This window comes from Acinetobacter sp. ANC 4218 (assembly GCF_002135245.1).
Lineage (GTDB): Bacteria > Pseudomonadota > Gammaproteobacteria > Pseudomonadales > Moraxellaceae > Acinetobacter.
The window spans coordinates 1-230,686 of sequence record NZ_NEGD01000002.1 but is presented as its reverse complement, the minus strand read 5'-3'; the positions used below and the strand labels follow the sequence as shown (position 1 = coordinate 230,686).

General features: G+C 43.9%; 203 protein-coding genes, 8 tRNA genes, 1 rRNA gene, 4 pseudogenes and 1 riboswitch. Of the genes and pseudogenes, 105 read left to right on the top strand and 111 right to left on the bottom strand.

What is annotated here, in order from left to right; all coding sequences use genetic code 11:
• Positions 1-81: 81 nt before the first annotated feature.
• The 8 genes from B9T38_RS02750 to B9T38_RS02715 all read right to left on the bottom strand — a co-directional run bounded on the left by B9T38_RS02750 (position 82) and on the right by B9T38_RS02715 (position 8,348).
• Positions 82-1,230, bottom strand: a complete 1,149-nt coding sequence (locus B9T38_RS02750; RefSeq protein WP_086195329.1) for a glycerate kinase — start codon at positions 1,228-1,230, stop codon at positions 82-84.
• Positions 1,231-1,309: 79 nt separating this feature from the next.
• Positions 1,310-1,882, bottom strand: a complete 573-nt coding sequence (locus tag B9T38_RS02745) for an HdeD family acid-resistance protein (RefSeq protein WP_086195328.1) — start codon at positions 1,880-1,882, stop codon at positions 1,310-1,312.
• 134 nt (positions 1,883-2,016) lie between these two features.
• Positions 2,017-2,775: a hypothetical protein gene (locus B9T38_RS02740; RefSeq protein WP_086195327.1), complete on the bottom strand. Its 759-nt coding sequence runs from the start codon at positions 2,773-2,775 to the stop codon at positions 2,017-2,019.
• 1 nt (position 2,776) lies between these two features.
• The gene (locus tag B9T38_RS02735; RefSeq protein WP_086195326.1) at positions 2,777-3,583 is read right to left on the bottom strand and encodes an NYN domain-containing protein; all 807 of its coding nucleotides are present in this window, start codon (positions 3,581-3,583) and stop codon (positions 2,777-2,779) included.
• A 96-nt stretch (positions 3,584-3,679) separates the two neighbouring features.
• Complete coding sequence (gene topA / locus B9T38_RS02730; RefSeq protein WP_086195325.1) at positions 3,680-6,319, bottom strand: type I DNA topoisomerase; 2,640 nt, start codon at positions 6,317-6,319, stop codon at positions 3,680-3,682.
• A gap of 35 nt (positions 6,320-6,354) precedes the next feature.
• Positions 6,355-6,804 carry an ammonium transporter gene (locus B9T38_RS02725; protein ID WP_086195324.1) on the bottom strand — a complete coding sequence of 150 codons (450 nt, stop codon included), beginning with the start codon at positions 6,802-6,804 and terminating at the stop codon, positions 6,355-6,357.
• 70 nt (positions 6,805-6,874) lie between these two features.
• The gene (locus B9T38_RS02720) at positions 6,875-7,876 is read right to left on the bottom strand and encodes a hypothetical protein (RefSeq protein ID WP_086195323.1); all 1,002 of its coding nucleotides are present in this window, start codon (positions 7,874-7,876) and stop codon (positions 6,875-6,877) included.
• Between the two features lie 226 nt (positions 7,877-8,102).
• On the bottom strand, positions 8,103-8,348 hold the full coding sequence (locus B9T38_RS02715) for a SlyX family protein (protein ID WP_086195322.1): 246 nt from the start codon (positions 8,346-8,348) through the stop codon (positions 8,103-8,105).
• 33 nt (positions 8,349-8,381) lie between these two features.
• On the opposite strand from B9T38_RS02715, the gene B9T38_RS02710 reads away from it, so the two are divergent.
• The 3 genes from B9T38_RS02710 to B9T38_RS02700 all read left to right on the top strand — a co-directional run bounded on the left by B9T38_RS02710 (position 8,382) and on the right by B9T38_RS02700 (position 12,652).
• Positions 8,382-10,292, top strand: coding sequence for an ATP-binding cassette domain-containing protein (locus B9T38_RS02710; RefSeq protein ID WP_086195321.1), 1,911 nt, complete (start codon positions 8,382-8,384; stop codon positions 10,290-10,292).
• 106 nt (positions 10,293-10,398) lie between these two features.
• Positions 10,399-11,334, top strand: coding sequence for an LpxL/LpxP family acyltransferase (locus B9T38_RS02705; RefSeq protein WP_086195320.1), 936 nt, complete (start codon positions 10,399-10,401; stop codon positions 11,332-11,334).
• A 217-nt stretch (positions 11,335-11,551) separates the two neighbouring features.
• Positions 11,552-12,652 (top strand): glycosyltransferase family 4 protein, encoded by a 1,101-nt coding sequence (locus B9T38_RS02700; RefSeq protein WP_086195319.1) that lies wholly within the window; start codon positions 11,552-11,554, stop codon positions 12,650-12,652.
• 204 nt (positions 12,653-12,856) lie between these two features.
• Here the strand turns inward: B9T38_RS02700 and B9T38_RS02695 are convergent, their stop codons facing one another.
• The gene (locus tag B9T38_RS02695; protein ID WP_251992201.1) at positions 12,857-13,249 is read right to left on the bottom strand and encodes a hypothetical protein; all 393 of its coding nucleotides are present in this window, start codon (positions 13,247-13,249) and stop codon (positions 12,857-12,859) included.
• 220 nt (positions 13,250-13,469) lie between these two features.
• Positions 13,470-14,600 (bottom strand): endonuclease/exonuclease/phosphatase family protein, encoded by a 1,131-nt coding sequence (locus tag B9T38_RS02690; protein WP_086195318.1) that lies wholly within the window; start codon positions 14,598-14,600, stop codon positions 13,470-13,472.
• A 188-nt stretch (positions 14,601-14,788) separates the two neighbouring features.
• On the opposite strand from B9T38_RS02690, the gene asd reads away from it, so the two are divergent.
• The 5 genes from asd to truA all read left to right on the top strand — a co-directional run bounded on the left by asd (position 14,789) and on the right by truA (position 20,766).
• Entirely contained in the window at positions 14,789-15,907 is a 1,119-nt protein-coding gene (gene asd, locus B9T38_RS02685) for an aspartate-semialdehyde dehydrogenase (RefSeq protein ID WP_086195317.1), read from the top strand.
• A gap of 137 nt (positions 15,908-16,044) precedes the next feature.
• Positions 16,045-17,493 (top strand): type IV pilus assembly protein FimV, encoded by a 1,449-nt coding sequence (locus B9T38_RS02680; RefSeq protein ID WP_086195316.1) that lies wholly within the window; start codon positions 16,045-16,047, stop codon positions 17,491-17,493.
• 71 nt (positions 17,494-17,564) lie between these two features.
• Entirely contained in the window at positions 17,565-18,941 is a 1,377-nt protein-coding gene (fimV, locus tag B9T38_RS02675) for a T4P machinery localization factor FimV (protein WP_086195315.1), read from the top strand.
• 46 nt (positions 18,942-18,987) lie between these two features.
• Positions 18,988-19,956 carry an asparaginase gene (locus B9T38_RS02670; protein ID WP_086195423.1) on the top strand — a complete coding sequence of 323 codons (969 nt, stop codon included), beginning with the start codon at positions 18,988-18,990 and terminating at the stop codon, positions 19,954-19,956.
• Between the two features lie 12 nt (positions 19,957-19,968).
• Positions 19,969-20,766, top strand: a complete 798-nt coding sequence (gene truA, locus B9T38_RS02665; RefSeq protein WP_086195314.1) for a tRNA pseudouridine(38-40) synthase TruA — start codon at positions 19,969-19,971, stop codon at positions 20,764-20,766.
• A gap of 81 nt (positions 20,767-20,847) precedes the next feature.
• Here truA and B9T38_RS02660 read toward each other — a convergent pair whose 3' ends face one another.
• A complete protein-coding gene (locus tag B9T38_RS02660) occupies positions 20,848-21,855 on the bottom strand; it encodes an AraC family transcriptional regulator (RefSeq protein WP_086195313.1) in 1,008 nt (335 codons plus the stop codon).
• Between the two features lie 231 nt (positions 21,856-22,086).
• Here B9T38_RS02660 and infA point away from each other — a divergent pair, with 231 nt between their 5' ends.
• The 3 genes from infA to B9T38_RS02645 all read left to right on the top strand — a co-directional run bounded on the left by infA (position 22,087) and on the right by B9T38_RS02645 (position 23,372).
• Positions 22,087-22,308 carry a translation initiation factor IF-1 gene (infA, locus tag B9T38_RS02655; RefSeq protein ID WP_001284370.1) on the top strand — a complete coding sequence of 74 codons (222 nt, stop codon included), beginning with the start codon at positions 22,087-22,089 and terminating at the stop codon, positions 22,306-22,308.
• Between the two features lie 140 nt (positions 22,309-22,448).
• Positions 22,449-22,829 carry a hypothetical protein gene (locus B9T38_RS02650; protein WP_086195312.1) on the top strand — a complete coding sequence of 127 codons (381 nt, stop codon included), beginning with the start codon at positions 22,449-22,451 and terminating at the stop codon, positions 22,827-22,829.
• A 141-nt stretch (positions 22,830-22,970) separates the two neighbouring features.
• The gene (locus B9T38_RS02645) at positions 22,971-23,372 is read left to right on the top strand and encodes a hypothetical protein (RefSeq protein WP_086195311.1); all 402 of its coding nucleotides are present in this window, start codon (positions 22,971-22,973) and stop codon (positions 23,370-23,372) included.
• Between the two features lie 61 nt (positions 23,373-23,433).
• Here the strand turns inward: B9T38_RS02645 and leuB are convergent, their stop codons facing one another.
• From leuB to B9T38_RS02620, 5 genes are all read right to left on the bottom strand, one after another.
• Complete coding sequence (gene leuB / locus B9T38_RS02640; RefSeq protein ID WP_086195310.1) at positions 23,434-24,513, bottom strand: 3-isopropylmalate dehydrogenase; 1,080 nt, start codon at positions 24,511-24,513, stop codon at positions 23,434-23,436.
• Positions 24,514-24,557: 44 nt separating this feature from the next.
• Entirely contained in the window at positions 24,558-25,121 is a 564-nt protein-coding gene (locus B9T38_RS02635; protein ID WP_086195309.1) for a hypothetical protein, read from the bottom strand.
• 105 nt (positions 25,122-25,226) lie between these two features.
• Entirely contained in the window at positions 25,227-25,877 is a 651-nt protein-coding gene (gene leuD / locus B9T38_RS02630) for a 3-isopropylmalate dehydratase small subunit (protein WP_086195308.1), read from the bottom strand.
• 23 nt (positions 25,878-25,900) lie between these two features.
• A complete protein-coding gene (leuC, locus tag B9T38_RS02625) occupies positions 25,901-27,334 on the bottom strand; it encodes a 3-isopropylmalate dehydratase large subunit (protein ID WP_086195307.1) in 1,434 nt (477 codons plus the stop codon).
• A gap of 249 nt (positions 27,335-27,583) precedes the next feature.
• Entirely contained in the window at positions 27,584-27,775 is a 192-nt protein-coding gene (locus tag B9T38_RS02620) for a hypothetical protein (RefSeq protein ID WP_086195306.1), read from the bottom strand.
• 200 nt (positions 27,776-27,975) lie between these two features.
• Here B9T38_RS02620 and B9T38_RS02615 point away from each other — a divergent pair, with 200 nt between their 5' ends.
• From B9T38_RS02615 to ovoA, 3 genes are all read left to right on the top strand, one after another.
• Positions 27,976-28,221: a DUF2061 domain-containing protein gene (locus B9T38_RS02615; protein ID WP_086195305.1), complete on the top strand. Its 246-nt coding sequence runs from the start codon at positions 27,976-27,978 to the stop codon at positions 28,219-28,221.
• Between the two features lie 206 nt (positions 28,222-28,427).
• Complete coding sequence (locus B9T38_RS02610; RefSeq protein ID WP_086195304.1) at positions 28,428-29,300, top strand: LysR family transcriptional regulator; 873 nt, start codon at positions 28,428-28,430, stop codon at positions 29,298-29,300.
• Between the two features lie 147 nt (positions 29,301-29,447).
• The gene (gene ovoA, locus B9T38_RS02605; protein WP_086195303.1) at positions 29,448-31,664 is read left to right on the top strand and encodes a 5-histidylcysteine sulfoxide synthase; all 2,217 of its coding nucleotides are present in this window, start codon (positions 29,448-29,450) and stop codon (positions 31,662-31,664) included.
• A gap of 52 nt (positions 31,665-31,716) precedes the next feature.
• On the opposite strand, the gene B9T38_RS02600 is transcribed toward ovoA, so the two are convergent.
• Complete coding sequence (locus B9T38_RS02600) at positions 31,717-31,962, bottom strand: DUF2789 domain-containing protein (RefSeq protein ID WP_086195302.1); 246 nt, start codon at positions 31,960-31,962, stop codon at positions 31,717-31,719.
• Between the two features lie 271 nt (positions 31,963-32,233).
• Entirely contained in the window at positions 32,234-32,884 is a 651-nt protein-coding gene (locus B9T38_RS02595; RefSeq protein ID WP_086195301.1) for an HAD family hydrolase, read from the bottom strand.
• Between the two features lie 182 nt (positions 32,885-33,066).
• Between B9T38_RS02595 and B9T38_RS02590 the strand changes: the two genes are divergently transcribed.
• The gene (locus B9T38_RS02590; RefSeq protein WP_086195300.1) at positions 33,067-33,543 is read left to right on the top strand and encodes an RNA pyrophosphohydrolase; all 477 of its coding nucleotides are present in this window, start codon (positions 33,067-33,069) and stop codon (positions 33,541-33,543) included.
• Between the two features lie 88 nt (positions 33,544-33,631).
• The gene (ptsP, locus tag B9T38_RS02585; protein ID WP_086195299.1) at positions 33,632-35,929 is read left to right on the top strand and encodes a phosphoenolpyruvate--protein phosphotransferase; all 2,298 of its coding nucleotides are present in this window, start codon (positions 33,632-33,634) and stop codon (positions 35,927-35,929) included.
• A gap of 6 nt (positions 35,930-35,935) precedes the next feature.
• Here the strand turns inward: ptsP and B9T38_RS02580 are convergent, their stop codons facing one another.
• The 3 genes from B9T38_RS02580 to B9T38_RS02570 form a co-directional block, all read right to left on the bottom strand.
• Complete coding sequence (locus B9T38_RS02580; protein ID WP_086195298.1) at positions 35,936-36,127, bottom strand: DUF7230 family protein; 192 nt, start codon at positions 36,125-36,127, stop codon at positions 35,936-35,938.
• A gap of 162 nt (positions 36,128-36,289) precedes the next feature.
• On the bottom strand, positions 36,290-36,670 hold the full coding sequence (locus B9T38_RS02575) for a YkvA family protein (protein ID WP_086195297.1): 381 nt from the start codon (positions 36,668-36,670) through the stop codon (positions 36,290-36,292).
• 233 nt (positions 36,671-36,903) lie between these two features.
• A complete protein-coding gene (locus tag B9T38_RS02570) occupies positions 36,904-38,565 on the bottom strand; it encodes an acyl-CoA dehydrogenase family protein (RefSeq protein ID WP_086195296.1) in 1,662 nt (553 codons plus the stop codon).
• Positions 38,566-38,659: 94 nt separating this feature from the next.
• On the opposite strand from B9T38_RS02570, the gene B9T38_RS02565 reads away from it, so the two are divergent.
• Together B9T38_RS02565 and B9T38_RS02560 are read left to right on the top strand one after the other, a co-directional pair.
• Complete coding sequence (locus tag B9T38_RS02565; protein WP_086195295.1) at positions 38,660-39,280, top strand: TetR/AcrR family transcriptional regulator; 621 nt, start codon at positions 38,660-38,662, stop codon at positions 39,278-39,280.
• 302 nt (positions 39,281-39,582) lie between these two features.
• Entirely contained in the window at positions 39,583-39,936 is a 354-nt protein-coding gene (locus tag B9T38_RS02560) for a hypothetical protein (RefSeq protein ID WP_086195294.1), read from the top strand.
• Between the two features lie 272 nt (positions 39,937-40,208).
• On the opposite strand, the gene katG is transcribed toward B9T38_RS02560, so the two are convergent.
• The gene (katG, locus tag B9T38_RS02555; protein ID WP_086195293.1) at positions 40,209-42,401 is read right to left on the bottom strand and encodes a catalase/peroxidase HPI; all 2,193 of its coding nucleotides are present in this window, start codon (positions 42,399-42,401) and stop codon (positions 40,209-40,211) included.
• A 370-nt stretch (positions 42,402-42,771) separates the two neighbouring features.
• On the opposite strand from katG, the pseudogene B9T38_RS02550 reads away from it, so the two are divergent.
• Positions 42,772-43,165 (top strand): annotated as a pseudogene (locus B9T38_RS02550) (DoxX-like family protein).
• A 22-nt stretch (positions 43,166-43,187) separates the two neighbouring features.
• On the opposite strand, the gene B9T38_RS02545 reads toward B9T38_RS02550, so the two are convergent.
• The 9 genes from B9T38_RS02545 to hcaE form a co-directional block, all read right to left on the bottom strand.
• Positions 43,188-44,243, bottom strand: a complete 1,056-nt coding sequence (locus B9T38_RS02545; protein ID WP_086195292.1) for an MBL fold metallo-hydrolase — start codon at positions 44,241-44,243, stop codon at positions 43,188-43,190.
• A 75-nt stretch (positions 44,244-44,318) separates the two neighbouring features.
• Positions 44,319-45,257, bottom strand: coding sequence for a cation diffusion facilitator family transporter (locus B9T38_RS02540; RefSeq protein WP_086195291.1), 939 nt, complete (start codon positions 45,255-45,257; stop codon positions 44,319-44,321).
• 278 nt (positions 45,258-45,535) lie between these two features.
• Positions 45,536-46,447, bottom strand: a complete 912-nt coding sequence (locus B9T38_RS02535) for a DMT family transporter (protein WP_086195290.1) — start codon at positions 46,445-46,447, stop codon at positions 45,536-45,538.
• Between the two features lie 288 nt (positions 46,448-46,735).
• Positions 46,736-47,962: a 3-phenylpropionate/cinnamic acid dioxygenase ferredoxin--NAD(+) reductase subunit gene (gene hcaD / locus B9T38_RS02530; RefSeq protein ID WP_086195289.1), complete on the bottom strand. Its 1,227-nt coding sequence runs from the start codon at positions 47,960-47,962 to the stop codon at positions 46,736-46,738.
• A gap of 4 nt (positions 47,963-47,966) precedes the next feature.
• Positions 47,967-48,932 (bottom strand): 3-carboxyethylcatechol 2,3-dioxygenase, encoded by a 966-nt coding sequence (locus tag B9T38_RS02525; protein WP_086195288.1) that lies wholly within the window; start codon positions 48,930-48,932, stop codon positions 47,967-47,969.
• Between the two features lie 69 nt (positions 48,933-49,001).
• Complete coding sequence (hcaB, locus tag B9T38_RS02520) at positions 49,002-49,817, bottom strand: 3-phenylpropionate-dihydrodiol/cinnamic acid-dihydrodiol dehydrogenase (RefSeq protein WP_086195287.1); 816 nt, start codon at positions 49,815-49,817, stop codon at positions 49,002-49,004.
• Between the two features lie 2 nt (positions 49,818-49,819).
• Positions 49,820-50,146 (bottom strand): 3-phenylpropionate/cinnamic acid dioxygenase ferredoxin subunit, encoded by a 327-nt coding sequence (hcaC, locus tag B9T38_RS02515; RefSeq protein ID WP_076752998.1) that lies wholly within the window; start codon positions 50,144-50,146, stop codon positions 49,820-49,822.
• A complete protein-coding gene (gene hcaF, locus B9T38_RS02510; protein ID WP_086195286.1) occupies positions 50,146-50,664 on the bottom strand; it encodes a 3-phenylpropionate/cinnamic acid dioxygenase subunit beta in 519 nt (172 codons plus the stop codon). Before hcaF ends, hcaC begins: the two co-directional genes overlap by 1 nt.
• Positions 50,661-52,028: a 3-phenylpropionate/cinnamic acid dioxygenase subunit alpha gene (gene hcaE, locus B9T38_RS02505; protein ID WP_086195285.1), complete on the bottom strand. Its 1,368-nt coding sequence runs from the start codon at positions 52,026-52,028 to the stop codon at positions 50,661-50,663. Before hcaE ends, hcaF begins: the two co-directional genes overlap by 4 nt.
• Positions 52,029-52,310: 282 nt before the next feature.
• On the opposite strand from hcaE, the gene hcaR reads away from it, so the two are divergent.
• Positions 52,311-53,210 carry a DNA-binding transcriptional regulator HcaR gene (gene hcaR / locus B9T38_RS02500; protein ID WP_086195284.1) on the top strand — a complete coding sequence of 300 codons (900 nt, stop codon included), beginning with the start codon at positions 52,311-52,313 and terminating at the stop codon, positions 53,208-53,210.
• Between the two features lie 287 nt (positions 53,211-53,497).
• A complete protein-coding gene (locus B9T38_RS02495) occupies positions 53,498-54,169 on the top strand; it encodes a DUF1345 domain-containing protein (RefSeq protein ID WP_086195283.1) in 672 nt (223 codons plus the stop codon).
• A gap of 71 nt (positions 54,170-54,240) precedes the next feature.
• On the opposite strand, the gene B9T38_RS02490 is transcribed toward B9T38_RS02495, so the two are convergent.
• From B9T38_RS02490 to mhpD, 5 genes are all read right to left on the bottom strand, one after another.
• Positions 54,241-55,098 carry an alpha/beta fold hydrolase gene (locus tag B9T38_RS02490; protein WP_086195282.1) on the bottom strand — a complete coding sequence of 286 codons (858 nt, stop codon included), beginning with the start codon at positions 55,096-55,098 and terminating at the stop codon, positions 54,241-54,243.
• Positions 55,099-55,391: 293 nt separating this feature from the next.
• The gene (locus tag B9T38_RS02485) at positions 55,392-56,657 is read right to left on the bottom strand and encodes an OprD family outer membrane porin (RefSeq protein WP_086195281.1); all 1,266 of its coding nucleotides are present in this window, start codon (positions 56,655-56,657) and stop codon (positions 55,392-55,394) included.
• A gap of 431 nt (positions 56,658-57,088) precedes the next feature.
• Positions 57,089-58,108, bottom strand: coding sequence for a 4-hydroxy-2-oxovalerate aldolase (dmpG, locus tag B9T38_RS02480; protein WP_086195280.1), 1,020 nt, complete (start codon positions 58,106-58,108; stop codon positions 57,089-57,091).
• Positions 58,109-58,119: 11 nt separating this feature from the next.
• On the bottom strand, positions 58,120-59,016 hold the full coding sequence (locus B9T38_RS02475) for an acetaldehyde dehydrogenase (acetylating) (protein WP_086195279.1): 897 nt from the start codon (positions 59,014-59,016) through the stop codon (positions 58,120-58,122).
• Between the two features lie 38 nt (positions 59,017-59,054).
• Positions 59,055-59,852, bottom strand: a complete 798-nt coding sequence (gene mhpD, locus B9T38_RS02470; protein ID WP_086195278.1) for a 2-keto-4-pentenoate hydratase — start codon at positions 59,850-59,852, stop codon at positions 59,055-59,057.
• Positions 59,853-60,285: 433 nt separating this feature from the next.
• On the opposite strand from mhpD, the gene B9T38_RS02465 reads away from it, so the two are divergent.
• Complete coding sequence (locus B9T38_RS02465) at positions 60,286-60,681, top strand: hypothetical protein (protein WP_086195277.1); 396 nt, start codon at positions 60,286-60,288, stop codon at positions 60,679-60,681.
• A gap of 127 nt (positions 60,682-60,808) precedes the next feature.
• Here the strand turns inward: B9T38_RS02465 and B9T38_RS02460 are convergent, their stop codons facing one another.
• Both B9T38_RS02460 and B9T38_RS16860 read right to left on the bottom strand, forming a co-directional pair.
• The gene (locus tag B9T38_RS02460; RefSeq protein WP_086195276.1) at positions 60,809-61,477 is read right to left on the bottom strand and encodes an HAD-IA family hydrolase; all 669 of its coding nucleotides are present in this window, start codon (positions 61,475-61,477) and stop codon (positions 60,809-60,811) included.
• Positions 61,478-61,734: 257 nt separating this feature from the next.
• Complete coding sequence (locus B9T38_RS16860; RefSeq protein WP_086195275.1) at positions 61,735-62,697, bottom strand: RluA family pseudouridine synthase; 963 nt, start codon at positions 62,695-62,697, stop codon at positions 61,735-61,737.
• A 761-nt stretch (positions 62,698-63,458) separates the two neighbouring features.
• Between B9T38_RS16860 and B9T38_RS02450 the strand changes: the two genes are divergently transcribed.
• From B9T38_RS02450 to B9T38_RS02425, 6 genes are all read left to right on the top strand, one after another.
• The gene (locus B9T38_RS02450) at positions 63,459-66,818 is read left to right on the top strand and encodes an Rne/Rng family ribonuclease (RefSeq protein ID WP_086195274.1); all 3,360 of its coding nucleotides are present in this window, start codon (positions 63,459-63,461) and stop codon (positions 66,816-66,818) included.
• A 196-nt stretch (positions 66,819-67,014) separates the two neighbouring features.
• Positions 67,015-68,856 carry a long-chain-acyl-CoA synthetase gene (locus B9T38_RS02445; RefSeq protein WP_086195273.1) on the top strand — a complete coding sequence of 614 codons (1,842 nt, stop codon included), beginning with the start codon at positions 67,015-67,017 and terminating at the stop codon, positions 68,854-68,856.
• A gap of 194 nt (positions 68,857-69,050) precedes the next feature.
• Positions 69,051-69,126 (top strand) — tRNA-Lys (locus B9T38_RS02440).
• Between the two features lie 23 nt (positions 69,127-69,149).
• Positions 69,150-69,225 (top strand) — tRNA-Lys (locus B9T38_RS02435).
• Between the two features lie 58 nt (positions 69,226-69,283).
• Positions 69,284-69,359: transfer RNA gene (locus tag B9T38_RS02430), tRNA-Lys, on the top strand.
• 220 nt (positions 69,360-69,579) lie between these two features.
• Positions 69,580-69,655, top strand: a tRNA-Lys gene (locus tag B9T38_RS02425).
• 121 nt (positions 69,656-69,776) lie between these two features.
• Here B9T38_RS02425 and B9T38_RS02420 read toward each other — a convergent pair.
• Positions 69,777-70,382, bottom strand: coding sequence for a hypothetical protein (locus B9T38_RS02420; RefSeq protein ID WP_086195272.1), 606 nt, complete (start codon positions 70,380-70,382; stop codon positions 69,777-69,779).
• Positions 70,383-70,695: 313 nt separating this feature from the next.
• Between B9T38_RS02420 and B9T38_RS02415 the strand changes: the two genes are divergently transcribed.
• A complete protein-coding gene (locus tag B9T38_RS02415; RefSeq protein WP_086195271.1) occupies positions 70,696-70,959 on the top strand; it encodes a PspC domain-containing protein in 264 nt (87 codons plus the stop codon).
• An 89-nt stretch (positions 70,960-71,048) separates the two neighbouring features.
• Here the strand turns inward: B9T38_RS02415 and B9T38_RS02410 are convergent, their stop codons facing one another.
• Positions 71,049-72,149, bottom strand: coding sequence for an HPP family protein (locus B9T38_RS02410; RefSeq protein ID WP_086195270.1), 1,101 nt, complete (start codon positions 72,147-72,149; stop codon positions 71,049-71,051).
• A 204-nt stretch (positions 72,150-72,353) separates the two neighbouring features.
• On the opposite strand from B9T38_RS02410, the gene glyQ reads away from it, so the two are divergent.
• The 6 genes from glyQ (at position 72,354) to B9T38_RS02380 (ending at position 78,062) form a co-directional block, all read left to right on the top strand.
• Positions 72,354-73,343, top strand: a complete 990-nt coding sequence (gene glyQ / locus B9T38_RS02405; RefSeq protein ID WP_086195269.1) for a glycine--tRNA ligase subunit alpha — start codon at positions 72,354-72,356, stop codon at positions 73,341-73,343.
• A complete protein-coding gene (gene glyS / locus B9T38_RS02400) occupies positions 73,343-75,412 on the top strand; it encodes a glycine--tRNA ligase subunit beta (RefSeq protein ID WP_086195268.1) in 2,070 nt (689 codons plus the stop codon). Before glyQ ends, glyS begins: the two co-directional genes overlap by 1 nt.
• A gap of 68 nt (positions 75,413-75,480) precedes the next feature.
• Positions 75,481-76,317, top strand: coding sequence for an OST-HTH/LOTUS domain-containing protein (locus B9T38_RS02395; protein WP_086195267.1), 837 nt, complete (start codon positions 75,481-75,483; stop codon positions 76,315-76,317).
• Between the two features lie 67 nt (positions 76,318-76,384).
• Entirely contained in the window at positions 76,385-76,774 is a 390-nt protein-coding gene (locus tag B9T38_RS02390) for a hypothetical protein (RefSeq protein ID WP_086195266.1), read from the top strand.
• 313 nt (positions 76,775-77,087) lie between these two features.
• Positions 77,088-77,435 carry a hypothetical protein gene (locus B9T38_RS02385; protein ID WP_143222648.1) on the top strand — a complete coding sequence of 116 codons (348 nt, stop codon included), beginning with the start codon at positions 77,088-77,090 and terminating at the stop codon, positions 77,433-77,435.
• 207 nt (positions 77,436-77,642) lie between these two features.
• On the top strand, positions 77,643-78,062 hold the full coding sequence (locus tag B9T38_RS02380; protein WP_086195264.1) for a hypothetical protein: 420 nt from the start codon (positions 77,643-77,645) through the stop codon (positions 78,060-78,062).
• A gap of 123 nt (positions 78,063-78,185) precedes the next feature.
• Here the strand turns inward: B9T38_RS02380 and B9T38_RS02375 are convergent, their stop codons facing one another.
• Positions 78,186-79,139 (bottom strand): 2-hydroxyacid dehydrogenase, encoded by a 954-nt coding sequence (locus B9T38_RS02375; RefSeq protein ID WP_086195263.1) that lies wholly within the window; start codon positions 79,137-79,139, stop codon positions 78,186-78,188.
• 450 nt (positions 79,140-79,589) lie between these two features.
• The gene (locus B9T38_RS02370; protein ID WP_086195422.1) at positions 79,590-80,870 is read right to left on the bottom strand and encodes a hypothetical protein; all 1,281 of its coding nucleotides are present in this window, start codon (positions 80,868-80,870) and stop codon (positions 79,590-79,592) included.
• Between the two features lie 120 nt (positions 80,871-80,990).
• Here B9T38_RS02370 and B9T38_RS02365 point away from each other — a divergent pair, with 120 nt between their 5' ends.
• Complete coding sequence (locus tag B9T38_RS02365) at positions 80,991-81,773, top strand: class I SAM-dependent methyltransferase (protein WP_086195262.1); 783 nt, start codon at positions 80,991-80,993, stop codon at positions 81,771-81,773.
• A gap of 10 nt (positions 81,774-81,783) precedes the next feature.
• Complete coding sequence (locus B9T38_RS02360; RefSeq protein ID WP_086195261.1) at positions 81,784-82,398, top strand: hypothetical protein; 615 nt, start codon at positions 81,784-81,786, stop codon at positions 82,396-82,398.
• Positions 82,399-82,462: 64 nt separating this feature from the next.
• Here B9T38_RS02360 and B9T38_RS02355 read toward each other — a convergent pair whose 3' ends face one another.
• The 3 genes from B9T38_RS02355 to B9T38_RS02345 all read right to left on the bottom strand — a co-directional run bounded on the left by B9T38_RS02355 (position 82,463) and on the right by B9T38_RS02345 (position 84,841).
• On the bottom strand, positions 82,463-82,873 hold the full coding sequence (locus B9T38_RS02355) for a GFA family protein (RefSeq protein ID WP_086195260.1): 411 nt from the start codon (positions 82,871-82,873) through the stop codon (positions 82,463-82,465).
• A gap of 83 nt (positions 82,874-82,956) precedes the next feature.
• Positions 82,957-84,159 (bottom strand): TIGR03862 family flavoprotein, encoded by a 1,203-nt coding sequence (locus tag B9T38_RS02350; protein ID WP_086195259.1) that lies wholly within the window; start codon positions 84,157-84,159, stop codon positions 82,957-82,959.
• A gap of 7 nt (positions 84,160-84,166) precedes the next feature.
• Positions 84,167-84,841, bottom strand: coding sequence for a class I SAM-dependent methyltransferase (locus B9T38_RS02345; protein WP_171263157.1), 675 nt, complete (start codon positions 84,839-84,841; stop codon positions 84,167-84,169).
• A gap of 84 nt (positions 84,842-84,925) precedes the next feature.
• Between B9T38_RS02345 and B9T38_RS02340 the strand changes: the two genes are divergently transcribed.
• Positions 84,926-85,111 carry a DNA gyrase inhibitor YacG gene (locus B9T38_RS02340; protein ID WP_086195257.1) on the top strand — a complete coding sequence of 62 codons (186 nt, stop codon included), beginning with the start codon at positions 84,926-84,928 and terminating at the stop codon, positions 85,109-85,111.
• A gap of 598 nt (positions 85,112-85,709) precedes the next feature.
• On the top strand, positions 85,710-85,895 hold the full coding sequence (locus B9T38_RS02335) for a hypothetical protein (protein ID WP_086195256.1): 186 nt from the start codon (positions 85,710-85,712) through the stop codon (positions 85,893-85,895).
• A gap of 33 nt (positions 85,896-85,928) precedes the next feature.
• Here B9T38_RS02335 and B9T38_RS02330 read toward each other — a convergent pair whose 3' ends face one another.
• From B9T38_RS02330 to B9T38_RS02310, 5 genes are all read right to left on the bottom strand, one after another.
• On the bottom strand, positions 85,929-86,573 hold the full coding sequence (locus tag B9T38_RS02330) for an MBL fold metallo-hydrolase (protein ID WP_086195255.1): 645 nt from the start codon (positions 86,571-86,573) through the stop codon (positions 85,929-85,931).
• A gap of 21 nt (positions 86,574-86,594) precedes the next feature.
• Positions 86,595-87,608: a ferrochelatase gene (hemH, locus tag B9T38_RS02325; RefSeq protein ID WP_086195254.1), complete on the bottom strand. Its 1,014-nt coding sequence runs from the start codon at positions 87,606-87,608 to the stop codon at positions 86,595-86,597.
• Positions 87,609-87,674: 66 nt separating this feature from the next.
• The gene (locus B9T38_RS02320) at positions 87,675-88,703 is read right to left on the bottom strand and encodes a DUF4062 domain-containing protein (RefSeq protein WP_086195253.1); all 1,029 of its coding nucleotides are present in this window, start codon (positions 88,701-88,703) and stop codon (positions 87,675-87,677) included.
• A gap of 127 nt (positions 88,704-88,830) precedes the next feature.
• On the bottom strand, positions 88,831-89,703 hold the full coding sequence (gene murI / locus B9T38_RS02315) for a glutamate racemase (RefSeq protein WP_086195252.1): 873 nt from the start codon (positions 89,701-89,703) through the stop codon (positions 88,831-88,833).
• A 48-nt stretch (positions 89,704-89,751) separates the two neighbouring features.
• Entirely contained in the window at positions 89,752-90,363 is a 612-nt protein-coding gene (locus B9T38_RS02310) for a DUF1285 domain-containing protein (protein WP_086195251.1), read from the bottom strand.
• 184 nt (positions 90,364-90,547) lie between these two features.
• Here B9T38_RS02310 and B9T38_RS02305 point away from each other — a divergent pair, with 184 nt between their 5' ends.
• Positions 90,548-92,260 (top strand): electron transfer flavoprotein-ubiquinone oxidoreductase, encoded by a 1,713-nt coding sequence (locus tag B9T38_RS02305; protein WP_086195250.1) that lies wholly within the window; start codon positions 90,548-90,550, stop codon positions 92,258-92,260.
• 140 nt (positions 92,261-92,400) lie between these two features.
• Here the strand turns inward: B9T38_RS02305 and tusA are convergent, their stop codons facing one another.
• The gene (gene tusA, locus B9T38_RS02300) at positions 92,401-92,658 is read right to left on the bottom strand and encodes a sulfurtransferase TusA (RefSeq protein WP_086195249.1); all 258 of its coding nucleotides are present in this window, start codon (positions 92,656-92,658) and stop codon (positions 92,401-92,403) included.
• A gap of 200 nt (positions 92,659-92,858) precedes the next feature.
• On the opposite strand from tusA, the gene B9T38_RS02295 reads away from it, so the two are divergent.
• Together B9T38_RS02295 and lnt are read left to right on the top strand one after the other, a co-directional pair.
• Positions 92,859-93,698, top strand: a complete 840-nt coding sequence (locus tag B9T38_RS02295) for a CorC family transporter (RefSeq protein ID WP_086195248.1) — start codon at positions 92,859-92,861, stop codon at positions 93,696-93,698.
• On the top strand, positions 93,695-95,254 hold the full coding sequence (lnt, locus tag B9T38_RS02290; RefSeq protein WP_086195247.1) for an apolipoprotein N-acyltransferase: 1,560 nt from the start codon (positions 93,695-93,697) through the stop codon (positions 95,252-95,254). The genes B9T38_RS02295 and lnt overlap by 4 nt, the downstream gene beginning before the upstream one ends.
• Before the next feature lie 165 nt (positions 95,255-95,419).
• Here the strand turns inward: lnt and B9T38_RS02285 are convergent, their stop codons facing one another.
• From B9T38_RS02285 to gspF, 3 genes are all read right to left on the bottom strand, one after another.
• The gene (locus tag B9T38_RS02285) at positions 95,420-95,755 is read right to left on the bottom strand and encodes a hypothetical protein (protein ID WP_086195246.1); all 336 of its coding nucleotides are present in this window, start codon (positions 95,753-95,755) and stop codon (positions 95,420-95,422) included.
• 280 nt (positions 95,756-96,035) lie between these two features.
• Positions 96,036-96,473, bottom strand: a complete 438-nt coding sequence (gspG, locus tag B9T38_RS02280; protein WP_086195245.1) for a type II secretion system major pseudopilin GspG — start codon at positions 96,471-96,473, stop codon at positions 96,036-96,038.
• Positions 96,474-96,518: 45 nt separating this feature from the next.
• Entirely contained in the window at positions 96,519-97,724 is a 1,206-nt protein-coding gene (gene gspF, locus B9T38_RS02275; RefSeq protein WP_086195244.1) for a type II secretion system inner membrane protein GspF, read from the bottom strand.
• A gap of 152 nt (positions 97,725-97,876) precedes the next feature.
• On the opposite strand from gspF, the gene B9T38_RS02270 reads away from it, so the two are divergent.
• From B9T38_RS02270 to B9T38_RS02235, 8 genes are all read left to right on the top strand, one after another.
• Positions 97,877-100,099: a primosomal protein N' gene (locus B9T38_RS02270; protein ID WP_086195243.1), complete on the top strand. Its 2,223-nt coding sequence runs from the start codon at positions 97,877-97,879 to the stop codon at positions 100,097-100,099.
• Between the two features lie 59 nt (positions 100,100-100,158).
• The gene (locus B9T38_RS02265; RefSeq protein ID WP_086195242.1) at positions 100,159-102,000 is read left to right on the top strand and encodes a monovalent cation:proton antiporter-2 (CPA2) family protein; all 1,842 of its coding nucleotides are present in this window, start codon (positions 100,159-100,161) and stop codon (positions 101,998-102,000) included.
• 50 nt (positions 102,001-102,050) lie between these two features.
• Entirely contained in the window at positions 102,051-102,926 is an 876-nt protein-coding gene (gene hslO / locus B9T38_RS02260) for an Hsp33 family molecular chaperone HslO (RefSeq protein ID WP_086195241.1), read from the top strand.
• 225 nt (positions 102,927-103,151) lie between these two features.
• Positions 103,152-103,607, top strand: coding sequence for a DUF2147 domain-containing protein (locus B9T38_RS02255; protein ID WP_086195240.1), 456 nt, complete (start codon positions 103,152-103,154; stop codon positions 103,605-103,607).
• Between the two features lie 429 nt (positions 103,608-104,036).
• Positions 104,037-104,498 carry a DUF2147 domain-containing protein gene (locus B9T38_RS02250; RefSeq protein WP_086195239.1) on the top strand — a complete coding sequence of 154 codons (462 nt, stop codon included), beginning with the start codon at positions 104,037-104,039 and terminating at the stop codon, positions 104,496-104,498.
• Between the two features lie 143 nt (positions 104,499-104,641).
• Positions 104,642-105,607, top strand: coding sequence for a DnaJ C-terminal domain-containing protein (locus B9T38_RS02245; RefSeq protein ID WP_086195238.1), 966 nt, complete (start codon positions 104,642-104,644; stop codon positions 105,605-105,607).
• Positions 105,608-105,617: 10 nt separating this feature from the next.
• Entirely contained in the window at positions 105,618-105,956 is a 339-nt protein-coding gene (locus B9T38_RS02240; protein ID WP_086195237.1) for a chaperone modulator CbpM, read from the top strand.
• Positions 105,957-106,052: 96 nt separating this feature from the next.
• Entirely contained in the window at positions 106,053-106,310 is a 258-nt protein-coding gene (locus tag B9T38_RS02235) for an HP1242/YdcH family protein (protein WP_086195236.1), read from the top strand.
• Positions 106,311-106,420: 110 nt separating this feature from the next.
• On the opposite strand, the gene B9T38_RS02230 is transcribed toward B9T38_RS02235, so the two are convergent.
• The 6 genes from B9T38_RS02230 to B9T38_RS02205 form a co-directional block, all read right to left on the bottom strand.
• The gene (locus tag B9T38_RS02230; protein ID WP_086195235.1) at positions 106,421-107,656 is read right to left on the bottom strand and encodes a magnesium transporter CorA family protein; all 1,236 of its coding nucleotides are present in this window, start codon (positions 107,654-107,656) and stop codon (positions 106,421-106,423) included.
• A 259-nt stretch (positions 107,657-107,915) separates the two neighbouring features.
• A complete protein-coding gene (gene pnp / locus B9T38_RS02225) occupies positions 107,916-110,003 on the bottom strand; it encodes a polyribonucleotide nucleotidyltransferase (RefSeq protein WP_171263155.1) in 2,088 nt (695 codons plus the stop codon).
• A gap of 268 nt (positions 110,004-110,271) precedes the next feature.
• A complete protein-coding gene (rpsO, locus tag B9T38_RS02220) occupies positions 110,272-110,541 on the bottom strand; it encodes a 30S ribosomal protein S15 (RefSeq protein WP_005007057.1) in 270 nt (89 codons plus the stop codon).
• A 962-nt stretch (positions 110,542-111,503) separates the two neighbouring features.
• A complete protein-coding gene (gene recD, locus B9T38_RS02215; RefSeq protein WP_180176185.1) occupies positions 111,504-113,267 on the bottom strand; it encodes an exodeoxyribonuclease V subunit alpha in 1,764 nt (587 codons plus the stop codon).
• A 63-nt stretch (positions 113,268-113,330) separates the two neighbouring features.
• Positions 113,331-117,029 carry a UvrD-helicase domain-containing protein gene (locus B9T38_RS02210; RefSeq protein ID WP_086195232.1) on the bottom strand — a complete coding sequence of 1,233 codons (3,699 nt, stop codon included), beginning with the start codon at positions 117,027-117,029 and terminating at the stop codon, positions 113,331-113,333.
• Between the two features lie 8 nt (positions 117,030-117,037).
• Positions 117,038-120,730, bottom strand: a complete 3,693-nt coding sequence (locus B9T38_RS02205) for an exodeoxyribonuclease V subunit gamma (RefSeq protein ID WP_086195231.1) — start codon at positions 120,728-120,730, stop codon at positions 117,038-117,040.
• A 184-nt stretch (positions 120,731-120,914) separates the two neighbouring features.
• Here B9T38_RS02205 and B9T38_RS02200 point away from each other — a divergent pair, with 184 nt between their 5' ends.
• A complete protein-coding gene (locus tag B9T38_RS02200) occupies positions 120,915-121,421 on the top strand; it encodes a hypothetical protein (protein ID WP_086195421.1) in 507 nt (168 codons plus the stop codon).
• A gap of 46 nt (positions 121,422-121,467) precedes the next feature.
• Here the strand turns inward: B9T38_RS02200 and pap are convergent, their stop codons facing one another.
• Positions 121,468-122,886: a polyphosphate:AMP phosphotransferase gene (pap, locus tag B9T38_RS02195; RefSeq protein WP_086195230.1), complete on the bottom strand. Its 1,419-nt coding sequence runs from the start codon at positions 122,884-122,886 to the stop codon at positions 121,468-121,470.
• Between the two features lie 206 nt (positions 122,887-123,092).
• Here pap and B9T38_RS02190 point away from each other — a divergent pair, with 206 nt between their 5' ends.
• The 16 genes from B9T38_RS02190 (at position 123,093) to B9T38_RS02115 (ending at position 142,074) form a co-directional block, all read left to right on the top strand.
• Positions 123,093-123,797 carry a DUF8198 family protein gene (locus B9T38_RS02190; RefSeq protein ID WP_086195229.1) on the top strand — a complete coding sequence of 235 codons (705 nt, stop codon included), beginning with the start codon at positions 123,093-123,095 and terminating at the stop codon, positions 123,795-123,797.
• Between the two features lie 168 nt (positions 123,798-123,965).
• A complete protein-coding gene (gene ubiE / locus B9T38_RS02185) occupies positions 123,966-124,910 on the top strand; it encodes a bifunctional demethylmenaquinone methyltransferase/2-methoxy-6-polyprenyl-1,4-benzoquinol methylase UbiE (RefSeq protein WP_086195228.1) in 945 nt (314 codons plus the stop codon).
• Positions 124,911-124,921: 11 nt separating this feature from the next.
• Positions 124,922-125,608, top strand: a complete 687-nt coding sequence (locus tag B9T38_RS02180) for a ubiquinone biosynthesis accessory factor UbiJ (protein WP_086195227.1) — start codon at positions 124,922-124,924, stop codon at positions 125,606-125,608.
• Positions 125,609-125,620: 12 nt separating this feature from the next.
• Positions 125,621-127,240: an ABC1 kinase family protein gene (locus B9T38_RS02175; RefSeq protein ID WP_086195226.1), complete on the top strand. Its 1,620-nt coding sequence runs from the start codon at positions 125,621-125,623 to the stop codon at positions 127,238-127,240.
• Positions 127,241-127,443: 203 nt separating this feature from the next.
• Complete coding sequence (locus tag B9T38_RS02170) at positions 127,444-129,138, top strand: hypothetical protein (protein WP_086195225.1); 1,695 nt, start codon at positions 127,444-127,446, stop codon at positions 129,136-129,138.
• A 53-nt stretch (positions 129,139-129,191) separates the two neighbouring features.
• A complete protein-coding gene (locus B9T38_RS02165) occupies positions 129,192-130,292 on the top strand; it encodes an autotransporter outer membrane beta-barrel domain-containing protein (protein WP_086195224.1) in 1,101 nt (366 codons plus the stop codon).
• A gap of 163 nt (positions 130,293-130,455) precedes the next feature.
• Positions 130,456-131,535, top strand: coding sequence for a patatin-like phospholipase domain-containing protein (locus B9T38_RS02160; RefSeq protein WP_086195223.1), 1,080 nt, complete (start codon positions 130,456-130,458; stop codon positions 131,533-131,535).
• Between the two features lie 230 nt (positions 131,536-131,765).
• On the top strand, positions 131,766-132,548 hold the full coding sequence (hisIE, locus tag B9T38_RS02155) for a bifunctional phosphoribosyl-AMP cyclohydrolase/phosphoribosyl-ATP diphosphatase HisIE (RefSeq protein ID WP_086195222.1): 783 nt from the start codon (positions 131,766-131,768) through the stop codon (positions 132,546-132,548).
• A 13-nt stretch (positions 132,549-132,561) separates the two neighbouring features.
• Positions 132,562-134,067, top strand: coding sequence for a UvrD-helicase domain-containing protein (locus B9T38_RS02150; RefSeq protein ID WP_086195221.1), 1,506 nt, complete (start codon positions 132,562-132,564; stop codon positions 134,065-134,067).
• 30 nt (positions 134,068-134,097) lie between these two features.
• Complete coding sequence (locus B9T38_RS02145) at positions 134,098-135,465, top strand: ATP-binding protein (RefSeq protein WP_086195220.1); 1,368 nt, start codon at positions 134,098-134,100, stop codon at positions 135,463-135,465.
• 390 nt (positions 135,466-135,855) lie between these two features.
• A complete protein-coding gene (locus B9T38_RS02140; protein ID WP_086195219.1) occupies positions 135,856-138,693 on the top strand; it encodes a monovalent cation/H+ antiporter subunit A in 2,838 nt (945 codons plus the stop codon).
• 1 nt (position 138,694) lies between these two features.
• Positions 138,695-139,060 (top strand): Na+/H+ antiporter subunit C, encoded by a 366-nt coding sequence (locus tag B9T38_RS02135; RefSeq protein WP_086195218.1) that lies wholly within the window; start codon positions 138,695-138,697, stop codon positions 139,058-139,060.
• Positions 139,060-140,868, top strand: coding sequence for a monovalent cation/H+ antiporter subunit D (locus tag B9T38_RS02130; protein ID WP_086195217.1), 1,809 nt, complete (start codon positions 139,060-139,062; stop codon positions 140,866-140,868). Before B9T38_RS02135 ends, B9T38_RS02130 begins: the two co-directional genes overlap by 1 nt.
• A gap of 2 nt (positions 140,869-140,870) precedes the next feature.
• Entirely contained in the window at positions 140,871-141,392 is a 522-nt protein-coding gene (locus tag B9T38_RS02125; RefSeq protein WP_086195216.1) for a Na+/H+ antiporter subunit E, read from the top strand.
• Positions 141,389-141,664: a monovalent cation/H+ antiporter subunit F gene (locus B9T38_RS02120; RefSeq protein ID WP_086195215.1), complete on the top strand. Its 276-nt coding sequence runs from the start codon at positions 141,389-141,391 to the stop codon at positions 141,662-141,664. Before B9T38_RS02125 ends, B9T38_RS02120 begins: the two co-directional genes overlap by 4 nt.
• Before the next feature lie 11 nt (positions 141,665-141,675).
• The gene (locus B9T38_RS02115) at positions 141,676-142,074 is read left to right on the top strand and encodes a Na+/H+ antiporter subunit G (protein ID WP_086195214.1); all 399 of its coding nucleotides are present in this window, start codon (positions 141,676-141,678) and stop codon (positions 142,072-142,074) included.
• Between the two features lie 121 nt (positions 142,075-142,195).
• On the opposite strand, the gene B9T38_RS02110 is transcribed toward B9T38_RS02115, so the two are convergent.
• The 10 genes from B9T38_RS02110 to tpiA all read right to left on the bottom strand — a co-directional run bounded on the left by B9T38_RS02110 (position 142,196) and on the right by tpiA (position 149,293).
• Complete coding sequence (locus B9T38_RS02110; RefSeq protein WP_086195213.1) at positions 142,196-142,603, bottom strand: ribosome-binding factor A; 408 nt, start codon at positions 142,601-142,603, stop codon at positions 142,196-142,198.
• Positions 142,603-145,308 (bottom strand): translation initiation factor IF-2, encoded by a 2,706-nt coding sequence (gene infB / locus B9T38_RS02105; protein ID WP_086195212.1) that lies wholly within the window; start codon positions 145,306-145,308, stop codon positions 142,603-142,605. The genes B9T38_RS02110 and infB overlap by 1 nt, the downstream gene beginning before the upstream one ends.
• 10 nt (positions 145,309-145,318) lie before the next feature.
• Positions 145,319-146,803 carry a transcription termination factor NusA gene (gene nusA / locus B9T38_RS02100; RefSeq protein ID WP_086195211.1) on the bottom strand — a complete coding sequence of 495 codons (1,485 nt, stop codon included), beginning with the start codon at positions 146,801-146,803 and terminating at the stop codon, positions 145,319-145,321.
• A gap of 40 nt (positions 146,804-146,843) precedes the next feature.
• The gene (rimP, locus tag B9T38_RS02095; RefSeq protein ID WP_086195210.1) at positions 146,844-147,368 is read right to left on the bottom strand and encodes a ribosome maturation factor RimP; all 525 of its coding nucleotides are present in this window, start codon (positions 147,366-147,368) and stop codon (positions 146,844-146,846) included.
• 211 nt (positions 147,369-147,579) lie between these two features.
• Positions 147,580-147,656: transfer RNA gene (locus tag B9T38_RS02090), tRNA-Met, on the bottom strand.
• A 92-nt stretch (positions 147,657-147,748) separates the two neighbouring features.
• A tRNA-Met gene (locus B9T38_RS02085) sits at positions 147,749-147,825 on the bottom strand.
• A gap of 72 nt (positions 147,826-147,897) precedes the next feature.
• Positions 147,898-147,974: transfer RNA gene (locus B9T38_RS02080), tRNA-Met, on the bottom strand.
• 46 nt (positions 147,975-148,020) lie between these two features.
• Positions 148,021-148,105: transfer RNA gene (locus tag B9T38_RS02075), tRNA-Leu, on the bottom strand.
• A 53-nt stretch (positions 148,106-148,158) separates the two neighbouring features.
• Positions 148,159-148,488, bottom strand: a complete 330-nt coding sequence (secG, locus tag B9T38_RS02070; RefSeq protein ID WP_086195209.1) for a preprotein translocase subunit SecG — start codon at positions 148,486-148,488, stop codon at positions 148,159-148,161.
• A gap of 13 nt (positions 148,489-148,501) precedes the next feature.
• Positions 148,502-149,293, bottom strand: a complete 792-nt coding sequence (gene tpiA / locus B9T38_RS02065; protein WP_086195208.1) for a triose-phosphate isomerase — start codon at positions 149,291-149,293, stop codon at positions 148,502-148,504.
• A gap of 280 nt (positions 149,294-149,573) precedes the next feature.
• Here tpiA and pilB point away from each other — a divergent pair, with 280 nt between their 5' ends.
• Genes pilB through coaE form a run of 4 tightly spaced genes read left to right on the top strand, consistent with a single transcriptional unit; the run spans position 149,574 to position 154,006 of the window.
• Positions 149,574-151,286 (top strand): type IV-A pilus assembly ATPase PilB, encoded by a 1,713-nt coding sequence (gene pilB, locus B9T38_RS02060; protein ID WP_086195207.1) that lies wholly within the window; start codon positions 149,574-149,576, stop codon positions 151,284-151,286.
• 27 nt (positions 151,287-151,313) lie between these two features.
• Entirely contained in the window at positions 151,314-152,540 is a 1,227-nt protein-coding gene (locus tag B9T38_RS02055; protein WP_086195206.1) for a type II secretion system F family protein, read from the top strand.
• Positions 152,540-153,400 carry a prepilin peptidase gene (locus tag B9T38_RS17080; RefSeq protein ID WP_086195205.1) on the top strand — a complete coding sequence of 287 codons (861 nt, stop codon included), beginning with the start codon at positions 152,540-152,542 and terminating at the stop codon, positions 153,398-153,400. Before B9T38_RS02055 ends, B9T38_RS17080 begins: the two co-directional genes overlap by 1 nt.
• 15 nt (positions 153,401-153,415) lie before the next feature.
• Positions 153,416-154,006, top strand: coding sequence for a dephospho-CoA kinase (gene coaE, locus B9T38_RS02045; RefSeq protein WP_086195204.1), 591 nt, complete (start codon positions 153,416-153,418; stop codon positions 154,004-154,006).
• A gap of 19 nt (positions 154,007-154,025) precedes the next feature.
• Here the strand turns inward: coaE and B9T38_RS02040 are convergent, their stop codons facing one another.
• From B9T38_RS02040 to ppnP, 3 genes are all read right to left on the bottom strand, one after another.
• Complete coding sequence (locus tag B9T38_RS02040; RefSeq protein WP_086195203.1) at positions 154,026-154,943, bottom strand: DMT family transporter; 918 nt, start codon at positions 154,941-154,943, stop codon at positions 154,026-154,028.
• A gap of 31 nt (positions 154,944-154,974) precedes the next feature.
• Complete coding sequence (rlmB, locus tag B9T38_RS02035) at positions 154,975-155,724, bottom strand: 23S rRNA (guanosine(2251)-2'-O)-methyltransferase RlmB (protein WP_086195202.1); 750 nt, start codon at positions 155,722-155,724, stop codon at positions 154,975-154,977.
• Positions 155,725-155,865: 141 nt separating this feature from the next.
• Positions 155,866-156,189: a pyrimidine/purine nucleoside phosphorylase gene (gene ppnP, locus B9T38_RS02030; RefSeq protein ID WP_086195201.1), complete on the bottom strand. Its 324-nt coding sequence runs from the start codon at positions 156,187-156,189 to the stop codon at positions 155,866-155,868.
• Positions 156,190-156,703: 514 nt separating this feature from the next.
• Between ppnP and recN the strand changes: the two genes are divergently transcribed.
• From recN to ruvX, 3 genes are all read left to right on the top strand, one after another.
• On the top strand, positions 156,704-158,365 hold the full coding sequence (gene recN, locus B9T38_RS02025; RefSeq protein WP_086195200.1) for a DNA repair protein RecN: 1,662 nt from the start codon (positions 156,704-156,706) through the stop codon (positions 158,363-158,365).
• A 113-nt stretch (positions 158,366-158,478) separates the two neighbouring features.
• Entirely contained in the window at positions 158,479-159,033 is a 555-nt protein-coding gene (locus B9T38_RS02020; RefSeq protein WP_086195199.1) for a YqgE/AlgH family protein, read from the top strand.
• A complete protein-coding gene (gene ruvX, locus B9T38_RS02015) occupies positions 159,026-159,469 on the top strand; it encodes a Holliday junction resolvase RuvX (protein WP_086195198.1) in 444 nt (147 codons plus the stop codon). Before B9T38_RS02020 ends, ruvX begins: the two co-directional genes overlap by 8 nt.
• Before the next feature lie 363 nt (positions 159,470-159,832).
• Here the strand turns inward: ruvX and B9T38_RS02010 are convergent, their stop codons facing one another.
• Genes B9T38_RS02010 through B9T38_RS02000 form a run of 3 tightly spaced genes read right to left on the bottom strand, consistent with a single transcriptional unit; the run spans position 159,833 to position 163,171 of the window.
• Positions 159,833-160,843, bottom strand: coding sequence for an HlyD family secretion protein (locus B9T38_RS02010; RefSeq protein WP_086195197.1), 1,011 nt, complete (start codon positions 160,841-160,843; stop codon positions 159,833-159,835).
• A gap of 32 nt (positions 160,844-160,875) precedes the next feature.
• Complete coding sequence (locus B9T38_RS02005; RefSeq protein WP_086195196.1) at positions 160,876-161,082, bottom strand: DUF1656 domain-containing protein; 207 nt, start codon at positions 161,080-161,082, stop codon at positions 160,876-160,878.
• Positions 161,075-163,171 carry an FUSC family protein gene (locus tag B9T38_RS02000; RefSeq protein ID WP_086195195.1) on the bottom strand — a complete coding sequence of 699 codons (2,097 nt, stop codon included), beginning with the start codon at positions 163,169-163,171 and terminating at the stop codon, positions 161,075-161,077. The genes B9T38_RS02005 and B9T38_RS02000 overlap by 8 nt, the downstream gene beginning before the upstream one ends.
• A 475-nt stretch (positions 163,172-163,646) precedes the next feature.
• Between B9T38_RS02000 and B9T38_RS01995 the strand changes: the two genes are divergently transcribed.
• On the top strand, positions 163,647-164,423 hold the full coding sequence (locus B9T38_RS01995; RefSeq protein WP_086195194.1) for an IclR family transcriptional regulator: 777 nt from the start codon (positions 163,647-163,649) through the stop codon (positions 164,421-164,423).
• Between the two features lie 183 nt (positions 164,424-164,606).
• Here the strand turns inward: B9T38_RS01995 and B9T38_RS01990 are convergent.
• Positions 164,607-165,239, bottom strand: a pseudogene (locus tag B9T38_RS01990) (alpha-ketoglutarate-dependent dioxygenase AlkB family protein).
• Between the two features lie 143 nt (positions 165,240-165,382).
• Between B9T38_RS01990 and B9T38_RS01985 the strand changes: the two are divergent.
• Positions 165,383-165,634: pseudogene (locus B9T38_RS01985) on the top strand (ABC transporter); the annotation flags it as partial.
• A 262-nt stretch (positions 165,635-165,896) separates the two neighbouring features.
• Here B9T38_RS01985 and phoU read toward each other — a convergent pair.
• On the bottom strand, positions 165,897-166,613 hold the full coding sequence (phoU, locus tag B9T38_RS01980) for a phosphate signaling complex protein PhoU (RefSeq protein WP_086195193.1): 717 nt from the start codon (positions 166,611-166,613) through the stop codon (positions 165,897-165,899).
• A gap of 94 nt (positions 166,614-166,707) precedes the next feature.
• Entirely contained in the window at positions 166,708-168,060 is a 1,353-nt protein-coding gene (gene abuO / locus B9T38_RS01975) for a multidrug efflux outer membrane protein AbuO (protein WP_086195192.1), read from the bottom strand.
• Between the two features lie 270 nt (positions 168,061-168,330).
• Here abuO and B9T38_RS01970 point away from each other — a divergent pair, with 270 nt between their 5' ends.
• The 7 genes and pseudogenes from B9T38_RS01970 (at position 168,331) to B9T38_RS16925 (ending at position 175,076) form a co-directional block, all read left to right on the top strand.
• Positions 168,331-169,398 carry a hypothetical protein gene (locus tag B9T38_RS01970; protein ID WP_086195191.1) on the top strand — a complete coding sequence of 356 codons (1,068 nt, stop codon included), beginning with the start codon at positions 168,331-168,333 and terminating at the stop codon, positions 169,396-169,398.
• A gap of 89 nt (positions 169,399-169,487) precedes the next feature.
• Positions 169,488-169,620, top strand: a riboswitch (TPP riboswitch).
• Between the two features lie 108 nt (positions 169,621-169,728).
• Positions 169,729-171,612 carry a phosphomethylpyrimidine synthase ThiC gene (gene thiC, locus B9T38_RS01965; protein WP_086195420.1) on the top strand — a complete coding sequence of 628 codons (1,884 nt, stop codon included), beginning with the start codon at positions 169,729-169,731 and terminating at the stop codon, positions 171,610-171,612.
• A 77-nt stretch (positions 171,613-171,689) separates the two neighbouring features.
• Complete coding sequence (locus B9T38_RS01960; RefSeq protein WP_086195190.1) at positions 171,690-172,310, top strand: NUDIX domain-containing protein; 621 nt, start codon at positions 171,690-171,692, stop codon at positions 172,308-172,310.
• Positions 172,311-172,320: 10 nt separating this feature from the next.
• The gene (cpdA, locus tag B9T38_RS01955; RefSeq protein WP_086195189.1) at positions 172,321-173,130 is read left to right on the top strand and encodes a 3',5'-cyclic-AMP phosphodiesterase; all 810 of its coding nucleotides are present in this window, start codon (positions 172,321-172,323) and stop codon (positions 173,128-173,130) included.
• Positions 173,131-173,339: 209 nt separating this feature from the next.
• A complete protein-coding gene (gene dksA, locus B9T38_RS01950; RefSeq protein WP_086174133.1) occupies positions 173,340-173,867 on the top strand; it encodes an RNA polymerase-binding protein DksA in 528 nt (175 codons plus the stop codon).
• A 4-nt stretch (positions 173,868-173,871) separates the two neighbouring features.
• Positions 173,872-174,789: a tRNA glutamyl-Q(34) synthetase GluQRS gene (gene gluQRS / locus B9T38_RS01945; RefSeq protein WP_086195188.1), complete on the top strand. Its 918-nt coding sequence runs from the start codon at positions 173,872-173,874 to the stop codon at positions 174,787-174,789.
• A gap of 54 nt (positions 174,790-174,843) precedes the next feature.
• Positions 174,844-175,076: pseudogene (locus tag B9T38_RS16925) on the top strand (zinc-ribbon domain-containing protein).
• Positions 175,077-175,091: 15 nt separating this feature from the next.
• On the opposite strand, the gene ftsW reads toward B9T38_RS16925, so the two are convergent.
• From ftsW to B9T38_RS01915, 5 genes are all read right to left on the bottom strand, one after another.
• Positions 175,092-176,288, bottom strand: a complete 1,197-nt coding sequence (ftsW, locus tag B9T38_RS01935; protein WP_086195187.1) for a putative lipid II flippase FtsW — start codon at positions 176,286-176,288, stop codon at positions 175,092-175,094.
• Positions 176,289-176,309: 21 nt separating this feature from the next.
• Complete coding sequence (gene murD, locus B9T38_RS01930) at positions 176,310-177,656, bottom strand: UDP-N-acetylmuramoyl-L-alanine--D-glutamate ligase (RefSeq protein WP_086195186.1); 1,347 nt, start codon at positions 177,654-177,656, stop codon at positions 176,310-176,312.
• Positions 177,657-177,833: 177 nt separating this feature from the next.
• Positions 177,834-178,085 carry a DUF6587 family protein gene (locus tag B9T38_RS01925; RefSeq protein WP_086195185.1) on the bottom strand — a complete coding sequence of 84 codons (252 nt, stop codon included), beginning with the start codon at positions 178,083-178,085 and terminating at the stop codon, positions 177,834-177,836.
• 30 nt (positions 178,086-178,115) lie between these two features.
• On the bottom strand, positions 178,116-179,978 hold the full coding sequence (gene feoB, locus B9T38_RS01920) for a ferrous iron transporter B (RefSeq protein WP_086195184.1): 1,863 nt from the start codon (positions 179,976-179,978) through the stop codon (positions 178,116-178,118).
• Positions 179,975-180,235 carry a FeoA family protein gene (locus B9T38_RS01915; RefSeq protein WP_086195419.1) on the bottom strand — a complete coding sequence of 87 codons (261 nt, stop codon included), beginning with the start codon at positions 180,233-180,235 and terminating at the stop codon, positions 179,975-179,977. The genes feoB and B9T38_RS01915 overlap by 4 nt, the downstream gene beginning before the upstream one ends.
• A 172-nt stretch (positions 180,236-180,407) precedes the next feature.
• Between B9T38_RS01915 and xerD the strand changes: the two genes are divergently transcribed.
• From xerD to thrC, 4 genes are all read left to right on the top strand, one after another.
• A complete protein-coding gene (xerD, locus tag B9T38_RS01910; protein WP_086195418.1) occupies positions 180,408-181,325 on the top strand; it encodes a site-specific tyrosine recombinase XerD in 918 nt (305 codons plus the stop codon).
• A gap of 99 nt (positions 181,326-181,424) precedes the next feature.
• Positions 181,425-182,240, top strand: coding sequence for a DsbC family protein (locus B9T38_RS01905; RefSeq protein ID WP_086195183.1), 816 nt, complete (start codon positions 181,425-181,427; stop codon positions 182,238-182,240).
• Positions 182,241-182,364: 124 nt separating this feature from the next.
• Positions 182,365-183,669 carry a homoserine dehydrogenase gene (locus B9T38_RS01900; RefSeq protein ID WP_086195182.1) on the top strand — a complete coding sequence of 435 codons (1,305 nt, stop codon included), beginning with the start codon at positions 182,365-182,367 and terminating at the stop codon, positions 183,667-183,669.
• Between the two features lie 56 nt (positions 183,670-183,725).
• Positions 183,726-184,865, top strand: coding sequence for a threonine synthase (gene thrC, locus B9T38_RS01895; protein WP_086195181.1), 1,140 nt, complete (start codon positions 183,726-183,728; stop codon positions 184,863-184,865).
• Between the two features lie 102 nt (positions 184,866-184,967).
• Here the strand turns inward: thrC and B9T38_RS01890 are convergent, their stop codons facing one another.
• Positions 184,968-186,014 (bottom strand): serine hydrolase, encoded by a 1,047-nt coding sequence (locus tag B9T38_RS01890; RefSeq protein ID WP_143222643.1) that lies wholly within the window; start codon positions 186,012-186,014, stop codon positions 184,968-184,970.
• 220 nt (positions 186,015-186,234) lie between these two features.
• On the opposite strand from B9T38_RS01890, the gene gacA reads away from it, so the two are divergent.
• From gacA to B9T38_RS01870, 3 genes are read left to right on the top strand one after another with little or no spacing between them, the layout of a single operon-like run.
• The gene (gene gacA, locus B9T38_RS01880) at positions 186,235-186,870 is read left to right on the top strand and encodes a response regulator transcription factor GacA (RefSeq protein ID WP_086195178.1); all 636 of its coding nucleotides are present in this window, start codon (positions 186,235-186,237) and stop codon (positions 186,868-186,870) included.
• A 27-nt stretch (positions 186,871-186,897) separates the two neighbouring features.
• Complete coding sequence (locus B9T38_RS01875) at positions 186,898-188,463, top strand: sensor histidine kinase (RefSeq protein ID WP_086195177.1); 1,566 nt, start codon at positions 186,898-186,900, stop codon at positions 188,461-188,463.
• 19 nt (positions 188,464-188,482) lie between these two features.
• Positions 188,483-189,895, top strand: coding sequence for a sigma-54-dependent transcriptional regulator (locus tag B9T38_RS01870; RefSeq protein ID WP_171263153.1), 1,413 nt, complete (start codon positions 188,483-188,485; stop codon positions 189,893-189,895).
• 25 nt (positions 189,896-189,920) lie between these two features.
• On the opposite strand, the gene B9T38_RS01865 is transcribed toward B9T38_RS01870, so the two are convergent.
• The 4 genes from B9T38_RS01865 to lptF all read right to left on the bottom strand — a co-directional run bounded on the left by B9T38_RS01865 (position 189,921) and on the right by lptF (position 194,968).
• Positions 189,921-191,099: a S41 family peptidase gene (locus B9T38_RS01865; protein WP_086195175.1), complete on the bottom strand. Its 1,179-nt coding sequence runs from the start codon at positions 191,097-191,099 to the stop codon at positions 189,921-189,923.
• Between the two features lie 26 nt (positions 191,100-191,125).
• Positions 191,126-192,673, bottom strand: coding sequence for a 2,3-bisphosphoglycerate-independent phosphoglycerate mutase (gene gpmI, locus B9T38_RS01860; RefSeq protein WP_086195174.1), 1,548 nt, complete (start codon positions 192,671-192,673; stop codon positions 191,126-191,128).
• A 122-nt stretch (positions 192,674-192,795) separates the two neighbouring features.
• A complete protein-coding gene (gene lptG / locus B9T38_RS01855; protein ID WP_086195173.1) occupies positions 192,796-193,866 on the bottom strand; it encodes an LPS export ABC transporter permease LptG in 1,071 nt (356 codons plus the stop codon).
• A gap of 1 nt (position 193,867) precedes the next feature.
• Complete coding sequence (lptF, locus tag B9T38_RS01850) at positions 193,868-194,968, bottom strand: LPS export ABC transporter permease LptF (protein WP_086195172.1); 1,101 nt, start codon at positions 194,966-194,968, stop codon at positions 193,868-193,870.
• A gap of 159 nt (positions 194,969-195,127) precedes the next feature.
• On the opposite strand from lptF, the gene B9T38_RS01845 reads away from it, so the two are divergent.
• From B9T38_RS01845 to blhA, 3 genes are read left to right on the top strand one after another with little or no spacing between them, the layout of a single operon-like run.
• Complete coding sequence (locus B9T38_RS01845; protein WP_086195171.1) at positions 195,128-196,576, top strand: leucyl aminopeptidase; 1,449 nt, start codon at positions 195,128-195,130, stop codon at positions 196,574-196,576.
• Positions 196,569-196,976 carry a DNA polymerase III subunit chi gene (locus B9T38_RS01840; RefSeq protein WP_086195170.1) on the top strand — a complete coding sequence of 136 codons (408 nt, stop codon included), beginning with the start codon at positions 196,569-196,571 and terminating at the stop codon, positions 196,974-196,976. Before B9T38_RS01845 ends, B9T38_RS01840 begins: the two co-directional genes overlap by 8 nt.
• Positions 196,977-197,001: 25 nt before the next feature.
• Entirely contained in the window at positions 197,002-197,637 is a 636-nt protein-coding gene (gene blhA / locus B9T38_RS01835) for a cell division protein BlhA (protein WP_227609515.1), read from the top strand.
• 124 nt (positions 197,638-197,761) lie between these two features.
• Here blhA and B9T38_RS01830 read toward each other — a convergent pair whose 3' ends face one another.
• The 7 genes from B9T38_RS01830 to glnK form a co-directional block, all read right to left on the bottom strand.
• Positions 197,762-198,307: a VTT domain-containing protein gene (locus B9T38_RS01830; RefSeq protein ID WP_086195168.1), complete on the bottom strand. Its 546-nt coding sequence runs from the start codon at positions 198,305-198,307 to the stop codon at positions 197,762-197,764.
• Between the two features lie 112 nt (positions 198,308-198,419).
• Positions 198,420-199,079, bottom strand: coding sequence for a riboflavin synthase (locus B9T38_RS01825; RefSeq protein ID WP_086195167.1), 660 nt, complete (start codon positions 199,077-199,079; stop codon positions 198,420-198,422).
• A 27-nt stretch (positions 199,080-199,106) separates the two neighbouring features.
• On the bottom strand, positions 199,107-200,399 hold the full coding sequence (locus B9T38_RS01820) for a DNA adenine methylase (RefSeq protein ID WP_086195166.1): 1,293 nt from the start codon (positions 200,397-200,399) through the stop codon (positions 199,107-199,109).
• Complete coding sequence (gene ribD, locus B9T38_RS01815; RefSeq protein ID WP_086195165.1) at positions 200,396-201,499, bottom strand: bifunctional diaminohydroxyphosphoribosylaminopyrimidine deaminase/5-amino-6-(5-phosphoribosylamino)uracil reductase RibD; 1,104 nt, start codon at positions 201,497-201,499, stop codon at positions 200,396-200,398. The genes B9T38_RS01820 and ribD overlap by 4 nt, the downstream gene beginning before the upstream one ends.
• 38 nt (positions 201,500-201,537) lie before the next feature.
• A complete protein-coding gene (gene nrdR / locus B9T38_RS01810; RefSeq protein ID WP_086174158.1) occupies positions 201,538-201,996 on the bottom strand; it encodes a transcriptional regulator NrdR in 459 nt (152 codons plus the stop codon).
• Positions 201,997-202,134: 138 nt separating this feature from the next.
• Positions 202,135-203,544, bottom strand: coding sequence for an ammonium transporter (locus B9T38_RS01805; protein ID WP_086195164.1), 1,410 nt, complete (start codon positions 203,542-203,544; stop codon positions 202,135-202,137).
• 58 nt (positions 203,545-203,602) lie between these two features.
• Positions 203,603-203,941 carry a P-II family nitrogen regulator gene (gene glnK / locus B9T38_RS01800; protein ID WP_086174160.1) on the bottom strand — a complete coding sequence of 113 codons (339 nt, stop codon included), beginning with the start codon at positions 203,939-203,941 and terminating at the stop codon, positions 203,603-203,605.
• 279 nt (positions 203,942-204,220) lie between these two features.
• On the opposite strand from glnK, the gene B9T38_RS01795 reads away from it, so the two are divergent.
• The 3 genes from B9T38_RS01795 (at position 204,221) to B9T38_RS16695 (ending at position 206,166) form a co-directional block, all read left to right on the top strand.
• Positions 204,221-204,448, top strand: a complete 228-nt coding sequence (locus tag B9T38_RS01795; protein WP_086195417.1) for an accessory factor UbiK family protein — start codon at positions 204,221-204,223, stop codon at positions 204,446-204,448.
• A 68-nt stretch (positions 204,449-204,516) separates the two neighbouring features.
• The gene (locus B9T38_RS01790) at positions 204,517-206,004 is read left to right on the top strand and encodes a YifB family Mg chelatase-like AAA ATPase (protein WP_086195163.1); all 1,488 of its coding nucleotides are present in this window, start codon (positions 204,517-204,519) and stop codon (positions 206,002-206,004) included.
• Positions 206,005-206,010: 6 nt separating this feature from the next.
• Positions 206,011-206,166 carry a hypothetical protein gene (locus B9T38_RS16695; RefSeq protein WP_171263145.1) on the top strand — a complete coding sequence of 52 codons (156 nt, stop codon included), beginning with the start codon at positions 206,011-206,013 and terminating at the stop codon, positions 206,164-206,166.
• Between the two features lie 124 nt (positions 206,167-206,290).
• Here B9T38_RS16695 and B9T38_RS01785 read toward each other — a convergent pair whose 3' ends face one another.
• Positions 206,291-207,052, bottom strand: a complete 762-nt coding sequence (locus B9T38_RS01785; RefSeq protein ID WP_086195162.1) for a TorF family putative porin — start codon at positions 207,050-207,052, stop codon at positions 206,291-206,293.
• A gap of 1,371 nt (positions 207,053-208,423) precedes the next feature.
• Between B9T38_RS01785 and B9T38_RS01780 the strand changes: the two genes are divergently transcribed.
• A complete protein-coding gene (locus B9T38_RS01780; RefSeq protein WP_086195161.1) occupies positions 208,424-209,722 on the top strand; it encodes an OprD family outer membrane porin in 1,299 nt (432 codons plus the stop codon).
• A gap of 93 nt (positions 209,723-209,815) precedes the next feature.
• Here B9T38_RS01780 and ppa read toward each other — a convergent pair whose 3' ends face one another.
• Positions 209,816-210,352, bottom strand: coding sequence for an inorganic diphosphatase (ppa, locus tag B9T38_RS01775; RefSeq protein WP_005233448.1), 537 nt, complete (start codon positions 210,350-210,352; stop codon positions 209,816-209,818).
• Between the two features lie 124 nt (positions 210,353-210,476).
• Complete coding sequence (locus B9T38_RS01770) at positions 210,477-210,878, bottom strand: MAPEG family protein (RefSeq protein ID WP_086195160.1); 402 nt, start codon at positions 210,876-210,878, stop codon at positions 210,477-210,479.
• A 105-nt stretch (positions 210,879-210,983) separates the two neighbouring features.
• On the opposite strand from B9T38_RS01770, the gene B9T38_RS01765 reads away from it, so the two are divergent.
• The gene (locus B9T38_RS01765) at positions 210,984-211,364 is read left to right on the top strand and encodes a hypothetical protein (RefSeq protein WP_086195159.1); all 381 of its coding nucleotides are present in this window, start codon (positions 210,984-210,986) and stop codon (positions 211,362-211,364) included.
• Positions 211,365-211,422: 58 nt separating this feature from the next.
• Here B9T38_RS01765 and B9T38_RS01760 read toward each other — a convergent pair whose 3' ends face one another.
• The 6 genes from B9T38_RS01760 to B9T38_RS01735 all read right to left on the bottom strand — a co-directional run bounded on the left by B9T38_RS01760 (position 211,423) and on the right by B9T38_RS01735 (position 219,931).
• Entirely contained in the window at positions 211,423-213,099 is a 1,677-nt protein-coding gene (locus B9T38_RS01760) for an AMP-binding protein (protein ID WP_086195158.1), read from the bottom strand.
• A 148-nt stretch (positions 213,100-213,247) separates the two neighbouring features.
• Positions 213,248-215,467 (bottom strand): DNA topoisomerase IV subunit A, encoded by a 2,220-nt coding sequence (gene parC, locus B9T38_RS01755; protein WP_086195157.1) that lies wholly within the window; start codon positions 215,465-215,467, stop codon positions 213,248-213,250.
• A gap of 164 nt (positions 215,468-215,631) precedes the next feature.
• Positions 215,632-216,951 carry a niacin transporter NiaP gene (niaP, locus tag B9T38_RS01750; protein ID WP_086195156.1) on the bottom strand — a complete coding sequence of 440 codons (1,320 nt, stop codon included), beginning with the start codon at positions 216,949-216,951 and terminating at the stop codon, positions 215,632-215,634.
• A 135-nt stretch (positions 216,952-217,086) separates the two neighbouring features.
• Complete coding sequence (locus B9T38_RS01745; RefSeq protein WP_086195155.1) at positions 217,087-217,731, bottom strand: trimeric intracellular cation channel family protein; 645 nt, start codon at positions 217,729-217,731, stop codon at positions 217,087-217,089.
• A 60-nt stretch (positions 217,732-217,791) separates the two neighbouring features.
• A complete protein-coding gene (locus B9T38_RS01740) occupies positions 217,792-218,259 on the bottom strand; it encodes a YchJ family protein (protein WP_086195154.1) in 468 nt (155 codons plus the stop codon).
• A gap of 94 nt (positions 218,260-218,353) precedes the next feature.
• Positions 218,354-219,931 (bottom strand): TerC family protein, encoded by a 1,578-nt coding sequence (locus tag B9T38_RS01735; protein WP_086195153.1) that lies wholly within the window; start codon positions 219,929-219,931, stop codon positions 218,354-218,356.
• A 341-nt stretch (positions 219,932-220,272) separates the two neighbouring features.
• On the opposite strand from B9T38_RS01735, the gene B9T38_RS01730 reads away from it, so the two are divergent.
• The 6 genes from B9T38_RS01730 (at position 220,273) to dinB (ending at position 224,812) form a co-directional block, all read left to right on the top strand.
• Positions 220,273-220,893 carry an LOG family protein gene (locus B9T38_RS01730; RefSeq protein ID WP_086195416.1) on the top strand — a complete coding sequence of 207 codons (621 nt, stop codon included), beginning with the start codon at positions 220,273-220,275 and terminating at the stop codon, positions 220,891-220,893.
• Positions 220,894-221,018: 125 nt separating this feature from the next.
• The gene (gene mdtD / locus B9T38_RS01725) at positions 221,019-222,404 is read left to right on the top strand and encodes a multidrug transporter subunit MdtD (RefSeq protein WP_086195152.1); all 1,386 of its coding nucleotides are present in this window, start codon (positions 221,019-221,021) and stop codon (positions 222,402-222,404) included.
• 86 nt (positions 222,405-222,490) lie between these two features.
• A complete protein-coding gene (locus B9T38_RS01720; protein WP_171263144.1) occupies positions 222,491-223,276 on the top strand; it encodes a glycoside hydrolase family 25 protein in 786 nt (261 codons plus the stop codon).
• 60 nt (positions 223,277-223,336) lie between these two features.
• A complete protein-coding gene (locus B9T38_RS16690; protein WP_171263143.1) occupies positions 223,337-223,510 on the top strand; it encodes a hypothetical protein in 174 nt (57 codons plus the stop codon).
• Positions 223,491-223,709, top strand: coding sequence for an MBL fold metallo-hydrolase (locus B9T38_RS01715; RefSeq protein ID WP_143222636.1), 219 nt, complete (start codon positions 223,491-223,493; stop codon positions 223,707-223,709). Before B9T38_RS16690 ends, B9T38_RS01715 begins: the two co-directional genes overlap by 20 nt.
• Positions 223,710-223,756: 47 nt before the next feature.
• On the top strand, positions 223,757-224,812 hold the full coding sequence (gene dinB / locus B9T38_RS01710; RefSeq protein WP_086195150.1) for a DNA polymerase IV: 1,056 nt from the start codon (positions 223,757-223,759) through the stop codon (positions 224,810-224,812).
• Between the two features lie 479 nt (positions 224,813-225,291).
• Here dinB and B9T38_RS01705 read toward each other — a convergent pair whose 3' ends face one another.
• Entirely contained in the window at positions 225,292-225,660 is a 369-nt protein-coding gene (locus tag B9T38_RS01705) for a hypothetical protein (RefSeq protein WP_086195149.1), read from the bottom strand.
• Positions 225,660-226,091 carry an Sbal_3080 family lipoprotein gene (locus tag B9T38_RS01700; protein WP_086195148.1) on the bottom strand — a complete coding sequence of 144 codons (432 nt, stop codon included), beginning with the start codon at positions 226,089-226,091 and terminating at the stop codon, positions 225,660-225,662. The genes B9T38_RS01705 and B9T38_RS01700 overlap by 1 nt, the downstream gene beginning before the upstream one ends.
• A gap of 279 nt (positions 226,092-226,370) precedes the next feature.
• Here B9T38_RS01700 and B9T38_RS01695 point away from each other — a divergent pair, with 279 nt between their 5' ends.
• Entirely contained in the window at positions 226,371-226,730 is a 360-nt protein-coding gene (locus tag B9T38_RS01695; RefSeq protein ID WP_086195147.1) for a RidA family protein, read from the top strand.
• Between the two features lie 44 nt (positions 226,731-226,774).
• Here B9T38_RS01695 and B9T38_RS01690 read toward each other — a convergent pair whose 3' ends face one another.
• From B9T38_RS01690 to rrf, 3 genes are all read right to left on the bottom strand, one after another.
• Entirely contained in the window at positions 226,775-227,320 is a 546-nt protein-coding gene (locus B9T38_RS01690) for a DUF2726 domain-containing protein (protein WP_086195146.1), read from the bottom strand.
• A 350-nt stretch (positions 227,321-227,670) separates the two neighbouring features.
• The gene (locus tag B9T38_RS01685; RefSeq protein ID WP_086195145.1) at positions 227,671-230,079 is read right to left on the bottom strand and encodes a YgiQ family radical SAM protein; all 2,409 of its coding nucleotides are present in this window, start codon (positions 230,077-230,079) and stop codon (positions 227,671-227,673) included.
• Positions 230,080-230,536: 457 nt separating this feature from the next.
• Positions 230,537-230,651 (bottom strand): 5S ribosomal RNA (rrf, locus tag B9T38_RS01680).
• Between the last annotated feature and the right edge of the window lie 35 nt (positions 230,652-230,686).

The window sequence follows — 230,686 nt, the reverse complement described above, 5'->3', positions numbered from 1 at the left end:
GTTACTATTTAAAACTCCCCTCATCCTAGCCTTCTCCCTGAGGGAGAAGGAACTTCACAAATTTGATGATGTCTTAATTATTTAAATAAGTTCATTAAAATTATAGTTTCTTACATATTGCTCAACTGCTTCTTCCAAATACATTGAAGCATGCACAATTGCATGTTCCATTGAAATTTCAGGAGGATTAATCCCGATAATTTGACTAAAACCTAAGTCATATAGTTCATCAATACCATCGCCAACTACACCCGCAAAAGCAATCACAGGCTTATTGAATTGCTTTGCGACCTGCGCCACCCCAAACGGCGTTTTGCCAAATTTTGTTTGAAAATCAATTTTTCCTTCACCCGTCAACACATAATCAGCCTGAGCAATTTTGTCTGCCAATTTGGTCTGTTCAATTACCAGCTCTACACCTGAGCGAATCTTGGCACCTGTAAACACCATCAAACCAAAGCCCAGACCGCCTGCTGCACCTGCACCCGCAATCTCCCGACAATCTATTCCAAGTTGCTGCTCAACAAGCTTAGCAAAATGACTTAAGTTGTTATCCAGAGTTTTCACTATTTCAGGCGTAGCCCCTTTCTGCGGACCAAAAACATAAGATGCACCATTTGCACCACACAAAGGATTATTCACATCGCTGGCAATGATGATTTCTGTTTGTGCTAAACGCGCATCCAAACCGGAAAGATCAATCTTTTTAATCTGGTCAAGCTGACCACCGCCTACCGCAGCATCGCAGCCTGTAGCATCGAGAAATTTTACACCCAAAGCCTGTGTCATACCCGCACCGGCATCATTGGTCACGCTGCCCCCCAAACCGATAATGATCTTGGATACGCCTAAATCCAGCGCTGCTTTAATCATTTCTCCTGTACCTAAGGTAGTCGTGAGTAAAGGATTGCGCTGGGCGGGTTCTAAAAGATGGATGCCATTGGCTTTTGCCATTTCGATAATGGCTGTTTTTCTCCCATCGACTAAACCGAAGTAGGTTTGGATTTTTTGCGAGGCTAATGGACCAGTCACTTCACACTCAATCTTTTGTCCACCTTGTGCAGCAATCAGGGCATCTACAGTACCTTCACCACCATCTGCCATGGGCACCGAAATACACACCGCATCTGGATATACATTTTGAATGCCACGCTGCATCGCCTGACAGGCCTGTTCGGCGGTCATACTTTCTTTAAAGGAATCGGGGGCAAGCACAAAGGTTTTAGGCATAATCAACAAAAAATGAAAGCAATAAATCTTTATACAATAAAAAAGAGCGCTCTATGCGCCCTTTTCTCCTACTTCACTGTTATACATCTGCCGAACTTTGCGGTACTTCACGTTTGATATAAGATGCTAAAGTCAAATAATTAATCCCCTGAAATAAAACATCTATCGCCAGAAACAGACCCAGTACCCAGAACGGAGCATCAGGTGATTTTAAAATCATAATCCCGGTCACCAAGGTTAACAGGCCCGAAAATAAGATCCAGCCCCAACCTTGATACACTTTAAAAATAATGGCACTAAAAATACGGATGATACCGGCCACGATCAATACAATTGCCAACAGATTGGTCAATACAATCGCGGTTTTTACCGGTGTGCTAAAAGCATAATAACCAGCGACCAGATACAGAACGCCAAACAGGGCCCATAGCCAGCGAGTCCCCCCTTCAAAAATTTTGAAAGCAGCAATAAAGTGCAGAATACCGCCAATCATCATCAGTATGCCAAACAGGAATACCACAGAAAGCGTAGCAAAAGGCAGTGAAGCAAGCAGTACAAGAGCAAACAAGGTCAGCACAATGCCCAGACCTAAATACCACTTTCGATTTTCATGCAGCTGATGTCGAACTAAATCATTTCCTACTGTTCTCATGTTTTTTCTCAAGTCTTTTGTTGAGGAATACCTGTAGTTTTAGCTGATTTTCGGTCAAAAGTCTGTTATTTCTCTGCATTTTAATCAACAGCCCGATACGTAACTGTGGATAAAAGCATCGTTATCCCCAAGGGTTATTTTTTCCAGCCCAATTCAATTGCGGTTATTTCATTAATCAAAGTCTGTTTCAATGAATCCGGCATCCTGCTTTTTTGTTGTGACAGTGGAATATGTCCGCCCATCAACTCTGCTTTGGCTTGAGGAAATAAAGGCTGCTGGTTTGGATAAGCATATCCAATCGGATAGGCAGGCTGTCCTGTGGACAAATCATACTTATCACTTGCGCCAAAGCTATGCAGTAATTCATGCACCAATACAATCTTGTTTTGTTCAGCCTGTTTTTTAGATGCAAATAAATTGACTGAACCTATGCGCCCTTTTTGCAAAGCAGTGGAATGTTTTAATTCTTTAATTGTTTGGGGATCATAATAATTTAAATATAAAGTCACGCTGGGTGAACCATCAGCACTGTCATGCTGTTTCCAGGCATAAAAACGGAATTTTAGGCTCCATAAAATGGTATCCAGCATGGTTGCCTGTTCAGGTACTTTAGGAGGAATTTGTTTAAGTTCACGGCCCAACTGGAAATAAATCGCAATCGGCTGCCCACGGTACTGTGCTGACATCTGTTGTAAATATTCTTGACTCTCTTTTAACTCGGAGAGATTCAGCGATTGAATATAATCTTGAGTCGCAGCCCGCCCATCTGCATTGATGGGATGCAGCATGACAATAATGGGTTTGGACCAGTCTTGATTCTGGTCACGGTAGGCATTTACTGCCACAATCAATAAAATGATGAGTAAACACAGTATCCGAATGTTTTTCCACATATTATCCAATGCTCTGCTTTTTTATTTTTCTTAAATACATTTGACTCATTTCAATTTTAGTTTCAAATAAATTAAGCGTTTTTATCAAACCTGATAATTTAGCTCGACCATAATTTCGTGAATCAAAATCAGGTTTTACTGCACTAATATATTGTCCAACCATACCCAAATTTGCCCAGCCATTTTCATCAGCGTTATCTTTAACAGCTTTATAAATCAAATTTAAAGTAGCCCGATCCATTGCTTCGGGTAAAGTACTTTCTTTAGTTTGTTGGATAGCTTTAGATTCTGTTGTCTTTACAGTTTCTGCTATTTTTTTATCTTGTACTAATGCTAATTCCTCATCCTCACCATTTTTAACATCTACATCCGTTAGGAGATTTTCTACATAAATAAATTTATCACATGCCTTTTTAAAAGCTTCAGGAGTCGATTTCTTACCAAAACCATAAACACTCAGACCATTTTCACGAATACGTGAAGCTAAAGGGGTAAAATCACTGTCACTTGATACGATACAAAAACCATCTAATGCACCTGCATAGAGTAAATCCATGGCATCAATAATTAAGATCATATCTGTTGCATCTTTGCCTTTTGTATAAGCAAATTGCTGAACGGGAGTTATTGCATGGGGTAATAGAACATCTCTCCATTTTTTTAACGCCTCACTACTCCAATCTCCATAAACTCTTTTTACACTTGCTATCCCATACTTCGCGACTTCTTCAAGTACAGATGAAATGGCGTTAATTGAAGAATTATCTGCATCAATGAGTACAGCAAATTTTTTTGTCTGGATTTCCACTCTTCCCCCAATTAAATATTTGATTCATTTGTTATATGAATCATTTTGACATAAAAAATGCCGACTTTCGTCAGCATTTTTTGCATTTCTTAAAACTTAAGCTTCAACCCATTTTCCATCCTGGAATACCAGACTCCACTTGGTTTGTTTGCCTTCAGCATTTTCAGAACCAATATATTGTGCCTGATTCTTACGGCTGAATTTCACTAAAGTTGGATTTCCTTCGGGATCGGCATCCGGCGCTTGTAAAATAAACTGATATTTTGGATCAAGCTGCTCGGCCACACTACGCAGTTCAGCCACTTTCGGTGCACGGGTTTCGCGCACTTTGGGGAACTTGCTCGCTGCCAGGAATAAACCTGCCGCGCCATCACGAAGTACAAAGAAATCATCATGCTTGCTTGAACGCAAGTGTTCCATTTTAATTGGATCTACACGCGGAGGTGCAGGCTGACCATTCTTTAACACTTTACGGGTATTGTCACAGCTGGTACAGGCAAAATAAGGTCCAAAACGGCCAGTCTTCAGCTGCATTTCTCCATCACATTTATCACATGGAATAGTTGGACCATCGTAACCTTTAATTTTGAACTCACCTTCTTCAAGTTCAAAACCGGCACAATCCGGGTTGTTACCACAGATATGCAGTTTACGACCACCATCAATCACATAACTATCCATTGCCGTTTCACAAATCGGGCAACGTTTTTTTGACATCAAGTCTGCAGTTTCTGCCGCATCATCATCAGACAGTGCTGCCAAGGATTCTACTGGTGTTAAATTCAGGGTACCTTTACAGCGTTCTTTAGGCGGCAAGTTATAGCCCGAACAGCCCAGAAACACACCTGTGGTTCCGGTACGAATCTGCATTGGACGTGAACATTCAGGGCAATGTACCGCTTCCACTTCCACAGGCAGGTTACGGCGCATACCGTGTTCGCCTTGGGCGGTGGTTAGGCGTTTTTTAAAGTCGCCATAGAAGTTATCCAATAACTCTTTCCAGTTACGCTGACCATCTGCCACTTTATCCAGCTGACCTTCAAGATCCGCAGTAAAATCGTAGTTCATCAGGTTGTTAAAACTTTCATCGAGACGATCGGTCACGATTTCACCCATCTTCTCGGCAAAGAGACGACGGTTTTCCAGTTTCACATAACCACGGTCCTGAATAGTAGAAATAATCGCAGCATAGGTCGATGGACGACCAATACCACGTTTTTCCAGTTCTTTTACCAGCGATGCTTCAGTGAAACGTGCAGGCGGTTTAGTAAAATGCTGAGAAGGATCGAGTTTTTCCAGTTTCAGTACTTCACCGACTTTTACCGCAGGTAGCAGAATATCGTCATCCGCTTTGTTTGCACCGCGAACTTTGGTGAAACCATCAAAGACCAGAGTACGACCTTTGGCTTTCAGTTCCACACCATTGGCATCGACTAAAATGGTTGATGACAGGTATTCTGCTGGAGTCATCTGACAAGCTACAAACTGGCGCCAGATCAGGTCATACAAACGTTGTGCATCACGTTCCACACCCACCAAGCTATCGCCTTTCAGCGCCACATTGGAAGGACGAATCGCTTCGTGGGCTTCTTGTGCACCCGCCTTGTTGCCATAGCGGTTTGGCTTGGCAGGCAAATATTTTGCGCCATACTCATTTTCAATATGACCACGCACCATATTGACTGCATCATCACTCAAGAAAGTGGAGTCAGTACGCATATAGGTGATGAAACCCGCTTCATACAAGCGCTGTGCCAGCATCATGGTTTTCTTCACAGAGAAACCTAGACGTGTGCTTGCCGCCTGTTGCAGGGTTGATGTGATATACGGTGCGCTTGGGTTGACCTTGGTCGGTTTATCTTCACGGCTGGCAACTTTATATTCGGCATCTTTGATCAGGTTTAATAAAGCATCGGTTTCAGCTTTATTGTGCAGCTTGAGGGTTTTACCGCCCTGCTTCACTGCTTCAAGACGGATGTCATCTTTTTGCGATTTGGTATCTGCAAAAACCTGCCAGTATTCTTCAGGAATGAAAGCACGAATTTCACGTTCACGCTCAACCACCAGTTTTACCGCAACTGACTGGACACGACCCGCCGATAAACCACGGGCGATTTTTTCCCAAAGTAATGGTGAGATCATAAAACCGACAACACGGTCGAGGAAACGACGGGCTTGTTGAGCATTGACCTTATCAATATCTAAACGTGCCGGTTGTTTAAACGCTTCCTGAATGGCATTTTTGGTAATTTCGTTAAAGACTACACGCTGGTAACGTGAATCATCCCCACCAATCACTTCTTTTAAATGCCAGGCAATGGCTTCCCCTTCACGGTCCAAATCCGTTGCGAGGTAGATTTCATCGACTTGCGATGCCAATTTTTTCAGTTCTGCAACGACATTTTCTTTGCCCGGAAGCACTTCATAATGTGCTTTCCAGCCATGTTCAGGGTCAACCCCCATACGATTGACCAAAGCTAACTGAGCTTTTTCGGCTTTTTGTTCATCGGTCAGTTTGGCACGTGATACAGGTTTTTTTTCTGTACTTTTAGATCCGCCAGTCGGCAAGTCACGCACATGACCTACTGATGATTTTACGATGTAATTTGGACCCAGATATTTGTTGATTGTTTTCGCTTTTGCAGGCGACTCCACAATCACTAAGGCACGTTTGTTCGCAGCACTCGGTGATTTTGCTGTGGTGCTTTTGGATGTGGACCGAGGAGCGTTCGCCATAGTTAACCGTTAATCCTGTTTGATGGGTTTATAAATTAAAATTCAGCCAAAGACGTTAAATAAGCTTTGATGTCATCTAACTGAGTTGCTCGAAGGTCTGATTCTTCATCCCAATAGAGTCCTACACAGTTTGCCTGCATATCAATAGCATAAATGCCCTTTAATGCAATGGGAAAATCGTTAAACTTCTCATCACCTTGCACAACTTTGAGTTTCTGATCTTCCACACGTGCACGCATCAATGGCAGTCGGGCGTCTGGAATTAAAACACTGTAATAGGCCACCATACTGGCACGCTTTTCCGTTGCCATGGGCACTTTGGTCCAATCGGGAGCGGCCACTAAACGCGGATGTAAAGCCATCTTGCGCGCCTTTTCACGCATCAGGCCTAATGCTTTTTCTCTTGGGCTGACACGTAGCCCAAAAATTGAGCCAAGCACAAACAGCACGATGAAGACTGTAATCCAAATTCCAGTATTTTCCATAGTACAACCTTATTATTCCTTTATTAGAGTTGCATAAGCTGAATATAAAACGCAAGTTACAGCGATGAAATTAATTCAGGAGCAGCTCATGACTATACAGGACTTCACTACCATTCCAGTAAATATATCCTTTCTCAATCAATTCCTTAAGCAATAATCGTACATCCGATTTCGGGAAAAGCTGCTCCAGCAAATCGCGCAAGGCATAAATGTCTTTCGGTTTATCGGATTTTAATTCGCGTAGTTTTTGCGCCACAATCACCTGCACCGGATCAATCTTGGAAAAGTTTTTAAATAACTCTTTTTGCGCCTGATGCAATGTTTTGGCCTGCACTTCTTCTACTTCTTGTTGTGAAGATTCAGGGGATAAATCCGCAAAAGCAGCAGAAATATTTTGAGCTTTTTCTACCGATGTTTTCTGCTCCAAGTCCAGTTGCATCCATTGCTTAATGACTTTTTTACGGAAACTGATTTGCTGGTCAAAACGTTTCACAATTTTTAGATTAATCAATAAGCCAGTGAGATGCTGAAGCTGATCATTTTCGACTTGCAAAATATTCGCCAGCGAGTTCTTCAATTTCTCCAGCGTATTCGGTTTGCCCTTCATTTTCCCTAAAGCATCACAATACTTTTTGACAAGCAATAAATCAGGCTTTTGCAGAATGGTCTCGACACTGGGAATTTTGTACTTTGTATTTAACTCCGGTTCTTCAGCCTGAACCTGGATCAGACTACAGTTCAGGTTGGAAGACTGCAGCATTTCGAGCAGCATTTCACTGCTTGGCATGGCAGATATGAGTTCAATAGAAGCATCGGCATCTAGCAGCGCAAGCAGTTGCCCAACCACAACCGCATACTCAAACTCTTTGTGCTCGACTTCTGCCGTTTCCAGAATGACCACTTGCCCACTGCTGACCCAACTTGAAAATTCCGTTAAATCTTGCAGAGAATATTCAAATTTTCCCTGACAATTAAACAGGTAAATTGCTGCATAATGCGGAATGATGTTACGCAACAATTGCGCAGTCGGCATATTATTTTCAAGATCAAGAAGAACGACTTTATGACTCATATCTTCGAATAAACAGTTCGGCTAGGCAGATGCGGTGCATTAGAACGGGAACCATGGCAAAGGTCAAATACTTTATGCTTCTGGTTTTTTACTCAGTGGCATGACTCGACCTAGTGCTTTAATTTTAGAAGGTTATTCAATAGCGAAGGAAAGGATAAGTTAAGTTCTTTTTCAAATAAAAAAGCCCTGATCAACACCAAGGCTTTAATACACGGACGGGTTCAGCTCAATAATGCGGTGGCCGGTTGGACATCGGATCAAAGGCAGCAATGCCTTCCGATAAATCGGCAGATTCCACACGCTGATAAAGCAACTGCATTTGCTTCTTTAAATCCATAATTTCAATATGTTGACGTGTTACCTGTTCATTCAACTGTTCAACTAAATCATCTAAAAATGTAATTCGGACTTGCAAATCTTCCAAGTGTGCGGAAAATGACGCCTGATCATTAAGATTTTTTTGTTTAGTCATTTTAAGTCCTCATTGGGGATTTCAGGAAACAGTATGGCCTATATTACTTTAAGGGATGTCCAACTTGCGTTTGGCGGACCGTCCCTGCTCGACGGCGCGAACTTTAATCTGGAACGCGGTGAACGAGTCTGTTTGATTGGCCGTAATGGTGAGGGTAAGTCTACCTTACTTAAACTCATCGAAGGAAGTTTGCTACCAGATCGTGGTGAAGTTTCTATACAAAATGGCATCACCATTTCCATGCTGGCCCAAGATGTACCGATGGATTCCGGCAAAGTCGCCGACATTGTAGCCGATGGTGCAGGTGAAGCTGCTGCTGTACTAAAAGCTTATCATGAAGCCAGTGATGCCTGCGTACTGGGAGATATGGAAGCCTGCGACCGCATGGGTAACTTACAGCACAAACTCGATCAAGTCGATGGCTGGGCTTTAGAGAACAAAGTAAATTCAATTTTAAGCAAAATGGGGTTAGACCCGGATGCCGATTTAGCCGATTTGTCCGGTGGTCGTAAACGTCGTGTTCTTTTAGCACGTGCCCTACTCACTCAACCCGATGTACTTTTACTCGACGAACCAACAAACCATCTGGACGTTGAAAGTATTGAATGGCTGGAAAAATTCCTGCTCGATCAAAATAATCTGACCCTGTTATTTATTTCGCATGACCGTTCATTTGTCGACAGCATTGCCACCCGTATTGTCGAGTTGGACCGTGGTCAATTGCGCAGTTTTGAAGGCAACTATTCACGTTACCTTGACCTTAAAGCTCAGCAAATGGAAGCAGAAGAAAAGCAAAATGCTTTATTCGACAAACGTTTAGCTGAAGAAGAAGTCTGGATTCGTCAAGGCATTAAAGCACGCCGTACCCGTAACGAAGGCCGTGTCCGTGCCTTAAAAGAATTGCGTGAAGAATCAAAAGCACGTCGCTCACAGCAAGGCAAAGTGAGCATGGCCACTCAGGACGCCAACCGCTCAGGCAAGGTCGTGTTTGAAATTGAGCATTTACGTGTGGCCTTTGGCAATCAGGAACCGATTATCAAAGATTTCTCTGCCTTGGTATTACGTGGCGACCGTATAGGTCTGGTCGGTGATAACGGTGTCGGTAAAACCACGCTGATCAAAGCTATTCTAGGCGAGATTGAACACGGTGGTTCGGTAAAAACCGGCACCCAGCTTGAAATTGCCTATTTTGACCAGCTACGTAATGCACTTGATTTAGAGAAATCGGTTAAAGACAACGTTTCTGAAGGTTCGGACTTTGTCGATGTCAATGGTGGCCGCCGTCATATCTATAGCTATTTACAGGACTTCCTGTTCTCACCTGAACGTGCGCGTACACCGGTTAAAGCGCTTTCTGGTGGTGAACGTAACCGTATTCTGCTCGCCAAACTATTGCTCAAACCATCCAACCTGATTGTGATGGATGAACCGACCAATGACCTGGATATGGTGACGCTTGAACTGCTAGAAGAAATGCTCGGCGATTATAAAGGTACCCTGTTACTGATCTCGCATGACCGTGCCTTTATGGACAACGTGGTGACATCCACCTGGGTATTTGACGGTAAAGGCAATATCGATGAATACATCGGCGGTTATCAGGATTACTTGCAACAACGTCCTGATCAGACTGTGGTGGATCAGAAAAGTGATGTCAAAAAAGCTATGGCCAAAGCAGAAGCCAAAGCGGCTGAACCTGCTCCGGCAAAGAAAGTGAAACTCAGCTATAAAGATCAGCGTGCTTTAGAGCAACTGCCTGCTGAAATGGAAGCGCTGGAAAAAGAGCAAGCTGAAATTAACGCTCAACTTGCCGATGGTTCCCTGTTTGTGAGCGATGCAGACAAAGCCATGAAACTTTCCAACCGCCTGACTGAAATTGATGACCTGTTACTGGAAAAATTAGAGCGTTGGGAAGAATTAGAAAATCTGGTCAACGGCAACTGATCTGATTCATTCTAGGGGCACCTGTAATTGGCGTTACAGGTGCTTTTTTATTAAAAAAATAACTTCATGTTACACTTGCACAAAACTTTTGTTCAAAATGGTCACTATGAGTAAAAAGCCAGATTACCAACCCGGAGAATTCCAATGGTCTTTCCTGCTGCCTCAATATTGGGGTATCTGGATTGGGATTGTCTTGCTGATGATTTTGGCAATTTTACCCTGGGCCATTCAGTACCGTTTAGCCACTTTTATTGGCAATCTGGCATTTGACAAGCTGAAATCGCGCCGCAAAACCACTGTCCGTAACCTGGAAGTCTGTTTTCCTGAATGGTCTGCACAGCAGGTTCAGGAGAATGCACGTCAGGTTTTTATCGACCAGATGATTGGTATTTTTGAAACCTTGAATGCCTGGTACTGCCCGCAATGGTTTAAAGACCGCGTCACGATTGAAGGTCTGGAACATATTCAAAATGCCCAAGCCGCAGGACAAGGGGTTTTACTGCTTGGTACGCATTCTACTTTGCTGGATGCCGGTGGCTACCTGTGTGCCCAGTATTTCGAACCGGATGTGGTTTATCGTCCGCAGAACAATCCTTTGCTCGATATGCTGATTTACCGCTGTCGTGCCACTATTTATGCCCACCAGATTGACCATGACGACATGCGTGGCCTGATCCGCAATCTGAAAGAAGGTCATGCCATCTGGTATAGCCCGGATCAGGATTTTGGTTTAAAACAGGGTGTGATGGCACCGTTTTTCGGTACTCCTGCTGCCACGGTAACGGCACATCGCCGTTTACTGAAAATATCCAAAGCCGTACCGATTCCTTTATATTTTTATCGTAGCGGGGATTTAAAAGATCCGCGTTATCATGTTCTAATTGAACCTGTGGTGGATAATCTGCCCAGTGAAGATGAAGTCGATGATGCCACACGTGTCAATCAGATTATTGAACGTCAGCTGCGTATTGCCCCGACCCAATATATGTGGTTCCATCGTCGCTTTAAAACTCGTCCGGAAGGCTTTGAGAAAATCTATTAATAAGATAATTAAGATAACTAAGAAACCTCGCACAGAATCTACTATCGTGTAAAGGCGACAAGGATGTCGCCCGTTAGACTGCGATATCATGGATGTATCGTCAGTCCAACAGATGGTTTTGTTACTTTTGCCGAAACAAAAGTAAAGAATAAACTCCTAATATTGGATAAATGAACGGTAAAACTCCGCTTTGCGACAACCCTAAAGGCAAAAAACCATGAAAGTGATGCAACTTCTTCCTGAACTGAATAGCGGTGGCGTAGAACGCGGTACTTTAGAAATCGCCCGTGCCTTGGTTGCAGAAGGTCATGAATCTTTGGTGGTGTCGAATGGTGGCCGGCTAGTGGCCCAGCTTGAAGCGGAAGGTTCAACACATTTGATGCTAGCCATTCATAAAAAAGCCCTGTCGAGCTTATGGCAAATTCGTCCGCTACGTCAGCTGATTGAACAGCACCAACCAGATATCGTGCATATACGTTCCCGCGTGCCTGCATGGCTGACCCATTTTGCTTTAAAAGGCATTCCTGCTGCGCGTCGTCCACATTTAATCAGTACCGTGCATGGCTTCTATTCGATTAACCGTTATAGTCAAATCATGACCCAGGCTGAAAAAGTCATTGCCGTATCGGATAGCGTGGTGAAATACATCACCGACAACTACAAAAATTGTCCAGCGCAGGATATTGTCCGGATTTACCGTGGCATAGACCCTACCGCTTTCCCACATGGTTATCAGCCGTCTGTACAATGGCTGAATCAAACTTTTAAAGACTTTCCTGAACTGGAAAACAAGTTTTTACTCTGTCTTCCAGGACGGATTACCCGTTTAAAAGGTCATGAAACCCTGATTGGATTGGTCGAAAAATTACAGCAACAATACCCCAACTTGCATGCGGTAGTGGTGGGTGGAGCCGATCCGAAAAAAGCCGCTTATTTGAAAGAAATGCAGGACACAATTCAAGGCAAAGGCTTAACTGACAAAATCACTTTCGTTGGTCATCGCTCAGATATTCGTGAATGGCTGGCATTTAGCGATGTGGTGCTCTCCCTTTCCAATCAGGCAGAAACCTTTGGTCGTACTGCTTTAGAAGCACTATCGGTAGGCACTCCGGTGATTGGCTGGAACCGTGGCGGGGTTGCGGAGATCTTATCGCAGCTGTATCCACAAGGTTTAATTGCCGTGGATGATCACGCTGCACTGTTCAATGCAGTCAAGAATCATCTGGATGAACCGCAACAAGTAAAGCCAGTCACAACGTTTAGCTTGAAAGAGATGTGTGATCAGACGCTTCACTTATATAAGCAAGTCTTGAAATAGACTTCATTGATTATATAAGCAAGTCTTGAAATAGACTTCATTGATTATATAAGCAAGTCTTGAAATAGACTTCATTGATGAGTCATTTTTCAATGGCGACAAGCTGTTAGTAATACCGAAATTAAAAGCAAATTTTCGTAAACATTGAATAATTGGATATATGAAGAGGATGACAGGCATTGATATTTCGAAAGCCATAACGTATTAAACCCTCCACACCCGAAATCGTACCATGAGCCAAATGAGCAGCGGCCAGAAAATGGTATTGATGATATCGTGCACACTGGCACCAATATGCCACAGCCCATAATTGATTAAATCATCACGGGCATCCAACAGCTCTGCAGCAATTGCAACAATAAGCACAGCCAAAATCGCCCACTTCGACTTCAACTGATGATGGTGGAAAAACGCCACGATAAAAAATAGCGTCAGCCCTGCATAAATATGTAAAGCATCACGTGATAGTTCAGTAAAATTTACGACATAAATTTTAAGTTCTTGAAATGTTGATAAATACATGGCTGAAATTTTATTTTCAAGAGGTTCTATAAAACCATAGACCCGAGTTCTGCATCCTGCAAAACTCGGGTACATGAGGTTGTGCTTTCAAATGTTATTTTTATTCTGTTATTGCTATCCATTGCTGCATCATATCCATGATGACTTTCTATCAGCCATGTGTTTGATCTTCCATAATGGGATTTTCCTTTCCCGGCTCCTTGGCTGATGAGTACAGATTAAGCTAGTTTATAAAAAAGAAACATTCGCAATTGACCTAAATCAATGTAAGCCATTTCGTACACTTTTCTATTATTTAATCTGCCTGCTTGATTGCATTTTTATAGCTCTGGGCAATTTCATCGGTGACTGGTTTTTCTTCTTTTTCAGCTTTTTCAATACCTTCTTTTATTGTTTCTTGTGCCTGCTGTTCATCAGCATCCGTTTGCTCCAGTTCTTCTTGCACCCCTTCAAAAACACGTCCTGTCTGTAAAACCACATAAACCGGAAAATGGTCTGAACCTATATGAGGCAATCTTTTCATATGGACCAAGGCAAAATCGGTACTGTGAAAAATATGATCCAGCGACCAACGCAATAAGGGATAATCGGCATGGAAAGTATTCACAAAGTGACGCCCCACGCGTGGATCGAGCAAACCACTCATGCGCTGAAACAGTCGGGTCGTTCGCGACCAGGCCACATCATTCAAGTCTCCCATCACAATACAGCTTTCATCCAGATCCTTGATCTGGTCACCCACAATTAATAGTTCAGCATCCCGTAGCGTCGAATCTTTCGCTTCAGTAGGGCTCGGCGGTTTGGGATGCAGGCAATAAAGCTGGACCGGTTGACCTGAACGTAAAATGACTGTGGTATGAATGGAAGGAATCTCATCACTTAAAATGAACTTGACCTCGGTATCTTTCAGCTCTAAACGGCTATACAGATGCATGCCGTATAAATTATCCAGAGGTACAGGCACCCGATAGGGATAATCTTTTTCAATCACGGAAAGTGCTTTTTGCCAGACCTGATCTGATTCTAGCGTTAACAGCAAATCTGGCTGATGCTTTTGAATCTGCTCAATTAACAACTGGTATTGGGTATTTGACGTCAGTACATTAGAAATGATCAGGGAGATTTGCTTGTCAGGATTCAGCTGATGTTTGCGGACATGCTTGACCTGCTTTTTCCAAAGAAAGGTATAAGGCAGCACCATTTTGAGCTGGTACGCCAGTGCCGCAATCAGACCGATAAAAATAATTTCCCGTGTTAAATTCCAGGGTTGCTCCCAGACCAGCAGCAGAACAAAAGCAATCAGTCCTAAAACCAGAATTTGTAGCCGTGGAAAATCAGCACCTCGAATCCACCACTCATCCCGTGGAATCAGTGACCAGAATGTCAGCCATATCACTAAAACTGCAATTATTTCCACCCAAATCATCAGCTTTACTCTGTTTATCTTGGTAATTCGATCTGCAGTTGAAAAACTTTATCAATTTTGTATGTAACATAAACAAGAGATTTCTCTCAATAATATTGATGTTTTCATTATGTAGTACTTGCAGTCACGTCCCTTTTTGATACACTCGAATCCCTTTTGATTTTTTTAACGCACCGAGGCGAAGTGGCATGAAAGTAGGTCTGGTCGGTTGGCGCGGGATGGTAGGTTCCGTCCTTATGCAACGTATGGTTGAAGAGAATGATTTTGCTCATTTTGAGCCATTCTATTTTTCTACCAGTAATGCAGGTGGTGAAGCGCCTGCGTTTGGCGGTAAGACTGCCCCAGCACTTATGGATGCATCAGACATTAACAGTCTGAAGCAGATGGATGTCATTATTACCTGCCAGGGTGGTGATTACACCACTGACGTTTTCCCGAAACTGAAAGCTGAAGGCTGGAATGGTTACTGGATTGATGCAGCTTCTACCTTACGTATGGATGATGAAGCCATCATCGTGCTTGATCCGGTCAACATGAACGTGATTAAAGATGGCCTGGTGAATGGTACTAAAACATTCGTTGGTGGTAACTGTACCGTTTCCTTGATGCTGATGGGCTTAGGTGGTCTGTTCCAGAATAATCTGGTGGAATGGGCAACTTCGATGACTTATCAGGCCGCTTCTGGTGCGGGCGCGCAAAACATGCGTGAACTCATCAACGGTATGGGTTACTTGTATAACAATACCAAAGATTTGTTAGATGACCCTCGCTCTCCAATTTTAGAGATCGATTCTAAAATTGCGGCTTTACAACGCAGCGAAGGTTTCCCGTCTGCAAACTTTGGCGTGCCTTTAGCAGGTTCTTTGATTCCGTATATCGACAAACAGCTTGAAAGCGGTCAGTCGAAAGAAGAATGGAAAGGCCAGGTTGAAACCAACAAGATTCTGGGTAACTCGCAGATTGTTCCTATTGATGGTCACTGTGTGCGTATTGGTGCAATGCGCTGCCATTCTCAAGCACTTACATTGAAATTGAAGAAAGATGTACCGCTTGATGAAATCGAAGACATTATCCGTAATGCAAACGATTGGGCAAAAGTCGTTCCCAATACCCGTGAAGCATCGATGACCGATCTGACGCCAGTGGCTGTTACAGGTACCCTGTCTGTTCCAGTGGGTCGTTTGCGTAAACTGAATATGGGTAAAGAATACCTTGGCGCATTCACTGTCGGCGATCAGCTGCTATGGGGTGCTGCAGAACCTTTACGCCGTATGTTACGTATCCTGATTGATTACAAAAATGCTTAAGTGCTAAATGAAAGAAAAGCCGATCACAATTGATCGGCTTTTTTATGTATCCTTTATGTTAAATGTTTTACAATTCTTCAACACCTCGTTAATGTATAACTTTCGCAATACGATAAGAAACCGAGCTAAAGATTAAGATGACCGTATATAACAAATTAAAGATAGCCATTTTAGCCATTATTGCTTCGCAGAATATTCATGCGATTACTATTGATCCTATTCAAGTTCAATCTGCAGCAGGTGAATTATTGTATGCGGAAATGAATTTTCGCAATGCTGATCCTCATGCACAAATCCAGGCCAGCCTGGCTGATGCAGAAGATATCGCAACTTTAGGCGCTGTCTATCATGCTCCCGGACATCTCAATTTCTTTACCCGTCGCGATAGCTCGGGCAATGGTGTCATTACCATTACCTCATCACGCCCCTTAACGGATGCTGAATTGAACATTATTGTTAAAATTCAGGAAGGTAATGCGACACGTTTACAGCATATCAAGACCCCTCTGAAGCGCAGCCAGATAAATACTCAGGTACGGGTCTCAGGCAATGAAAAACCTTTAATGCCTATCACCATTGTGAATGAAAAAGATATTGCCTTACAACTGCCTGAAAGTACGCAATTTCGGATTGAAAAACCACAAACGGCACTACCGCAATCATTTGAAGCACCATTAATGGTACATAAAGCGGCACCGCCGATTTTAAATAGTACCTCTGCTGCACCCGTCGTCATTGCAGCAATGGCGACACCATCTGCCCAGCCGGTTCAGACTCCACAAAATGCGCCACTCAAAACCAAGAGTTCCATTGCAGCACAACGTTTGACAAAAAATGAAGCGAAAATTTCAGCTAACTCAAACAACTCGAATAATAATGTCTCCACAGACCCGTTAGTCCGACTATATGCAGCATCTGCACATCAACATGTGGCTAAAGCAAAAGTAACGGCAGAACCTGTAGCAGCCGCTGCGCCAAAAGCCAAATCAGAAACAGCGCCTACACCATCACCTCAGCCTGCGGCTACAGCACCAGCCAACCAGCATGTAGTGCAATCGAATGAGTCACTGTGGGCAATTGCCTCACGTGTGGCCACTGAGCAAAATCGTCCGATTGGCGAAGTCATGAAACAAATCAAGGCCAATAATGAACATGCCTTTATTCAAGGTGATGTGAACCGTTTACGCCGTGGTGCCGCTTTGAATTTAAATACTGTGACCAGCCCTAAAGAAGAGCAAAAAGCAAAAGTTGCCCATTTAGCCCAAGCCCCTTCCAAACCGTCCAATCAGTCGGCTAAAGCCAAATATCGCTTGAATCAGGCAGAAATGAGCCTGGTTGCAGAGAAAGAACAAGATTCAGCCAGCGGTTCTGCCAAAAAGAACACAGAAAAAAGGCAAACTTCAAATGAATTATCATTAAAAGTTATGACATCGCGTGAAAAAACCGTTAAATTACAGAGAAACGTAACACAGTTAGAATTGGCATTGCGTAACAAGGATCACAGAATTCAATTATTAAATACTCGTCTTGCCCAATTGCAGCAACAATTGAAAGCACAACAAGTACAGAAAAAGCCAACGCACTAAGGGTGTTATACAATTTGATTTTTTAGGATGGGTTTCATGGATAAAAACTCAATCCTACAAGGGGTAACAACATGCTGCTTTATGTGATTCCGTTTATATTGTTATTAGTGATCGCAGTTGTATTAAAAAAGCGCGAGGCAAGTAAACAAACAGAACAAACACCAAAGACGAAAAGCAAAAAAGTCACTTCAACCAAAAAGTCACCGCAAAAAACTCAAATTGTGGAAAGCTCGGTTGTTGCAAAGAAAAAAACCACCCCTTTAGCTGCCGATGTCCGCAGTAAAATTGAAGCCCTGATTCACGAAAAGAACTTTTTCTCGGCCGAAGCACAGATTAATCAGGCTTTAAATAAGGACAATTCACAGCATGAGTTGTATTTGCTGTTGCTGGACATTCACATCTTGCAAAAAGATGAATTTGCCATCAGCCAGCTGATTAATCACCTGCGCTCATTAGAACTGGATGATTTTTTAGAACAGGCACTTGCTAAAAAAGCAGCACATGAAAAACAAACACTAGGTTCTAAAGATACCATTGAGTTTAAGCCATCATCAACTGTTGCTAAAGCAGCTGAACCAGCGGTTGTAGAAACAAAAAATACGGCTGCTTTTGATGCTTTAATGAGTGATGCTGCACCCGCTGCAACAAAAAATGATCTTGCCTTTGATCAGTTACAGCAGGAATCGCGTTCGGCTCAGCCGGAAGTCGTTAAGGAAATCAAACCTCTTGATTTCAATTCTGCATCTTTAAATACAGCAGAAATAACAGCTACTCCGGTGGAAGAAATCAAACCCCTTAATTTCAGCAGTCTATCTCTGGATTCAGCGGCAGAAGCAGCAACTGCACCAGCTGAAGAAATCAAGCCTTTAGATTTTACTAACTTTAAGCTTGATCCTGCACCTGTGGCAGAAACCAAGCCGGAAGCTGCCCCAGTTCAAGAAATTCAGCCTCTGGATTTCTCATTTAGTTTAGACACTGCAACAACCGGGCAAGCAGAAACAGAGAAAGCTGCTAGCATTGAACCTACTGTAGAAGAAAAACCTGAATTTAATTTTGATTTTTCCGTTGCAGAAACTCCAGTAGCTGAAACAAAAGTTGCAACTGAAGAAATTACGCCAAGCCTGGAACTGGACTTTAATTTAGAGCCTGCAAGCACGGTTGAAGAGCCAGCTGTAGAAGTAGCGCCAGCAAAAGCCGCAGGCCTAAACTTTGATATTAGCAATATCAGCTCATCTGCAGCCAAAGCAGATAAAAATGATCCATTGGTTCAGTCCTTCCCCGAACTGATTGAAGTCAATGAAATTAACCTGAATCTAGAACTGGCACAGCAATATATCCAGCTTGGTGCGTTCGAATCAGCACGTGAATTACTGGCAGAGCAAGAAGCTGGCTATACACCTGAACAACGCCAACAGGCAGATCATTTACGCAATCAAATAGCATCTTAAGCAATTTCGATCTACTATAAAGCAGTCATCCTTGGCTGCTTTTTTTATGATGAAAAAAATAGCGTTAATCTATATGGGCGGTACATTTGGCTGTATTGGTGATCCACTCAGCCCTATGCCAGCTGAGCAATTTATTCCGAAACTGCAACATGTTCTCCCTCTCGATCAGCAGATCGAATGTTTTGTTGCACCAGTCATTCAGGACAGTAGTGCTTGTACAGCCACAGACTGGCTAAAACTGGTTCAATCTATTCAACAACTTCAGTTACAGCAGTTTGAGCATTTTGTGGTTATTCATGGTACCGACACCCTCAGTTATGCTAGTGCGGTGCTGTCACGCTTTCTGGGTCAATCCGCGCATGTGGTCATGACCGGCAGCCAGTACCCCCTGTTAAATACTGCGGGAGACAATACCCGTGAATTTACTGATGCCATTGATAATTTAAACTTTGCCCTGGACTGTGTAGTTAAATATCCGGTGGGAGTTTATTTAGCCTTTCATCATCATTTAGTACATGCACAGACGGCATTAAAAATCCATACCACAGAACTGGATGCCTTTAGCGGTAAAAACGCAGCGGAACCCATTTCCCACAGCTCCATCTATATAGTTCATGACAATGATCTCCAAAAGGCAGCGAGGTTTAACTGTTTAAGCCTGATGATGCAACCGCTGGATTTGGCTCAGCAAATTGCCAATCTGCAAACCATTTGCCAAGTACCGCCAAACTGCCTGATTTTACAAGGTTTCGGCACAGGCAACCTGGCTGTGAATAAACCATTCATTGCTTGCATTCAAAAACTGCAACAAGCAGGCTGTGCCGTAATTCTCACCACTCAGGTGCCTTTTGGTGGTATTGATCAGCGTTATGCCATCAGCCAATGGATCCAGCAGACCCATATTCTTCTGAATGACTGTTTGGGACATGCAGATCTTTATGCAAAAGCGCTGAAAATGTATTTACAATACGACGCTGTAGACCAATGGCAGGCACATTGGCATGATCACGTGTAATTTGAGGTAAGTATGCAACGTTTTGCAGTCGGTATTGAGTTTTGTGGCATTCGATATAGAGGTTGGCAAACTCAACAGCCTGGCGTTCCAAGCGTGCAGGAAACCATTGAAAAAGTACTGAGCAAAATTGCCGATGAACCGATCATCTTACATGGTGCGGGTCGTACCGATGCCGGGGTCCATGCCACCAATATGGTCGCGCATTTTGATACTAATGCTATTCGCCCGATTCGTGGCTGGCTGATGGGGGCAAACAGTCAGCTTCCTAAAGATATCGCCTTCCAGTGGATCAAGGAAATGGACAGCGATTTCCATGCCCGCTTTAAAGCTCAGGCACGCCGCTATCGCTATGTCGTCTATAACAATCCGCAGCGCCCTGCGCTTCTGCATAAACAGGTCACGCATGCCTACTATCCGCTGGATGTGGAGAAGATGATTGCTGCGGCGAAAAAATTTGAAGGCACGCATAATTTTGAAAGTTTCCGTGCCGCAGCCTGCCAGTCCAATCAGCCGGTTCGGCATGTCAAACATTGTCGCCTCATTCAACATGGCTGTTATCTGGTGTTAGATATTCAGGCAGATGGCTTCTTGCACCATATGGTACGCAACATTATGGGCTGTTTACTGGAAATCGGTCAGGGCATGTATGAAGTTGACCATATTGACCATATTTTTGCCGCTGAAGATCGTAAAGCAGCAGGAATTACCGCACCACCGGATGGCTTGTATTTTATCCACGCTGATTATCCGGAACAGTTTGATCTGCCGAAAATGCCATTAGGCCCGCATTGGCTGAATATGCCGGAATAAGAAATCCCTCCCAACCTCCCTTTTTTAAAGGGAGGAGTTCCCCTCCTTTATTAAAGGAGGGGTTAGGGGAGGATTCAAAAATTACCGCTGCTTCCTTTTTCGGTATTCCACTGGCGTTTCATTGGTCCAGCGTTTAAAGGCCCGATAAAAAGTGCTCGGCTCGGAAAATCCGGTCAGATACACAATCCGTTCCACGCTTTCTGCCGTATTGGCCAAAAGCTTTTTCGCCAATCGACAGCGATAATCCGAAAGAATTTGCTGGAAACTGGTATTGGCTTCACTCAGCTGCGTTCGTAAACGGCGCGGCGTGATATTTAGATGTGTGGCTACGGTTTCCAAAGTGGTTTCGCCACTTTCTAAAGTCGAACCAATCGCGCGGCGCACTTCACCGACCAGATCATAACGTGCCAACTCCTGCAGCTTTTCAATCGCCAGTTGCTCATGTAACTGCAATAGCTCTGGCTCTGCTTGCCATAACTGGTAATCTAAAATTGCAGGATCGAAATATAAACGGGTTTCTTTTTGCCCTAAGCTGACTGGACATTCATAGACCCGGAAATATTCATCATCAGGTGCACCCTGACTGAAATTAAAATCGATATAAATCGGCTGAAAACGACCTTCGGTAATAAACTTGAAAAAACGCAATACGCCGGATAGTGCACATTCGGAAAAATGCCGATTAACGATATTTTCGCCCCAAGGTTGCTCACCATTGGTCAAATAGCAACGGTCATCTTCAATCACCAGTTTGGCATGGAAAGCATCACTAATCAGGCGCTGATAAGCCAGTGCACGTTTGAGGCCTTCACCAAAGTTTTCACTGGAAATAAACAGGTGCTCAATCACCTGCCCCCGGTATAAAGGCAGGTGTTCACCCAAATGCAAACCAATATCGGGATCTTTACTGACCTCTTCCGCAGCCACCCAAAACGCATATTGAGCACTAAGCGGGGTACGGTCATTGGTTTCGACCTGATTTAAGGCCACACCAGCTTTCATTAAAATTTCTTCAGTTGGCAAACCTGCACGACGGATGGCTTGATAACCCAATCGTAAAACAACTGATGCATCAGTTAGCTGACCCACGCAAAGACCTTCCTTGTATGTTCTTCATTTATACTTAAAAAGATTGATTTTAGATTAACTGCGATTGACCAAACTGACAACATGACAATAGGCTTTTTTACAGAAAATCTGTATACGGAGGGTTCGCTTATTTAACTGACAGATGAACGAGCAAAGCCGCATTGCGCCTTGTTTTATGCAAAAAAATTGACTATAATTTGCGCCTTTCCAATTTATTCATTCAGGTAGGCTATGGCCAATAAAGAGGAACTCATCGAGTTCGAAGGCGTTGTCACCGAGACGCTTCCTAATACTATGTTCCGTGTACGTTTAGAAAACGGTCACGAAGTGATTGCCCACATCTCTGGTAAAATGCGTAAACACTATATTCGTATTTTAACCGGCGACAGTGTGAAAGTAGAAATGACACCTTACGATTTGACCAAGGGTCGTATTACTTACCGTGCACGCTAAGTTTTAGCGAAAGCATGAAAGCCACCTTTGAGTGGCTTTTTTATTGCCTTCAGTTTTTATTATTCAATAAAATAATTTGACACGGTTTGATCATTTAACGACTATAATTTAATTAAAATTAAACAGATATGCTAAAAAAGATGAAAATAAAATATTTAACCCTATTTTCCTGCCTGATGCTCGCAGCATGTGAAACAGGTGGTTCTCATCATCTTAACCAGTCTCTACAACAATATGTTGGTCAAACTGCAGCACAAGTTCGTAGCCAGCTTGACCTGAATAAAATGGGATTTAAAACCACTCAAGAGCCCACTCAGACAGCAGAATTGCTCAGCTATACCATTGTTCGTGATATGAATATTCCAATGGGCACGCCCAATATTAGTCACAGTATTTCGATGGGTGCACCGATGCCTACCCCTTCAAATGGTGGCTACAATATCAAGATGGAATGTCAGGTAGGATTTAACCTGAAAGACGAAATAGTTCAATCCATTCGCTATACTGGTAGAGCTTGCTAATTGCCAAGAGGGTCTATATCAGATTGAATAAGGGCTTAGCATCATGGCTACACCTCTCTGTACCGTGTATCAAATCACAACAGTATTTCTGCCTGCAATTTGCTTAACTTAAACTGATTTTATTTGGTGTGAGGACAACTCATGAAATTCACACTGATTTTAGGATACTTTACGGTTTTTAGTTTACTCACTGCATGCACGACAACATCCACGACAACCGCTATGCAGCGTGATGCCTATTTACAGCAATTCATCGGGCAGACCAGTCAAAGCATTCAAGCTAAGCTGGATTTGAACAGCATAGGTTACCAGCAGGTGTTAGCGCCTGTCGCGAATGATCAGACGCTTACTTATACCGTCATTCGTCCCGTCACCATTCCGGTACCGATGGTACAGAACCCTACCGATATCGATGCAGGTCATATCCCTATACAAGTTACACCCCGAGCACAAAGCTATGATATCAACTTGCAATGTAAAATTATCTATCGCCTAGAACACAACATTGCCACATCGGTTCATTACACTGGCCATACCTGTTAAAACACTCTGAAAAGCCATAAAAAAACGCAGCTCATGGCTGCGTTTTTTCTGTCAGGCGAACTTAGTTCAATGCAGTAACCACTGCTTGACCCATTTCAACTGTACCTACCTGAGTATTGCCTTCTGACATGATATCGCCAGTACGTAAACCCTGATCCAGTACATTGCCTACCGCATCTTCAATGGCTTGCGCTGCGGCTTCTTCACGGAAGGTATAACGCAGCATCATTGCTACAGAAAGAATGGTCGCTAACGGATTGGCAATGTTTTGGCCTGCAATGTCTGGTGCTGAACCATGACATGGCTCATACATGCCTTTACCATTTTCATCCAGTGATGCAGATGGCAACATGCCAATAGAGCCTGTAAGCATCGCTGCTTCATCAGACAGGATATCACCAAACAAGTTACCGGTTACGATCACGTCAAACTGTTTAGGCGCACGTACCAATTGCATTGCTGCATTGTCGACATACATGTGCGACAGGTTAATTTCTGGATATTGTTCAGCATGTAACTGGGTTACGGTTTGCTTCCACAATTCAGTCACTTCAAGTACGTTGGCTTTATCGACTGAACAGACTTTGCCACCACGAAGTTTCGCCATTTCAAACGCCACTTTGGCAATACGTTTGATTTCTGACTCTTTATAAACGTCAGTGTTGAAGCCTTGTTTCTCACCATTTTCCAGTTCACGGATACCACGTGGCTGACCGAAGTAGATACCACCAGTGAGTTCACGCACAATCAGGATATCCAGACCAGAAACGATTTCAGGCTTTAAACTTGAAGCACCGGCAAGTTGTGGGTAAAGAATTGCAGGACGCAAGTTTGCAAATAAATTCAATTCAGAACGGATTTTCAATAAACCACGTTCAGGACGGATTGAACGTTCAATCGTATCCCATTTTGGACCACCGACAGCACCGAGCAGGATTGCATACGCACGTTTTGCCTGTTCTGCCGTAACGGCAGGGTACGGTTCGCCATGTGCATCAATCGCTGCACCACCCAATAAACCCTGTTCCCAAGTCAAACCCAGATTGAATTTTTCATTCACGCGTGCAAGCACCTGTTCAGCTGCTTTTACGATTTCAGGACCAATACCATCACCTGGTAAAATCAAAATATGTTTTGACATGAGTGTTTCCATTTATGAAGTCGATAGATTAAATCGACGGGATTTTAAATTTTCTTTTCCACAAACTCGCCCAGACCGGTCAAGGCATTATAGGGTCTGCAGAAACGTCGGATTGTCTTGTGTTCTTGCAGGAGATCTACACATAAGGGTTCAGGTGCAGATACATTCAGCAAGCTGCCCTGCTGTTTGTTGCGTTCACGGTACATTTTAAAAATGTAACGCTGCTTCGGCTTAAACTTGTGAAAAACATGAAGGGTTTCGGCACGATCCTTGGAAATCGGATAAAAGCGGATCACCAGTTCATGTTGCCCGGGAGGGATTGAAAGATATAACGCATTCGGCTGACTTAAGGAATTCGCCTGTAAACGTAAAATACCCGATTCAACCGCAGCACTATTCACACGGCGCTGTGCTGCATCAATAATTTGAATTTTGTTTAAACGTTCAAATTCACAGTTTGCAGTACCCGCACAGTAAATTAAGGCATTTGTTTTGCTACTTTCAGTTTCTTTTACATGTTTAATTCGTACTGTATCAATACTTTGGCATGCACTTAAGGATGCGGCCATAAGACCCAGTACAGCAAGCTGACCGTAAACTTTTGTCATTGTTCGAGCCCAACCCTCACCAAATAAAGCCAACTAAATATTTTTATGGATCTGATATTAGCAAGAGTTAGGCTGCGATACTACTAGCGCTGAAAATTCAAGCAACTAACCGTGAATTTCCTGAAATACCCACGGACGTGACTGTTTGGTCTTTTCTTCATAAGCGCGAATATCATCTGCAGCTTGTAAAGTTAAGCCAATATCATCCAGACCATTTAACAGGCAGTGTTTACGGAACGGATCGACTTCAAATTTAAACGCTTGACCCGATGGTGTACGCACTTCCTGCGCTTCCAGGTCGATGGTTAACTGATAACCTTCTGTCGCAGCACATTCCTTAAATAACTGATCGACGATCTCTTCAGACAAGATCACTGGCAACATGCCGTTTTTAAAGCTGTTGTTGAAGAAAATGTCGGCATAGCTTGGTGCAATCACGGTACGGAAACCGTATTCGTTTAACGCCCATGGCGCATGCTCACGGCTAGAACCACAACCGAAGTTGGCACGAGAAATCAACACTGTCGCGCCTTGATAACGCGGTTGGTTCAAAACGAAATCAGGATTCTTTGGACGTTTTGAATTGTCCTGGCCCGGGTAGCCTTCATCCAGATAACGCAATTCATCAAATAAGTTTTCACCAAAACCGGTACGTTTGATCGATTTCAAAAACTGCTTTGGAATAATTAAATCTGTATCGACATTGGCACGGTCTAATGGTGCAACGATACCTTGTTCAACGGTATATTTTTTCATGTCATTTGCTCCTTTAGCCGAAATTAAAACGTACGTACGTCAACGAAATGACCGGCAATCGCTGCAGCAGCTGCCATCGCAGGACTCACCAAGTGCGTACGACCGCCATTGCCCTGACGACCTTCGAAGTTACGGTTAGAAGTTGAGGCACAGTGCTCGCCCGGTTGCAATTTGTCTGCATTCATCGCCAAACACATTGAACAGCCCGGTTCACGCCATTCAAAACCAGCTTCCAAGAATACTTTATCCAAGCCTTCAGCTTCAGCCTGCTGTTTTACCAAACCAGAACCCGGAACCACCATCGCCTGTTTGATTGAAGCAGCTACTTTACGGCCTTTAATCACTTCAGCGGCAGCGCGAATATCTTCAATCCGCGAGTTGGTGCAAGAACCGATAAATACGCGGTCCAACTGAATGTCTGCCAATGCCTGACCGGCATTTAAACCCATATATTGATAAGCACGGGTCCAGTCATTACGTTGCACGTCATCTTTGGCCTGTTCCAACGTTGGAACCGCTTGGGACACCGGAATCACCATTTCAGGAGAAGTTCCCCAAGACACTTGCGGTTCAATTTCTTCACCTTGCAACACCACGACGGTATCGAAATGCGCGCCCTCATCAGAGTGCAAAGTATTCCAATAGGCTACAGCAGCATCCCACTGCTCACCTTTCGGTGCATAGTTGCGGCCTTTCACGTATTCAATGGTTTTGTCATCGACAGCGACCATACCGACACGGGCACCGGCTTCAATCGCCATGTTACATACAGTCATACGGCCTTCAATCGACATGTCACGGAACACCTGACCACCGAATTCAATCGCGTGACCGGTACCGCCTGCAGTGCCGATTTTACCGATAATCGCCAAGACCACATCTTTCGGTGTAACACCCTGACCCAATTTACCGTCAACACGCACCAACATGTTCTTCATTTTCTTTTGAACCAGGCACTGGGTCGCCAATACATGTTCAACTTCTGAAGTCCCAATACCGTGCGCCAAACAGCCAAATGCACCATGAGTTGCCGTATGCGAGTCACCACACACCACAGTCATGCCCGGCAAAGTCAAACCTTGCTCAGGCCCAACCACGTGTGCGATCCCTTGGCGAATATCGTTAATATCAAATTCAACAATATTGAAAGTTTTACAGTTGTCATCCAGCGTTTGCACCTGAATACGTGAAGTATCATCTTCAATACCGGCAATACCCTGCTCACGCTCGGTTTTTGAAGTTGGCACATTATGGTCTGGCGTAGCTACATTGGCACTTAAACGCCAAGGTTGACGACCTGCAAGCTGCAAACCTTCAAAAGCTTGTGGTGAAGTTACTTCATGTAATAAATGACGGTCGATATAAAGTAAGGCTGAGCCATCATCGCGTTGTTTTACTAAATGGTCATCCCACAATTTATCATATAAAGTTTTTGCTTTTGGGGTATTGCCTGCCATGTCGACGCGCTCCATAGAACTGGGTAATGCTTTCATTAACTTCGATTATAACCACGTATTCACATAAATCTAATTTATCATTTTTATTAGTTTAAAAACTTTTTGGAATTAATTTTAACCTTATTAAAACCCTGACTTTTGGCAAAATTTTATCTCTTGGTTTTTAAACCACACGGCTATCTCCTTATGCTCAGACTTAACAAATCAGGTATATTTAAAGCGCCGTGCAAGGAATGATGCGGACTGGATTTAGCCCGACGGGTTTTCTTTCGCTACGATAAGCTGCTCAATTGCCCGGATGAGTTCTGCTTTCGCTGCACCACATTCGGCGGCAGCCTGATTTTCATCATTTTCATCATCGGCAATTTCATAGACCTGACTGCGTTTTTCCACAGCTTCCTCAAAAATATCAAGGAGGTATTTGATGTGTTTAATATCCATATGTTCACCCTGCCAGAAAAGTATCTCTAAACAAATATCTCTAGGCGATACCATTCCCCTGTTGTTGTATTGATGGTTCAGTTTAACCAGTTAAATAATTCACAAAACCGATTAAAAATATAAAAATGTTCGTTTTTACAAATTAAATAAGACTGATTATCATTTATTCATATCCCGAGGCAAAGATTGAGGAACAAACCATGGCTCATATTCAAAAATTTGTTAATAACAACCAGCGTATGTTCAAGAAAACCTTTAGCTATTACATTATGCACATCACCATTGCCATGTTGGTCGGTTATTTCGTCACAGGAAGTATCTGGATGGCAGTAACCCTCAGTTTGCTTGAGCCGACGATTCAGGCAATCGCATTCTTCTTCCATGAAAAAATCTGGGAAGCCAAGCCAGCTCAAAGACAGAATAGCAATAATAATATAGTCATCTAAACGCTGCATCGGCCCAAACTAGAGATCATGGCTTGTCCGCTTCCTCTTTATAATCACTCCATTCATATGGGGTGATTTTTTTATTTTTACCTTTTAAGTTCACATCTGTATACATTTTTTTTACGGTCTTTTTTAAGATGAAACGCCCCCTTTGTTATAAAAATATTTTATAATTACTTAACTTTAATATAACCAGATATCTCCCTATGAATCTTGCTGCCTTTGAAGCATTCATTAAAGTCATGGAAACCGGTTCTATTTCTATGGCCGCCGATTTATTGTTTATTACCCAGCCTGCTGTGACCAAACGAATTCATAGTCTTGAAGAATACTTTGGCGTGAAACTGTTTGAGTCTGCTGGTCGTGGTGTTCAGGCGACGCACGCTGCCCATTCCTTATTACCAAAAGTGAAAAACTGGCTCAATGAACTGGGCGATATTCACCATACCCTCAGTCACGAACAGGAACAGGTGCAAGGCAAACTTAAAATTGGCACCAGTCATCATATTGGCTTGCATCACCTGCCGCAGCACCTGCGCAATTATGTGCAAAAATTTCCTGACGTCACTTTAGATGTGCATTTTGTTGACTCGGAACAGGCGCATGAACAGGTACTGGCGGGTGACCTGGAGCTGGCCTTTTTAACCCTCCCACCGAAAGGTGATGAACGCTTGAGTTATGTGACCATCTGGAATGATCCACTAGTCTTTGTGGTGGCACCTTTTCATCCATTGGCGCAAAAAAAGCATTTGAGTCTGGAAGATTTGATTCAATATCCGAGCCTGTTGCCAGCCTCGCAAACCTATACCACGCAAATCACCTTGGCAGAGTTTGAAAAGCAAGGGGTTAAACCGAAAATCACCATGAGCAACAATCCACTTGAATCCATCCGCATGCTGGTTTCAATTGGTTTGGGATGGTCGGTATTACCGAAAACCCTGCTGAATCAGGATCTGCAAATGCTGGATATTAATGTGCAAATGCAACGTCAACTAGGCATGGTCTGGCATCCGGGGCGTACCCAGTCACGTGCCGTACAGGAATTGGTGGCCATGATGAAAAACTCCCATCTCAACTAAAACCAGCTCTAGTGCTGCATCTGCATGGATGCAGCATTTTGTTACCTTAATCCTCAGCACAGCGGCACAGCTTTCGAGTACTTTTAAATAAAACACATAAAACAAGATGTTTTAAATGTGCAAAAGAATTCGAAGGAGTATGGGGCTATGCTGAGGGATTCATCACCAACAATATCTACAACAAATTCACCTGAAACAACCCAATCTAAAACCAACCCAGTCAAAGCCGATGTCGATGCTCCACATATATGGCAAAGCGCTCAAATTTCTTTGTTGCCTACGCCGGATTTAAACTTTACTGATGAAGCCACGGCACGGCACAGCTTGCGTGATTATTTCCTCAATACTTTTGACAGCTATGAACGGCTGTTTGACTGTCTGAAAAATAATGCAGCCTATTACCTTAAACCCATCTCTTTACGTCATCCGCTGATTTTTTATTTTGGCCATACGGCGACTTTTTTTATCAATAAACTGCTGCTCAGCAAACTAATCAGCAATCGTTTGAACCCGCAGCTGGAAAGCATTTTTGCTGTCGGGGTCGATGAAATGAGCTGGGACGATCTGAATGAGCAGCATTATGCCTGGCCGAGTGTAGAAGAAGTCCGAGCTTATCGTACTCAGGTCAGGACACTGGTACTAAATCTGATTAAGCATGCCCCTCTGACTTTACCCTTGAACTGGCAACATCCGTGGTGGTCGATCCTCATGGGCATTGAACATGAACGGATTCATCTTGAAACTTCATCAGTCCTGATTCGCCAGCAGCAGCTGGACTATGTATACAATCATCCGCAGTGGCATGCCCAGATCATCACGGGCATTGCGCCGGAAAATACCCTACTTGCTGTTCCTGCAGGACAGATCAACCTGAACAAAACTTTCGAGAGTAACTTTTATGGCTGGGACAATGAATATGGCCAGCATCAGGCGGATGTGGCCGCTTTTGAGGCTTCACAATATCTGGTCTCCAATCAGGAATTCTTCAGTTTTGTGGAAGATGGGGGTTACTCAACTGACCGCTACTGGACAGCAGAAGGACAAGCCTGGCTGAAATTCTCTCAAGCTACGCACCCCAGCTTCTGGAGAAGAACCCTTGATGGCTGGTCACTGCGGCTGATGCTGGAGGAAATCCCCATGCCTTGGGACTGGCCGGTAGAAGTGAATTATCTTGAGGCTAAAGCTTTCTGCAACTGGAAAGCCGAAAAAACCGGTCAAAGTATTCGCTTGCCAACAGAAGATGAGTGGTATCGGCTCTATGATGTGGCCGGTTTGGATCCTGACCTGCCCAGTCCAGAACAGGCCAATATCGAACTGAAATATGGAACCAGCCCCTGCCCGGTCAATCATTTTCAGCAGGGTGATTTTTTTGATATTCAGGGCAATGTCTGGCAATGGACTGAAACCCCGATTTACCCTTTTGACGGTTTTCAGGTGCATCCGATCTATGATGATTTCAGCACCCCAACCTTTGACGGGCAACACAATCTAATCAAAGGCGGTTCCTGGATTTCGGCTGGCAATGAGGCTTTGCACAGCTCTCGTTATGCTTTTCGCCGACATTTTTTCCAGCATGCCGGATTCCGCTATGTCGCTGCCTCCCAAAAACTTCAACAGTTTCAATCGCAGTATGAAACTGACCAGATGATCTCGCAATATTTAGAATTTCAGTACGGTGCAGAATATTTTAACGTGCCCAATTTCGCCCAAAGCCTGATTAACCTTGCACAACCTTATTTAAAGAATATTGTGACAGAGAAGGCACTGGATATCGGTTGTGCCACAGGTCGGGCCAGCTTTGAACTGGCAGCTTATTTTGATCAGGTCACAGGACTGGACTTTTCCGCGCGCTTTATTCAGCAGGCGGTACAGCTGGCACAAGGTGAAACGCTACATTATACCCTGCCAATTGAAGGTGAACTGATGGAATATAAAGCCTGTAACTTAAAAGAGTTGGGTCTAGATACCTATGCAGATCGGGTCGAATTTTTCCAGGCCGATGCCTGCAATTTAAAACCTCATTTTACTGATTACAATTTTATTCTGGCTGCAAATTTGATTGACCGCCTGCATCATCCCAAAGATTTCTTAGCCGAAATCCATCAACGTTTAAAACTGGGAGGCATTTTAATGCTGGCCTCCCCCTATACGTGGCTGGAGGAACATACTTCACCTAGTGAATGGCTCGGTGGTTTTAAAAAAGATGGGGAAAACTTCAGTACGCTAGATGGCATGACTGAACTTTTAAAAGAACACTTTGAAATGCTCGATGAACCTCAGGATGTGGCATTTGTGATTCGTGAAACCGCACGTAAATATCAACATACGTTATCTCAAGTGACGCTATGGAAACGGGTAAAATAAACCCTTTATCAAAAAAGCCAATCTGAGGATTGGTTTTATTTCGCTTTGATCTTTATTGAATCACTGAATCTTCATGTAAGGATTCATTCAACTGGTCAACAATAATGGCCCATGAACCATCGGATTTAATTTTTTCTGCTAAAAACTGGCGCTGTGCTTCAGTCCAATATTCCGCTTCAGTAATTTTGGTCTGAGCATTGAGCTGATGCGTGGCAATAAACAGGGCAATCGCCTCTTCACTGGAATCTAACCCTAACTGCTCAAAAAGATTGGTCATTCTTGGACGTGTTTGGCTCATTCTTCTCTCCTATTGTTCTTCAATTTCAAACTATAAATTTTATTTTTTACCCTTTTGCTTTCAGTCTACTATACGGTAAAGGCATAATCATAGTAAGGCTTATTTTATCGTCCCTTAGTCGATATAAAACATTCCATCCGGTTTAGTAGATCGGTAGACACTATCTACAAACATGCAAGGATTTCGGTGCAATCCTTTTTTATTTTTAACTTTTAAAGCAGAGAGAATAACCATATTCCATACAGCTCTCCCCTCCATCAAAACAAATTGCCTAAATCGACCAGTCCTGAATTTCCCAGTTTTGCGCTTTGGCCAAAGCCTCCAAACGCTCATCCGGATTGACCACAATGGCATGATCGGCATATTCCAGCAGGAAACGGTCATTAAATGAATCCGAATAGGCCCATGACTCATCAATATCGCGCCCTTGCAGCCATTGTTCCAGACGGATCAATTTACCCTTTTGATAACATGCAGTATTGATGACTTTACCGGTATATTTGCCATCCACCACTTCTGCATTGGTGGCAATAATTTCAGTAATACCAAACTCGTGAAAAATCGGTGCCGTAATAAAATCGGAGGTTGCGGTAATCCCGACCAGCTCGTGTCCTGCATCACGGTGTTTTTGAATGGCAGCAAAACCTTCTGGGCGCATTTGTGGACGAATGACCTTTTTCATGAATAATTCATGTAATTCAGTCAAATAATCATTATCATGCTGGGTTAAAAATTCAAAGACGAATTCGTTATAGGCAATCGGGTCAAGTTGCCCTGCTTTATAGTCTTCATAAAACTTGTCATTCATTTGACGGTGTCGGATTGGATCGACTAAACCCTCGTTTACTAAAAACTCACCCCATGAATAATCTGAATCGGTATTTAATAAGGTGTGGTCGAGGTCAAATAAAGCCAATTTCATGAAAATACTCGTAAAAACTGAAATTTAAGAAAAAAATTGTAAATCTATCTCCGCTAGTCGATAGAAATTCGTTAAGATCATAGCAATTTTTAACATTTAAGCTGTGCTTTTTTTCGAGATGGATATAGAAATAACAATCCCCGAACAAAAAGCCATACATTACAGAAGATTTAGGTAGCCAAATGATCGACTCAGAAGGTTTCCGACCGAATGTCGGGATCATTTTGGCAAACGACATTGGACAAGTTTTATGGGCAAAACGCATTGGACACAATGCTTGGCAATTTCCGCAAGGAGGGATCCAGTTTGGAGAATCCCCCGAACAGGCACTTTATCGTGAGCTGAGAGAAGAAGTTGGCTTATTGCCCGAACATGTTCAAATTGTAGCGCAAACAAAAGGTTGGCTGCGTTATCGTTTGCCGCAAAGATATATACGCCCGGATTCGGACCCGGTGTGTATTGGTCAAAAACAGAAGTGGTTTTTACTCAGGCTGACAGCGCCAGCAAAGCATATTCAGCTGGACCTGTCAGACCCACCAGAGTTTGACCAGTGGCAATGGGTAAGTTACTGGTACCCATTAGGTCAGGTCGTGAATTTTAAACGCGATGTATACCGAAGGGCGATGGTGGAACTGTGTCAGCAGTTACCCTCGCTCTAGCTCGAAAAAATTGCATGAAAATGCAGATTTTTTAGTAGCATGTTGTTATAAATAAAAACAGTTTTAAACTTATTTTGGAGCAGATTTTATGTCGAATATGCAACTGGACACCTTAAGACGCATTGTGCAAGAAATCAATGCGTCCACCAGTTTGCATGAGTCACTCGACATCATGGTCAATCAGGTTGCTGAAGCCATGCACGTGGATGTCTGCTCCATTTATCTACTCGATGAGCGTAACCAGCGTTATCTGCTCATGGCATCTAAAGGGTTAAATCCTGAAGCTGTGGGGCATGTTTCCTTACATACCAGCGAAGGTCTGGTGGGACTGGTGGGACAACGCGAAGAAATCGTCAATCTGGATAATGCACCGAAGCACGAACGCTTTATGTACCTGCCTGAAACCGGAGAGGAAATTTATAATTCCTTCCTGGGTGTTCCGGTGATGTACCGCCGTAAGGTTATGGGCGTATTGGTAGTGCAAAATAAGGAACCGCAAGATTTTAGCGAAGCAGCGGAATCGTTCCTGGTCACCCTGTGTGCCCAGCTGTCCGGTGTGATTGCTCATGCCCATGCCGTCGGCAATATCGATGTGTTCCGCAAGCCAAGCAATCTGCCTGCTTATAAAACCTTTCAGGGCGTTTCCGGTTCAGGCGGGATTGCTTTAGGGCGTGCGGTAATTCTCTACCCGCCTGCAGATCTGGCGGCTGTACCTGATCGTGAAGCAGATGACATCAGTGAAGAACTAGAACTTCTGGATGCCGCATTAAATGCAGTGCGTCAGGAAATTCAGGCACTGGATGAAAAAATGCAGGATGCCTTAATGGCTGAAGAACGGGCTTTATTTAGCGTGTTCTTGCGCATGCTGGATGAAAATTCCCTGCCTGCTGAAATTAAGGCTGAAATCCGCGATGGTAACTGGGCACAGGGTGCAGTCCGTATTGTCATTGATAATCACATTGCCCTGTTCGCACAAATGGAAGATGACTATTTACGCGAACGTGTGTCCGACCTGAAAGATCTCGGTCGCCGTATTCTGGCATTTTTACAGGAAGCCGATGCCAGCCATCGTGAACTGACCGATGAAAGCATTCTGATCGGGGAAGACATTTCAACCGCGGCACTGGTTGAATTACCGGTGGATAAAATTGCCGCAATTGTCACCACCGAAGGTGCCATGAACTCACATATGGTGATTGTGGCACGTGCACTGGGCATTCCAACTGTAGTCGGTGTGACTGAACTGCCAATCAATACCCTAGATGATGTGGAGATGATTGTCGATGCCCATCAGGGACGGGTGTTTATCAATCCGCCGCGCCGTTTACGTACACGCTATAAAGAAATCCAGAAAGAAGAAGAACAGCTGGCGAAAGACTTAAAACAATACGAAACCAAAGATGCCATTACGCCTGATGGTGTGGCAGTCAAACTGTATGTGAATACCGGTTTAATGATTGATGTCGTTCGCGGGGTACAGCGTGGTGCTAAAGGCGTAGGTTTATACCGCTCTGAAATTCCGTTTATGTTGCGTGATCGCTTCCCTGGTGAAGAAGAGCAGCGTGCCATTTACCGCCAGCAGCTCAGTCACTTTGCCAATAAACCTGTGGTGATGCGTACCCTCGACATTGGTGCAGATAAAGATTTACCGTATTTCTCGATTGAAGAAGAAAACTCGGCGCTGGGCTGGCGCGGCATCCGTTTTACCCTGGATCATCCTGAAATTTTCTCTTCCCAGATTCGTGCCATGCTGAAAGCCAGTATTGGTCTGAATAACCTGCATATTTTGCTGCCCATGATCACCAGTGTCAGTGAAGTGGAAGAAGCCCTCTATCTGCTGGATCGTGACTGGACCGCAGTGCAGGAAGAAGAACAGGTTAAAATTACCAAACCCAAAATTGGCATTATGGTTGAAGTACCGAGTGTGCTATTACAGATTGAAGAATTTTCTGAGCTGGTGGACTTCTTCTCGGTGGGTTCAAATGACTTGACCCAGTATTTACTTGCTGTAGACCGTAATAATCCTCGGGTTGCCAATGTCTACTCCCACTTCCACCCTGCCGTCTTACGCGCTTTAAGCCGTTTGGTTCAGGAATGTCATAAATATGACAAACCGGTGAGCATTTGTGGAGAAATGGCTGGCGACCCATTGGCGGCTGTGCTGCTGATGGCGATGGGCTTTAATACCCTGTCGATGAGTTCAAGCAATATTTTGCGGGTGCGTAAGGCCATTTGTCATGTGCCGATGAGCGATGCACAGGAACAACTGGAACGTGTATTAAAAATGAGTAATCCACTAATGGTGAAAAGCTGGATGGAGTATTATTTCAAGACCCATGGTCTGGGCGATATGGTGAAATCGGCAACCCGTATTGTGGGTGCTTAATTCTATTCAGATGTAAGAAAATACAGTGAAATAAAAAGGGAGATAGTCATTTGAGTATCTCCCTTTTTTGTGCTTGTCATAGCCACGTTTTGCATTTTTCTTGCGGTCCACAAAGACCTGGCTTTTGTTAACCTCATGCATGTGTTTTGCCACAAAGTTGTGAATCACAACCTCTGGCAGAGCTTTTTTCTTTGCCATTTTACTCACCTGTTTTCATTCACCATCCAGATTGGATAGCAAGCTGATATTACGCTTTTTTGTATAGAATTCAAGCAGTTTTTCAGATTAGATAGAATTATTAAAAAATCATTTATTTCATATACTTAATATCATATTTTAAGTACTTACCCGGACTCAGTATTAGAATTTCGGCATATTTAAAAAATGCATAGCCAAATAGCCCAGAAAAAGCAGCCAGATTAAAATGATCATAGCTGCCGCCCAGCGATTGACCGGCCGTTCTGCCAATAACGAGGCACGAATTCTGCAATCTTCGATGATTTCTTTTGGTGTCAGCTTCATCACCAATAACAGTCCCAAGGGCACAATAATAAGATCATCCAGATAGCCCAGCACTGGAATAAAATCGGGAATCAGATCAATCGGCGATAGCGCATATGCCGCAATCATCAGTGCCAGTATTTTGATCCAGACAGGTGTGCGCTGGTCTTTAGCAACCAGCCAAACCACCAGAACGTCTTTTTTAATGGTTTTGGCCCATTGTTTAATTTTTTGATACATACCGGTACTGAAAATCAAAAATTTATAAATGACATGTTAAATAAGTTTTCTTAAATGAATATAAATTTTGCAGTTTCAACCTTATGCTTGTGCAAGCCTGAGCAAAGTAGAATTGAGAGAAGCGAATAGAGATCTGGCTAATATATAAATGAATCCCTAATTTAAAATGAAAATCCCCTCTCCTTTTAGGAGATGAGTAGCACGGCTACGCAAGGGAGAGGTATAAAAATAATTTAACTTGCCAAAGCCCTTTCCAGCACCCGCTCTACATCCACCTGCTTCGCGGCAATCATCCCCACCACTCTCCCATGAAACTTGCTGTAGCGGGACTTGATAAATCCGTTTGCGACAAAATCAGGTGAATAGCGTTTCAACAAGACCGCTTGGGCTAAAATGACTAACCGGCTGACCAGACTGCGTCCCATAAATTGCAGCTCATCTGCAGGCTGCTGAAACAGTTTAAACAGTTCTTGCAGTTCCTGTTTTAGGGTTTCATCTTGCATTGCAATTGATGCCAGATATTTAAACAATAACTCAATGGATTCAGGTTCACGACCAATGGCACGCAATACATCGAGGCACATGACATTACCTGAACCTTCCCAAATAGTATTCACCGGGGCTTCTTTAAAAATACGCGCCATGATGCCGTTATCGACATAACCATTGCCGCCAAACACTTCCATCATCTCGCCAGTCAATTCGACTGCACGCTTGCAGATCCAGAATTTGGAGGCTGGTGTCATGATACGTTTCCATGCCAGAGACAAAGCATCATCACGTTCATAACAATGTGCCAGATGAAAACTTAAGTGCATCGCGGTTTCGGTTTCCAGGGCTAAATCCGCGAGTACTGCTTGCATCAACGGCTGTTCGACTAAATGTTTACCAAAAGCTTTGCGCTGACGGGTATAGGCAATGCATTGCACCAAAGCCTGACGTAGCATGGCGGTACTGCCCACAGAGCAGGTCAGACGGGTATAATTCGCCATTTCAATAATAGTCGGAATGCCACGACCTGCTTCACCGATCATGATGCCCCAAGCTTCCTTAAATTCGACTTCCGAACTGGAGTTGCTACGGTTGCCGACTTTTTCTTTGAGGCGCTGCACATGAATATGGTTCTTGGTTCCATCCTCCAGCCAGCGCGGGACAAAGAAACAGGCCAAGCCATCCTGCTCAGTTTTCGCCACCACCAGATGTGCATCACACATCGGAGCTGAGAAAAACCATTTATGCCCGGTCAGCAAATAAGCCTGCCCTCGACCTGATTCCCTAACGGGTACGGCAAAGGTTTCATTGGCACGCACATCGGAACCACCCTGCTTTTCGGTCATGCCCATACCGAGCCAGATCGACTTTTTCTGTGCAATCGGTAGGTCACGTTCGTCATATTCGGTAGATAATAGTTTCTCGCCAATCTTGGCCCACAGTTCAGGTTCACGCTGAATCAGGGGAATACTGCCAAGGGTCATTGAAGTTGGGCACAGACTGCCACACTCAACCTGCCCACTTAGGTAAAAACGTGCTGCCCAGTCCACCCATTTGGCAGATGATTCTGCATGGTTAAACGGATGGGCATGGCTGTCGAACTTGCGATTTAAAGCCATCCATTTGTGCCAGGCAGGATGAAACTCAATGTAGTCTTTACGGCGTCCACGGGCATCGAAGGCATGTAAAATAGGCGTGTGCTTATTGGCTAAATCGGCATATTGATAATATTCGGCTAATCCCACCACTTTACCCATATCACACAAGGTTGCTTGATCATGGCTGCCATAACGCTTCAATATTTCATGTAAAACCGTATCTGATGAAAATAAATTGTAATCTTGCAGTTCGTCAAACTGGTTGCTGATTTGATGGGTCATCCATGCCTGATTAGATATATGCATCGTCTATATTTCCTGCTTGTTGTTCTGGGCTTTTCATTCCAGTATAGAGAAAAAATAGCCACGGGATGTTCGGCTTTGTTGGGTCAAACTTTTTATGAAAAATCCACAGATTCAAGTACGGCGTAAGCCGCGTCAGTCCAGAGCCAAGCTGACACAGGAAGCCTTGCAGGACAGTTTTGTTCGGCTTTTGCATGAGCGTGCTGCACATGACATTACCATTCGGGAAATTACCGATTTGGCCGGTGTAGGCTTGGGCACGTTTTATGAATATTTTTCTAAAAAGGAAGATTTGGTTGCGCTGACCATTCACAGACACGTAAAAAACAATGCCGAGGACTTAAAAACTTATGCACACAGCCTGATCAAGTTATCCACAGATTTGGCTTTGCAGTATTATTTAAAGCAGGTGATTCATTACCAACTTGAGCAGATTCAGGCGCAGCAGTTTTTATGGGCACAGACGTTTTTTCTGGAACGGCAGATTTCGAATATTGAGAGTTATAGAAAGAGTTATGAGATGATGGTGCAGATGTGGCAAAGCATTCTTACACCTTTTATTCAGGATACTGAACAGCTGAAACGGATGAGTTTAAATGTGCAGCGAGTCTGCTATGGCTTTGTGTCGCAGACTTTGTTGGTGGAGCCTGATTTTGGGGAGTGGAATGAGTTGGAGGGGGATATTATCCAAACTTTGATCAACTTAACTTCTATCTAGTAGAAATGTTCTTTTTTAAAGTTAAAGATCCTTTTTTATTGGCAATAACATATCAAAGCCGCTCATAAAAAAACTGACTTATTTCAAAGCCGGATTTTTACGTTTTTTGTACAGTATTAATTTTTTAAGTTACTGATATTTAAATCAATATAAAAGTACACTTCGTATAACATCTATAATGCTAAATGGATGGATTATTCCAAGCCTTATCTAATTAAAAAGCATTTACAAAACTGATTTCTGTTTATTTTATACACTAATTAAAATAGAATCAGATAAATTATTTTTTTTACTTTATAAATATGAAAAATATAATAAAAATAGCTGTAATTTTTTTATCCTTTTCAATAGCTAAGGCTGAAATAATATATAGTGAACAAGTTGCGAAAAAATGTATAGGGATGGGAAAGATGTCAGATCTCATCTACAGATCTAGGATAGAAGAAAAATTATCAAAAGATGAAGTAATAGCTAAAATTATCAGTCTTATAAATAACACTCCGAATTTTCCTGATCCCCAAGAATTTATTAGAATAAGTAATAATATTATTGATAAGGTTTATCAATATCCTAAACCTAAGAACTATGAATTAAAACTTCAACAAATTAATAGCTTAAGAGTAGAAACAGTTGAGAATTGCCTAGGGAAAATATAGCTTAAACAGAATAAGAGTTCTTATGCTGAAAAATTATGTTGAACAATACATCATTGAAATAAAAACCCATAAATGAATAGCTACTAATTATGTAAACATCTTATAGTTTTTCTAAAATTAACATCATACACCTCATACAAAAGCAACTAAATAATATCAATAACTTATAATCAATAAAAAGCTGAATGGTTAAAAATTCAGGTTTTACATGAGGTATCAATGTTTCACAAAAAAACCGCCCCTCAAGGCGGTTTTTTACATCTCAATGTAAATTATTTTTTCACATCAAAACGATCTGCATTCATCACTTTGGTCCAGGCAGCAACAAAGTCTGTCACGAATTTTTCTTTGTTATCATCTTGCGCATACACTTCTGCATAGGAACGAAGAATCGAGTTCGAACCAAACACCAAATCTACACGTGTTGCCGTCCATTTCGCTGTGCCCGTTGCACGGTCTACAATCTCATAACGGTTTTTACCGACCGGTTTCCAGTTGTATGCCATGTCAGTTAAATTCACGAAAAAGTCATTGCTCAGCACACCAACTTTATCCGTGAATACACCCTCTTTCGCGCCACCGTAGTTCGTGCCAAGTACACGCATACCACCAACAAGTACCGTCATTTCCGGTGCAGTTAAACCCAATAACTGGGCACGGTCTAACAGCAATTCTTCAGGTTGCGCAATGTAGTCTTCTTTTAGCCAGTTACGGAAACCGTCGTGCTTCGGCAACAAGTCTTCAAATGAATAGACATCAGTTTGTTCCTGGGTGGCATCCCCTCGTCCCGGCGTGAATGGAACTTGAATATCCACACCCGCAGCCTGAGCTGCTTTTTCAACAGCAGCCGTACCGCCCAGTACAATCAGGTCGGCAATGCTGACTTTCTTCTCAAGACCGGCCTGAATTTCTTCAAGTTTCGCCAACACTTTCGCCAAACGTTCAGGTTCGTTACCTACCCAGTCTTTTTGCGGAGCGAGACGGATACGCGCACCGTTCGCACCACCACGATAGTCGGAACCACGGAAAGTACGCGCGCTGTCCCAAGAGGTGTTGATTAACTCGGCTGTGCTTAAACCGCTGTTCAGCAATTTCGCTTTGAGGTCTTCAATTTCCGCTTCAGACAACACGTAGTTCACCGATGGAATCGGGTCTTGCCAGATTAGATCCTCAGCAGGAACATCGGCACCTAAATAACGCGATTTTGGCCCCATGTCACGGTGAGTCAGCTTGTACCATGCACGCGCAAACACTTCAGCAAAATAAGCTGGGTCTTTATAGAAACGCTCAGAGATTTTACGATACTCAGGATCAATTTTCAGTGCCATATCGGCATCGGTCATCATCGGGTTACGGCGGACATTCGGGTTGTGTGCATCAACAGGTTTGTCTTCATCTTTGATGTTGATCGGTTCCCATTGTTTCGCGCCTGCCGGGCTGAGGGTTTTTTCCCACTCATAGGTGAACAATAAATAGAAGAATTCATTGTCCCATTTGGTTGGATGCGTGGTCCAAGCCCCTTCCAGGCCACTGACCATGGTATTGGCACCGTTACCTGTACCTTCAGGGTTATGCCAGCCTAGGCCCTGGAATTCGACATCTGCACCTTCAACGTCTTTACCAAGCAATTCAGCCTTGCCGTTACCGTGTGCTTTACCAATGGTGTGACCACCTGCAGTCAAGGCCACAGTTTCTTCGTCATTCATGCCCATACGGTCGAAGGTTACACGCATATCCTGTGCAGTACGCAGCGGATCCTGTACACCATCTACCCCTTCAGGGTTGACATAAATGAGGCCCATCTGCACGGCAGCAAGCGAATTGTCTAATGACTTACGGTCCTGATCATTTTCATAACGATTTTTGGTGGCATCCAGCCATTTCTTTTCAGAACCCCAATTGACGTCTTTTTCAGGATGCCAGATGTCTTGACGACCGCCACCGAAACCAAAGGTTTTCAGACCGGCTTCTTCATACGCCACTGTACCGGCCAGGATGATCAGATCGCCCCAGGAAATTTTATTGCCATATTTACGCTTAATCGGCCAAAGCAGACGGCGGCCTTTATCGGTGTTAACGTTATCTGGCCAGCTGTTGAGTGGCGCAAAACGCTGGTTACCGGTATTGGCACCGCCACGACCGTCCTGCTTACGGTAAGAACCTGCCAAATGCCAGGCAGTACGCACGAACATGCCAATGTAGCTGCCATAGTCCGATGGCCACCAGTCCTGGCTGCTGTTAATCAGTTCGCGTAAATCCTGTTTCACTGCTTCTAAATCCAGTGAATTGAATGCCTTGGCATAATCAAAATCCGGGTCCATCGGATTGGTTTTTTTATCGTGTTGAGCAAGAATGTCAAGATTTAGAGCATTCGGCCACCAAGCCGCATTTGAGCTGGCGGCATTGGTATTCGCACCTTCTTGGTGGAACGGGCATTTCCCTGCAGTTTTCGTATCATTATTCATATCTGAGCTCCAAATTAATCATAAAATGACGATTGTCATGAACCGTTAAAAATTTCTAACTCATCATCAAAATAGCTGTTTTTTATGACAATAGAAAGCAAGTTATACGAATGAAAACGATCGAAAAAGCCTATTCTAAAACGGGCTTAAAAACAGGATTTATCAACCCTCACAACAAGAGATCAAATTTTTAGAACTGCTTTATCAATTGGTGATAAAGACGATCAGGATTTGAGATTTTGGACAATATTTCTGATTAAAAATAATGTGCTATAGTGAAGTCGTAACAAGCAAGAATACCTCACATCATATCGATCAAGCATGATCGCTATTGCTGAGAACAGACCGTATTTTCTGGAACCTGCCATTCGTGAATCATCAGCCTCTATTGGAAAAACCGCTTCGGCTCATTCAGATCACGCTTGCTGCACTCTGGATTTATCAGGGGTTGGTTCCGAAAATTCTGTTTCAGTCAGCTGCAGAAATCGCCATTTGGCAAAGCATGGGTTTAGAACTCCCTCTGGCAAAAATGGCGGTTACCCTGTCAGGCATAATTGAAATGATGTTTGGCTGTACTTTCCTTATTTGGCAAAAAGCAGCCGTCATCCATCAGCTGAATATTTTAGGTTTAGCCGGATTATTAGTGCTGATTGCGCTCACCAGTCCCTTGCAACTCAGTTAACCCGGTCGTGATGAATATGGCGATGATTTGCCTTTCAATACTTGCTATTCAACTGTTAAAGCTGAGCCAAGCGTCATCTTAAGAAATAAACATCTTAAACAAGATCAAACCACCAGACGCCGTCCTTCGCGAATGCAGTAAAAGGGGGTCATTAATTTGGAGGTATTTTTCATGGCCACTTTTAAGTCCAGTTCGGGCTGTTCCCGGCTTTCATCGGTCAGCTGAAAGGTTCGGTAATGAATCGCCAGCGAACATTTGGAATGTAAATCCTGATGCGCCTGAAAAGCCTCCTGCGGGTTCATATGCATATAGTTCATCAGCTCACGCGGCTGGTAGGAGCCAATCGGTAACAATGAAATACGCGGTGCCCCCAAACGGTTTTGAATCTCTTTAAAATGCGGTGAATAGCCGCTATCTCCGGCAAAGAAACAATGATCTTTTCCGGCTAACACTGAAAAACCACCCCACAGTGCCCGGTTGTGATCGCGCAAGCCGCGACCGGAAAAATGCTGTGCCGGGGTATAAATAATTTTTAAATCCTGCAATAAGGAAGATTGCCACCAGTCCATTTCCAGCACATGAAAAATTTTCGGCAAATACCACGCATTGCCCAGTCCGGTATAAATCGGCATGGCAAATTGATCATGCAGCCATTCCAGGCTGGCCAGATCCATATGGTCATAATGATTATGACTCAGCAGCACCGCATGAATGGTCGGTAATTCTTCCAGGGCAATTCCCGCCGGAATGACCCGCTTCGGACCTTTGCCCTGCTGGGGACTGACATGTTCACACCAGACCGGATCGGTGAGCAGATTATAGGGCCCGATTTGTAACAGTACCGTAGCATGCCCGACAAACCACACTTGCCAGTCGTCTATACTGGCGTTTGGACGGTTCTGGGGAATGGTGCGTTTGCTGGCATGGAATTCGGCTTGTTCTTTGTTTATATCGACATTCCAGGTCGATGACTTGCGGCTAAGCAGCCACTTGATCAGCTCGATCCGTCCACGCCCTGCAGGACTGGGCAAGGCATTGAAGAACCGTTCACCATCATGATGATTGGAATGCATAAACTGAAATGAAGGCTGCCGCCAGGTATGTGACCAGCATGCTTTGGTCGGGAGTTGAAAGTGTAATTGCTCAGGCTTCTGCTTCATGTAGATTCAATTTCTTAGTCTGACCTCAACATTCAAAATCCGGTATTCTGAATGCACTGACATATATATCACGTTTTATTCTAAACGTCCTTGCATACGTTCCAACCACACCTGTTTAGTTTGCGGTTTGATAAACAATGCCACAATTTCCGGATGAATCTGTTTGATTTTCGCTTCAATTCTATTGACGCAAGCTTCGATGTCATCCGAGCTTAAATTATCTTCAAACTCCAAGCTTAACGATGCCAGCACCTGATGCGCGCCCATCTGTTCGGTCAACACGCCATTGGCTGACTGTACTGCTTCATCTTCCTGGGCAATCAGCAAGATATCATTACGCAGTTGCGGATCGGCCGTTTCCCCCAACAATAAACCCTTGGTTTCACGCGCCAGTAAAATGGCAGAAACTGCCAGTACAAGACCAATCAAGATCGAGGCCATGCCATCCAGTTCAGGAATATTCAAGGCATGAGCCAGATAGATGCCGATCAGGGCAATCAACAGACCACATAACGCGGCAGTATCTTCAAACAGTACGGTAAAGGTAGTGGGATCTTTACTGTGCCGAAAAGCCTCGAAATAACCTTGCTTGCCTTTCACCTTACGGAATGCCTTTAAGGCCACCAACCACGAGGTGCCTTCACACAAGATGGCGATGCTTAACACAATATAGTTGATGGTGGGATTCAGCATTGCTTCAGGATGCAGCACATGTTGTATGCCCTGATAAATCGACACAATCGCACCCAGTGCAAAAACCATCAATGCCACAATAAAGGCCCAAAAATACAGCTCACGGCCATAACCAAAAGGATGCTTATAGTTGGCGGGCTGCTGGGATTTTTTCATGCCATACAGCAGCAAAATTTCGTTCAATGTGTCTACCACCGAGTGAATGGCTTCACTGAACATGGCCGAACTGTTGGTGATATAGGCGGCCACAAACTTGACCAGTGCAATCGCCAGATTACCTGCCAGTGCTGCATAGACCACAATCTTATTCGAATCAGACATTCAAATTTGTCCCAGGTGTTTTTTTGTCAAGCGTTGTTATTATCAAATAGATCTATTTGATTTTTATAGCTCTTTGCATAGTACTCAATGTGGTTGTTGTCGTGGTTTATTCTTTTGTTGTTTTTAGCGTAACTGTTGATTATTTCGCCAGTGCGTATATTGATGTTTCATGTGAAACGCTGTGATGAAATATGATGCATTTTCACAATTCACGCAGATTGCAAGCTCATAAAAAGGAAGCCTAAACTTCCTTTTTTTATATTATTTATCCTGCTGTATTAACGCAGCTTAGAAAAATACTGCTGGCGCCATTCTTTCCAGAAATACATCACAATGCCGAACATCACCACCACAATGCCAAAAAAGGCATTCGGACTGATATGTTCGTTATTCAAGGTGGCACCTAAAATCAGGGCAATCACCGGGGTCATGACATTACTCAACGACACGGTCGAGGCATTCAAACGCTTGATCAGCCAGAAATAACACAGCATGGCCACAATGGAAGACATGATCATGGTAAAGATAAAACCAATCATGGCTCGTCCACTTGGCAGCGCCGTTGGAAAATGCTGCCAGATAAATGGAATGATCAGCAGTGAACCCACGGCTGAGACCATCAGTGAACCGGTCGCTTGTGACATCGGTTTGAGTGGAGCATTAATCTGTTTGACCCAGAAAATCGAGCTGATATAAGACACCATGCTAATCAGCATCAACACTACACCAATCGGGTTGACTTTACTGTCGGCAGAATCGGCAAAGACAAAGCTCAGACCGGAAACCGCAATCGCCATACCCAGCCATTGTAGCCAGATCAGTTTTTGCGTTTTTAAAATCACATGTCCAATCAGGCCTGCAATCAGCGGTGAAAAACCAAAGATCAGGGCCATTAACCCGGAAGTCAGATAATTGGCTGCAAGATAGATAAACAGCTGCGCACCAATTAAATTCAGACTGCCCGCCACATAACTTTTTAAAGAAGTCTGATCAAAAGGCAGCGGGTCACGCATCAGCTTTAAAAGGAACAAGGCAATCAGCGACGCGCCAAAATAACGGATGATCAGCACCCACATCGGATGGACTTCCTGCACGCTCCAGACAATTGCCAGTGGCGTAGTGGCCCAGATGAATACCAATAAAGCGTAAATACTTGCCATGACCATCATGGAAGATGAATTTGAACTCATAAATTGCTCAATTAAAATTTATCAAAAAGCAGCGAACCAAATTTATGTTCAAATCCGCAATCAACAACACTGATGGCAGCATGGATGCCGCCTGTGGTACTGGGAGATATAGACATCCCCTCAGCACTACAGAAGATTTTTGTTACTTTTCATCTTTGAAAAATAACAATCACCTATACGAAAATATATTAAATCACACTGACACATGAAGTCATGACAATGGAAGCAAAGACATAAAAAAACAGACCTATGCAAAACATAGGTCTGTCAAAAATATCTCAATAAAACTTAAGCCACTTTGCGTAAATCCAGGCTTAAATCAAGATGTTTTTCTGCTTCAAAAGCGGTATTTTTGCTGATCATTTTTTTCAAATGACGCATTTCTTTTGCGGCATTGACCGTAATACCGGCAACGATTTGACCGTCAGTCACACCATACATCACAAATGAATTGTCTGCACCTTTGGCTGCATCCATTTCACCGCGAACATGCCATTCAGCTGCAGCCATATCGCCCACGAACTGGTAGTTAATGTCGAGTTGATCGGTCCAGAACCATGCCGGATTGGCTTTCGGATGCTCTACACCCATCACATGACGCGCGAAAATACCTGCCTGGAGGTTGGCATTTTCCCAGGTTTCGACACGGCGGTATTCACCATCTTCACGAAGCTGAGTCGCGACATCACCTGCTGCATAAATGTCAGCATTTGAAGTCTGGCAGTTTTCATTAACTTTAACCGCAAAATCAACATCCAGACCAGCCTCAACAGCCAGCTGTGCATTCGGCACGATACCAATACCGTAAATGACCGCATCGGCACGAAGCTCTTCACCACCCTCAAGGGTCACGACAACTTCTTCACCGTCTAACTTGCAGTCTGCAATCTTGGTTTCCAGACGTACATCCACACCGGCACGGCGTTGCTGCGCCAACAAGAATTCGCTAAGGATACGTGGCGATGAACGACCCATCACCATTGGACCCTGTTCAATCACTGTCACTTCACATTCTTTGTAACGTGCAGATGATGCCAGTTCAAGACCAATCACCCCACCACCAATCAACACAATACGTTGACCGGCTTGAAGCACAGGTACCAGTGCTTGTGAATCTTCAAGATTACGCAGGGTATACACATGTTTACCCAGCGCATCAAAGTTTGGCAAACGACGTGCTGCACCGCCTGTTGCAAGCAATAGCTTGTCATAAGCAACAACGTCACCGTTTTGAAGTTCAACTGTATGAGCCTCGGCATTGATTTTAGCAACGCCATTGCCACGAATAGTTGTTACACCAAGTTCAGCCAGTTTCTGTTCTGACAGAATTTCAATCTTGGTTTCTTCAGGTTTTAGAATCACATCCTTGGATAATGGTGGACGCTCATAAGGCAGATGCGTTTCATCACCAATCAAAATGATTTTGCCTTCGTACTTATTGGCACGAAGTTCTAAAATCGCACTTGCACCTGCCTGTCCAGCACCTACAATTACGATGGTTTCGATGTTGCTCATGTCATTAACCTTTTAACTCTGCAGATACGATGCCGAAACCAGCGATCCACTCACTGATGTCTTCGTAGCAATGTGTCGTCATGTCATATTCACCCATTTCATGCAGGGCAGCGAATGCAGCCATCCATGAACGGACTTCCTGACCACCACGGCCACCGTCACGGCGGATGTCAGCTTCAGTCATGGCTTCAAGTGCAGCGAAATCTGCATTCTTGAATTTCTCCAGCAATGCAATATCCCACTCCGGGCTTAATGGTACAGAAACTGAGGTATCCCCTGCAGCAAGCTTCTGTCCTACAGCAATCACTTTGGCCTGACGGGCATTACGTGCTTCAGGGCTTGGGTTACGGCCCGCGATCAGGAATTCTTCCACTTCTGGTGGAACAGAACCCATTTGCGGAGTCGGTGGATCATGTGACAAACCACCAGTACCCAGTACAAGAACACGTTCATTTTCAAGGTTTAAAGACTTGATAAACTGACCTACAGCACGACCTAAAGCGATGGTACGCTTGGTGGTTGGCATGGGTGCTGCAGCGCCATTAATAAAAACTGGAATCGTTGGATAACGATCAAGCTGACCTTCACACAGGAAATGTAAAGGCTGAGTCACACCATGATCCGCCTGCATACGGTATGAGTATGCAACGTCCACACCTTCGTCCAATACGCGGCGAACCAGCGCCAGCGCCTTGTCTTCAGGCACATCAATATGATCATTGTCCTTACCATAATCCCAGTCACCTGCCGCTTTGGCACGAATGCCCACACAGAAACTTGGCATCAGGTCATAGAAGAAACCATTGAAATGGTCTGGACCAAAGGTAATGATCAGGGTTGGGTCGTAAGCTTTGACTTCAGCAGACAATTTCTCAAAAGCAGCACGGACTTTCTGCTCTTTAGACTGATCTTGTGGTGAAGCAAATTCCATTAACGGACTGTGCGAAGCACAAATAAGTTTAACGGCCATGAGAGACTCCTTAAAAGGAAGGCAGCCAGAACAGGCTGCCGATAAGTCCATTTGATTTAGACTAGATTTTTATTCGTCAAAGAAACCGGCACGAGGCTGACGTAAGCCGCGAATTCCCAGACCACATTCTGCATTGATCAGAACACCAGTCAAAGGACGGTTATTTTGACGAGATGCCAACAGCACGTATGAACCCGTCATGTCTTCCGGTTCAGGCAAAAAGTTCAGTGGCATGCCACGTGCAATTTTCTCAGGATCACGCGCATCCAGCAGGCCAAGATTTTCCTGACCTAATGATGCTGCCCCTTTGATATTGACATTCATACCTGACGGTGCAACGGCGTTCACTCGTACTTTAGGCGCAAGCTCGTAAGCCAGTTCTTTCATAATACCCACACCAGCATGCTTGGATGCCGTGTACACAGGGCCTCCGCCTGCCGAGTACAGTGCAGAGTTAGACAAAGTAAATATGATAGAACCTTCAGAAGCTATCAATGCATCCAGCGCAGCTTTGGCACCAAGAATTAAAGACTTGGTGTTAATACCCATGATTTCATCAAAGGCTTTTTCCAGTTGCTCACCCGATGTATTGACGATATCTGCATAATGATCCCAGATACCAGCATTGCCAACGAAACAGTCAAGCTTGCCGAAGCGCTCAACTGTTGCGTTTACGGCACGGACGTTGTCTTCATAGCTGGCTACATCACCGGCAATTGCTAATACTCGATCACCGAAATGGGCTTTCAATGCATCAACTTTTGCCTGTGAACGTTGAAGAACAGCAACTTGTGCACCCTCTTCCAGGAAACGTTCGACCAGTGCCCAGCCTAAGCCTGAACCACCACCCGTAATAAGTGCAACTTCGCCTTGTAGCCAACCCATGATTACTCTCCTGCCATCTCTACAAATAACTGACCATCTTCCACAATCACCGGGAAAGTCTGGATTGGATCAGTTGCTGGTAAGCATAATGCTTGACCAGTTTTCAAACAGAAACGTGCTGAATGCAGTGGACATTCCACAGTGCCGTCATCTTCAAGATAACCTTCCGACATAGAAGCATTACCGTGTGAACAACGGTCGTTCATTGCAAAGAACTCACCGCCATTGTTAAAAACTGCAAGCGCTTCGATACCGTTCACGCCGCAATCCACTTTCAATGCTTCGCCTTCGTCCAATTCGTCAACTTGGCAAACAAAAATCTTATTCATCAGAAGAACACACTCAGGTTATGTGAGGTATAGGTCACTTGGTCTAGGGTGATTTTGCGGTCAAAGATTTGCCAGCCTAAACCACCTTCAACTTTACGGATCTTGTCGTGACGTTTACCACAGTAAATCGTAATATCTTTCTCTTTTTGAGAACGGTAGAGCAGATAAGTCACGTATACATCGTATTCGCCTGCAACTTCAGTTGGTTCAACAATCACGTTGCTCACCATGTGAGTGGTACGTGATGGAGGCTCTTCAGCCCAGGCCATACCCGTTTCCAGACGCGCTACACGGCGTTCCAACAGATGTTTGTTGTCGTTGAACACCCAAGTTGTTGGTGGCTCAACTGAACGACGACGGTCACGGGTTTGTGCGTTTGGCGTGGTACGTAGCGTGTACGAAATATCTTCCGCCATTACGTCCAGCCATTCGCGGAATTTCCAGTCATCCAGCAATTTTGCTTCACGATAAAGGAACTGACTGATTTCGTGATGAAGTTCTAAACTGATTTGACTCATTTCACAAGCTCCTTCTCATATGCTTCAGCTGCTTTCTCAACATCTTCCCATTTTTCATGGATCAGCAGGTCTGCCCAACGGCGGTATAAGCCACGTGCAGCAGTTTCAGAGAAGATGTAGTTGGTAATACCTGGAATACCATCTTCACGTACTTTTTCGTTACCTTTACCCATTTCCATAATGAGTTTGTTTTGACGCGCTTTATAACCACGTAATACTTTTTGAATTTCTACCCAGTTTTCAGAGTCATCTTGCTCAAGGAAACCAGCAGGACCGAAAGCACGGGTTGCAGAACGTTCAAATGCTTCTTTTACGTCTTGTGGTGCGTCAGCATCACAGATACAGAATGCCCAAACTTCAGTTTTGTTTGGACCACGTGGGTGCCATACACGAAGTGTTGCAGTACCGTTCAACCAAGACAATGTCGGGAACATGGTGTTGTGACCAGCAAGGCGTAGCGCACGGATTTCACCTAAACGGTCTTTTACTTCTTCATAAGTTTCACGGAAGTAGTTTGCTACTTCACCGTCTACCCAAACGTTTGCATCTGGTTTTTCAGTGAAGAAGAAGCCTGAACCATGGCCACGTTGACCGTATTGAAGAGCATCTTTCGCTGTTTCCCAAACTGGACGGGCCGTTTGTGCCGCACCTAACTGTTTAGACGCGTCATCATCCGGTTTTGCACCAAGAACTTGTACCGCAGATGCGTGAGAGAACAATGCATGGTATTGGTCAGATGCAAACTGTTCAGCAGCAAATTTCCAGTTACACTCGATTTCCCACTTGTGTACACCACCAACGATGCAAGTACCGCCAGGACGACGATCAAGAACACCATCCAGGTACCAAGCGATGTCACCCATGTATTCTTCTAGGTCAGGTGTTGTTTCATCCCAGCAGCCAAATACCAGGCCTTTGTAAGATTTAACACGGTTAACTTCTACCAGACCCCATTGCTCTTTACATGCACCCTGTGGGTAAGCACGCTCTTCAAGCGGGATGTCTTTTAAAGAACCGTCAATACCGTAAGACCAGCCGTGGTATGGGCAAGTAAATGCACGCGTATTACCACAGTCTGCGAAGCTTACGCGCATAGAGCGGTGACGACATTGGTTTAAAAATGCTTTGATTGAACCGTCTTTTTGACGTGCCACAATAATCGGATCTTCACCCATGTAGGTATTGAAGAAGTCACCCGCCTTAGGAATCTGGCTTTCATGACAAAGGAATAACCATGTACGACCAAAAACGCGTTCAAGTTCTAGTTCATATAGATCTGGGTCTGTATAGATAGATGGCGAGATACGTCCATTTTGTGCATCGACTAAAGCGTCGATTTCGCGCACATCAATTTTTCCACTCATGAAAAGCTCTCCTGTGACCAGTAACGGCACAAAGTAAATAGACTCAACTTTTCAGCGATAATGGATTTTTAGCCAGTTTTGGGGAAATATTTTTTTTGTTTCAATTAAGATATTTTATGAATTACTTAAAACTGTAGCTTATATATTTAAACACTAATGAAAAATACAAGATCATTTATTTTCTAAATGGCAGAATAATCTTCACCTAATAGTTGTTTATAGATTATACTGCTACAAAAATATAGTAAGACATTTTTTGGATTACTCTTTTGGACGAGTTATATGGAATTACGACACCTACGCTATTTTATCACCGTTGCAGAAGAACTTAACTTCAGTAAGGCTGCATTAAAGCTTTATACCGCACAGCCCTCTTTAAGTCAGCAAATTAAAGATCTGGAAGAAGATGTCGGGGTAAAACTACTTTATCGTACCAAACGTAAGGTTGAGCTGACTGAAGAAGGTGCCGTATTTCTCGAGCAGGCGCGCTTAACCCTAGCACAGGCAGATAAAGCGATTGCCATGGCACGCCAGGTTTCGCAAGCTAAACAGCAAATGCTGCGCATCGGCTTTGTTCCAGTGGCGGAAATGAAAATTTTCCCTTATGTACTACCAAATCTACGCGTGCAAAACCCTGATTTAAAAATCGATTTGCTCAGCTTAAACAACAGTGAACAAATGAAGTTGCTGAAAAAAGGGGAACTGGATGTCACCTTTACCCGGCACAATCTCAATAGTGATGAAATTGAAAGTCTATTTGTGTTACGTGAGCCACTGATCTTTATTTTACCGAAAGACCACCCCTTGGCTAAGTATGAACGAATTCCTGTTAAAGAATTGAATGGTATAGACTTTATTATTCCTGCTGCAGAACAGTCCTTAACATTACATAATGCAATTATAGATTTTTCCCATGCCAATGGCATTGAATTCAATATTGTACAAAAGGCCGATAACATCCTGTTTAACATCAATTCTGTAGGGATGGGTTTAGGCTGCACCATTCTGCCGGGCTATGTTGCGCCACTGACCATGGAAAATACCGTGATTCGCCCCCTAGATGTAGAACTGCCTTACCTTGACCTATATGTGAGTTACCATAAAAACAGCAGCTCTATCGCAGTGAAGAAATTTATTGAATTGCTGACCCATGTGTTCTATCTAAATATAAACCGCACTTAAAAAAATTTTTATGCTTTTGCACCGGATTGAAGCCACCATTATTTTGCTAATAAATAATGGTGGTTTTTTTTATTTCAATTTGTGTATTTTTAGTCCAGATTAGACTTAAGTCTTACGCTTTTTTCTTATCATTAACACGCTATTTATAGGGAATAACGCATAACTTTTTCTTTAGCCATTTATAAATCACATTTCATCATCGAGAATTACAACTTAAGTCTAATAAATTTCCCACAAACTTTTTAAAATGTTAAAAAACAACAATAACGATAAAAGGTTGCCCCCTCATGCATCTATTACGCCGTATAAAAACAGGGATTCAGCACCATCTTTATTTCTTTCTAACCTTTCCGTTTATTGCTGTGCTGTATGCTACTTTTCAGTTCATGACCTCATGGAACTGGTCAACCAGCCTGTTAATGAGCTGGAATCTGGTCATTTATGCTTATTTATTTTTCACTCTGAAAAAACTCTGGCGCATTGATCATGCGCATATCCTGCAACGTGCGAAGGAACAAGATGCCAGTAAATGGCTGATTCTTTTTCTGGTCCTGCTGACCTTAATCATCTGCTTCATTGCGCTTATTATTGAAGTGAATAATTTGCCGAGCAATACGCTCATTCAAACCGCTCATGTCATCTTATCCATGGTGACCATTACCTCTGCCTGGTTCCTGATGCATACCATTTTTGCGATTCATTATGCGCATGACTTTTATCTGGCACTCGACAAAAATAATGAAGGGGGGCTGGAGTTTCCCAAAACCCCTAGACCGACTTATCCCGACTTTTTATATTTTAGTTATATCGTGGGTACTTCTGCACAAACTGCCGATGTATCGGTTACCCATTCAAAAATGCGGGTGCTAAATACCTTGCACTTGCTTCTGGCTTACGGATTTAACACGACTATTCTGGCCATCACCATCAATGTGGCAGCGAACTTTATTAGCCCCTAAATATATTCATAAAAATATGCTCATAAAAAAGGATGACCGAAGTCATCCTTTTTTATCTTTAACAGCCGTGATTAAACACCACGGGCAGTTAAGTAGTCTTTAATGACAGTATTGAACTCTTCAGCTTTTTCCACTTGAGACCAGTGACCACATTGGCTGAAGATGTGTGCATCAGCATTCGGTACAGTATTTAAAATGTCCCAAGTACGTGAAACCGGAATCACCACGTCCTGTACACCGTGAATCAATAATACCGGTACAGTGATGTCTTTCATTTTTTCGAAGTCTAGCGGGAATTCGAAACGGTCACGGTCACGTGCGCCCACTACGTCCATCAAACGGTTCGATGCATAGTCATTTGCAGCAGAAGCAAAACGTACTTTCACCAGTTCGTCTGTGATCAGGTCTTTGTTCACTACAAACATAGACAAGGTTTTCTTGATGCCTTCCTCCGTCAATACCGGATTCGCATGCGCTTTCAGTGCAGCAGTCTGTTTTGCACCACCCGTACCCATAGATACAATACCGAGAACACGCTCAGGGTAATCCAGTGCCAATTGGAATGCCAACCAGCCACCCAGTGAGTTACCCACCAGCCAGGTTTTTTCAATGCCCAATGCATCTAAAGTACGAACTGCATGGTCTACCCAGGCACGGATACCGTAAGCTGTGTTTGGTGCAACTACAGTTTGACCATAACCAATAGTGTCGATAGCGATACAACGTGCCTGCTCACCAATTGATGGCAAGTTTAACCACCAGTTTGCCGCAGCAGATACACCGGTACCTGAACCGTGCAAGAACAGGATAGGTGTACCTTCACCCACTTCGTGATAGTGAGTCAACTCACCTTCTGCAGTTTCAATCCATTTGTCTTCTAAGCCAAAGAATGGATCTGTTGTATATTCAGGGATTTGAACAGTGCTCATACATACTCCTCGTACAGTCTTTAGCTTGCGTTTCCATCTTGATTCAGAATTTAACGTCAAGTTGACTCGGTGAAATTTACTTTTTTACTGCCTTATATTACCTGTTCAAAGCAGTCAAACTGATACAAATTTACGATCAAATACTATAAAAAAACGATAATTTAACTATTTGTTTTTTAAAATTTTATTAAAATCAAAACTCTTATTTTTATTAAGGCATTTAATAATAAAATAGTGCTCTCCATAGAAAAAAAGCGACTTATTGAAAGTCGCTTTTTTATTACACTGTTTAATTAGAACTTGTAGGTATAAGTTGTCGCTACACGGTACTCTTTTAAGTCTGATTTCCAGTCGAAATCTGTATCGATATACATCGCCTGGAAGCCTAGGCCTTTAAGTTTACCTTCTGGAACCGTGTAGTTCAGAATCAAATTCAGCTCATCCGATTTCTGGTCTTTTAAGATCCCTGCCGAGGTTTTAACCTCAGCATCTGAACCGGTGAAGTATACTGCCGTAGCATTTAAACCTTTGGCACCCAACCCAGAGAAATCATAGCCATAAGTGAAGCCCCATGATTTTTCATTGGTATTGGTAAAGGTTGCGACACCCCAGTTGACCAAGTACGGCTGCGGCACCCAACCACCCAATGTCGGGAACGGAGAATCACCAAACATTTGCTGGTAGCCCAAACCAACAGTATGTGCGCCATAATTGACTTTAGCGCCTACAGACAACGCCTGGTTATCAATATCACCATACAGCTTGTCACCTGACTCCGAGTTATCAAAGTAACGGATATGGCTGTCTAACTTGGCTTTTTCACCCAGCTTGGTTTTGTAACTTGCACCGACATAATGCTGCTGATAAATATCTTCAACATCTGCATACCAGTAGCTACCGCCAATTTCAGGGGTAAACTGATGATCAACACCCGCAATCAACATGCCATCAGAAGCATCACCATTATCGTAATACTTTTTGCCCTTAGCAGGTGCAAACAAAGTTAAGTCACGGAACTGGTTGTCATAACGGTTATTGATCTTATCAATATAAGCCACTGTCAGTTTGGTATCTTTAATCTCTTTAGACTCTAACCATGCACCGCTATAAGTCGTCAATAACTGACGTGATGGATCGAATACCAGTACTGGAGATACCGGTAATAACTCACCGACTTTTAATTCAGTTTGTGAAACTTTGGCTTTTAAAGTTGCACCAACTTTACCAAAATTGTCTTTCGACTCTTTACCATCATGCGGCAAAACCCAGTCCGCATTTTTATCACGGCCATTCAATTTAAATGCGTGCTGCACCAAAAGGTCTGCACCCACTTGAATACCGCCACCAATGTCCTGATAACCCGATTTGGCATCCAGGGTGATGCCTTGAGACCAAGAACCCCAGTTGTTTTGCGGAAGATCCGCATACTGACGGTCTAAATAAAAGTTTTTAAATTTTAATTGGACATTACTGTCGTCAACAAAATCTGCATTCGATGCAGTTGTTCCTAAAGTTGCTGTCGCAGCAAGCATTGCTATCCATAAGTTTTGACGACGCATGGCTGAATTCCCTAGTAATCAAATTAAGCTATGACGCCATCATGCTAAACAATCACAAAAAACGAAATCCGACCAGAGTATTAAGATTTATTGCCTTTATGGCTATTTCTGCTTTTTTTTATTTTAGTGATTCAAATCACGTTAAGAACTTTAAACAATAAGTCATTTTATCTTCCTTTCATTTCATTTTTGTTAAACCTTTGTTTCAGTGTTTATTTTTAAATAACCTAGGCTTTTTGACCGCAAAAAAAAATTGATTAATCGCTTTTAAGTTTAACCCAGAACTAAAACCACTTAAATAATTGATTATATTAATATAACTATCCTATGATATGATATTTTTTATCTATAAACTCAAGTGTAAAATCAAGGTCTAGCCATAAAAAAAGCGCCCTTTCGGACGCTTTTTTTTTGCTTCAACTTAAAGCAGATTAAGCATTAGCTTCTTTAGCTTTAGACATGGTCAATGCCAAGTCTTCAATCATGTCTTCCTGACCACCTACAGTACCACGGCGACCCAGTTCCATCAGGATTTCACGCGCAGATACTCCATATTTCGCTTCTGCACGTTTAGCAAACAACAGGAATGAAGAGTAAACGCCCGCATAACCTAAAGTCGCTGCGTCACGGTCAGCACGAATCTGATGGGTCATCATTGGAATGATCAGATCTTCTGCAACGTCTTGAACCTTAAACAAGTCTACACCGGTTTCAATTTGCATACGGTTAGCAACCGCAACAAACAGTTCAAGTGGTGTATTACCTGCACCTGCACCTAAACCAGCAGAAGCCAAGTCAACACGCGTTGCACCAGCAGTCACAGCAGATACAGAGTTTGCAACACCCATACCCAGGTTATGGTGACCATGGAAACCGATTTCGATGTCTGAACCCAGGTTGGCACGTAAAATACCTACGCGGTCAGTCACGTCTTGAGGAAGCATGTAACCTGCAGAATCCGTTACATAGATACAGTTTGCACCGTAAGACACCATTTTTTGTGCTTCTTCCAACAGTTTTTCTGGAGAAGCCATGTGTGCCATCATCAAGAAGCCCACAGTGTCCATACCGAGTTTACGTGCAGCAGTAATGTGCTGTTCAGAAACGTCAGCTTCAGTTGAATGCGTTGCCACACGAATGGTAGAAACACCAACATCATGCGCCATTTGCAAGTGATCAACCGTACCAATACCCGGCAGTAAAAGTGCAGATACTTTTGCCTGTTTCAGGTTTGGAATCACTGCCTTCAAATATTCTTCATCGGTTGCCGCTGCAAAACCGTAGTTCACAGAGTTACCGCCCAAGCCGTCACCGTGTGTAACTTCAATTAAAGGGACACCTGCATCATCCAGAGCAGTTGCAATCGCAACCATTTGCTCAGGTGTAGTTTGATGGCGCATAGGATGCATGCCATCACGTAAAGTCATATCATTAATAATAATCTTAGACATGAAGATGCTCCTTATGCTTCAACTGCGTTTAAAACACGTTCTGCAAACATTTCTGCGGTACGCGCAGCTGCTGCAGTCATAATGTCGAGGTTACCGGCATATTTAGGCAGGTAATCGCCCAGGCCTTCAACTTCCAGGAAGATGGATACACGGTTACCATCAAATACTGGACCGTTTACCAGTTTGTAACCTGGCACGTATTTTTGAACTTCCTTGATCATCGCATGCACAGATTCTGTGATTGCCGCCTGATCTGGTTCGCCTTCAACCAGACAGTGAACCGTATCACGCATCATCAGTGGTGGCTCTGCCGGGTTAATAATGATGATCGCTTTACCCGCTTTAGCACCACCAACTTTTTCAATCGCACCGGCTGTAGTACGAGTGAATTCGTCGATGTTTTTACGTGTACCTGGACCTACAGATTTAGTCGATACAGTAGCAATGATTTCACCATATTCAACTGCTTGAACACGTGAAATTGCTGCAACCATAGGAATCGTTGCCTGACCACCACAAGTTACCATGTTTACGTTTGGTACTTCGCCCGCGTCTAACAAAGCTTCCAGGTTTACTGGTGGTACACAGAATGGACCGATCGCAGCAGGCGTCAAGTCAATCATCAACACGCCAAGTTCATTCAACTTGCGGCTGTTTTCAGCGTGAACGTAGGCAGAAGTTGCATCGAATGCAATTTTGATGTCGTCTTCCAGAACGTGAGGAAGTAAACCGTCTACACCGTCAGCAGTGGTTTTTAAACCCATTTTCGCAGCACGTGCCAAACCTTCAGAAGTTGGGTCAATACCCACCATCCATACTGGCTCTAGAAATTCACTGCGTTGTAATTTATATAGCAAGTCAGTACCAATGTTGCCTGGACCGATCAATGCACATTTAATCTTCTTCATGAACAATTTCTCTTAAAAAACGCTCTTAAAATCTGGACTTATTCAGCAGCGAATGCAGCAGTTACAGAACCAAAACCTTCAATTTCAACCACGAATTCATCACCCGGGTTAGCGACAACCATAGGACCTAATGCACCTGTCAGGATGATGTCGCCTGCAAGTAAAGGACGACCACGACGTACCATTTCATCCGCCAGCCAAACCGCAGCGTTTAACGGGTTAGCCAGACATGCTTTACCAACGCCTTGAGACACGACTTCTTCACCGCGTTTCATGGTCATTTTGCAATTTACAAGATCAAGATTTTCAAGTTTCACAGGACGTGAACCCAAAACATAAGCCGCAGAAGAAGCGTTATCTGCAACCGTATCAATCAATGAAATTTTCCAGTTTTCAATCCGGCTATCGACTACTTCTACAGCAGGCAGTGCATATTCAGTCGCACTGATAATGTCTGCATAAGTGTGTTTTTCTTGGGTTAAATCTTTGTTGATGATTAACGCGATTTCTGCTTCAACTTTGGGTTGAATCAATAGACCCGCTGGAATCGCTTCGCCATCACCATAAGCCATGTCAGCAAACAACATACCGAAGTCCGGTTGGTCTACACCCAGCTGCGCTTGCACAACTTTAGAGGTCAAACCAATTTTACGGCCAACCAAACGACGACCTTCAGATAATGCGCGCTCTGTATTTACTTCCTGAACGGCGTATGCGATATCCACGTCAGCACTTTCGCCACCAAGTTGCGGGCGAACAGGGGCAATCGCAGTTTTTGATAATTCAGCGTTACGTAATGCTTGCGCAACTGATTCAACAACAGCAGAATTCGACATCAATGTTTCCTTAAACTGCAAAAATTGGACTTATACCGTTATCGATGGAAATGCGATGAACAACAAGAAGAAATCTGTGAACTGATCAAAGCCATCAGCAAAGGGCTGCTGCCCATCTTGGCAAACGCGTATATGTATAAACAGTTTTAGAATCGGAAAATTGCGCTTTTTATGCCAATACTTATTTTATTTATGACAATAGCTAATTCCTATAAATTAACTTGGTTTTATTTAAAAAAAACAGCCATATGAACCAAATATAAAAACTGTTTTCCCATATGAACTTAATGTCAGATTGTCAGATTCATGAAATAACCATCGATCTACGACTAAAAGACTAGATTGAATGCTTATTTTGAGTACAAAAACCCTATTTCAGCAGACCTAAAAATGTTATTTATATTTTTTAAAATCAACAAACTACAGCTACTTTATGAACCATAAAACCATTTTCAGTACAATTTTACTGAGCATCCTTTCCTGCTCAACTTTCGCACAGAATTATCAGCAGTCACTAAAAGGCAAATACCTTGTTTTAGCGGATGCTGAATGCGCAGGCTTAAAATTTAATGCCCAGGCGACTGCTGCAGCATGGCAAAATGAAATGGACTGCAGCCACGGCTACTATAATAAAGATGCCTGGCGTATTACCTGGATTGCACCAGAAATTTTTGTCATGACTGAAGTGATTCGTCCCAATGAAATTTCACCGCCCCGTAACTATATTTATAAAATCATGAGTATTCAGAATAAAACGGTCACTGTTACCGATTACTGGACTGGCTGGGGAAATCACAAACCGGAACTACAAAAATTTAGAATGAAATAAAGATGAAACTTGTTGCATCACTACCGAGACCCTCTTTATTTCTTCCATCGGGGTAAATAAAAGACCCTTATGAAAGAAGTTCAAAAAAAGGTGACTTTACATCACCCTTTTTAGTCTTCAGCTTGGATCAAACCGCCTGTTTCAAATTCACATGGTTTAATAAAAGCTGATGCAAATCTGCGACCTCATCTGCAATGGCCAGCGGATGATAGCGGGCAAGGACTTCCGGAGTATGTACCCCATAACTTACCCCTATACGCGGCATGGCAATATTTTGTGCCATTTCCAGATCATAGGAAGTATCACCAACCATGATCGCATGTTCAGCCTGGACACCAGTTTGGGTCAGAATTTCTTCCAGCATTAAAGGATGTGGCTTAGATCGGGTTTCACTGGCCGCACGTGTCGCCGCGAACAGCTCCATGCTTTGTGTCTGCTTCAAAACACGATCCAGACCTTTACGGCTTTTGCCTGTAGCGACTGCGAGTTTCACCCCCGCTTGAGCCAATGCTTCTAACATGTCGGCAACACCAGCGAACCATTGATCACCAGTTGAGTTGGCAACATAGTGCTCTGAATAGGACTGTAAAATATCGGCATGTAACTTAGGCACAGCCGGAAATAAACGCTGTGCGACTTCCGGTAAACCTAGCCCGATAATACTTTTGGCATCTTCAGCGGTTAAAGGTTGCTGGAATTGTTGTGCCGCGAACTGCAAACTCGCCACGATTTGACCGACCGAATCAAATAAAGTGCCATCCCAATCGAAAATGACCAGTTTTACAGGTGTGTTCATAAATGTTTTCCTAGTATTTGATTCAGTATTTAATTGTTCACCTCTCCCTAGCCCTCTCCTACAAGGAGAGGGAAACCCTTTTGCTTAGTCATTCATTTTTTACTAAATCAAAATACTGACTACACAAAGTCTGAGTTAATGACAGAATATTTTAGGTGATGTCCCCTCTCCTGAACGAGTTTAAAGCACTGCTTTAAACGACGTGCAAGAAAGGAGACTTGCGCAGCAATGCTGCTCAGGGAGAGGATTAAAACTTACTAGTCGTCAAAAGTAACGACCGGTTTATCTTTTTTCTGCGCTCTTAACTGCGCCACCAAACTCTGCATATCTTCAGGCAAAGGTGCTTCAATGATCGGATAACCCGGAATTTCCAGACGCATGGCATGTAAACATAAACGGCGCGGCTTTGGCCCCTTATATTCAGTCTCATGACCGTATTTATCATCGCCAATTAAAGGATGACCAATACTTAAACCATGTACACGAATCTGATGAGTACGGCCTGATAGCGGTGAAGCATAGACCAATGTGCCATGCATGAAACGCTCTGCTACCTTCCACTGGGTTTTACTGTCCTTGCCTTCTTTAGAAACACGGACCCGACGTTCGCCATTGGCTAGCTCATAACGATGCAAAGGCTGATCAATGAGTTGCTGATCCAGACTCACCTGTCCTTTCACAATCGCGGCATAGGTTTTTTTGATTTTGTGTTCACGCAATAAATCTTGCAGCGTTTTTAAGGTACTGCGTTTTTTACTGATCATTACCAGACCAGACGTGTCGCGGTCAATACGGTGAATCAGCTCCAGATATTTCTTACCAGTGGCTGCACGCAGACCTTCAATCAGCCCATAGGCCACACCGCTACCACCATGCACAGCAATGCCTGAAGGCTTATTGATCACCATCAGCCCTTCATCTTCATAGACCACACGGCTAAGCAGGCTTTGTGCCACCTTGTCCGATACCGGTGCCGCCGTTTCATCTTTAGGTTCAAAACGAATCGGTGCGACGCGGATCTGGTCGCCAATATTCAGTTTGGTTTCCGCCTTAACGCGCTTTTTATTGACCCGAACCTGTCCTTCACGGATTAAACGATAAATCCGACTTTTTGGCACACCTTTGAGTCTGGAAAATAAAAAATTGTCGATGCGTTGACCCAATTGATGCTCGTCCACTTCAAACCAGGTGACACTTTGCCATTCTTGCGTAGAATTCATACAGTTACGATGACCCAAAAAATACTAAAATTGATTAAAAACTGATCACTTGGGCTATGCTTTACACAAGAAAGATAAGCTTAGCCCATAGGCAGATGATGCAAGGTTTGATATAGTCAGCGCACGGATACCACCGTTAGTGTGAAAAAATTTAATCACTTCAATCTTTTTTGAAGCTCAATATTAAATTTCACCATTCACATTAAATACGGAAAGGTCCCTAAAGAATATGCCGACGCCGAAGGCTTATTATATCGGCAAAAAAGCAAACTGTTGCGTTTAATTGTACTTCGTACATAAATCAGTTTGCCCTAAAAAATATGTCGCCAACCTAGTTGGTTTTTAAACGTAAACTGATACACATCAGATTAGTCGCACCCTGAAGTCGCATTCAGGCTACAACGTTGATGCATTGGATCTGCACATAAAGCAAAGATACGATGATAATTCCGTATCAAGACGCCCGATCATGAATTAATGAAGGGACGATCTTCAAGCTACGTGACAGTGAAAGTTACTCACATCTAATGCACCGTTTGTCCGCCAGTGAATCGTTCAGGTGACTTTAATCGTTTATAAGATTGAAGCCGTATTGCCATCTTCAATACGTGAATCAAAAAACCGCAGCCCAAAAAAAGGCCGGTAAAAAAGCTCAGACCACAATTGCGTCATTTTGAGATCTGGGTGTTGATCCGTAATGTGTGATGTTCGCTACGTGTATAGCGATGTCCTGCTGTGTATCACTATTAGGTGTTACACCCATGAAACGTATGTTGATTAATGCAACACATGCCGAAGAGATTCGCGTTGCACTTGTCACTGGTCAGCGTCTTTACGATTTCGATCTAGAAAATCGTACCCGTGAACAAAAAAAATCCAATATCTATAAAGGTCACGTCACTCGCGTTGAACCTTCTTTAGAAGCTGTTTTTGTAGAGTATGGTGCAGGCCGTCAAGGCTTCCTGTCCATGCGTGAAATCGCAAACTCGTATTACAAGGCAGATCCTCGCCAAACTTCAAATATCCGCGAATTGATCACTGAAGGTACCGAACTTTTAGTACAGGTGGAAAAAGAAGAACGTGGTAATAAAGGTGCTGCCCTTTCTACCTTCATTTCGCTTGCTGGCCGTTATTTGGTGCTTATGCCAAACAACCCGAAAGGTGGCGGTATCAGCCGTCAAATTTCCGGTTCAGTGCGTGAAGAACTGAAAGAAATGTTGGCCTCACTGAATATTCCGCGTGGCATGAGCGTGATTGTGCGTACCGCAGGTATTGGCCGCTCGCAAGAAGAATTGCAACTTGATTTACAGCACTTGATGGATCTTTGGGCACAAATCCAAAACACCGCAAGTTCTGGCCCATCACCCATGCTGGTCCATCAAGAAGCCGGTGTGGTAACACGCGCAATTCGTGACTACTTACGTGATGATGTTGCAGAAATCCTGATTGACTCAGAACAAGCCTACAATGAAGCTTATAACTTCGTGAAAGCAGTAATGCCACGTCAAATCGACAAACTCAAAACCTATACTTTAAATGAGCCTTTATTTGCCCATTTCGGTATTGAAAGCCAGATTCAGACCGCTTATGAACGTGAAGTAAAACTTCCTTCTGGCGGTTCAATCGTGATTGACCAGACCGAAGCTTTGGTGTCGATCGATATTAACTCGGCTAAATCGACCCGTGGTCACGACGTTGAAGACACTGCTTTAAACACCAACTTAGAAGCAGCAGAAGAAATTGCGCGTCAACTGCGTTTACGCGATATCGGTGGCTTGGTGGTGATCGATTTCATCGACATGACCAAAGACCGCAACCAGCGCATGGTGGAAGCGAAACTGCGTGAAGCCACCCAAAGCGACCGTGCCCGCATCCAGTTCGGTCAATTGTCACGTTTTGGCTTAATGGAAATGAGCCGTCAACGCTTGCGTCCATCGCTGGAAGAAGCAACCGGTTACGTTTGCCCACGCTGTCATGGTACAGGCATGGTACGTGACTTACGCTCTTTATCATTGTCGATTATGCGTAAAGTGGAAGAAATTGCACTACGTGAACGCCACGGTGAAGTTCAAGTTGAAGTTCCAGTTGAAATTGCCGCATTCTTATTGAATGAAAAGCGTCACAGCCTGGTTTACTTAGAACAAACATCGAATGTCCGTGTAACCGTATTGCCTCACCCGCATCTGGAAACACCACATTACGAAATTTCCTATAATCCTGAAGGTTTTGCCCCAACCAGCTATGAACGTACCGAAGCAACCCGTTCAAGTGAAAAAGAGTTGGGTTATGAAGCATCTGAATGGCATTTAGGTGAAGAGCAACAAGTCCAGCAAGCTGCTCAACAAGCTTCAAGCCAGCCAGAGCGCAACAACAAGAAAAAACAGCAGCAACCTGCTATTCAGCAACAAACTCAAGCCGCTGCCCCTGCTGCACCGTCTACAAGTCCATGTGCCTGGTTAGAAAACCTGTTTGTACAAAAACAGGCAACCACTGTAGATCAAGCACGCACTGCTAACAACGCTGCTGCTGCCATCGAGCAAATGGTCAATGCGGGTGCCGTGAGCCGCGGTCAATTCGGTCAGATGGCAACAGCTGTCGAGACCGTACCTGTTGCGGCAACGAGCAGCAATGCTTACTTAACGCCAAATGTTCCTGCCAGTAACAAACAGGAACAGCGTGAAGTTGCAGATAAATATTCTGACAAGGAAGAAAAATCGCAACGTCACAATAAAAAGCGTAACAAGCCTAAAGAGCAACGTGAACAAGTTCAGTACGACAATCAGCAAAATCAAGTGCATGAAGAAATTGTTCAGGTTTCCCGTCATGAGCAACGTCAAGAACAACGTCCGGAACAGCGCCAGGATTCACGTGAAAACAAGCGCCCTTCTCGTCGTCAACACGCTGAACAACATGCTGACCAGCAAACCGAGCAAAATGCTGTACCACGCCGTGACCGTCGTAACCAGCAACGTCCAGAACGCCCAAATCGCCACCGCGATCAGAGCGTATTAAACGAACAGTCAGTGCAACAAACCGCAGCTGCTGTAGTCGTAAATGAACGGGAACCTAAAGTCGAAGTGATTGATACACCTCGTCAGGAAGTTCTGCCAACTGCATTGCTGGTCAATGTTGATGAGGCAAAAACCGAAATTGTTGCATTAAACTCAGCACCTGCTGTAGTTGAAGCACCAATTACTCAGGCTGCTCCTGTAACGGTTGAAGCACAAGTGCCGGTCATCGAGAAACCAGTGGTCGCGCAGGAAGAAAAACCTGCTGCAGCTGAAACTCATGAACCACACAAGCCACGTCCTGCAGAAAAACGTGCCAGCAACGATCCGCGTATGCGTCGTCGCCAAAAACGTGAAGCTCAGGCAAGACAGGCTCAGGCACCGAAGCTAAGCCCTTCTCAGGTTCCAACTTTGGGTCAATACACCGTGATCAGTCTCATTCGCCATGTCTATGGTGAAGATTGTTCAGTACTGATTGAACAATTTGGTTTAATTCCAACGTTCAACCGTGCCCTGGTGAAATTTACCGAGCAATATGCTGCAACAATCGCGACTCAGGCAACTGAAGCACCAGCACACCCGGTAACACGCGATGTAGCAGTCACCAAAGCCGCACCTGAAGCAGAACCTGCACCAGTGTTGGACTTGACACCACCAAAACCGGTGTCTGACAAACGTGTAGCAAATGATCCACGTGAACGTCGCCGTCTGGCAAAACAGGCTGCTGAACAAGCTTTAGAGCAAGCAAAGCAGGCGCATAGTCAACCTGAAACTGCTCCAACTGAAGCAATGCCGACAGAAACTGTTGCTGTAACAGAAGCAGAAACAGCGCCAGCCGAAGTGGCCGAGCCTGTTGTGACTGAAGTAGTTGCTGAACCTACTGCAGAAACTGTTGTTGCTGCTGAAACGGTAATTGCTACAGAGGAAACCGTACAGGCTGCTGAACCCGTACAGGCTGAATTGGCGGTAGAAGCTACTCAGGACGCACAAACTCAGGTCGAGCCAACCGCAGAAGCTGAAAAAACCGAAGGGGAAGATGGAGATAAACCTGTCCGTCCTCGTCGTCCTCGCGGTCGTCCACCAAAGAAAGCAACACCTGCAAATGAGTCGTAATTTGTTTTAAATTAGCTCTAGTGCAGTGAAATAAAAAAACCTAGTCATTCCGGTGACTAGGTTTTTTTTGATACTTTTGTCAGATTAGGTTGATTGCACTAGATTGAAACGATTAAAAGACAAGTGTACAAATCACAGCAAGCGTATTGCGAACAAATAGACTGTATTGGATTATGAAAAAATAAATAGGATTCATATGAACCACACTACACCGAGCGATCTTATTGGTATTGCGGATGTTGCAGCAAAAATACCTAAATTCATCAGCAAAGTCCCTCATTTATTGAGTGGTCTCAAACAAGCCTATTTGCGCACATCCAATACTCCAGCAGGCTTGGGTATTGCCTTTGAAAAAGCGGTAAAACATAATCCGCACGGCATGGCTTTATTATTTGAAGATCAGAAATTCAGTTATCAGGAACTGAATGAATGGGCCAACCAAATTGGACACTTCTATTTATCACTCGGTGCACAAAAAGGCGATGTGATTGCGGTGATGGTAGAAAACCGTCCGGAACTGATTGCTACAGTTATCGCCCTGGCAAAAATTGGCGTCACCTCTGCTTTGGTCAACACTTCACAAAGCGGTAAAGCACTGACCCACAGTATCAATCTGGTCAAGCCGATTGCCGTAATTGCCGGTGAAGAATGCCGTGCAGCTGTAGAAGACGTTCGTCAGGATCTAGAACTGGCAACAGACCGTTTTCACTGGTTTGCCGATCAAGCTACACAGGTGGATGCCGGCAAAGCACCTCAGGGCTGGACCAACCTGGCGGAAAAAGCCGACCAATTTCCAAAATTTAATACTTCGACCACGCACACCATTCAAGGTAAAGATGGCTTATTTTACATCTATACCTCAGGCACAACCGGCCTGCCTAAAGCGGTCATTTTCACCCATAGCCGCTGGACTTTGGCTTATGGCACCTATGGTCACGTGCTGGATTTAAAACATGATGACGTCATGTACTGCACCCTGCCGCTGTATCATGCCACCGGTATTGTGGTGTGCTGGTGTGGCGTGATTGCAAGCAGTGCAACATTTGCATTACGCCGCAAATACTCAACCTCTGCCTTCTGGAAAGATGTCAAAAAATTTGATGCCTCAGCCATTGGATATGTCGGTGAACTCTGCCGCTATTTAATGGATGCTCCCCCGTCTGAACTGGAAAAAGGCCACCGTGTCACCAAAATGATCGGTAATGGCATGCGTCCGAATATCTGGGATAAATTCAAGGAACGCTTCGGCATTGAAGAGGTACTGGAGCTGTATGCATCCAGTGAAGGTAATGTAGGCTTTAGTAACGTGTTTAACTTTGACAACACGGTCGGCTTCTCTCCAACACCTTATGCGATTATTGAATTTGATAAGGAAAGTAATCAGCCGGTGAGAGATGCCAAAGGCTGGTGTAAAAAAGTGAAAAAAGGTGAAGTCGGCTTACTGGTGGGCAAAATTACCCGCCGTTCACCTTTTGACGGCTATACCGATCCGGAAAAAAATAAATCCGTCATTATGAAAGATGTATTTAAACATGGAGATGCTTTCTTTAATACCGGTGATCTAGTACGCGATATCGGTTTCCGTCATGCCCAGTTTGTAGATCGCCTCGGGGATACTTTCCGCTGGAAAGGCGAAAATGTGTCTACCACTGAAGTTGAAAATGTAGTCAGTGAATATGAAAAAATTGCTGAGGCAGTGGTTTACGGGGTAGAAATTCCCCATACCAATGGTCGTGCCGGCATGGCAGCCGTTACCTTGAATGAGGGTGCAGAATTAACTGCCCAAGACTTAAAGCAAATGGCAAGCGAGTTCAAAAAATGTTTGCCGGCTTATGCTGTTCCGGTATTTTTACGTGTTCAGTCTCAAGTAGAAACGACTGGCACATTTAAATATCAAAAAAATACCCTCAAAGAACAGGCTTTCGACCCCAACAAGACCGATGAGCGTTTACTGGTCCTGCTGCCAAATGCGATAGAATATTGTGATTTAACTGCGGAAATCTTCAGCAATATTCAAGCCTATCAATACCGTTTCTAATTGCAGAACCGCTATTTTTTTATAAGATTAGGCAAATTTGTTGTATTTATAATCAAACATCAACAAGTTTGCTAATTTTTACTTGCGCTCGTTTGATAACTTGCTACAATACGCTCCATCAAAACGAAGTGGTGTTGAGAAAACTCTTTATTTTCTTGCACTGCACATTCGGACAAGTTCTGAATGTTGGTTCAGGGTCGTTAGCTCAGCTGGTAGAGCAGCGGACTTTTAATCCGTTGGTCCCGCGTTCGAATCGCGGACGACCCACCACTTATTTTGATTGATCTAGAGATGGGTCGTTAGCTCAGCTGGTAGAGCAGCGGACTTTTAATCCGTTGGTCCCGCGTTCGAATCGCGGACGACCCACCATCTTCTTAAAGGCTTCTGACATGAAGCTTTTTTAGCTTTTAAAGCACCTTTTCTGAATGGGTCGTTAGCTCAGCTGGTAGAGCAGCGGACTTTTAATCCGTTGGTCCCGCGTTCGAATCGCGGACGACCCACCATTCTTTCTTAGGGCTTCTTTCTGTACTACAATAGAAACGAAACCTCAATATTCCGACCAAGACAAACCACACCGTTTCGGTTGATTCGCCATTCTCGAAATTTTGCTGTACCGATGTTGCAAAATACGGTGTTTTAATGCGCCTTTAAAAATCATAGATTTTTTTCTTGCACTCGGGTGAACCCTAAAAGCGATGCTTTAAGTTCACTAATCCTTGCTCAGGGTTGTTAGCTCAGTTGGTAGAGCAGTAGACTCTTAATCTATTGGTCGAGGGTTCGAGCCCCTCACAACCCACCAGATTTTTTATTATTCATCTTATATCTACACGCCCATATAATAAAAAGTGCTCCACATTTGCAGCATTTCTCCCCTTTTGAATTGCAAGTCTGATTAAATGAAAACAACATCCAATTTTTCTTTAACTGACTTTCTCTTTAACCAAACGATATGCCTGTTGTGGAAAGGGATTGCCTTCGGCAAAATATTGCTCGTTTAAGACAGAAGCATGCGCAATCTTGTCCAAATCCATGACCAGATTTTGATCTTTATCAATATCATAGAAAAATTCCACCCCATTTGAGCGATGCAAAATCACCTGATGATTTTGCCTATCATAAGACCAGCGATCTTGCCGGTGATACAGATTTGAAGCGAAGCTGATTTGCCCCGAATGGATCAGGGTGCGATGGGCAATTCCATCCTCCTGTAAATTAATAATATAATCTGCTGTACCATCTTTACATCTGACAAAAGGATCATCACAACTGATCGTGGCTTGATAACGGCCAATATAAGGCTCGGCACAGTCTGGAATGGCTTTTTTGATTCTAGATTCTGCCTGTTCCACCGGAACAGTCGCCCGCCCTGCAACATCAGTCAGGCTTCTAGCCTGCTCATCGCTATTCGTTGGAGTTTCTTTTTTTATTTGTTGCGCGACAGAGTCTTCTAAAGGCTTATTGCAACCCACCAAAGCTGCACAAATCACCCCCAAGAAAAAACCACAATAATTCGCTTTTCGAAACACCGCTCTCCCTCCTGAGAGTTAAATTTTGTTTGGCTTTCCATAGCCATATTTGCCGATGTACACAATAAAGACTAAAGCACGGATCATCATTTTACCCTCACACATATGGGAATATTTTGTTGATTTTTATTCATATAAATCAACTTATTCAACAAAACATATCTTAAATGACGACCTCGCAATTAAGCCCTTAGCTTTACATAAATTAACTATTTTTTATGGCATGCCCCTTTAAAAAGAAGGGTTCATCTCCATTTTTTTATTATAAGCATGTTGTTTTAACTGCTTTGTTATTTTTATTAAGGAGACCTAGATGGCCAATGTTGGTTTATATCGTTCTAAGCGTCAGAACATGATTGCAGGTGTAATGGGCGGTATTGCTGAACGTTTTGGTTGGAATGTGACTTTACTGCGCATTATTTTCGTTCTGGTTTCTGTCATGAGCGCAGCATTTCCGGGAATCCTGGTGTATTTAATTTTGTGGCTGGTGATTCCTAAACAGCCCAATACCATGTTTGGTCAGACATCAGCCTATAACAACCCGATCCGCACGGTAAATCCGGATCAAAATAGCTAACATCCCGTTGAACTCCATGAGTTGAGTTCGTTTTATGCTACGACTTTTCCCCCAATCAGTCGTAGCTTTTTTTTTGCTTCATTTCTGCTTTATGCCGCTACATTCAACTGCTGGTTCAATGCCGCAATTATATCGGCACGGCTAATAATGCCGACCATTTTCTGTTTTTCCACCACTGGAATATAGTTAAATGAACGCTCAACAAAGTAAGGCACCAGGTCCTGAATCGGTTGCTCCGGCTTTACGGTGACCACTTGGCGAACCATAATATCCTTGACCTGACGCTGCCATGTGGTTCTTAAATCGGTTGCGCGCTTAAACCATTCCACCACTTCATATAAAGCCAGCGTACCGACCAGTTGCTGCTGGGCATTGATCACAGGCAGACTCATCAAATTCATATGTTTGAATTTATCCAGTGCAGAATGGATATCATCATTTGCATTCAGGCTAATCACGTCTTTGGTCATGATGTCCTGACACTTGAACTGGCTCACACCCCGGGCATTGGCTTTCTCCTGAGCGGCCAAAATAATTTTTTGCAGGTCATATTCACTAATATCCAGCAGCTCGGTCTGCTGATCCAATGTGGCCTGAATATCTTGCGGTTGAATGGTGACTTTTTGCGTGGGCGTTGGGTCTTTGGAACGCTGGTTGATTTGTGCTACTTGTGGATACTGTTTTCCTAAAAGACGGTTAAAGATAATCGCTACAAACATCAACAGGACCGAATTTAATAAAACCGGATAAAAAATAAAGTAATATCCCAGCTCATGGACCGCTTCGCCACCTAAAACGGCAGTAATCGCCACCGCCCCACTCGGGGGATGTAAGGAATCCGTGGTCATCATCAGAAAAATAGACAATGCCACCGCCACACTAAAGGCTTCAGTCAGGTTTGGAATATAGGCCGCACAAGTCACCCCAATAACTCCTGCAATGATATTGCCAACCACCATATTCCACGGCTGTGCCAAAGGACTGGCAGGCACGGCAAACAGTAATACTGAAGATGCACCCATCGGCGCGATATACCATGCATTGATATCTCCCAACACCCACCAACTTATGAAAGATGAAAGTGTCAGTCCAAGTAATGCACCCAAACCGCATAGCAGGCGATCTTTCAAAGGAAGAATCTTGAAATTGGGTTTTAGGGTATTTAGCCATTCGAGTCGGGAATGAAACACAGCACGCCTTTTATTGTTTTGGGGAAGAAGTTGCAAATTATAGAATGCTAACGATTAAAGATGTATTTATTTTATATCTTATATTTATCAATAAATCTGTGAATCATTTTTAAACAGCTGATTTCTTGTCCTGAAACCTTTGCCACACCTTTGCAAAATCCTTATACTTAGAGCCAATTTTTCTCTAATTTTAATGGATGCTACATGAGTCGCGCCATATCGCATATTGATACATTTCAAGGCTTAATTCTTGCCTTACAAAACTACTGGGCTGAACAAGGTTGTGTAGTGTTACAACCTTACGATATGGAAATGGGTGCAGGGACATTCCACACTGCAACTTTCCTTCGTGCGTTAGGACCAGAAACATGGAACGCGGCTTACGTACAACCTTCACGCCGTCCGAAAGATGGCCGTTATGGTGAAAACCCGAACCGTTTACAACATTATTATCAGTTCCAGGTGGTGCTTAAGCCCAACCCGGACAATATCCAGCAGCTTTATCTCGATTCGTTAAAAGCCATTGGTATTGATACCCTGACCCACGACATCCGTTTTGTGGAAGATAACTGGGAATCACCAACTCTCGGTGCTTGGGGCTTGGGCTGGGAAGTTTGGCTGAACGGTATGGAAGTGACCCAGTTCACTTACTTCCAGCAAGTCGGTGGTGTTGAATGTTACCCGGTGACAGGCGAAATCACTTACGGTCTGGAACGTCTGGCGATGTACCTGCAAGGTGTAGACTCGGTTTACGATCTGGTCTGGACCAAAGGCCAGTTCGGTACGGTAACTTACGGTGATGTATTCCATCAAAATGAAGTGGAACAATCCACTTACAACTTTGAATATGCACCAGTCGACAAAATGTTCGAGCTGTTCGACTTCTACGAAGCTGAAGCAACGCGCTTAATGGAAGCTGAACTGCCATTGCCTGCATATGAACAGGTGATTAAAGCATCACACAGCTTTAATCTGCTGGATGCTCGCGGTGCGATTTCGGTGACTGAACGTCAGCGTTATATTTTACGTGTCCGTACATTGGCGCGTGCCATTGCGCAAAGTTACGTGGCAGCACGTGCGAAACTGGGTTTCCCAATGGCAGAACCACATTTACGTGACGAAGTATTGGCGCAGTTAAAAGCACAAGTTGAAGCAGAAGCAGCTCAAGCAGAAAAAGCAGCGGAGAACAAATAATGTCTAAACATACTGTTTTATTTGAACTTGGCTGTGAAGAACTCCCACCAAAAAGCTTAAAAAAATTACGTGATGCCCTTCAGGCCGAAACCGAAAAAGGCTTAAAAGATGCTGGTCTGGCTTTCGACTCAATTGAAGCTTATGCAGCACCACGCCGCCTGGCATTGAAAATTGTCAATGTAGAAGGCGCACAAGCAGATACACAAAAACGTTTTGACGGCCCTGCTAAACAAGCAGCGTTTGATGCTGAAGGCAAACCAACCAAAGCACTTGAAGGCTTTATGCGTGGTCAAGGCATTACGGTTGATCAAGTATCGACTTTCCAGGCCGGTAAAGTTGAAAAAGTGTGCTATTTAAAAGACGTGAAAGGTCAAAGCCTTGACGTTTTACTGCCACAAATTTTACAAACTGCTTTAGACAACCTACCAATTGCTAAACGCATGCGTTCTGCGGCTAGCCGTACCGAATTCGTACGTCCAGTTAAATGGGTAGTGTTACTTAAAGACAACGACGTGATTGATGCAACTATTCAGGATCACAAAGCAGGCAACGTGACTTATGGTCACCGTTTCCATGCGCCTGAAGCCATTAGCTTAGCCAATGCAGATGAATATCTACCTAAATTAAAAGCAGCGCACGTTGTAGCGTCGTTTGAAGAACGCCAAGCCATCATTGATCAGCAAGTCAAAGCATTGGCTGATGAAGTGAATGCTATTGCCATTGTTCCAGCTGACCTTCGTGATGAAGTGACTGCATTGGTTGAATGGCCTGTTGCGTTACGTGCAAGCTTCGAAGAACGTTTCCTTGCTGTTCCGCAAGAAGCATTAATCACGACGATGCAGGACAACCAGAAGTACTTCTGTTTGGTAAATGCTGACAACAAACTGCAACCTTACTTCATTACTGTGTCAAACATTGAGTCGAAAGATCCGACACAAATTATTGAAGGTAACGAGAAAGTGGTTCGTCCACGTTTGTCAGATGCTGAGTTCTTCTTCCTGCAAGATCAAAAGCAACCGCTGGCATCGCGTAAAGAAAAACTGGCCAACATGGTGTTCCAAGCTGAATTGGGTACACTTTGGGATAAATCGACTCGTATTGCAAAATTGGCTGTAGCGTTAGCGCCGATCACAGGTGCGAACCCTGCTGACGCTGAAAAAGCCGCCCTGCTTGCGAAATGTGACTTAACTTCTGAGCTTGTTGGGGAATTCCCGGAACTTCAAGGGATTGCGGGTACTTACTACGCACGTCTTGAAGGTGAAAATGCTGAAGTTGCTGAATCTTTGGGTGAGCAATACTTGCCTAAATTCGCAGGTGACGTGTTACCGAAAACCAAGACTGGTACAACCATTGCCCTTGCCGACCGTTTGGATACCTTGACCGGTATTTTCGGTATTGGTCAAGCGCCTACAGGTTCTAAAGACCCGTTTGCACTGCGTCGTTCTGCAATTGGTATCTTACGTCTTGTGACTGAAAATGAGCTGGATGTGTCGATTGAAGACCTAATCAAACTTGCTTTAGCTTCATATGGCGATGTATTGAAAGACCATGACAAGACTTTGGCAGATGCTGTTGCATTCCTGGAAGGTCGTTACCGTGCGAAATACGAAGACCAGGGCGTGGCTGTTGATGTGATTCAAGCTGTTCAAGCATTGTCGCCAAAATCTCCACTTGATTTTGACAAACGCGTAACTGCGGTAAATCACTTCCGTGCATTGCCTGAAGCGGCTGCGCTTGCTGCTGCCAACAAGCGTGTTGCCAACATTTTGGCTAAAGAAGCAACACCTGAGGGTGCTGTGGTTGAAGCGAATCTGGTTGAAGATGCTGAGAAAGCATTATTCGCTGAACTTGCGAAAATCACGCCTGTGGTTGAGCCGTTATTTGCTGCCAAGGACTACACTGCTGCATTGTCAGCTTTAGCTGCGCTTCGTGCACCAGTGGATGCATTTTTTGATGGCGTAATGGTGATGGCTGATGATGCTGACCTGAAAGCTAACCGTTTACGTATGCTCGCTCAGCTTCGTGGTTTATTTACTGCGGTTGCGGATATTTCGGTGCTTCAGCACTAAGCTATAATTGGTTGTAAATCATAAAAAACCCCGCTATAAATGAGTGGGGTTTTTTATGATTTTTTAGAATGCAAAATATTGAAGAAATTAGAGAGAGAATTTATTCCTTACTTGGAAAACATCTTATTCGTTTTCAAACAATAGAAATGAGGCTAAAAACCCTCATGAAGATAAATAAAACTATTATTTCTAAGCCCAATAATTCACCTCTGGTTATAGAACCATCTGTTCAAAATCAAACTTTAGGTGGCTTAAGTACAAAAGCCTTAAATTCATTATTTCTCGTGAATCCCCTAGAAGAAGATACAATCATTACTGAACCTAACAATACTCTTCGTCTAGATATGAAAATATCTTTTAATTTATGCGAACATAACCATCAAAGACTAAACAGTCAATTTCAAGAATTTGTTACTGATCGAAATTTTATAGCACATCACTTTCAAGAAAAATATAATTTATCTAATCTCGATGAATCTAAAGAAGCTGTCGATTTTCTATTAAATCTGGAGAAAAAACATAAACCTTTTTTAGATCAATTTGAGCAATATTGTTTGAATGCTCAAAAAAGCTTAGAGACTCAAATTGATTTTTTAAAATCTGATTTGTTCAAAGCACGTTTCATCTTTCCTTCAGATGAGATTTACAAAGAGATTGAAAAATTAATCATTAACAATAAAAAAAATGACGGTTGGATTTCACTTACAACAGTAGGCGTATCAATTAACAAAAAATTTCCTAATGCTAATAAGAAAATCAAAACAGAGTATGGCTTCAAAAATCTTAATGACTTATTACTGAATAGTGGATTGTTTTTACTTAAGATTGAGCCGACCTCAAAAGGTGAAAAAATGTTAATCCAAATAAATTATGATGAAGCTATATTCGAAGTAATTGAAAACTAGTTTTTATAGCCAATTTTCATCCGATTCCCTATACTCAAACTAACAACACTCAACAAGAAAGAATCATATGAAATTTAAAATGCTTATTTTGACTGGTCTTGCGGGTATTGCTGTTACGGCGTGTACAACTGCGCCTAAAATCCCACAACTTGAAACCGGCGTATTACAAGAAGTTCAGAATCTGGAAGTCTATCCAGACACAGTGGATAACAAAGCCAAACTGACTAAATTTATTGATAAATGCGTGATTGAATTTACCGGCAACCTCAAAGCAGGAAAATCCATAGAACACTGGTCATTTAAAGGCAATACCCTAATTTCGGGTGGTGCAACCACCTTTGCCCAAGATGGCTCAAGCACCGCCAATAATTTTGACCTGCATAGCCCAGAAGTACAAAAAAACTTCCTTGCCCTGCGCCATCATTTCCATAAAGATGCCTTAGCCCAATGTAACTAACTCTCCCCATCAGAATCACTGAATCTATTGGGACTTGGTGATTCTTTCTTTTTATACAGTCAAAGCGATAGAGAAACTAAACTTCCAAGTGTATGGCTTAAAGCAGCACGATTCTTATAAAAGAATAAAAATCAAAAACGTATATAATTTAGTTTGTAAATCATTTTCACATATCGAGGCAGATTGTTATTCGGTGTTGCAAAAACGTGTGAATTTAATCTCTGATTCCGAACTCCCGCATTAAACTGGTTATGATGGTGCTCTTATAACTCGGTAAACACTCGAGTTTTATCATGTAAGGATAAATCGGGCTATGAAAACAATCAGAATAATAGTGATGAGCACAGCACTTTTAGCTTGTACTTCCCTTTTTGCTAACCCGGACACCAAAGCAACTTCAGAGCTAAAAGTTAAACACAGTGATCAAAATACTGCTGACATCGTTCATAGCAGTAAAGAAGAGATGAGTAAAACTCGAACTGCAAAGCCAGACTCCCCAGAAAACATCCAGAACTTTGCCGCTAAAAATGCTATCCCAAGTAAAAATAGCAACCATTCACATCCCAGCAATATGGATATTAACGGTCAAACCCATGCGGAACTGAATCCATATTCTGAAAAAGCAGCTTCAGCCGATCCCACTCAGGAAATTGAAAAATAAGGTATCTTTTTAAATGACTGTATAAAAAGCTCATTTTCACGGGCTTTTTTTCTTGGATAAAACAATCGGAAGATTGAGCTTAAATGTAATGAATCTGTATTAATTTCGCCACATTCCACATTTTCCCCATCATTCACTCTTAGAATAAAATCCAATAGAAAATTGAATTAGATTGCAGCCATTACTCGAACAGGAATTATCCTTACAATGAAAATGATGAAAACGGTATTGATTACAAGTGCCATTTTGGCATCCACCTCTGTTTTGGCTCAAACCAGTACTACAGCTCCAGCACACAGCCACCCTGCACCTTATGGGGATAACCCCAATATCTTTAAAGTGCTCGGTCATAAGGCCCAGCAGAAGGTTCAGAACACGGCGGAAAAGGTGGATACAGCGGCGCAAAAAGGTGTGGCCAAAGTCAAACCCAAAGTCGAAAATGCCTGGGAAGAAACCAAGGACTTTGCCACTGAAAAATCAGCCATTGCCAAAGAAAAGTCACAACACGCAGCAGCCACGGTCAATCAAAAAATAACTGAAACTAAGGATCATATTATCGGCAGTCCAAATGATCAGCCTGCACCGATTATTTCGCATCCGCTGAGTGAGTCTTCAACCAGTAATTAATTTGCACCTACATATGACTGGCTGCTCAAGTACAAGCTGTATAGGTAAAACCAACGCCGATTTATAAATCAAGTTGATTATAAGCAATCAGCCTCTGTGTGAGAGACTGATTGAAAAGATAAATTAATTGACCTGTCGAATCGGCTGTCCTGCTTTAAAGGCCAGTACGTTCTGCTGCATCTGCTGCACAATCCGTTGCCGTGCATCGACACTGCCCCATGCACTATGCGGAGTAATGATCAGGTTGGGAATATCATCGGCTAACAGCACATTACCTTGTTTAGGCGGCTCAACCGTGAGCACATCGGTGGCAGCCCCGGCAATTTTGCCCTGACGCAAGGCATCAGCCAACGCAGCTTCATTGACGATTCCACCGCGTGCGCAGTTAATTAAAAATGCGCTTGGTTTCATGGCATCGAAAGCTTGGGCATCAATTAAATCACGGGTATCGTCAGTTAAGGGACAATGCAGACTCAGGAAATCCACTTGCGGCAACAGTTCTGCAAAAGGTACGCGGCTCGCATCAGTTGGACGGTTCGGCAATGATCCGACCAAAACCATCATGCCAAAAGCTTCAGCCAGCTTTGCCACAGCCTGTCCCAATTCACCATAACCGACAATACCCAGCGTTTTGCCAGACAACTCGATAATCGGGAAATCCAGCAGACAGAACTGTGAAGCCTTATTCCACTCGCCTTGCTTTACGGCACGGTCGTATTTGAGTAATGAAGTTGCTAAAGCCAGCATCAAGCTTAAAGTATGCTGTGCCACTGCCGCGGTGCCATAACCCTGACAGTTGCATACCACAATGCCTTGTTTACGTGCCTGAACCAGATCAATATTATTGGTGCCCGTTGCCGAAATTAAAATCAGTTTTAACTGTGGACATTGTTGCAAGGTAGCAGCATCGACCACGACTTTATTACTGATAATGACCTCTGCCTCTTGTACACGTTCGAGCAGCTGTGCCTGGGTCGTCGTTGGAAAAAGTTTCAGCTCATCAAATACAGCTTCAAGCTGACTTAAATCCAGATCATTTTTATCCAGCGATTCATAATCTAAAAATACGGCTTTCATGCTGCTTCCCTTGGCTGAGTTTGATGAATATCTAAAAATTATTGCCCAGACATTAAAAGCCAGTTTTACATTCTTTTTCAACCAAATTTAGAGATGAAAAATACAAAACCCACTATTTAGTGGGTTTGTTGATATGCAGCTGAATCGACTTGTAGATTTCATAAAATACATAAATTGCCAGGGCAAACACCACAAGCATTCCCCCGCCCATAATGATATAAGTCGGATCTAGACTGTCTGCGAAAGCATAGCAAGGTATGAATATAGAGATGAGGGTTAAAAGTACAGCCGGTATAAAATCACGTTTCATCCTGAAGCACCCGTTATTTATTGTTTAATTTTGAGTCATAAGAACTTGCCTTACCGTTCTATCTTAGACCGATTTAAAGATAAAGAAAGTGATCAAAATTAAAACAAATTGGGGTGCATGCTAAACCCTGAATCTATAGGCTATAGCGCAGATAACGGGTCAGGCTGGGTCACAAATTGCGCAGTTTCAGGAGCATCTTCCACAAACTCATGACTACCATATTCGTTATTGCTCAAGTTTAAATGCTTATAACTAAGCAGATAAAAATCACTATATTTTTTAATGACCAAGGGATGCATCCCAGCGGCTAAAGCTTCCTGTTCCCTGAACAGTTTCATCACTTGCCGGTCATTCATGGCCACGATAAAACGTTCGTCATTCATTGAAATGTGTACCAATCCACTGCCCTTGGCAAAGATCGGCATCAGAAATTTATGATTCAGGGCGATGGCACTGGCCGCATAGCTTTCAATCTTCTGGCTAATCACATTAAATACCAGACCATGACCAAAACAGTCCAGTAACTGACTGCGATTTTCCTGCGGCAAATTGACCTGTATGCCTAATTTCAGTAAATCTTGCTGACTGACCTGTTTATTGCGCAGCAATTCCCTGAGTAAATTATTCTTTAACTTGGCATCAAAAAACTGGCTGTCCAGCTGCAAATCATTATTCACCAAAATCGAACCCAAGGCATTGCGGTGTCGGGGCAACAGGTTTTCAATGACTTTACGATAGTAAAACTTGCTGTTCTTTTTCACCTGACGGATTTTGCGATAAAAATAGCTAGCATCAAACTCATGCAATAAAAAGTCATGCAGCAGTTCTGAATTGGCCAGTACCGCAATGGCATCGTGTCCGGTAAAAGGCAGGTTCAGGGTCTGAATTTTTGGCAGCACCTGTTCAAGTTTTAAATAATGCGCACGGTCTTCTGGACAGTAAGGGTCATAGACCACAATATATTCACGTTCCGCTGCAACATCCTGAGGCTGAATGCGCATATAGGCATTCTGTTCAGGATGAAAGAACATGTTATAGCGCGGGTCTTCGACTTCTTCAGGATTGATGGAATACTGCGGCACCAGCGCCACTACGCGCTTTAAATCCAGAAGATTGGAATACTTGATAACCGCATACCCGCCCATGGAACCACCATAGCCAATCCGGGTTTTAAACGGTGCAATCAGTTCCTGAATTTGGGCAAACATCTCGCGCATCGAACTTTCAGGAAACCAGGATTTCTGCTTCGGCATAATGCCAATCACGTTAAAGTTATACTTATGCAGTGATTTTTCCGCATTAATCGACAGTCCTTTGGCGCGGGTAATTAAATCGCCAAAAGAAAAAATCAGTTCATCCGATGAGCCTTTCAGAAAGATTGCACGAATTTGTTCGTCTTCAAAAATAATGTGTTTATCCATTTCCACACCGAAGCAAATCGGCCCTTTATCAGAATCAATGCTACAAATAGACACCTTGCCTATTTACGAAAAGCGAATATGTTATTTTATAGATGCCATGAAGATTAAAAAGCGCAAAATATGACACAATCACTTCATCCTGCTGCTCAAAAAGGCTTCAGTTCTGCCGCTGAACTTTATCAACAAGTTCGTCCGAGTTATCCACAAGACATCGTCAATTGGCTACGTGATCAGCTCCAACTGGGTGAACAGTCGCAGGTGGTTGATCTGGGTGCAGGTACTGGCAAATTCTTACCTTACTTAAAACAGCTGACCTCACACATCATTGCCATTGAGCCAATTCAGGCCATGCTGACACAATTGCAACTCGCCTATCCCGACATTAAAACGCTACAGGCGTCGAGTGAATCTCTGCCTTTAACCGCCCATAGTATAGATGCTGTGGTCTGTGCACAATCCTTTCACTGGTTTGCCAATCTTGAATCGTTAACACAAATTCATCGAGTGCTCAAACCGGCCGGACATCTGGCACTGATCTGGAATCAGCGCGATGTTGAGGTCGACTGGGTCAAAGCACTGGCAGACCGTATTGAGCCATTGGAAGGCAATACGCCACGTTATCATAGCGGTCAATGGAAAAAGGTCTTTGAACAGCAAGCCTTGTTTCAATTACAAAATACCGAAACGTTTCAGCAGCAACATGTCGGCACTGTGGAACAGGTGGTGTCTAAACGCCTGCTCTCTACCAGTTTTATTGCCGCCATGTCAGCACATGAACAGCAGCAGTTAAAAGCTGAATTTGAACAGATCGTTTTAGAGTATACAGGCAAGCATCCTCAAGATGAAATCGCATTCCCCTATGTGACCTATGCCTATGACTTTAAAACACTCGATCAGAAATAAAGGAACCATCATGATGCAACGTCAATTCAAACATTTTGCTCTTCCTGTTTTACTGTGCTCAAGTGTACTGATGACGGCCTGTAATGACCGTGACGGTACTCCATCTCCAAATGATAAAGTTCAATCTGAAGATAAAGTGATGCAGGAGCTGATTACTGAACCGGTGAAAGCCTTTGAAAAAACCCCGGATGATCCGCATGATATCGCCATGCTGACTGACTTTGACACGCGTTTTACCCAAATGAGCGATGAAATGGAAGATGAACTGGTGAAAATGCAGGAGAACGGTTCGCTAACAGAGGAATTTGCCTACAACCGTAAACGTGACAATATCCAGTCTGCCCTGAACATGCTCAAACAACTGAATTTAAAAACGCAACAGGGACGCTATATTCAGGGGCTGATGGCGGAATACTGGCAAGCTCAAGCCAAGCTTTATGATGAGCACAAAGATAAAAAAGCAGAACCCATTAAAAATTCAGCAGATCAAGCCAAAGGCCTGGGTGAATTTTTACATGCTCAGGAACAGCTGGAACACTGGCAATCACAATATCCAGACATGAACCAAGCCGAAACAAAAAAAGCTGAAGTAGCCAAATCTGGGACAACTGAATCTGGCTATTAAAATTTTGTGTGTAAAAAAGGGATACTGTAATCCCTTGATCTTTTAATCACTAGTTTCAGTATGACTAAGGTCGTTCTTCATATTGTGGCAGACCATCACAGATGGTATCCCACTCGGCCTTGGAGGCCACAAAAATATGTTGCGTCGGCTTTTGCTGCAACGGTGTATCCAGCGTGCCTATTCTCAGGCGATACAGATCGGGCGTATCAGTTTTAATGCTGATAATCGGCGAGCCACAATCGCTACAGAAACAGCGCTGTGTGGTTTCGGTGGACTGAAATTTTTTCAGTAAATGTTCACCTTGCACAATGTGAAAATCGGCTTTTTGAATTGGAGCGTTGGTGGCAAAGGCCGTCCCATTGGCCTTACGGCAACGTTGGCAATGACATTGCACGATGTCGCCAATTTCGCCCCGAATTTCATAGCGCAAACCGCCACACAAACAACTTCCTGTATATCGCTTTTGTTCTGACATAACTGCTGCATTTTTTATAAGGATTGAATCTGCAACTTAGCAGGTTTTAAATCACAGTTCAAAACTGGCCGCATGATGCACTGTTATTTTTGTGCAGCCAGATAGGCATGCACACCCTCGCCTGCAGCACGACCTGTCGCAAAACAGGCAGTCAGCAAATAGCCTCCAGTCGGTGCATCCCAATCCAGCATTTCGCCGCAACAAAACACATGCGGATTGGACTTCAATTGCAACTGTTCCGATAGAACATCGCGTTTTACGCCACCCGCACAGCTGATCGCTTCTTCGATCGGACGGAATCCCACTAAAACAACAGGCAAATGCTTGATCTGCTGGGCTAAAGCCAGCGGATCGTTCCATACGTCTTTTTTAACCAGTTCACGTACCAGATTGGCTTTGGCTGCATCCAGTCCTGCCTTACGCCAGACATTGCTCAACGACTGCTTTTTACTTGGCTGTAATTTTGTCGCCAATTGCTCAATACCTTGATCGGGAAGCAAATCCAGATACAGTTGCATGACCTGACCATTTTTCACTTGCTGACGCAGTGCACGCCCTTGCTTATAGATCAACCCGCTTTCCAGACCATAATGGGTAATCACAATATCGCCCATACTTTTAGTTTGACCCTCTACCCAGGCTTCTACACGTTTTAAAGGCTGGCCAAAGACCGGCTGCATAAACTTGGACCAGATACGTTCTACCCCGGCATTACTGGCCTGAAAGGCTTCAATATCGCCCTGAGACAGCCATTGCTGCCATGCGCCGTCACTACCCAGTTGCGACCAGGATACCGCGCCACAAGCCATAATGATGGCATCAAAAACCTGCTGGCTGTCTTGCTGGGTGGTTAAATCCCGGATACACAATTGCTGACCGTTTAAATTCAAGACCTGATGGCGATAGTGAAATATCACACCCTGTTCAGCAAGACGTTTCAACCAGACACGCAGTAAAGGGGCCGCCTTCATTTCTACCGGGAACACCCGTCCTGATGAGCCGATATAGGATTCAATCCCCAAACCCTTCATCCATTGCTGAATCCAGTTCGCATCCCATTTTTTTACCCAAGAGGCGAGCCATTCTGCCTGATCGTAGCGCTGGATAAATTGCTCGATTGGCTCAGCATGGGAAATATTCAGCCCGGTTTTACCCGCCATCAAAAACTTGCGTGCGGCAGACGGCTTTTGTTCATAGACATGAATTTGATAACCATATTGGCTTAACAGTTCCGCGGCCATTAAACCGGCGGGGCCCGCTCCAATAATTGCAACACGCTTTTTCATAACCAACTCATTCAGCGTTTTTAATATCAGCTTCTGCTGCTCCCGCTTGAACCGAATTTTGCCCTTGTAAAGGCATAAACTCATCAAAACGTGTCGGGTAGCTTTCAGGTTTGCTGATGATCAGTTGCTGGCACAACTCACCACGCTGCAGATACTTAATTTCAAAATGGGTACGCGCCGATGTAGCTGGAATCACTTCTTTGACAAAAGGCAATTTCCAGACTTCAATCAACTGCTGCTGTGCTTCTGCAATATATTCAGGAATATTACTGGCCAATGTGACGGTACCACCCGGCTGTAAGCGTGACAGCAGAAACTCAAAAAATGGCATGTTTAACCAGCGTTGCGCCGGATTATGCGGTTCGGGATTCGGATAGAGAATAAAAAACTGCTGTACTTGAGCAGGCAATAAGGCATGCACAATCCACGGCATGGCATCGGCATGAATCGCCTGTAAATTCTTTTGTCCTTCCAGAGCATGCTGTTTTTGCATGGCCAGGTATTTTTCACGTGTGCGCTCAATGGCGATCAATTTTTTTTCAGGATTTTGAGCTGAAAACAGTAAGGCATGTTTACCTTTACCGGCACCAATTTCCACACAAACGGGATCTGGGCGAATCATTTGAAAATCACGAGGCGCATGCATACGCTGTGCTTGAAATTGACGAATTGGCATAATCAGATCAAACTAACAAAAATCCGCTCAAGTCTAGCAAGAGCGACTGTATTTGCCTAATTGAATCCTTATTTTTCTTCGGAGAATAACATGCCGCGTACTTTTCCGTGTCCCCGCTGTGGCAAACCATCCACTTGGGAAGGCAATGAATTTCGTCCTTTTTGTTCAGAACGTTGCAAAATGATTGATCTGGGAGCCTGGGCCAGTGATGAATATAAACTGCCGACTCAGGATGCACCGCAAGCAGATAACAGTGGCGAACAAGATGAATTTTAATCGTCTTGCGTGATCCGCAGGAAAACTCGTCTAAAGGTGGATAAAATGGATTGATCCACCTTAGTCAAATGGATTGGAAAGCATATTTTTATATTCTAAAACCAAAAGAATAATACAAAAAATCAGAAGGATACCAATCGCCGTGATCAGCAAATCTTGACTATAAATCCCCAAACCCAAACATGCCAACATGAGAATAGTAAATATAAACAGGGCTATTTTTATCAATAGTCGCTTCACAATTCATCCCTCAAAATAATAAGCTATAAATTACGTGATACAAGTCAGCCTTTTATAGAGAAATGTTCATGTGCCTATAAATTTGTTTCTTATTTTCTTCATTACGTAATTCAAATTTACCCACAAAAACGACTTAAAAACAGTTTTTTACAACTGTTAAATTTCTCTCATTTACCGATAAAAAGAATAACCCGTACTCACTTTTTAAACTATAATCCTTCTACAAGAATAGCAATAAAATTTTTCTTAATTGAACACTTAAAACTAAACTTAAAAACAGTACAGTTGGGCTATAACAGCCTCATAACGATAAAAACGAACACCAATAAATTTTAAAAGCTATAAAAAGGAGAGCCCCATGGGTCTTTGGTGCTTAAAAATTCTATTTTTTCTGTTTGTCAGCTTCAGTATTGTGGGGCTGATTTTCGGCTTGTATATCCACGATGGCATTATTATTGCGATTGGCATTTTATTCATGCTTGCAGCCATTATTATTGCCTTGGAATTAAAACAGCTGCGCAGTGGACCCTTTCATCGAGATTAATGAAATGAATTCATCAATCTCTTACAGGAAAAATTAACCTGCTTTACCTGCTACAAAAGGATTATGCTGTTTTTCAAAACCAATGGTACTTAAGGGACCATGACCGGAAATAAATTGGGTTTCATCCGGCAAACTAAAACATTCACGTTGAATCGAATCAAGCAGCTGCTGGTGGTTGCCACGCGGGAAATCGGTACGTCCAATGGACCCTTTAAACAATACGTCTCCTGTCCATAGCAGGCCATAGTTTTTGTTATAGAACATCACATGACCCGGCGTATGACCTGGAGCAAAACGAACTTCAAACTCTTCCTCTCCCAGCATTAACACTTCTCCGCCTTCAAGCCATTGAGTCACATCTACCTTTTCAGGAACAGGAAAACCATAACGTTGCGATACTTCCTGAATCATGTCGAGCCAAAAGACATCTTCCTTGTGCGGACCAATCACCGGTACATTCCAAGCCTTGCTTAAAGCCCCGACTGCACCAGCATGATCCAGATGCCCATGCGTCAACCATAAGGCCTTTACCTTTAGCCCCAAAGCTTCCACCTCGGCTTTTAATTTTTCCGCTTCACCACCAGCATCAATCAAAATGGCTTCTTTGCTTTCTGCATCCCAAACAATTGAACAGTTTTGCTGAAATGCGGTGACCGGCACAATTTTGACTTGCAGCATAAGAATGAAACCTCGGAAAAATTAGTGAGCGAATGTATGCTTTAATCCATCAAGATTAGCCTGAAGCAGTGTGCTGAGCAAGGCGATATGATCTGGACGACAATTTAATGCCGGAATATAAGCATATTCTCCACCACCTGCCGACTGGAACATTTCAGCATTTTGCAGCGCTAATTCTTCCAGGGTTTCCAGACAATCTGCGGAGAAAGCAGGACTCATCACCTGAACCGATTTCACCCCTTGCTTGCCCCATTCTTCCAGCAAGGCATCAGTATAGGGTTTTACCCACTCCTGTTTTCCAAAACGCGACTGGAAACTGATGGCCCATTGCTCCTCGGATAAGCCTAATGCATCTGCCAATAATTGTGCCGTGATACGGCAACGATCGGCATAAGGATCGCCTTTATCTGCATAAGGCTGAGGGATGCCGTGGAATGACATCAATAGTTTTTCTGGCTGGCCATGTACGGCCTGATAGTCCCAGACACTGTGTGCCAGTGCCTGAATAAATGCGGGATGCTGATAATAATCACGAATGATGGACAGACCTGGCAAATTGCGCTGCGTCAAAATCCATTTTGCGAGGGCATCATATAAAGGTGCTGTTGAGGTGGCCGAATACTGCGGAAATAAAGGCAATAAAATAATGTGATCTGGAATATCCTGTGACAAGCGATTCAAGGCAGAATCAATGCCTGGATTGCCATAGGTCATGGCTGGAATGACATTGAGTTCAAATTCAGGATATTGCTCTGTTAATGTTTTTTTTACATCAATGACTTGGTCCAACAAAATTTCACGCATGGGAGAATCGTTCTGCCACACCATTTCATAGGCATGGGCCACACGCTTGGGACGAAAAGGTAAAATAAACAGCCGTAAAATGATTTGCCAAATTGGCTTGGGGATTTCAATGACACGCTGGTCGGACAGAAACTGCTTCAAAAAACGACGAACTGCAGGGACCGTGGGTTGATCCGGCGTACCCAAATTGGCCAAAATAATCGTGACTTTTGTTTTAGCTGCAGAAGACATCAGACCTTTTTCCAATAGAAATGAACTGCTTTACTTTAACAGCTTTCTGCACTTTCTTTATATGGATTAAAATGCAGATTTAAATTGAAAAACACGATCATTATCAAGCAAATTACTTTCAAGTAGCTTTTGTCCCTTGAGGGTCAGCTGCCAGAGCATCCGTTGATGGTCATCACGGCCTGACGGGACAATCCAGTCATTTTGACGCATTTGCAGTTTAATACTGTGTAAGGCACGAATATTAATTTGTGCACGGGCAACGGCATGGGCACGTGGCATTTCCACCCGGGCATCAGCCAGCCCAGTATCATTCAAGTAATCATTGATACATTTGGAAAAATATTCTTCTGGTGTTGGATTGACAAACATGCTGCCCAAAATAGACAGGAGCTGAGCCCAAGTGAGCTTCTTCTGAATTTTCAGTTCCTTAAAATTACCATCTTGATAGGCATGCATACGATATTCAAAAGAAAATACTTCTTGCATGGACACTTTAGGCAAGGACAGGAACGGGTCGACTTCCCGTTTTCCGACTTCGGTTTCAAGCTGCTCAATTTTAGCTTTCAGTTGATCAATTTCATCATGTAAAGCCTGGGTGTTTTGCGGTCTAACCCATCCCGATACCGGATAACGCTCCAGCATTTGTGGCATGTTCAAACGCACGGCCATTTCCAGATCACGCAGGCTACGGTAAGTAAAAACCTGATCCACTTCTTGCTGTAATAATTTGCGGAATTCTAAAAATTTTTCGCGCAATTCAGGTTTTTGGTCATGCAAAGACTCATCACGTGAGGCAGGATCTTCATGCATAAACACAATAATCGGTTTCTGTTTGGTGACTGCATAAATATATTCCAGATGCATATAACCTACACCTGACACAGACTGTTCACCATATTGACTGCCCAGCAGCAGGATCACATAGTCACAATCATCAATCTGACGCCGTGCAAACGCGGTGCTTAAAGGTGTCCGTTGTTCTAAGCCCCAGGAAAAGAACCCCATGCCTACTAAAGTTTGAGCTAAAACAATTCGTTCCGGCTGCATTTCACTGCCAGAAGTGGTAATAAAAACCTGATAACGCTTATCGAGCATTGGTTATCCTCTTCCAATTGCTTATTATATCCTGACAAACTCATCTCTGAGCAATCACAATATAATTCAACACCCCAATATAAATATTTTTCTAATATATTTCAGAACACTAGCTGTATTTCTTTACTTATTCAACACCCATATTGCTCAAATTCCACGTTAAATCTTCTGGAATGAGGAACTGCAACACGGTTTTTAAATGTTCTGCATTATTGCCACTCACATAGCACTCAATAGCTAAGCCATTATTTCGATCTTGCTCAAATAACAATTGATTTTTAATCAAAATACGGGCGGTTTGTCGCGCAACTGCCAGCCCAGAGTCAATTAATGTCAGTTTCTGACCAAATATAGACTGAATTGCAGGTTTTAGGAAGGGATAATGTGTACACCCCAAAACTAAATAGTCGGCCCCCTGATCGACCACCGGTTGCAAAATTTCTTTTAAGGTGGTTAAACATGCCTGGCTCATCTGTGCACCACTTTCCACAAAGGGCACCAAATCCAGACAAGTGACAGGAATAACCTTCACATTAGCAGGAATTGCGAAACGCTGGATGACGTCTTTAATCAGCTGACCACGAAAGGTTGCAGGCGTGGCAAGCACCGCCACGGTTTTGGATTTAGTTTGCAAAACGGCCGGTTTCAGTGCTGGTACCAGACCGATAATTGGAAAATTTTCTCCATAATGATCACGTAAATAATCCAGACTGAATGCAGAAGCAGTATTGCAGGCTACCACCGCGACTTTACATCCTTTCCGATACAGCCATTCAATTGCATGCGCCGTAAGCTCACGAATTTCCTGATCTTTTCGCGGCCCATACGGCACATGTGCAGTATCGGCATAATAAACAATACGTTCTTTGGGTAAATGTCTGGCAATTTCTTGTGCTACAGACAAGCCACCTATTCCAGAATCAAAAATCCCGATGGGTGCATCAGCTTGTGCCTTGGGCATTGGATCGATTAAAGGATAAACAGGATGAATGGCTGTCATGGTTTCACTTTCAGCAGTTCAAGAAATCGGAAAATCAAAGCTTAAACCTCAGGTGCCTAATTGCAAGTAAAAATCGCCACTTTGTAAGCTTAAAATGGTTTCATTTTTGTCATTTTCAAGCAGCTCTCCCATTTCAATTAAATGAAAAAAAGCAGAGCGTTGAATTAAGGCGTTAATCCCGAAACGCACGTGTACATAAGGACGTAATTCACTTTCATATTCACGCATAAAAACTGCATGCTCCTGATCGACAATCACTATATCCTGGGTGGTCGTGGTGAATTGAATATAGGTCTTTCCATCAATCTCGATCTGGTCGACCTGATTGACAAATAAAGGCTCATCTTCCACCTCAATCTCAACCTGCTCAACCGGGGTTTTTAAGTAGACTTTGCCCTGTTCTTTCCAGAGCACGGTTGAGAACAAGTCAATCAGGGCTTGTCGTTTGATCAATTGACCTTCGTGCCACCATTCTCCATTGGCTTTTACCTTTAAATCCATTGCCCCACAATGCTTTGGGTTGAATTGATCCAGAGGTGGGATTGACCTTTTGTGACCGGCCTGTGCATCTTTTAAGTATTGTGCAATGCCTTTTAAATTTTTATCATCGCCAATAGCTACTTTTTTCGTCGAATTTGGTGAATTATTTTGATTAATCATGACTAAAGACCCTGCTGACGGAAAAATAATATGATTCAGCCAATTGGCTAGATCAAGGTTTAAAACTATACTAGCCCACAATATAAAAGGCACGATACTAAAATTGTGTCTGGGCATACAGAACACTCATGGCAGCACCGGAATAATGACGGTCGCCACCTTCTAATGATATGAGGAATCCTACATGGAACACATCGAACGTGAATCGATGGAGTTTGACGTCGTCATCGTAGGTGCAGGACCGGCCGGTCTTTCTGCAGCGATCAAGATCCGTCAACTTGCAATTGAAAACAACCTGAACGATCTGTCGGTTTGTGTGGTGGAAAAAGGCTCTGAAGTCGGTGCGCACATCTTGTCCGGTGCGATACTGGAACCACGTGCCATGAATGAGCTGTTCCCGAACTGGAAGGAAGAAGGTGCACCTTTAAATGTTCCAGTGACCGAAGACAAGACCTATTTCCTGCTCTCGGATGAAAAATCACAAGAAGCGCCACACTGGATGGTGCCTAAAACCATGCATAACGATGGCAACTATGTTATCTCGCTCGGCAACGTGGTGCGCTGGTTGGGTCAAAAAGCGGAAGAGCTGGAAGTATCGATCTTCCCGGGTTTTGCCGCTGCTGAAATTCTGTACCATGCAGATGGTTCGGTGAAAGGCATTCAAACCGGTGACATGGGCATTGGCAAGGATGGCGAACCGACACATAACTTTACTCCGGGCTATGAACTGCATGCCAAATACACCCTGTTTGCTGAAGGCTGTCGTGGCCACCTCGGCAAGCGTTTAATTGCCAAATACAACCTCGATAAAGATTCAGATCCACAACATTATGGTATCGGGATCAAAGAGCTGTGGGAAATCGACCCTGCGAAACACAAGCCAGGTCTGGTGATGCACGGTGCAGGCTGGCCATTGTCTGAAACAGGCTCTTCAGGCGGCTGGTGGTTGTATCATGCGGAAAACAATCAGGTGACTTTAGGCATGATTGTCGATCTATCCTATACCAACCCGCATATGTATCCTTTTATGGAAATGCAGCGCTGGAAAACCCATCCGCTGATCAAGCAGTATCTGGAAGGTGGCAAACGTATTTCTTATGGCGCGCGTGCCGTGACCAAAGGCGGCTTTAACTCGCTACCGAAATTTACCTTCCCGGGCGGATCGCTGATTGGTGACGATGCCGGCTTCCTGAACTTTGCCAAAATCAAGGGCTCACATACCGCGATGAAATCCGGCATGCTCTGCGGTGAAGCAGTGTTTGAAGCAATTGCTGCCGGTGTAGCAAAAGGTGGTGATCTGGCGGTTGCGCGTGTGACTGAAGGTGAAGACTTATTTGCCAAAGAACTCACGGCTTATACCGACAAGTTCAACAACAGCTGGCTAAAAGAAGAGCTGTATAACTCGCGTAACTTTGGCCCCGCGATGCACAAGTTTGGCCAGTGGATCGGTGGTGCGTTTAACTTTATCGACCAGAACGTATTTAAAGTACCGTTTACCCTGCACGACCTGGTAACAGACTTCAGTGCCTTGAAAACCGTGGATGCGGTGAACTTTAAGCCGAACTATCCAAAACCGGATGGCAAGTTGACCTTTGACCGTTTGTCTTCGGTGTTTGTATCCAACACTGTGCATGAAGAAAACCAGCCTGCTCACCTAAAACTGACCGATGCTTCAATTCCAGTGAATGTGAACCTGCCAAAATGGGATGAACCGGCGCAGCGCTACTGCCCTGCGGGTGTATACGAAATCATGGAAAATGATGACGGTTCTAAACGCTTCCAGATCAATGCAGCCAACTGTGTACACTGCAAGACCTGCGACATCAAGGATCCTTCACAGAACATCACTTGGGTAACACCAGAAGGTGGCGGTGGTCCTAATTACCCGAATATGTAATCCTCATATAAGATAAAAATAAACCCGCTAAAAAGCGGGTTTATTTTTGAGAGATTAAAACAACTTAAAATTTAAGTCGTAAGTGATGAATCAATCTTTCAATCACACATCTCTAATCACGTGTTTTAAATAAAAAATCATTAACCCTTCTGTACCAGATAATGAAACTCTTTATTGCCATTTTCATCTAAACGTTCTTCTTGTAATAACAGCTCATGTCCCAAATGCATACAGAATTTTGGAATATCCCAAGAAGTTGAATTATCCGTTGCGAATACTTCCACCACATCGCCAGACTTGGATTTACGAATGGCCTGATGCAGCATCATCACCGGTTCCGGGCAACGTAGTCCACGGGTATTTAATTGAATGCTTGGCGTAACAGAGGGTTCAGACATCAGAAAACTCAGGTTTAAAAGCTGCGGTTATTTTAGCATAAACATACAGGTCCGGTGATATACAGGAAAATGAAGGAGATAGCCTGGTTTTCTGACTCAATTGCCTGTGATTTAGATGAAGATTAGCGATAGACAACTGTATTTTCTACGGTATGATTAAAATTACATTTTTTAGATATTAAGCGTCTTTAGGAAAGATCATGCACGAGGAATCAGGCCCGTCGTGGGGCATGCGCGGCTTACGCAAATGGCTGGGTACAGCACCCGAAACTCGCGACGAACTGTTAAAATTAGTACAAGATTCACGTCGTTTTTTAGAACCCGATACTGTTGCCATGCTTGAAGGCGTACTTGACCTTCCGGCAACCAAAATTCGCGAGGTCATGACCCCACGAACCGCCATGATCAGCTTGCAAGAAGATGATCAGCTGCTCGATATTCTGCATGTTCTGGTGGAATCTGCACATTCACGTTTTCCTGTTTTTTCATCTGATCAACCGGATAATGTGGTCGGCATTTTATTGGCCAAAGACCTGCTGCCTTTTTTGACCGAACCCACCTCTAAAGTAGATATCCGCGCACTCATGCGCCAACCGCTGTTTGTACCGGAAAGTGCGCGTTCCGATCAGGTTATGCGGATGTTGAAAAACACCCAGACCCATATTGCAGTAGTGATTGATGAATATGGCACCACTTCAGGTCTGGTCACTTTAGAAGATATTCTGGAAGAAATTGTCGGTGAAATTGAAGATGAACACGACAAGGTCGATGAAGAAGCCCAGTACATTATTCCCGATAACGATCCACACACGGCGAATACCTGGCTGGTTCAGGCACTTACACCAATTGAACACTTTAACAATGTTTTAGATGCTGATTTTTCCGATGATGAAGTAGAAACTGTCGGCGGTTTATTGCTTCAAGAAATGGGTCTAGTCAGCGATTTACAAGGTCAAGTGATTGAACTTGAGAATTGGGAATTTACCATTTTAGAAGCAGATGCACGTACTATTCATCTGATTCGAGCTGTCCGTAAATGAGAACTTACTTTGATAAGCTGTTAAATTCATCTCAACAACACAAGCAGCTCCCTTTTATTTATCCCTTTTTCATTTCGCTTTTTTCAGGTGCCTTATTCAGTTTTGCACTGGCACCTTATTATTACTGGTGGCTGGCCATATTGTCTCCAGCTTTGCTCTATGCTTCACTGCGTAAACGCTCTGCTCCACAGGCTTTTTTTATTGGCTGGGCTTATGGCTTTGGCTTGTGGTTTGTCGGTGCCTTCTGGCTGTATACCTCAATCCATGTCTATGGCGATACCAGTGCTTTCCTAAGCGTACTGATGATTGTCTTTATGGCCTTGGTGATGGGACTATTTACCGCGCTGCAAACCTGGATCTATCGCCGCTTTTTCCCGGAAACACCCCTGACTTTTGCACCGCTGTGGATATTCTTCGAATGGGCTAAAACCTGGGTATTTACCGGTTTCCCATGGCTATTTGTCGGTTATGCCTTTACCGAACGTTTCCTAGATAACTATGCACCCTTATTCGGTATTTTCGGTGTATCGTTTGTGGTGATTATACTGGCCTGTGCGCTGGTGGAAATCATCAATAAACGTGTGTTTTGGATCATCCCCTCTGCCATCTTACTGCTGGGTGCCTGGGGTGCTTCTTATCTTCAATTTGTTGAAAAAAAAGGTGAGAAACCGCTTTCCGTTTCCCTGATTCAGGGCAATATTCCGCAAGACCTGAAATGGCTGACCGAATACCAGGTCAAAACCTTGATGATCTACGCCAGTTTAAGCCGGACTGAATGGGGACGGGATCTGATCGTCTGGCCGGAATCTTCCATTCCAATGTTCCAGACTGATATTGAACCCTTTCTGGATGCCATGAAAGTTCAGGCCAATAAAACCGGAACAGCGTGGGTGACGGGTATCCCCTACTGGGATTTAAAAGAATCACAAGTTGAACAACACCCCATGTACTACAACAGCATTATGGCAAGTGGTGATGAGTCGCATGGTCTGTATAAAAAACAGCGTCTGGTTCCATTTGGCGAATATGTACCTTTATCGGGCTGGCTCAGCTGGGTACTGCCTGCATTACAGAATGACCCGTCTATGAGCGGTTTTTCTCGCGGAGCACGCGACCAGAAACCGTTAAATGTGAAAAATCATGCGCTGGGTGCGGCCATTTGCTATGAAGTCGCTTATCCTAACCTGACCCGTCGTAATGCCAGTCAAAGCGATTATTTGGTTACGGTGTCCAATGATGCCTGGTTTACCGGAACGGCGGGACCTTGGCAGCATTTGCAGATGGTACAGATGCGGGCCAAGGAAAATGGACGCTGGTTTATTCGTGCTACCAATACCGGGGTGACGGCATTTATTGATCATCACGGACATATTGTCAAACAGGCACCGACCGATCAAACTGCGATTCTTCGTGGTGAACTACCTGCCATGCAGGGCGAAACCTTGTATATGCGCTTAAGTGATTGGCCAGTATTGATTGTGTCATTATTGCTATTACTACTGGGTTGGCGCTTCCGTCCACGTAAGGTGGATGTGTCGTTTAAATCACGGCGCTAGCTTTAAGTGTTCCCTCTCCTTCTAGGAGAGGGCTAGGGAGAGGTTAATTATTTATGATTAATCACCCTCATCCTCTTGCGGAATATATTCCTCATCCCAGAGGGAGAAGAAATAAAAAGGCACTAAAAACCGAGGTCAATACCTCGGTTTTTTATTACCTTTAATTTATAGCTGAGTCACCAAATAAGACATCATGGCTGCTAAAAATAGCATCGGCATATAACGATAAACTTTCACCACACCCTGTTCTAAAGTTGAAGACTGTTGTTGTTTTAAGTTGAGTACAGTGGCTTTTAATGCAGACCAAAAACACAATACAAATAATGTGCTAAATACACTGATGGCAAAAAAGCCAACCATGATCTGGCTACTGCCTTCGGTTGCATTCCATAAACTTAGAATGCCCTGGCTAATGGGAAGCAAGCTCAAAATCAAAAGAACAGACTTGAGCATTGCCCAGTGAAATTGGTTAATTTCATCCGATACTATTAATGCTTTCATTCCATTCTCCTTGGCTAAAAAATACCATTAAGGATATTATGCTCAGTTTTAATTAAATAAAAAGACTATATTTATTCATATTTTACAATTCTTGTAATCAATAAATATGGGAATAATTCTTATTATAACTCTCAAATAATGATTATTATATATTCTGTTTAAATTCAATATTTTAATATATATTTTATAATTAAGATTTATTATCACTTCAGCTTCTATTGAATATTCAGATGAAGTGAAGTGATATATTCGATAAATTAAAATAAATAGTGATTTCTAATTAAGGCTGATAATAAATATCGGCATCCGTATCTTCACCACCCTCTTTGCCATCAGCACCAAAAGAATATAAATCAAATGGGCGGCCTTCAGCGCCTGGAATCACATATTGAATATCATTGTCCCAGCTGTCTTTCGGATAACCACCTTTAACATATCCGCCCGGCATCCAGTTTTTAGCCGAAGCAGGCTGATTCACCAGTGCATCTAAACCACCATCTTGCATAGACGGATATTTACCATTATCCAGTTTATATTGATCTAAAGCACCAGCAACGCCTTTTAAGGTAATGGAAGTGGTATCAACCTTGGCCTTTTCACCACGCCCCATCACATTAGGAACAATCAGTGCAGCCAATACACCTAAAATTACAATCACCACCATCACTTCAATGAGGGTAAAGCCAGACTGCTTCACTTGATATCGTTTCCCTTGCATCTCACTCTCTCGCACAATCATTATCTTTATAAAATGTAAAATCAGTTAAATCATATTGTTCATATTCACAATTGGCATCATCACAGCAATCACGATTACCAGCACGATACTTGCCATCAAGACCAGCATTAAAGGCTCAAGTAATGCCAGTAAAGTGGAAATCAGTGTAGTCACTTCCCGATCCTGCATGGTCGAGGCGCGCTGCAGCATACGATCAAGCTCGCCGGATGCTTCACCACTTTTGATCATTTGTACCATCATCGCTGGAAAATAACCACTGCGTTCCAATTGTGTCGCCAGGTTACCACCTTCAGTGACACGCTCGGCTGCCTGGTTAACAGAGTCACGGATCACCCAGTTATTACTTACCGCGGCGCCAATTTTAAGTGCATCAACCAAAGGTACACCAGACTGGGTCAAAATCGATAAGGTGCTGGCAAAACGTGCTGCATTTATACCACGCGATAATTTACCAAATAATGGCAATTTGAGCGTTAAACGATCAAAGGCATAATGCCCGGCAGACGTTCTTAAAAAACGTGCCAAAGTGATGAAACCCAGTACACTGGCGATCAGTAAAAACGGCCAGGCCACACGGATGAAATCACTGGCTTTCATCAGCACAACCGTAATCCACGGCAAGGCATCTTTACTTTGATCAAAAGTCTTGACGATGTCGGGAACCACATAGGTCATCAGCCCCATCACAATGGCAAAAGACATCAGCATGAGAATAATCGGATAAATCATCGCGCCCTGCACTTTCTTTTGCATGGCAAAGCGGTTTTCGGTGTAATCGGCCAATTGATCCAGAATTAAATCCAGATGTCCCGAGCGTTCACCCGCTGCAATGGTGGCAATATATAAATCCGGTAAGCGTCCGGCCTGCTGCAAGGCATTGGCCAGTGAATAACCTTCCATTACTTTGGAATGCACTGACATCAACAGGTTTTGCACATGAGCCTTTTCATTTTGCTTGCCTACCGCCCGCAGCGCTTCTTCCAAAGGAATTCCAGCTGCCACCAGAACTGAAAGTTGACGGGTAAACAGGGCTAAATCATAAGCCGTGATTTTTTTCTGAAACCAGCGTTTTGAGTTATGCTTGTCTTTTTGCTCAACAGGATCAACCGTCACAGGAATAAGCGCTTTGTCTCTGAGCTGTTGACGGATTTGACGTGCCGAATCACCCTCTAACACGCCTTTTTGCTGCTTCCCTGAAGCATCAATGGCAGTAAATTGATATGCAGGCATTGTGATGCTCTAATTTTCTAAAATTTGCTTCAGCGCGGTTGCGTCTGACCACCAAAATCATTCATATTCTTAGCTATAAATGATTTGCTCACTCTAACATAACTCTATCCTTAGCACGACGAAATTTGATCAGGACCATTTGACCTTTATTTATGCCAAATACACCACCGACTCCAGCCGACATTTATCGCATTCGTGTTGCCGTACCTGTACATCTCTATGACTGTTTTGACTACACTTTAACGGCTGAACAATATCAGCAAGCTGAAGTTGGGGCACGTGTGGCCGTGTCGTTTGGACGGCAAAATCTGGTGGGCATTATTGTTGAAAAATTAACGGCCGATACCCCGATTGATCCACATTTTAAGCTCAAAGCCATCACTGAACTGCTGGATGAACAAGCGCTTTTAGATCAAAAAATTTTAAGCTTGCTCACCTGGTCCGCGCAATATTATCAATTTCCGATTGGTGAAGTATTTCAGAGTGCCCTGCCGACATTTTTACGTCAGGGCAAACCCTATAATTTATTGGCCCGCATGTGGAAAGTTCTGGATTTGCATGCTGAAGACAAGCTGATGCGCTCTGAAAAACAGCAACAAGCCTATAAAGTGCTGAAATTACATCCTCAAGGCACCACAGAAAATATTTTAAATTTAGCCGGAATTGAAACGGCGACACTCAAGGCACTGGAAAAAAAGGCGATTGTGCAATGCATTCTGGAACATCAGGACTTTAGTCCTCAACCGGTCACCCTGGCACAAATGCCCTTAACCGCAAATGAAGATCAGAAAAAAGCCATTCAACAGGTGTTGAAAGCCCAGAAAAAATATCAGGCTTTTTTACTGGATGGCTTGACCGGGAGCGGTAAAACCGAAGTGTATTTGCAAATCATGCAAGAGGTGCTGAAACAGGGTAAACAGGTCTTGGTTTTAGTGCCTGAAATTGGCCTGACCCCGCAGACCATCAGCCGGTTCCAGTCACGTTTTCATGGCAACATTGTACTACTGCATTCAGGACTGAACGATTCAAAGCGCCTGCAAGCCTGGCAGGCTGCACAAACTGGCAAAGCTTCGATTATTTTAGGGACCCGTTCAACCATTTATACGCCGCTGCCCAATCTGGGCCTGATCATTCTGGATGAGGAACACGACCTGTCTTTCAAACAGCAGGAAGGCTTTCGCTACCATGCCCGTGATGTCGCAATGTACCGTGCCCATCTGGAAAATTGTCCGATTATTTTAGGCTCAGCCAGCCCAAGTATTGACAGCTATGCACTGGTTGAAATGGGGAAAATGACCCGTTTAGAACTGAATCAGCGTGCCGGTGCAGCCGTGATGCCAAAAATTCATCTGATTGACCTGAAAATTGCACAAAAACAGAATGGCATGAGCCAAAGCCTGATTGATGAAATTCAAAAACGTCTGGATAAAAAAGAACAGGTATTGGTGTTTTTAAACCGTCGCGGTTATGCCCCGGTACTGATTTGTGAAAGCTGTGCCTGGCAAGCCAAATGTCCGCATTGTGATGCCAACTTTACCGTGCATCGCCAGCCTTATCAGCATTTGCATTGTCACCACTGTGGCAGCATTCACCGTCTACCGGAACAATGCCCGCAGTGCAAGCATAGTGAATTAAAACCGATTGGCCTGGGCACCGCCAAAGTGGAAGAAAACCTGCAACAACTGTTCCCCCATTTCGATGTGATCCGGGTCGACCGCGATTCCACCAGCCGGGTCGGCAGCTGGCAAAAAATTTATGACAAAATCCAGAAAAGTGAACCGGTGATTTTGCTCGGCACCCAGATGCTGGCCAAAGGACATCATTTTCCCTATGTCACTTTAGTGGCTATTTTAGATATTGATTCCGGCCTGCTCAGTGTCGATTTCCGTGCCACCGAACGCACGGCACAACTGATTGTACAGGTCGCTGGTCGTGCCGGACGCGGTGAACGCAAAGGTGAAGTCTATTTACAAACCCTGAGACCGGATCATCCACTATTAAATACCTTAATTGACAAAGATTACCGGCATTTCGCCAGACAGACCTTAAAAGAACGTCAGGCCGCTGCTTTACCGCCTTTTCGTTATGCAGCCTTAATACGCTGTGAATCGAAAAGTCAGGAACAGAACCAGGAATTTTTACAGCAGCATGCTCAGGCGTTAAGACAGGTTTCGGAAAACCTGATTGATATCTGGGGACCGATTCCTGCCCCGATGGAACGTAAGGCCGGGCGTTATCAGGCGCATATGGTGCTGCTGTCACAAGATCGTGCCCGATTACATTTTTATATCCGTACCTGGTGGCAAAATATGTTGCATGAAAAGCCCTCAAACATGAAACTGACACTCGATATAGATCCTCAGGAATTAAGCTAAATCAAAGGTCAGACGTTGCTTAATTCTTTTGACATTAAAATAAATTCCAGGACAAACTGATGTCGCTACTGTTACAAATTACGATTTTTCTGGGTGCTTCGCTGCTCTTGGTGCCGCTCGCCAAGCGTTTTGGCATTGCCACAGTACTCGGCTATTTGTTTACAGGTATTTTGCTCGGTCCCAGCGTATTGAATATGGCCAGTGACCCGGAGGCGATTCAGGAACTGGCAGAATTTGGTGTCATCTTGCTGATGTTCATTATTGGTCTGGAGCTGCGTCCGCAACGGCTGTGGGAAATGCGTAAATCCATTTTTCTGATGGGCAGCTTACAAGTCGGCATTACCGGAGTTATTCTGGCAGTCGTGACTTTTTTTGCCTTACAGCAGAACCTGGCCGCCAGTTTTGTGATTGGTATGGCGCTGGCGCTATCCTCCACTGCCTTTGTGTTACAGCTGCTCTCAGAAAAGCAGCAACTCAACACCACCTTCGGGCAACAATCTTTTTCCATTTTACTGTTTCAGGATATTGCGGCCATTCCGCTGCTGGCGATTATTCCCTTACTGGCAGGTACTGAATCGACCCACCATGGAGTGGCCTACTTTGCCGCCATTATTGCCACCTTTAGCGGTTTGTTCCTGTTTAGCCGCTATATGATGCGGCCATTCTTCCGCTTTGTGGCCAAAAGCGGGGCGCATGAACTGATTACCGCAGTCGGCTTGTTTATTGTACTGGGTGTCGTGGTGCTGATGGATGTACTCGGCATCAGTACCACCCTGGGCGCTTTCCTAACCGGGGTGTTGCTGGCCGACTCTGAATTCCGTCACGAACTGGAAGCTAGTATTGCACCGTTTAAAGGACTGCTGCTGGGCTTATTCTTCATGACGGTGGGTATGACCACACAATTATCCCTTCTGGTAGATATGCCCTGGTTGATTATTGGCGGTGCCCTCATTTTAATGCTGGTCAAAAGTATCACCCTGGCGGCGATTGCCCGTTATTTAAAATACTCATGGCGTAACAGCTTACTACTTGCGACCTGCCTGGCCCAAGGCGGTGAATTTGCCTTTGTGGTGCTGAAAGTCGCGACGAGTGAAAAAGTTCTTACTCAAGCCATGCTTGAGCCTTTGACCCTGATTGTGACCCTTTCCATGGTGCTCACCCCGATGTTTTACTGGTTGATCAGTCGCTGGATTATTCCTTTAATAGATAAAGAAAAAACGCCAGTTTATGATGAAATTCCAGACATCCATAACCCGATGATCATTGCCGGTTTTGGCCGTTTCGGACAGATTATTGCTCGTATTGCCCATTTACAACACCAGTCTTTTACCGCGATTGACAGTAACCTGGAAAAAGTCGATTTCGTACGCAACTATGGCGGCACGGTATACTATGGGGACGCGACACAACCCGATATTTTACGTTCCGCAGGCATTGAACACGCCAAAGTTTTTGTTCTGGCGATTGATGATATTGAAGACTCCATGAATGTGGCACGTCATATTCGTTTAAACTATCCCAATCTGAAACTTTTGGTGCGTGCCCGAGACCGTCATCATGTGCATTTACTGCGCGATTTAGGTGTCGAACAGATCTGGCGTGAAACTTATTTATCATCGCTAGGTATGGCTTATCGCGCTTTACGCGAATTAGAGATTAGCGAAGAAGATGCGTATAAGAGTATTGAACTGTTTCGTGATTACGATGAGAAATTATTGCTTCAACAGCAACGGGTTTATACTGATGAACAGAAAATTTATGAGACCCATCGTAATGCACTGGCAGAACTTGAGCATTTATTTGAAAGTGATGCTCAAATTCGTCAAGAACCCACTGGCGTCAATTTACAACGCGGCTTAGCACATCAGCGTATTGATGTCACAAGAGATGATAGTAACTAGCTTGTGTTTTACAATATAGACACCATTAACACGGGCTATTGGAGAAATTTATGTCTGAATTACGTCAACGCTTTTATATTGAAAATTGCCCGATTCGTGGTGAAGTGGTTCATCTGGAAAGCGTTCTGCAAACGATTCTCGCGCAACGTGACTATCCGCAAGCCATTCAAATCCTTTTGGGGGAAATGCTCAGCGCTACCGCATTGTTAGCCAGTACCCTGAAAATTAAAGGCCGGATCAGCCTACAAATTCAGGCAGCTGGCACTTTTAAATGGGCTATGGCTGAATGTAACCATCTAGGCCAGCTACGTGCATCAGCCGATTATGAAGAAGATCCACGCTTTTTTCAGGCAGAAAACAGCAGCACGGTATTTAATGCCCTGGTCAATCCGATACTGTTTATTAATATTGAGCCTGAATTCGGTGAACGCTATCAGGGTATTATTGCGCTTGAGCATGATACTTTGGCTGGCTGTTTGATGCAGTACTATGATTTATCTGCACAAATTCCAACAAAAATCGTTTTATCCAGCACAGCTGAACGTTCTGGCGGTCTGCTGATTCAGCTCTTGCCACGCAATAGTGAAGAAGAGCAGCAACGTGTGGATGAAGACCTCTGGCCACGCCTGACCATACTGACCGAGACATTGAAAGCGGAGGAACTCACAGATCTGGAACCGACTGAAATTCTTTACCGTCTGTACAATGAAGAAGATGTGCGTTTACCTGAAGCTGAACAATTAAGCTTTGGTTGTACCTGTTCTAAAGAGCGTTGCGCCAATGCCTTGATTCAAATTGGTGTGGAAGCAGTACGTGAAACTTTAGAGTTCCAGAATCCCATTACCATGGATTGCCAGTTCTGTAGTACCCGCTACACATTTACTGCGGAAGAAGCCTTTGGTTTATTTGGCAAACACTTAAGTTAATTTGATCAAGTAAACAAAATCAGAGCAGCAATAATAATTACTGCTCTTTTTTTATCTTTCCAAAATAAAATACATCATTTTTTACTTTATTTTATAGCGTTTTTTTACACTTGTATTTTAAATATTTTAGCGTAAAATCCGCTTTTAAAATAAAGCAAAACTATCTCAAATAATGCTTTATTTCTAATGCATAAAAATAAATTAATAATTGGAAATATTGACCACATGAACACAAAAATAATGCTTAGTCTATTATTACTGCTGACCTGTCCTTTTATTCATGCAAAAGCTCCTGACTTGGTGGGAACATGGAAAACGATTGATGATAAAACAGGATATGCCCGTGCTGAAGTTCTCATCACTAAGCAAGAAAATGGAGCTTATCGGGGAACAATTATCCAAGTCCATGCCATTCCAAACCGTAGCGCTATTGATCATTGTGAAAAATGCAAAGGAGCACTCAAAAATGCGCCTCTGATTGGCTTACCGATCTTGTCAGGCTTTAAGCAAAACCCTAAAAAGACAGATGAATTTATTGATGGTCAAGTACTTGATCCCCTTTCAGGTCATGTCTATCAAGGTAAGGGACGTCTCAATACACGAGGCAATGTCCTAACCTTACGTGGCTTTATTGGTACTAGCCTGCTGGGCCGCACCGTGTCCTGGATTAGAGTGAATTAACATGCTTTTCATTCAGCACAAGTTTTTATCTCCATCCTGTTAAAAACTTGTGCATCCTCCAGATTTATAATCTTAAGAGTCAGTTCAAGTCTCATTTATGAACTATGAAATAAATTATTTTTTATTAATAACTTGGATATACTAAAAGATAAACTCCCTTACTAAAAATTATAAGAATAATAATTTCTTCATAAAAAACTGTATTTTGGCATTCAGCTAAAATATTAATTAAATAAAAATTTAAATTTTTAATATCTAAATCGAATACTTTTTAATCAAAAAGAAATTAAAAAATAACTCCCTTAGCACTATTAATTATTTATGTGACTTACTCATCAATTTAATCATTTGATTTTATAGATACTTATCGCTATAAATTAGGCGTTTTACTCTAAAATTAAAAAATAGTTCATTCAACAGGGGAAATTAGTGAAGAATTTATATAAAGGGATTTTGACCGGGGTAATTTTAGCTGCTGTTTCATCTTTCAGTTTTGCTGAAAATGATCCATTGGTGGGCAAATGGAAAACCATTGATGACCGGACCGGCTATTCTCGTGCGGATGTAGAAATCAGTAAAAAGCCAGATGGCACTTATGAAGGAATCATCGTCGCAACCCGCAATGTACCCGGTACAGAAAAAATGGTCATCTGTTCCAGTTGCCCGGGCAACTTAAAAAATAAGCCTTTTATTGGCTTACCTTTTATTTGGGGCTTTACCCAAAATTCGGACAATCCTCGTGAATTTAACAATGGCCGTGTACTTGATCCGGTTGGCGGCAAAATCTATAAAGGCAAGGCACGTCTTAGTGCCAGTGGCAAGCATTTGAATCTGCGCGGTTATGTCGGAATTTCCGTGATTGGGCGTAGTGTGACCTGGATTAAATATTAATCGCATTCAGCATTTTTCAAGGTTCCGGTTACGGAGCCTTTTTTTGTCATAATTTGAAACAATAAGGCACAGATCAATACTGTTTCAGAACTATGAAAAGCATAATAATGATTAAAACATGATCAAACCCAGATTCCCATTATATGCCTCAAAATCATTATGAAGTTCTTGGCATTAACCGAAATGCCACCCAAGATCAAATCAAGAAAGCCTACCGGAAATTGGCTCGAAAATATCATCCCGATGTCAGCAAAGAAACCGATGCTGAAACAAAAATGCAAAGTATTAATGTCGCTTATGACACGCTAAGCAATGAAGAGAAAAAAGCTGAATACGATTTCCAGCTGGATCATCCTGAAGCTTTTTATCAATCTGGAGCACAGACTGGCACAGGAGGTTTTGACCATAACCAATTTTACCGTCAGGGTTTTAACCAGCAGCAGTCCGATTTTAGTGGTTTTGAAGACCTTTTTGGACGTTTTGGTTCTGGTTTTGGCGGAGCAAACTACCAATATCAAAAGCAACAGCGCCAACAACAACGCAGTTATCAGGGTGAAGATCAACATGCCAGCATAGAGGTTGATCCGGCAATTGCTTATCAGGGAGCCACTCAGCAGATTACCTTGCAGATTCCGACCTTAAATGCCTATGGCGAGCCGGAGGTTCAACGCAAAACTTTGCAGGTCAAAATTCCTAAAGGCATGAAAGAAGGACAAAATATCCGTCTCTCTGGACAAGGACAAAGTGGCATCAATGGCGGTAAAAATGGTGATTTGTACATTGAAATTCACTATAAGGATACTGCACGGATACGGGTTGAAGGTGCCGATATTTATTACAATGTGAATATTGCCCCTTGGGAAGCCGCCTTAGGTCAAAGCATTGAAATATCTACGCCTGAAGGTAAAAAAATTCAGGTAAACGTGCCTAAAAATGCCAAAACCGGTCAACAGCTACGACTCAAGGACCAAGGGGTTCCAAGCAAAGTACCCGGTCATCTCTATCTGGTTTTAAATATTGTTTACCCAACTGCGCAAACTGAACATGAACAGCAGGCTTACCAGGCTTTTTCCGAAGCCTTTACCAAATTTAAGCCTCGCAATGATTAAGGAGAACATCATGACGACCATTCATTATCGTGAAATTATATCTGATGAATTTAATCCTGCAGATATCATTGATGAACATTACAGTTTTGATTTAAAGCACTTCGCGGATGCATGCGGACAAAGTCCGGAGTGGGTTTTACAGCTACTTGAATACGATATTTTAGACACGCGCCCAGAAGAAAGAATTCATCAATTTTTTGGTCACGATGTTTCGCGTGCACGTCGGGCCTACCGTTTGCAGCGCGACTTTGATGCCAGTTTTTCTGCGGTGGCAATGATGCTGGATTTAATTGATGAGGTACAGCAATTACGTAAACAGGTCAGACACTTGAATGTCAAAAATGCTTAAAGGTACTTTTCAGTCTCCCTGCTATCTTTTATAGATAGGTAGGTGATGACTGACTATTTTGTTCTGAAATTCAATGCTGGAGAATAATCTAGGCTTATGAAAACCAAAGAATGTAATAAAAAAGTGAAGCGCATGTTTCCTGAGCATCAGGAACTCATCCACAAATTGCGTCATGATGATCCTCATTTCGCAAAAATATTTGAGAGTCATCAGGAACTGGATAAAGAAATCGCTCAACTTGAGCTTAATCCGGTTAATTTAGTTAATGAGGATATTGATTTATTGAAGCGCAAGAAGCTGAAAATGAAAGATGAAATTTATAGAATATTGACTCAAAATGCTCAGGTCAGTTGATCTGGCAGCATACAGAAAATGGCCGAGAGCATTTTTTGAATTTAATTGAACTGTGCTGATTGTGCATCGAACACAGTGAATATGGATAAAAATTTGCTGAAAACTGACCTTTATTTAAACTTGGTCAGTTTTTCAACTTCTTTCATGGTTTCTTTGACCGAGTGCTTAATCGGCTCATAGTTTAAAAACCAGAACAGGTTCACGCGTTGATCCTGATGCTGTTGGGCCAGTAAATCAATGACGCTCTTTTCCCCACGACCCACCAGATGGCGACGATAAAAATAATAAACCAGCAGTATCGTCGTGATCAGCATCACGATCAGCATGCTCCAGAACCCGGTCGGAGATTTTAAGCCTGGAATAAACTCAAAATTCATTCCGTAAACCCCGGTCAATAAGGTTAAAGGGGCAAATATCGCGGTAATAATGGCCAGAATCCGCATGTTTTCATTGGTCTGGTTGGCGATTGCAGAAAAATGTAAATCGATGGCTGCCTGAATGGAAGCACGAAGACGAACCGTATGTTTTTGAATTCGACCCACATGGCTAACCAGATCGTCCATCCGTACCAGCATAATATCCTGCCGTTCAGACTTCTTCTTGCCTTTTAAATGAGGGTAATTATCGACAATTTCGTCCCGCAGTTCTTGTAAGACATCTATTTGTTCTTCGCAAAGATTCTCCACTTGTTGAAAAGACATACTTTCCTGTAATAACTGATTCCATTTGGCAAATCTGCGATGGCCTTGCAGTAATTCTTGCTGCCAGAACTCGACACGTCGGGTCAGAGGTACACGCAAATCTAAATAACCATCGATCATGCTATTTAGCAAGCGTAAAGCTAAATCTAAAGGTGTGGTAGAAGCCTTACGCGATTTGTTCTGATCTTGCACAGAACGGGTGAAATTCATTTCAATCCGGGAAATATAATTTTCAACTGCTCTATTGCCTTGTTCACGCACCGTAATCAGCGCCTGAGGTGTAATGATAAAACTCACCGGTGTGGTGGCTAAACCAAACATCTTTTCATGCTGTTCCAGCGCTTGTGCTCCGGTTTTTATATCATCATCCGGGCTAATCAGTTTACGGAAAATCAGCAGGTCATAATCTTCCAGGGTATCGAAACTACAAGGATGCTCCAGATTTAAAATATCTTTCACATGAAATTCATTTAATATCAGCTGAGTATATTGATAGATTTCTTTTTGCCACTCATCCGCACGATTCACGACATCTTCCCGAGTACAATCAATCCACAAAAAGACCGGTTCAGCTGTAACATTTTGGGTTTTCTGTACAAAAATATGCTGTTCAGTGGGATGTTGGTAGAAATAATAAACCTGCATATCAACAATTCTCTAGGGTACTTTTTTATTGTTTAATTAATGGAAATTTCAATAATTTAATCATACTATCTGCGATGAAATTATCAGCTGTGCGAAAGTGTTAAGCAATAACATACAACTGGATTTACATATTTTAAACCGAATTTTTTCGCTGCCCACAAAAAAGCCCCGAGCCAGCCAAAGTGATTGCTTTGACGAAGCTCAAGGCTTTTTTAATCATTTTCATTCACATGAGCTTAGTCATGTGAAATTCAAACCATTAAGCTTGTTCGATGTCTTTCATGGTCAGTTTGATACGACCACGGTTGTCAACATCGGCCACTTGAACCTTGATTTCCTGACCTTCAGACAATACGTCTGAAACGTTGGCAATACGTTCGTTCGAAATTTGAGAGATGTGAAGCAAACCGTCAGTACCCGGAAGAATGTTCACGAATGCACCGAATTCAACGATACGAATCACTTTACCTGTGTAGATTGTACCTGGTTCGATTTCAGCAGTAAGCGCCTGGATTTTCGCAACTGCAGCCATCGCAGCAGCTTTAGTTTCACCAAATACGCGAACTGTACCGTTGTCTTCAATGTCGATTGCTGCTTTGGTTTCTTCAGTAATTGCGCGGATGGTCGCACCACCTTTACCAATCACGTCACGGATCTTGTCAGGGTTGATGCTGATCACCTGGAATGTCGGCGCGTGCATAGAAATTTCAGGACGGGCACGTGAAATCACCTGGTTCATCGCATTCAGGATGTGCATACGACCTGCATATGCTTGATTTAACGCAACTTCCATGATCTCTTCAGTGATACCTTCAATCTTGATATCCATTTGAAGTGCAGTAATACCGTTTGCAGAACCTGCAACTTTAAAGTCCATGTCGCCAAGGTGGTCTTCGTCACCCAAGATGTCAGAAAGTACTGCGAAACGCTCGCCTTCTTTCACTAGACCCATTGCAATACCGGCAACTGGTGCTTTAAGTGGAACACCTGCATCCATAAGTGATAATGAAGCACCACATACAGAAGCCATTGAAGATGAACCGTTTGATTCTGTGATGTCAGATACAATACGGATCACGTACGGGAAGCGGTCAGCTGCAGGAAGTACGGCTTGAACACCACGACGCGCCAGACGACCGTGACCAATTTCACGACGTTTAGGACCAGATTCACGACCAGTTTCACCTACCGAGTATGCAGGGAAGTTGTAGTGAAGCATGAAGTTATCAGTTTTAGTACCCGCTAATGTATCTACCATTAACGCATCACGTGTATTACCCAAAGTCGTTGTTACCAAGGCCTGAGTTTCACCACGTGTGAATAATGCAGAACCGTGAGCACGGTCTAGAACGCCAACTTGTACATCAAGTGCACGAACTGTTTTGGTGTCGCGACCATCAATACGTGGTTTACCTGACAAAATGTTGTCACGTACGGTACGGTATTTAAGGTCTTCAAACAATTCATTCAAGTCATCTGCAATACCAGTTTCGTCATTTTCTGGAACGAACTGAGCAACTGCTTCAGCTTGAAGTGCATCCAATGCCGCATAACGGTCTTGTTTCACTGCAATGGTATAGGCTTCAGAAATTTTCGCTTCAAATGCTTCTTTTAATTTTACACGAAGGTCTTCATTTTTCTCAGGAGCCGTCCAAGTAGACTCTGTTGCACCCGCAGCTGCAGCGAATTCTTTAATGGCCTGGATTGCAATTTGCATTTCGTCATGACCGAAAAGCACAGCGCCTAACATTTGGTCTTCAGAAAGTTCTTTCGCTTCAGATTCAACCATCAATACTGCAGATTCCGTACCTGCAACCACAAGGTCAAGGTCAGATTCTTTTAACTGTTCATTGTTCGGGTTAAGAACGTATTCACCGTTGATTAAACCAACACGCGCACCACCGATTGGACCACGGAAAGGCGTACCTGCAATGGCAAGTGCTGCTGAAGTACCGAGCATTGCTGCAATATCAGCTTCCATGGTTTTATCAGAAGATACCACAGTCGCAGTGACCTGAATTTCGTTGTAATAACCTTCTGGGAACAATGGGCGGATTGGACGGTCGATCAGACGTGAAATTAAAGTTTCAGCTTCAGACGCACGGCCTTCACGTTTACCGTAACCACCCGGGATACGACCAGCAGCATATTGTTTTTCTTGATAGTTAACAGTCAGTGGGAAGAAGTCCTGACCTGCTTTAGCAGTCGGTTGAGCAACCACGGCAACCAGTACGGTTACACCGCCCATAGTGATTAGAACGGTGTTGGCTTGACGCGCAACACGACCTGTTTCTAGTACAACTTGATGTTGACCAAATTGAAATTCTTTACGAACAATATTAAACATTGACATGTATTTTTCTTTCCTAGTTCTTTTGAACAGTTATTCTAGTGGAGACCCCTAAGGTTTGGCATTCACATCAACTGCATAAATGACAAAGCTTAGAAGCCGACCTCACTAGACTATAAAATGTATGAATACACTATTTTTAAACACAAAGAAGGAGCGAAACAATCGCCCCTTCCCCATTACCTAACCAAAGCCAGGTATATTCTTAATTTTCAGCAATACAGCATTTAACATGCAATAGTCCGAAAAAATAAGTTTAATCGAATTAACGACGTAAACCTAAAGCAGCGATCAAAGCGCTGTAACGAGTAGCGTCTTTACCTTTAAGGTAGTCAAGAAGCTTACGACGTTGGTTAACCATACGGATAAGACCGCGACGGCTATGGTGGTCGTGTTTGTGTTCTTTAAAGTGACCTTGCAAATCATTGATTTGGGCAGTTAAAAGAGCTACTTGAACTTCAGGTGAACCAGTGTCGTTTTCAGCGCGAGCAAATTTAGCAACGATCTCTGCGCGATCTGCGTTTGTTAAAGCCATTCGATTTCTCCGAGATGCTTAAAAATTACATTTGATAGAAATCAATTGATTTCTCAATTGACTGCCGTGCATCACTACAGCAAGTGCGTTATTTTAAGGGAAAATCCGGGGGATTGCAAAAAGAGAAACCGCTTTTCATTTTTTTATATCAATTCATTGAAAATTATTCATTTTTTATTTTATCCCTTCCACTTTGAATTGATACCTTAACGCTTAACGTTCATTCTAAAAACTGGGAAAATTGTGTTACCCATGAAAAGCGCCTCTTTTTATTTTCCCGTTACGGATTGAAGATAAAAAAAAGCCCAAGCTGGGCTTGGGCTTTTTTTGCGCTGTAGTTTCTTATGTTTTAATTATTATTCTTTTATTTATAGTCATAATTTACGCTTTTCGCGTTTATCGTTATAAACATTCCTTGTGTGAAGCTTTACTTCCTTATGTGGTAGATTCTGCCACAAAACATTGTGTAAAAAAGTCGACTTTCTCGTATCTCCTTGTAAGTCTTTTCGTACATTAATTATTATTTCTTATATTTCATGTAACCAAAAAAATTAAATATATCCAATAAAATCAAATATGTTAATACAAACCAAAGATGTAATTCATACAAAAACACCTCTATCTACCGTATTTGATTTTTAGCGCTACAACCAGAGTTCAATAGTGGTCATTTCAGCCAATCATTTTTGTAATAAATCGCCTAATTGTGCATATAAAAAAGCCCTGTAGTCTCTCCCAAAACTACAAGGCTTAGCGGCTGTAAGTTTCCTCTTTATACTTACTTCATTGTAAGTTCGCTGCCTTTCGGCATTATTATTATGTTATGGCGATTTTACCCAACTTTCCGTGTTGAGCTTTTTATGTGCAGCCATCATCTCAAAAACATTCCTAAAGCTCTATGCGCCAATTTCTCGAATTGATGTAAGCAATTTCGTACAAATCTTTAAATTATTTATTTACGATTAACAATTTAGCAAATTATTAATTTTATCTAATACTCCGCTTTTTCTTATGGTTTTAATGGTTAAGGCTTGTACAAAAGCCTCTTGATCAGCCAGCACACTCACTACTTTTTTGGCGCGGGTAATTGCGGTATACAGCAATTCTTTACTGAGTAAATTTTTCGCAGCCTCATCCAATACCACTGCGGTATGGGTAAATTCCGAACCTTGTGATTTATGAATGGTCAGTACAAATGCCGTTTCAATACTTTTCGGTAAGCGAGTAGCAGGTACCCATTTTTCCAAACTCGGGAAATAGACTTCAAACTGTGACTGTCCATCGCGGTTACGCTTAAAGCAGATTCCGATATCCCCGTTCGACAAGCCCAGTTGATAATCGTTATAGGTCATCATCACTGGTCGACCAACATACCAATCACCTTGCCTGCTCATCTGTAGCGATAAAGCCTCCAGTAAGCGCTTTTCAATCTGCTGATTCAGCTGGTCTAAACCGAAGGCACCATGACGAATTGCCGCCAAAATCCGGTAATCATCAAAAGTCTTGATCACCGGTGCTACCCAAAGCTCAGGTTCATCGGCGGTTAAATAGCTTTTCAGCACTTCAATATAGGGGTGATAGCCCAACATCAGCTTGTCGTAATAAGTTGTCCGGTCAAATTGCCCGGTCAAATGAGCAGGAAAATACTCAAGTTGGATCTGATCCGCCATTTTTGCCTGCAATGACACTGCCTGGATTTCACCCGGATTAACCACTTGCTGTGCAAACTGGTCGAGTAAGGCTGCACTGGTTTGCACAGCTTGCTGGGTCTGAATGAATTGTGCCATTTGCCCAATCAATGCTCCTGCTTTAAAACGGCGACTGTTGACCAAATTGACCCGATTTTCAGCCAGAGCCGGGACTTGCTGTAAGTCGGCCAGTACGGCGCCCACGTCCACCGCAGCCAGCTGGTCAGCATCGCCCAATAAAATTAACCGTGCCTGATCAGGCACCGCAGACAACAACATATTGGCCAAACTGAGATCCAACATCGAGGCTTCATCAACCACAATCACGTCATAGGGCAAAGGCTGCTGGACATGAAAGCGTGGCTGATAACTACTTCCTAGCCCCAATAAACGGTGAATGGTGATGGGGTTGAGCTGCTTTAACTCATCCGTTACTAAGTCTTGCAGTTTTTCATCATTCAGCGAGTTTTGCAGCGCTTCTTTCATGCGCTGTGCAGCCTTACCGGTCGGCGCAGCCATGGCAATGCGGATATTCGGCATCGCCTGATTCAGCACGGCAATAATTCGCGCCAAGGTATAGGTTTTTCCGGTTCCCGGTCCGCCAGTAATGATATTCAGTGCCTGCTTCGCCACCATCTGCAAAGCCTGAATTTGATAGGGGTCAGTGAGTAAATCGGGATAAGCTGCAAGATCAACAGGGGGAATAGTTTGTTGTTTAAGACGTACCACTTGCTGGGCCAGAGACTGCTCCATCGCCCAGTAACGGTACAGATACAGATGCTGCTGATCAAAAACAAAAGGCGCGATATTTTGCTCGACATTTTCAGCCAAAACCACTAAATCATGCAGCATATCCGCTTGCTGCCGAGTTGCAGAAATACAACTGTCACCGTGTTGAACCGCTTGCAGAACCTGTTCAATAATATCACTGCTATCTTCGTCCTGCGGTACATAGCTAAACGGCTGCTGGCGAATAAACTGACTCCAAGTGCTGATCCATGCAGCGCTTTGATCATCTTTATATTGTTTATTTTCCACACAGTTATCCTCAAAGTTATCCACAGCTTAATCTATTGTTTAAAAGCCATTAATTTTCATAAATCAGGCTATTTTGCTGTTTTTATCTTCAGTAAAACTGCCTAAAATAGCATCAAGCCGTAGTATAAATTCGGCCTCCGGCTTCCAATGATAAAAGCCCTGTTGCGCCTGCCCATTCATGCCGCGCAAATACAGATAACTTGCGCCACCCAAATGTTTTTCAATGTCATAATCCTGCAGCTGTACCGTTAAATAGCGATGCAATGCAACCAGATACAAACCAGCCTGTAGCCAATAGCTGGCATGCGACATGCTCTGCTTAATTTCCATCTCAACATAATGCGATTGATCGGTGCCTAAAAAGTTACTTTTATAATCGGCGATGTGATAATGCTGGCCATCAAAATACACCAAATCGATGGAACCGGTGAGATAGCGTGCAGAATTGGCCGGGTTAAAATCTAGCATCTCAATACCATGTTCTGCATAGAGCTGATGAATACGCTGGATGGCCAAAACATGATCTGACAAGGACAGATAAAACGGAAATTCAGCCAGATATTCATGTTCATTCAGTTGATTGAGCTGAAAATCCTGATGTAAGGGTGTCGTTAACACCTCGGCTAGCCATTCACTCATCCAGCCAATCAGCTGTTCTTCATCGACCTGCTGAAACTCCTGCTCATATTTTAACGAAAGTTCTTGCCACAAAGCAGGATAATCATTTTTAAAACGGCGTCGGATTTCCAAAGACCAGTCTTGCTGATCTTTAAAATCAATATGTTCGAAAATTTCATGCAGGAATGTTCCTGCCACTGTGCCCATCGGAAAATTGCGTTTGATCCATGCCAACGGTTGGTTGGCAACAATCTCAATTACTTCAATCACATGGATTTCATCTGCGGCACTTGGCATTTGCTCGGTATTCACCGCCAGCGCATCCATAGCCTGTTTACGGCTTAAATGCTGGGCCAAGGCACTGAAACTGGTTTTGGAACGTGGATAAAAGCGCTGACTAGGGAATTGCAAAGCCTGTAAAGGCAAAAGTTCCTGCTGCTTGGCTTGCAGCTTGACCGGTCTTTCAATCAGTAATGCTTCTTCAGCACTGGCGGGATGCTCAAAGTCTTGCCCGCGCCAGAAAGCCAAACCATGATTGGACTTGCCTTCCTGATCCTGTAACAAGGCATAAACCCGATGGCTGGCCCGGGTCAGGGCCACATACCAAAGCCGATGCTGCTCTGCGACAGCACGGGCATTGTGCTGATCAATTGCGTTTTGATCGAGCAAATGCTTGTCATTCACCGCAACCACACGCTGAATATCCACTTTCCCGGTCACCGGATGAACATGTTCTACCGTGGAAAAGTTTAGGGTTTTGTTCATTTCCCTAAAATCTTTATCTGCCCCAAGCAGGAACACAATTTTAAATTCCAGTCCTTTAGACTGGTGAATGGTCATCAGTTGCACCCCTGCCTCATTGGACAGTTTGCGTTCCAGTTCCCACTCACGTTCCGCTGGAGATTGCAGCTGTTTCAGATACCAGTGATAAAGCTTTTGCGCGCCCTGATACTGTTCACTGTGCTGACATAATAATTCGGTCAGATGACGCAGATTAACCACGCTACGTTCATTATCGCGGCTCTGGGTGGCCACCAGGTTTTTCCAGACCTGAAATAAATTCAGACAATATTGCCACGCGGTTAAAAAGCCTTTTTGCAGCCACATTTCCCGAATGCAATCAAAGTTGTAAATGAACTGGCTCAAACCATCGGCCTGGGCTGCAAGCTGTATCAATTGCTGCAAATTAAAGCCTAATAGACGGCTGAGTAAAGCCCGCTTGATTTTGCCTTCGTCATAAGGATGCATAATGGCTGCCAGTACCGCCCCAACATCTTTGGCAATAGCATGATCAAACACACTGCGTTTCGATGGACGATTGACCCGAATGCCCAGACGCTCCAATTCATACTGGGCTTTATCCAGACCATCATTGTTTTTCGATAAAATTGCGATGTCATTTTCAATCAGATATCTGGGACCAGTTTTTTCCGCCAGATAGAGTTTTTCTTCAATGCCCTGATTGAGTAAATCACGAATTTTCCAGGCGACCTGAATCGGCTCGTCCTTTTTATCATTCAGCAACAGCCAGCGCAGCGGTTGATGATTTTCACCCTCTGCATCGATGAGTGCCGGATGAGGACGCGAGCCGGCTTCAACTGGGCTATAAATCACCTCTTCACCAAAGTCCATCTGCCGCTGAAACAGGGCATCCACCGCCTGCACCAGCACTTTAACCGAACGGTGATTATGGCGCAGGCTGTATTGCCGTCCCTGTTTGGACAGCACATCGGCACGGGCTTTGTTATAGGTCAGCATGTCGCCGCCACGGAAACCATAAATCGCCTGTTTCGGGTCACCGACCATGATCATGCAACCTTGCATATAGCGCTTCTGGTCGCGCCAGATCCGCGCCAACATATTGTCCTGATCCTGATTGGTGTCCTGAAATTCATCTACTAAAATCAGGGGATAACGTGCCTGCACAAACTTGGCAAAGCGTAGTCCCTGCTCACCTTGCAAGGCTTCTGAAAGAGTACGAATTTGCTGGGCAAAAGTGGTTTCGCTTTTTTGCTGCAGCACTTGCGGCAAGCGTTTTTTGACTTCTTTACTTAAATAAAACTTCAGATAGGCATCCAGCAAATCCAGATCCAGATTGAGCTTGGACAAAGCTTCGCAAAAACTTTTTAGCGCTTGCATCACTGAGTGCTGTTCAAACTGATGCAATACCTCTTCTGCACATTTATTCAGGACTTTTTTCGTTGCCAGATCGGTCAGATTTTTCAGGGTCGTTTCAAAATGCGGGGCAAATAAGGCATAGCTGCGCTGTTCAGCCAAAGCCTGAATAAAAGCCGGTAAATCCTCACACAGCGTACGCTGCATCATGCTATCAGTGCGCCATTTTTTGCCAATGACCGAATGATACTGACCATCTGCGGAATAATATTCACTCAATCCGGCAATCAGGCTTAAATCCAGCTGGATAAACTCATCCACCAACTGCTCAAACTGCTTTAAATCCAGCTCGGGCGCCTGCACTTCCTGAAACTGTGCCGAAGCAAAGTTCAGGCTATTTTCCACTACTGGCACATAAGCTTCCTGTGACTTCAGCTTTTGATTCAGTAGCAAATAGTCCACCACATTTTGTGGCTGCAACTGAATCCATTCACGCAGCACATCATGAATCAGCTGGTAAGTATAGCTTTTGGCATCATCGGTAATATCGGCCCGTTCAATTTTGCCGCTTTCAAAAGAAAACTCGCGCAACAGCTTTTGGCTAAAGCTATCCAATGTACCGACAAACACTTCATCCAGCTGGTCAATCACCAGTTTTAAACGTTCCCGGGCAAAATCCACTCGCGTAGCATAGTCACTCAGCACCTTTTGAAATAAGGGATCTGTTTCAGCGGCAATTTTGGCCTGAATTTCAGTCTCGGTCAGGGTCTGACAGCGTTCAAAATAACGCAAGGTTTCCACCAGACGTGCCCGAATACGGTTTTTCAGTTCTGCAGCGGCGGCACGGGTAAAGGTGGTGGCAATCACCTGATTAGGCAGATATGGCCCGAGAAAAATCCGCACCATCAGACTGGACAGGGTAAAGGTCTTTCCGGTACCGGCCGAAGCCTCAATCCAGTGCAAACCCTGGAATTGCATGTCGACAATCGGGTTAAAAGACATTTGAGTTAATATTTGGGGAGAATTCATCTTATTTTTTATTCTTCAATGGCCTGTTGATGCATAAATACCGGTTGATAGAGCTGATAGGAAAATTGTGCGCAGGCATCTTCCAGCAATGCAGTTGCATCCTGTTCCTGTAAAATAAACTGCCAGTCGCGGTGCATTTGGGTGGCTTCATTATCCGCCACAGAAAAGCCGCTGAACTTGCCATCTTCATGCCAGTCTTTATAGATCACATCCATATCGTCAATGCACATCTGGTTCTGCTCATTGGCTTGCCAGTTATGCTGTTTGTCTTTCTCAGCAATTTTAAGCAGCAAGGCCGCAGGCAACACCAACGGCTGGCTTTGTCCATATTTCCAGGCCGCCAGCCAGTGATCCAGCCATTCACGGGCTTTATTGGATGTCACGCCATGACACAAGATGGTCCGGTCACTAAACACCACAATCCGCGCCAGTTTTTCGCCACCATCACCCAGATTCAGATAAGCCAGCCAGAGCAGATATTCCAGCCAGACTTTGGCACGGCGCTTGGCACGCGCGCTTGAAGCATCCAGACTGACCCATTTTTCTGCGCCATTTTTCGGCAAATGAATGTTCATATACATGTGATCATTCACCTTCCACACTTGCTGTGTGGTCGGAGTCACTTCAGGGGCATATTTCAGCAAGCGGTCTTTTAAACGCTGCTGTTCAACCAGACTCATTTGCCAGCTGCTTTGTTGCAGTTTGCCTATCGGCAGCTGATCCATCAACAATTCAGGTTGAGCAGTCCCCTCCTGTTTTTGCAGAAACTGGCGCACGGCATAACGCCCCAAACCATCCAGCAACAAGGGTTCCTGTACCGCAGGCAGATCTTCAGGGCGCAGGTTTTCCACCCCCAAGGTTTTTAAATATAAACGTGCCGGAAACGTCACATCCTGAATCCATTGATGACTGTCCAGCACCAAGACATCCTGCTGCAGATGCTGATAAGGCGTATTCACCCAAGATGAACGCTGTCCGGTGGCATGCCGAATCTGTCCCGCTATACAAAACCACTGATCCTGATAACGCACCGGTCGGGCCGATTCAAAGCCCAGTGGATCAAAAGGTAATAAGGGATGCACATGATACAGCGAGCGTAGTTGTTCAGGCACCTCTACACCGCCGATGATTACCGTTTCATCGGCTTCCGCATCGGGCCTTTTGTTCTGCACAATATAGGCCAGATGCTGTACCAGTTCCTGTACCACAGTGGATGGATCACGCACTTCACCATCGTTAATGTCGAAGCCATTATAAAACAGCCACAGGTTGTCCTGCGCCAATAGCAGGTGATCTAAAAATGCCCCCTGATCATCTTCCAGACGGGAACGGTCGCCGAGCTGCGGTTTGAGCAAATCCATCAAATCAAAAGGTAAATGCTGGCTACGATTGGGAAACTTACCACTGTCCAGTCCCAACATCACAATCAGCTTATACGGCACAGGACGAATCTGCCCGATCTGGCTAAAAGTAATCTGCCCGGTCGGTTCAGCATGGTCCAGCTGCATTTCCAAGGTGTTATTAATTTCTGCCAACAGATAAGGCAGAGGCAGGCTTAAACTGCGCAAGGCATGATGATCGTGCTCATCGTAGAAACTGGCCAGTGTCAGCATTCGTTCCTGTTTTTTAATGATTTTATACACGGTCGATAATGACTCGACGCCAGTTTCTTCAAACTCGGCAAGATCCTGCATCAGGCGTTTTAGCCACTGCTCTACAGGGACATTTTGTCCTTGCTCATGCGCAATCATCCAGTCCCGGCGCGCGTCAAAATCCTGATAAATCTGGATCAGCTTGCCAATCAGCTCAAAATCGCTGGGCAGGACCTGGGCAAAACTGAGCGTGCCCTGAAACAGGCGATGCTCAGGAATGGCAATCCCCAAGGCCAAACGGTCGAGCGCAAATTTAAAACTAAAACGATAGTCTTCATCGCCTTCGCACAGGCTACGCTTTAAATGCTCGGCATCCAGTCCGCGTTTAAAACCGGCAGCAATCAGCAATTCCGTAATGCGTTCAATGGCATTGACGTCCAGACTGTAACGCTGCTGGGTCGCGCTTAAACTCAGCCAGTCGGCAAAATCTTCAATACTGAAACGCCCCTGAATCAGTTCAATCCGGCCCAGTACCGCTCGCCAAGCATTCAACGCATCCAGTTGTGCCACACCGGCAATTTGAATGGGCAGATATACACTGTCTTTGGACAGTTGATGACTGCTGCCGGCTTTATGCTGAATCAGGTCACGTTCGCTGGGTGGCGGTGCAAATACGCTGCGGATCAGCGGTTCAAGCTCGCTTAAGCTTGGGCTGAGCACCAAAATATCACTGGGTCTACGCGGTGCTTCTTTGGTGCCCTGTGCCAGCCAGTGAATCAGCTGTTCTTTTAACACTTCCAGCTGGCGCAAACTGGAATGGCAAACATGAATTTGTATCGAATCATCCTGTTCATCCAGTACATATTGATGCTGCTCTGGCTCCACCAGATACAAAATATCAGACTGGATTTTACCGAGTAAATTCGCTTTATATTCATCAATAAAGGCATCTGCCCAGACCCCATCTTCCCCCGAAGATAAATTCGATAACAGGGAGAAATGGTCACGCGCCTGCTTGCCAAAACGGGTCAACAAAGGATGACGCGACTCGCGCTGTTCTGCATTGAAATTTAAAGTAAATTCCTGGAAAAACTGTTCAATGTCGGCATCACTGGCTTTGGGGTTTTTCGCAATAAAGCGTTCTTTGACCCTGAGGTCGTAACGTGCTTTCCAGTTCGGATCGACACTGTCGGCCCAATATTCCTGTGAAGGGTTGTAATGCAGAATATAAATATCAAGGTACTGCCCCAGACGGCGTAAAAACTCCAGCTGCATGGGAGGCAAATCCAGCAGGGTAAAAATTACCAGTTGTTGTGGCAATTTTTTTAATGCTGCCTTGCGGGTCTCAGGATGATCCAGCGTTTCCCAGAACATAGCATCAATACTCTGCATCTGTTCAAAGTCCTGATGAAACACTTCCTGCCACAGCCAACGCTGCCAGGCTTCCAGTTCACGCGCCTGATTCAGGGTAAATTCAGAAATGTCGCTATTGGTTTTAAAGAACATGTCCTCAATCGGAAGTTCTTTATTTTGTCCCCAAGCCTGCAGCCAGTTAGTTGGACAGCTGCACATATTGGGAGGGCAATTTTTCTGGCAATGGCCGCGATATTCCATGTAATGGCTAAACAGGCGTGATACCTGCTCTGCCACCCAATACAGCATGCCCTGCTTTTTCAGCTGCTTTTCAATGCCCTGTTCCAAACGGTCGGCGCTGTCATAAATCCGCTGTACGATGGAATATAAAGGATGATCAAGCTGTAAAGAATTTTTTTCGCCCTGAATAAAGGCTTTTAATGCCTGAAACACGCGCCACTTGATAATAATTCGTGGAATATTGGCTTTACGCACCTGCTCTTTTTGATCGACCAGCACCCATTGATAGGCTGACCATTGGAAACCACGAATCCGGTGATGAAACTGGGTATTGGCACTGATGCCTTTTTGCTCTGCCAGCTTTTGGGTCAGCCAGGCTTCAACCGCATGCGACGGCACAATAAAGTGTTGAGTTTGCAGCAGCTGAAAAGGTGTTGTGGCAGGCTTATTCACGGTCGTCAGCATGGCGTGCACCAGCACGTCTATACGCTGACTTTGAATCACATGAATGGCCATGACTGCATTACCCCAATATTTTTTAAAAAATGAAACGCCTACAAAAGCATAAAGATTATTTACTATACAACGGCGTCTGTCTATGTCAGTTTTAACTGCACATTAGCTTTAAAAAGGCTTTGAAATTCACACCTTAATGATGGTTGAATAGAACAAATAACACAAAATTTAAGGTATTTACATGATGAAAATAGATAAAATTCCAGACGCAATCGATCCTCAGTTAGACTTGGAAAGCATTCGGGCAGAATGCCTGGAACTTGTCAAAAAACGTGCTTACTGTTCTGCAGGTGCAGCCGTCATTCCGGTTCCATTTCTGGATGTGGTCATCGATGTCGGAATTTTGTCACAACTCATTCCGGAAGTGAATGCACGTTTTGGTTTGGCTCCGGAACAAATCAGTGTCTATGACCCTGAAACCAAAAAAGTACACTGGCATGAACTGCGTAAACGGGGGGTAGAATTTTCCGGCCTGGTGGTGGCACGTACCGCAGTGAAAAAATCCCTCAACAATGTGGTAGCAAAGGTCATCACCAAACAGGTGACTAAATTTATTCCGCTAGGTGGTCAACTTGTTGCTGCAAGTTTAGGCTACATTGTGATGAAGAAAGTCGCCGAAGCTCACGTAGAAGACTGTTACAAAATTGCCAAAGGGATTCAACAAAAACAGCAAGCCCAAGCGGCGAGTTAATCATCCCTCGCTCTATTAATAAAAAATTCCGCTTGCAGCTGAGAACCTAATTGGTTCTCAGCTGCTTTAAAATGGTTCTTAATATTTCTAAACGTGCGGTATTTTTGTCATCGTTGGCAATAATATGCCACGGTGCATAAGTGGTGCTGGTATGTTCGAACATATCCGCAGCTGCATCCAAATAAGCATCCCATTTTTCCCGATTGCGCCAATCCTCTGGAGTGATTTTAAAGCGTTTGTTTGGCGTCTCTTCACGGGCTTTAAAACGGGCGGCCTGCTCATCCTTGCTAATCGCCAGCCAGAATTTGATCACTACAGTTTGACTATTGGCCAGATCCCTTTCAAAGCGGTTAATTTCATCATACGCCCGCTGCCACGCATGCTCACTGACCAGTCCCTCCACGCGTTCCACCAGCACCCGTCCATACCAGGAACGGTCAAAAATCCGGATGTCTTCATCAGTCTGCAACTTGGTCCAGAAACGCCACAAATACGGATGACGCATCTCATATCGTTCAGGAGCCGAAATACTATGAATGTCATATTCCCGCGGATCAAGATTTTTCACCAGCCGTTTGATGGTACCGCCCTTGCCTGCCGCATCCATACCTTCAAATACAATAATGGCTTTACGGTCATCAAAACGTAGCGCCTCGGCCACTTTTACAGATAGTTCTTTCAGCTCTTTTTTATAGTCTTCTTTGGTCGTGGACTGATTTTCTGGATGCAGCAACAACTCTGGAACAGGCGCCTGTTCCCATTCGGTTTCTACTTCGCTCAAATGCTCCGGACAGTTTTTCATAGCCGCCAAAATGATCTGTGCAAATTGTTGATTACGTAATTTTTCATCCTCGCAATCAATGATGTTCCAATCCTTGGTAAAACGCTGGCTGAGCTTTTGCAAACTGTCGTACTGCTTTTTATTACGCCAGTCCAGACCATGTAATTTATGCCAGCGCACTTCATGGGGATCCAGATTATCCATTCGCTTTTGCAAAGATTTCCAAGACAGATCAAACCAGACCTTCACCACATCGACATGATTATTTTTTAAGTCCTGCTCAAAAGCCTGCATATTGGCAATATAGGTATCAAACTGCGATTCATCCAGAGGCTTGGATACATGCAGGGCGGTGGCCAGCAAATCACTATACCAGTTGCCAAACAACACCATGAGCTGGCCTTCGGCAGGAATAAAGCTTGCATACGGCTGCCAGTAGGTCTGTGTGTTATTGAACATGTTGGCGGCATCAGCCTTAACCAGTAAATAACGCGGATCGACCCATTCACGCAGCTGCTTCACCGCCTCGCCCTTTCCAGCCAGTTCAATGCCATTGACCAGCACCAGTACGCTTTTGGCATTACTCTGACCACGGGTATTTCTTAACTGATATTGTGCTTCAATCAAATTCAGGGAAAGTTCATCTTCATCCAGCAGCAGATTTTTTGTTTTTTTCAGTGTCATCTTTTCCCCTATCCTTTTTTCTAAATTTCAGTCTATTCAAGCATAATCCTAGACTAAATTTGACCACATAGTGTTTATGTTGCTCAGAATTGCTGCGATTCCCGGCAAACTGACTTAATTTAAACCATTTTTCTTGCTGTTTGTCATAGCGACTTTGCCCGTCTCGCTCTAATATTTAGCCATCTAAAAAATAATAGAGACACAGCATGTCTAAACTGGCTGCATTGGATGATCTTTTAGAATTGTATTATCAATTGAATTATCATCAAAATCCTGACATTTTTCGGCGCCTGCAAGATGTACAGGCCTGGCAAAAACAGCGCATGCAGGCCACCCATAGTAAACAGTTTGCTGAAAAGCAGAATGTATTGATGTCAGAGTATTTTCTGAACCGTCTCTATGGCGGTCCAGATTTTGACGCACTGGCTGAACAGATTGCCCGCTTGATGAAATATGCACACAAGGCTGAAAAGCTGATTCCTGAAAATGCGGTGAAAACAGGCACATCAGGGGTATCTTTAGCCATTTTGGCGGTACAGCTGGATGAACAAGTGGCCATGCAGCTACTTGAAGATTATCATCCGCACGAAGCTTTAAATGATGAGATGATGCGTTTGACTTATCTTAAACTCGATCAGGGGCAGTCTCGTTTAAAACAGCTGGATTTACTCGACCAGCTGGGTTTTAGCCTGGATAAATACATGCGCTCGTTTATGGTTCAGGCTGCATTTAAAATGTGTAAGGGAGCAGCCAGCAAATATAATTTCAACATCATGTATGAATTTATGCAGGATGGCTTTTTGGCCATGAAACCGTTAAAGTCAGCTGAGAAATTCGTGAAGGATTTTACCGCAGTTGAACGTCAGATTATCCATAAGGTTCACGCAGGCGATCCTCACCCGTTTCAGTAAATTATGTTGTGATGGAAATAACAAATTGCGCAGTGAATAAAAACACAGAGCAGATTTTATGTATATTATTCATAACAATTGCATGCGGATTGCTGTACAACGTCCTAGAATCTGTCATCATGCAAGCACTGCAACATTAACCCTATTTTTATGTTAGGAGTGACTCTAATGTCTAACGAAAAGCAAACGCCTCCCTCTACCCCTGAGTCGGCACAAAATACAGACAAAGTGAGTCCTTTCTTAACTGAGCCTCTTCCGCAAGGCACTGCCCAAGGTCAGCAACAATCTTTACAACAACAGTTAACCGATACGCCAGTGACCGGTTCAGTACCCAAATACAATCTGCCTCGTGGCGCCAACACTGGTAATGTCGGTCCGACTACCCACTTCGGTTACCAGACCGTCAGCAGTGAAGATAAAGCCCAGAAAGTGGCGGAAGTTTTCCATTCAGTCGCCAGCAAATACGACATCATGAATGACCTGATGTCATTCGGTATTCACCGCTTATGGAAACGTTTTGCCATTAATATGTCAGGCGTACGCCGTGGTCAGCATGTGCTGGATATTGCCGGCGGTACAGGGGACCTGGCCAAAGTCTTTAGCCGTGAAGTCGGTCCTACCGGTCATGTGGTATTGTCTGACATTAACGAGTCTATGCTGAACGTCGGTCGTGACCGCCTGACTGATGCTGGCTGTACCAATGTAGACTTCGTTTTGGCCAATGCTGAAACACTGGAACCCTTTGCAGACAACAGTTTTGACTTGTTGACCATCAGCTTCGGTTTACGTAACGTGACCGATAAAGATGCTGCGCTGGCTGCCATGTACCGCGTGCTTAAGCCAGGTGGCCGTTTGCTGGTACTTGAATTCTCTAAACCGGTGTTTGAGCCATTCTCTAAACTGTATGACCTGTATTCATTCACGGCTTTACCGATTATGGGTAAAATTATTGCCAACGATTCTGAAAGTTATAAATATTTAGCCGAATCCATCCGTATGCACCCAGACCAACGCACATTAAAAGGGATGATGGAAAATGCCGGCTTCCAGAACTGTGATTACCACAACCTGACGGGTGGTATTGTGGCGGTTCACCGCGGCTTTAAACTTTAAGGTTTTATACTATGTGGTCGATTCTGGCACTGGGTGCAGTTGAACGGTTAATTCATCATGTGATTGATCTGGATGCCATTACCCGCATCCAGCTGAATCAGTTGCAAGGCAAGATGCTGCGGGTGGTGATTGACTCACCGCAACTCTCTGTTGATGTGTTTTTTGACGAAAATAAAGTGCGCCTAAAACCGACCGTCACCGGTCAGGCAGAACGTCCGTCCATTTTTGAGCAACGCCCGTTTGACCCGCAACAAACATCTATTATGCCAGCCACCGCAACCTTACAGGTTAAAAATGTGGTTGAGCTGATCAAACTGCTGCTGGCAGATAATGTGGGCAATATTCCGCTACAGGGTGACTATCACCTGCTACAGGATATTCAGCGCATCATGCAACAAGCTGAACCTGATCTTGCTGCCCATTTAAGTCCCTGGATTGGTCCTGCCCTTGCACATGAACTGGGTAAAATCCAGCTGGCACCAAAACATTTAAAACGTTCCTTAGAAAGTTATTTATTCTTTGCTGAAGATGCGTTAAAAGAAGATACAGGTTTATTTGCTGCACGTTGGCAAATGGACGATCTGCAACAAGATACCCGAATTTTCAATCAAAATTTAGACCGTGCTGAAGCCAAGATTCAACAGCTTCAGGCACAGATTGATGCTGATTCAGATACACCCGCTTCATCTCAAGACTAGGTAATTACATTTATGATTCCGCACGTTTCACGTTTACTCGAACTTTGGCGCATTGCCGCGCACTATAGACTCGACACGTTGTTTCCTGCGGAAGAATTACCGGAAAAAGCCCGCCATGCTTTAAGTTTCATTCGCATGCACCCTGCGGCATGGTCAAGCCGTGAACGTAAAAATCCCCTCAAGCTGAAACAGGCTTTAGAGGAAATGGGACCGCTGGCGATTAAATTGGGACAGCTACTTTCTACTCGTCGCGACCTGATGCCACCTGAAGTGTTACAACAGCTGGTATTACTGCAAGACCGAGTCAAACCATTTGACAATAGCGTTGCCAAAACCCGCATTCAAGAATCGCTCAAAGCCGATGTCAACACGCTGTTTGCCCGCTTCGATGCGCAACCCTTGGCCGCTGCCTCGATTGCACAAGTACATACTGCAGCGTTACATGATGGTCGCGAAGTGGTGGTGAAAGTTACACGCCCCAATATCCGCACTCAAATTCTGCAAGATTTTGAAATTTTGGACTGGCTGGGAGCAGCGCTGGAAAAACGTCTGGAAGCAGCACGTGCCCTGCATTTATCGGAAATTATTCAGGACTATCGTCAGATCATTTTAAATGAGCTGGATTTGACCCTAGAAGCCGACAATACCCGTCGCATGCGCCATTACTTCACCGGCTCTAGCATGATGTATGTGCCTGAAGTGTATATGGACAGCAAAGATGTCATGGTTGCTGAACGCATCACCGGGGTTCCGATTTCTGATACCGCGACTTTTGACCAGATGGGTATGAATCGTGCGGACCTGGCAGAAAAAGGCCTGACCATTTTCTTTACCCAAGTGTTCCGTGACAACTTCTTCCATGCCGACATGCATCCTGGTAACGTGTTTGTCGAAACCATTAATCCAGCTAATCCACGCTTTATTGCACTGGACTGTGCGATTATGGGTGAGCTCTCCAAGCATGACCAGATGACCGTAGCACGCATGTTACTTGCGGTCATGAACAGTAACTTTATGCAGCTGATTCAGATTGTGCACCAAGCTGGCTGGATTCCACCGGGTACCGACCAGGATGCTCTGGCCCGTGAAATGCGTCGCACCGTAGGTCCAATGGTATCAAAACCGATGAGCGAGTTGGACTTTGCCGGCATCCTGATTCAAGTGATGGATATCGCCCGCCGTTTCCATCTGGAAATTCCTCCGCAGCTGATGTTATTGCTGAAAACACTGGTTCATGTAGAAGGTTTGGGCACCGACCTCTACCCGGACCTTGATATCTGGAAACTGGCGAAACCGATTCTAACTGACTGGATTAAAGTCAATATGAATCCAGTGAAAAACATGAAGGAAATTGGTCAGCAAATTCCAGACCTTCTGCTGGGTGCACAGGATTTACCAAGTCTGATGATTGACAGCCTGAATGGTTTAAAAAACCAGTCCGCCTGGCATTCCAAACAATTGCATGAACTGCAAAGCATGCGTCTGCAAATGGAACATCAGCAAAAACGCAGCTGGATTTTTGGCAGCATTATGGCCATTTTGCTATCCATTGCGATTATTGCACCATGGTATGTATCTATTATTCTGATCATACTTGTGAGCTTGCTGGCTGTCTGGCGAATTGCGAAATAAGATTCTCTATTCAAAAATAATATCAGCCCGTTTATAATGGGCTGATTTTTTTCATAATATCTAAAGTGATTATTCAATTATTATTTATAATGATTTGTTGCATTTAGTTCAATTTAGGTGTTTTTTTCACTTATTTTTTAACCATTTTTTTGTTATAAAGTTAAGCATCACTCATAACTAAAACTTAGGCTTTAGGGAATACTATGTTCAATCGAACTTTTAAACTAACAACATTAGCAATTGCAACTTCATTATTGGCGGCTTGTGGTGGTGGGGGAAGTAGTTCGTCTACGCCTGCTGCACCCACTATTAGCGGTCTGGCTGTAGATGGGCCACTAGCAGGTGCTACAGTAACTTTCACTGAATGTAATAATGCTACCACAACAACAAAAAGTGACGGTACATTCACCTTCCCTCAAGGCTGTACATCAAGTCCTGTAACCATCACTGGTGGTATCGACACAGCGACTGATTTACCGTTTACTGGAGAAATTAAAGCGCCAAAACGTACATCAAATGAGCAAAACACCATTGTAGTTTCGCCAATTACTACACTCATTCAAGCCAGTATCACAGCGGGTGCTACACCTGAAGAAGCAACCACAAAAATTGCAACGGCTTTGGGCTTAGCAGGTAAAGATTTACTTTCAGTAGATCCAATGAAAGATCAGGCTGTCTATGCAAAGACGGTTGCAGTACAACAAATGGTTGAACAGATTCAAACCGTTGTCGCGTCTCTAGGCGGTAGCACCACTCAAGCGGACTTAAATACTGTAGCATTTTCTGCATTACAAACTGCATTATCTGCTCCTACCTCAGATAATAACTTAACAAGCACAGCTACAATTACAGCTGCAATTTCGGCAACTGTAGAAGCAGTAAAAGAAGATTTACCAGCCGAAACTGCGGCAAACTTGGCAAATGTACAAACCAACCTCGCAGCTTTAAGTGCAGAAGTCATTTCAAGCAATGTTCAATCTGTAGAAACTGCGATTCAAAATGTACCTGCTGCGACATTCAGTCAAGGTACTGAGAGTATTAAGGCAGCGACTGAAACCGTAGTTGTTGAAGCCAAAGAGTCTATTGCTGTGGAAAAAATTGTCACTGCTTTGGCACCTGTCCTAACTCAAGCACCTGCTCAAGTTGAAGATTCACTTAAAGCAATCAGTACAGCTGTTGCCGATCCTACTGCTCCAACATCTAATACTGCCATTGCGAATGCAATTACGCAGATTCAAACTAACGTTCCAACAGTGACTCTTCCAGCTGAAACAACTACATCTGTTCAAAATGCAAATGATTTCTATGCAGACTATTTAGAATTGAATGGCTTTAATGTACAGGGTGTAAACCAAACGATTACAGCACTAAATGCTTCTCTCACTAACCCGATTCAAGTAGCAAGTTTAAATAACCTTTTGGTGGGTATCACTCCTAAAGGTACATATGCAACAACGGCTAGCCCAATTGTTGCTACTGCTGCATTAAACATTAATACTGGTACTAAAACATTAACGATCTCTGCAAATAAGTTAAATCTTAACTTTAATGCAGGTACATTAACTGCAGCTACCATTCCAGCAGGTACAGAGATTAAGGTTGATTCAACAATCAATAGCTTAAAAACTACTTTCACCATAAACGCTGATAAAGATGTACTGAGTAACGGTAAAATTGCGCTAAATACAGCGACTTTAGGTTCATTGTCAGCATCTTTAGCAACTCAGCTCAACAATTTTAGCTTAAAAGGTGACACAGTTACCATGACTGCAGTCCTTAAAGCAACACCTGTTTTCGCTATTACTAAAGCTGATGGTTCTCCAGTCCTCGCATCTAAATATACTTTAGGTACAATTGATGGATCAGGTGTATCGGCTAAATTTAAAGTAACGCAATAATTGAAACTAAAGAGCTGCTGCAAAGCAGCTCTTTTTTATCATCTGGAAAAAATATGAAGAAAATATCTGCCATTCTGGGATTATTTTTAGGTGGTACTGCTATTGCTTACGCTGCTCCGAATGATCCGTATCTAAATGCAAAAAACTTTAATGCTCCTGCTTCTACACTGCAAATAGATCTTGCCGTGGACGCAGTCAATGACAGCATTGATATATTTAATATGCGTGAAAGCGAAGGGGTCAGTGATAGCTCAGCTGGAGATTACCAAGGTTTTCATTTGTCTGGTCAGTATGAACTAAATCCCCAGTGGTCCATTGAAGCAAGCTACTGGCAACGTGAAATTGAATACCGTCAGGATAGCAACAAAATTGACAGTGCCTTGCTCGCCTTACGTTACACGCCGGAACTACAGCTGAAAAAGCGCGATGCATTAAGTTTCCGTGCCAGCCTCTGGGGTAATACTGCAGATACCCTATCTAAATCCAGTCCAACCTTGGTGAATCAGCAAACCTTTAATCAGGTTCAGGTACACAGCCCAGAAGACCTTCAGCTACAGCTCGATGCCATCTTCTCGCGTAAACTTGATCCGATGAACCAGCTCAATGCTTTTGCCAGTGTAGGTTATAGCAAAGTAAAAGTCAGCAATGTTGACCTTCAGGCTAAGCTGGCAGGCTGCTTAATGGACATCTCAGTCAATGACAGTAATCAATATAATGCACAGTTGGCTCAGCCTTGCTCAAAAGATGGTATTACTATCAATGAGTTGAACATTCAAGGTAATGCCAACGAGTTTGGTTTTGATATCGAGAAAGACCTGAATTACGATAGTTATTATGCAGGCCTAGGCGGCTCATGGAACTGGCGCTATAAACAGTTTGAAAGCCAAATTGCCTATCAATATCAGCGTTTATGGCGTAACGATATTGATGATCGCGTGAGTAATTTTGGTAATACCGCGATTAAAGACAACCATACACTTGGCGTAAAATTCAGCTACGATTTCACTCCACAGATCACTGCTTTCTTGCAGGGTGAAATCTATCAGAACAACTTTGTTGGCAATATTCCCTTTCTCTATAACGGGGTCACGGCATCACGCCTAGATAAACGTTATGGACTGGCTTCTTTAGGGCTCAATATCCGTATGTTCTAGGCTTAAAATCCTTTTAAAAAACCGTTTATCGATCCGCAGCTTTACGTAAGATGCGGATTTTTATTTTTACTGACTCATCAGTCATTCACTGAATGATCTCGCCATTGTTGCGTACCCCAGACAGATTAGAATAACAGTACACCTGTAGATTGAATGATAGATCATGATGCAAATCTTGCAAAAACGCCCTTCTTCTCTAAATGTCCGTGCTGGCCGGTTGGCACGCCAACTCATTGAAAAAGAAGGTTTGCAGGCGAATTTTGTCGATATTGTTCCCGGTGCAGCAGGTGGCCCCAAAGGCCTTGGCATTCAAGGCCTCGATCAAGCCATTTTTGGCGATTTTCTGGCACAAGCGCCACAGCGCAGAACCCTGATTGGTTCATCCATCGGTAGCTGGCGTTTTGCCAGTATTGCTGCATGGGGTGCAAAAGAAGGCACCGAACGCCTTGCGGAGCTTTATACCAACCTGTATTTCCATAAAAAAATGTCACGGCAGGAAGTAGGGCAAATTTGCCGTAACATGCTGCTCGATCTGATGCAAGGCAAAGAACAGCAGCTGGTTGAGCATCCGGACTATCATCTGACCGTCATCTCGGTCAAAGCCCAGCACATTTTCCAGAGTGACAGATCCCTGCCTTTACTGGCATCGGTTGCCGGCATTATTGGCAGTAATGCCGTGGCACGTAAACACAACCGTCTGTTTATGCAAAGGGTAATCAGCCAACCGGAAATGGGGACACAATTTAAAGTCAAGGATGATTTTACCACGCATTATCAGCCTTTAAATCTCAGCAATGTCACCTCCTGGCTGATGGCTTCAGCTTCTATTCCCGGAGTGATGGCGGCAATCCGAGATATTCCCGATGCCCCGAAAGGCAGTTACCGTGATGGCGGTTTAATTGATTATCACCTTGATCTGCCGTTTCAGAGCCAGGGCATTGTGCTGTATCCGCATTTTAGCGACAGCATTACTCCGGGCTGGTTTGACAAGATGTTGAAAAAGCGCAAGGCCAATCCGGAAAATCAGGCACGGACTTTACTACTTTCCCCCTCAATCGAATATTTACAGTCCTTACCGCTCGGTCGCTTGCCGGATCGTAAAGATTTCACTCTAAAAGGGCTGGACCAAAAACAGCGGATTCAAATGTGGAATCAGTCTGTAGCAGAAAGCCAGCGCATGGGGGATGAGTTTTTGGAAATGGTGGAAAAACAGAATTTTCCGCAGCTGATGCAGGATTTATAAAATCAAGTAGAGGAAAAACTATAGGCGCTTGATTAAGTGAACCGGTTTATTTTCCTATGCTTGGAATATTATAAAATCTTGGGTGAATAAAGCACCTGAACCTCTTGAATCAGAAATCAAAAGGTTCATACGTATATTTTTTTCTCAAACAGTCGCTAATCACGTACACTATACAGCTGCGATTTTGATTCGCTGTTTTCCATTTTGAACATATTTTTGGTGAAATTCTCATGAACAACGCGCAATGGCTCGATGAAGTAAAATTTAACGAACAAGGTCTGATCCCTGCCATTGCCCAGCATCATCAAAGCGGACGTGTCCTGATGGTGGCCTGGATGAACCGGGAGGCTTTGGCGCTCACTGCCGAGAAAAATCAGGCCGTGTATTTCTCCCGTTCACGCAACAAGTTATGGCACAAGGGTGAAGAATCCGGTCATTTCCAGACTGTGCATGAAATCCGTCTGGACTGTGATGCCGACGTGATTATTTTGCAGATTGAACAGCACGGTGGTATTGCCTGCCACACTGGTCGTGAATCGTGTTTTTATCGCAAATTGACCGCAAATGGCTGGGAAATTGTCGATGCACAGTTGAAAGATCCAAGCCAGATTTATGCTGAAAAATCAACCAATCCACATACCCTAGCCATGAATGCCTCGACTGCCCAGTCTGAACAGGTCGAAGTTCTGGATTATTTGGGCCAGATGATGGCAGAGCGCAAAAAAGCCGATCCGGATTCATCTTATGTCGCCAAACTGTATCACAAAGGCTTGAACAAAATTCTGGAAAAAGTCGGTGAAGAAAGCGTTGAAACCATCATCGCAGCCAAAGATTTTAAATCTGAAGCCAATACCGACAATAAAAACGACCTGATTTACGAAGTTGCCGATTTATGGTTCCATACCATTGTGATGCTGGGTTATTTCGACCTCGATCCACAACTGGTATTAAACGAGCTGGCGCGTCGCCAAGGCCTGTCTGGCTTGGTGGAAAAAGCCAATCGTCAGCATTAATTCAGTCTTTACCGTGTCAGTATCTAAAAAGCCCAATCCCACCTACGAGCAAGCGCTTGCTATAGATAATGCGCGTCTGGGCAATTCCTTCAAGGTGATTGCCTATGCTGGCACAGGTAAAACCACCACCCTGCAAATGATCAGTGATGCCATGCCAGAACGGCGTGGCATGTATCTGGCATTTAACAAAGCCATTGCAGCAGAAGCACAAAGTAAATTTCATCGCAATGTCGACTGTCGAACCTTTCACTCGCTGGCTTTTCGCAGTGTGCCGCGTGGTATCACCGACAAACTGCGCTTGCCGCGTTTAAGTCCGAGCTTTATTGCCAAGGAATACCGGCTACAACCGATTACCCTGCGCCGGATGATGGGCGGCCGTTATGAAAAATATGTGATGATGCCGTCGCGTCTCGCCAGTCTGGTGGCCAATGCGGTCAGCTATTTCTGCTCGACCAGTTCGCAGTATCCGGCACCGCGACATCTGCAGGCACCGAGCTGGTTACATCCGGACGATATTGAAGAATTGCAGAAGCATCTTTATCCGGCCATTGAACGGCGCTGGCTGGAGTCGATTGATCCCAATCATCAAGCCGGTATAGGGCATGATATTTACCTGAAACTTTGGGCCTTGTCTGAACCGAATATTCCTGCAGACTATGTGCTGTTTGATGAAGCACAAGATGCTGACCCGCTGATGCTCGGAATTTTGCTACGTCAAAGAAATACCCAGGTGATTTATGTCGGCGATGCCCATCAACAGATTTATGCCTGGCGTGGTGCGGTCAATGCCATGCAACAGCTGCCGCTACCTGAATCACGCCTGACCACCTCGTTCCGTTTTGGTGAAGAGATTGCCTTAAATGCCAACGCTATTTTAGGTGCATTAAACGAAACCGTGCCCTTGCTCGGCAATCCGTTACTGAATTCTAAAGTGGTGAATAAACCGCATACCAAACAGCGTGATGCGATTTTGTGCCGCACCAATGCCCGCGCCATGGAATTGCTGCTTTCCGGACTGGTGCATGGCGACAAAGTCAGCTTGCAGGCCGATCATGTCAGACTAAACCGTTTTGTCGATGCAGCCAGTATGCTGAAACAGGGCCGCCGTGTCACCGATGTACCCGAACTGGCTTGGTTTAATTCCTGGCATGATGTGCATGAATACTGTGAAACCAATGATGGCAGTGACATTAAACCGCTGGTCAAACTGGTGGATGATCACGGCACCGACCCACTCAAAAGAGCCTTAGCCAAAATTACCCCGATTGAACAGGCCGACTACATTATCTCGACCACCCACAAGGCCAAAGGCCTGGAATGGGACCGTGTGCATATCGAAGATGACTATCAGTTTAAGGTCAATGAAAAAGACCATAAAATTAGTGACGAAGAGTTAAGATTGCTTTACGTGGCTTGTACACGTGCTAAAGTAAGTTTAAATATTCACCACATTTACGATCTGGTACAACAGCTGAAAAAGCAAATGCCGGTCTCGCTGCGTAAAGCTGTGGGAGAATAAGTTTCGCTTTAGCTGCAAGGCAGGTGTTTTATGAAAATTGACTCCATTCAACTCAAACACGCGCTTCATTTTGCCGATCTCAAGCTGAACTTTAATGACAAGCCCATCACCCTGATTCTGGGCGATCAAAGCTCCGGTAAAACTGGCATTTTAAAATTCACCTATCAGGCACTCACCTGGTTTGCAGCCCGTTATAAAGACTCGCGTGCTGCCGGTGTGGTCATGCAGGATCAGGACATCATGTTTACCCGCCTGCAATCCAAAATTGATATTCGGGTTCAGATTCCTCCCGATATTGGGACTTTAAATGCCTCTAGCGAAGCTGCAGACAAGACCCTGACGACGTGTGACTGGCAGATTTATAAAACTTTAAATAGTCATGGCATTGGCACCAGCAAAGCCGAAACCCAGCAATTGGACAATCTGGTGGAACTCTATCATAACGCGCTGAAGCACGATCAGCAGCAAGGCTTGCCCTTGATTGCCTATTACCCGGCAGAACGTTTTGTCCATGAAATGAATATTCAGAGCAAAAATAATCCGGTGGTGTTTCAGACTTCACATGCCTATGAAATTTCCAGCATTCCCTATACCACCTTTAGCCGTTTCTTTGAATGGTTTCGTGAAATCAGCGATATTGAAAATGCCCAGATTGCGCAGCTGTTTCAGCAGCTCATTACCAATTCGTCCATCCAGAAAAATAAAGACAAAGATTTTTTACAACAATTGGTCAATGCCCAAAAGCAAATGAACGCGCCGAGTCTGGACGCTTTAAAACAGGTTTTGAGCACCGTTCTTCCCAATTTTGAAGATATTTATGTGCAGTATCAGCCTAAATTGCAACTGCTGGTGAGTTATGCGGGAAAAACCATGCTCTATCAGCAACTTTCCAACAGTGTTAAAAACTGGATCGCCCTGGTGGGAGATATTGTACGGCGTTTGTGCCTGCTAAATCCCAAAAGTTTATATCCCTGTCTGGAAGGCGACGGTATTTTGCTAATTGATGCCATTGACCACCAGCTGGATCAAAATACCTCGCAAGTAATTTTACAACGCCTGCATCAGGCGTTTCCGCGTCTGCAGATTATTGCCACCGGCAACCGCATGGAATTACTAGAACATGCAGTGGAATATCAATGTTTAAAACTGGAACATAAGCAGCTGTTTGATATGCAATTGCAACCGCTCAAGGAAGAATTTGATTCAATTTATGAAAATCTGGTGTTTAATGAGGAAGTGATTGAAACCGATGCCTTAACCGAGCCTGTACCAGAAAGCATGACCCCACAAAGCCTGTTAGAGCAGATCCAGCAATATTTAACACCCGAACAACAAACAGAATTATTGCACTTAATGCAACAGCAGGATGACACCTCTTCCTCTCATCCTATCTCATGACACAACAATTTGAATGGTATTCGAAAATACTCAGTATCTCTTTAAAAAATCCTGTTTAGCATTGTATCTGGCTAAACACGCTACGCCCCTCAAGCATGCAGGGGCGTATAATAAGTCAGGCAAGTATTTATGAAATGTTAACAAACCCAAGTGTGCGCGCAAAAATAATTGATGTTGTTTTACTCATGCAATAAGATCATGTATATTTAAAGTTTAATAGTAAAATCCGATTCTACTATGACTTTTTTACAGGTTGCGCAACACAGCTTGTTTTTCATTTTTTAACTCAAACCGGCTTTCAAGATTGAGAAGTTTGGATTGTTCTTTGCATTCCTGTAATCGTTGGAAGATAAGATTCACGCTTAGGTGTTTATAGCCTAACTCACGACTTTGGATATGAGTGTGCTACCGATTATTATTTTGCTACCGTTAGTACTAGGCACAACCCTTGTCTCGTGGCTGAAATTTTCACGCGGGCTAACGGCTTTAGCCGCCTTAGGGGTCAGCCTGAGTAGTCTGACCCTGTTACTGCTGGAAGCCAAAGATGTGTTTAATGGCGTAACCATCACACAAACCTGGGCCTGGTTACCCCAGTTAGGCATTGACTTAAGCTTTCGTCTGGATGCCTTAGGCCTGTTGTTTTGCTTGCTGATTAGCGGGATCGGAACGCTCATTTATATTTATGCCTATTATTATTTAAATCCTAGAAATTCTCTGAGCAAACTCTATCTTCTGCTGATGCTGTTCATGGCCTCCATGCTCGGGATATCACTTTCTAACAATTTAATTTTACTGCTTATTTTTTGGGAACTGACCAGTATTTCCTCCTTTCTGCTGGTCGGTTACTGGAGCAATTACGAAGCGGCACAGCGCGGTTCACGTATGGCTCTGACCATTACCGGCATGGGCGGTCTGGCCATGCTGGGCGGTTTCATTCTGCTCGGCCAAATCACCGGAACCTATCAGATTGACCAGATTTTGACGATGAAGGATCAAATTCAAAGTCACTCATTATTTGTTCCAAGCTTGCTGCTGATTTTACTGGGTGCCTTTACTAAAAGTGCACAGTTTCCGTTTCACTTCTGGCTGCCGAATGCCATGGCAGCTCCGACGCCAGTTTCAGCCTATTTGCACTCTGCCACCATGGTCAAAGCCGGAATTTTCCTGCTGGCACGTTTTACGCCAATTTTTGTCGGTGCAGCGCTGTATCACAATATCGTGACTTTCGTGGGCTTGTTCACCTTATGTATGGCTGCCTTCTTTGCCATTTTCAAGGAAGACTTAAAAGGCTTATTGGCTTACTCCACCATCAGTCATTTAGGCTTGATTGTGTGCTTACTGGGATTAGGTTCACCACTGGCAATTGCTGCTGCCATTTTCCATATTATTAACCATGCCACCTTTAAAGCGGCTTTGTTCATGATTGCCGGGATCATTGACCATGAAACCGGAACCCGTGATTTGCGTAAACTTAGTGGGATCTGGCAACTCCTGCCCTTTACTGCCACCCTGACCATGATCACCGCCGCCTCTATGGCCGGTGTGCCACTGACCAATGGCTTCCTGTCGAAGGAAATGTTCTTTACTGAACTATTGGCCAGTCTTTCAGGTCCTGTGCTTATTGTTTCTGCCATTCTGGCAACCCTGGCCGGAATTTTTGCCGTGGCTTATTCGGTCCGTTTAGTGCATGGGGTATTTTTTGATGGTCCAATTGGTGCAGGGGTCCCGAACCGGCAAGCACATGAGCCGCCGCTGGGCATGCGTATACCCGCCATACTGCTGGCGGTTTTATGTATTCTGGTCGGCCTTGTACCTGCGCTGCTGGTGGAAAATATTGTCAATGCAACTGCACGTGCCAGCACTCAAGTGTCTGACTTTGCCGGTAGCCATTTAGCCATCTGGCATGGTTTTAACCTGCCTTTAGTGATGAGTATTGTGGCACTGCTGGGCGGGATCATTTTCTATTTTGCTTTGGCCAAAGGCGGTCGCATTCGGGAAATTGATCTTGATCCTATCTTGGGCAAATTCCAGGGTAGAGTGCTGTTTGATTTATTTTTAAAACATCTGTTACTGAGTTCACGCAAGTTCAAACGGCAAACTGAAAATGGTTCACTGCAAAGCTATCTGATGTGGATTGTACTGTTTAGTGGTGCTTTGCTGACTATGCCCTTTATCAATCAAGGCCTGACCACTGGTACACGTGAACTCATCCATGCGCCAGCAATTGCCATTGTGTTGTGGCTGCTCTTGTTCTCAGCCTGCTGGATGATGCTGTGGTTTCACCATGAACGGATTAAGGCCGTGCTGATTAGCGGTGCTGTCGGACTTGTCGTGACCCTAGTGTTTGTGACCTTGTCTGCACCTGATCTGGCATTGACTCAAATCACGGTAGATGTAGTCACTACGGTATTGCTGCTGATGAGCCTGTCCTTACTACCACAACTCACTCCTTATGAGTCCAGTGTGTCACGGCGCTGGCGCGATGCCCTGATTGCCATGGGTGGTGGTCTGGGGATTGGCTGGATTACATGGCTAATGCTGACCCGTGACCACAACTCGATTTCATGGTTCTTTCTGCAGCAGTCACTGCCACTCGGTGGCGGTTCCAATGTGGTCAACGTAATTCTGGTCGACTTCCGTGGTTTCGATACCTTTGGGGAGATTACCGTACTGGGTATTGCTGCAATTGGCGCACTGTGTTTAATGGATGGCATGCGTGCGCACGGCACCACCATTACCCAGGGCCTGACCTACCGCTTTAATCCCTCTCCGCTGATGTTTCGTATTACTGCATCCTGGGTATTGCCTCTGGCGCTGGTGGTGAGCCTGTATATCTTCCTGCGTGGCCACAACTTGCCCGGTGGTGGTTTTATTGCCGGTCTGATTACCGCTTTGGCCCTGGTGATCCAGTACATTGCCTTAGGACAAGACCAGGCTGAACAGATGCTCAGAGCCAAATCCGGCCGCTTATATGAAATCTGGATTGGTTCAGGTCTAAGCATTGCAGGACTGACCGGACTCGCTGCCTGGTTCTGGGGACGTCCATTCCTGACCAGTGCCCATGTGCATATCGCTCCACCCCTGTTAGGTGATATCCATTTGGCATCCGCTGCATTATTTGATGTCGGGGTCTATGTCACCGTCGTGGGTGCCACCATGTTGATGATTTCCGTCCTGGGTGACTCACGCCACTCCAGCATGTCTGGTCCAGTATTGAAGGGGGAATAAAATGATTAGTCTAGAGTTTTTAGTTGCCTCTGCCATTGGTTTACTGGTTGCCACGGGAATTTATCTGATCTTGCGTGCACGTACTTTTCCCGTGGTTTTAGGACTGGCCATGATTGGCTATGCGGTCAATCTGTTCCTGTTTGCCATGGGACGGATTCAGGTCAATGCCCCGGCTATACTGACTGAAACCAGCAAAGTGACCGATCCTTTACCTCAAGCGCTAGTCTTGACAGCCATTGTGATCGGTTTTGCCACTACGGCCTTTATTGTCCAGCTGGCTTTACGCAGCCGTTATGAAAGCGGTACCGACCATGTCGACTCAAAAGAAGAAATCACCCCGATTGACCCGCGCGAGGATGAGCCTTAATGAATGCATTCATCCAGTTCTGGACTGAACACACCCCAATATTTAGCATTTTAATTCCGGCATTTACCGGTTTCTTACTGGTTCTTTTGGGCAATCCCGGCAAAGGTTCATTAGCACACGACTGGCGACAACCTTGGCGTCGTGGCATTAGTTATGTCTCGTCAATCCTGGGCTTAAGCACTGCCATCGTGTATTTAATCTTCGCCAGCAGCGGACAAATCAGTACCTATAACCTCGGTGAATGGGCTGCCCCGTTCGGTATTGTGCTGGTTCTGGATCAGCTTTCCGCACTGATGCTGGTGCTGACCTACGCTCTGGCTACACCCATCTTATGGTTTGCCAGTCATGCATGGGATACTCAAGGGCGTTATTTCCATGCCATGTTCCATTTTTTGCTCATGGGCTTGTGCGGTGCATTCCTGACCGGGGATTTATTTAATTTATTCGTATTCTTTGAAATCCTGTTGATGGCCTCTTATGTCCTGCTGCTACACGGACAAGGCAAGGCCCGTTTTCAACTCGGTATTCACTACGTCACTATAAACCTGTTGGCCTCTGCACTGTTCCTGATTGGTCTAGGCATGATCTACGGCAGTATCGGCAGTTTAAACATGACCGATATTGCACGTTTAATCCCGCTGCTAGAACCAGATCAGCATATCCTGGCCGTTGCAGGCGGCTTGTTGTTATTTGTGGTCTTTGGCATCAAGGCTGCAATGTTACCAGTCGGTTTTTGGCTACCGAAAACCTATGCCGTAGCCACCACTCCGGTCGCTGCCATTTTCACCATTATGACCAAAGTGGGGATCTATGCCATTCTTCGAGTCAATGGCACGATTTTTGATGATGATTTCAGTCAGGATATTCTGGCAAACTGGTTACTTCCGATCGGTTTGGTTACCTCGATTTATGGCGTGATTGGTGCCATTGGCGCGGAGCGTTTACGCCGTTTTGTCGGCTTTATGATTTTATCTTCGATTGGCACGCTGCTGATTGCCATTTCATTATTTAATACTTTGGCCTGGGCTGCAGGACTGTACTATCTGGTGCATAGCACCATTATTGGCGCTGCCTTTTATCTGCTTTGTGGCTGGATTACCTCACAGCGCAGTACATTCAAAGATCATTTCAACATCGCTCCGAAAATGAAACAGCACAAAGCAGTGTCATTGACCTTCTTTTTCATTGCCTTGATGATGGCGGGTTTACCGCCTTTTAGCGGCTTTTTAGGCAAGGTTTTTATCTTGCAGGCGACTTCACATTCCCCTTATCAGGGTGTAATTATTGCGGTGGTGCTACTGGTGAGTTTACTCAGCATTATTGCCTTTACCCGGGTGGGATTCATTCTGTTCTGGCGTGCCAGCAAACCTGAAGATCAAGCGGAAACCGAAGCATTTAAAGCATATCAAGCCATACCCAATCATGCCCCGATACGCAATGACAAAACCATTTATTTGCTGTTGTCAGGCTTGGTACTCTATATGGTTTGCGCAAATCCGATTCAGCAATACATGTTTAAAACGGCTGAACAGATCCAGAATAATGCTGTGTATGAAGATGTCATTTTACACAAAGATGACCTGAATCAGGTGATTAGCGTACAGCCTTATAATCCTGAAAATTTACCTGAAACCAAATATGGCGGTGAAACCGTCGATCCAAATGCACATCTGATTCCGTATATCATCTCGAAAAAGACTTTAGAAGGTGAGCACATTTCAGAATATAAACAACGCCAGATCAGACAGCAGCAAGACCAGCAAGCCACTGATCCGGATGATGCCAAACTCAAGCCTATGGAGCCTTAAACATGCAAAAAACATCGTTTTTGGACCGCTGGCTGCCGCATCCCTTCGTCTCCGTGATTGTGGCCTTAAGCTGGATCATGCTGGCGCATAGTCTGGATCTGGCAACCTTGCTGATGGCTTTATTGCTGGGCATTGCCATTCCATATCTAGTCAAACCGTTTATTGGCAACACCCCAAATATTCACTGGATTCTGGCCATAAAATTATTCTTTGTGGTGTTATGGGACATTATTGTTTGTAATATTAAAGTAGCCAAACAGGTGCTTGGTCCCACCCATAAACTGCATCCGAAATGGTTTCGTGTGCCTCTGGAAACCCAGCATGAACAGGTCAATGTTTTACTGGCCCTGATTATTACCACCACGCCGGGTACCGTGACCGCAGGGATCGATCACGATCGTGGTGATATTCTGGTTCACGCCCTGAGTACTGATAATGCCGAGATCGATATTATCGAAATTAAAAATCGTTATGAAAAAGCACTGATCGAAATTTTTGATGTGGAATTAGGAGAAGATTCATGAGTATTTTGCCTTATGCACTTGGTCTGTGTATGGTCGCAATCACCATTTCCATGTTTCTTTGCCTGATCCGTATGGTAATCGGCCCTTCCATCGTGGACCGGCTTTTAGCACTGGATACCCTGTTTCTGAATGCGACCTGTCTGGTGGTCATTCTGGGTATCTACTGGGCAAGTACCTCCTTATTTGAAGGTGCCTTATTGGTTGCCATGCTTGGATTTGTGTCTACCGCAGCGCTGGCACGCTACTTTACCACTGGCCATGTGGTCGACTAGGAGCAACAGCGATGCAACTTCTCATGGAAATCCTGGTCTCAATTTTTTTGTTGATTGGCTCATTCTTCATGCTGGTGGGCGGCATTGGGATGGTTCGTCTGCCCGATTTATTTATGCGCCTGCATGCGCCGACCAAATCCAGTACCCTGGGTCTGGGCAGTTTCCTGATTGCTGCCATGATCTTTTCAGCCTTTCAGGGACGCGTTGGTTTTGCCGAACTGTTATTGACTTTGCTGGCATTCATTACTGCACCCGTGTCTGCAAATCTTATGGCACAGGCAGCACTGCATTTACGTTTACGCTCAACCAGTGGTGAAGTACCTGAAGCACTTGAACGTCCCTTACCCTGGCAGCGTACCCGGCGTCGCAATCCCAAAACAGAAAATGATTCACATAATGATGTCAGCTAAAACCGTTCTTGTTGTTCTAAACTTAACTTAAAATTTTATACCGTTTTACACAAATTTATTCTTCTGAGCAGAATTTTCAGCCACAAAAAAGCCACCCGAAGGTGGCTTTTCTTTTTAGCGATTATTCATCATCTTTTTTTGCATCATCAGCTGGAGGTAAATCCTTCACTGCTTCTGCAATCAGACCAAACATATAGTTGCCATACGCGTTGGTTTTGTCGTAATGGAAACGCAAGCGAGGCGTTATACGTGTCTTGATACGACGACTGAGTTCGTGACGCAGGAAACCGGATGCCTTATTCAAGACATCTAACGTTTCCTTGTTTGCCGCTTCACTTTGCTCATCGCCCAGCTCACGCCCCATCACGGTCACATAAACTTCGGCATATCCTAAATCTGGGCTAACTTTCACCGCAGAGATGGTCACCAGACCACCCAGGCGTGGATCTTTCAGCTCTTGGCGAATCAGTTCAGACAACTCGCGCTGAACTGAATCGGCCATACGCTTCAGACGTTGACTACCCGCCATTAAAGACTCCGTTTAATCAATTGAACATCATACACTTCGATCTTGTCTTGTGCTTTGATGTCTTTATAGCCTTTCACTGCAAGACCACATTCCATACCGGCACGAACTTCTTCCACCACTTCTTTATAGCGACGAAGAGATTCAAGCTCACCTTGGAACACCACCACGTCATCACGAAGAATACGGATTGGTTTATTACGGTGCAATACACCTTCAAGTACCATACAACCTGCAGCCGCACCGAATTTGCTTGAGTGGAACACTTCACGCACTTCAGCCACACCCAGAATTGTTTCACGGTGTTCAGGAGCAAGTTTACCGCTCATTGCTGCTTTCACGTCATCAATCAATTGATAGATGATGCTGTAGTAACGAATGTCGATACCGTCTTCATCGGCTTTTTGACGCGCAGTATTGTCGGCACGAACGTTAAAGCCAAGCAATACCGCTTCAGAAGATTCAGCCAGCGTTACGTCAGACTCAGTGATTGCACCGACACCTGAACCAATAATACGTACTTTCACTTCATCAGTTGCCAGTTCGGCAAGTGCCACGTGTAATGCTTCCAAAGTACCGCGCACGTCAGTTTTGAGTACAACGTTCACGATAGGCACATCTTTCTTGCCCATCGATGCCATTATGTTCTCAAGACGCATTGCAGATTGACGTTCAAGACGTTTTTGACGTTCACGATCCATACGCGCATCGGCAACTTCACGTGCTTTTTTCTCGTCATTCACAACAAGAACTTCGTCACCGGCCATTGGTGCTTCCGGAAGACCCAAGATCTCTACAGGAATTGATGGACCCGCAGATTTGATACGTTGACCATTTTCATCCACCATCGCACGAACGCGACCGTAAGATGAACCTGCAAGGACAAGATCACCTACATTCAATGTACCGTTTTGAACCAAGATAGACGTTACCGCACCACGGCTGTTGTCTACACGTGCTTCAATGACCACACCTTGAGCAGCACCTTCTTCAGATGCTTTCAACTCTAGCAATTCTGCTTGAATTGAAATCAGGTCTAGAAGTTCATCAATACCTTGACCTGAGTGTGCTGAAACCATGGCAACAGGTACATCACCGCCCCATTGTTCAGGTACGATCTGTTTCGTGGTCAATTCATTCAATACACGGTCAGGATCGGCAGACTCTTTATCCATCTTGTTAATTGCAACAATGATTGGCGTACCAGCAGCACGTGCATGGTCAATCGCTTCCGCAGTTTGTGGCATTACACCATCATCCGCTGCAACAACCAGCACCACGATATCAGTCGCTTTCGCACCACGTGAACGCATTGCGGTAAACGCTGCGTGTCCCGGGGTATCCAAGAAAGTGATAATGCCTTTATCCGTTTTAACGTGATAAGCACCGATATGCTGGGTAATACCACCCGCTTCGCCTGCAGCCACTTTGGTACGACGGATACGGTCAAGCAGCGATGTTTTACCATGGTCAACGTGGCCCATGATGGTTACGACAGGAGCACGAGTCGTTTGAGCACCACGTGCTTCTTCAGCTGCTTCAAGCAAGTTGTCTTCAGCCTGAGTATCAGAAACTAGAACTGGGTTATGACCCATTTCTTCCACCACAAGCGCTGCAATCTCTTGATCAATCGCCTGATTCTGAGTAACCAATTCACCCATTTTCATGAGTGCCTTGATAACTTCACGCACCTTCACTGCCATTTTCGCAGCTAAGTCAGCTACGATGATGGTTGAGCCGATTTCAACATCATAAATTTGTTTTTTAACTGGTTTTTCAAAGCCATGCTTGTTCGCCTGACTTGATTTTAAACCGCGTTTATGCGAGTTATCACGGAAAGATTGCTCTTCGCCACGACGGCCACCTTTTTTCGGTGCACGCGCATTGGTGGTATTGCCACCACGTTTAATTTCACGGTCTTCTTTCGCAAAAGAATCTTCATACGCCTGACCAACCAGACCGGCAGCCAGTGGAGAATCATCAATCACACGAATTGTTGCCGTGGCATCTTCAGAAGAATACTTGGAAGCCATTTGACGCATTTGTTCAAGCGTACGTTGTTGTGCTTCTTCAGCCGATTTACGACGTGCTGCTTCTTCAACTGCTTTTAACTGTGCAGCTTGTGCTTCACGTGCTTTCTTCTGTTCTGGTGTTTCAGTCACTTTAACCGGCTGTTTTACAATCGGCTTGTTGTTTGACTTGCGTTTTACCACAACCGCTGCTTTTGGTACTTCTTGCTTCGCAGTTTCTTGCTTCGCTGCTGCACGCATTGCTTCTAAAGCCTGTTTTGCTTTAGATTCAGGTTGTTGCTTAGGTTCTTCAGCTTTCGCTGCTGGCTTTTGCTCAACTTCACGCGAATTCTGTTCGGCTTGTGCCTTCGCTAAAGCTTCAGCTTTAATCTGTTCCGGATCTGGCTTAACAAATGTATGCTTCTTACGAACTTCTACATTAATTGTTTTCGCCTTACCTGATGTACTGGCCACTTTAGCAGTACTGGTTGTTTTACGTTTCAACGTGATTTTTCCTGCATTCCCATCGTCCTGACCATGAACTTTCTTCAAATGGTTAACGAGGGTATTTTGTTGTTCAGTGGAAATAATATCTTCAGCTTTACGTTGGGGTAAACCTGCGTCACGAACCTGCTCTAGGAGCTTCTCAACGGGGCGATCCACGCTGAGAGCCAACTCTTTAATCGACTTGTCCGTCATATATTTCCTCCTAGTTAAACCATGATTCGCGCGCTTTCATAATAAGTTGACCCGCTTTTTCCGTACCTAAACCTTCAATATCTTCAATATCGTCAGTGGCTTGGTCAGCTAAATCATCTACAGTCACCACACCGCGAGCCGCAAGGGCATATGCGATTTCCTGTGTCATCCCTTGCATTGCCACAAGTTCAGCACTTGGTTCTTGAATGTTTTCTTGTTGTTTCAATGCATCAGCCAAGGTAATTTCCTTCGCACGGCTTTGCAATAATTCAACTGTTTCAGCATCCAGTTCGATTTCATCAAATGTTTCAGCTGGAACATAAGCAATTTCTTCCAAAGAAGTAAAGCCCATTTCAACCAAAGCCATTGCCAAGTCTTCTTCAATATCCAGACGGGTGACAAACATGTCGAGATATTGTTGAGCTTCATTTTGTTGACGTGCGTAGAATTCCTCTTCGAGCATCATATCCAATTTGTAGCCAGTCAATTCAGAGGCTAAACGGACATTTTGACCTTGTGAACCAATAGCACGTGCCAACTGATCGCTCGCCGCAAAAATGATATCTGCACTGTGAACATCTTCATCAATCACAATACTGGATACATCTGCAGGTTCTAGCGCACTAGCAATGTACTGTGCCGGATCATCAGACCACACCACCACATCAATACGTTCACCATTGAGTTCTGACTGTACAGCCTGGATACGTGTACCACGCATACCAATACATGCACCTACAGGATCAATACGGTGATCGTTGGTTTTCACAGCAATTTTAGCACGAACACCCGGCTGGCGTGCAGCTGCTTTAATTTCGATGATTTCTTCAGAAATTTCAGGAATTTCTTTTTTCATCAATGCAATCAGCATTTCAGGACGTGCACGTGACAATAACAGTTGTGCACCGCGACCTTCACGGTTCACGCTATATAAAATCGCGTTTACACGTTGCTTCGGACGAAGAATTTCTTTAGGAATCATCTCTTCACGGGCAAGATAAGCTTCCGCATTGTCACCCAAGTCAATAATAAAGCCATCTTTGGTTTGCTTTTTCACTTCACCGTAGATGAGTTCACCGACTTTAGATTCATAGGCATCAGCAACCAGAGCACGTTCAGCTTCACGAATTTTTTGCACAATCACCTGTTTGGCAATTTGCGCAGCAATTCGGCCGAAGTCGATCGATTCCACTTCGAGTTCACGAATGTCACCAATAGACCATTTGGCAGGATCCACATCCGAAATTGCATCCTGACATGCCGGCATTTCGTGATCTTCATCAGCCACCACTTCCCATTGACGGAAAGTACGGTAATCACCTGTTTTACGATCGATTTCCACACGTAAACGTGCTTCTTCCGAGTTTGTGCCTTCATAAAATTTCTTTTTAGTCGCAGCAACAAGCGCTTGTTCTAGCGCTTCAAAGATCGCTTCACGAGGTACACCTTTTTCGTTACTAACCGTTTCTACTACGGTAAGAATTTCACGTGCCATAAGTCACCTATTCGTTCAGATTCTTATTTATTTGGATAAATTAATCTTGGTAAATCAAATTTGCTTTGTCGATATTATGACTATCAATTTCAAGGATTTGTTGCTTTTCAACTTCCACTTGAATAAGTTCATTTTCAAGATCAACAGCAATCAGTTTGGCTTGAAATTTACGACGGTTATCTACAGCACTGATCAGACGCAGCGCAACGGTTTGTCCGATATAACCAGCCATCTGTTCAAGCTGGAAAAATGGACGGTCCCAACCCGGAGAAGAAACTTCAAGTGAATACTCACCAGAAATTGGATCATGTACATCAAGCATAGCACCCACTTGCTGTGTTACGCGAACGCAGTCTTGTACGCCTATACCTCGACCCTGTTCAAGCTCGCCATCTTCATTCATGACAGGTTGTTCGTTATTTTCATCTGCTTTATCGATATAGATACGCAATAAAGAACGTTTACCCTGAGGAAGAAATTCAATTCCCCAAAGATCGACATTGCATGCTTGCACTGCAGGAGCGATTAGGTCTTGGAGTGCTTGAGTTTTATTTGATAGCTTCATTTACTCTCGTCATTATGGTGCGATTCAATGGTCGCGGTGACCGGTTCAGACTAACTCAACTATATTAGTAGTGAAACATGACGATTTGACCAATAAATGTCGGACACTACACGATAGCCAATAAAAAAGGGCGTAATCGCCCCTATTTACACAGAAAAACCAAAGTCCACTGTGCAAAAAGGCCCACCTTTTTGTGAGCCTTTTAGAAACTTGGTAGCGGGAGCTGGATTTGAACCAACGACCTTCGGGTTATGAGCCCGACGAGCTACCAGACTGCTCCATCCCGCATCAACGTGCAAAAATTATATACAATCTGCTGATCATTTTCAATCAAAAACTGTTCAGTGATTGCTTGATTAAGTTGCACCCTAATCAAATAGTGGTAGCGGGAGCTGGATTTGAACCAACGACCTTCGGGTTATGAGCCCGACGAGCTACCAGACTGCTCCATCCCGCAACAACATTACAAAAAATTAATCTCACCTTAAATTATCAAAGTGCTTATTTTAGTTTGCATCTAAAATAAGATTGGTAGCGGGAGCTGGATTTGAACCAACGACCTTCGGGTTATGAGCCCGACGAGCTACCAGACTGCTCCATCCCGCATCAACAGATTTGCTGCTTACACCAACTTATGCTCTGGATTATAAGTTGGTGCGGAAGGGGGGACTTGAACCCCCACGCCCGAAGGCACTACCACCTCAAGGTAGCGTGTCTACCAATTCCACCACCACCGCAGCTGTGACGCATTCTAGTCGGATCAGACCCAAAAAGAAAGAACTAAATATATTTATTCGCTAGTTTTTGGTGCAACTGGTGAAGTTTCAGTCGATTGGCTTTGTGCCGGAGCAGTCGTTTGTACCGATTTTAAGCTATAGGCATCAGTAGTTTGCTTTTTAGCAAACACCGCTAAACTTAGGCTGGTGACAAAAAACAAGGCTGTTAAAATTGCCGTTAAACGTGTTAAAAAATTAGCCGAACCTGAAGCACCAAAGACGGTTGCTGCTCCACCACCACCAAATGATGCACCCGCATCGGCACCCTTACCATGTTGTACCAGAATCAATACAATCATTAAAATGGCTAAGATAATATGTACTACCAGCACAAATGCATGCATGCTGAACTCCTAATTATTTTGTATTTGCAAAAGCCTGGGCAATTTTATAAAAAGACTCTGCATTTAAAGATGCACCACCAACCAGCGCACCATTAATGTCTGGACAGGCTGCCAACTCTACTGCATTTTCCGGCTTAACACTACCACCATATAAAATTGCCATGCCTGTACCCAAAGGGGTAATTTGGGTTAAACCTGCACGGATTTTGGCATGCATTGCCTGTGCGTCTTCAGGTGAAGCTGTTTTACCCGTACCAATTGCCCAAATGGGTTCATAAGCCACCACTATATTTTTCCACTGTTCAGCCTGAACAACTGTGGCAATATCACAAATTTGTTGCAACACCACCTGCTCGGCCTGACCATTTTCACGCTGCTCTAGACTTTCACCTACGCAATAAATAATGGTTAATCCTGCATTTAAAGCATTTTTAACTTTTTCATTCAAAATTTGGGCAGTTTCAGCAAAAATCTCACGACGTTCTGAATGACCAATCAATACAAAACCAATTTGCTGATCTTTGAGCAGTTCGGCACTCACTTCACCGGTATATGCTCCTGTACCTGCAATACGGGAAACATCCTGTGCAACAGTATAAATAGAGCGCACTGAACTTGCCAATTCTGTCTGAACACTACTCAAAGCCAGCATGGTCGGTGCAATACCCAAATAACAATCTTGTTCTTTAATTTCATTATTTTGCAATAATTTTTTAAAATCTTGCAGCAACGCTTTTGCATCTGCCTGCATTGGGTTCATTTTCCAATTGCCGACAACCCAAGGAGTAATAGCCGAACCCGACATACAGTAACCTATTAAAAACAATTCATTAAACCGCGCACATTCTACACGGAATTCAAGATTTTTCAGAAAATTTTCACATGGCTTTTTTATGCGATTCTTATTTTTTTGCAATCCCCTTTTTTACGCTCAAGAAAAACTTCACCCTGTAATACGACTGGTTCAAAGTTTTATCTGATATTAAGTAGATGACAACATTTTAAGATATGGTATTTTTATATAACAAAAGTATAATTCAATGATACCAATTATAAACAAATTGATTAAGCAGGCATATTAGAGCATGGCAGCATTACAAGGTTCACCAAGATTTACGGGTTTTATTCGATGTTTAGTCGAAGATGGCTTAGTTTCTGCCGAAAATATGCAGAGTGCAATATTGAATGCAAAAAAAGCCAATCAAGATATTGTGCCTTTTTTAATTGATCAATTGAAAATTTCCTCCTTGGCTATTGCAGAAAAAATTTCTCAAGAATTTGGAGAACCTCTTTTTGATTTGAGTGCCTATGACTCTGCTCAAATTATCCGAGAAGGGCTGGATGAAAAGATCATTAGCAAACATTGTATTCTGCCCATTTTTAAACGCGGGAATTTACTCTACGTCGCAACCAGTAATCCCACCAATATAGAAGCCATGGATGCGATCCGCTTCAGCAGTAAGATGAATATCGAAGCGATTATTGTAGAGCACCAGAAATTACACCAGCTGATTGAACAAAACTTTACCCAGGCGGACAGTTTTGAGTTTTCTGATGAAGATATCGATCTAAATCTAGAGCAAGATGATTTAAGTCAAAAAGAAGATGAAGATGATGGTCCTCAAGGGGATGAAGCTCCCATCGTTAAGTACATCAATAAACTGTTAATTGATGCCATTCGTATGGGTGCTTCGGATTTACATTTCGAACCGTATGAAAAGTCATATCGGGTGCGTTATCGTATTGATGGCGTGCTGCGTCAAATTGCCAATCCGCCGTTACAGCTGTCCACACGTTTAGCCTCACGTTTAAAAGTCATGTCGCAGATGGATATTTCTGAAAAACGCTTACCTCAGGATGGCCGGATTAAACTTAAGCTTTCAAAAACCAAAGCCATCGACTTCCGTGTTAACTCATTACCTACCCTATTTGGGGAAAAACTGGTCCTGCGTATTCTGGATCCATCCAGTGCCATGCTGGGTATTGATGCATTGGGCTATGAACCAGAGCAAAAAGAACTGTTTATGCAAGCGCTGGAAAAACCTCAAGGCATGCTACTGATTACAGGTCCGACAGGTTCCGGTAAAACCGTATCTCTCTATACGGGTTTGAATATTTTGAATCGTGAAGATACCAATATTTCCACAGCTGAAGACCCGGTAGAAATTAACCTGGAAGGGATTAATCAGGTCAATGTTAATGCTAAAGTCGGTTTAACCTTCTCTGCTGCGCTTAAATCATTTTTACGTCAAGATCCAGATATTGTCATGGTCGGTGAGATTCGAGATCTGGAAACAGCTGAAATTGCCGTAAAAGCGGCCCAGACCGGTCATATGGTGATGTCGACCCTGCACACCAACAGTGCACCAGAAACCTTAACCCGTTTACGCAATATGGGTGTTCCTTCCTTTAACATTGCAACTTCTGTCAACCTAGTGATTGCACAACGTTTAGCACGTCGTCTATGTCCTCAGTGTAAAATTCCGGCAGAGATTCCTGGACCCAGCCTGCTGGAAATGGGCTTTACCGAAGAAGATTTGAAACATCCAGACTTTCAGGTATATCAACCGGTAGGCTGTTCCGAGTGCCGTGAAGGTTATAAAGGTCGTGTCGGTATTTATGAGGTCATGAAAGTGACCCCTGAAATTTCGAAAATCATTATGGAGGATGGTAATGCACTTGAAATTGCAGCAGCATCTGAAAAATCGGGGTTTAATAATTTACGCCGTTCAGGATTAATTAAGGTTATGCAGGGGGTGACTTCCCTTCAGGAAGTCAATCGTGTAACCAGTGAATAAATGAAAATTTAAAATAAGGATAAGCGCATGGCTGTCAAAAAAGCACAGATGATGCCCGTCTTCAGTTATGAAGGTGTTGATCGTAAAGGGGAAAAACTTAAAGGGGAACTTCCTGCGCGGAATATGGCACTTGCTAAAGTGACTTTACGTAAGCAGGGGATCACCATTAAACATATTCGGGAAAAACGTAAAAATATTCTCGAAGGTTTAATGAAAAAGAAAGTGTCCACCTTGGATATCACGATTTTTACCCGCCAGCTGGCCACCATGATGAAAGCCGGTGTACCACTTGTGCAAAGCTTTGAAATTGTTGCGGAAGGCTTGGAAAACCCAGCGATGCGTGAAGTAGTACTTGGTATTAAAGGTGAAGTTGAAGGCGGGAATACCTTTGCTGGTGCACTTAAAAAATATCCTCAATATTTTGATAATTTATTTTGCTCACTGGTCGAATCTGGCGAACAGTCAGGTGCGCTGGAAACCATGCTAGATCGTGTCGCGATCTATAAAGAGAAAAGCGAACTTTTAAAGCAAAAAATCAAAAAAGCCATGAAATATCCGGCAGCTGTCATTGTAGTTGCCGTGATCGTGACCATTATTTTGATGGTTAAAGTGGTACCTGTGTTCCAGGACCTCTTTAGTTCATTTGGTGCCGATTTACCTGCCTTTACCAAAATGGTGGTAAATATGTCGGAATGGATGCAAAAGTACTGGTTTATTCTGATTATTGCCATTGGTGCAATGATTGCCGGATTTCTTGAAGCAAAAAAACGCAGTAAAAAATTCCGTGATTTTCTGGATAAAGCAGCCCTCAAAGCGCCTATTTTTGGTGACCTGGTCTATAAAGCCATTATTGCCCGTTATAGTCGTACGTTAGCAACCACCTTTGCTGCTGGTGTTCCCTTGATTGATGCCTTGGAATCCACTGCAGGCGCAACTAACAATTGTGTTTATGAAGCAGCGGTGATGAAAATCCGTGATGATGTAGCCACAGGCCAACAGCTACAATTTGCCATGCGGGTTACCAACAAATTTCCATCCATGGCTGTACAGATGGTGGCGATTGGTGAAGAATCGGGTGCCCTCGACAGTATGCTGGATAAAGTTGCCACCCACTTTGAAAATGAGGTCGACAATGCGGTCGATGGTTTAACCTCCATGATGGAACCCCTCATTATGGCCGTGCTGGGTGTGCTGGTTGGTGGTCTGGTGATTGCCATGTATCTTCCAATTTTCCAAATGGGTTCTGTGGTTTAATGCAAGATTTCATTTCTTATTTTATGATCAACCCAACTGCTTTATATATTGCAGTTGGGCTTTTTAGTCTCTGTATCGGCAGTTTTCTCAATGTCGTGATTTATCGAACGCCGAAAATGATGGAGCAAGAGTGGCGGCAGGATTGTCAAATATTGCTGCATTCTGAACAGGTCATTATTGACGAAACAAAAATCACCCTCAGCAAGCCAGATTCTACCTGTCCGAAATGCCAAACGCCCATTCGCTGGTATCAGAATATTCCTGTCATCAGCTGGCTGTTTTTACGGGGCAAATGCGGTTCTTGCAAAAATCCGATCAGTATTCGCTATCCGCTCATTGAATTGTTAACTGCAGCATGTTCCCTGATTATTGTGGCAGTATTCGGCCCTACCCTGCAGATGCTGTTTGGCCTGATCCTCACCTGGGTACTGATCGCACTCACCTTTATTGATTTTGATACCCAGCTTCTCCCAGACCGCTATACCTTAACTCTGGCCGCCTTAGGTTTGGGAATCAATAGCTATAGTATCTATACCAGTCCAACCTCTGCCATCTGGGGCTATATTATTGGTTTCCTGTGTTTGTGGATTGTCTATTATCTGTTTAAGATGATTACAGGTAAAGAAGGTATGGGCTATGGCGACTTTAAACTTCTGGCTGCCTTAGGTGCCTGGATGGGGCCATTGATGCTCCCATTGATCGTATTGCTTTCTTCTTTCGTAGGTGCCGTGATTGGCATTATTCTGCTGAAAGTACGCAAAGAGAACCAGCCTTTTGCATTTGGTCCTTATATTGCCATTGCCGGATGGATTGCTTTTATTTGGGGTGAGCAGATTATGAAAATCTATTTAGGACAATAATTTTTAGGGATATATATGACTTTTATCTTGGGTTTAACTGGAGGGATTGGCAGTGGAAAATCGGCCGCCAGCAACTGGTTTGAAACCCAGGGCATTACTGTGGTCGATGCCGATATTGTCGCGCGCGAGATAGTAGCCAAAGGACAGCCAGCCTTACAACAGATTCATACGACTTTTGGCGATTGGGTTCTATTAGACAATGGCGAGCTGAATCGTCGGGCTTTACGCGAACATATTTTCAAATATCCTAAAGCACGTAAAACGCTGGAAAGTATTACCCATCCTGCAATTCGAGAGTCTATTATTCAACAGCTGCAGGCTGCGACCAGCCCTTATGTAATATTGGTCTCTCCCCTGCTGTTTGAAACCAACCAACATGAACTGACTGATCATACCCTGCTGATTGATGCATCGATTGATTTGCAGATTCAGCGGGCTGCTATGCGTGATCACCAGTCCATTGAACAAATTGAAAAAATTATTCAGTCCCAGATGCCACGTGAACAAAAGCGTCGTTTGGCTGATGATATTGTGCTGAATGACGGTCATCTTGACCATTTATACAGCCATTTAAGACCGCTGCATGAAGCTTATTTGAAACGCTGAAATTAAAAAAAACAGTCGATTAGGACTGCTTTTTTTGTTGATCAAGTTGCTGCTGCAAACTGTCTTGATGACCTATCCAGCGCCATGGCTGTAATGCACCAATCGCCATCCCGATCAAGCCACAAATAATGGCCAGACTTAATGGTTCACCCAATAGCGGTACAGCCAGAATGGCCGCCATAAACGGGGCCAAAGTCACGATACTTCCGGTCTTGAATGCACCCAAACGCTTAATCGCTTCTACATAAGTCAGTGTTGCCACAATGACCACAAAGATACCGTGAAAAATCACCTGTACCATTAAATGCACAGGTTCAGGTGCCGTTAAATTTTTCGGTAAAAACAGCAGATAAATCGGTACATAGATAATCGCCGACCAGATGGCAACGCCTGCCATAGAATGCCAGGCAGAAAGTTTCCATTGGCGTAACAATACGGTGAATACACCCCACCAGATCGCACTCAAGAAAAATAGCATGTCACCAAAACCAAAGGCCACACCGGTTTCCTGATACATCAAGAAGCTCATTGCAGTGATCGCACTCAGCATAATCACCAAACTAATCCGGATGTGTTTATCTAAAGGCTGTTTAAATAATACCAATCCAGCTAAAGCTGTACACAGCGGAATACAGCCATTCAGGAAAATGGCTGCATGCGCTGCTGGTACATAATGAAAGGCACTATAAGAGGTCAGACAATACGCTACCCCACCGATCATTGCCAGAATAAAAGGTTCTTTTTTCCATAAAAAAGCGGTGTCTTTTTTATAGAGTAAAATGGGCATGAGAATACAAAATGCCAAGGCAAAACGTAAGGCGGTAATATCCCAAGCACTAATTCCCCACTGGGCATTCAGGCGAGAAGTAATGGTAAATCCACCCCAAATACACATGGTAATGGCGACATAAAGATAACCTTGAGACCGGGGAGACATAGCAAACAACTTTTAAATAGCAAAGAAAAAATTACAGGTTACGTTGACGACAGGCTTCATACAGTGCCATCCCCGTCGCCACACTGACATTTAAGCTTTGCAAGTTCCCTGCCATTGGAATATAGACCTTCTGATCACATTGTGACTGGGTAATTGGACGCAGACCTGTATCTTCAGCCCCCATCACGACACACACTGCCGTACCGGTAAAATCAAATTGATCAATCGGTAAGGCTTTTTCATCCAGCATGGTTCCAACTACACGTACATTAAATTCATCTTTGATATGGCCCAAAGTACGCGCCAGATTGGTCACCTGAATAAACTTCACTTTTTCTGCGCCACCGGCAGCAACCTTACGCGCAGTTGGCGTTAGGCTTGCAGAACGGTCACGCGAAACCACTACGGCTTCAACCCCCATGGCAGCAGCTGTACGGATACATGCGCCCAAATTATGCGGATCGGTGACCTGGTCCAGTGCCAGCAAAAGCGCTTGAGGATTTTGCTTCAGCACGGCATCCAGATCCTGTTCATTCAATACCGGATGCGGACGCACTGCCGCAACTACACCCTGATGAAAAGGTTGGCCTGCCAGTTTTTCCAGTTTGTCACGGCTGGCTTGTTGCACGCTAATACCAAAAGGTTCAGCCAGAGCCAAGACGTTTTTCAAACGCTGGTCATCACGGCCTTTCAAGGTAAATAAAGTCAGTACGCGCTCAGGCTCGAGTTCTAATAATGACTCCACTGAGTGAACGCCATAATAATATTCTGGTTTTGCCATGAACGGCCTCTAAAATCTATGGTGACTATGGGTAATTATACAAAAAGAAAAATCCTGCAAAGCAGGCTTTACAGGATTGATGCTTGAATCTAGTTTAACCGATTCAGGTTAAAATTTCTTTGTCTTATCCGGGACGAATGCTTAACCTTCGAAATGACAGACATAATCGAGCACTTCATCAGTCTCGATTTTAAAACGGCTATTGCCTGGTACATAGAAAGACTGACCGGCACGGAACAGTTCACTTTCAGTTTTGTCACCAATTTGGACACGACATTCACCTGAAATAATTTCCATACGTTCAGGTACATGTGTTTGAAAGGTCAAAGCCTGTTCTGTTGGCAAAATTACCCCTAAGGTCTTTTTGGTGCCATCTTCAAACTGTACGGTATGACTGATACACAACCCATCGAAATAAACATTCGACTTTTTGACAACCGAAACGTGATCAAACTGATTTGACATGCGTATTCTCCAGATAATGCGCATTTATAATTTTTGCCCGAGCTAGTTTAAAGCCGAGTATTAAACTAATCAATCATTGTTTCTTCCAGTCAAATCAATATTTTTCAAATTTTTACAAATATTTTTTCTATAAACTTCAAAGAAAAGCTGGAGAGTGATGCACGAACTTCTGCATAAATGAAATGCTAAGCTCAAATTATTGCCAATTTCTTCCCAACCAAAGGTGAATAATATTCCCCAGCATTAATCCTACCTTCAAATCATCCGCATTATATGGTTCAGGTTTTGCGGGACTGGATCGAGCTGCGCATCAGTTTTTTATCTTTTTTCTAAAATAAGAGGCTATTGATCGATGGCAAATTTTATCGGCTATTTTCAACTGCGCGTTTTATTTTCTGCACTCAGATAAGGTAAGATATTGATGTTTTAAATCCTTTTAAAATAAAAGCTGTCTTGTGACCAAAACAAAATTTCACTATCTTAGATTAAAACTTTTCGCAGCTTGGATGCGTTTATGCTGACACATTTAACTCTCATCAATTTTGCTTTAGCTGATCACTTAGCCATTGATATTGAAAAAGGTTTCAATGTCCTGACGGGTGAAACCGGGGCGGGTAAATCGTTATTACTGGATGCCCTGTCTGCCTGCCTGGGTGAACGTACCGATACCAATTATGTACGTTTCGGTTCGGATAAAGCCGATGTGACGACCATTTTTAGTTATCAGGAACACAGCCCTGAAGCCCAATGGTTAAAAGCACACGAGTTGGATGATGAGTCAGGCGAAATTCATTTACGTCGGGTGATTTTTGCTACAGGTCGTAGCAAAGCCTGGATTAATGGCCGTCCAAGCAGCTTGTCAGAGCTGAAAGAAATTGGGCGTTTGCTGGTACAACTCTATAGTCAGCACAGTCAGCAGCAACTGTTAGAACCGCCCTATCCCAAGCACTGGCTCGACCGTTACAGCAACTTTTATCAGCCTGCGCAAGATGTTCGTAATGCCTATAGCACCTGGCAAAAAGACATTCGCCAGCATCAAGCCGCTTTGGATGCTCAAGCAACCCGCAAACAGCGGATCGAAACTTTAGAGTTGCAACTGGAAGAACTCGAATACATTACCCAGATTGACTATAAAGAGATTGAACAGGAATTTGACCGTTTAAGCCATCATGAACATATCATGCTTGACTGCAGTTATAGCTTAAATGTGCTGGATGAAGCCGAACAAAACCTGACCCAGGAACTTTCTTCAATTATTCGTCGTCTGGAATCACATGCTGGTCGTAGTGAGCAGCTTGCTGAAATCTATAATTCACTGATCAATGCACAAAGTGAAATTGATGATGCAACGGCAAACTTGCGTCAGTTTATCGATCGCCAAAGCTTCGATCCTGAACGGATGGAAGAATTGAACTCACAACTGGAAATTTTCCACCGTTTAGCGCGTAAATACCGCACTCAGCCAGAGACACTAAAAGAAGAATACCAGGCCTGGCAGACAGAATTGGAACAATTGCATCAGCTGGAAGACCCGGAAACCCTGGCTGAACAGGTCGAGTTATCGCATCAGGAATTTTTAGCCAAAGCACAATATCTGGATGAAATTCGCCGTGAAGCCGCAATCCCCTTGGCAAAACAACTGACTGAACAGGTCAAGCAGCTGGCTTTGCCAGAGGCCTATTTTGAATTCAAGTTTGAACCTTTGGAACAGGTTGGTGCCGAAGGGCTTAGCTTTATTCAACTGCTGTTTACTGCGAACAAGGGTATTCCGCCACAGCCTTTGGCACGGGTCGCTTCCGGAGGTGAGCTGTCGCGTATTGCCCTAGTGATGCAAGTCATGAATGCGGAAAAAACCGAAGCGGAAGTGCTGGTCTTCGATGAAATCGATGTCGGGATTAGTGGCGGTACTGCAGAAATGGTCGGCCGTTTGCTGGCTGATTTGGCCCAGCATGTACAGATCTTATGTATTACCCATCAGGCTCAGGTGGCAGCACAATCCGATCAGCATCTACTGGTGAAAAAGCGTCAGACCGATCCGGCCAGCAGTACCATCATTAATCTTGCAGAAGAACAGCGCATTGATGAACTGGCCCGTATGACCGGCGGCGTCGAAATTAATGATACGACCCTGCAACATGCCAAGCAGTTACGTCAACTTAAGTTTCAACAGGTATAGGTTTGAGGTTTAAATCACAAAAAATGATTGGCGAAACCCAATTAGTTTAGTAACTTGGTCATAAGCGCTTAGTTAATTTAATCAGTTTTTGATTTTAAGGGGGAATGGCTTAGATGACTAAACAATATCTGACACATCGCTGTCTCATTGCACCTCCTGATTTAGCCGATGACTTTTTTGCCAATACGGTAATTTATTTGGCACGCCATGATGAAGATGGTGCACAAGGCATTATCATTAACCGCCCATCCGGTCTTTCAATCAAGGAATTGTTGAATGATCTGGAAATTGAAGCGGACAATGTCAATCCTCATGCAGTCTTGCAAGGGGGACCTTTGCGTCCTGAAGCCGGATTTGTGCTGCATACCGGTCAACCGACCTGGCATTCATCCATTGCTGTGGGCGAAAATGTCTGTATTACCACGTCCAAAGATATCCTCGATGCCATCGCCCACAATGAAGGCGTTGGACGTTACCAAATTGCTTTGGGTTATGCCAGCTGGGGCAAAAACCAGTTAGAACAGGAAATCGCACGTGGTGATTGGCTGATCTGTGATTCTGATATGGATTTGATTTTTAACTTACCTTATGATGACCGCTGGGATGCTGCCTATAAAAAAATGGGCCTAGACCGCACCTGGCTATCATCAGAGATTGGACATGCCTGATTTATCAAAACCGCACATGATTATGGCATTTGATTTCGGTACCCAGAAAATGGGCATGGCAGTCGGTCAATCGCTGATTGAAAGTGCCAATCCGCTTGCCTTGTTTCCGATGAAAGATGGCATCCCGAACTGGGATGCTTTGCTGAAAATCGTCAAACAGTATCAACCGAGCTTATTTTTGGTCGGTTTACCGTTAAATATGGATGATAGTGAATCTGAACTTTCTGCGCGTTCACGCAAATTTGCCCGACGCTTGCGTCATCAGACCAATATTGAAACATTGATGGTCGATGAGCGTCTGACTACCCGTGAAGCACGTGATGAACTTGACCAGTATCAGTCTCAAGGTCGTGGCAAAAAACTGGCGGCTGACAGCATTGCAGCTGCGCTATTCATCGAAAGCTGGTATCGCAATCCACAAGGGGTAGCACCTTAAAGATAAAAAATATCTTTTAGAATAATGCCAGTCCGTTCAATAATTGACTGGCATTTTTATTATAAATTCAGCATTCTGTTTGATACACGGAAACGTCATCCGCAATTGTTTGAGGCAAGATTACATAAAAAAGTGGTTGTTTCTGCGATACATTCTTTAGTTGATGGTAATGGACGAGTTTTGCGGATGACAAATGGTTTTGGTTACTTTTGCCAAAACAAAAGTAACATACGAGCTCCAAAAATTTGATTTAAGGAAGCAAGACTCTGTCGTGAACCACTTAAAAAATTAAGGCGTTGTTACCAACTCCTTAGATCAGCATTAATCTCTCGTATGCTTTTTTTGAAATGAACAAGGGCTAAGTTATGGCTGATCTTTTTTCAGGATATGTACGGTTACAGTACGTCCTGCCACAAAGGCCAGCTGGTTCTTCGGCAATTCATCAATCATAATTTTTACTGGTACACGCTGTGCCAGACGCACCCAGCTAAAGGTTGGATTCACATTGGCAAGTAATCCCGTAGTGGATGTACGTTCGCGGTCTTCAATCCCGGAAGCAATGCCCTGAACATGACCTTTGAGTTTTTGTGAATCGCCCATCAGCTGGACCGTTGCAGGAGCACCAACATAAATCTTGTCGAGTTTAGTTTCTTCAAAATACCCCACCACATACAGCTGCTGACGGTTTAACAGTGCAGCCACTGCCTGCCCGACTTTGACATAGTTGCCTTGTTGTAATTCAAAATTGGATAAGGTGCCATCAGCCGGTGCCACCACTTCAGAGCGGTTTAAATTTAGTTCGGACAGGTGCAGATTACTGTTGGCTACTTCAATCAAGGCTTTTTGCTGCACAATATTGGCTTTGGCCTGATCAATCGCAGCCAGCATTTGCTCATGTTCGGCATGTGACTGATCTCGCGTTGCAAACATCTGGTCCTGTTCCTGTTTTGAAATCGCACCCTCCATAAGGTTGGCATAGCGGTTGGCATTTTTATCCGCCAGATTGATATTGGCTTGAGATTTCACCAGATTGGCTTTGGCCTGAGCCAGTTCTGCTTCGGCAGCAGCCAGGCCTGCCTTGGCTTTAGACAGGTCCGATCTGGCCTGTTCCACATCCAGGGCTTGACGGGCCACATCAATTTTAAACAGCACCTGCCCTTTTTTCACAGTCTGGTTATCTTGCACCAAGACCTCGGTGATCAAACCCGCAACATCTGAAGAGACTTGAATCACATCGCCGCGTATTCGGCCATCACGGGTCCATGGCTCAGAATTGTAATAATCCCAGATATGTTTTACCGCCAAAATTGCAACGACAGCGACTATAGTAAATAGCACCGGTCGGACGACTTTACGCAAGTCTAAAGATGTCATGGAAAACCTCATTCATTTCAAAAAATGTCTGCTTAGCCCAAGCAGACAATAAAACCCCAATGCATTAACCACAGCAGCGCAAGATAAATACAGAGATAAAAAATATTCGGCAGCGGAATCCAGCCCTGTTCCACAACACGGTCAAGCACGCGCATCACTACACGCAGTACAACGTAGGCCAGAACCGCCTGAATCAGCAGAATCGGGACATATACCCCATAGACATTTAACTCACCCATGGACAACTTCTCCAAGTTGTATCTCTTCTTTAAGCTGCGCTGGTTCATGACATAAACTGCTGCGAATATTGTTTAAAGACATCTGTATTCGCCAGGAAGTTTCAGCATGTTCCAGTTGTTGTGCCTCTTTTTTCAATTGGCTGATTTTTAAAATAACCTGCTGATGAAGCTCTGTAATCAGCTGTTGTTGCGCATTTTCTTTGGCACGAAAATAGTCATCCAGACCTTGTTGCAGATCTTCCAGACTCACCAAAATGGCTTGCTCTGAATCAAGTCGATGCATCAACTCTTGCAGACGGGTCAGGTCAATCACGGCACTGGTTTCCACCAGGGCCAAATTAATCTGAGTCTTTAATTTTTCCGACTGCACCATCTTGGTATTCAATATTCCAATCCGGTCCAGCATACTGCGTAAATGAATACGAAACGGCACGCCATAAGGAAGATATAAAGCCTGACGAATGGCCTTGTAATGCAGCGACAGAATCCGCTGTACCGTAATTTCAGGAGACATCGCCCGAACCAGATGAATGATGTAAATCGAAATAATCGGCCCCAGCACCGAACCGATGGTGGCATCAAAGAAAAAAACCTGATCCAGCGTGTAATGGTTTTGCAAGTTCAAGCCCATGATGGTTCCCATCAATAAGGGCAAGGCAATCCCGGTGAGTGGCGGATGAGGAAACATCATCAGGCAATAGATCACAAAAGGGGCCAGTACCAGTGCCAATTCCCAGAACGAGGTCACGTGCGGAAAAATGCCATAGGCATAAATAAACACCATCATCCCTGCATAAATATTGCCACGCACAAACATCTTCAATGCCGGTACCGGGTTATCTATGGCAGTTAAAATACAGGCGCTGATCGCTGCCATTTCAGCCATCATAAAACCGGCTTTCCAACCACTGAGTATCCAGAATCCTGTCGCGATGATCACCACAATAAAAGCGGAAATTCCGCCCCGCACCGCAACCCCATGGTCACGGTGTAAATTGGGATAGGTGGTGCTCAGGGGTGTGACGCTTTCTGGCAATGAAGCATCGCCCTGTTGGATGCGTTGCCAAATCAATCTAATGGCACGAATATTTTGAATGAAATGACGGATATCCATTTTCAGACTGGCCAAAATCACCTGCTGTTCAGCAGATACGGTGGCCATTAAACGGGTAAAATCCTGCTCAAAATTTTCAGGCAACAGATTTAGGGTCTGTTCCTGAATATCCTGATCATCTTTTAAAAATGTGGCGCTATGATCATGAATCACCTGAAGCTGGACACGGTATTGGCGATCCATTTGATCCAGCTGTTTGATCCGTTCGGCCATCGCCACCAGGTTCGCTACCAGCATGCTCAGTTGATGTAGCATTTCCTGTAGGGGTTTGGTCATGCCCTGCAAGGTCGATTTCTCATAGGACAAGTGCACTGCCATGACATGAATTTCAGCAATATCACGGGTAATCTGACTGAGTGCGGTACTGTAATTTCCCAGTTCGGAGGGATTGAGTAAAATCTGGTCAAATAAAGTTTTGGTGTCTTTAAAGGTTTTAGATACACGTGCCGCCACGGCTGGCCCAATATGCAGCGGAAAAATTGTCGTAGTCACAATAGCACTACAAACCACCCCAACCAGAATTTCTAAGAAGCGGCCCACGGCCATATCAAACATCGACGCCGTGTCAATGCTATAGATAATGTTATAGCTGATAATGACGGTGGTATATCCCGCCAGCATAAATACATAACTACGCGGAGTCCGGTCGAGCAGCGAGATATATAAACAACCTCCTACCCATGCAGCTAAAAATAAAGTGAACAGCCACGGTGTGTTGATTAGTAGCGGAGTCACTGCCACCGAAACTACCGCACCCAACAAGGTGCCCAGTGCACGATACACACTTTTGGAAGAAGTCATCCCGGAAAAGGGATTGGCAATCACAAAGACGGTCCCGATTGCCCAGATGGGATAGGCCAAATTCAGTGCAAAAGCCACATACAGCGCAAGCATGCCTGCCAGAAACGTTTTAGTCGCAAAAATCCAGTCCATCTTGTTGGGACGAAATGCGAGTACTTGTTTAGTAAGCAGCATGGGTTGATCTCAAATTAGGGGGTTACTTCCTCTGCCTGATTTTGGAATGACGACTACAATGCACGATCTACCTGGAAGATGGATCGTGTAAAAATAGGGAGGTTTAAACATGCCTCAGATGAGCGTCATTCAAAACGAATGGAGAAGATTTCACATCATCCTGTTGATGTGAAATAACACAGGAAAACAGTCAGCCTGGAAAGGTTGAAAATTCACCATTAGACATTTATTTTGATTATTTTTTCAAACAAAGCCCATAAAGTCAATAATAATATCTTATTGTGATAATTAAACATAAATTAATAAGACCTATTAAATGAATATTGCCTGATTTTCTCATGCTCACCGTAAAATATTTTTAGATGAGGTACAAATACAACATTAGCTTCACAAAAGCCCTGCTCTACCTAATTTTTTGTTATAAAGTAATACTTATTCGTTTTTCTTTTTATATGCTTTGACCAAGCAGGTACTTATGGCACTTTCTAGTTTTGGTAAAATTCTTACCGTTTTGGATCTCTTTTCAGTGTCTCGCCCGATCATTAATGTCGATATCATTAGTGAGGAATTAGGACTCTCTAAACCCACAAGTTACCGTTATTTAAAAGAATTGGTTTCGGCAGAATTATTACAACGCCTCAGTGGAACTTCAGGTGACTACACACTAGGTTCTAAAATTGCCGTACTGGATTACATTTCCCGTACCACAGACCCTTTGGTACAGATCAGCATTCCCTTTATGCAGCAAATTGTAGAACGTACCGAATTCGGCTGTCTGCTCACGCATTTAAATTACGATTCATGTATCGATATTCATCACGAACTATATAAAGACCTGACCACGCTGATTTATGGTCGTGGTTGTCCTCGCCCAATCTATAAAGGTTCTTCTGCCAAGGTGATTTTGGCACATTTACCCAAACAGCGCGTTTTGGATTATTATCGGCGCTTTGTGACTGAACTGTCTGAAGTTGGCTTTGCACATAGCGAAGAAGAATTCCTGTTGCAAATGAAACAGATTAAAAAACAGGGCTATTATTTCTCGAGTGGAGAAGTCGATCCCAATCTGGCCAGTCTTTCTATTCCAGTGAAATTTTCCACTAAGGAACCGCCTTTGGCCTTGACCCTGTTAGGCTCGAAAAACCGCTTTGAATTTACCAATTTCCAGAAGTTGATCGAAATATTACGCGACAATGCCAGTTTAATCGAAAAGAAATTTATGACCTTGACCCATCAGGAAGACATATTTTAACTTGAGGAACAACAATACATTTTAATCTAAAAAATGTTGAATTCATTATTATATTCTCATAATATGATTATCGTTCTTCAGCATCCAGTGTTCCATGATAACGTGATGCCAGGTTAAAAACTCTCCCCAAATTAAAAAAGCTCATCACAGGATGGGCTTTTTTATGCGCTTATTTCCAATATTCTATTGCTTCTCATGCGGATAAAAATAACGGAACGTCAGATTCACCCGTGGCTCAATAATTTTCACCGATTTCCTTAAAGTATGCTTCCAGTACTGCTGAGTCTTGCCACGCATCACAATCAGCTGACCGCTCTGTAACAGCACATCAACTTTGTCTGGCTTTTACTTGTGCTTAAAACTGAATTTCCGGGTTGCCCCAAAACTTAAGGAGGCAATCACGGTTTCCTGACCTGTATTGGGTTGCAATGTAGACTCATCATCACTATGCCAGCCCATAGCTTGAGTGCCATCTTCATACAAATTAGCAAGACATGAATTAAACGCATAGCCGACCAAATTTTCGATATGCTGCTTTAAACGGAATAATCCGGGTGTCCAGACATGGGCTTGCTTGAATGTGCCGGAATAATGATATGGGTAATTTTCATCGCCATACCAGGCCACTTTACGTGCAGTTTTATAGTGTTTTCCATACAACAGCACTTCATCATGTTGCCAGGCCAGATGAGTCAAAAAATACTGCAAATATTGCTCGCTCTGCTGAGGCGTTAAAATCAGGCCATAGTCTTGTACAATGCCGTCATAGGGCAACAGATTGGCTCGGACTTCAGGCTCAAACAATTCAAAGTTCATCGGCAAAAATAAATCTAAAATTCATTTTATTCTAACGAATGATTTCTGTTCACAATTGAGAATATTGTATGCGCTTGTGACATAGGCTATCAGGCTTAGTCTCAAAAAAATTGCATATGAATTTATGACACTTATTTCAAAAAATTCAGCCTTTTGTCCAAACCTACAGCTTACTGGTCATCGAATTTGACCCTGATTGCTTCCTTCACCGCTCAGGTCAAGGCGCTAATTGCAATATGCGGTTAATAGTATTAATCGACTGATTGAATCGGGGGTTGGGGCTGCCTGAAGGCTGCCATATTCTGATCACCATCTCTGCCATTTTACTGGCTAAAGAAGTCATCAATGCCTTAGTGCAATTAGGGCAACAATTTTATGGGGAAAAGCTGCGTATTAGCGGATGCTGAAGAAGAAACGCATAGTTGATTATATTATGAATATTTTTATAACAGCGTGCTCACATGATCCCTTTTATGAGCGAAACTCGTTTACTTCTTCTTAGGGCAAAATTAAATTTTAAAATAAATCATTCATAGAAACATGGTCTTTCCGCTTGGCTCCATTCCCAAACCATAGCTGATAACCACCTAGTCATGAAGTCATGAGCAATAAAAAAAGCCTGCAAATTGCAGGCTTTTTATTTAATTATGAGAGTAATTAACGCTGAACTTTCTGTTCAATCTCTTCGACGCTGGTATGGCGAACATCTAGCCCTTTGACCATATAGATAACCTGTTCAGAAATATTACGTGCATGGTCACCAATCCGCTCCAAAGAACGCAACACCCACATCACATTAATGACCCGTGAAATATGACGCGGATCTTCAATCATATAAGTCATTAAGGTACGGGTCGCAGACTGGTATTCACGGTCAATATCGGCATCCGCAAGCAATACTCGTAAAGCCTGATCAACATCCAGACGTGCAAAGGCATCCAGCGCATCATGAATCATCACACGAACCTGATTACCAATGTGACGGGTTTCCATATAGCCACGTGGCGAACTGCCTTCTTCACATAAATTTTGTGCAATACGGGCAATTTTTGCAGCTTCATCGCCAATACGTTCCAGGTCGGTATTGGCCTTTGACATGGCAATCACCATACGTAAATCAATTGCCGCAGGATGACGGCGTGCCAGAATCAGGGTCAAGGCTTCATCAATCTCGGTTTCCATACGATTGACTACATTATCCTGAAATTGCACTTCAATCGCTAAAGCGGCATCAGTGTCTAACAGGGCATGAATACTGTTGGCCACTTGCTGCTCGACCAAGCCCCCCATGGTCATAAACTTGGTATTTACATCTTGCAAATCTTCATTAAATTGCGAAGAAATATGGTGATTTAACACCGGATTGTTTGGCAAGGGACGTACTCCACAACAGCGATTTTAAAATGAATGATCTTGTTTAATATTAAAGCATACCTACTATGAAGTTTTTATGACAAAAACTGCAAGATTAGCTGACTGGCTTGAACGACTTGTCAACCAGCCAGGTATTCATTTCTTCAAGGTCTTTTTCGGTCAATTTACCGACCGATGCTTTTAAACGCAGCACATTAATCAAATAATCATATTTTGCATTTAAATAATCCTGTTTGGCAGAAAAAGCGTTGCGTTGTGCCAGCAGCACATCGACCATGGTTTTTAGACCTTCCTGATATTGTGCTTTAGAGGCTTGGGAAACCACTTCCGAAGAGTCCATTGCGGCTTTTCGTGCCTGTAATTTGGCTTGATCAGTTTCTACCTGCATATAAGATTTTTTCACATCGGTACTGGCTTTGCGAATTGTAGCCTCCAGCTGGGATTCGCTTTTCTTCACATTTACCGTGGCTTTTTGAATGGATTTTTGCGTTCTGCCCCCGGTATAAACATTCCAGTTCATCTCTACGCCAATCTGGTCAAACTGGCCATCACTGGATACCACATTTTGCGGGGACTGCTTGATATATCCATACGTCCCTACTGCCTCAATTTGTGGATATAAGGCAGCTTTTTCTACCCGTTTCTGGTCTTCTGCATAACGCTGCTGGATACGTGCCTGCTGAACAGAGAGATTCTGACTCAGTGCCAGCGCTGTCCAGGCATCCAGATCAGCAGGATAAGGCTTTTGAAATTGAAAATCGTCTCGGAGTACGGCCAAATTTTCTTGATAAGGCCCGATTAACTGGGTCAGCTGTTCCTGTGCCAAAACCAGTTGTACATGCGTGGCAATCCGGTTGGCCCGGGCACTTTGATATTGCGCATTGGCCTCACTGACATCGCTTTTTGCTACCAGTCCTTCTTTTAATTTGGCATTCATCACATTCAGCTGTTCAAACAGGGCTTTTTCTTCCTGCAGATTGGCTAGGGTTAAACTCTGCTGACGCAATATATTAAAATAACTTTCCGAGACGTTTAAAATGTGTTCCTGGCGCTGTAATTGTAAAGTGATTTCACTCAGATTAACGGAAGTTTTGATCTGCTTTAAACCTTCCCAGGCATCCCAGCGAAATAGTGGCTGACGAGCAGTAATGGCAATTTGTCGAGTAGTAGACGGGGAAGCCGTAAATGCATCTGCCGGAAAACCCGGAATACTGCTATCACTGCTCTGCTGGCTTTTACGCATCACATTTCCAGAAACAGTCACCGTTGGCAATAAATTCCCTTTGGCAATACCCAGATTGAGTTGATCTGCTTCATACTGTAAAAGATTGGCTTGCCAGTTGGGATCGCTGTTTTTCGCCCGTTGATAGGCTTGCACCAAATCCAGAGCATGACTCCAGGGACTGAACAGCAACACACATGCACCAATGACTATTTTAATATCCATTTTTTATCGTAAATCCCGACCTGCGACCATCCATAGACATGCATATTTATAATAAAAGCTATGCAATATTAAAATGATCTGCTCAATTTTCCGTATGATTTTTATTAATTTTTGCCATCTGCTCAGCTGTTATTCATCAACCTCCACATGACTGCTCCATCATCACAGCACGTAACCAAAATCCTTCACAACACTACACAGACAAAGACTTTTTCAGTTATACAATACCCGCATACCCTGCAAATCATTGCCGCATGTACCCGATATAGAATGACTGTGCCGTTAAAAACAAAATTTTCTGTTAAGCAATACTTCCCTTTCTTTATTTTTATCCTTCTTATCGGGTGTCAAAAACCCGAACCTCAACCTATTCAAGAACCGGTACAAAAACAATCACAACAAGATGAAACGGTAGATTTAAACCTATTATGCAAAAATCTTGAGAAAAACATGCTGGCCATTAATGCGGAACGCACCACTTTTGCCCTGGAACAGATTAATCAGGATCTCAAGTTATGCTTGCCGCTGTCTACCTTAGCAGAACAACAACATTTATTAAAACTGTCCAATCAAATGTACAACAACTTCCTTAGCGTGGATAGAACAGCGCCACAGCAAGTTGCTTTCGAAGAGTATGCTTTTGATTTATCGCAGCATCCGACCATTCAACAAAACCGTTTTGAACAACTGACGTTACGTGATCAATATTTATTAAAACATAAAGGGCAAGCTTATATAGAGCTGTATGATCGCGGTAAAGGCCAGATCAATTATCGCCGTAGCCCCGAATATTTAGCCAGAATTTTTGCGCCTTATATGCCGCAAGCCGAACAGGTCTTTATCGAAAATCTGGCGGCACAAAATACGCTGCCGGTATTTTCAGAGCATATCTTGATGATTGAACCGCATGAAATTGTGACCCGGGCTTTATTCTGGGAAGAATATTTAAATCAATACCCGAAAAGTAGCTATCGTAAAGATGCGGAATATCTTTTACAGATGTATAGCCTGTTTTTATTTAAAGGCATGCATGATTCGCCGGTCTCGGATACTTACCTGGATAAATATGCAGTACAAAGCAGTTCAATGGATGAAATTGAAAAATTAGCCCAGGTCAAAAACTCGCATTTAGCCGTTCAAGCGAGCAAGTTTCTGCAATTTCTACAGTTATCCGAACAGCAGCGCTTACAAGAAATTCCTGTTCAGCTTAGCCTTAAAGAACAACTGTCGATGTCTGAAAAACAGCTCGCACTCAGACAGTTAGATGAATATTTGGGTTTACAAAATCTGAGCCTTTCCAACCCGCGTGACTGTTTTAGTGATGCCGTTTGTGTTTAAGCTGCCTGTCTGTCTCCGATCTGGACGCCAGCCGAAAAGCGATGTTTTATGTGAATGTTTTTTAGTACATGGACATGGTAGTATTGATTCATAGCTTGACGGAGCGCGAGTAACAACTCGCTGAGATCGCCTAAATTCTATATGCAAATATGGCATTTGAGGGTGAGTACCGTTGAACCTGATCAGGTTAAGACCTGCGTAGGAATCAAGCCATCAAAAAACCTAAGCCTTCAATTGATTTGTGTTGATTTTAAAATCATTCAATCAGATCAATCTGCCACGTTTTTGGTCGTGCTTGATTCGTTGATGTTATTCACAAGGATCATTACCATGGACCAATTAACGAATCGCTCTGCAACAGATATTTCCGCTCAGCATGAGCAAGATGCCAAAGATCTCACCCGAATTTTACCCGCTTCCAGAAAAGTCTACATTCAAGGTTCGCGGAGTGACATTCAGGTGCCTATGCGTGAAATTTCCCTGACCGAGACCCCAACCGGTCTGGGTGGAGAACACAATCCGGCCATTATGGTCTATGACACTTCAGGCGTTTATACCGACCCGAACGTGGCCATTGACCTGAATAAAGGTTTGCCCAATGTGCGTGAAACATGGATTGAGGAACGTCAGGATACGGAACGTTTAGAGACGCTGAGCTCTGCTTTTGGACAGGAACGTCTGAAAGATATTCGTACGGCAGAAATCCGTTTCGCCCATATTCAAAAGCCGCGCCGTGCTAAAGCGGGCAAAAATGTCACCCAGATGCACTATGCACGTCAGGGCATCATTACTCCTGAAATGGAATATATCGCCATTCGTGAAAACCAGCGCCAGCAGGAAGGTGTTGATGCACGCCAGCATGCCGGTCAAAACTTCGGGGCCAAGAATCTGACGGAAATTACCCCTGAATTTGTGCGTCAGGAAGTAGCCGAAGGCCGTGCCATTATTCCGGCCAATATTAACCATCCTGAAATTGAACCGATGATCATCGGACGTAATTTCCTGGTCAAGATCAATGCCAATATCGGCAACTCCGCACTCGGTTCCAGCATTGATGAAGAAGTAGCGAAAATGACCTGGGCCACCCGCTGGGGTGCTGACACCATTATGGATTTGTCGACCGGCAAAAATATTCATGAAACCCGTGAATGGATTATCCGCAACTCTCCTGTTCCAATTGGGACGGTTCCTATTTATCAGGCACTGGAAAAAGTTGATGGTGTTGCCGAAGACCTGACCTGGGAAATCTTTAAAGACACCCTGATTGAACAGGCAGAACAAGGCGTGGACTATTTCACCATTCATGCCGGCGTGCTTTTAAGATATGTACCGCTGACGGCTAACCGCTTAACCGGAATTGTTTCTCGCGGCGGCTCTATCATGGCACAGTGGTGTCTGGCGCATCATCAGGAAAACTTCCTGTATACGCATTTTGATGAGATCTGCGAGATCATGAAGGCCTATGATGTATCCTTTAGTCTGGGGGATGGCTTACGTCCAGGCTGTATTCAGGATGCCAATGACGAAGCGCAGTTTAGTGAACTGCGTACCTTGGGGGAACTGACCCATCGTGCCTGGGAGCATGATGTACAGGTGATGATTGAAGGTCCGGGGCATGTACCGATGCACATGGTCAAAGAGAATATGGACTTGCAACTGGAAGTCTGTAAAGAAGCGCCTTTCTATACCCTAGGGCCTTTAACCACCGATATCGCTCCCGGTTATGACCATATTACCTCGGCAATTGGCGCTGCCATGATTGGCTGGTACGGTACCGCCATGCTGTGCTATGTCACGCCAAAAGAGCATTTGGGCTTACCGAACAAGAAAGATGTCAAAGACGGTATCATCACCTATAAAATTGCAGCCCATGCCGCCGATCTGGCCAAAGGCCATCCGGGTTCGCAAGTGCGTGATAATGCCCTATCCAAAGCGCGTTTCGAATTCCGCTGGGAAGATCAGTTCAATTTGAGTCTGGACCCGGATACGGCACGTAGCATGCATGATGAAACCATGCCGAAGGAAGCGCACAAATCTGCGCATTTCTGTTCCATGTGTGGTCCTAAATTCTGTTCCATGAAAATCACTCAAAATGTGAGGGATTATGCGAAAAATCAAACTAACGAGGGACAGGATACAGAGATTGAAGCAGGTTTGAATGCCATGAAAACCAGCTATCATGAACATGGTCAAAAATTGTACCACAAGCTGTAATTCTTAAAAAAAAATCTTTTATTTTCATAAAATTCTCAGTTAGGATGAATGTATGCTTTTCATCCTGACTGAGCTATATGAATATTATTAAACAAGCCACATATAACAACGACCAAGTCAAAATTCAGTCGCGTGAATATCTTTTTCGTGGCTTCATTCAGGTTGAAAAAGTCAATCTCTGCCATCGTTTATTTAACCAGAGCAAATTCACTCCTGTTATGCAGCGTGAACTGATTCACCGCCCTGAAGCTGCCGGTGTACTGATTTATGATGATACCCAGCAAAAATTTGCCTTAATTGAACAATTCCGTGTCGGTGCAATGGATGATCCAGAATCCCCCTGGCAACTAGAAGTGATTGCCGGTGTACTCGATGGTGATGAATCGCCGGAAAGCTGTATACGTCGTGAGAGCATGGAAGAATCTGGCTGCGAGATTGACCAGTTACAGCATTTATTCAGCTTTTATCCTTCGGCTGGGGCCTGTTCTGAACTGTTTCATTTATATAGTGCCCAAGCACATCTTCCTGAACATGGCGGAGTGTTTGGCATGCCGGATGAAGGGGAAAATATTCAGCTGCATATCATTGATTATAGTGAAATCACTACCTTATTGAGTAATGGCCGATTAAGGAATGCGCCAGTCATTATGGCCTTGCAATGGTTGCAACAACATATTAAAACAACAAGGAATGTCTAGGGAGTCGGACATGACTTTATACCAACCCAATGAAGACCAGCAAGACTGGACCATTATTCAGATTTCAGACACGCATTTAATGGATCAGGACGATCTGGAATTTGTAGAGATGAATCCGGAACAGAGCTTTCATGCTGTGATGCAACAGATTCAGCAGCAATATCCGAGTACCGATGCCATTATTCATACTGGGGATCTGGCGCAAGTACCGGTCAAACAGACGTATACACGTTATTTATCTTATATGCAGAATCTTGGTATTCCCTTTTATCAAATTCCAGGCAATCATGATGATATTGATCTGTTCCCTTTCTATCAGCATAAAAATCAGGTACACGCCATTCATTTTGGCAGATGGAGCGTGCTGCTGCTAAACACAGCCGTAGACGGCAGAATAGATGGCCGGATTGAACCAGAGCAATTACAACAGCTAGATCAACTACTGGCAGAACTGCAACAGCAATTTGTCATTGTGGCATGTCATCATCATCCTTTTGCCATGCAATCAAAATGGATCGATCAACATAAACTGAAAAACCCTGAAAACTTGACCGCTGTTTTAGCCAGGCATAGTCATGTTAAAGCGGTTATTTTTGGTCATGTGCATCAGGATTCGTGTCATGAATGGCAGCACATCCGGTTTTTCTCAACTCCGTCGACCTGTGTCCAGTTCAAACCTTTCAGTGAAAATTTTGCCCTAGATGACCAGGCCCCGGGGTTTCGTGTCCTGCATCTGAAAGCCAATGGTGAGCTTGAAACCCGAATTCAGCGTGTCCAAACAGTACGGCAACAAATTAATAGCGAAATTTCAGGTTACTAACTTTTCATTTTGCTTTTTTTCTATTACTTTATGGCTTCCGAAGGAAGCATGATCGATAGAATCCAAGCATCAAAGACTATCAAAAAGCACAAAAAGTCTATATGATGACGACCCTCGAAGGAGAATCTCCTTAGGGTTGGATAAAAACACTTGCATATCACCATATTTTTTGCGTATAGATAATACGCATATGATGAGGAATGCCCTATATGGCGAATGACAACCAAAATCAAGTCTTGGACGAACAAACTGATGTGGTAGATGAAAAATCTACCAAACGCGTGCGTAAAACAAAGCCAAAAGCGTCAGAAAGTGGTTCTACTGCTAGCTTATTTGGTATTGCACCTTATCAGCCTAAAAAAAATGAAGAATACATGTCTGAAGGACAGCTTGAGCATTTCCGCCAGATTTTATTGGCGTGGAAAGCAGAGCTCATGTCTGAAGTAGACCGTACCCTCAACACCATGCAAGACGAAAATACCGCATTGCCTGATGTTAATGACCGTGCCACACAAGAAGAAGAGTTTGCGATTGAACTCCGTACCCGTGACCGTGAACGCAAGCTGATTCGCAAGATCGAGCAATCCATCGAAGCGATTAAAAACGACGATTACGGTTTCTGTGAAACCTGTGGTATTGAAATTGGTCTGCGTCGTCTTGAAGCACGTCCAACTGCTACCCTTTGTATTGACTGCAAAACCCTGGCAGAAATCAAAGAGAAGCAAAATAACGGTTAATACTGTGTTAAGTAATCCCTCCCTGACCCTCCCTTTAAAAAAGGGAGGGAAAGCTGAAGAGAATTACGTGGGTCGGTTTGCGCCATCGCCAACCGGCCCTTTGCATTTTGGCTCGCTTATTACAGCGGTAGCCAGTTATTGCGATGCCCGTGCCCATCAGGGTCAATGGCTGATCCGGATTGAAGATACTGACATGCCGCGTATTTATCCCGGTAGTGAAGAACATATCCTGCGTTCAATTGCAGCGTTCCAGTTTGAGCCCGATGCCGAGATCATTTTCCAGAAAGACCGCCTCGATATTTATGAATCTGTGATAGAACAGCTGCATCAGCAAGGCTGGGTCTATGCCTGCCAGTGCACCCGTAAAATGCTCGGGTCCAATCATATCTACGCTGGAACCTGCCGGGATTTAAACCTGCCTTTTCAGCAGCAAGCCATTCGTCTGAAAGTATCAGATCAACAGATCTGCTTTACCGATCGCCTGCAAGGAACGCATTGTTCCAACCTGCAACAGGACCTGGGCGATTTTGTGCTGAAGCGCCGTGATGGCATTATCAATTATCAGCTCGCCGTAGTGGTTGATGATTATCTGCAAGGCATGACTCATGTGGTGCGTGGCGCAGACCTGCTAGACAATACCGAACGGCAAATCTGGCTCGGTTCGCTGCTGGGTTATCCGCAACTTGACTATATGCATCTGCCTTTAGCGATGAATGCTCAGGGACAAAAACTTTCTAAACAGAATCTGGCTCAAGCACTCGATCTCAAGCGTGCTCCTGAATTATTACAGCAAGCCATTCGCGCTTTGCACCAAGCGGAAGTCGATTTAGACACGCCCCAAAATATGCTGCAACAGGCCATTGTCCAGTGGAATACAGACTTCATTCCACATACAACTGAGCTACAAGGCAGCTATTTATAAAACTCAAATTATCGTTAAGCTAAAAACATCTACACCAGACATGGCAGACTTAAAATGTTTTTTATCTTTGGTATTGGCCCTAAAACCAAAGTGGTCGAGAAAAATCAGTTTCTATGCCCGGTATGCAGAACGCGCAGCGCTTAGGAATTGAAACAACAACGCAGTTTTTTTCTATATTTTTTATCCCACTGATTCCCCTTTCCAAGGCGAAAGGAGAATTTGTGCAATGCTTACATTGTGGAACGGAAATGCCGAGCACCGTGTTAAACCATGCTCAGCCAGAATAATTGTCCGAATCAACACTAGAAGCTTGATTCTTCTTTGCTTGGATTGGCTTTTTGTGTCGTGGCATCAATTTTCAAAATCAGGCTGATCATCACGGCACACATAATTAACGATGAACCACCATAACTGATAAACGGCAAGGTCAAACCTTTGGTCGGTAACATGCCCATATTCATCCCGGCATTCACCAGGATTTGCAGCAAGAAAATAATACTGATGCCATAAGCCAGATAACCTGCACGCAAATATTGATACTGCAAGGCACGGTGCCCAATCTTGATACAGCAGACCACCATCATGAAGGACAGGATCAATACGGTGCTGATACCGAAAAAGCCGAATTCCTCACCTAAAATCGCCAGCATAAAGTCAGTATGCGCTTCAGGCAGATAAGACATTTTCTGGATACTATGACCCAGTCCGACTCCCATCCATTCACCCCGACCAAAGGCCATCAGCGCATTAGACAACTGATAGCCGGTACCCAAGGGGTCAGCCCAAGGATTGGTAAATGATAAGGCACGCTGTAAACGGTAAGGCTCAAAAATAATTGCGGCGGCCAAAGCAAATATAATCGCGATCAGGAAGAAAATAAACTGAATCGGCGGTGCACCAGCCAGGAAGAAAACACCTAAAATCATCAGGACAATCACCGCAGTCGCACCCAGATCGGGTTCCAGCAGGATTAAGCCTACAGTGATGATCATCACGCCGACCAAGCGGTATAGGCCGGATGCACTGCTTCGCACCTCTTTTGCCCGTCGTACCACATAATCCGCAGTAAAGATGGCCATCATGACCTTGGCCACTTCCGAGGCCTGCAAGGTAAAACCGGCTATACGAATCCAGCGGGTGGAACCGTTGACTTCGGTGCCAGCAACCAGCACCACAGCCAGCAGCAGAATGGTCATAATCCACAGGGGAAAGGTATTGTTAAACCAAACATTCAGCGATACTTTATAAGCCAGAAATGCAGCTACACCTGCCACAAAAATGGAAATGCCGTGTCGGATTACATAATGAAATGCATTTTCATGTAAGCGGTCGGCATAGGGCATCGATGCCGATGCCACCATGATTGAACCGATACAAAGCAAGGTAATCACACAAAAAATCAGCACATTACGTGGCGTAACTTCAGCGGGAATTTTCGCTCCCCACTCATTGTAGACCTGATTAATTTTATTTATGGTCGTCTGAGCTAACCCAGCCATACAACTTTCCTTATCGTTCTTCTAAGCAAGTGTGTTCACACATTCAACAAACTGGTGCCCACGTTCACTATAACCTTTAAACATATCAAAACTTGCACATGCAGGTGACAATAACACCACATCATGGGCTTGGGTATGTTGCTGGCATAATTCCACCGCTTCTTTTAAAGATTCGGCATGAAGCAATGTCGTGGTTCCTTCAATGGCGGCTTCAATAATCGGACGATCCTCACCAATTAACACCACGACTTTGGCATATTTGCTTAAAGACTCGCGTAAAGCAGTGAAATCCTGACCTTTACCCTGCCCGCCCAGAATGATCGCCACTTTACCCTGTTGTGGCTCAATTGCTGCACCCAGACCATCAATCGCCGCCAAGGTTGCGCCAATATTGGTGCCTTTAGAGTCGTTATAATAACGAACACCATTGACTTCTTTAACAAATTCACAGCGATGCTCTAGGCCTTTAAAGCTTTTCAGCGTTTCCAGCATGCTGTCCAGCGGCAAACCGATCGCTTCACCCAAAGCCAGGCAAGCCAAGGCATTGGCTACATTATGTGTCCCTTGAATGTACATATCTGTGCTTTTTAACAGGCGTTCACGACCACGTGCCAGCCAGATCGTGCCATTATCTTCTTTTAAAATGCCGTACTGATTTAAATCCGGTGCATTCAGACCAAAGCTCTGCATGGGTGTCGTATCTGGAACCAGTGGACGAGTAAGTGAATCATCACGGTTAAACACGACTTTTTTCACGCCCTGGAAAATACGATGTTTTGCAGTGTGATAACCAAACATATCGCCATGACGATCAAGATGATCTTCACTCATGTTGAGTACCACTGCCACTTCGGCATTTAAATTGGAGGTAGTTTCCAACTGGAAGCTGGACAATTCCAGAATATACAGTTCAGGGTCATCTTTGGTTAAATCCAGTGCAGGACGACCCAGGTTACCGCCTACCGCCACTTTCTTGCCGGCATCTTTAGCCATTAGGCCAATCAGAGTCGTTACGGTACTTTTGGCATTTGAACCGGTAATTGCAACAATCGGTTTATCGGTGGCACGGCGCAAAACCTGAATTTCACTGATTACCGGAATGCCTTGGGCAATCGCTGCCTGAATTTCTGCAATCTTTGGATCAAGCCCCGGACTAATCACAATTTCTTCAGCTTGTAATAACAGATCTTGATCAAGCTGACCAAAACTGGTCTGAACATCGGCAGGAATCTGATCATGTCCGGGAGGTGTCTTTCGAGAATCTGTTACTGCAACGCGGTAGCCATGTTCATGTAAGAAATTGACTGCTGCAACACCTGAAATTCCGAGTCCTGCAACAACTTTTAATCCACCACGCTGTATTAACATTTTTACCCCATTTTATGGTCTGTTTTTAAAACTGACAAAATGTTAGCACTTTGCTGTTTTGAATGCTTTTTCTGTTTTGACTTTATCTCGGCTTTTTTGTGTCAGCGCGTAAAAAAACCGTCATAAAAATGACGGTTTTGCAAAATTCTTATTGAAGATGGAAATATGACCTGAAAGTTATTTCCATTTTACCGCTTGCACTTCAGGTTTTTTCTGAACCGGGTCGGGATTTGCAGCACAGCCACAGCTTCCTCCGCAACCTGAAACCATCGCCGGTTTTAACCACTTTGCCAAAGCTGCCCAGCCTTGCTTTTCACAGTGCTGAGACAATGCCATGAAGACTGAATTTGATGTTCTGGGAAAAACTTTCTTAAACACCACGACAGCACTCCAAAGGACCAAAGCAGCCACAATCAGAATTTCAATCATTTCAGTCTCCTTTCACAGCCTTAAATCACACTATCCAAAGTAATGTGAAGCAATTTGATAGGTCAGGAATGACATCAGATATGCCAGACCAAACAGGTACAGGGTCATTAAAGACATGGTTTTCCACGACCCCGTTTCGCGGCGCACCGTCGCTAGAGTGGCCAGACAGTGCGGTGCATAGATAAACCACACCAGCAATGACAAACCTGTCGCCAATGACCAGCCCAATTCACCTGTGCCACCGATAATAGAAGCCAGACCCTGTGACATGGCATCTTCATCTACCGCAGAAAGTGCATATACGGTACCGAGTGCTGCCACCACCACTTCACGAGCCGCCATTGCAGGAATTAAAGCAATACAGATTTGCCAGTTAAAGCCCAGTGGGGCAAAAATTGGCTGCATCACATGACCCAGCATTCCGGCAAAGGAATAATCAATTGCCGGGGCAGTTGCACCGTCCGGCGCTTGCGGGAATGTACACAGGAACCACAGTAAAATGGACAGGGCGAAGATGATGCCACCGACACGTTTCAGGAAGATTTTGGCGCGATCCAGGAGACCAATCCAAACGCTTTTGACATCAGGAAAACGGTAGCTTGGCAACTCCATTAACAACATATGCTGTGACTTGTCTTTCTGGAAAAATTTCAGCACGGTCGCCACAATCAAGGCACTAACAATCCCGGCCATATATAAGCCAAACAGCACCAAACCCTGTAAATTGAATATACCCCAAACCATTTTTTCCGGAATGAAAGCGGCAATCAGCAAGGCATAGACCGGCAAACGGGCCGAGCAGGTCATCAACGGTGCCACAAAAATCGTGGTTAAACGGTCACGCGGATCACTGATGCTGCGGGTTGCCATAATGCCCGGCACCGCACAGGCAAAGCTGGACAATAGCGGAATAAAAGCACGACCTGAAAGACCGGCTTTAAACATCAGCTTATCCAGCAAAAATGCCGCACGCGGTAGGTAACCCGATTCTTCCAGCACCAAAATGAAAAAGAACAGGATTAAAATCTGGGGCAGAAACACCACCACACCACCGGCACCGGCGATAATGCCATCCACCACCAGACTGTTGAGTAAGGGATGAGAAATCTGTGCACTGACCACTTCACCCAGCCAGCCAAAAAAGCGTTCAATGCCATCCATGAATGGTGCAGCCCAGGCAAATACCGCCTGAAACACAATAAACATCATCACGGCCAGACTGACCAGCCCCCCCACCGGATGTAAAAATATCTTGTCCAGAAAATCAGAGCGTTTGTCTTCATGGTCAACAAAAACCACCACATCTTTTAGCAGCTGAGCAATTTTTTCATGATTTGAACCCGAAATTTTGACATCACTCAGTTCAGCATTGGGCGTTCTAAACGTTTCCGCATCCAGTGCACCCATCAGGTTTTCAATCCCTGCATTACGTACTGCAACGGTTTCTACCATAGGAATGCCTAAACGTTGCGATAGTTTTTGCGTGTTGATCTGCATGCCACGGCGGCGTGCTTCGTCCATCATATTTAAGACCAGTAAAATCGGACGGCCCAGCTCAATCATTTCCAGAACCAAACCGAGATGCAATTTTAGGTTAGTTGCATCGACTACACATAGAAAGGCATCTTGCTGACCTTCTTCTGCAATTTTGCCTTGCACCACATCGCGGGTAATGGCTTCGTCCGGACTAGTGGCATTCAGACTATAGGTCCCAGGTAAATCCAGTACACGAACCGCACGAGCCGAAGGTAAAATAAACTGCCCTACTTTACGTTCAACCGTGACCCCAGCATAGTTACCAACCTTCTGCCGTGTTCCGGTTAAATGGTTGAATAATGATGTTTTACCGCAGTTCGGGTTACCTACAAGGGCAATACGTAGCGCATCACTCATGCAGTGATCCCCTCTTCAATTTCAATTTTTTCAGCTTCAACTTTGCGCAGTGCGAAACGGGTAAACCCCACCTGTATCAGGATAGGATCACCACCAAAAATACCTTTGGTAATGACCTGAACTTTTGTTCCCGGTACAAAGCCCAAAGTTTCCAAACGACTCGCCACCAGATCAGTCTGAGCTGTATCACCATTCAAAGTACGGTTGACTTTGCGAATGATGGCCGTTTGTTTCACTTTCAAATCAGATAATCGCACCGCATCTAACCCTAAAATATTTGCTACAGTATACAAACAAATGAGAATAATTACCAAGTAAGGTTTGATTCCAATTCTCATCTTGTCTGTAGCGTTCGACATTGCAAAAAAATTGGTCTACATTGATCAACACCAAGAAAAACTTGGATTTTTCATTCAATGTAGAAGTGACATGCTCAATAAAAAGCCTCGTATTCCTGCACCGGTAAATATTCCTGAACATTTAAGTTTTTTACAGGGGTTTCGAGATTATTTAATTGCTCAAACCGTCAGTCCGCATACGCGTAATGCTTATCTATCTGATTTAATTCAATGTAGTGAATGTCATGCGGTTTCAATGCCAGACTGGAATAGTGATGACATCTCCGATGTTTTATTGAATTTGACCAAACAGGGCAAAAGTCCGCGCTCGATTGCCCGCTCACTTTCTGCACTGCGATCCTTTTATAAATTTTTACGTGAACAAAAATTACGTAGCGATAATCCTGTTGCAACCCATAAAACACCTAAGATTGGCCGGGCCTTGCCTAAAGATTTATCTGAAGCCGATGTTGAAGCCCTCATTAACGCTCCAGACATTAATACGGCTCTGGGCTTACGCGACCGGGCCATGTTTGAAGTCCTCTATGCCTGCGGCTTGCGGGTATCTGAATTACTCAATTTAAGACTGGAACTGATTAATTTAAAACAAGGTTATTTGCGCATTGTCGGTAAAGGTAACAAGGAACGTCTGGTGCCTTTGGGACAAGTCGCTTGCGAATGGATTGAAAAGTATCTTAATGAAGCGCGTTCCCATTTATATAAAACTGCCACTGACTATGTCTTTTTAACCCAGCATGGCGGCATCATGAGCCGGCAGAATTTCTGGTATGCCATTAAGCGCTATGCCTTGCAAGCAGGTATTCAAACCGAACTTTCGCCGCATACCCTACGCCATGCCTTTGCCACCCATTTGCTCAATCATGGTGCCGACTTGCGTGTGGTGCAGATGCTGCTTGGTCATAGTGATTTATCGACCACACAAATTTATACCCATGTGGCTCAGGTTCGCATGCAGCAATTGCATGCCACTTATCACCCGCGTGCCTAATTTTTGATATCCGATATCTAAGACCAAGAAGTTTAACCAGCAAGACGCTTTTTTGTTATGCTTAGGCACCTGTCTTTATACCTACAAAAAGGGTTATTTATGTCATTTACCCGTTCAAAAGTTTTTCTGGCCTGTACTTTGGCCAGCAGCTTAGCCATTACTGCCTGTTCCAATGCAAATAACGATGAAAAAAAGCAAAATACCTTAACCGCGAGTGCCCCAGCCACCGGCCAGGCCTCGAACCTTTCGGAACGCAATGCACAGCAACGTCTGGTAAACACGCTGCAGCAGCATTTTAAGAAAGCCAATATCAATGCCAAGATTTTAAATATTAAAGCGACTGAAGTTCCCAATCTGTATTGGGTCAACTTGGAAGGCATGCCTTCGGTATATGCAACAGCCGACGGCAAATACATTATTCAGGGTGATGTGCTGCGTTTAGGTGACAGTAAAATTCACAATGTCAGTGAAAACCTGCAATCTGAAGCTAATAAAAAGCTGCTGGCTAACTTAAAAGTCGAAGATTTGCTGGTTTATAAAGCCCAAGGCGAAACCAAACATGTCGTGTATGTGTTTACCGATGCCAGTTGCCCATATTGCCATAAACTGCATGAGCATATGAGCGAAATTAATGCCAAGGGCATCGAAGTACGCTATATCGCTTGGCCACGTGGCGAACAGTTCATGCCAGCCATGGAAAGCGTGTGGTGTAGTGCAGACCGTCAGGCGGCTTTTAATCAGGCGATTGCCGGGGCACCGCTTGCTCCAGCGACCTGTAAGAATCCGGTCAGAGATCAATATCAGCTGGGGCTAAATATGGGCGTCAACGGCACTCCGGCCATTTATAACAGCGAGGGCGTTTATCTGGGTGGATATCTCTCGCCTGAAGAATTGGTAGAGCGTTTAAATAACTAATTTTTATCAGTTCATCTACTAAATTTAATAGGTAGAGATAAAGTGATTTCTGCCCTAGAGTCTGGCCGTTTTTTTAGCTATGATCTAGATTCGCTTAAAGTTGAATACATATTTGGAGTGTGACGTGAAACCAGTTCGTCTGGCAATCCTCGGTCTAGGTACTGTGGGTGGTGGTGCCCTTAAACTACTAAAAGAAAATGCTGCTGAGATTAAGCGTCGCACCGGTCGTGAAATTGAGATTACCCATGTCGGTACTCGTCGCCCTCGTCCTGATCTGGATTTGCCTGCTTCGGTGAAACAAAGTGCTGATCTGCTCGATATTGTTCGTCAACCGGATGTCGATGTCGTGGTAGAAGTCATGGGCGGCATTCACCCTGCTTATGAAGTCATCATGGAAGCGATGAAACACGGCAAGCACATTGTGACAGCTAACAAGGCCCTGCTCGCTGAACATGGCAATGAGCTGTTTAAAGCAGCCGAAGACCATGCCGTGCAAATTGCCTATGAAGCCGCCGTTGCTGGTGGTATTCCAATTATTAAAGTCATTCGTGAAGGTTTGGCTGCCAACAAGATTGAATGGCTAGCGGGCATCATCAACGGTACAGGCAACTTCATTTTAAGTGAAATGCGTGAAAAAGGGCGTGCTTTTGCAGACGTGCTGAAAGAAGCGCAAGAGCTGGGTTATGCCGAAGCAGATCCAACCTTTGACGTTGAAGGTATTGATGCTGCACATAAACTGACGATTCTGGCTTCATGTGCCTTTGGTATTCCGCTACAGTTCGACAAGGTATTTACTGAAGGCATCAGCAAAGTGACTGCCCAAGATGTGAAATATGCCGAAGACCTAGGCTTCCGTATCAAGCACCTGGGAATTGCCCGTCGTGCTGCATCTGGTATTGAATTACGTGTTCATCCTACTTTAATTCCAGATGATCAACTGATTGCCAATGTTAATGGCGTGAAAAATGCAGTCTTGGTTCAAGCCAATGCGGTTGGTCCAACACTGTATTATGGTGCTGGCGCAGGTGCTGGCCCTACTGCTTCTGCGGTAGTCGCAGACATCGTGGATATTGTCCGTGATATTATTTATACCGAAGATGGTGCCGGAACCATTCCACAGCTGGCTTTTGAAGCTTTGACAGATTTGCCAATTCTGCCGCGTGAAGAAATGACCACGGGCTATTACATCCGCATTAATGCCGAAGATCAAACAGGTGTTCTGGCAGATGTCACCACCATTTTAAGCCGTGCCGGTATTAGCATTGACGCGATCATGCAACAGCCGCGCTTAAAAGACCTTATTCCTATCGTGATTCTGACTGATCCAGTCAAGGAATCAAAAATGGATGAAGCCCTTCAGCAAATTCAAGCATTGCCCGTCATTCATGGCGAAATTGTACGAATTCGTTTAGAATCGCTTGATAATTAATCGGGTTGAGGGGAGTATTCCCCTTGCCAAGCTCTACACACAATTGGAACATCATCATGTCTAATGCCAATCGTTATACTGGTTTAGTTGACCGCTATCGCGACCGTTTACCAGTGTCTGCAACTACTCGCGCAATCTCTTTAGGCGAAGGGAATACGCCACTGATCAAGCTTGAGAACATTCCACGCATTATTGGCAAAAATGTTGAAATTTATGTGAAGTACGAGGGCTTAAACCCGACTGGTTCATTTAAAGACCGTGGTATGACCATGGCGGTTACTAAAGCAGTTGAAGAAGGCTCTAAAGCGATTATCTGTGCTTCTACCGGTAACACTTCTGCTGCTGCAGCCGCTTATGCTGCCCGTGCTGGTATCAAAGCATTTGTGCTCATTCCAGAAGGCAAAATTGCCATGGGCAAAATGGCACAAGCGATGATGTATGGTGCTGTCACCATGCAAATCCGCGGTAACTTCGACGACGGTATGCGTCTGGTCAAAGAAGTGGCTGACCAAGCACCTGTGACGATTGTAAACTCAATCAACCCTTACCGTTTGCAAGGTCAAAAAACCATTGCTTATGAAATCGTGGATGAGTTAGGTCGTGCGCCTGATTACCACTGCTTGCCAGTGGGTAATGCAGGTAACATCACGGCTCACTGGATGGGTTATACCGAAGCTGTTGCCAACCAGCCTAAAGAGCAGTTTGAACAGGTGGTTTATGATGCTGCAACTGATCAGTTCACCGGTCCTAAACCTGAAGGCTTGCCAACCATGGTCGGTTACCAGGCATCTGGTGCTGCGCCGTTCCTGCGTGGTGCACCGGTTGAAAACCCTGAAACTGTAGCTACAGCGATTCGTATTGGTAACCCGCAAAGCTGGCATCATGCCAAAGCGGTGGTACGTGATTCAAAAGGCTGGTTCGATGAACTGACTGATACGGAAATTTTAGAAGCGCAACGCTTACTTTCGATGTATGAAGGTGTATTCGTAGAACCTGCTTCTGCAGCGTCTATCGGTGGTGCGATTCGTGACATTAAAGCAGGTAAAATTGCTGAAGGTTCTGTTATCGTATGTACAGTAACCGGTAATGGCCTGAAAGACCCTGATACAGCAATCAAACAATGTTCTGATGCCGTAATGTTGTCTATCGATGCCTCTATGGATCAAGTGAAAGACTCTATTCTTTCTAATATGTAATGCATATTTAGACCGAAGAAAAAAAACCCTGCAATCGCAGGGTTTTTTCATTTAGAAGCATTCAAACGTTGAGTAGATTTGAAGACTTCTCCAAATTCAGCCTTAAATACGCTTGGGTAACTGGCTAACCCAAGTCATTAAACGGGTGGCATCATTGGTACGTGCGGCAGAAGAATCTGCTCCAAGCAGTACAACCACAGCCGGACGGTTATTTAAAGTGGTATGCATGGCTACACAACGTCCTGCTTCATTGATATAACCGGTTTTGGAAATATTGATATTCCAGCCACCATTACGGACTAACGCATTGGTATTATTAGATTTCAATACCCGGTAACCAAGGTTAAAGTCATAGCTTGGAGTGGTCGAGAACTGGCGAATCAAACCATATTGCGATGCAGTATTGACCAAAATACCAAGGTCACGTGCTGAAGACACATTGCCCGGGTTCAAACCTGTTGACTCCAGATAATGGGTTGAATTCATTCCAAGTGCTTTGGCTTTTTTGTTCATCGCTGCGATGAAAGCCGAACGTCCCCCTGGATAAGTACGTGCCAATGCAGAAGCAGCTGGATTCTCAGACTTCATTAAAGCAAACAGTAAAGCTTCAGCACGATTCATGCTATCACCCGCACGGAGCGTTGAGCTTGAACTCTTACAGCCTGAACAAGAAAAGTCAGCCTGTTGTAAGGTAATTGTCTCAGACATGTTTAAACGCGCATCAGCAATGACCACAGCAGTCATCAGCTTGGTTAGAGAGGCAATTGGAAAGGCAGTATTACTATTTTTACTGTATAAAACCTCACCTGTCTGGCCATCCATCACCAAAGCAGCACGGGCATTCACCGAAGGCTGATTGCCATAGCTGGAATTATTTAAAATCTGTACAGCCTTGGGTGCAGAATGAGTAGCTGCAGCATTTGAACTGCGTACAGAAGTGGTTACTTTTGTTGAACCTTGTGGAGAGACTTCTTCAGCTGAAGCATCACCGTTTAATAATTGACTCACATCTTCAGAGGACCAGTTTAACGTCGCTTGTCCCGCCCCTTTAGACGCATCCATCACCAGCTCAGCAAAACTGGTTGAACTTATGCCTAGCAGAATCGATATGCCTAGCACATGCATTAAAGATTTTTTCGAATTTTTCACGGTGATTTACTCAACTCAAGAAGGCAATATACATTTGTATATTCCCTCAAAAATGCTTACATTTAAACACAAATATGAACACTTTTTGTTACTCACAACATTGTGTATAACATTTAATGGAAAGATAAAGAATAGGATTGCTAATTTTGTCATTTCATTGCAAGCTTATTTTGCTTTATGTAACAAAAAAATGCATTTTTTTGAGATGAGGGAGAACTAGGTGATCACAGTTTTAGTGGTAGATGACCATGAATTGGTACGTACCGGAATTTGCCGTATGCTCGAAGACCATGCGGATGTTCAAGTGGTTGGTCAGGCTGAATCTGGTGAAGAAGCGATTAACTTAGTCCGTCATCATCATCCGAATGTCGTTTTGCTGGATGTCAACATGCCGGGCATTGGCGGGGTAGAAACTACCCGACGCCTATTGCAAACAGCCCCTGAAACCAAAGTACTGGCCGTCAGTGGTCTGGCGGAGGAACCCTATCCTTCCTTATTACTGAAAGCCGGGGCGAAAGGCTATATCACCAAAGGTGCACCGGTTTCCGAAATGGTACGTGCCATCAACAAGGTCATGCAAGGCGGAAAATATTTCAGTGCCGACATTGCCGAACAACTGGCCAGTTCTTACCTTTCCGACACACAGCAATCTCCTTTCGATGCCTTGTCGGAACGCGAAATGCAGGTCGCAATGATGGTGGTAAATTGTATTAGTGCCCAGGAAATTGCCGATAAACTTTTTGTCAGTGTCAAAACGGTGAATACTTACCGCTACCGCATCTTCGAAAAGCTGAATCTGGATAGTGATGTCAAATTGACTCATCTGGCCATTCGCTATGGCCTGATTAAACCTTAAGGCCCTTTGGCTTGCTAGAAGACTTGCATGACGCAAAATAGCTATACTTTAGAGTTTAACCAATATCATTTAGGTATTTGGTATAGCACCTATAGACTCATTATTGCGACCAGTCTTCTGCTGATTTTCTTACTCACGTATCAGCGCTTAAGTCTAGATTACCACTATCAGCAACTTTATCTTTACGTGCTAATCGGCTACGTATCGGCAAGTTTTATCCAGTTAATCATACTCAAAAGCATACGCTTTAAAACTGCCCAGCAACTCCCGCTGTTATTTGTTGTCGATGTCATTGCTTTAAGCTTGCTCACCCTCGCGGTAGATGGCCCGAACCTGCAATTGAGTTTGCTGTTTGTGATTACTATCTTCGCGGCCTCGTTATTACTTGATGCCCAAAAGGCTTTGATCATTACCCTGATTGCCGTGATCAGTGTGATTTATCAGCTTTTTTTAGGCAGTATTTTTGATTTTTCTTCACTGAATAATATTGGCAACAGTGCGATATTGGCTTTTCTGTTTTTAGTGGTGTATGGCAGTGGGCAAATTGCAGTAAAACGCTTTCAACTGCTTGAAAATTTAAATTTTTCGCAGTCTTTGGAATTAAACCGGCTGCAAAACCTGAATCGCTATATTCTGGAACAGATCGAACTGGGGTATCTGGTTCTAGATGAAAACTGTCATATTGTGCTGAGCAACCCGGCTGCCTGCCTGCTTTTAGGCATTCCTCCACTCTATGCTTATGACAAATATCCCTTATACAAGGCTCAGCCGGATTTATTTGAATTGCTTAAATTTGATCAACTGCGGGATGGGGAAAAATTTCAGTTTGAGTCACAGCTCAGCCATTATCATATGCATATTGAAGTGCAAAAACTCATGGTGCCACAACAAACCCTGACATTATTGGTATTGCAGGATGCCACCAAGCTCAATCAACGTGTACAACAATTAAAACTCGCGGCACTCGGGCAACTGTCCGCCAGTATTGCTCATGAAATTCGCAATCCTTTAGCCGCGATTGTTCAGGCTAATGAACTTTTGAGTGATAGCGACCCGCATCAACAGGCGGTATTGAGCCGAATGATTGCCAAGCAGACACAGCGTATTGACCGGATTGTACAAGACACGCTGAATATGGTGCGCAATAAAGAAACCCACCCCTCAACCATTGAGTTGAAACAGTTTATTCCCCTACTAATTCTGGAAGATTTGGCTGATATTGCGCCCCAAATTAAATATACTGTTCAAAGTAAAATTTTTGTGCATTTTGACGAGGCACAACTTCGTCAAGTGCTGATTAACCTGATTCGCAATGCCATTCGACATAATGCACCAGAGCATTCACATATCGAGTTGAATGTTTACTTACATGACAACAATGTGCGTATTGATGTTCGTGATTTTGGCGCGGGCGTTGCATCCAAGGATTTGGCTTATTTATTTCAACCTTTTTTTAGTACCGAAATCACAGGAACAGGTTTAGGATTGTACTTATCACATAGTTTTTGTGAAGCCAATCAGGCAAAACTGAACTATGTAAAACAAGAACAGGGAGCATGCTTTCGGATAGAATGCCTGCAAGTTGCTTTATAAATGAAAATTGCTGGGGTGTATTGTGGAACAACAACCACTTGTCTTATTGGTGGATGATGAGGAAGATTTGTGTACCCTCATGCAAATGTCGTTATCTCGTATTGGAATTAAAACCCATATTGCCTATCGTCTGGAACAGGCCAAAAAATTCTTGTCCGAATACCGCTATGATGCCTGTCTAACCGATTTAAATTTACCGGACGGCAATGGACTGCAACTGGTGGAATGGATTAACCAGCACTTTCCATCCGTACCCGTGGCGGTACTGACGGCATATGGTAATATGGAAATCGCCATCGCAGCACTCAAAGCCGGTGCCTTCGATTTTGTCAGCAAACCCGTAAATCAGAAGCATCTGGAACAGCTCCTGCAAAAAGCCTTTAACAAACCACAAGATCATTTGCAGATCAAGGAAGATAGCCTGGAGCAAAAACTGTTAATTGGACAGTCACTGCCAATTCAACAGTTACGGGTGACCTTAAATAAAATTGCCCGCTCTCAGGCACCTGTTTTTATTACCGGTGAATCCGGAACAGGAAAAGAAGTCATTGCCAATCTGGTGCATCGCCTCAGTAACCGTAATGAAGGTCCTTTTATTGCCATTAACTGCGGCGCCATTCCGACTGAATTGATGGAAAGCGAACTGTTCGGGCATAAAAAAGGCAGCTTTACCGGCGCTACACAAGACAAACAGGGTCTAATTCAGTCTGCCCACGGCGGCAGTCTGTTTCTGGATGAAATTGCCGAACTGCCTTTAAACATGCAGGTTAAACTGCTGCGTGCCGTACAGGAAAAACGGATTCGTCCAGTCGGCTCAGATGGTGAAATTGATGTCGATTTCCGGGTGATTAGTGCCAGCCACCAGGATCTGGAAGCCCTGGTTCAGCAAGGCCGCTTTAGACAGGACTTGTTTTTCCGTATCCATGTCATGGATCTGGTCTTGCCTCCACTGCGTGACCGCGGTGACGATATTATTTTATTGGCGCATCACTTTATTCAGAAAATTAGTCAGGAATGGGATATTCCGCAAAAACAGCTGACTGATCGTGCGAAAAGCTTTTTACTGAGTCAGTATTATCCCGGCAATGTCCGCGAACTGCGCAATATTATTGAACGCGCCATTACCTTAAGCGATGATGAAAGAATCGATTTGCAACACCTGCAAAGCGCACCTTTACGCTACCCTACTGTAGCAGTGCCAGAGGTAACGGAAGACCCGCACAGCTTGCGCAGTGACATCGTGATGTCTTCCAAGAAATTACCCGATGAAGGTTTGGAGCTTTATCTGGAAAATATTGAAAAAGATATTTTACTCAATGCATTAAATTTAACCCATTGGAACAGAACACTGGCTGCCAAGAAACTGGGCATGTCTTTCCGTTCCTTGCGTTATCGACTGAAAAAATTTGGTTTAGATACCGACGAGGACTAGACCATTTTTTAAGGATCAGGCCGTTTTATTTATGAGTTAAAATGATCTCTGCAACATGTTCTAGATAGTTTTCTTCTTTCATTTCATGTTGCAGATAGTGTTGATTGGGCTGAATACCTACCCCTTCAATCATCTGCCCTTTAGGAGTGTAGTAATGCGATACCGTCATCTGTAAAGCTGCACCGTTGGAAAGTGGGAACAGTTTTTGTACCACCCCTTTTCCGTAACTCTTATCCCCGATCACCCAGGCACGGCCATGATCTTTCATCGCGGCAGTAAAGACTTCAGCGGCAGAGGCAGAACGGTTATTGATTAAAATACCCAACTTTAAATTCTGAAACTCAAAACTGGGCAGGGCCTGAAACTGCTGGTCGCCTTCGGAACGGCTTTTGGTTGAAACAATGATTCCCTGGTTCAAAAACAGATCAGCCGATTCAACCGCAGCGGACAACAATCCGCCAGGGTTATTTCTTAAATCCAATAACACCGTTTTCAAGCGTGAAGAAGAATACTCTTCAATCAAGCGTTTGATTTCATTGGCTGTATCTTGCTGAAACACCCTGACCTTGATCACCAGCACCTGATTATGCAATAAGGTTGCCTGAATATCGGTTTCTATTTTTTTATTACGAACTAAAATCAACGGCTTGCTATTTTGTGCCAGCTGTAAGCTTAAGGTCGAACCAATCGAACCATTCAGCAAGCTATTCACCTGATCATGATTGAATTTTTTCAGTTCCTGGTCATCAATCTTGAATACACTGACCCCATTGCGCAAACCTTGCTTGGTTGAATCTGCATTTTCCTTTAAGCCTTGAATGACCCATTGATGCAATTGCGGATCATAGGTCAGTTCAAAGTCGACAGAGGCGATATCCCCTTCAGTGTATTGTAATAACTGCTTATATTCTTCTGGACTTAAATAACGGGAATAACGATCGAGTCCACTGACCAGACCTTTAATCGCCTGTTGAAATAAGGCTTCATCATTTTTTTCATCGACATAATTTTCTTTGACAATGCTATAAATCTGCACGAACTGCTGAATCGATTCCACCGGAACTTCAGCATAGTTCTGTTCAGCTTCATCATCAAAATCTAAAACAGGCTGGCCCTTGCCTTTTACCGCAGCAAAAGCGGAATGGCTCACACACATGAATAACGTTGTTAAAATGACAACCTTTTTCCAGCGCTGTAAAGCCATCCATCCACCTGTTTATACGAAATTTTTTATGATTTTAAAGTAATCAAATTACGACCTTTCATTTCTTCAGGTACAGGAATTTGCATGAGGTTCAACAATGTCGGTGCGACATCTGCAAGTACACCACCTTCAGCAATGGTTGCAGAAGTTGGGCCGACATAAATAAACGGAACCAGTTCAGTGGTATGTTGAGTATGGACCTGACCACTTTGGTAGTCCTGCATTTGCTCTACATTACCATGATCGGCCGTGATCAGCATATGACCTTTTTGTGCCATCACCGCTTCATAGACACGACCGAGGCATGTATCTACTGCTTCCACTGCTTTCACTGCGGCATCGAATACACCGGTATGCCCCACCATATCACCATTGGCATAGTTCACAACCAATAAGTCATATTCACCCGAATTAATCGCAGCAACCAGTTCATCAGTCACCTCGAAAGCACTCATTTCCGGTTTCAGGTCATAAGTGGCAACGCTTGGAGATGGAATCAAAATGCGTTTTTCACCTGGATATTCATCTTCACGACCACCACTGAAGAAGAAAGTCACATGGGCATATTTTTCTGTTTCGGCAATACGCAGCTGTGTTTTACCCAGACTTGATAAATACTCGCCAATCGAGTTTTTCAGCGCTTCAGGCATGTAGGCCACAGGTGCATCAATGGTCGCCTGGTAACGGGTCAACATCACAAATTTAGACAGGTTTGGAACCACTTTACGTTCAAAACCAGCAAAATCTTTTTCGACAAAGGCCTTGGTGATTTCACGCGCACGGTCGGCACGGAAGTTCATAAACACTACACTGTCGCCATCCTGAATTTTCGCCACATCACCGATACGGGTGGCTTTGACAAATTCATCGCTTTCTTCAGCTGCATAAGCCTGTTCCAGACCTTCAACGGCTGTTGCAGCGGTACGTACTGCTTCACCTTCAGTCAGCAGACGGTAGGCCTGTTCTACACGATCCCAACGGTTGTCACGGTCCATGGCAAAGTAACGGCCGATCAGGGTGGCGATACGGCCTTGACCCGGATATTGGGCAAACAATGCATCGAGTTTTTCTAGAGATGGCTGTGCACTTTTAGGCGGTGTATCACGACCGTCCAGGAAAGCATGCAGATAAACTTTTGCACCACGTTTCAGTGCCAGTTCAGCCATGGCTACAATATGGTCTTCATGCGAATGCACGCCACCTTGCGACAGCAAGCCCAAAATATGGACTGCTCTATTTGCGGCTTTGGCTTTTTCAACGGCATCGACCAGCACTTCGTGCTCAAAAAAAGCACCGCTACGGATGTCTTTGGTAATGCGAGTGAAATCCTGATACAGCACTCGACCTGCACCCAGGTTCATATGACCCACTTCAGAGTTGCCCATTTGACCATCAGGCAGGCCGACATCTTCACCTGAACCTGAAATCAAACCATGTGGATGCTTTTGTTGCATAGCCGTTAAGTTAGGTCGTTTTGCTGCCAGGAAAGCATTGTCTTCGACCGCTTCGCGATGACCCACACCATCCATAATTACCAATACGTGAGGGATTTTGCCAGCAGTTGCATCCGTCATAATGAACACTCTTTTGTTTACAATTTCATCGTCATATCTTACCGAATTTTCGGTCAAGACTCTATGTGCAGATCATGACTAAAGCTGATCATGCACATTCTTTTTATCACTGTCGGAGCAGTTTAACGTGCACGGCGCAGCAAATAACCACCGACCAGCAGCATCAGCACAATCGGCACAAACACGAACCAGGCTGGTGATGGTGAATAGACCAGACTGGCATAGCCCAGAAAGTCCTGCAGATAGAAGAATCCCAAGCCAATAAACAAGGCAATGACCAGACGGAAACCCATCGACTGTTGACGTAAGGGACCAAAAATAAAGGAACAGGCAATGAGCACCAAGGCAATCAAGGCAAATGGCGAACCGACTTTTTGCCAGAATGCCAGCTGGTAGGTTTTCGGCACCTGGCTATATTCATGCATATAGCTCATAAAACTCACCAGCTGACTTGGAGATAAATCTTCCGGATCAATGGTGACCATATGCACATATTTCGGTTGCAGGGCTAAAGCCAGCGGTAGCTGTGCGCTCTGTAGCAGAGTAGAATTTCCTTGTGGCAAAATATCCATCTGGGTTGCCTGCTGCAGCTTCCAGTCACCATCTTTAATGAACTGGCCCTGTTCTGCATTCAGTACACCTTTCAGATAATAATTGTCATCAAAGTCAACCACCTGAACACGCTGAAGCTGGCCTTGTGCATTGGCATAATCAATATAAATAAAACGCTGACCTTCACGGGTCCAGTAACCCCTCACCTCACCCAATGCACTGGCGCTACGGTGATCTTTGACACTTTTGGCCTGTTCATTAGTATACGGAATCACCCACTCACTTAAGACAAAGGATAACACCACCAGAATCAGCGCTGAACGAATCACCCAGCCCACAATACGCCACAGGCTGATGCCCACCGAGCGCATCACCACCAGCTCACTATTGGAAGCCAGAGTACCTAAACCCAGCACCGCCCCAATCAGGGCAGAGATCGGCAAAATTTCATAGAGATAACGCGGTGCACCCCATAATACATAGAGAAATGCCTGCCAGGCCCCATAGTTTTCGTTCAGCGAACCCAATTCACCCAAATAGGTGAACAGCACCTGTAAAACAGAGAGCACTGCGGTTGCACCCAGCATGGCAAGTGCCGTAGTTTTGGTCACATGTTTGGCGACTATTCGACGTGCTAACATTTTAAGACCTCACCTGCTGAATTCGTTTCTTGATTTTTGGTGCCAGTTTCTGTTTCCGGGAAAACAGTGCTGCGGCAACAGCATAGGCCAGCAACACCAAAGGATAGGCCCAGATGCCCATTTCATCTTTACTAATGCGCGTTTTGACCGCCATCAGGGCCACAATCAGACTGGCAAAAATCAGTAAGGCCGGGAACAGTTTTAAATAACGTCCCTGACGCGGGCTTACTTCACACAGTGCAATCGCCAGCATTAAGGCAACCACAATGGAAAATGGTACGAAGAGACGCCAGCCCAATTCACTCACAACGACAGGATCATTGCGGTTGTTCCAAAGTTTGGCAATTGGTAAGGCTTCCACTTCAGCGCTTTCAAATTTTGCTTCTTGATCACTTTCTAAACGTAAACGATAAGATTGAAACTCTGCTTGTGTATATTTTGGTGTTCCCGGGAAAATTTCATAACGGCGCCCTTCTACCAAATCCACAATACTGGCGGTTTCATTAGCAACATCTACACGGGTGGCTTCCTTCGCCAAAATCATGACATCAGGTTTGCCCGGTTTTTCGGCACGCTGATAGAAAAACACATCTTTTAAATTGTGACGATCTTCCGACAAATCTCCAGCATAAATAGTATAGGGACCAGAGGAAATGAATTCTTTGGGGCGAACCAGATCGAAACCGGTTCTCACCGCCTGATTGGTGATCAGTTCTTCAAAGTGACGCAGTCCCCAAGGGGACATCCACACCATCAATACTGTTTGAACCGCAAGAAAAACCACCGTCAGTGGAATCAGCAAACGTCCCAACTGATTACGGCTGATGCCACTACCATTCATGACTGCCATCTCATGATCGACGTAGAGACGGCCAAACACCAGCATCAGACCAATGAAAAAGCCGAGCGGAAGAATTAATGTTAAAAATTCTGGCAGTCGATAACCAATAATGCTAAACAAAATACTGGTATCTAAACGACCTTGTGCCGCCACACCAAAAAACTTGATCAGCCGACCACCCATCATGATTAAGGTCAATAAAGCAATGACCACCAGGGAGGTAGACAGCACTTGCTTGACCAGATAACGCCGAATAATCAAATTAATTCTTCCCAAAAAAGAAACAAATAAAACTAGCGCTAGTTTACCCGAATGGTGAAAATATAAAACCTATACTGTTGTTGCGCATTGAAACCCTATTCATAGAAATGTTTCAATGGTTTAATGATTTGCAATCTTTCCAAGGCATGAATACAGCACATGAAACTGACCATTAATACGTCATTCCAAGAGAATGCATCTAGCCCATGTTTATTGATATTAGTAGATTCCGAACAGCTGCAACAGGCCTCGACCACTTATCAAATCAATGATTTAAATAGTTTAGTCGAAGCTGCACAATTCAAGGCGAGTCTATGCGAATCTTTAACCCTGATCGGCAAAGTGGCTGCCTGTACCAATACCACGCTGATTGGCCTAGATAAAGCAGCTGAAATTCAGCCGACCAAATTAGCAAAAATCGCACAAAACATTATCAAAGAGTCACAAAAAAAATTCAAACAGATCAGTATTGATATTTCTGCCCTAGCCCCTGAACAGCATTATTTATTTGCACTGGCGCTGACTCAGGCAAATTATGCATTTGATGAGTACAAATCGAAGAAAAATGAATTTGTGCTTGAAGAAATTCATCTGATTGCTGCAAACAGTACATTAAACCCGCAACAATTGTCTCTGATTCATGCCGTGCAATCCGGTCAAAACCTGGCCCGTGATTTAGGCAATCGCCCAGGTAATATCTGTTTCCCAGAATATCTGGCTGAACAGGCTCAAGCTTTGGCAGCACAATATCCGGACCTACTAAAAGTCACTGTGATTAATGAACAGCAAATGGCAGACTTGGGCATGAATGCCTTCCTGGCAGTGAGCAAAGGTTCAGACCGTCCGGGTCGTGTGATTACCCTCGAATATAAAGCCCATACTGAACAGGCCCCTGTGGTACTGGTTGGTAAGGGCGTAACCTTTGATACAGGCGGTATTTCACTTAAGCCGGGTCTGGGCATGGATGAGATGAAATTTGACATGTGCGGCGCAGCATCAGTGCTAGGCACCATCCGTGCGCTATGTGAAGCAAAACTGCCAATTCATGTGGTCGGTGCCATTGCCGCTGCTGAAAATATGCCTTCAGGTCATGCCACCCGTCCAGGTGATATCGTAACCACCATGAGTGGACAAACGGTGGAAATTTTAAATACCGATGCAGAAGGCCGTTTGGTACTATGCGACACTCTGACTTACATCAAGCGTTTCAATCCGGCGCTGGTGATTGATATTGCAACCTTGACCGGTGCCTGCGTGGTGGCCTTGGGTTCAGTGTTGTCAGGTTTATTTACCCCGGATGATGAATTGGCTACTGAAATTACCGCTGCAGGCCAGGCTTCATTTGACCGGGTATGGCGCATGCCGGTGATTGAAGACTATCAGGAACAGTTGGATTCACCATTTGCCGATATTGCCAATATTGGTGGACCGAAAGCCGGTTCTGTGACGGCTGCTTGTTTCTTGCAACGCTTCACACGTGAATACCGCTGGGCACATCTGGATGTTGCCGGTACAGCATGGAACTCAGGTACAGCCAAAAATGCAACCGGTCGTCCTGTGCCATTACTGGTTCAGTTCCTGGCCAATCGTGTGCAGTCGAATGGCTAAAGTCAGCTTTTATCTGTTTGAAAAAAGCAATGAACGGCAAGTGCAAAGCACTTGCCGTTTGTGCCGCAAGATTCTGAAACAGCCGGCACAGATCTGGTTATATTGCGAAAATACTGACTTGCAGCAGCAGCTTGATGAACAGTTGTGGAGTTTTGATCCTGGCAGTTTTATTCCGCATGGTATTGATCAGGAACAGGCCAGCATTTGCATTTCATCCCGCCTGCCGCAAGAGTCTGACTGGATTGTGTTTAATTTTAACAATCAAGCCCTTGAACAGATTGATAAATTTAGTCACATTATAGAAATCATCGAAAATAATGAATCGGCAAAACAACTGGGTCGTGAAAAATTTAAACAATATCGACGCTTAGGTATTGAGCCGCGAACATTCAAGCTTTAGCCGATCAATGGAAATAAGGAGAGATGTGGTGGCATTAAATGTCGGTCAAGATTTTAAACAGCGCTGGTTAAACGTACCTGAGGCTGTTCGTCAGGCATTTATTGATGACCTACACCGCGTCTGCAATGTCCTCAAACCTGAAACCAATATTCAGAAGTGGCTAGAAAAAGACAAAGAAGCCCAGCAGCAATCTTATGAAAAGATTGAACATGCCTATGCCGAACGTAAGGCCCAGCTGATTGAAGAAGCGCGCTTGCGCAAGCAGCGTGCCTTGGAACAGTCGCTGGAAAATAAGCGTGCCGAACAGGCGGCTTATGCACAGGCATTACAGCTAGACGAAGAAAGACAATTTGCCGAGCAGGTTCATACCTTGGCTTTTATACGTCAAAATATAGAGCACGAAATGCAAACCTATACTGCACGTTATCACAAGAACCCTGCGGGCCCGGCCTTGAATTTTGCCAAGGGCATGTTCTCGATTGCTGACCATGAAATATTATCGGAGCTGGAAAGCCTGCGTTTACGTCTGGAATTGGAAGCTGAAACGCTGATTGAGCAAGCGGTGACTGTATTTCGCGCCAAGTTGCATCAAGCCAGTCAGGAAGAAATTGACTATATTTTAAAGAACTCTAATTTATCTTCGGAAAAACCTGGCACTTGAGTTTCAGCATGGCGACTTCAGGTATTTTTTAATTTCGTTGCCATGACAAAAAAAAAGTCCATTTCGGTGGACTTTTTTTTGACTTCAGCATATGGAATGAGGCTGAAATTCAAAGTATTCAAAATTAAAACAGGTCCACCGCTAGACCCAGTATATTCCCTGCACCGTAGCCTATACTCAATAATACCGCAATCCAGATTAAACCACCGGCTACGTTATACAGCATAAAACTCAAGAGATTCATATGCCCTGCCCCTGCAGCAAAGGGAGCAAATGAACGTACAAATGGAACAAAGCGAGCCATCAAAATGGTTTTACCACCATGCTTGGTAAAATAATGGTTGGTTTTTACGATATAGGCCGGTTTTAAGTAACGTGAATGTTCATGGAAAAACTTAAACCCCAAAATCTGCCCGGTATAATAATTGACAATATAACCCAGTACCGCAGCACTAAACAGCAACAGTCCCATGGTATTTAAATGGATCACATCTGTGGTTGAGCAGAGGGCACCAATCGCAATCAGCAGGCTGTCTCCCGGCAAGAAGAACATAAATACGGAACCAGTTTCTGCAAAGATAATCAGAAATAAAATAGCATAGATCCACAGACCATACTGATCCAGCAAAGTAGGCAACCATTGTTCAATATGCATTAGAAAATCAAGCATCTTCAGCTACTCACTTTAACCACATTATTTTCATAACTTATTAAAAATAAAAACTAAAAACAAAAAAAACAGCCTGACTTTTCAATCAGACTGTTTTCTATTCTAAGATGTTTTACTTCAAGAAGCCATTTTCTGCTAAAAATGCCATGCTTAATTTGGATTGCTCTTTGACTTCAGCAGCTTTATCCCCCAGCATTAAACGCTCGATATAACGCGCTAAAACATCGACTTCCAGATTCACTTTCGCCCCGGTTTTCCAGGTGCCAATATTGGTTCGTTCTGCCGTATGCGGAATCAGGTTCAGGCTGATAATATTGCCACGCAGGTGGTTAATGGTCAGACTAATGCCATCTACCGTCACCGAGCCTTTTTCTGCCAGATATTTGGCAATTTCCGCCGGAGCCGTGACCTCATAATAAATGGAACGCGCATCTTCACGTACCAGCGTGATTTCACCGACCGCATCGACATGACCACTGACAATATGTCCACCAAAACGGGTGGTTGGCAACATGGCTTTTTCCACATTGACCGGCTGCCCCACTTTCCAAGTGCCTAAAGTAGTTCGATTCAGACTTTCACGTGAAACATCAGCGGCATACCAGTTTTCGCCCCATTCAATCACAGTCAGGCAGATCCCGTTGGTGGCAATCGAATCGCCCAAATGCACATCAGACATGTCGAGGTCGGTGCCAATACGCAGACGCACATCACCACCCACACTTTGCAAGCTTTCCACTTTACCTAGACTTTCAATAATGCCTGTAAACATAACTTTTTCTCTAATGCTGTCCTTGTTTTACCACAATGCCAGTTGCGTACTTACACCGGTCGTATCTACTCCACCCAGTTCAGCAAAATGATACAGCTGACCCAAGAGCTGGCGCAGTGGCGGACCCGATTTGGCATGGGTATCGGTGATGACAATAAATTCTAGCACACGTGCACGTTCTGACTGGCGCTGCTTGCTCACCCGGTAGCGCGGTACATCTTGGGTCAGCAAGGTGACGCGACCACGCTTCAAGTTAGCCTGCAGCAAATCGCCCGCTTCAATATTCCCATCGGTCGAATAGCTGGTCAGAATATAACGTGCATTAATGGTTGCCAATAATTTTTCATAGGCTTCTTTGGCATGCTTGGAAGAATTGTACTGGCTCGGACGTTCTTTACGCCATGCCCGGTCAATCCCGCTTTTAAAGCCTTTGGTGTCTGGACTCGGCAAATCGACCTGATCCCACAGCGTCAAGGCATTCAATACATGATAGTTACTACTATAGGCATGCTGGTTATACGGCGGATCCAGATAAGCGATATCGACTTCAAAATGACTCATCTGGTTGGCCAGATGCTGTGCATCAACACACCACATTTCCGCGGCCGGTTTTTTCGGGTCGCCGATTTCACAGAAACGGCTTGGGGTCAGCCAGAGTAAGGATTCAATCCGTTCCAGAGCAGTTTGGGTTTTACCGCCCCAGCCATGGTGGAAGCTTTTAAATACCCCTGAGGTATTACTGACGAAACTGGCCGAATACAGCAAGGGTGCCAGCAAAGCCGACATTTCTACATCATCAATCGCACCTTGTGCCTGCCAAGTGGCAATCTGCTGACGGATGGCATCAATACGCATCCCGTTACGACGTTTGAAGAACAGACGGTCGCGAGTCGGATCATAGATTTCGTCATTACGCGGGCACAGGTTATGCGTCACCCAGCCTTTGACTTCCGGCAAACGGTTCAGATAATCAATCGCTTTTTGATAGCCGCCCAACTCTTTAAATGCCGGTGCTTCGACACAGGACAAAATCGCGCTATTTAACGCATGGCTGTAGGGTTCCCAGTCATTGGCAATGACCCGATAGCCATTTTGTCGCGCCAGACGCGAAACCACGCCGGAACCGGCGAAAAAATCAGCAAAAATCGGCGCCCGGCCATTGTGGCTATTTAAGGTTCCCGTACTCTCAAGGGCTTCCAAAATCAGATGCAGTAACCGGCGCTTATTGCCTAAATACGGAACAAGCTGGTTGAAAAGGTATTCATCTGTAGTACGTGCTGAATGACGACGTTTATGATAAACCGAAGACTCTGAATTCATACTGTCTCTTGAGAAGGGATTAACCTTAAGCGCACATCATTCCCGACTTGAACCAGGTCGATGAGCTTAAATCGAAGTTGCTCTGCCATACGGTCGAATTCCGCATTAAACATCGCACGAGCGGTTTGACCTAAAAAGGTCGGTGCAACATAGCTGATCATTTCATCCACCAGTTGCTGCTGCAAAAAGGCTGTGGATAATGTTGCCCCTGCTTCCACTAGCACATCATAAATTTGATATTGGGTAGATAAGGTCTGTAGCAGGTCTTTTAAAGGCTGTACTGGCAATTGTAACACGCCTAAATCGGCCAGTTCCTGACGAAACGGTCCCATCACCATGACTGTTTCAGGCTGCTGTAGTATTTTTGCAGTCAGAGGTAAACGCCCCTGACGGTCCAGTACCAGACGTTTGGGCTGAACAATCGTACTGATATCGGCAATGCCATTCAGCTGACGCACATTCAGCTGGCAGTCATCGGCAAGTACCGTTTCAATGCCAGTAATCACCACACCGGAAATGGCACGCCAGTGCTGTACATCCTGACGGGCCTCGCTTCCGGTAATCCATTTCGATTCACCCGATGCCATGGCAGTTCGACCATCCAGGCTGGAAGCGACTTTTAAACGCACATAAGGCATGCCAGTGGCCATGGTTTTTAAAAAACCCAGATTGAGTTTTTCTGCTTCTTGTTCGCAAATACCAACACTGACGTCAATACCGGCCTCTTTTAAAATCTGCACACCTTTACCCGCCACTAAGGGATTCGGGTCCGGACAGGCCACAATCACTTTTGCAATTCCAGCTTCGACCAGACCTTTGGCACACGGCGGTGTACGGCCATAATGTGCACATGGCTCCAAAGTGACATACGCTGTTGCACCACGTGCCTGTTCACCAGCCTGGCGCATGGCAAACACTTCGGCATGCGGTTGCCCGGCCTTCGGATGAAAGCCCTCACCGACCAGTTGACCATTTTTGACGATGACACAGCCGACATTGGGATTGGGTTTAGTGGAATATTGTCCAAGTCGTGCCAATTCGATTGCACGTTGCATCCAAAGCTGATCTGGCTGAATGGAATCTTCTTTTAACTCGGACATTGCATGACTCTTGGAAAAATAAAATCTTAGTGTTCGATTTAGTGTTCGCGCTGCTGCATCTGTTCAATTTGACGACGGAAGGCTTCAACATCCTGAAAGTCTTGATAGACTGAAGCAAAACGGACATAAGCGACATGATCCAGGGCAAATAAAGCCTGCATCACAATTTCGCCAATGGTGCGGGATTTTACATCGCGCTCACCTAAACGGCGAATCTGTAATTGGATATCGCTGAGTACGGTTTCAATCTGTTCCTGGGTCACCGGCCTTTTTTGCAAAGCATGCATCAGGGAACGACGCATTTTTGCTTCGTCAAACGGTTCACTCTTACCATCAGATTTAATCACCCGGGGCATCACCACTTCATAGGTTTCAAAGGTAGTAAAACGTTCTCCGCAGCTGATACATTCACGACGTCGACGAATCTGGCAGCCTTCGGCAGCCAAACGCGAATCGATCACTTTACTATCTGCAGCGTTGCAAAATGGACAGTGCATAGCGGTTTAATTGAACAAATCAAATCGGATTCAGAGTGTAGCAAAAATTCTGCCCTTTGTAGAGACTTACGCAAGATATGGAAAAAAAACAGCCCTGACGGGCTGTTTTACACAATATATTGATTATTGGTTTTTATATTATTCTACACGTTCGCCATGTTGACTTAGGTCAAGACCCATACGTTCGTCATCACTCGCAACACGGATACCGATGACCAGATCAATCACTTTTAGAATGATAAAGGTCAATACTGCAGAGTAAGCAATAGTTGCCAGTACACCTTCAAGTTGCACCCATAATTGATGCATCATGTCTGTCGGCACTTTATCACCCATAATAAATTCACTGGCAAATACCGCAGTCAGAATTGCACCGACAATACCACCCACACCATGCAGACCAAAAGCATCCAAAGAGTCATCCGCTTTCAGTGCACGTTTAAGTGCAGTAATACCCCAGAAGCACACCACACCACCGATCAAGCCCATAGCTAAAGCACCGCCTACAGTCACGAAACCTGCTGCTGGTGTAATGACCACCAGGCCAGCAACTGCACCAGATGCACCACCCAATACCGAAGCTTTACCACGAATCACTTTTTCAGTAATTAACCAGGAAATTGCAGCAGCGGCAGCAGCAACTTGTGTAGCAATAAGTGCATAACTGGCTGAACCGTTGGCACCGAGTGCAGAACCACCATTGAAACCGAACCAGCCTACCCATACCAGGCTTGCGCCCACCACGGTTAAAGTCAGGTTATGGGGAGCCATTGATTCACGGCCCAAGCCCATACGTTTACCGAGCATGTATGCAGCAACCAGACCTGCAACACCCGAGTTAATATGAACTACCGTGCCGCCAGCAAAGTCTAATGCGCCATCATTCGCTAACCAGCCGCCACCCCATACCCAGTGAGTAATTGGCGCGTACACAATCACACTCCAAAGTGTAATGAATGCAACGAAAGCTCCAAATTTCATACGTTCTGCAATCGAACCAGTAATAATAGCTACAGTAATGATGGCAAAAGTCATTTGGAAAATCACAAACAGAACTTCCGGAATCGTTCCAGTTAAGGCATCTGTGGTAATGCCGGATAGCATGATTTTATCCAGGTTACCAATGAAAGCATTGCCACTGCCAAAGGCCAGGCTATAACCAATCACCACCCAGGTAATACTGACAATGGCTGCTGCAACAAAGCTATGTGCCATGGTACCAAGTACGTTTTTCTTACGAACCATACCGCCGTAAAATAATGCAAGTCCGGGAATGGTCATCAATAGAACCAGTGCTGTAGACACTAAAATCCATGAGGTGTCACCTGTATCTAATTTTGGTTTTTCTTCGACAGGCGCTGCTGTTTGTTCAGCTGGAGTAGGTGCCGCAGCTAATTCAGAATTTGTTGTTAAAGACGAGGCAGCCGTTTCAGTCGCTGCGACATTTTCAGCAGGAGTGGATGCTGCTGTTAGTGCTTCTTCAGCCCATGCAACAGAACCACCTAAAAGTGCGCCAGATAAACTCAGCGCAATAAGCATTTTTTTCATTCGTATCCCCCAACCTAGTTTTGTGAGTTATTAGCTACTCAGCAAACTTCATGCCAAATTAAACAGCATCTGCACCTGTTTCACCGGTACGGATACGGATGACTTGTTCTAAATTAGTAACGAAAATTTTACCGTCACCAATTTTTCCTGTGCTTGCTACACGGGTAATCGATTCAATGACTGAATCAACCATTTCATCGCTAATCGCGATTTCAATTTTTACTTTAGGCAAAAAATCAACAACATATTCTGCACCACGGTAAAGTTCAGTATGACCTTTTTGACGACCAAAGCCTTTGACTTCAGTTACGGTGATCCCTTGAACACCAATGTCAGAGAGTGCTTCACGCACATCATCCAATTTAAAGGGTTTTACAATTGCAGTTACGAGCTTCATGTTTGTTTTCCTTCGGCTTCTTTCACCAGTAAGGTTTTATGTTCAAATTCCGTGCCAAAAATTCTAAGGTTGGGGGAAATAGAAACTTTGACACGAGTTTTCTTTATAACCTATTTTATCCTTTTACATGTAGTCTGAATTCCAGAAACTAGACATTTTTACTATAAAATTAACGATTTTAAACATCGGATAAAGCTATATCCGGTTGAGTGGGACTATGGTCCAGGTAGCAGCAATGTTACACTAGCACCACTTCTCCATCCTTATATGGGTACTGCAATGATTGAAACCTTATTACAAGCCATAATGGAACAGCTCGATCAACCGAAAAAAGATGTTGAGCATAATTTACGTGCCTTACTGAACGAAGCAGTCAGCAAGATGGATCTGGTTTCCAAAGAAGAAATTGAACGTCAACGTACTGCATTAAATAATGCCAACCTACGCTTGAATGAACTGCTTAAACAGGTTGAAGCTTTAGAAATTAAAATCAAGAACAATAAATAAGCACTTGTTTAGTGCATAAAAAGACCAAAAACGATTAAAAATAACGCACCACAATGGAACAATAATAAATGTCTTTTGCTAAAATTTACACTCGAGGTCTGCTTGGACTTCATGCACCTTTAATTGAGGTGGAAGTTCATGTCAGTCAGGGCTTGCCTTCTTTAACCATTGTTGGGTTGCCTGAAGCAGCAGTTCGGGAAAGTAAAGACCGGGTACGTTCTGCCATTATTAATAGTGGTTTCCAATTCCCCACCAAACGTCTCACCATCAATTTAGCGCCTGCAGACTTACCCAAAGATGGCTCGCGTCTGGATTTGCCCATTGCTTTAGGAATTTTAATCGCTTCAGGCCAACTACCTGAAAATGTGACAGATCAGCTGGAATTTATTGGTGAACTGGCCCTGGATGGTCAACTTCGTCCCATCAGCGGTATTTTAAGCATTGCCATTGCCTGCCAGCAGTCTGGACATCAACTGATTTTGCCAGAACAGAATGCCCAAGATGCTTCGCAACTGCCCAATTTTGAAGTGTTTGCTGCCCACCATCTCAAAAATGTCTGTGAACATTTATCCAGACAACATCCGCTTCAGCAATATCAAGCCCCTAGCAGCAATCCAATCAATCAGTACAAATTTGATTTAGCCGATATCAAAGGTCAATTGCGCCCGCGACGGGCTTTGGAAATTGCTGCCGCTGGTGGACATTCACTATTGTTTAAAGGCCCACCAGGTACAGGAAAAACACTGTTGGCTTCACGGCTGGCCAGTATTTTGCCCCCTCTGGACATGCAGGAAAATCTGGAAGTAGCCAGTATTTACTCGGTTGCCAATAGCTCGCATCCTTTTGGGCAGCGCCCTTTTCGTGCACCACATCATACTGCTTCCGCAATTGCCTTGGTGGGTGGGGGTTCACATCCCAAACCGGGGGAAATTACGCTGGCTCATTTGGGCGTATTATTTTTAGATGAGCTGCCTGAATTTGATCGTAAGGTCTTGGAAGTATTAAGACAGCCGCTCGAATCCAAGGAAATAGTGATTTCCCGTGCCTCCAGGCAAATTACCTTCCCGGCCAACTTTCAACTCATTGCAGCAATGAATCCCTGCCCTTGTGGTTATGCTTTTAATCAGGATATCCGCTGCCAATGTTCCCCAGATGCGATTAAACGTTATCAAAACCGGATTTCAGGTCCGCTACTGGACCGGATTGACCTGCATATTGATGTGCCGCCTTTACAAGCCCATGAATTACAGGCGACTACACCAGTTGAAAACTCACACACGGTTCGGGAACGGGTAATTCAAGCCTATAATTTACAAATCCAGCGACAACAATGCCTGAATCATGCTTTAAGTCCCAAACAGCTGGAACAGTTTGCATGCCTTGATGCGCAGGCACAGAAAATTATGGAAATGGCCCAGCAACGCTTAAACCTGTCTGCCCGGGCTTATCATCGGGTATTACGTGTCGCGCGAAGCATTGCCGATTTAACTCAACATACTGACATTAAAAGCCAGCATTTAACTGAAGCGTTGTCCTATCGGGCACAACAGGGTTAATACTAAATGCGAAACTTTATTCGCCATCCTGAAAGTCTTGTCGATGCCATACAGATGGGCCAAATGATTAAACAGACATTTAAAGGTCAGTCCGATTCAAATGATGGCGAATACCTGATTGCCAATACCTTGGCTAGCCTTTTTTTACATGGATCGTCATAACACGGCATCAATTCAGTGCTGATCCGCGCTGCATTTTCTGCAACAGCCTGCACATCAGATCCTGACCTATAAAAAAACCTCCAAAGTCATGCTTTGGAGGTTTTTTAATGCTTTGAAATTACAATTAGAATGTTTTGGTAAGGGTAAATACCGCACCGGTATCCACCGCACGTTCTGCGACATCCGATAAACCATCAGTATCAATATTGGTGCCTACAGCTGCCAGTTCAGCACTAGCACCTGGAATGGATTTAAAGCCATAGCTTAGCCCCACTTTCCAGTCTACATAATTATCATCACCATTAAAGGTATATTTGTCTTCATCTACAACGGTATAGCCTACAGCAGCAACCCCACCAAAACCTGATGAACCAAATGGAACTGAATAACCCACATTCACATTCCAGCTGTCTGCATCTGCACCGGCATAGTCATTGGTATAATTGAGATTGGTTAAAATGCTATCGCCTTCTGCAATCACACTTTTGAAGCCTAATTTGCCATATAATTCTGCCCAGTTCAGATCGCTGGCACTTGGATAATTATAGTACACCACCCCAACATCTACTGTCGGTTTGCTGCTGAAAGCTTCAAGCGTGGTGGCATAGCCAAGCGATGGATCCAGTTCCAGGCTAGGTGTGCCGCTGCCAAAATTCACATTGGAACCCCACAAGCCAAAATATAACCCTGAAGTATGAGCTAGCGTGAATCCTGCTTGTACGGCTGGATCATTTTCCGTTTGAGTCACACCACGGAAACGATAGTCTGTAGTGACGGCTGCACTACCACTAAAAGACAGGCCAAAAGGTAAGGCAGGAGCATCTGCAGCAAATACAGCACCTGACATAGTAGCTAAAGTGGTCACAGCAAATAATTTTTTAAGCATTTTATAGATCCCCGACAGATTTTTATGGATTCAAGAGATATCAGCAATTGCTATGCCAGTTTAAAAAACAACACAGTAATTTTTAGCCCGTAAATCGCCAATAATATATTAATATATTGATATTTATAAATTTATTATTTAAAAATAAAAACAAAACCTAGTCATTTTTCGAGCTTCACAAGATTGACGACTTTCTCTCTTTTAGATGATCTGCATGCTAATACGGCTTAAATATTTATTTACAACCTGCCTTATTTTGAGACTGTTTTTTCAGGTAGAGCTAAAAATGCCTAGAAAAAGTGCACAAAAAATATTCACTGTACGCTTGTTTATGCATCTCACGCCTTCTCTGACTAAAATCGGCCAGTTAAAACCCCAATCCACCGGCTCAAAAATCTGGATCAAAATCAGCTGCTACCTTCTCAAGTTTTAATCAAACAATATTGGCCATGTTTGACTTACTGACATATTAAGCATGCATTACAGTAAATATCGGGAGCATGATCAGCTCCTGCAAAGTTCTGTTTAAAACCTTAATCTTGATCTGCACACGATTATTCAAAAGTCCTGACATAGACTGACCAATAGCTGCGAAACCAAGGATGAATCAGCTTTTATGTACCTATGCCCTACTGAGAGCTAAAAAAGATCATTATTTTTATCTCACTGCCCACATTTTATGCACAAAAGCATCGCATGGACTTTTTTGCTGATGATCAGACCGTATTTTCAACTCATATAAATCAGGAACTTATTGCGCGCAAAAAATAATACAATTTTATCTGGACCTAGCAGAATTTATTCCGACTATGGAATGATTAAGATTTTACCCAATGATAAACTGAACAATAATAATTAAAACTTTATCTATAATTTTTGGTCAATTTTTTGATCATTTTAAAACATATTTCTCAAACAAAAAAAATCGACATGTAAGCCTAATTTTTTAACCAGAATATCTGATTATTTCAGTCAAAAGTCAGCTGATTTTGCTACTTTTTAAAAAATTAAATCATTATAAAGAGGTGTTTCTGCTGATATCACGGGTTAATAAAAGCCATGTTTTGGGCCTGATATCAAAATTTAGGACGCTAAAATAGCATTTTTCAAAACCACAACTCCCTATCAATTTTTAATGAGGCATCGGTATTAGCCCAAAATTTATTTAGAGTTAAAATATCATATTGTTTTGTAAAAAAAATTACATAAATAATAATTTTCTAATATTTTGTTAACCAAAAGGTATAATTTACATTTAAACAGGTTATAACTTTAATTAAATAAAATGTATTAAAAAAAGCTTTTTTTGCGATACATTACGTATACAATTCTGCTAATTTCTTCTCCCATTTTGTATAAGGCTCTCTCCCAATGCAAAAAGCTAAAAAACTTACTTTAGCAGTTTTAATTCAAACTGCCTTAATTTCAACTGCTTATGCCAGTGAACAAAGCGAATCTAAAGGCTTCGTTGAAGATGCTGAAGGTTCTGTATTGTTCCGCACCGGTTATATCAATCGTGATAAAAAAGCACCTGGCAAGAAAGATCAAAGCTCTGCTGCACAATCTGCTATCGTCAAACTCGAGTCTGGTTTCACCCAGGGTGTGGTAGGTTTTGGTGTAAATGCGGTAGGTGATGCTTCATTTAAACTGGGCGAAAACAAAAATGCGAATAATGGCATGATTCCTAAGCATGCACCGACTGCAGAAAATCCAAATGGGGACGCTTATGACCATTGGGCTCGTGGCGGCGCAAGTGTCAAAGCACGTGTTTCCAATACAACTGTTGAATACGGTACGCAAGTTTTAGACTTACCGGTATTGGCCAGCAATACTGCCCGCATGGTTCCTGAATACTTTGAAGGTGTACTTGCAACTAGCCGTGAAATTGATGGCCTGGAATTGACTGCTGGTAAATTCACGAAGAACCAGTATTCAGATCAAATCAATACAGATGGCCGTAAATTAGATCGCGCAGTAGTTTGGGGCGCTAAATACAAAGTTAATGATGCTTTAAATACGGCTTATTATGGCGTGGATATTAAAGACAAACTTGAACGTCATTATGCCAATGTCAATTATAAGCAAACGCTTGCCAATGACAGCTCACTCACTTATGACTTCAGCGGTTATCACACTGAGTTTGATGAACAAGCCGCTACTTATTCTTCAACAATTGGCAATAAAAATGTTTCCGGTCGAAGCAACAATATTTGGGCAATTTCAGGTACTTATAATACTGGTGCGCACAACGTAATGTTGGCTTACCAACAAAATACTGGCAACACTGGTTATGATTACGGCGAAAATGCTGACGGTGGTCAAAGTGTCTACCTTCCAAACTCTTACTTGTCTGACTTCGTCGGCAACCGTGAGAAATCAGCACAAGTTCAATATACCTATGACTTCAGTGCAATGAAGGTTCCAGGCTTAACTTGGACTACTGCTTATGTTTATGGTTGGGACATCAATGTTGCTGGTAAAACAGGCGAAGGTAAAGAAAATGAATTCTTTAACCAGGTGAAATACACTGTTCAAAGCGGTTTTGCCAAAGATGTAAGCTTGCGCCTACGTAATTCTATTTATCGTGCCAACGATGCTTATGAAAATGCTTACATCGGTGATACCAACGAATGGCGTATTTTCTTGGATATTCCTGTGAAATTATTCTAATTCACTCGAATTTCAAGTGATAAAAAAACCTGCACAATGTGCAGGTTTTTTTATTTAAGCTTTAAAATTTTAAAGACTTAAATTGAAAAGCAATTATTTATTTGCTTCTGCATAAGCTGCAATTGAGCTAAGTACTTCTTGTTTCGCAACGTCAGCACCTTCCCAACCACTTAACTTAACCCATTTACCTGGTTCTAAGTCTTTGTAGTGTTGGAAAAAATGTTCAATTTGGCTGATCAAAAGCGGAGGAAGATCAGTATATTCCTGAACATCTTTATAGATCGGTGTTAATTTGTCGTGCGGTACTGCAACCAGTTTCGCATCAACACCACCGTCATCTTCCATGTTCAATTTACCGACTGGACGGCAACGAATGACTGAACCTGGTTCAACCGGGTGTGGAGTCACAACCAATACGTCAAGTGGGTCACCATCAAGTGACAATGTGTTTGGCACATAACCGTAGTTTGCCGGGTAGAACATTGCAGTACCCATGAAACGGTCTACAAATAATGCATCAGAATCTTTGTCGATTTCGTATTTGATTGGTGCTGCATTTGCAGGAATTTCAATAATTACATAGATGTCGTTTGGTGCATCTTTACCCGCTGGGATATTGCTGTAGCTCATAGCATCACTCTTTAACAAGTTAAATCTTTTTTAAACCGCAACGATTATAACGGTTTTTGCGTATTAAATAACTTTTCGATTATACATCTGCTGGGTGAAAATATGTATTTTCACATTTTCAGGCTCAGGTGGTTAATTTAATCACCAGCAGCAACAGACAAATCGGACACAGCAAGGATAAGGTCCAGATAATGGAACGCAAAGTGGCCCAATTAGCTAAATAGCAGATGCCGTAGAAAATACGGAGTACAATATAGGCAACACCAAAAGTCATGATTACGGTTTGAGAAATCACCATATATTCTGCCATTAAAATGGAAGCAATAAATAAAGGTAAACTTTCAAAACTGTTTTGTTGTACCGCATTGGCACGGGCGGCCAAACCTGTGGTTTTAGCCAGAAATTCACGCGGGTTCTGATTATCTCGTGCTTTAAAACCGGCTGTTTTTTTTGCAATTGCAGTAAAAACATAGGGCAATAAACATGCGATTAAGATGAGATAGATTATTCCGCTAATGCTTTGCATCTCACTTTTCTCATTAAAATTTTATGCTGCCTATCATAGCATGGTGTTTTCGCAATATTTTTTGTAAATTATAGCGTTTTTATAAATGAGCAATAAGGATCCATAATGATCAATCCTGATCAAGAAAAAATGTTTGATGTACTCGAAAAGCAGCGCCAGCATCAACTTAAAGTGGATCGGGTACTCAAAATCGTATTGCCTATTACAGGATTTTTACTTGCAGTGGTGTGTGCCAATTTTAATAGGCTTTCCCTTATTTTTACCATTGTTATTTCAATTCTCGCACTTTGGATGGTGGGAATTAAACGTCAGGCCCTTTGGATATGGACTACAGTCGTTGCACTCTACTGTTTGCTCGATAATTTATATAGCTTTGGTGCATTTGATTTACAGCGATACATCTATCAATTTGGTAGCATCACGACCTTTCTATGGATTACTGGGATAGCACGTCCCTATATTGATCGATGGATGTTAAAAGATTAAAGCCTGGCCTATTTCCAAATAAAAAAGCGCCGTGATCGGCGCTTTTTTATTGCAGCATTTATGCAGTTTTACGCAAGTCTTTACGTAAGATTTTACCTACGTTGGACTTTGGTAATTCATCTATAAATTCAACATAACGTGGGCGTTTGTAGCCTGTTAAGTTCTCTTTAGCGAAAGCAAGCACTTCTTCTGTGGTGAGTGACGGATCTTTCTTCACCACAAACAGTTTAGGCACTTCACCTGATTTTTCATCCGGCACACCAATCGCAGCAACTTCCAATACTTTAGGATGCGTAGAAATTACTTCTTCAATTTCTGAAGGATAAACGTTGAAGCCCGACACCAGAATCATGTCTTTCTTACGATCGACAATCTTGATATAACCACGATCATCCATGATCCCAATATCACCGGTACGGAAGAAACCGTTAATCATCACTTTTTCAGTTTCATCTGGACGGTTCCAATAGCCTTTCATGACTTGTGGACCACGAATAGAGATTTCACCCTGTTCGCCAAGCGGCACTTCATTACCATCATCATCCAAAATTGCAACTTCAGTCAACGGTAATGGAATACCAATGGTACCGCTAAATTCAGTGGATTGCGGTGGATTGGCTGTTGCAACAGGTGAAGTTTCAGATAAACCGTAACCTTCAATAATATTGGTGCCAGTAATTTTCTTCCATGCTTCAGCAGTAGAAGGAAGGACTGCCATGCCGCCACCCATCGCCATTTTCAGTTTGCTATGGTCCAGCTGTCTAAATTCTTCATTGTTCACCAATGCATTAAACAGGGTATTCACTGCCGGGAAGAATGATGGCTGGTATTTACGCAGTTCTTTCATTACCGCAGGTAAGTCACGCGGGTTTGGAATAAGCACGTTGGCCTGACCTTTATACATGCCGTACAACGCACAGACCATGAAGGCAAAGATGTGATAGAGTGGCAAAGCACAGAAAATACGGTCATCCGGTTGCCCATCTTGAGCACCAAATTTACTTTGGAAAATACCGTCGCACTGCAACATGTTGGCAACCAGGTTACGGTGAGTCAGTTCAGCACCTTTAGAAACACCGGTAGTACCGCCAGTATATTGAAGTACAGCTGTATCACTGAGCGTAAGGTTTGGACGCTTATAATTGCTTGCGCTGACTTTAGACATTGCTGCATTAAAACGAATATGTCCTGGAATATTCCAAGCCGGAATTTGCTTACGCACTGAACGTAAAACAAAGTTGACTAATGTACCTTTTAAGGCACCCAACATATCACCCACAGAAGCCACTACCACATGCTTCACAGGGGTTTTACCAATAATTGCCTGGTAAACCGTTGCAAAGTTTTCAATAATAACCAGCACTTCAGAACCGGAGTCATTTAACTGATGCTCAAGTTCACGAGAAGTATAAAGCGGGTTGACGTTTACAAGCACTAAACCTGCGCGGAAAATCCCCAATGCGACAACAGGATATTGAAGTACGTTTGGCATCATCACCGCCACACGTGTACCCTTTGCCAAACCTAAACTTTGTAAATATGTTGCAAATTTACGGCTTGCTTCTTCCAGCTCACTAAAAGAGAGAACTTTATCCATAAAAATAAAGGCGTCACGTGAGCCAAATTTTTGGAAGTTGCGCTCAAACACATCAACCAATGAGGTATTTTCAGCCGGTAATTCTACAGTTTCTGGAATCCCTGTCTTTTGGTATTCAGCGAACCAAATCTTTTCCATAATGCCTATCACTCCAATCTTAATCCTTAGTTTTTAAACTATTTTTTTCTTTGCTGAACCTGGTTTTTTCCTTTTGTATTGTTCAACAAAGCATCCATTTGCACGAATTACACCATATATAGCCTATTTCATATCTGGGATGCTAGTTTTATCTTTGAATGAACAGTCTATTTGCTTTTTGATATCCTCGTGGTAAGAGTTGACCTTTAGTGCCTCGCTTACCGATATATTTTTGAAGATCATCACCTTTTAATTTTAATTGTTGCTGTCCAGCAACTACTTGAATTATTTCATCTAAATTCAACATTGTCATAGATACAATTTGATCTTTCGCCTCGAGTTGTATCAATTTATTACCTTTACCTTTGTTCAGGCTTGGTAATTCTGACAAATCGACAACCAGCATACGGCCTGCTGAACTGAGTAAGGCCACATGAGTCGCCTGTTCTATTGCTTGCAGTGGCATCGCCTTGCCATCTTCAGGCACAGTCAGGAAGGACTTCCCTGCCTTGGCATTGGTATCCAGTTGTTTCGCCTGGGTTTTAAAGCCATAACCTTTGGAACTCAAGGCCAAAATTTCAGCTTCATCCTCGGCAATAAACACCTGAATGAAACCTACACCACTGGCGGGTGCAAGTTTAGAACTTAAAGGTTCACCTAAGCCACGTGCCGAAGGTAAAGTGTTAATAGCCAGTGCATAACTACGACCAGTATCGTCCAGTACATAGACCCGTTGATTGGATTTACCTTGGGCATGGCTTAAATATTGGTCACCGGCACGGAAATTCAGATTTTCGGCATCGACCTCATGGCCTTTAGCTGAACGGATCCAGCCCGCCTCAGACAACACCACAGTCACAGGATCGGCTGGCAACATGTCCTGTTCATTAATCGCCAATGCTTCGGCGCGGCGTACAATAGGCGAACGGCGGTCATCACCAAACTTTTTCGCATCTTCTTTAAGTTCATTAATAATCAATGCTTTTAAAGATTCAGGATTGGCCAGCTGCTCGCGGATAATGGCCGCACGCGCTTCCAGTTCTTCCTGTTCGCGGCGCATTTCCATTTCTTCAAGTCTGGCCAAATGACGTAACTTGAGTTCTAAAATGGCTTCAGCCTGAATTTCATCAATATTGAAATGAGACATCAGCACCGGTTTGGGCTGATCTTCCTCACGAATAATCCGAATCACTTCATCAATATTTAAGTAGGCAATAATCAAGCCGACCAGGATATGCAGACGCTTTTCAATTTTATTTAAATGATATTGCAGGCGGCGCGTTACCGTATTTTTACGAATCTCGATCCATTCCAGCAAAATGCGGCGAATCGATTTCACTTGCGGACGGCCATCGGCACCAATCATGTTCATGTTGACGCGATAGCTGGATTCCAGATCGGTCGTTGCAAATAAGTGACTCATCACTGCTTCGGCATCAATCCGGTTAGAACGTAATACAATCACCAGACGGGTCGGATTTTGATGATCCGATTCGTCACGCAGGTCACTAACCAAAGGCAATTTTTTCGCCTGCATCTGATCGGCAATCTGGGTAATCACTTTAGAACCCGACACCTGATACGGTAAGTCGGTAATCACGATTTCATTTTTTTCTATTTTATAAACCGCACGCATACGGTAACTGCCACGTCCTGTGGTCTGCAGTTTGAGCAGTTCTTCAGGGGCAGTAATAATTTCGGCTTTGGTCGGCAAATCCGGGGCTGGAATATATTCCGCCACTTTTTCATCGCTTAAATTTGGATTACGGATCAGCGCGATGGTGCCTTTAATCACTTCACGCAAGTTATGCGGTGGAATATCGGTCGCCATCCCCACAGCAATGCCTGTAGTACCATTTAGTAAGATATTCGGTACACGTGCTGGCAAATTCACCGGTTCTTTCATTGAACCATCAAAGTTGTCCTGCCAATCACAGGTGCCTTGACCCAATTCAGACAACAGCACTTCACTATAAAGCGAAAGTTTGGCTTCGGTATAACGCATTGCTGCAAAAGATTTCGGATCATCGGGTGAACCCCAGTTACCTTGACCTTCAATAAAAGGATAACGGTAACTGAATGGCTGTGCCATCAGTACCATCGCTTCATAACAGGCAGAGTCACCATGCGGATGGTATTTACCCAGCACATCCCCCACGGTACGGGCCGATTTTTTCGGTTTACCGCTATACTTTAAGCCCAATTCACTCATGGCGAAGACAATACGGCGCTGTACTGGTTTTAAACCGTCACTGATATGCGGCAATGCACGATCCATAATCACGTACATGGCATAGTTAAGGTAAGCTTGTTCAGTAAATTCGGCTACGGAACGATTTTCTGTCGCATGATGCACAAGGCTGGTCATAAAAGCGTGAAATCCTAAATAATTCGTTTTTGTATCTACGTTGTTATGCTATGTCGCAGCTGCGGACTACACAAGGGCAGTAACCCACACTCTGCGACAAATTGTGTCTTATGGACTAAAAATATCCATTTTATAAGGGCCAATCAACCCAAAAATCAGCAATTTTATAAACCAATCGACTCTAAAGTTTTACCTTTGGTTTCTTCACCCAGCAGCAGGATAATCAGTGCCACGGCAATTAAAACGGCGGTAAACATCATAAAGACATAGCTGAAACCATGGTCGAGCACCATTATATGGGTGACAGCAAATGGCGCGAAAATACCACCAATACGGCCAATCGCCCCGGCCCAGCCTGAACCGAAGGCACGGATATTGGCTGGATACTGTTCTGGGGTATAAGTGTATAAAACACCCCAAGCCCCCAAATTAAAGAAGGACATCAAACAGCCCCACAGCACAATCTGGGTCACATTGTCGGATTGACCAAAGAAGTAGGCAGAGACCGCACACATGGCAATGAAACCGGCCAATGTTGCCTTACGTCCCAGTTTTTCCACCAGCCATGCCGCGGCAATATAACCCGGCAACTGGGCCAGAATCATCACCAATACATACTCAAAAGACTTCACAATGGTATAGCCTTCTTTGACCAGTAAACTTGGCAGCCAGGTAAAAATACCGTAGTAGGAAAATACAATACCAAACCAGATCAGCCACAGCATCAGGGTACGGCGGGCAAAAATGCCGGACCAGAGTTGAGAGAAGCTAATATCATGCTTTTCGGCCACCGGTTTGACTTCAAAAATTTCAATCACTTCCACGCCACATTGTGCTTCAATTTTTTTCACCAAAGCATGCGCTTCTTTATGTCGACCGCGGTTAATTAAGTAAGGCACCGATTCTGGCACCATTTTCCAGATCACGATGGCATACAGCGCAGGAATCCCCCCAATCAGAAAGGCAGCATGCCAGCCAAAATCTGGAATCACAAACCGCGAAACCAGTGCTGCCACCAGCCAGCCCAAACCCCAAAAACTTTCCAGCAGCACAATAAAGCGGCCACGGACATGGGCAGGAATATACTCACTCACCAGCGTCACCGCCACCGGTAGCTGACCACCCAGTCCAAGCCCGACTATGAAACGGAACACCAGCAGCCAGCTCAGGTTCGGTGCAAAGGCACAAGCCGCGGTTGCCAGACTATAAATCACCAGGGTTGAAGCAAAAACCGTTTTACGCCCCCAGCGATCGGCAAGAGCTCCCGAACACACTGCCCCAATAGCCATTCCAATAAAACCAATGGAAACCACCCAGCTTTTATCATCCGGCGTCATGGCCCAGTCTTCCGCCATTTTGGCCAAAATAAAGGAAATCAATCCGGTATCCATGGCATCAAACATCCAGCCCAGACCAATCACCCATAGCAAGGTATAGTGAAACTTACCAATCGGTAAACGTTGTATACGTGAGACTAAATCCATAACAAGAGCTCTGATTTGGTGAAAGAATGCATGCTGCTTTCCCAACAGGATTTATAATTGTATTAATTTTTATACGCCAATTTGCAGATGATGACCGCTCATTTCGTCGGTCATTCATCATATTAAGGCAATATTCTAGGAAGCATCTTTGGAGGATGCGGACTGGTCGTCGTCATCTTTATAAATAAATTTCGGCATTTCCAGACCAAAATAGATAGCGATGCAGCGTAAAGAGAAACCGAAGATTAAGGTGGAAATGACAGTGATTTCTAGAGAGAAACCAATATCCTGACAAATCCAGTAACAGATCACGGAAACAAAAGAAATACTGGCATACAGTTCACGGCGGAATACCAGTGGCACATCATTACACAGAATATCGCGCAAAATGCCGCCGGAAACTCCGGTTAACACCCCGGCAACCGCGGAAACCACAAAACCATGCCCCATCTGCAAGGCAATCTGGCAGCCAATGATGGTAAAACCGATTAAACCCAGGGCATCGAGAATCAGGAAAATAGAACGTAAATGGCGCATCCATTTGGCTATCAGAATGGTGACAAAGGCTGCGCAGCAGGTCAGGACCAGATATTCCGGATGCTTCACCCAGGTCAGAGGATAGTGCCCAAGCAGTACATCGCGAACCGAGCCACCACCCAGTGCAGTCACACAGGCAATCAGCGTTACCCCAAACCAGTCCATACTGCGCCGACCTGCCGACAGTGCCCCTGTCATGGCTTCAGCCGTAATTGCGATAATATAGATGACCAATAGCAACATTGCCCTGATTCCCCTGAGGGTAATTGATGCGCGCTATTCTAAGGCAAATTTAGCGGAAAATTACAGATATTGTGCACAACATTGCTTAAATTTTTTCCCTGAACCGCAAATACACGGCTGTTTCATCGTAATATTCATTGTGGTTGTCGGATCAAGGAAATACCATGCGCCTTCATGCTTTACAAAATGGGAAATTTCATGATGAACCTGTGCTTGCTGACCATCATGATAATGCGCCTTAAATTCAACCTGGGCATGGTGCTTGTCCAGTTTTTCCTGAGCCTGCACCACCTCCAGCTTGAGCCAATGATTGGCCTTGCTCCAGTCACGAATCGCAGCCACATCCAGCGCCTGTTGCTGGCCTAATGCGGTAGTTTTCACAATATAGTCAATTTCATGCTTGGCAAAGGCACTATAGCGTGAACGCATCAATTGCTCTGCAGTGTGTGCTTTGGCCTGACCCAAATGTAAGGGTTGGCAACAGTGGGCATAATCCCCCTGTCCACATGGACAATTGCTTTCTGACATCAATTTTTTCCAACTTAAATTAATAAATCAAATAGCCCGACAATGCGGGCTATTTTAATTCAATCTCAATAAAGATCATCTGTGCAGGATGAAATTAATCTTCTGTCTGATTTTGATTGAGCGGGATGATATGAACCTTATCAATTTTATGGCCATTCATCGTCACCACTTCAAAAATATGTTTATCTGCCTGCAATTTGGCACCACTTTCCGGCAAACGCCCCAGATGGAACAGGATATAACCGGACAAGGTTGAATACTGTTCAGACTCATCTACCAGATCACGGTTTAACAACAAGGAAACATGACGAATATCGGTAGAACCTTCCAGGATTAAGGTGCCATCTTCCAGACTTTCTGCCGCTGTTTCAAATTCATCTTCATCCGGGAATTCACCGGCAATCGCTTCAAGCACATCAATCGGGGTAGCAAGCCCTTCAATCGAACCGTATTCATTCAATACAATAGCCATTTGCAGCGGTGCCTGACGCAACTGTTCCATTACCATCAACACCTGAGCATTTTCATGCACAATCACCGGCTCGCGTAAATGCGCTTCAAAATTCAGTTTTCCGGTTTCGATATAGTCGTTCATGACTTTATGGGTCAGCACTATACCGGCAATATTGTCCAGTTCACCATGTGCCACAATCAAACGTGAATGGGTCATGCTTAATAACTGTTCTTTGATGGAGGCTTCATCTTCATCCAGATCAATCCATTCCAGTTCCGGACGCGGCGTCATCACCGATTTCACTGGCCGTTCCGACAGCCCCAGCACACCTTGCACCAGCACACTGTGGTAAACCCCGTTCTCTTCATTAAAGACTTCATCGGCAAAGGCACGGGTCGCCAGCACATCTTCAGCTTCATTGTTTTGCGATTCACTTTTACCCCCGAGCATACGCATAACGGCAGAAGCAGTACGGTAACGCAGGTCCGTCGTGGTCACCATGCGCTCCTGATTACGGCGCATGGTCTGGTTGATAAATTCCACCACCACAGAGAAACCAATCGCCGCATATAAATAGCCTTTAGGAATATGAAAACCGAAGCCTTCAACAATCAGTGAAAAGCCGATCATCATCAGGAAGCCGAGGCACAGTATCACCACAGTCGGGTGTCTGTTGACAAAGGTCATCAGAGGTTTAGATGCCCACAGCATGATTCCGACTGCAATCACCACCGCAATCATCATCACCGACAGGTCTTTGACCATGCCGACTGCGGTAATCACGCTATCCAGAGAGAATACGGCATCCAGTACCACAATCTGAACGATCACCATCCAGAATGCGGCATGCACCGGGTTTTCTTCTTTCTGCGGTTGAGCACCTTCTATACGCTCATGTAATTCCATGGTGCCTTTAAACAGCAGGAATACGCCACCAAACAGCAGAATCAGGTCACGGCCGGAAAAAGGATGATCCAGAACATGGAACAGTGGCTGGGTCAAGGTCACCACCCAGGCAATAGATGCAAGTAAAATCAACCGCATACACAAAGCCATAATCAAGCCGACGATACGGCCTGCATTACGCTGTTCTGGGGGCAATTTTTCCGCCAAAATGGCAATAAAAACCAGGTTGTCGATACCCAGTACAATTTCTAGAACCACTAAAGTTGCCAGTCCAATCCATGCTGATGGATCTGACATCCATTCCAAGATCATTGGATATTCTCCTGTGCAGGATGATGAGGGACTGATTTTAGAAGGTTCATATTAAAATCGCTGAATATGCGATGAACAGCATGCTGTATATTTTTTTCAGAAGCATTGAAGTGTTCAGAGCGAGGACAACCACTACCCATGTTAATTCATTTGTTGGAAAACAGATTTTTAGTATAGCAAGATGAAGTAGAAATTCATCCTCTTTTCCTCATTGCGCTGTTTTTAGCTCACCCAATTTCAACAAATCTTTGCAAAGTCAGTATAAGGCTGATCACGACCTGTCATATTTAACAGTTAAGCTAGAGACTGAAAAAATAAAATGCTATGGTAAAAATATAATGATGAACAGTGTATTAAAAATGACTCCCAAACATAACAATCCTACTCCCAAAACAACTCAACCTTTAATTGCACTCTACTGTGGTTCACGTTCAGGCAATAAGCCAATTTATCAGGAAAAAGCCGTAGCTTTGGCTCAGGCACTGGCGGATCTAGGTTTCGGCATGGTCTATGGTGGCGCAAGTATAGGCCTTATGGGGCAAGTGGCTGATGCCGTCAGACAACGTGGCGGTGAAACCGTCGGGGTGATTCCTGAATTTATGCTGGATTATGAAATTGCGCATCATCAGCTGACCGAATTACACATTGTACACAGCATGCATGAACGCAAGGCCATGATGGCTGAGCGTGCCAGTGCTTTTGTCGCTTTACCCGGGGGTTTGGGCACGTTTGAAGAAATTCTGGAAATTGCCACTTGGGGACAGTTAAATCAGCACCAGAAACCGATGATGCTCTATAATGTGAATGGCTTTTATGATGCCCTAGTGAGCCAGCTGGATCATACGGTCAGTGAAGGCTTTTTACCGCCGCAGCATCGGGCCAAACTGATTATCTGCAATCATGCCGATCAGATTCTCAATGCCATTAAAAATCTGGATGCACCACAACACTTTGCCATTTAAGTCCAAGCCAGGACATAAAAAACGAACTCCAGACAGTGCTGTCCCATAATGGATAGCACAACTTTTTCTTACACCACTTTAAACGGATTGCTTTAAACTCTGTAAAAAATCACTTTAATATTTTTATGAACGCCACTCCTTCGCATCAAGCCCTACAACCTGAATTCCGCCTGTTAGTGTTGTTGGTATCGATCGGTTTTTTTATGCAAGGTTTGGATACCACCATTGTCAATACGGCAATTCCAGCCATGGCAGCCAATCTCGCTGAAGATCCGCTACAAATGCATAGCGTGGTGGTGGCCTACGTGCTTTCGGTAGCAGCCTGTATTCCTTTAAGCGGATGGCTGGCCGACCGTTTTGGTGTGCGTAATACCTACTTTACGGCCATTATTATTTTTACCTTGGCATCACTGGGCTGCGGACTGTCCAGCAGTTTAAACCAGCTGCTCTTTTATCGGGTCATTCAGGGCATTGGCGGTGCATTGTTACTTCCTGTAGGCCGGCTGGCGATGCTCAAGGTCATTCCGCGTACACAGTTTTTATCTGCCATGAGCTTGATGAGTTTAGCTGGTCTGATGGGTCCCTTGATTGGTCCGACATTGGGCGGATGGATGGTCGAAGTGACAACATGGCACTGGATTTTTTTAATTAATATTCCGATGGGGCTGTTAGGCGTTCTGATTACCTTGAAGGCCATGCCAAACATCACTGAACCCACTGTCAAATCTTTTGATTTTTCAGGTTTTATCCTGCTGGTCATCGCCATGGTGGGACTTTCACTGGGCATTGAAAATTTTGCCAGCCCACATCAATCGCTATGGTGGAGTATGGGTCTGGTACTTGCGGGTGTCTTGGCAGCGATTGTGTATGCTATACATGCACATACACATCATAATGCGCTGTTCCGTAGCACATTATTCAGCAATAAAATTTATGCAATTGGCATTATCGGTAATTTCTTTGCCCGCTTAGGCGGCAACGCGATACCTTTTTTAATTCCGCTGATGTTGCAGGTTGCCTTTGGCTTTGAGCCATTTATTACCGGTCTGTTGATGATTCCGACCGTACTGGGTTCTCTCGCTTCCAAGCCGATTATTCGCCAGATTATTCAACGCTTTGGTTATCGTAAGGTATTACTGGTCAATACCTTGCTGGTGGGTGCCTGTATCGCCAGTTTTGCCCTCAGCACGGCGGATACCCCGACCTGGTTAAGAGCCTTACATTTCTTTGTTTTCGGCATACTAAATTCTTTGCAGTTTGTCTCCATGAATACCCTGACCCTGAAGGATTTACCTCAGCAAGATGCCAGTAGTGGCAACAGTTTTTTGTCAATGATCATGATGGTATCGATGAGTATCGGCGTGGCTTTGGCCGGAACCATGGTCAACCTGTTTACCGCCTATTTCGGTAGTGAGCAGATCGTTACAGCTTTCCATACCACCTTGATTTTCCTCGGCTGCATTAACCTGATTACCGCAGCCATTTTCTGGCAAATTCCACGCCACACCTAAGTAGAATCAGATGACATCAGAAACAACGTGGTCTGAATGTTCAGATCGCGTTATCATGTGTTTGATAAATCACGCCTAAATTATCTATGTCTAATAAACGATTCGCCAAGCATCATCATCACAAGCTGTATGCCTCTTGCGTCGGCCTGTTGCTGAGCTGTGTTGCAATCGTATTGTATTTTTTTGTCTTGCCTCATCATCCTGCTTCGGCACAGGAATATCCGGTCAAAGGTTTTGATGTATCGCATCATCAGGGCGACATTCAATGGCAACAGATCTCACCCAAAACCTATCGATTTGTTTATCTGAAAGCTACTGAAGGTGGTGATTTTAAAGATCGGAAATTTCAGGATTACTGGCTGCAAGCCCGTGAACATGGTTTCACTGTGGGTGCCTATCATTTTTATCGTTTATGCAGGGATGGCGAAATTCAGGCGCAAAATTTTATTGAAACCGTACCCAATAAAGCCGATGCGTTGCCTCCAGTGATTGATCTCGAATATGACAGCAACTGCATCAATACCTATACCAAGGAACAACTGCTAAAAGAAATTCAGGTCATGCATGACCGGCTGTATCAGCATTATGGCAAACAACCGATTTTCTATATTTCCAAAGCTTTCTATAACATTATTTTAGCGGGAGAGTTTGCAAAAACACCGCTCTGGGTCCGTGAATATCACAGCAAACCCGATTTAAAAGGCAAGCCAAAATGGCTGTTTTGGCAGCATACCAATCAGGGTACCATCAAGGGCATTAACAAAACCGTCGACTTAAATGTGTTTAATGGTGATGCGGATGACTGGACACGATTTTTAGAACGCAATGGAATCTATCCACTGAACAAAGTGGAAACTTTACCGAAAAAATAACAAGATAAACTCAAAATTTCACCACAATAAAAATAAGACTGCATAAAAAATGGGAAAATTATGTCGATTAAAAAAGGATTTTGGCTGTTGGGAGTAGGCATCAACATACTCGTTGGAGTGGCTGCAGTGGTTTTGCTGCCGCAGCCTTCCGGTCAAATGTCTGATTTTCAAAAATGGCAATATCAGTCATCTGCAAAACTATCTCGATCAAAGCTTGAGAACATTAAAACCTAAAGTGGTGGTACCCATTCATTGGGATAATTTTTTCAAGCCGATTGACCAGCCTTTGGAGTTTTTACCGTACCTGGCAGATCACACCGAGCAAAGCCTCAAAATTCTGATTCAAGCAGCAGAACAACAACACACCCGACCGGTTTTACTTAGTCAACCTGTGTCGTATCCACTTGATCCTGCTCTACAATCTGCCCCATGAAGATGAGATACTGAAGCCCAGCGCATACAAGCAGAGTTTGGGACTGCATGAGAAAAATCATTCACATCGATATGGATGCCTTTTTTGCATCTGTGGAACTCAAAGACCGACCGGAGTTAAAGCATTTGCCGGTGGTCGTGTCTTCCCATCATCCAAGGGCCGTGATTTGTGCAGCGTCCTACCCTGCGCGCGAGTTTGGATTGCGCTCTGCCATGTCGATGGCACAAGGCCGAAAGCTTTGTCAACATGTAGTGGCGATTGAGCCCAATTTTGAAAAATACCGTGCCATCTCCGCCCAGATTCATCAGGTGTTCCAGCGTTACACGCCGCTGATTGAACCCTTATCTTTAGATGAAGCTTATCTGGATGTCACAGAAAATCTGCAAAATATTCCAAGTGCTACTGAAGTAGCTATGCGAATAAGGGAAGATATTTTCCAAGCGACTGGTTTAACAGCCTCTGCCGGGGTAGCACCAAATAAATTTTTAGCCAAAATTGCTTCAGACTGGAACAAACCAGATGGCATTTGTGTCATTAAGCCCTCACAGGTGCAGCATTTTATTCAGGATTTACCGCTGAAAAAAATTCCAGGTGTAGGAAAAGTGATGCAAGAAAAGCTCAAGTTGCTGCAATTACAAACGCTGGGAGATTTACAAAAAATTGAGCAAAATGTACTGGTTCAGCATTTTGGCAAATATGGCAAACGACTTTTTCTCTATGCCCAGGGCATCGATGAACGTCCGGTACAGGCGGAGCGTGAACGCCAGCAAATTTCCAAGGAAACCACCTTTGATGATGATCTAACCTTAACACAATGCAAGAACTCTTGGCCTCGACTGATTGATCAGATCTGGAACAGTCTAGAGCGCAAACAACTCTGTGCGCGCGGGGTTTCAGCCAAACTCAAGTTAAAGAATTTTCAGGTCTTGCAACATAGCAAAAGTTTCAAACAGCCTTTGCAAAATCGGCAACAACTGGAACAGGTACTGCAACAGCTACTCATTGAAATGCATATTCCGCAACATTTTCAGTTTCGACTCATTGGTGTTGGACTGTACCAGCTTTCGGAACAACAGGATCAATCACAGCTTTCTCTCTGGTAGAGTTTGCATATTTTTCAACCAAAAGAACGTGATTAGACCAATTGACTACACACAAGTACGATTTTTGGGGTACTCTATGGGCGCGATACATTTATCCATGTAGACGCCGAGATGCTAAAAATCACCTTTACTTTTAGCATACTGTCCTGTGATTGGCGTGACGATCAAATCCGAATGTTACAGGGCAACTCTGTTAAACCGCATGGTCCCTCGCTCGCATTTCTTCTGCATATCTCTCTATAAATTCCTAAAAACAGCAGATTTCATACTGTGCTAAAGCATTTTATACATGCAGCTGCCGATCAGTCCGCTTTGCTACCTTATGTTCTGATTATCCCGGTTCATTTAACAAATCTCTGCTGTGGCAACCATAGTACAGTGATAGATTTTTGACAGGCGATAATGCAATAAAGTCCGCAACTAGGCGGACTTTCTGCTTTAGATAAATCATATACATAGATGAAACAATTTTAAGAAGCTTACTCGTGTTTCAATATGATTCTTTCTTCGTTTATTTTGTCAGGAGTAGAACGCAACTCATTACCAATAGCTCTAGGATCATCCTTATCAACTAATCGAAACTGATATTCAAAACTAGGAAGTCTACCTGGAACAGCAGATTGTGCAGTGGATGCAACAGGGATAGCGATCTTATTTTTACTTTCGGCAAAAGCATTAGCTCTTAAAATTACATCTGACTTAAGTTTGGATGTATTGGTAAATACTCCACCAGCTGACATTTGAGAAATCATATAGGTATCTCTACCAATAGGAACAATATCTGCTGTTGCACAACCAGTTAAAATCAGCACACTAATAACTAGTGCTTTAACTTTCATAAATGTCATTATTGAATTTCTCCAATTAACTGATCAACTAACGGTTCTATTTTGGATTCATTACTTTTGTACTTAGTAGGATTTAATAATCCCCCAGCATGTAATTTGTATTCAGCAACCCCAACTCGTTTTTCATTTTTATAGAGAATTAATTGTGCCTGAGTAAGTACTATTGAAAAATCCCACTTTTGATATGCTACATACCTGAGTGAATATTCACATAGTTCTGGTCTTTCCCCACTATAAACTTGAGTAGCAATATTGTGATATTCCAAACGAGAAGTAATGATGTCCTCTAGATTTTGAACTATCACTTTAGGGTTATGCTTTATACAAACTTTTTGAATCTTTTCCCCTTGGCTTAATTGTACAGGTGTGATTTTAGTTGTAGCGCACCCAGTAAGAAGCATCATAGAGCCGAATAAAATTATTATTTTCATAAAATTCCTATTTTAATTAGTGTCTTATAGCATAATTTTAGTTGAGCATTAAGGCTTAAAGGAAATGACCTAAGCTCTGTACGTAAATAGCTTAGTATAACTACCCTATTACTTTAACTCCATGCACGTACAGCGTTAGCTATAGCCCAACAATAACTGCACGATGAGTGATTTACGCTCACAGCTCATGGCATTATGATGTTGCCATCTACCTGGCTGTAGGCTGTATGATCAAGATATGGCTCGCAGCAATTATGCCGAAAATAAAGGACTTATATTATGACAGTACAACGTCTGCATGTTGAAAAGCGCTTTTCTGAAATTGCCATTTCAGGCAACCTGGTACATCTGGCTGGTCAATTGGCTGCAGATACCACGCTGGATATTAAAGGTCAGACATGGCAAACCCTAGAAATTATTGATCGTTTGCTGGCGGATGCGGGTACAGACAAGAGCCAGATTATGTCTGTAACCATTTATTTAAAAGATATTGAAAATGACTATGCGGCGATGAATCAAATCTGGGATGCCTGGGTCGCTGATATTGAAGCCCTGCCTCGTACCTGTGTCGAGGCCAAGTTGTATGCTCCTGATGTTCTGGTAGAAATGACTGTCACTGCTGTTCGTGCATCGAATTAAAAGCCAAAAAATAAGCATGAACAGTCATTCATGCTTATAGTGATTTAACCTAACAGGCGGATTTTCTTTCGGCCCAAATCTGGATAAAAATTATACTTTTTTATTGAAACTTCTGTTAACTCATCTAGCTGAAAATCAGTAGGGTTTTCAATTAAAAAATCTTGTCTTAACTGAAAATATTCCGGTACATCTTCATAGCGAATCACCCGATACCCGGCCATCGCCAACAGCGCATCCTGATACTGGGCATTTTGCGGATGGCGTAAGGCCATGGGATCATCCAATGCAATAATCGCAAGCACCTGATGATGTTCATCCAGAATCACAAAATCTGCCACCATATTGCGATATTTATGGCGGGTACGGCTGTATTTGGTCGTCAACAAGGCATCAAATGAAACATGAGCCAACACAGTACTGCGCGGCAATATTTCTTTAAGGCGTGTAAATGTGATCTGTTCACTAATATTAAAAATAGCTCTTTGTTTTAAAGCACTATCTTGCTGTTTAGCACTACCTTCCAGACTTTTCCAAGCCTTCAGCAGAATGCCAAACAGAAGTAAACTTCCGACCAAAATATAAATTATCATCCTCTTAATCCTTTAATTTTTTATAGTCTTTCCGGTGTCACACCGATGCTTGTTATCAACCTCAGTATACAACGCTTATTTTTATTAAATATTTCAAGCAAACGAACTGCATTTAATCATGACGAAAACATTATAAATGCTGACAAAAAGTTGCACTGATTTTATTTTTTACATCTATGCCTAGGATTCATCCATTATCTGACACCAAATTACTGTAGCTCAAGGCACAGTAGGGATGCAAGACTACTTTTGAATATTGTCCTACAATTCCGATGAGCTGTTTTCATTAGAGAGCTATTTAATTGAATGGTAAAAAAAGAACGCCTAAGCGTCCTTTTTTTATTTTTAAATCAAGCCTTTGACTTAGGCTTAGATTTAATCTTGGATTTAGAACCCGCAAATGGACGTTTCTCCCCAGTTTCACGTGGTGGTAAGCCAGTATGTTGAGTCAGGATCTGGCCTTTTTTAGGACGATTATTGCCATTTGTATTGGCAACATTACGTGATTGATTACGTGCAGTATTTTCACCTGTTCGTTTTGCAGAATCCCCCGCCAAGGTCGAGTTTTTCTTGCGTGCCGACTGATATTGCCCTTCTGTGCCTTGCGGTTGATAGCTCGGAATCAGATGTTGTTTCGAATTACCAATCAAGTCTGAGCGGCCCATTTCTTTCAAAGCTTCACGTAACATTGGCCAGTTATTTGGATCATGGTAACGCAAGAAAGCCTTGTGCAAGCGGCGACGTTTCTCACCTTTCACAATATCCACATTTTCAGTATAACGCGCCACTTTTGCCAGCGGATTTTTACCGGTGTAATACATGGTGGTTGCTGTGGCCATTGGCGATGGATAGAAGGTTTGTACCTGATCGGCACGGAAACCATTCTTTTTCAACCAGATCGCCAGGTTCATCATATCGTAATCGGTGGTCCCCGGATGCGCCGCGATAAAGTAAGGAATCAGATACTGTTCTTTACCGGCTTCCTTACTAAAGCGATCAAACATCTGTTTGAAACGGTCGTAAGTGCCAATCCCCGGTTTCATCATCTTGGATAATGGACCTTTTTCGGTATGTTCAGGCGCAATTTTGAGATAACCACCCACGTGATGAGTGACCAATTCTTTGACATATTCAGGGTTTAATACCGCCAGGTCATAACGTAAACCTGAACCGATCAGAATTTTCTTGATGCCTTTAAGTGCACGTGCTTTACGGTATAACTGCGTCAATGGCGCATGGTCGGTATGCAAATTCTGACACACACCCGGGAATACGCACGATGGCTTACGACAGTTTTTCTCAATCTCAGGGTCTTTACAGTGCAAACGGTACATATTAGCTGTTGGACCACCTAAATCCGAGATAATGCCGGTAAAGCCCGGTGCGGTATCACGAATCTTCTCCACTTCACGCAGAATTGAGTCTTCCGAACGGTTCTGGATAATACGGCCTTCATGTTCCGTGATGGAACAGAAAGTACAACCACCGAAGCAACCACGCATGATGTTGACCGAAAATTTGATCATGTCAAAAGCCGGGAAACGTGCATTACCATATGCAGGATGTGGCAGACGTGCATAAGGCAGATCAAACACATAATCCATTTCTTCTGTGGTTAATGGAATAGGTGGTGCATTCAACCACACATCACGTTCACCATGCTTTTGTACTAAGGCACGCGCATTCCCCGGATTGGTTTCCAAATGCAGGATACGGTTGGCATGTGCGTATAATACGGGGTCATTGACGACTTCTTCAAAAGCAGGCAAACGAATGACCGCCAGTTCTCGTGGAGGTAATTTGTGTTTAATCGCTTTGGAGGCAGGGTGTAACTGTACAATTTGCGTATCGGCATCCAGATTGTCACCTTCACGGACAATTGGATTTGTCACAGCTTCTTTTTGGAAGCCTTGATACTGGCTTAAACTATTGCCTTTATCTTTTTCGATTTCACAACCATCCAGATCTTCCGTCATCACATAAGGGTTGATGATGGGATCTACACGACCGATGGTGTCCACATCATTCGATGCAATTTCAACGAATTTAGCTTTAGAAGCACGGTTATGTTTATTGACAATAAATGCCGTACCACGGACATCCGTGATATCAGTAATTTTTTCACCTTTAGCCAAACGGTGCATCACTTCGACAATCGAGCGTTCGCCATTACCGTACATCAGAAGATCGGCTTTAGAATCCATCAATACCGAACGACGGACTTTATCTGACCAATAGTCATAATGAGCAATACGACGTAGAGAAGCTTCAATACCCCCTAACAATACCGGCACATCAGGATAGGCTTCACGTACACGCTGGCAATATACGGTTGCCGCGCGGTCAGGACGTTTATTCGGCACATTATCTGGAGAATAGGCATCATCTGAACGGATTTTACGGTCAGCAGTGTAGCGGTTGATCATCGAATCCATATTACCGGCCGTCACACCCCAAGCAATATTCGGTTTACCCAATACGCGGAACGCATCCACGCTGGTCCAGTCCGGCTGGGCAATAATCCCGACACGGAAACCTTGAGCTTCTAAAGTACGGCCAATAATGCCCGAACAGAAAGAGGGATGATCGATATACGCATCACCACAGACTAAAATAAAGTCACAACTATCCCAACCGAGTTGATCCATCTCCTCGCGTGACATCGGCAAAAATGGCGCAGGTTCAAAACAGGACGCCCAATATTTGTCGTAATCAAACAACGCTGTAGGCGCAGTCTGCATGGTATAAGCAGTAGACATGGCTAGCAATTCTCGGCTGGCAGATGATGGAAGATCTAAAAATTAGATCAAAGATGAAAGCCGAGTATTTTAGCATGAATTCGACTCAGCTTGCTTGATTATAATTTATACAAAACCAGTGATTTAATTTATTCTCCCCAAATAATCCTTCAGTTGAAAAAGCTGCTCCAGTAAGTGATCACTTATATAGTTAAACACACGAACAAAGCAGCGAATCAAGCAAACTCTTGAAGAAATAAAAAGCGTAATTTAAGATCCGATACATTCTTGAGCAATAATTCTTTGAAATATGAGCATTGGATAGAATAAGGTTTGAAATATTTTAAAGTAAGCAACCTCCAGACTCTGATGCTGCTGATGATTAGGATATTTGGACTAGAATCTGAGGAGCTAATTAATAAGAATTCCAGGCATAAAAAAAGCCCCTGCTTTATGCAGGGGCTTTTTAAGAATAATGAGCTGGCGATGACTTACTCTCACATGGGTAATCCCACACTACCATCAGCGCTAAGAGGTTTCACTTCTGAGTTCGGGAAGGGATCAGGTGGTTCACTCTTGCTATGGTCGCCAGCACAACTGTTTATGACTTTGCGTTTGGTCTTATTTA

What these genes read in the sequence shown, in the direction of transcription:
- B9T38_RS01805 (WP_086195164.1), bottom strand. Translation starts at nt 203,544, where the DNA reads ATGAAAAAAATGCTTATTGCGCTGAGTTTATCTGGCGCACTTTTAGGT.
- B9T38_RS02210 (WP_086195232.1), bottom strand. Translation starts at nt 117,029, where the DNA reads ATGAATTCTCCCCAAATATTAACTCAAATGTCTTTTAACCCGATTGTC.
- B9T38_RS02725 (WP_086195324.1), bottom strand. Translation starts at nt 6,804, where the DNA reads ATGGAAAATACTGGAATTTGGATTACAGTCTTCATCGTGCTGTTTGTG.
- B9T38_RS02710 (WP_086195321.1), top strand. Translation starts at nt 8,382, where the DNA reads ATGGCCTATATTACTTTAAGGGATGTCCAACTTGCGTTTGGCGGACCG.
- B9T38_RS01735 (WP_086195153.1), bottom strand. Translation starts at nt 219,931, where the DNA reads ATGATCTTGGAATGGATGTCAGATCCATCAGCATGGATTGGACTGGCA.
- B9T38_RS02575 (WP_086195297.1), bottom strand. Translation starts at nt 36,670, where the DNA reads ATGTATCAAAAAATTAAACAATGGGCCAAAACCATTAAAAAAGACGTT.
- dmpG (WP_086195280.1), bottom strand. Translation starts at nt 58,108, where the DNA reads ATGTCTAAGATTATTATTAATGATATGACTTTACGTGATGGCATGCAT.
- B9T38_RS01925 (WP_086195185.1), bottom strand. Translation starts at nt 178,085, where the DNA reads ATGATTGAAATTCTGATTGTGGCTGCTTTGGTCCTTTGGAGTGCTGTC.
- B9T38_RS01730 (WP_086195416.1), top strand. Translation starts at nt 220,273, where the DNA reads ATGAACAGTGTATTAAAAATGACTCCCAAACATAACAATCCTACTCCC.
- hcaB (WP_086195287.1), bottom strand. Translation starts at nt 49,817, where the DNA reads ATGGGTTGGCTACAAGGCGAAGTTGCACTTATTACGGGTGGTGGTTCA.
- B9T38_RS02365 (WP_086195262.1), top strand. Translation starts at nt 80,991, where the DNA reads ATGACACAATCACTTCATCCTGCTGCTCAAAAAGGCTTCAGTTCTGCC.
- B9T38_RS02125 (WP_086195216.1), top strand. Translation starts at nt 140,871, where the DNA reads ATGCAAAAAACATCGTTTTTGGACCGCTGGCTGCCGCATCCCTTCGTC.
- B9T38_RS01765 (WP_086195159.1), top strand. Translation starts at nt 210,984, where the DNA reads ATGATCAATCCTGATCAAGAAAAAATGTTTGATGTACTCGAAAAGCAG.
- B9T38_RS02130 (WP_086195217.1), top strand. Translation starts at nt 139,060, where the DNA reads ATGAATGCATTCATCCAGTTCTGGACTGAACACACCCCAATATTTAGC.
- gspG (WP_086195245.1), bottom strand. Translation starts at nt 96,473, where the DNA reads ATGCAAGGGAAACGATATCAAGTGAAGCAGTCTGGCTTTACCCTCATT.
- cpdA (WP_086195189.1), top strand. Translation starts at nt 172,321, where the DNA reads ATGACTTTATACCAACCCAATGAAGACCAGCAAGACTGGACCATTATT.
- B9T38_RS02750 (WP_086195329.1), bottom strand. Translation starts at nt 1,230, where the DNA reads ATGCCTAAAACCTTTGTGCTTGCCCCCGATTCCTTTAAAGAAAGTATG.
- B9T38_RS02690 (WP_086195318.1), bottom strand. Translation starts at nt 14,600, where the DNA reads ATGATTTGGGTGGAAATAATTGCAGTTTTAGTGATATGGCTGACATTC.
- B9T38_RS02040 (WP_086195203.1), bottom strand. Translation starts at nt 154,943, where the DNA reads ATGTCTCCCCGGTCTCAAGGTTATCTTTATGTCGCCATTACCATGTGT.
- B9T38_RS02700 (WP_086195319.1), top strand. Translation starts at nt 11,552, where the DNA reads ATGAAAGTGATGCAACTTCTTCCTGAACTGAATAGCGGTGGCGTAGAA.
- B9T38_RS01780 (WP_086195161.1), top strand. Translation starts at nt 208,424, where the DNA reads ATGCAAAAAGCTAAAAAACTTACTTTAGCAGTTTTAATTCAAACTGCC.
- B9T38_RS02595 (WP_086195301.1), bottom strand. Translation starts at nt 32,884, where the DNA reads ATGAAATTGGCTTTATTTGACCTCGACCACACCTTATTAAATACCGAT.
- ribD (WP_086195165.1), bottom strand. Translation starts at nt 201,499, where the DNA reads ATGTCCGAGTTAAAAGAAGATTCCATTCAGCCAGATCAGCTTTGGATG.
- thrC (WP_086195181.1), top strand. Translation starts at nt 183,726, where the DNA reads ATGTCTAATGCCAATCGTTATACTGGTTTAGTTGACCGCTATCGCGAC.
- pilB (WP_086195207.1), top strand. Translation starts at nt 149,574, where the DNA reads ATGGCAGCATTACAAGGTTCACCAAGATTTACGGGTTTTATTCGATGT.
- lnt (WP_086195247.1), top strand. Translation starts at nt 93,695, where the DNA reads ATGAGAACTTACTTTGATAAGCTGTTAAATTCATCTCAACAACACAAG.
- fimV (WP_086195315.1), top strand. Translation starts at nt 17,565, where the DNA reads ATGCTGCTTTATGTGATTCCGTTTATATTGTTATTAGTGATCGCAGTT.
- B9T38_RS02545 (WP_086195292.1), bottom strand. Translation starts at nt 44,243, where the DNA reads ATGAAGCAGAAGCCTGAGCAATTACACTTTCAACTCCCGACCAAAGCA.
- ftsW (WP_086195187.1), bottom strand. Translation starts at nt 176,288, where the DNA reads ATGGCTGGGTTAGCTCAGACGACCATAAATAAAATTAATCAGGTCTAC.
- B9T38_RS02200 (WP_086195421.1), top strand. Translation starts at nt 120,915, where the DNA reads ATGAAAATAGATAAAATTCCAGACGCAATCGATCCTCAGTTAGACTTG.
- infA (WP_001284370.1), top strand. Translation starts at nt 22,087, where the DNA reads ATGGCCAATAAAGAGGAACTCATCGAGTTCGAAGGCGTTGTCACCGAG.
- hcaD (WP_086195289.1), bottom strand. Translation starts at nt 47,962, where the DNA reads ATGAGCAACATCGAAACCATCGTAATTGTAGGTGCTGGACAGGCAGGT.
- abuO (WP_086195192.1), bottom strand. Translation starts at nt 168,060, where the DNA reads ATGGATATTAAAATAGTCATTGGTGCATGTGTGTTGCTGTTCAGTCCC.
- murI (WP_086195252.1), bottom strand. Translation starts at nt 89,703, where the DNA reads ATGACAGCCATTCATCCTGTTTATCCTTTAATCGATCCAATGCCCAAG.
- nusA (WP_086195211.1), bottom strand. Translation starts at nt 146,803, where the DNA reads ATGGCACGTGAAATTCTTACCGTAGTAGAAACGGTTAGTAACGAAAAA.
- mhpD (WP_086195278.1), bottom strand. Translation starts at nt 59,852, where the DNA reads ATGTCGAATTCTGCTGTTGTTGAATCAGTTGCGCAAGCATTACGTAAC.
- B9T38_RS02375 (WP_086195263.1), bottom strand. Translation starts at nt 79,139, where the DNA reads ATGAAAGCCGTATTTTTAGATTATGAATCGCTGGATAAAAATGATCTG.
- B9T38_RS02580 (WP_086195298.1), bottom strand. Translation starts at nt 36,127, where the DNA reads ATGGCAAAGAAAAAAGCTCTGCCAGAGGTTGTGATTCACAACTTTGTG.
- B9T38_RS02180 (WP_086195227.1), top strand. Translation starts at nt 124,922, where the DNA reads ATGTGGTCGATTCTGGCACTGGGTGCAGTTGAACGGTTAATTCATCAT.
- ovoA (WP_086195303.1), top strand. Translation starts at nt 29,448, where the DNA reads ATGCTGAGGGATTCATCACCAACAATATCTACAACAAATTCACCTGAA.
- B9T38_RS02445 (WP_086195273.1), top strand. Translation starts at nt 67,015, where the DNA reads ATGAACCACACTACACCGAGCGATCTTATTGGTATTGCGGATGTTGCA.
- B9T38_RS02465 (WP_086195277.1), top strand. Translation starts at nt 60,286, where the DNA reads ATGAACCATAAAACCATTTTCAGTACAATTTTACTGAGCATCCTTTCC.
- B9T38_RS01960 (WP_086195190.1), top strand. Translation starts at nt 171,690, where the DNA reads ATGAATATTATTAAACAAGCCACATATAACAACGACCAAGTCAAAATT.
- B9T38_RS02415 (WP_086195271.1), top strand. Translation starts at nt 70,696, where the DNA reads ATGGCCAATGTTGGTTTATATCGTTCTAAGCGTCAGAACATGATTGCA.
- hisIE (WP_086195222.1), top strand. Translation starts at nt 131,766, where the DNA reads ATGAACAACGCGCAATGGCTCGATGAAGTAAAATTTAACGAACAAGGT.
- leuB (WP_086195310.1), bottom strand. Translation starts at nt 24,513, where the DNA reads ATGTCAAAACATATTTTGATTTTACCAGGTGATGGTATTGGTCCTGAA.
- katG (WP_086195293.1), bottom strand. Translation starts at nt 42,401, where the DNA reads ATGAATAATGATACGAAAACTGCAGGGAAATGCCCGTTCCACCAAGAA.
- leuD (WP_086195308.1), bottom strand. Translation starts at nt 25,877, where the DNA reads ATGAAAAAATATACCGTTGAACAAGGTATCGTTGCACCATTAGACCGT.
- B9T38_RS02695 (WP_251992201.1), bottom strand. Translation starts at nt 13,249, where the DNA reads ATGTACCCGAGTTTTGCAGGATGCAGAACTCGGGTCTATGGTTTTATA.
- B9T38_RS01825 (WP_086195167.1), bottom strand. Translation starts at nt 199,079, where the DNA reads ATGTTTACAGGCATTATTGAAAGTCTAGGTAAAGTGGAAAGCTTGCAA.
- B9T38_RS02265 (WP_086195242.1), top strand. Translation starts at nt 100,159, where the DNA reads ATGTCGCTACTGTTACAAATTACGATTTTTCTGGGTGCTTCGCTGCTC.
- B9T38_RS01760 (WP_086195158.1), bottom strand. Translation starts at nt 213,099, where the DNA reads ATGGAAAAGATTTGGTTCGCTGAATACCAAAAGACAGGGATTCCAGAA.
- B9T38_RS02715 (WP_086195322.1), bottom strand. Translation starts at nt 8,348, where the DNA reads ATGACTAAACAAAAAAATCTTAATGATCAGGCGTCATTTTCCGCACAC.
- B9T38_RS02460 (WP_086195276.1), bottom strand. Translation starts at nt 61,477, where the DNA reads ATGAACACACCTGTAAAACTGGTCATTTTCGATTGGGATGGCACTTTA.
- hcaE (WP_086195285.1), bottom strand. Translation starts at nt 52,028, where the DNA reads ATGAGTGGAAAAATTGATGTGCGCGAAATCGACGCTTTAGTCGATGCA.
- pnp (WP_171263155.1), bottom strand. Translation starts at nt 110,003, where the DNA reads ATGTTTAATATTGTTCGTAAAGAATTTCAATTTGGTCAACATCAAGTT.
- B9T38_RS02340 (WP_086195257.1), top strand. Translation starts at nt 84,926, where the DNA reads ATGCCGCGTACTTTTCCGTGTCCCCGCTGTGGCAAACCATCCACTTGG.
- ptsP (WP_086195299.1), top strand. Translation starts at nt 33,632, where the DNA reads ATGTCGAATATGCAACTGGACACCTTAAGACGCATTGTGCAAGAAATC.
- secG (WP_086195209.1), bottom strand. Translation starts at nt 148,488, where the DNA reads ATGCATGCATTTGTGCTGGTAGTACATATTATCTTAGCCATTTTAATG.
- B9T38_RS02240 (WP_086195237.1), top strand. Translation starts at nt 105,618, where the DNA reads ATGACGACCATTCATTATCGTGAAATTATATCTGATGAATTTAATCCT.
- B9T38_RS01845 (WP_086195171.1), top strand. Translation starts at nt 195,128, where the DNA reads ATGAAACTGACCATTAATACGTCATTCCAAGAGAATGCATCTAGCCCA.
- B9T38_RS01700 (WP_086195148.1), bottom strand. Translation starts at nt 226,091, where the DNA reads ATGAAAATAATAATTTTATTCGGCTCTATGATGCTTCTTACTGGGTGC.
- B9T38_RS02305 (WP_086195250.1), top strand. Translation starts at nt 90,548, where the DNA reads ATGGAACACATCGAACGTGAATCGATGGAGTTTGACGTCGTCATCGTA.
- B9T38_RS02110 (WP_086195213.1), bottom strand. Translation starts at nt 142,603, where the DNA reads ATGGCGGGTAGTCAACGTCTGAAGCGTATGGCCGATTCAGTTCAGCGC.
- B9T38_RS02135 (WP_086195218.1), top strand. Translation starts at nt 138,695, where the DNA reads ATGATTAGTCTAGAGTTTTTAGTTGCCTCTGCCATTGGTTTACTGGTT.
- gspF (WP_086195244.1), bottom strand. Translation starts at nt 97,724, where the DNA reads ATGCCTGCATATCAATTTACTGCCATTGATGCTTCAGGGAAGCAGCAA.
- thiC (WP_086195420.1), top strand. Translation starts at nt 169,729, where the DNA reads ATGGACCAATTAACGAATCGCTCTGCAACAGATATTTCCGCTCAGCAT.
- hemH (WP_086195254.1), bottom strand. Translation starts at nt 87,608, where the DNA reads ATGTCTTCTGCAGCTAAAACAAAAGTCACGATTATTTTGGCCAATTTG.
- B9T38_RS02355 (WP_086195260.1), bottom strand. Translation starts at nt 82,873, where the DNA reads ATGTCAGAACAAAAGCGATATACAGGAAGTTGTTTGTGTGGCGGTTTG.
- feoB (WP_086195184.1), bottom strand. Translation starts at nt 179,978, where the DNA reads ATGAGTGATGCGCTACGTATTGCCCTTGTAGGTAACCCGAACTGCGGT.
- B9T38_RS02335 (WP_086195256.1), top strand. Translation starts at nt 85,710, where the DNA reads ATGGGTCTTTGGTGCTTAAAAATTCTATTTTTTCTGTTTGTCAGCTTC.
- B9T38_RS01995 (WP_086195194.1), top strand. Translation starts at nt 163,647, where the DNA reads ATGGCACTTTCTAGTTTTGGTAAAATTCTTACCGTTTTGGATCTCTTT.
- B9T38_RS02350 (WP_086195259.1), bottom strand. Translation starts at nt 84,159, where the DNA reads ATGAAAAAGCGTGTTGCAATTATTGGAGCGGGCCCCGCCGGTTTAATG.
- B9T38_RS02740 (WP_086195327.1), bottom strand. Translation starts at nt 2,775, where the DNA reads ATGTGGAAAAACATTCGGATACTGTGTTTACTCATCATTTTATTGATT.
- B9T38_RS01770 (WP_086195160.1), bottom strand. Translation starts at nt 210,878, where the DNA reads ATGCAAAGCATTAGCGGAATAATCTATCTCATCTTAATCGCATGTTTA.
- B9T38_RS02255 (WP_086195240.1), top strand. Translation starts at nt 103,152, where the DNA reads ATGAACACAAAAATAATGCTTAGTCTATTATTACTGCTGACCTGTCCT.
- murD (WP_086195186.1), bottom strand. Translation starts at nt 177,656, where the DNA reads ATGTTAATACAGCGTGGTGGATTAAAAGTTGTTGCAGGACTCGGAATT.
- B9T38_RS02115 (WP_086195214.1), top strand. Translation starts at nt 141,676, where the DNA reads ATGCAACTTCTCATGGAAATCCTGGTCTCAATTTTTTTGTTGATTGGC.
- gpmI (WP_086195174.1), bottom strand. Translation starts at nt 192,673, where the DNA reads ATGACGGATGCAACTGCTGGCAAAATCCCTCACGTATTGGTAATTATG.
- B9T38_RS02055 (WP_086195206.1), top strand. Translation starts at nt 151,314, where the DNA reads ATGGCTGTCAAAAAAGCACAGATGATGCCCGTCTTCAGTTATGAAGGT.
- B9T38_RS02705 (WP_086195320.1), top strand. Translation starts at nt 10,399, where the DNA reads ATGAGTAAAAAGCCAGATTACCAACCCGGAGAATTCCAATGGTCTTTC.
- B9T38_RS02330 (WP_086195255.1), bottom strand. Translation starts at nt 86,573, where the DNA reads ATGCTGCAAGTCAAAATTGTGCCGGTCACCGCATTTCAGCAAAACTGT.
- mdtD (WP_086195152.1), top strand. Translation starts at nt 221,019, where the DNA reads ATGAACGCCACTCCTTCGCATCAAGCCCTACAACCTGAATTCCGCCTG.
- glyS (WP_086195268.1), top strand. Translation starts at nt 73,343, where the DNA reads ATGTCTAAACATACTGTTTTATTTGAACTTGGCTGTGAAGAACTCCCA.
- parC (WP_086195157.1), bottom strand. Translation starts at nt 215,467, where the DNA reads ATGACCAGCCTTGTGCATCATGCGACAGAAAATCGTTCCGTAGCCGAA.
- B9T38_RS01970 (WP_086195191.1), top strand. Translation starts at nt 168,331, where the DNA reads ATGACTGTGCCGTTAAAAACAAAATTTTCTGTTAAGCAATACTTCCCT.
- B9T38_RS02720 (WP_086195323.1), bottom strand. Translation starts at nt 7,876, where the DNA reads ATGAGTCATAAAGTCGTTCTTCTTGATCTTGAAAATAATATGCCGACT.
- B9T38_RS02590 (WP_086195300.1), top strand. Translation starts at nt 33,067, where the DNA reads ATGATCGACTCAGAAGGTTTCCGACCGAATGTCGGGATCATTTTGGCA.
- B9T38_RS01820 (WP_086195166.1), bottom strand. Translation starts at nt 200,399, where the DNA reads ATGAATTCAGAGTCTTCGGTTTATCATAAACGTCGTCATTCAGCACGT.
- B9T38_RS02745 (WP_086195328.1), bottom strand. Translation starts at nt 1,882, where the DNA reads ATGAGAACAGTAGGAAATGATTTAGTTCGACATCAGCTGCATGAAAAT.
- niaP (WP_086195156.1), bottom strand. Translation starts at nt 216,951, where the DNA reads ATGGATTTAGTCTCACGTATACAACGTTTACCGATTGGTAAGTTTCAC.
- B9T38_RS02385 (WP_143222648.1), top strand. Translation starts at nt 77,088, where the DNA reads ATGAAAACAATCAGAATAATAGTGATGAGCACAGCACTTTTAGCTTGT.
- rpsO (WP_005007057.1), bottom strand. Translation starts at nt 110,541, where the DNA reads ATGGCTTTAACAAACGCAGATCGCGCAGAGATCGTTGCTAAATTTGCT.
- rimP (WP_086195210.1), bottom strand. Translation starts at nt 147,368, where the DNA reads ATGAAGCTATCAAATAAAACTCAAGCACTCCAAGACCTAATCGCTCCT.
- B9T38_RS02285 (WP_086195246.1), bottom strand. Translation starts at nt 95,755, where the DNA reads ATGAAAGCATTAATAGTATCGGATGAAATTAACCAATTTCACTGGGCA.
- B9T38_RS02295 (WP_086195248.1), top strand. Translation starts at nt 92,859, where the DNA reads ATGCACGAGGAATCAGGCCCGTCGTGGGGCATGCGCGGCTTACGCAAA.
- B9T38_RS02170 (WP_086195225.1), top strand. Translation starts at nt 127,444, where the DNA reads ATGTTCAATCGAACTTTTAAACTAACAACATTAGCAATTGCAACTTCA.
- B9T38_RS01840 (WP_086195170.1), top strand. Translation starts at nt 196,569, where the DNA reads ATGGCTAAAGTCAGCTTTTATCTGTTTGAAAAAAGCAATGAACGGCAA.
- topA (WP_086195325.1), bottom strand. Translation starts at nt 6,319, where the DNA reads ATGGCGAACGCTCCTCGGTCCACATCCAAAAGCACCACAGCAAAATCA.
- B9T38_RS01745 (WP_086195155.1), bottom strand. Translation starts at nt 217,731, where the DNA reads ATGTTGCTATTGGTCATCTATATTATCGCAATTACGGCTGAAGCCATG.
- hcaF (WP_086195286.1), bottom strand. Translation starts at nt 50,664, where the DNA reads ATGAGTCAAATCAGTTTAGAACTTCATCACGAAATCAGTCAGTTCCTT.
- B9T38_RS02570 (WP_086195296.1), bottom strand. Translation starts at nt 38,565, where the DNA reads ATGCATATATCTAATCAGGCATGGATGACCCATCAAATCAGCAACCAG.
- B9T38_RS17080 (WP_086195205.1), top strand. Translation starts at nt 152,540, where the DNA reads ATGCAAGATTTCATTTCTTATTTTATGATCAACCCAACTGCTTTATAT.
- tusA (WP_086195249.1), bottom strand. Translation starts at nt 92,658, where the DNA reads ATGTCTGAACCCTCTGTTACGCCAAGCATTCAATTAAATACCCGTGGA.
- B9T38_RS02540 (WP_086195291.1), bottom strand. Translation starts at nt 45,257, where the DNA reads ATGTCTGATTCGAATAAGATTGTGGTCTATGCAGCACTGGCAGGTAAT.
- B9T38_RS02370 (WP_086195422.1), bottom strand. Translation starts at nt 80,870, where the DNA reads ATGGATAAACACATTATTTTTGAAGACGAACAAATTCGTGCAATCTTT.
- B9T38_RS02490 (WP_086195282.1), bottom strand. Translation starts at nt 55,098, where the DNA reads ATGAGCACTGTTCAAATCCCTGAATATACAACAGATCCATTCTTTGGC.
- B9T38_RS01685 (WP_086195145.1), bottom strand. Translation starts at nt 230,079, where the DNA reads ATGTCTACTGCTTATACCATGCAGACTGCGCCTACAGCGTTGTTTGAT.
- hslO (WP_086195241.1), top strand. Translation starts at nt 102,051, where the DNA reads ATGTCTGAATTACGTCAACGCTTTTATATTGAAAATTGCCCGATTCGT.
- B9T38_RS01865 (WP_086195175.1), bottom strand. Translation starts at nt 191,099, where the DNA reads ATGGCTTTACAGCGCTGGAAAAAGGTTGTCATTTTAACAACGTTATTC.
- B9T38_RS02475 (WP_086195279.1), bottom strand. Translation starts at nt 59,016, where the DNA reads ATGAAGAAGATTAAATGTGCATTGATCGGTCCAGGCAACATTGGTACT.
- truA (WP_086195314.1), top strand. Translation starts at nt 19,969, where the DNA reads ATGCAACGTTTTGCAGTCGGTATTGAGTTTTGTGGCATTCGATATAGA.
- B9T38_RS16695 (WP_171263145.1), top strand. Translation starts at nt 206,011, where the DNA reads ATGCGAAACTTTATTCGCCATCCTGAAAGTCTTGTCGATGCCATACAG.
- ubiE (WP_086195228.1), top strand. Translation starts at nt 123,966, where the DNA reads ATGTCTAACGAAAAGCAAACGCCTCCCTCTACCCCTGAGTCGGCACAA.
- B9T38_RS02610 (WP_086195304.1), top strand. Translation starts at nt 28,428, where the DNA reads ATGAATCTTGCTGCCTTTGAAGCATTCATTAAAGTCATGGAAACCGGT.
- B9T38_RS02620 (WP_086195306.1), bottom strand. Translation starts at nt 27,775, where the DNA reads ATGGATATTAAACACATCAAATACCTCCTTGATATTTTTGAGGAAGCT.
- rlmB (WP_086195202.1), bottom strand. Translation starts at nt 155,724, where the DNA reads ATGGCAAAACCAGAATATTATTATGGCGTTCACTCAGTGGAGTCATTA.
- B9T38_RS02390 (WP_086195266.1), top strand. Translation starts at nt 76,385, where the DNA reads ATGAAATTTAAAATGCTTATTTTGACTGGTCTTGCGGGTATTGCTGTT.
- dksA (WP_086174133.1), top strand. Translation starts at nt 173,340, where the DNA reads ATGGCGAATGACAACCAAAATCAAGTCTTGGACGAACAAACTGATGTG.
- B9T38_RS02670 (WP_086195423.1), top strand. Translation starts at nt 18,988, where the DNA reads ATGATGAAAAAAATAGCGTTAATCTATATGGGCGGTACATTTGGCTGT.
- B9T38_RS02395 (WP_086195267.1), top strand. Translation starts at nt 75,481, where the DNA reads ATGCAAAATATTGAAGAAATTAGAGAGAGAATTTATTCCTTACTTGGA.
- B9T38_RS02120 (WP_086195215.1), top strand. Translation starts at nt 141,389, where the DNA reads ATGAGTATTTTGCCTTATGCACTTGGTCTGTGTATGGTCGCAATCACC.
- B9T38_RS02145 (WP_086195220.1), top strand. Translation starts at nt 134,098, where the DNA reads ATGAAAATTGACTCCATTCAACTCAAACACGCGCTTCATTTTGCCGAT.
- tpiA (WP_086195208.1), bottom strand. Translation starts at nt 149,293, where the DNA reads ATGTCGGGTTCGGCTATTACTCCTTGGGTTGTCGGCAATTGGAAAATG.
- B9T38_RS02560 (WP_086195294.1), top strand. Translation starts at nt 39,583, where the DNA reads ATGAAAAATATAATAAAAATAGCTGTAATTTTTTTATCCTTTTCAATA.
- nrdR (WP_086174158.1), bottom strand. Translation starts at nt 201,996, where the DNA reads ATGCACTGTCCATTTTGCAACGCTGCAGATAGTAAAGTGATCGATTCG.
- B9T38_RS02645 (WP_086195311.1), top strand. Translation starts at nt 22,971, where the DNA reads ATGAAATTCACACTGATTTTAGGATACTTTACGGTTTTTAGTTTACTC.
- B9T38_RS02680 (WP_086195316.1), top strand. Translation starts at nt 16,045, where the DNA reads ATGACCGTATATAACAAATTAAAGATAGCCATTTTAGCCATTATTGCT.
- B9T38_RS01705 (WP_086195149.1), bottom strand. Translation starts at nt 225,660, where the DNA reads ATGACATTTATGAAAGTTAAAGCACTAGTTATTAGTGTGCTGATTTTA.
- B9T38_RS02310 (WP_086195251.1), bottom strand. Translation starts at nt 90,363, where the DNA reads ATGATTAATCAAAATAATTCACCAAATTCGACGAAAAAAGTAGCTATT.
- B9T38_RS02360 (WP_086195261.1), top strand. Translation starts at nt 81,784, where the DNA reads ATGATGCAACGTCAATTCAAACATTTTGCTCTTCCTGTTTTACTGTGC.
- lptG (WP_086195173.1), bottom strand. Translation starts at nt 193,866, where the DNA reads ATGTTAGCACGTCGAATAGTCGCCAAACATGTGACCAAAACTACGGCA.
- B9T38_RS01690 (WP_086195146.1), bottom strand. Translation starts at nt 227,320, where the DNA reads ATGATAATTTATATTTTGGTCGGAAGTTTACTTCTGTTTGGCATTCTG.
- B9T38_RS01795 (WP_086195417.1), top strand. Translation starts at nt 204,221, where the DNA reads ATGATTGAAACCTTATTACAAGCCATAATGGAACAGCTCGATCAACCG.
- B9T38_RS02600 (WP_086195302.1), bottom strand. Translation starts at nt 31,962, where the DNA reads ATGAGCCAAACACGTCCAAGAATGACCAATCTTTTTGAGCAGTTAGGG.
- B9T38_RS01695 (WP_086195147.1), top strand. Translation starts at nt 226,371, where the DNA reads ATGACAGTACAACGTCTGCATGTTGAAAAGCGCTTTTCTGAAATTGCC.
- B9T38_RS01875 (WP_086195177.1), top strand. Translation starts at nt 186,898, where the DNA reads ATGACGCAAAATAGCTATACTTTAGAGTTTAACCAATATCATTTAGGT.
- B9T38_RS02270 (WP_086195243.1), top strand. Translation starts at nt 97,877, where the DNA reads ATGCCAAATACACCACCGACTCCAGCCGACATTTATCGCATTCGTGTT.
- glyQ (WP_086195269.1), top strand. Translation starts at nt 72,354, where the DNA reads ATGAGTCGCGCCATATCGCATATTGATACATTTCAAGGCTTAATTCTT.
- B9T38_RS02650 (WP_086195312.1), top strand. Translation starts at nt 22,449, where the DNA reads ATGAAAATAAAATATTTAACCCTATTTTCCTGCCTGATGCTCGCAGCA.
- B9T38_RS02245 (WP_086195238.1), top strand. Translation starts at nt 104,642, where the DNA reads ATGCCTCAAAATCATTATGAAGTTCTTGGCATTAACCGAAATGCCACC.
- B9T38_RS16690 (WP_171263143.1), top strand. Translation starts at nt 223,337, where the DNA reads ATGTCGATTAAAAAAGGATTTTGGCTGTTGGGAGTAGGCATCAACATA.
- hcaR (WP_086195284.1), top strand. Translation starts at nt 52,311, where the DNA reads ATGGAATTACGACACCTACGCTATTTTATCACCGTTGCAGAAGAACTT.
- B9T38_RS02175 (WP_086195226.1), top strand. Translation starts at nt 125,621, where the DNA reads ATGATTCCGCACGTTTCACGTTTACTCGAACTTTGGCGCATTGCCGCG.
- B9T38_RS02535 (WP_086195290.1), bottom strand. Translation starts at nt 46,447, where the DNA reads ATGAGTTCAAATTCATCTTCCATGATGGTCATGGCAAGTATTTACGCT.
- B9T38_RS02160 (WP_086195223.1), top strand. Translation starts at nt 130,456, where the DNA reads ATGATGCAAATCTTGCAAAAACGCCCTTCTTCTCTAAATGTCCGTGCT.
- ppnP (WP_086195201.1), bottom strand. Translation starts at nt 156,189, where the DNA reads ATGTCAAATCAGTTTGATCACGTTTCGGTTGTCAAAAAGTCGAATGTT.
- B9T38_RS02010 (WP_086195197.1), bottom strand. Translation starts at nt 160,843, where the DNA reads ATGACATCTTTAGACTTGCGTAAAGTCGTCCGACCGGTGCTATTTACT.
- B9T38_RS01905 (WP_086195183.1), top strand. Translation starts at nt 181,425, where the DNA reads ATGTCATTTACCCGTTCAAAAGTTTTTCTGGCCTGTACTTTGGCCAGC.
- ppa (WP_005233448.1), bottom strand. Translation starts at nt 210,352, where the DNA reads ATGAGCTACAGCAATATCCCAGCGGGTAAAGATGCACCAAACGACATC.
- B9T38_RS02235 (WP_086195236.1), top strand. Translation starts at nt 106,053, where the DNA reads ATGAAAACCAAAGAATGTAATAAAAAAGTGAAGCGCATGTTTCCTGAG.
- B9T38_RS02380 (WP_086195264.1), top strand. Translation starts at nt 77,643, where the DNA reads ATGAAAATGATGAAAACGGTATTGATTACAAGTGCCATTTTGGCATCC.
- B9T38_RS02205 (WP_086195231.1), bottom strand. Translation starts at nt 120,730, where the DNA reads ATGGCCATTCATGTGATTCAAAGTCAGCGTATAGACGTGCTGGTGCAC.
- B9T38_RS01790 (WP_086195163.1), top strand. Translation starts at nt 204,517, where the DNA reads ATGTCTTTTGCTAAAATTTACACTCGAGGTCTGCTTGGACTTCATGCA.
- hcaC (WP_076752998.1), bottom strand. Translation starts at nt 50,146, where the DNA reads ATGAATAAGATTTTTGTTTGCCAAGTTGACGAATTGGACGAAGGCGAA.
- coaE (WP_086195204.1), top strand. Translation starts at nt 153,416, where the DNA reads ATGACTTTTATCTTGGGTTTAACTGGAGGGATTGGCAGTGGAAAATCG.
- pap (WP_086195230.1), bottom strand. Translation starts at nt 122,886, where the DNA reads ATGACACTGAAAAAAACAAAAAATCTGCTGCTGGATGAAGATGAACTT.
- B9T38_RS01740 (WP_086195154.1), bottom strand. Translation starts at nt 218,259, where the DNA reads ATGTCAGAAAGCAATTGTCCATGTGGACAGGGGGATTATGCCCACTGT.
- asd (WP_086195317.1), top strand. Translation starts at nt 14,789, where the DNA reads ATGAAAGTAGGTCTGGTCGGTTGGCGCGGGATGGTAGGTTCCGTCCTT.
- xerD (WP_086195418.1), top strand. Translation starts at nt 180,408, where the DNA reads ATGCTCAATAAAAAGCCTCGTATTCCTGCACCGGTAAATATTCCTGAA.
- B9T38_RS02005 (WP_086195196.1), bottom strand. Translation starts at nt 161,082, where the DNA reads ATGGGTGAGTTAAATGTCTATGGGGTATATGTCCCGATTCTGCTGATT.
- glnK (WP_086174160.1), bottom strand. Translation starts at nt 203,941, where the DNA reads ATGAAGCTCGTAACTGCAATTGTAAAACCCTTTAAATTGGATGATGTG.
- B9T38_RS01720 (WP_171263144.1), top strand. Translation starts at nt 222,491, where the DNA reads ATGTCTAATAAACGATTCGCCAAGCATCATCATCACAAGCTGTATGCC.
- B9T38_RS02000 (WP_086195195.1), bottom strand. Translation starts at nt 163,171, where the DNA reads ATGCTGCTTACTAAACAAGTACTCGCATTTCGTCCCAACAAGATGGAC.
- B9T38_RS01830 (WP_086195168.1), bottom strand. Translation starts at nt 198,307, where the DNA reads ATGCTTGATTTTCTAATGCATATTGAACAATGGTTGCCTACTTTGCTG.
- B9T38_RS02495 (WP_086195283.1), top strand. Translation starts at nt 53,498, where the DNA reads ATGCATCTATTACGCCGTATAAAAACAGGGATTCAGCACCATCTTTAT.
- dinB (WP_086195150.1), top strand. Translation starts at nt 223,757, where the DNA reads ATGAGAAAAATCATTCACATCGATATGGATGCCTTTTTTGCATCTGTG.
- B9T38_RS02615 (WP_086195305.1), top strand. Translation starts at nt 27,976, where the DNA reads ATGGCTCATATTCAAAAATTTGTTAATAACAACCAGCGTATGTTCAAG.
- B9T38_RS02525 (WP_086195288.1), bottom strand. Translation starts at nt 48,932, where the DNA reads ATGGCCGTTAAACTTATTTGTGCTTCGCACAGTCCGTTAATGGAATTT.
- B9T38_RS02190 (WP_086195229.1), top strand. Translation starts at nt 123,093, where the DNA reads ATGTCTAAACTGGCTGCATTGGATGATCTTTTAGAATTGTATTATCAA.
- B9T38_RS02020 (WP_086195199.1), top strand. Translation starts at nt 158,479, where the DNA reads ATGACTAAACAATATCTGACACATCGCTGTCTCATTGCACCTCCTGAT.
- leuC (WP_086195307.1), bottom strand. Translation starts at nt 27,334, where the DNA reads ATGGCAGGCAATACCCCAAAAGCAAAAACTTTATATGATAAATTGTGG.
- ruvX (WP_086195198.1), top strand. Translation starts at nt 159,026, where the DNA reads ATGCCTGATTTATCAAAACCGCACATGATTATGGCATTTGATTTCGGT.
- B9T38_RS02565 (WP_086195295.1), top strand. Translation starts at nt 38,660, where the DNA reads ATGAAAAATCCACAGATTCAAGTACGGCGTAAGCCGCGTCAGTCCAGA.
- infB (WP_086195212.1), bottom strand. Translation starts at nt 145,308, where the DNA reads ATGACGGACAAGTCGATTAAAGAGTTGGCTCTCAGCGTGGATCGCCCC.
- B9T38_RS16860 (WP_086195275.1), bottom strand. Translation starts at nt 62,697, where the DNA reads ATGAATTCTACGCAAGAATGGCAAAGTGTCACCTGGTTTGAAGTGGAC.
- B9T38_RS01785 (WP_086195162.1), bottom strand. Translation starts at nt 207,052, where the DNA reads ATGCTTAAAAAATTATTTGCTGTGACCACTTTAGCTACTATGTCAGGT.
- B9T38_RS02230 (WP_086195235.1), bottom strand. Translation starts at nt 107,656, where the DNA reads ATGCAGGTTTATTATTTCTACCAACATCCCACTGAACAGCATATTTTT.
- B9T38_RS02320 (WP_086195253.1), bottom strand. Translation starts at nt 88,703, where the DNA reads ATGCTCGATAAGCGTTATCAGGTTTTTATTACCACTTCTGGCAGTGAA.
- recN (WP_086195200.1), top strand. Translation starts at nt 156,704, where the DNA reads ATGCTGACACATTTAACTCTCATCAATTTTGCTTTAGCTGATCACTTA.
- B9T38_RS02450 (WP_086195274.1), top strand. Translation starts at nt 63,459, where the DNA reads ATGAAACGTATGTTGATTAATGCAACACATGCCGAAGAGATTCGCGTT.
- B9T38_RS02165 (WP_086195224.1), top strand. Translation starts at nt 129,192, where the DNA reads ATGAAGAAAATATCTGCCATTCTGGGATTATTTTTAGGTGGTACTGCT.
- B9T38_RS02635 (WP_086195309.1), bottom strand. Translation starts at nt 25,121, where the DNA reads ATGACAAAAGTTTACGGTCAGCTTGCTGTACTGGGTCTTATGGCCGCA.
- B9T38_RS02485 (WP_086195281.1), bottom strand. Translation starts at nt 56,657, where the DNA reads ATGCGTCGTCAAAACTTATGGATAGCAATGCTTGCTGCGACAGCAACT.